The organism is Leisingera sp. JC1, assembly GCF_001679925.1.
Classification (GTDB): domain Bacteria; phylum Pseudomonadota; class Alphaproteobacteria; order Rhodobacterales; family Rhodobacteraceae; genus Leisingera.
This window is the reverse complement of sequence record NZ_LYUZ01000114.1, coordinates 1-205,534: the sequence shown is the minus strand read 5'-3', so window position 1 is coordinate 205,534 and position 205,534 is coordinate 1. Positions and strand designations below refer to the sequence as shown.

Here is a 205,534-nt window from a genome sequence, read left to right as displayed (position 1 = left end):
CCACCTTCATCTTTGAACAAAAAAACTCCCGCCGGAGGCGTTCCGGCGGGAGCAGATCTGTTCGGACCTCAGCGGTCTGCGCTTCAGGCAGTGAGGCCCTCGGGCTCTGCCAGGTTGTTGGCGCGGCAGGCGGCGGTGACGGTGTTGGCGAGCAGGCAGGCGATGGTCATCGGGCCGACGCCGCCGGGGACCGGGGTGATGGCGCCGGCGCGTTCCGCGGCGGAGGCGAAATCGACGTCGCCGACCAGCACGTTCTTGCCGTCGCGCTCGATCCGGTTGATGCCGACATCAATGACGGTGGCGCCTTCCTTGATCCAGTCGCCCGGCACCATTTCCGGGCGGCCAACAGCAGCAACCACGATGTCGGCGCGGCGCACCACGTCCGGCAGATCCTTGGTGCGGCTGTGCGCGATGGTCACGGTGCAGCTGTCGCCCAGCAGGAGCTGCGCCATCGGCTTGCCGACGATGTTGGAGCGGCCAATGACAACCGCGTCCATGCCCGAGAGGCTGCCGTGGTGGTCGCGCAGCATCATCAGGCAGCCCAAGGGCGTGCAGGGCACCATCGATTTCTGCCCCGTTCCCAGCAGGCCGACGTTGGAGATGTGGAARCCGTCGACGTCCTTCTCCGGCGCGATCGAGTTGATCACCAGATCCTCGTCCAGATGCCCCGGCAGCGGCAGCTGCACCARGATGCCATGCACGGAAGCGTCGTTGTTCAGCTGATCGATCAGCGCCAGCAGATCCGCTTCCGAGGTGTCCGCCTCCAGCTTGTGCTCATAGGAGTTCATGCCAACCTCGACGGTCTGCTTGCCCTTGGAGCGCACATAGACCTGGGAGGCCGGGTCCTCGCCCACCAGCACCACCGCYAGGCCGGGGGTGATGCCGTGCTCTTCCTTCAGCCGGGCGACGTGCTCCGCCACCTGGCCGCGCACCTTGGCCGCAAAGGCCTTGCCGTCAATCAGAGTTGCTGCCATTGCTCTCTTCCTTTTCTGCGCAGGCATTCGGCCCGCCTAATCCTCACGAATGACCCGCGCCTCGCGGGCAATCGACCAGTCCACCAGCTGCCGCCACAGGCGCTCGACCAGATCGGGGTCCAGCCCCTCCCTTTGCGCGGCGGCGCGGGCATTCATGACCACTTCCTCAACCCGTTCCGGGATCCGCGCGGGCCAGCCGTTGGCTTGCTTCAGCTGGATCGCCCGGTCGATATAGCCTGCCCGGGCGGCCAGCATCTGCACCAGCTCACGATCGAGCCTGTCAATCTGGGCCCGCACCTCTGCCATCGACTGGCAGTCCTGCGGCGGTGTCTCTGTGCTCATGCGTCAGAACCTCGGCTTTCATTGCTTTGGGCCATGTGAGGTTCTGACCATTTTTTGTGGTCGCGCAATTGATTCCGAAAACCGGTTCCCGTCTTCGTCCCCTCGGACCGGTGGCGGTGCCTCAGACTTCGGATTGCGCTTGAAACTCCAGCGGCCCGGGGTGTCCCGGGCCGCTGAATGTCGCATATCGCAGCTTAGAACAAGCCTTCGATCTGGCCGTCCGCATTCAGGCGGATGGTTTCCGCCGCAGGGGTGCGCGGCAGGCCCGGCATGGTCATGATCTCGCCGCAGACCGCAACGATGAAGCCCGCACCGGCCGACAGGCGCACTTCGCGCACCGGCACCGAGTGGCCCACCGGCGCCCCGCGCAAGCTCGGGTCGGTCGAGAAGGAGTACTGGGTCTTCGCCATGCAGACCGGCAGGTTGCCGTAGCCCGCTTCTTCCCATTCCTTCAGCTGGTTGCGGATCTTGTTGTCCGCCAGCACCTCGTCGGCGCGGTAGATGCGCTTGGCGATGGTCTCGATCTTCTCGAACAGCGGCATGTCGTCGGGGTAGATCGGCGAGAAGTTGGCGGAACCGGCGTCGACGATCTCGACAACCTTCTCGGCCAGCGGCGCGGAGCCCTCGGAGCCCAGCTCCCAATGGCGCGACAGCACTGCCTCGACGCCGTGGGTGGCGCAGTAGGCCTTGACCGCGTCAACTTCGGCATCGGTGTCGGTGACGAAGTGGTTGATCGCAACCACAACCGGCACGCCGAAGGATTTGACGTTCTCGATGTGGCGGCCGAGGTTGGCGCAGCCGGAGTTCACCGCGGCAACGTTTTCCGCGCCCAGGTCTGCCTTGGCAACGCCGCCGTTCATCTTCATCGCGCGCACGGTGGCCACCAGCACCACTGCGGAGGGTGCGATGCCTGCCTTGCGGCACTTGATGTTCATGAACTTCTCGGCACCCAGGTCAGCGCCGAAGCCGGCCTCAGTCACGACATAGTCGGCAACCTTCAGCGCGGTTTTGGTGGCGATCACCGAGTTGCAGCCGTGCGCGATGTTGGCGAACGGGCCGCCGTGCACGAAGGCCGGGTTGTTTTCCAGGGTCTGCACCAGGTTCGGCTGCATCGCGTCTTTCAGCAGCACGGTCATTGCGCCCTCTGCCTTGATGTCGCGGCAGTAGACCGGGGTCTTGTCGCGGCGGTAGGCCACGATGATGTCGCCCAGGCGCTTTTCCAGGTCCTTGAGGTCGTTGGCGAGGCACAGGATCGCCATCACTTCCGACGCCACGGTGATGTCAAAGCCGGCTTCGCGCGGGAAGCCGTTGGAGACGCCGCCGAGCGACGCGGTGATCTGGCGCAGGGCGCGGTCGTTCATGTCGACCACACGGCGCCAGGCGACGCGGCGGGTGTCGATGTCGCACTCGTTGCCCCAGTAGATGTGGTTGTCGATCATCGCCGACAGCAGCGAGTGGGCCGAGGTGATGGCGTGGAAGTCGCCGGTGAAGTGGAGGTTCATCTCCTCCATCGGCACCACTTGCGCGTAACCGCCGCCTGCAGCGCCGCCCTTCATGCCGAAGTTCGGGCCCAGCGAGGCTTCGCGGATACAGATCATCGCGTTCTTGCCGATCCGGTTCAACCCGTCGCCCAGACCCACGGTGGTGGTGGTCTTGCCTTCGCCCGCAGGCGTCGGGTTGATCGCGGTCACCAGGATCAGCTTGCCGTCTTCCTTCGACTGCACAGAGTCGATGAACCCCTGGCTCACCTTCGCCTTGTCATGGCCGTAGGGCAGCAGGTCATCGCTGGAAATCCCGATCTTCGCGCCAATCTCCTGGATCGGCTTCTTCTGCGCCTCACGCGCAATCTCGATGTCACTCTTGTAGCTCATGGCNGTCGCCCAGACCCACGGTGGTGGTGGTCTTGCCTTCGCCCGCAGGCGTCGGGTTGATCGCGGTCACCAGGATCAGCTTGCCGTCTTCCTTCGACTGCACAGAGTCGATGAACCCCTGGCTCACCTTCGCCTTGTCATGGCCGTAGGGCAGCAGGTCATCGCTGGAAATCCCGATCTTCGCGCCAATCTCCTGGATCGGCTTCTTCTGCGCCTCACGCGCAATCTCGATGTCACTCTTGTAGCTCATGGCCATCTCCCTGCTGCCATCCGTTCCGGTTCACTCCCCGCGGCACATGTTGAGTGCGAGGCAAGATATATTCCTATTACTCAATTTATTTTCCTGACCGTCAACACCCTCCTGCCAGGTTTTCAGTGCAAGAGCGGGCATTTTCCCCATTTCTGCCGCCGATAGGAAACAGGCGGTTTTTCACCCGGGGTGAAAACGGCGCATATGCGGCAGGTGCTGCCGCAAACAAAAAGGACCCGGGCAGAACCCGGGCCGTGCGAGGTCCGGCCCGAAGGCCGGACAGGGGAATCAGTGCCTAGATGTCCAGCGTGTTGTCCTTCTCCCAGCGGGAGAAGTGATTGACGAAGGAGTTCCACTCCTGCTGCTTCATCTTCAGGTAGGCGGCAGAGAACTCCTCGCCCATCATTGCCTTCAAACCGTCGTCCTTGTCGTAGAAGCGCAGCGCGTCCAGCATGTTCAGCGGCAGCTTCGGCGCATCGGTGATCTTGTGGCCCTCGGCATACATGTCGATGTCGTGGCGCGGGCCGGGGTCGGCCTTGGAGCGGACACCGGAAAGGCCCGCCGCAATGATCACCGCCTGCAGCAGGTAGGGGTTCACCGCCCCGTCCGGCAGGCGCAGCTCGAACCGGCCGGGCCCGGGGACGCGCACCATATGGGTGCGGTTGTTGCCGGTCCAGGTCACGGTGTTCGGCGCCCAGGTCGCGCCCGACATGGTGCGCGGCGCATTGATGCGCTTGTAGGAGTTCACCGTCGGGTTGGTGATCGCCGCCAGCGCCGAGGCGTGCTTCATGATGCCGCCCAGGAACCAGCCGCCCTGCTCCGACAGGCCCAGCTCGGCAATCTGGCCGGTGCCTTTTTCACCGGCAAAGACGTTGGTGCGGGAATCCTTGCCCGGCGCGTCCCAGACCGAGATATGGGCGTGGCAGCCGTTGCCGGTGAGGCCCTCGACCGGTTTCGGCATGAAGGTTGCCCGGTAGCCGTGCTTTTCCGCCACCGACTTGGTCATGAACTTGAAGAAGCTGTGCTTGTCGGCAGTCGACAGCGCGTCGTCGAACTCCCAGTTCATCTCGAACTGGCCGTTGGCGTCTTCATGGTCGTTCTGGTACGGGCCCCAGCCCAGCTCCAGCATGTAGTCGCAGATCTCGCGCACCACGTCATAGCGGCGCATCACAGCCTGCTGGTCGTAGCAGGGTTTTTCAGCGGTATCGAAGGGGTCGGAGATCTGCTCCCCGTCCGGCGACAGCAGGAAGAACTCGGCCTCGATGCCGGTCTTCACGTGCAGGCCTTCGTCCGCGGCCTCCTTGATCAGGCGGCGCAGCACGTTGCGCGGCGCCTGGGCCACGTCTTCGCCCTCCATCACGCAGTCCGCCGCCACCCAGGCGACCTCCGGCTTCCACGGCAGCTGGATCACCGAGGACGGATCCGGTACCGCCAGCATGTCCGGGTGCGCCGGCGTCAGGTCAAGCCAGGTGGCAAACCCGGCAAAGCCGGCCCCGTCTTCCTGCATGTCCGCGATCGCCTCTGCCGGCACCAGTTTGGCGCGCTGCCCGCCGAACAAGTCGGTGAAGGAGATCATGAAGTATTTGACGCCTTTTTCTTTTGCGAAAGCAGCCAGATCTGTGGTCATGGTCCTACTTCCTTTCCCTGTTGAACGTATTTCGGAAATGGGGCGCGAACCGTTGCCGGCCGCGCCCCGCCAATCATCAGAACCCTGCTTTGCCCGGGTACCAGTCGGTACCGGCCAGCGGCACCCGCGCCATGGCAGCGGCCTCCATGGTCAGGGCGCACAGGTCCTCAGGCTCGAGGTTGTGCAGGTGGTTGTGGCCGCAGGCGCGGGCAATGGTCTGGGCCTCCAGCGTCATCACCTTGAGGTAGTTGCGCAGGCGGCGGCCTGCCTCAACCGGATCCAGGCGCTTCATCAGTTCCGCGTCCTGAGTGGTAATGCCGGCCGGGTCCTTGCCCTCGTGCCAGTCGTCATAGGCGCCGGTGGTGGTGCCCAGCTTCTGGTATTCGCTTTCCCATTTCGGGTCGTTGTCGCCCAATGCAACCAGTGCCGCGGTGCCGATCGCGACCGCATCTGCGCCCAGCGCCAGCGCCTTGGCAACGTCAGCCCCGGTGCGGATGCCGCCGGAGACCACCAGCTGGACCTCGCGGTGCACGCCCAGGTCCTGCAGCGCCTGCACGGCGGGGCGGATACAGGCGAGCGTCGGCAGGCCGACATGTTCGATGAACACATCCTGGGTGGCAGCGGTGCCGCCCTGCATGCCGTCCAGCACCACGACATCGGCGCCGGCCTTAACTGCCAGTGCAGTGTCGTAATAGGGGCGTGTGCCGCCGACCTTGATGTAGATCGGCACCTGCCAGTCGGTGATCTCGCGCAGCTCCAGGATCTTGATCTCCAGATCGTCCGGGCCGGTCCAGTCCGGGTGGCGGCAGGCAGAACGCTGATCGATGCCTTTCGGCAGAGTGCGCATTTCCGCAACCCGGTCAGAGATCTTCTGCCCCAGCAGCATGCCGCCGCCGCCGGGTTTGGCGCCCTGGCCGACCACGACCTCAATCGCGTCCGCCTTGCGCAGGTCATCCGGGTTCATGCCGTAACGGGACGGCAGATACTGGTAGACCAGCTTGGTGGAATGGCCGCGCTCTTCCGGGGTCATGCCGCCGTCGCCTGTGGTGGTCGAGGTGCCCGCAGCGGATGCGCCGCGGCCCAGGGCCTCCTTGGCAGGCCCCGACAGCGCGCCAAAGCTCATGCCCGCGATGGTGATCGGGATATCCAGCTCAATCGGCTTCTTGGCGAAGCGGGTGCCCAGCGTCACCTTGGTCTCGCATTTCTCACGGTAGCCTTCCAGCGGGTAGCGCGAGATCGAGGCGCCAAGGAACAGCAGGTCGTCGAAATGCGGCACCTTCCGCTTGGCGCCGCCGCCGCGGATGTCATAGATCCCGGTGGCCGAGGCACGGCGGATTTCAGCGTTGATGGGGTTGGAGAAAGTCGCCGACTGGATCGGGACCGTACGGGGGATGTTATTGCTATCCATGTCTTTTGATCCCTGTCCTTAGTACGCTTGCGCGTTGTCGACGTCGAAGTTGTAGAGCTTGCGGGCGGAGCCGTAGCGCTTAAACTCTTCCGGCTTGGCGTCGGCGCCGGAACGGGCCAGCAGATCCTTCAGGATCTCGATGTGCTCGGGGCGCATTTCCTTCTCGATGCAGTCCGCGCCCAGGCTCTTGACCGAGCCGCGCACAAAGAAGCGCGCCTCGTAGCAGCTGTCACCCAGCGCATCGCCGGCATTGCCCAGCACCACCAGGTTGCCGGCCTGGCCCATGAAGGCGCACATGTGGCCGATGTTGCCGTGCACGACGATGTCGATGCCCTTCATCGAGATGCCGCAGCGCGACGAGGCATTGCCTTTGATCACCAGGAGGCCGCCATGGCCGGTGGCCCCGGCGTACTGGCTGGCGTCGCCCTCGACGATCACGGTGCCGGACATCATGTTTTCCGCCACACCCGGCCCGACCGAGCCCTCGACCCGGACCGTCGCCTGCTGGTTCATGCCGGCGCAATAGTAACCGGTGGACCCCTTGACGGTCACGTCGACAGGCGAGTTCAGGCCAACGGCAATCGCATGGCTGCCCTTGGGGTTGACGATTTCCCAGGCAGTCTTGTTGGAGCTGCCGTTCAGTTCCTGCAGGGTGGAGTTCAGACCGCGCAGGCCATTTGCTTCAAGATCATATGTCTGCATCTTAGTGGTTCCAGAAGTAAACGGTTGCGGGTTCGGGTTCCCAGACGCGGGCGTCTTCGATGCCCGGCAGGTTCACCAGCGCGCGGTATTCGGACCCGAAGGCCACATACTGGTCGGTCTCTGCCATCACGGCCGGCTTGCAGGCGATCGGGTCGCGGACCACGCCGAAGCCGTCCTTGGTGCCGACGACGAAGTTGAAGAAACCGTCCAGGTCCTCCAGCGTGCCCTCCAGCGCTTCGCCAAGGGTGGCGCCGTGCTGCATCTTCCAGGTCAGATAGGCCGCGCCCACTTCGGTGTCGTTCTGGCTTTCGATCCGCACACCGTCACGCTGCAGCTTGCGGCGCAGGGAGTTGTGGTTCGACAGCGAGCCGTTGTGCACCAGGCATTGGTCCGAGCCGGTGGAGAACGGGTGCGCGCCCTCGGTGGTCACGGCGGATTCGGTGGCCATGCGGGTGTGGCCGATGCCATGGGTGCCGCTCATGCCGCGCACGTTGAAACGCTCGGCAACTTTCTCGGGCAGACCCACTTCCTTGTAGATCTCGATGGTGTCGCCCGCGCTCATGACACGCATGCCTGGGCGCAGCTCAGCCAGCGCAGCGCGGGCCTCCTCGCCCTTGCCCGCGGGCACATCCAGCACCGCGTGGGTATCGATCACCCGGATCGACACATCGGTGCTCAGCGCCTCGGCCAGGGCCCCGTCCAGCCCGTCAAAGGCCTCTTCAGGCGCGTCCGACTGAACGGTCAGCTTGGTGCGCCCGCCCGCCTCGGATCCGTAGATTGCAATGCCCGCACTGTCGGGACCGCGGTCCGTCATAGTGATGAGCATATCGGTGAGCATATCGCCCAGTTTTGGCTCTAGTGATTTGTCTTTCAGAAAAAGACCGACAATCCCGCACATGGGTGTGCCTCCTGCTTTTCATCTCGAATCAACGCTAGCAGTTTGCGCTCACTCGTTCAACTCTTAAGAAACTTATTTTCCTCAGAAGGAAACAGGGGCGCACCAGTCCGGCGCGCCCCTGCAGGTATCCACATCAGTATTTTTCAAGCAGAGCGCTTATTTTCTCCTTGTCACCCATCTCCTTAGCCTTCTCCAGATGGGCACCCTCGCGGACAAACTGGATCCTGTGCCAGCCGATCCAGAAGATCACCCCGAGGACAACCATCAGGCCTTCTGATCCCTGGAACGGGTAGACCGCCCCAACCTCCGCCAGGTCCACGGCCCAGCTGTCGTATCCGATCGTAGACATTTCAATTCTCCTTATTCAGCTGGAACACCGCCGCCGTTCAGCGCAGCCTTGTCGGCAGCGATGATTTCGGCCTTGGCATCTTCGTAGGCATGGTGTTCGGCGTAATCGAGACCTTGCAGCTCAACCTCCACCGGGATCCGCAGCACGCCGGCCGCGGCCTGCATCTTGGAGATCACAAAGGCCGGCAGGAAACCGAGCACGAAGAACATGATCACCGCGCCGATGGTCTGGCCGACCGGGTTGACGGCGGCATAGCCCTCATACGGCGAGCTCGGAGCGCCCCACAGCAGGAAGCCCGCGATGATCAGGCCCACGATGCCGGAGTAGCCGTGCACCGCAACCGCACCAACCGCATCGTCGATCTTGAAGGTGCGCTCGACCCAGTAGTGCAGCTTGTAGACGATCACGACACCAACCGCGCCGACCAGCATCGCCTGGATCGGGTGGTACAGGTCGTTGCCCGCAGAGGCGGTGATGATGCCCGCCAGACCGCCGGAGAAAGTCCAGAACGCATCGCCCTTGGACACCACATAGGCTGCCATCAGGCCGCCGGACAGCGACATCAGGAAGTTGAAGGTGATTGCGGACAGCGAGGTCGGCGCCAGGTAGATATTGGTGGCCGTCCAGGTCTCGCCGGTCAGCAGACCGCCGATGCCTTCGGGCGAAATCGCTGGGATGTTGCAGGCTGCGTAGAAACCCCAGAAACCAGAATAGATCAGGAAGATCCCGATGGTCAGCATCCAGGGGTTATGCGGCGGGATGTCCCGCGGAGTGCCATCGGCGGCAAACTTGCCCAGACGCGGGCCCAGCACCATGATCACGCCCAGCGCATACCCGCCGGCAATCGCGTGGATCACGCCGGACGCGTAAGCATCGTGATAGCCCAGGTATTTGACCATCCAGCCCTCGGCGTGCCAGCCCCAGGCCGCGTCGATGATCCAGAACACCGAGCCGATCATGACCGCATGCACCCACAGAGCGGAAGAGCGGATCCGCTCAATGACTGCACCGGACACGATCGAGGCCGCGGTCCAGGAAAACAGCAGGAACGCCGCCCAGAACACACCGGTGATCCGGTCCGACAGGTTGGTGCCCATGTTTTCCGACCACGGCAGGTTCGCCGCCCCTGCGTCGTGGTTCAGCCCGCCGAAGAACGGGAAGTTCGGGAAGGACCAGTAGATCCACCAGCCGAAGAAGAAGAAAGTCACCGTGACCAGCGGAATGATCATGATGTTCTTCATCAGTGTGTGCATGTGGTTGCGGTGGCGGCTGGCGCCGACCTCATACATGCAGAACCCCACGTGAATGAGGAACATGAAGACGACGGTCACCCAGTAATAGAACTCGGTGAACACCGTCGTTAACGCGTTCAGATTTCCATCCAATGTTTTGCCCTCCTGTTGGCAGTATCCCGGGCTTTTTGCCTCTTGGGAAAATTATTTTCCTATATTATTGGGTCTCAGGGGGGCGAGCTGTCAATAATCATGTGAAAAATTGTTACCTTTGGGGAAATCATCGCAACCCAGAAACGGCACTTGCCACTCCCGATGCGACCCCTAAGCCTTGGACTTTCAAGGGCTAAACATCTGCCGCGGCGCAACAGTTTCCGGCAGGACACTGCGGAAGGCAGGGCCATCCAATCCAAGGGCGCATCGCCAATTTGCGACGGAATCACGCGAATCTCCGGCGCAGCCGCACAGCGATTCTCACTCTCAGCGGGCCGCCAAAGGCCCGCCGCAACCCAAAGCCGAAGACCAAAAAGACCGTTTCAGGCCAATTCATGCCGCAAACACGTTCAAAAACCGCCTTTTAAGAGAAATCTTTTTCCTGTTAGGAATAATCGTTGACATGAACCCTCCTCCCTTGGCTAACTGGACCGGACCAAAGGAACCAAATCAAGAGTTTTGGTCCGCACCAATAGGGAGACGCAAACAATGGCCATCATCTGGCGGACTTCAGCACTGGCCCAGCGCCACAAGGAAATCGGCGGCGAGCTGGAAGATTGGAATGGCATGGGAACCGCCTGGTTCTATGACCACACCCCCGAGCGCGCCAAGGCCGACTATGAGGCGGTCCGCACCAAGGCGGGCCTCATGGACGTGTCCGGCCTCAAGAAAGTCCACGTCGTGGGCGAGCACGCTGCCCAGGTCATCGACCGGGTCACCACCCGCAACGTCGAAAAGATCATGCCGGGCCGCTCCACCTATGCCTCGATCCTGAATGAACAGGGCAAGTTCGTGGATGACTGCATCATCTACCGCCTGTCGGTGAACAGCTGGATGGTGGTCCACGGCACCGGCACCGGAATGGAACAGCTCAGCAGCGTTGCGGCCGGCAAGAATTGTTCAGTTGTGTTCGACGACAACCTGCACGACATGTCGCTGCAGGGCCCTGTCGCCGTGGACTTCCTGGCCGAATATGTGCCCGGCATCCGCGATCTGGCCTATTTCGGCATCATCCAGACCAAACTGTTCGGCTGCCCGGTGATGATCTCGCGCACCGGTTACACCGGTGAGCGCGGCTATGAGATCTTCTGCCAGGCCAAAGACGCGGTGCACCTCTGGGACAGCATCCTGGACAAGGGCGCGGGCCTGGGCATCGTACCGGTGCAATTCTCCACCCTCGACCTGCTGCGCACCGAAAGCTACCTGCTGTTCTATCCGGGCGACAACTCCGAGACCTACCCGTTCGACGATGAGCCCTGCGGCGACACGCTGTGGGAACTGGGCCTCGAATTCACCGTTTCCCCCGGCAAGACCGGCTTCATCGGTGCCGAGAACCACTATGCTGCCGAAGGCAAGGAACGCTTCAAGATCTACGGCGTCATGCTGGAGGGCAAGACCCCCGCGGACGAAGGTGCGGACCTCTTGCAGAACGGTGAAAAGGTCGGCGTGGTCACCTACGGCATGTACTCCGAGGTGAACAACCACAACGTGGGCATCGCCCGGATGCCGGTCGCCTGCGCCAAGCCGGGCACCAAGCTGACCGTCCGCAACGGCGACGGCACAGAGATTGCCGCCACCGCCGAAGAGATGCCCTTCTACGACAAGGACAAATCGATCCGCACCGCAAAGGGCTGATCCGGATCCCGGGCGTCCCCGTTCGGGGGCGCCCGCTTTCGTTCACCCGGACTGCAGGAAAAGCGACCCACATGTCTAAGACCGAATTCCCCCCCTCCATCACCAGCCGCCCGGTTTACGGCGAGCTTGAGGCCCGCTCCGGCAGCGGCCATCTGATGATTGCCGACGCCGAAGGCGCCGAGGCAATCCTTGATCTGGCTAAATCCGTGGACACGGGCTTTTGGGCCAAGGCCCATATCATCTACATCCCCAAGAAGACCGGCACCAAATTCAGCGGCCAGCTGGAGGAACTGGGTGCGAGCCAGTACTACGCGGGCCCCTCCTATGAGGCCGCCCAGGGCCGCATCCGCCGCGCCTTGCAGGACTGCCACATGGGCACACAGGTGTACCTCTCGGGCACTGAAAGCCTGATGGGCCAGGCCATGGCCGAGGCCACAGCCGCCGGCATCCCGCACACCGCGATCCAGACCGAACACCGCGGCTCCACCGCGCGGCGCATGCAATGCGTGCACTGCAAGGGAATCACCGAAGACGTCACCACCGACCCGTTTGAGTGCAGCCACTGCGGCCTGAGCCTGTTCGTGCGCGATCACTACTCGCGCCGCCTCGCGGCCTTCCAGGGCGTGCGGGTGGACGCCGAGGATCCGGGCAACATCCCCGAGAAAGTGGAGCTGTTCAAATGAGTGCTGGCACCGCAAAACTGAATGTCACCGTGGCCGAGGTCAAACCGATCAACGACCTGGTCACCCGTTTCAAGTTCGTCCGCACCGGCGGCGGCGACCTGCCCACCTTCTCGGGCGGCGCCCATACCGTCGTGGAAATGCAGGACGGCGATATCACCCGGCTCAATGCTTACTCGCTGATGTCAAACCCGGCCGACCGCGGCGCCTATACGATCTCAGTGCGGCGCGACGATCAGGGCCGCGGCGGCTCCAAGTTCATGCACAGCAAGGTCAAAGAGGGCATGGAGATGGTGATCTCCAACCCGGTGAACCTGTTCTCGCTGGACCTGCGCGCGAAGAAACACCTGATGCTGGCCGGCGGCATCGGTATCACCCCCTTCATGGCCCAGATGCACCAGCTGTCGATGATGGGCGGCAACTTCGAGCTGCATTATTCGGTCCGCACCGCCTCGCTCGGCACCTACGCCAAGGAACTGGCTGAGCGCTACCCGGGCAAGGTGCACATCTATCACGACGACCAGAAAGAAGCGATCGACCTCAAGACTCTGCTCGCCAACCAGCCGCTGGGCACCCATATCTATGTCTGCGGCCCCAAGGGCATGATCAACTGGGTGCATTCCACTGCCGAAGACATGGGCTGGCCGCGCGAGGCAGTGCATTCCGAGGAATTCCTGGCACCCGCCTCCGGCAAGCCCTTCGAGGTCAAATGCGCGGTCTCCAACAAGGTCGTCCAGGTCGGCGAGCATCAATCGCTGCTGGAAGCGCTGGAAGCGGCCGGCATCGACGCTCCCTACCTCTGCCGCGGCGGCGCCTGCGGCCAGTGCGAAACCAATGTCATCGGCTACGACGGCAAGTTCCTGCACTACGACCACTGGCTGACCGACGAGCAAAAGGCCGGCGGCAAACACATCATGCCCTGCGTGTCGCGCTTTGAAGGCAAGACACTGGTTCTGGACCGCTGAGGAAGAGAGAGATGACCATTCAATTCAACGACGAAACCTTCTACGGCGACTTCACCTTCAAGAACTCGGACTGGGCAATCAAACGCTTCCCCTTCCCGTTCCACGAAGACAGCTACATGTACTCAGTCAACATGGAGCCGCATAAATCCTACCGCCCCGGCTCGGTGTTCGAACGCACCTTTGACGTGGACGAGCACTACGTCTCTGAGATGAAGGACCGCGCCCGGGTGCTGGCCAATGACCCGCTGCGCTGCCAGTCGCTGCCGCATATGACGCTGGCGGGCTGGGACCTGGTCGAACTGATCATGGAGGCCAAGGCAGCCGAATACCCGGACCTGTTCGAACTGCACAAGGACGGCAACCGCTGGCGCTGGATCAACAAGCCGCTGGGCATCGACGACACCTTCACCTTCCTTGATGAAAGCACACTGCCCTACGGGCCGATGGAATACATCACCCGCCAGACCCAGGGCGACTTTGCGGTGCTCGACCAGCGCGACGACAACCTGTGGATGGACGCCGGCATGGTCACCACCCAGGCCGACTGGTCGCTGGACTTCGACATCGGCATGAACTTCTTCGAATGGCACGCGCCGGTGCCGAAGGCGCATGAGATGGGCATCTTCGTGCGCGCGCTGAAGTTCCTTCTGAACATCCAGCAGGGCCAGCCAGCCCGCCGCCTGAACTGGACCATGACGGTCAATCCGCTGCTCGACACCAGCCCCGAGAACTACCACAAATGGGGCGTGATGAAGCAGGGGCTGGCGATGGAGAACATCGGCGAGAAACAGCACCTGCGGGTCGAACTGCAGACCTTCTTCCGCCTGCCGCGCTCCAACGCGCTGGTGTTCCCGATCCGCTGCTACCTGATCAGCTTCAACGATCTGGTAACAGTGCCTAAATGGGCGCGCCGCCTCCACCGGGTGATCCGCGACCTGCCGGAGGAGCTGGCGACCTACAAGGGCTTCATCGACAACCGCCCGCTGATGGTGGAATGGCTGTCGCAGTTTGACGACGGCACCCCGACCTCAGACGGCATCTGGCCCGACGACGACTGATCCCGAGCGGACTTGCGGGCCGTCCCTACCCCTGTCACTTGGGCCCGCTTCACTGACTGCCGCTGCCTCTGGCTCCGGCAGTTTCTTTTTTGCCTGCGGTTCGGAAACGGCGCACTCCCGCCCCCGCATCCAGCCGCAGGCTGCGCCTGCACCCGGTGCGGCGTTGGACCGGGCAGCGCGCCTTGCGCGCTGCGAGCGGCAACCGGCAAGGCAGCAGCATAACGCAACAGCGCCGCGCATCGCGCGGCGCCTGGCCCAACGGCGAGGGGCATCTTCTGATGCCACGGAACCGGCGGGAGCACCGCCGCCGCGCGTCAGCTCGATTGCGGGTAGGAAATGATCGACAGGTAGCGGGCCGGCAGCTTGACCAGCTCCTCCGGCCCGTGCGGCGCATCCGCATCGAAAAACAGCGTGTCCCCCGGCTTCAGCGGAAACACCTTGTCGCCATGGCGGTAGTCCACTTCGCCCTCCAGCATATAGAGCATTTCCACTCCGTCATGCTGGAAGGTCGGGAACACATCCGACTCCTCCGTCAGAGTGATCATGTAAGGCTCCACCATCACACCGGACGCATTGGCGCCCAGGTGCCCCAGAAGCTGGTACTGATGGCCTGCGCGCGTACCGGCACGCTCGGTTTCCGCGCCTTCGCCGGACTTGGTGTGCACCGCCTCGCGGCTTTCCTCGAAGCGGCGGAAAAACGACGTGATCGGCACGCTCAGCGCATGGGCCAGCAGCTGTAGTGTGGTCAGCGACGGCGAGGTGTTGCCGTTCTCGATCTTCGACAGCATGCCGATCGACAACCCGGTCAGATTGGCCAGATCCGCCACCGTGATCCCCTGCTGCCGCCGGAACGACCGCACTTCGCGGCCGATCGCCACTTCCAGAACTTTTTCTGCACCATCGCGGACCCGGTGCGGGTCTTGGGAAAGGTTATTTGCCACTGCGTCACTATCGTCTTTGAGTTTAGCCACTGTGTTATCTTCCTTATGGATGGCGTCTGACAAGCGCGCAGCAGCCGATATGTAAAAACTTTCCCAAGCGCAAGGAATGATGCGAATATTATTTTACTGCCATTACTCATTTTTCCCAACCCCTTACCGCCACAGGAAAGAAAATTGTTGCCTCTGCGCTGCGCCCCGCCAGCCGGTGTGCGGCATCCGGCATCGCGGCCCGTTTCCGCGCCGCCATCCTGCGCCATCCGGGCTGGCGGGCACATACTGCCATCGCCACGGAAACCCAGCCCGCGCAGCACCTGCCGCCTGGGAACCAAAAAGGCACCAATTCTGCAGCCTGCCAACGCAAGGCACCGGCATGAGAACCCAAAACGGCGTAAATACAGCGGTCTAGGGCGGTTTTCACCTGCCCGTGAAAACACCGCGGCACAGGACCAGTTCGCTTGAGCATCCTTGCTGACCCGCACCGGAACCGCTAATCTGAACCCCAGCCACCGCTGTGAAAAACACCTGCCGCACCGCCGCCCGCAACGGCATGCGCAGCAAGCGAACAGCACTCAGGAGCAGGGTTTCCCGCTCATACAGCCCGGAACAAAGACACATCATGAGCTCAGCGGAAGACACCACCTCGCAGATCCTGACCACCCACTCCGTCGGCGCCACCGTGCAGGTGGTGATCGACACGCTGTTTGCCCGGATCAAATCCGGGACTTACCCGGTGGATACGCGGCTGCCCTCGGAACGCACGCTGGCCTCCGAGCTGGGCGTGGCCCGCAACACCGTGCGGGAGGCGCTGGATGTTCTGGCCAGCCAGAACGTGATCCACCGCCGCGCCGGCTCCGGCAGCTTTGTGAAATTCCGCTCCGACCCCAAGCCCGCAGCTGCTTCCTACAGCTCGCTGGCGAACGAAGTCTCGCCGCTCGACCACCTTGTGGTGCGCGGCATTCTGGAACCGGAGATGGTGCGCCTGGCTGTGATCAACATGACACCGCGCCAGATCGAGGAGCTGGATCAGATCCTGTCCCGGGTAGAGGCCGTTCGCACCGACCCAGGTGAATTCATCGATGCGGAAGAGGATCTCTACCGCAAGATCGCCGAGGGCACCGGCAACCCGCTGCTGCACTCCTGCTATGAACTGACGATCGAGGCCTGCCGCCTGTCCTACCGCACTGCGCTGCGCCGCCGCCACCTGACGCCGCAGCGGATTCAGGACTACCAGAAGCGATACAACACGCTGTTCAATGCCATCGCCTCGCGCGATGTGGAATCGGCGGTCGAGTTCATCAAGCTGCACCTGATCGACGAGCAGAAGCTGCTGCTGCAGGAGGTCTGAACCCGCTCAGCCCTCCACCGCGCGCGAGCTGACCTCACTGCCCGGCGCATCGCTTTCCAGACGCTGATGCCACAGCTGCCCCAGCGTCTCCATCTCCGCCTTCAGCAATCCGGAATGCTGCGCCAGCCAGGCGGGGATCGACTTGAAATCCGCAATCCGCGCCTTGCCGTCCTGGATCGTCACCACCGGCCAATCCCCCACCAAGGCGTTGGAAATACCGAATATTTCCTCGCCCCACCATTCCGCGTGACCAAAAGCATGGGTGACATGGCCCAGCTGTTTCATCGCTGCCAGCACTGATGGCGGAGCAACTGATCCCGCCTTCTCCACCGCGCTGTGCCAGATATCCAGGATCGCCACATATTCCCAGCTCACCGCAGACCAGCTGCCGGGAAAACGCCGGTTGTACTCCTCGAAGAACACATGCGGCCGGTTAAAGAAAAACGCCTTCTCCCGCAGCATCGGATCGTCGAAATCCGGGAACTGGAACACCACACCTTCCATGAATTCCGGCGACGTCCGCTCCACCAGCCGGTCATAGCCGTCCATGGTGCAACTGATGATCTGCCCCTTGAAGCCCTTGGTATGGGCATACTCTGTCATCGCATGCACCATCGGCGCGTAGGATGAACACCAGCACAGGATATCGGCCCCGCTTTCCAGCATCGGATCCACCACCGGCGCCGGATCGCTGGCGCCCGGATCATATTGCACCTCGCGCAGGATATGCTTGCCCTCGGCCTTGAACGCGGCCCGGTAGACCGCCTGCGCCGGCAGCCCCAAAAGGTCTGACTGGCTGCACAGCGCAACCGTCTTAAGCTCCGGCCGGTTTTCCGCCAGCCAGGCCACACCAGTCACGTTCTGGATCGGATGCGCCTCGCTCGGCGCAATCAGATAGGGCGTGTCGGGTGACAGATCGCTGGGCAGCAGGGTGGAGGTCAGCACCTTGTTGCGCATCAGGAAGTCGCGCACCGGCGCGAAGGTATCGCCGCCCAGCATCAGCATCAGCTTGACGTTGTGCTGCTGAACCAGTTCAACCGCACCCTCCAGCGCGCGTTCGGGATCGTAGCCGCAATCGTAAGAGTGGATCCGGATCGGATAACGGCGGCCTCCGATCAACACCCCGCCAGCCTTGTTCAGCCCGTCTTCCCAGATCCGGCAGCCGTTCAATCCGGGCAGTCCCCAGCTCTCCACCGGGCCCGAAAGCGGGCCGAGGAATCCGATATTCACTGATTCTGCCATCCCCACGGACAGCCGCGGCAGCGCCGCGCGGGCGGTCAACTGGTGCACAAAACTGGTCGTCTTCATGATTGAAATCCTACCAGTAAAACAACGTGTTTCCAGTCCAATTGCGCCCAAAAACATTCCGCATGTGAAAAAATGTTGACTTATTGGTGCAAGTTTGGACCTAATTGGACCAGACCAAATGATCCAAATTAGAATATTGGTCCGAACCAACGGGAGAACCAGATGACCAAGAAACGTATTGCCATTATCGGCGCCGGCCCCTCCGGCCTCGCCCAGCTGCGCGCCTTCCAGTCGGCGGCCAACAAGGGCGAGGAGATCCCGGAGATTGTCTGCTTTGAAAAGCAGGACGACTGGGGCGGCCTCTGGAACTACACTTGGCGTACCGGCCTGGACGAAAACGGCGAACCGGTGCACTGCTCGATGTACCGCTATCTGTGGTCCAACGGACCCAAGGAGGGCCTGGAGTTTGCCGACTATTCGTTCGAGGAGCATTTCGGCAAGCAGATCGCCTCCTACCCGCCGCGCGCGGTGCTGTTCGACTATATCGAGGGCCGGGTGAAAAAGGCGGACGTGCGCAAGTGGATCCGCTTTAATTCCCCGATCCGCTGGGTCGAATACAACAAGGACAAGGGCAACTTCACCGTCACCGTGCATGACCACGCCAAGGACAGCACCTACAAGGAAGACTTCGACCATGTGATCTGCGCCTCGGGCCACTTCTCGACCCCGAATGTGCCGTTCTACCCCGGTTTCGACACCTTCAACGGCCGTGTTCTGCATGCCCATGACTTCCGCGATGCCCGTGAATTCGCCGGCAAGGATATCCTGCTGCTCGGTTCATCCTACTCCGCCGAAGACATCGGCTCCCAATGCTGGAAGTACGGCGCCAAGTCGATCACCACCTCCTACCGCTCGGCGCCGATGGGCTTCAAATGGCCGGACAATTGGGAAGAAAAACCTGCGCTGGAAAGCGTCGAGGGCAACACCGCTACCTTCGTGGACGGCACCCGGAAGGAGGTTGACGCGATCATCCTCTGCACCGGCTACAAGCACTTCTTCAGCTTCCTGCCGGACGACCTGCGCCTGAAGACCGCCAATCGCCTGGCCACCGCCGACCTCTACAAGGGCGTGGTCTATGCCCATAACCCCAAGATGTTCTATCTGGGCATGCAGGATCAGTGGTTCACCTTCAACATGTTCGACGCCCAGGCCTGGTGGGTCCGCGACGCGATCATGGGCAAGATCGAGATCCCTTCGGACAAGGCAGCCCTTCTGGCCGACGTCAAGGAGCGCGAAGCGCGCGAGGAAGCCTCGCCGGACGTCAAATACGCGATCAAATACCAGGGCGACTATGTGCTGGAACTGATCGAGGAAACCGACTACCCGACCTTCGACGTGGCCGGCGCCTGCCAGGCCTTCTATGAATGGAAGGGCCACAAGGCACAGGACATTATGGCCTTCCGCAACAACTCCTACAAATCAGTGATCACCGGCACCATGGCCCCCGTGCACCACACTCCGTGGAAAGACGCACTGGACGACTCGCTGGAAGCATATCTGCAAAACTAGGGACTCGTCCCCGGCAGATACGCCTGCGCCGTTTTCCCCTTCCTGTACGGCGCAGGCACCCCTTCGCCGCTGTGCGAATCTCTCTTCGCAAGCTATAATTCACCTCATGCAGCGCGATAACACCATGACACTCGGCTTTCTGATTTTTCCCGGCTTTCCAATGGCCTGCCTGACTTCGGCCATCGAACCCCTGCGTGCGGCAAATGAAATTGCCGGCTCTGAAACCTTCCGATGGAAACTGGTGTCCGAAAATGGCAGCAGCGTGAACGCTTCTGCCAATGTGGCGTTCCAGCCCGACTGCGCCCTGGACGAGGCCGATGGCGTCGACACCCTGTTCCTGCTGTCCAGCCCGCAGGGCAAATTCGAGGACCCCAAGGCCTCCAACGGCAAGCTGCGCCACCTGGCCCGGCACGGAACCACCATGGGCGCGGTTTCCGGCGGGGTGTTCCCGCTGGCCCGCTCCGGCCTGCTCGACGGTCACAGTTGCTCAGTGCACTGGTGCTACAAGGCGGCCTTCACCGCCGAATTCCCGTCCCTCGCCACCGTCGACGACGTGATCGTGCTGGACCGCCGCCGGTTCACCGCCAGCGGCGCCGCGGCGATGTTCGACCTGTCGCTGAAACTGATCGAGCGCGCCATGGGCGACGCCGTGATGACAGAGGTCGCCTGCTGGTTCCAGCACCCGATGGTCCGGGCCGAGGGCGTGCGCCAGAAAATCCCCGCCTTCAAGACCGACAGCACCGCCGACAGCCTGCCGCCGCCGGTTGCCAAGGCAGTCGAGCTGTTTGCCGACAACCTGGAGCACCCGGTGTCGATCCGCGATGCCGCCAGCGAAATCGGCGTTTCGCCGCGCCAGCTGGAACGCAGCTTCAAGGCCGCCACCGGCCAGAGCCCGGCGATCTATTACCGCACCCTGCGGATGAATGCGGCCCGCCAGCTGGTGATGTATTCGCGCGACTCGATCACTTCGATCGCCAATGCGGTGGGCTACGCCACCTCCTCCACCCTGTCGCAGCACTACCGCGAAAGCTTCGGCGTCACCCCGCAGGAGGAACGCCGCAAGGTGAACCTGTTTAGGGTTCAGGACAACCGGCCGATCCCTTCGGCCTGACCCTCCCAGGCAGGAAAGACCAGACACAAAAAGGCCGGTGGATTTCTTTGGAACCACCGGCCTTTTTCTTTTTCAGATCACAGACTTCGCAGCCGCCACCAGCGCGTGATGCAGCGATGCTGCCGAGGACCTCGGGCCGACGATCGAATAACCCTGCCCGGGCGTCTGGCACAGCAGGAACACGCCCAGATGCTCCATCGAGGTTCGGGTCGCATCACCTGCCTTGCCTGAACGGACATTGGCGTTGCACAACCGCTCCAGCACGTCAAAACAACGCGGGCCCTCCATGTCGAAGCGGCACCAGCCGTCGGTCTGCTCCACCACGGAACCCGCGTCGCCTACAGCTTGCTTCAGATCCGCCGCCATCAGCTCGTGGCTGTCATGCGGGGCAGAAACCATCCACAGGTCCGGCCCCATCCACCAAGCGGCGAAAACACCGTTTGCATTCCAACTGGCAGGTTCCGGCAGGGAACCGCCCAGGTAAGACGCAGCCGTAGATTTCACCGCCTCCGCCTGCCCCTGCCGCGCCGCCAAGGAGGCCAGCGCCCGGTCCGTCACCTCGCGGATCAGCAGCCCGGTAAAGGTGTCCGCCCGCGGCTCATGCCCGCCCAGCGGCGAAATGGCTTTGAGCCCATGATTATCAAACTTACCCACGGAGACGCTCCCCTTCCGGATCCACAAAATGCGCGCTGACAACTTCGACCTGGATTTCGCGGCCTTCGAGCGGGTTGACCGCGCGGATCACCTCACCCTTGCGGCTGTCGCCGCGCTTCAGGAAACCGATCCCGATCGAACAGCCCAGCACCGGCGAATAGGCCGCTGAGGTGATGTAGCCCTGATCGGTGGCCGCGCTGACCTCGCCCGAGGCGTTCATCAGATGCGCCCCGGCCTGCACCGGATCAGCGGCATTCACCGGCTTGAAGCCCACCAGCTTCAGCGCATCCTCCCGGTTCATGCCTTCGCGTTCGCTCAGGGTGTTGCCGATACAGTCCTTCTTCTTGCTGACCATACCGCCCATGCCAAGGTTCAGCGCCGAGGTGGTGCCGTTCAGCTCATTGCCTGCCGCATGGCCCTTCTCGATCCGCATGACGCCCAGCGCCTCGGTGCCGTAAGGAACAGCGCCGAACTCCTCGCCCGCTTCCATCAGCTTGCGGATCATCGCATCCCCGTAACGTGTCGGCACCGCGATCTCATAGGCCAGCTCGCCCGAGAAGGAGATCCGGAACAGCCGCGCCCGGCAGCCGCCCGCCACGGTGATCTCACCGCAGCCCATAAAGGGGAACGCCTCGTTCGAGATGTCGAATTCAGGATCCACGACCTTCTGCAGCAGCTTGCGGGCATTCGGACCCGCCACCGCGAACTGTGCCCAGGCCTCGGTGGTCGAGATCAGCTGCACATCCATGTCAGGGAACAGGCACTGGCGCGCAAATTCCATGTTGCGGTAGACCAGAACTGCGTTGGCGGTGGTGGTGGTCACCACGAAATGATCCTCGGCAAAGCGCGCCGCGGTGCCGTCGTCATAGGCAATGCCATCCTCGCGCAGCATCAGCCCGTAGCGGACCTTGCCCACCGGCAGCTTGGCAAAGGCATTGGCATACATCTTGTTCAGGAACTCGGCGGCATCCTTGCCCTGCACGTCGATCTTGCCCAGCGTGGTCACATCGCAGATACCGACTGAATTGCGGGTCTGCAGCACCTCGCGGTCCACCGACTGGCGCCAATGGGTTTCGCCCGCCCTGGGGAACCACTGCGCCCGCAGCCACTGGCCGACCTCGACAAACACCGCGCCCTGCTCCTCAGCCCACTTGTGGCTGGGGGTCTTGCGGGTGGGGCGGAAGTCCTCGCCCACCGAGCGGCCTGCCATCACGCCAAAGGAGACCGGCGTATAAGGCGGGCGGAACATGGTGGTGCCGACCTCGGGGATCTGCTTGCCTGCCAGTTCGGCCATGATCGCCAGGCCGCCCATGTTGGAGGTCTTGCCCTGATCCGTCGCCATGCCAAGGGTGGTGTAGCGCTTCAGGTGCTCGACAGAGCGGAAGTTTTCCTGATGCGCCAGTTTCACGTCCTTGACGGTGACGTCGTTCTGCTGGTCCAGCCAGGCGCGGCCCTTGCCTTCCTTCACATACCAGAAGGGGGTCACGTTGATGGGCGCGTCCTCGGCCTCCGGCAGATCAGAGATCTTCGCCTCAATCCCCAATTCCGACAGCGCGGCCACGGCTCCCTCGGCACCGGCCCGCAATGCGGCAGCGGTGGAGAAATCGCCATTGGCGGCACCGGCAACCGACATGTGCTGCGGCAGATCCCCAGCAGGGACAAAGGCCGCAATATCCTCGCGCCATGCCGGACGGCCGCGCTGATGGCAGGTCAGATGCACGTTCGGGTTCCAGCCGCCGGAGACCGCCAGCGCACCGCAGGGCACGTCTCGGGTGGTGCCGCTGGCAAGGCGCACCCTCGCCCATTCCAGCCCCAGCCGGCCCTTGGTGTCGACCACCTGGGCACCGGCAAACAGCTCAGCCCCCTCGACCTTGGGCGCGGCCGCGCGGGTGTCGATCACCGCCGTCACCTTCACACCCTTGGCGATCAGGTCCGCCGCGGTACGGTGGCCGTCGTCGTTGTTGGTGAAGACCGCAACCGTCTGGTCCGGCGTCACCGCCCAGCGGTTGGCATAGGCACGCACGGCACCGGCCAGCATCACGCCGGGACGATCGTTGTTCTCAAACGCAATCGGACGTTCCGTTGCGCCCGCCGCCAGCATCGCCCGCTTGGAATAGATCCGCCACAGGATCTGCCGCGGCTTGCCCGCCTCCGGCGCCAGCACGTGGTCGGAAACCCGTTCCACCGCGCCATAGATACCGTGATCAAAGGCGCCGATGATCGTGGTGCGCGGCATCACCCGCACGTTCGGCATCGACGCCAGCTCCGCCTGCGCCTGCTCAACCCAGGCCGCGCCGGTCAGATCGCCGATACCAAAGGTTTCCGCATTCAGACGCCCGCCCAGCAGGAAATCCTCATCGGCAATGATCACTTGCGCACCAGCCCGGCCCGCAGTCAGCGCTGCCATCAGGCCGGTGGGGCCAGCCCCGATCACCAAGAGATCGCAATGCAGGAAGCCCTTGTCATAGGCATCCGGGTCAGCCTCGAAACTGATGCTGCCCAGACCCGCCGCCTTGCGGATGATCGGCTCGTACAGTTTCTCCCAGAACGCAGCCGGCCACATGAAGGTCTTGTAATAGAAACCCGCGGTCAGGAAGTTCGAGAACCGGTCGTTGATCGCCATGAAGTCATGCTGCAGCGACGGCCAGCGGTTCTGCGAATTCGCCTCCAGCCCATCATACAGCTCCGCCACGGTGGCGCGGGTATTCGGCTCCTGCCGCCCGCCGCTGCGCAGCTCGACCAGCGCGTTGGGCTCCTCGGAACCCGAAGTCAGCACGCCCCGCGGACGGTGGTACTTGAACGAGCGGCCCATCAGCCGCACGCCGTTGGCCAGCAGGGCAGAGGCCAATGTGTCGCCCTCGAACCCTTTGAAGCGCTTGCCATCAAAGGTGAAATTCAGCGGCTTGCCGCCCTTGATCAGCCCCCCGTCCAGGCGGTTGACCTGCACCCCTTTGCGGGCGCCGGTGCTGCCATCGGCCTGAAAGGCCACGCGGCCGGCATTCATCACTGCGTCAGTCATTTGCTGCGCCCCCTTGCCCGGGCCACATCACGGGCCAGTTCGACATTCAGGATTTCATGGGTCACGGTGTTGCGGGTCACCACCAGCCAAGACCGGTCGCCCTGCTCATGGAACCACAGCTCACGGTGCTCGCCTGCCGGGTTGTCGCGCAGGTACAGGTAGTCGTGGAACTGATCCGCCGCATTGTCAGCCTGCCAGTCCGGCCGGTCGATCAGGCTGGCATCACCCAGGTAGGTGAACTCCTGGAAATCCCGCGGCCCGAGGATCGGATGGTTGATAATCATCGCTTCTGTCCTTTCCTCAGTGCAGATTCGGCTGGGCGCCCTGGCCCTTTTCGTCGATCATGCAGCCGCGGCGGAACCGGTCGAGCCGGTAGGCCGTGGCCACCTTATGCGGCGTGTCCGTTGCCAGCAGATGCGCATAACACCAGCCCGAGGCCGGGGTCGCCTTGAACCCGCCGTAGCACCAGCCGCCGTTGAAATAGAGGCCGTCAATATGGGTCTTGTCGATGAAGGGGGAGCCGTCCATCGACATATCCATGATACCGCCCCAGCTGCGCAGCATCCGCACCCGGCCCAGCGCCGGGATCAGCGCCATTCCGCCTTCCATCACATCCTCGACCACCGGCAGGTTGCCGCGCTGCGCGTAGGAGTTGTACATGTCCAGATCGCCGCCAAAGACCAGCCCGCCCTTGTCCGATTGGCTGCAATAGAAATGGCCCGCGCCAAAGGTGATGACCCCGTCCAGCACCGGCTTCAGACCCTCGGAGACAAAGGCCTGCAGCACATGGCTTTCGATCGGCAGGCGCATCCCCGCCTTCTCCATCACCCGGCTCGACGACCCGGCAACGCAGCTCGCCACCTTGTTGGCGCCGATGAAGCCCTTGGTGGTTTCCACACCCAGGCATTTGCCGTTCTCAATCTTGAATCCGGTGACCTCACAGTTCTGGATGATGTCCACCCCGCGCAGGTCGGCGCCGCGGGCATAGCCCCAGGCCACCGCATCATGGCGCACGGTCCCGCCGCGGCGGTGCAAGAGCCCGCCCTTGATCGGGAAGCGTGCATCGTTGAAATTCAGGAACGGGTACATCGCCCGCACGCCATCGGTATCCAGCAGCTCCGCGTCGGAGCCGTTCAGGATCATCGCATTGCCCCGGCGCCGCGCTGCGTCGCGCTGCGCGTCCGTATGCACCAGGTTCAGAATGCCGCGCTGGCTGACCATGGCGTTGTAGTTGAAATCCTGCTCCAGCCCTTCCCACAGCTGCAGCGACAGCTCATAAAACGGCTCGTTGCCGTCCAGCAGGTAGTTGGAGCGGATGATAGTGGTGTTGCGGCCCACGTTGCCGCCGCCGATCCAGCCCTTCTCGATAACCGCGACATTGGTGATGCCATGGTTTTTGGCCAGGTAATAGGCTGTCGCCAGCCCGTGCCCGCCGCCACCGATGATCACCACATCGTAGCTTTTCTTGGGTTCCGGATCGCGCCAGGTCGGGCGCCATCCCTTGTGGCCCGTCAGGGCCTCCTTGATCACTTTCAGGCCGGAGTACCGCATGATGTCCTCATCAACTGTCCCCGGCAGAATCGTTTAGGAATGCGTCATTTCACAGGGGGATTTCGGACATCAGCCGCGCCATTTGCGTCACAGGCAGGAAATCACCAATGCAGACGCAGCATTGCGCGCCACAACCCAGCGGACGGAACACAAGGGCAAAATATTGATTTTAAATACAAAAAATACTGTCCGCCCAGTATTCCGCCGAAATGAGCGGTCAGCCCCATTTGCGTCACGCACCCAGCCATCCGCGCCAAATGCGGCAAATCCGACTCACTCGGACAATTCGATCCGGTCCAGTTCGTTCAGCAGATCCAGCAGCGCCTCATAGCGCTCCACCCCCATCTTCCGGCGGGTCTGCTCCATCAGCTCCAGGCTTGCTTCCAGGTTGTCGGCAATGATCTTCTCCCCAGCCGGGGAAATCCGCACCACCTGACGGCGGCGGTCTTGCTTATCGCGCTCCCGGCTGATCAGCTGCTTTTCCTCCAGCTTCTGCAGGATCCGCGTCAGGCTGGGCAGCAGCAGGCAGGCCTTGTCCGCAATCTGGGTCGGATCAATCGGCCCGCTCTCCTGCACCACCCGCAGCACGCGCCATTGCTGCTCGGTCAGCCCCGCGCCGCTCAGCAGGGCACGGATCGGACCCATCACGCGCTCCCGCGCCCTCAAAAGGGCAATGGGCAGCGAACGGTCGGTGGAGGGCATCATCCTGGTCATGCGCGATTATCACCCCGCTTCCGGCTAAACGCAATTGCCGCTTGGGTTTCTTCCGCTTGACTCATCGCCGCACAATTGCTAAACATGTTAAGTAATTCAGGAGAGGTAACGCAGATGCCGCACATCACGCTGGACTACTCGGCCAATATGGAGGCGCGCACCGATATCGCCGCCCTGTGCCGCCACCTGCGGCAGGCCGCAGCAGCGACCGGCGCGTTCCCCTTGGCAGGCATCCGGGTGCGCGCCTTTGCGGCAAATCATGTCTCGATTGCCGACGGCGATGACCGGCACGGCTATATCGACATCTCCATCCGGCTGCGCGCGGGCCGCGACCTGGACACCCGCAAACGCGCCGCGCAGGCGGTGTTCGACGCGGCGCAAACCTTCCTTGAACCGGCCATGCAGCAGCATTCTATCGCCCTGTCGCTGGAGATGCGCGACATCGACCCGGAACTTTCCCCGAAATGCGGCACCATCCGCGACCATATGCAAAAGGCGGACCAGTGATGAGCGATCTGACCACCAACATCGAAACGCTGAACAGCCACCTGACCCGTTTCCGCGAGACAGGCATTCTGAACCTGATCGGCGGCGAAAGCCGCCCAGCCGCCTCCGGTGCCACCTTTGAAACATCGTCACCGGTGGATGAAAGCATAATCTGCGCGGTTGCCAAGGGCGGCAGCGACGACATCGACGCCGCGGCTGCCGCCGCCAAGGCCGCCTTCCCCGCCTGGCGCGACATGCCTGCGCTGGAGCGTAAGAAGATCCTGCACCGCATTGCCGACCTGATCGTCGAACGCGCCGAGGAAATCGCGCTTTGCGAATGCTGGGACACCGGCCAAGCCCTGCGCTTCATGTCCAAGGCGGCCCTGCGCGGCGCCGAGAACTTCCGCTTTTTTGCGGACAAGGCCACCTCCGCCCGCGACGGCCAGCAGCTGCAATCGCCGACGCTGATGAATTTGACCACCCGGGTCCCGATCGGCCCGGTCGGCGTCATCACCCCCTGGAACACGCCCTTCATGCTGTCCACTTGGAAAATCGCACCCGCGCTGGCCGCCGGCTGCACCGTGGTCCACAAACCGGCCGAGTTCTCCCCCCTCACCGCCCGCATCCTGGCCGAGATCGCCCACGAGGCGGGCCTTCCGCAGGGCGTCTGGAACCTCGTGAACGGCTTTGGCGAGGACGCAGGCAAAGCCCTCACCGAACACCCGGACATCAAGGCCATTGCCTTTGTCGGCGAGAGCAAGACCGGCTCGATGATCATGAAACAGGGCGCCGACACCCTGAAGCGCGTGCACTTCGAACTGGGCGGTAAGAACCCGGTGGTGGTGTTTGACGACGCCGACCTGGACCGCGCGCTCGATGCCGCGATCTTCATGATCTATTCGCTCAATGGCGAGCGCTGCACCTCCTCCTCGCGCCTCTTGGTGCAGGAGAGCATCGCGGGGGAATTCGAAGCCAAGCTGATTGAGCGCGTGAACAACATCAAGGTCGGCCACCCGCTGGACCCGGCCACCGAAGTCGGCCCGCTGATCCACAAGGTGCATTTCGACAAGGTCACCTCCTACTTCGAGACCGCCAAACAGGACGGCGCCACCATCGCCGCCGGCGGCACCCGCGCCGGCGATCAGGGCTGGTTCGTCCGCCCGACCCTTTTCACAAATGCCACCAACGACATGACCATCGCGCAGGAGGAAATCTTCGGCCCGGTCCTCACCGCGATCCGTTTCAAAGACGAGGATGAGGCCCTGACACTGGCCAATGACACGCAATACGGCCTCACAGGCTATGTCTGGACCAACAACCTCACCCGCGCCCTGCGGTTCACAAACGCGCTGGAGGCCGGCATGATCTGGGTGAACTCGGAAAACGTCCGCCACCTGCCCACCCCCTTTGGCGGCGTCAAGGCCAGCGGCATCGGCCGCGACGGCGGCGACTGGTCTTTCGAGTTCTACATGGAACAGAAACACGTCGGCTTTGCCCTGGGCCAGCACAAGATCCCGCGCCTCGGCGCCTGACCTCAAGGAAACGCGCAACCAGTCTTTGAGGAGAAGACCATGGGAGAAATCGTTCTCGCCGCCAAATGCACCCACGTGCCCACCATGCTGATGTCGGAACAGCCCGGCCGGCTGGAGGGCGCCCGCAAACCCGCAATCGACGGCCACCGGGAAATCGCCCGCCGCGCCAAGGCGCTCGGTGCCGATACCATCGTGATCTGCGACACCCACTGGGTAATTAACGCGGGCTACCACATCAACGCCAACAGCCGGTTCAAGGGGCTGTTCACCTCCAACGAATTCCCGCAGTTCATCCAGAACCTGCCCTATGAATACGAAGGCAACCCCGCACTGGGCGATGCCATCGCAGCGGCGGCCTCGGACAAGGGCGTCTACACCCTGTCGCACCAGCTCGACTCGCTGGAACTGGAATACGGCACCCTGGTCCCGATGCGTTTCATGAGCCGCAAAGGCGATTTCAAGGTGGTCTCCGTCGCCGCCTGGTGCACCGTCCACGATCACGACGAAAGCCGGGTTATCGGCGAGGCCATCCGCGCGGCGGTCGAGGCCTCGGACAGCAGGGTGCTGCTGGTCGCCTCCGGTTCGCTCAGCCACAAGATCTGGGCGAACAAGGACTATGCCGCCAACAACGGCACCTTCACCATCAGCTCCGAGTTCAACCGCCAGATGGACCTGCGGGTGCTTGAGCTGTGGCAGAAGGGCGACCACGCCACCTTCCTGAAAATGCTCGGCGAATACGCAGAGTTCTGCTGCGGCGAAGGCTCCATGCACGACACCGCCATGCTCTACGGCGCGCTTGGCTGGGACAGCTACACCGCCCCATGCGAAGTGATCACAGAGTATTTTCCCAGTTCCGGCACCGGTCAGACCAACGTGATCTTCCCGGTTCAGTAAAAGGAGACCCCCGAATGCCCGTCCCCGCCCCGAACCTCTATCCGCCCTTCAACATCGTGCGGCTCAGCCACGTTGAATACGCCGTGACCGACCTCGCCGCCTCCCGCGCCTTCTATGTGGATACGCTCGGCCTGCAGGTGACGCATGAGGACGACAGCCGCATTTACTTGCGCGCGATGGAGGAACGCGGCCACCACTGCATCGTGCTGGTACAGGCGGACACGGCCTCGGTCGGGGTACTGGGCTTCAAGCTCTATGACGAGCCCGACCTGGACAAGGCCGCCGAGTTCTTCGCCTCCAAGGACCTGCCGGTGGAATGGGTAGAGCGCCCGCACATAGGCCGCACTTTGCGCACCCGCGACCCCTGGGGCATCCCGCTGGAGTTCTATGTCAAGATGGACCGGCTGGCGCCGATCCACCAGGAATACAGGCTCTATAACGGGGTAAAACCGCTGCGCATCGACCATTTCAACATGTTCAGCGCAGATGTGGACGGCGCGGTTGCCTTCTATAACGAGATGGGTTTCCGGACCACCGAGTTCACCGAGGATGACGAGAGCGGCAAGGTCTGGGCGGCCTGGATGCACCGCAAGGGGGGCGTGCATGACGTGGCCTTCACCAACGGGCTTGGCCCGCGCCTGCACCACACCGCCTTCTGGGTGCCGAACCCCTTGAATATTATTGACCTCTTGGACCTGATGTCGACGACTGGCTATGTCGACAACATCGAGCGCGGCCCCGGCCGCCACGGCATCTCCAATGCCTTCTTCCTGTATGTGCGCGACCCGGACGGCCACCGGATCGAGATCTATTGCTCCGATTACCAGACCGTCGACCCGGATCTGGAGCCGATCAAATGGTCGCTCACCGACCCGCAGCGTCAGACCCTATGGGGTGCCCCGGCACCGCGCAGCTGGTTTGAGGAAGGCTCGGTGTTCGAAGGCACCACTCCGAAACCCAGCGCCTTGAACGCGCAGCCGATTATTGCACCCTAGCGAAACCTAAGGACGGCGCCCGGACCGAGGGGTGGGCGTGAAGCGCCTTCCCCGTGGGGTCGGTCCGGGCGCTGTCCGTGCCTCCGGCACAGGCTTAAGGAATACGAGATGAAATGGGATGAATTCTCCGAATGGGGCCGCCGGGTCGCGGATTGGACCCAGGACTACCACCTGACCGTCGGCGACCGCCCGGTGCGCGCCGGAACAAAACCCGGCGAAGTGCTGAACGCCCTGCCCCAAACCCCGCCCGAGGATGGCGAGGGGATGGAGGCCATCTTCCGTGATTTCGAGAACATCGTGATGCCGGGGATCACTCATTGGCAGCACCCGCGCTTCTTTGCCTATTTCACCTCCAACGCCGCCGCGCCTTCGGTGCTGGCCGAATTCCTGACCTCCGCCATCGCCCCGCAATGCATGCTGTGGCAGACCTCGCCGGCGGCGACCGAGATGGAAACCCGGATGATGGACTGGCTGCGCCAGGCGCTGGACCTGCCCGACCAGTTCCAGGGTGTCATCCAGGACTCGGCCTCCTCCGCCACCCTCGCCGCCGTCCTGACGATGCGGGAAAAGGCGTTGAACTGGCAGGGCAACAGCCACGGGCTGTTCGGCCAGAAGGCGCTGCGCATTTACTGTTCGTCCGAGGTTCACACCTCAATCGACCGCGCCATCTGGGTCGCGGGTATCGGCCAGCAGAACCTGATCCGGGTGCCGATCAAGGGCGACTGGCGCGGCATGGACCCCGACGCGCTGGAGGCCGCAATTCAGGCCGACCTCGCCGCAGGCCACCAGCCCGCGGGTGTGATCCTCTGCGTCGGCGGCACCGGCGTTGGCGCCACCGACCCGGTGGACAAGGTGCTGGACGTCGCTGAAAAGTACGGCCTCTACACCCATGTTGACGCCGCCTGGGCCGGTTCTGCGATGATCTGCCCGGAATACCGCCACTACTGGCCGGGGGTGGAGCGCGCCGACAGCATCGTCTTCAACCCGCACAAATGGCTCGGCGTGCAGTTCGACTGCTCTGCGCATTTCCTGAAGAACCCGGATGATCTGGTGCAAACCCTTGCGATCAGCCCGGAATACCTCAAGACCCACGGCCATGACGGCATCATCAACTATTCCGAATGGTCGGTGCCGCTGGGTCGCCGCTTCCGCGCGCTCAAGATCTGGTTCCTGATCCGCACCTACGGGCTGGAGGGCCTGCGCCAGCGGTTGCGCAATCACATCAACTGGTCAAACCAGCTGCACGAAAAGCTCCAGTCAGAGCCTGATTTCGCGATCACCAGCGCGCCGATGTGGTCGCTTTGGTCGTTCCGCTATGCGCCTGAGGGCGCCGCGGATCTCGACAAGCTGAACCTGCGGCTGGTCAACGCCATCAACAACGACGGCCGCATCTACCTGACCCAGMCCCGCCTCGACGGTGAGCTGGTGATCCGCTTCCAGGCAGGCCAGTTCGAGACCACCGAAGCCGATGTAATGATGGCCTTCGACGTCATCACCGGAATCGCAAGGAGCCTGACCTGATGCGCTTTGCAACCTGCACCGCCAATGGCGAGACCTTCTACGGCGCCGCGACGGACGCCGGCATGATCGCCCTGTCGCCGCAGTTCCCGCACTGGCCCTCCCTGCGCGACGTGATCGCGGCAGGCGGCCTGCCCGCACTGGCTCAGGCTGCCGAGGGCCAACCCGTCACCCACAAGGATTTTACCTACGAAATCCCGATCCCCAACCCGGAAAAGATCATCTGCGTCGGCGTCAACTTCCCGGACCGCAACGCGGAGTACAAGGACGGCTCTGCCCAGCCCAAGCACATGTCCCTGTTCCCCCGCTTCCCGCGCTCCTTCACCGGGGCAGAGCGCCCGCTGATCCGCCCGCCGGAAAACCACACGCTGGATTACGAGGGCGAGGTCGCCGTGGTGATCGGCAAGGCAGGCCGCCGGATCAAACCGGAGGACGCTTACGATCATATCGCGGCACTAACACTGGCGAATGAGGGCACCATCCGCGACTGGGTCCGCCACGCCAAGTTCAACGTGACGCAAGGCAAGAACTGGGACAATTCCGGCGCCATCGGCCCTTGGCTTGTGCCCTTCACCGACGCCGCCCAGCTGGATGACGCCCGCATTGTCACCCGCGTGAACGGAGAGATCCGTCAGGATGACACCCTGGCCCGCATGATGTTCCCGATCCGCGAGGAGATCGCCTATATCTCCACCTTCACGACCTTGCAGCCCGGCGACGTGATCATCACAGGCACGCCGACAGGCGCAGGCGCACGGTTTGATCCGCCGAAATACCTGGTCCCCGGCGACGTGGTGGAGGTTGAGGTTGAGGGCATCGGAACCTTACGCAACACGGTTGAGGATGAGGCATGACCCCGGAACAGCACCAGGAAGCCGCTGACCGGCTGTTCAAAGCCGAGCAAACCGGCCAGCAATGCGGCCTGCTCTCCTTGGCCTATCCTGGCATGACGCTGGACGACGCCTATGCAGTGCAACAGGCTCTAATCAGGCAAAAACTGGCCTCCGGCCGCAGGAAAATCGGCTGGAAAATCGGCCTCACCAGCCGCGCCATGCAGCAGGCGCTGAACATCACCACCCCCGACAGCGGCGTATTGCTGGACGATATGGCGTTTGAAAACGGCAGCACCATCCCCGCCGGCCGCTTCATTCAGCCGCGGGTGGAAGCAGAGATCGCCTTTGTGATGAAATCCCCCCTCGCAGGCGCCCACTGCACCCGCGCAGACGTGCTGGCTGCGACGGATTATGTGGCCCCATCGCTGGAAATCCTCGACACCCGCATCCTGCGCGCCGACCCGGATACCGGCCAGGCCCGCATCATCACCGACACCATCAGCGACAACGCCGCAAATGCCGGCGTCGTGCTTGGGGCGGAGCGCCACGCCGTGGATGCTCATGACCTGCGCTGGGTGGGGGCCATCGTGGCCCGGGACGGCACGGTGGAGGAAACCGGCCTAGGCGCCGGCGTTCTGAATGATCCTGTCACCTCGGTCCTGTGGCTGGCGCGGCGGATGGCGGAATATGGACAACAGATCGAGGCCGGGGATATCGTGCTCTCGGGCTCCTTCATCCGCCCCATCGAATGCCCGCCGGGCACGGAAATCGCCGCCGATTTCGGCCCCTTCGGTTCCGTGTCTATCAATTTCGCCTGACAGGAGGCCCCCATGCCCGCACCCAAGAACCCCTTCAAACAGGCTCTATCACAGGGCAATCGCCAAATCGGCTGCTGGATGAGCTTTGCCGACGGCCAGATCGCCGAGATCATGGGCACCTGCGGTTTCGATTGGCTGGTGATCGACGGCGAGCATGCGCCCAACGACATCCGCTCGATCCGCGACCAGCTGATCGCGCTTGCGGCCTCCCCCAGCCACCCGGTGGTGCGGGTGCCGGTGGGGGAGACCTGGATGATCAAACAGGTGCTGGATGCCGGCGCGCAAACCGTGCTGGTGCCGATCGTGGAAAGCGCCGAACAGGCCCGCGAGCTGGTTCGCGCCTGCCACTACCCGCCCAAGGGCGTGAGGGGTGTCGGCGCCACGGCAGCCCGCGCCACCATGTTCGGAACTGTTTCCGAGTACATCCAGACCGCCGATCAGGAGGTCTGCCTGCTGGTGCAGGTGGAAAACCGCGCCGGGATGGCTGCGCTGGACGAAATCCTGCAGGTCGAAGGCATCGACGGCGTCTTCATTGGCCCTGCGGATCTGTCCACCGACATGGGCCACCAGGGCAACTCGGCCCACCCGGAGGTGCGCGCGGCAATTGCTGATGCCATCACCCGCATCAAGGCGGCTGGTATCGCCCCCGGTATCCTCGGCACAACCGATGAGGCTACTCATGCCTATGCGGACATGGGCGCGCAGTTCCTGGCGGTTGGCATCGACGTCATGGTGCTGGCCCGCAACGCCCGCGACCTGGCCGCCAAGTGGAAGGCAGACTAACCGCCTGCCGTAAATCACAAAGGAAGCTCTCCCGCGCCTGCCCGCTGCCCTGGCAAAGCCAGAGCAACGGCAGCAGCCTTGGGCGTGGCACCGCGCGATGCGCGGTGCCACGCCCAACGGGAGGAAGGCATTTTCAATGCCCGACGACGGGCGGGAGCCACCTGCCCGTTGCCTGACACCAAACCAGCGTCAGCGCAGCACCATGCCCTCGGGCCAGCTGAGCGTGGTGTCCAATTGGATGGTCTCGCTCCCGCCAGCACCCAGCTCCAGATCCCAAGCCAGAATGCCGCGCTGCTTCTCCACATTTTCCTCCGCGGGCTGCGGCTTTGCATTCCACTCGATTTCCAGATCGTCCTGCTGCGAATAGGGCACCCGGTCCAGCACCCGCACCGCCCAGTCCTGCGCAGTCAGGTTTTCAACCGTGATTTCCACTTTCTGCACTTGCGCGTTGCTGCGCGAGATCAGCCCCTGCTCGCCTTCGCTCTGCCCCAGCACATCGCGGCGCAGCTGCAACCCCTCGATGGGGCCGAACCCTGCGTCCGTCTCTGCCCCTGGCGCCAGCCCGGCGAAGTCCTCCACCGTGACCAGCTTGCCATCGACGAACCGCGGCACCTCATCCGAGGCCAGAAGCTGCTCACCGAAGCTGTTGGTGAAGGTCGCCACACGGTAGGCAGTCTCATCCCGCGACGGCACCGCCACCGCCAGCACTTTTGCCTCGGCCGTCAGGCTGTCCATCTCCAGCCGCAGCAGATCGGCGCCGGAGGCAATCGACACCGGCAATCCGAAGCGGTAGGTCGCCGCCGCACCGCCCAGATCCGCGCCCCAGCCACCCCTGGCCTCTTCAATGACGGCAGGCGCTTCCAGCACCGGCTCTGCCAGCGCAGACATTTCCGCCACATCCTGCCCCATGGACTTCAGCGCCCGCGGCGGCTGCGGTTTTTCAATCCGGCGCAGCCAAGGGTACAGCGCAGACGGGCTGCCCTGTTCACCGGGCACCGCCGTCGACAGGGTCAGCGCCACATCCTGCCAGTTCTCGCCGGTGTCCTGCACCAGCATCACCGCCCGCTTCAGGATCACCTGCTGCTCCGTAACGGTATTCAAGTGCATCTCATAAGACGGCTGCCAGCCGATATTGCCCGCGCCCGCAGTGTAGTAGCTTACCTTGACGGCACCCTCACCCACCTGCTCCGCCTCGATATCCACCGCGATGTACAGCCGGTCATCATCCTCCAGCGTGATCGCCGCCAGCGCTGCCTGCGCTTCTGCCAGCTCCTCTTCCAAGTCCTCCAGCTGCAGTTCTATCCGGCGCGCCTCAGCCTCTGCCGACACCGCCGCCTGGCTGGCCCCCGCCGCCTCCGCAGAGATCATCCGGGCAATTTCACTCAGCGCAGCGGCATCCGCCTCCGCCAGCCCCTCGTTTGCGCCCAGCTGCTGCAGGAACCCGATTGAGGCCTCCGCCGCCCGTACCCCGGCGCGTGCCTGCGCGGCCTCGTCCCGCACCACGGCAATCCGCGCCTCGACCTCGCGCACCCGCGCTTCGGCGGCTTCCACCTCGGGGTCATCCGCATCGCGCGGCGGCACGTAATTCTCGCGCAGCAGGGTGGCGACGCGGCGGGCGCCGGCGATCTCCACCTGCAGCGTCTCCAGCGCAGCCGTTCTGGGCACGTTCTGCAGAATCAGCCGGTGGCGCCCCTCCGGCAGGGTCAGCGCCGCGCTGCGGGTGACTTCCGCCAGACCGGGATACAGCGTCACTTCCGACACCGTGCTGCTGACGGGGATGGTGTCCGCAGCCGCCGCCGCGGCAATTGAAGAAAAGGCAAAAGCCATCAAAGGAAATCGCATTGGCATCTCTCAATCAAAAATCACGGCGGTGGTCCCGCCTGATGCCATGCTACTCCCGCGAGTGAGGTCCGGCCAGCCCGGCCGTTGCCTGCCTCAGGCCCGCGGCAGAAGGCTGCCCAAACGCTGCTCCAGCGCCGTCGCAGGAAACCCCAGAAACCGGCAAGAGCAGATCTCCACATGGCTGTGCATATCGCAGAGCAGCAGGCGCAGCCCTTTCCGGCGCAGGTAAAACCCGTGCTGCTTCAGCCCCTTGCGCAGCTCCAGCCAGCTGGGGGCGGTCTGAAAGATCCCCGCCAGCAGCATCCGCAGCTGCGCCGCCATCTCCGAATCCAGCCGCTTGTGGATGCGCGCGCTGGCCCAGGCGGTCTGGGCCGGGGCAGCGTTCCGGTTCACGAAAACTGCGGGAAGTTCCTTGTGCGCCAGCATGGCCTGTCCTCCTTCACATCTCTGTTCAGGATCAGAGTAGGCCCGGCCGCCGCCCTCCGGCAGGGGCGCAAAAGCAAAGGGGCCGCCTCTTTCGAAGCGGCCCCCTCCCCAAAAGGATATAAGCCTCAGCCCTTCTTCAGGACCTCGCGGCCCAGCAGTTCGGCGATCTGCACCGCGTTCAGGGCAGCGCCCTTGCGCAGGTTGTCCGAAACGCACCACAGGTTCAGGCCGTTCTCGATGGTCGGGTCCTGGCGGATGCGGCTGATGAAGGTTGCAAAATCGCCCGCGCATTCCACCGGCGAGACGTAGCCGCCCGGCTCACGCTTGTCGATCACCATGATGCCCGGCGCCTCGCGCAGGATATCGCGGGCCTCGTCCTCGTCCAGGAACTCCTCGAACTCGATGTTCACGGCCTCGGAATGGCCGACAAACACCGGCACGCGAACACAGGTCGCGGTGACCTTGATCTTCGGGTCGACGATCTTCTTGGTTTCCACAACCATCTTCCACTCTTCCTTAGTCGAGCCGTCTTCCATGAAGACGTCGATCTGCGGAATCACGTTGAAGGCGATCTGCTTCTGGAACTTGTTCGGCGGCACGTCGGTGGTGGGGTTGTAAACCGCCTTGGTCTGCTCCCACAGCTCATCCATGCCGTCCTTGCCCGCACCGGACACCGACTGATAGGTCGAGACTACAACACGCTTGATCTTCGCACGGTCATGCAGCGGCTTCAGCGCCACCACCATCTGCGCGGTGGAGCAGTTGGGGTTGGCGATGATGTTCTTGTTCTTGTAGCCGTGGATCGCTTCCGGGTTGCACTCCGGCACGATCAGAGGGATCTCCGGGTCATAGCGGTAGAGCGAGGAGTTATCGATCACCACGCAGCCCGCGGCCGCGGCCTTGGGGGCATACACTTTGGTCGCCTCGGAACCGACGGCAAACAGCGCCATGTCCCAGCCGGCGAAATCAAAGGTGTCCAGATCCTTGGTAGTGAGTGTCTTATCGCCAAAGCTGACTTCGGTGCCGAGAGAGCGGCGGCTTGCCAGCGCAGCGATCTCATCCACAGGGAACTGGCGCTCGGCCAGGATGTTCAGCATTTCGCGGCCCACGTTGCCAGTGGCGCCAACGACGACGATGCGGTAACCCATTTATCTGTTTCTCCAGTCTTGCCCGGCCCCATGGCCGGCGCCGGTGTGATAATGGTTCCGCGGCCAAGTTTAAAGTCCCTGATCAGTCCATGCTGTCGCGGCTGAACAGATAAATTGCGCAGCCGAGCCCCAGAAGCACCAAAAAGAAGCTGAAAATGCCAATATAGGGCAAGGAAAGGTCCGCACCGGCCATTTTCGCGTGAATGCGGCCAGTGGCAAACTGCATGATTCCCACCCCGCCGATGCCAAAGAGGTTGAGCAGCGTGACCCCCCGCCCGGCCAGATGCGGCGGCACAAAGGCGCGCCCGTGCGCCATGATCACCGGGAAGGATGCCCCGAAGAAACCCACCGCCGCCATCATCGCAACCGGCATCCAGACCGGCGCGCCGGTGGCCAGGATCAGCCCGCCCAGGGCCGCGCAACCCAACAGGTTGCCGCCCAGGATCAGCCATTTGCGGGTGCCCAGCACCCGGTCCAGCGGCCCGTAGGCAAAAGTCCCCGCAATCATCGCCGCCCCCATCACCAAGGTCGCCAGGCCGACGGCCTGGGTGCTGAGCCCGTAAACATCACTCAGGTAGGGTCCGATCCACAGCCCCCTGAGCGCGCCGGAGGGTGCATAGGCCACCAGCATCAACGGAAAGATCGCCCACATCACCGGCATCTTCAGCAGGTCCAGCACCGATCCCTTGTGCTCCCCTTCCGGCTTGTCCGGATCGCTCACCGTCAGGAAAATCCCCGCCGCCACCGCAACCGACACCGCCGCCAGCCCGGCCAGCGTGCCGCGCCAGCCGAACAGATCCACCGCCAGGGCGGTCGGGTAAGACGCCACCAGATTGCCCGCGGACCCCACCCCCAGCATCACCGCCGCCAGCGTTGCAAAGCGCGCGGGCGAATACTGGCGGGCAAAGATGTAATAGGAGGCCATCAGAACCGGCGAACAGCCAATGCCGATCAGGAACATCGCCGCGCCCACGTGCCAGGGCGCAGTTGCCGCGGCAAACAGCGCTGCACCGCCGCCACCGCCCAGCAACAGCAGCAGCGACGCCGTCTTGCGGGGCCCCACGTGATCCAGCGCCCAGCCCACCGGCAGCTGCATGGCGGCAAAGGACAGGAACCACAGGCTGGAGGCAAAGGCCAGATCATCCGGTGCCGCACCGATATCCTGCCCCAGCACGCCGGACAATACCGCCAGAAAGGTGCGGAAAAACTGGCTCAGCACATAGGCCAGGCACAATAAGATCAGTCCTGCCTGCATGTTCTGCCCCCTGCATTTTTGTTACTAGCGCACAGCTTGCATGTTTGGCGCCGACGCACAATTTGTTTAGAAGTAGACAGCAGGCCGCGGGAGCGCGTCAGGGGGCTGAAAGTCATGACAACGGATTCGTTCTACGCCAGCCTCCCCAGGGTCCGCGATTTCAGCGATCTCTCCGACCCGTCGGTCTTTGCCCCTCTGCCCGGCGACTGGCTTCTTTGCTGCACCGACATCGTGAATTCCACCGGGCTGGTGAAGGAAGGCCGCTACAAAACGGTGAACATGGTCGGCGCCGCAGTGATCGCCGCGATGCGCAACGCGCTGGAAGGGGAGGCGTTTCCCTATGTCTTCGGCGGCGACGGCGCCTCCTTTGCTGTGCCGCCCCGCCATCAGGCCACGGCGCAGCGCGTGCTGGGTGCCTTGCGCAGCTGGACAGAGGCGGAATACGGCATCTCCCTGCGCGCCGCGGTTCTGCCGGCCGCCGCCATACGGGAGGAGGGCCTGGAGGTGCAGGTTGCCCGCTACGCGGTGTCGGACCACGCCGATTTCGCCATGTTCAGCGGCGGCGGCCTGGCCTGGGCCGAAGCGCAGATGAAGGCCGGCGCCTTTGCAGTGGCCCCTGACCCGCAAGCAGACCCGCCCGACCTCGCAGGCCTTTCCTGCCGCTGGAGCAATACGCCCGCCCGCCACGGCATCATCCTGTCGGTGGTGGCCCAGCCCGCACCCGGCGCCAGCCCGCAGGATTTTGCCCGCTTCGCCGCCGAAGTGCTGGATCTGGCGGCAGAGCTTGAAGACAGCGGCCACCCGGTTCCCGAAGCCGGCCCGCGGCTGCAGTTTCCGCCTGCCGGGCTGACGCTTGAAGCCAAAGCCTCCGGCGGTCGGCTGCCCTTGTTTTTGCGGCAGCTCTACCTGCTGGGCCATTGCGCCTTTGCCGCGCTGCTGCTGATCAGCAAACGGCCTGCAGGGGCCTTCGACCCGGTGCATTACCTGTCAATGCTGCGGGCGCATTCCGATTTCCGAAAATTCGACGACGGGCTAAAGATGACGCTGGACTGCACGCCCGGGATCAGCCGCCGTATCCGCCAGCATCTGCAACAGGCGGCCGATGCAGGCCTCGTCCGCTTCGGCCTGCACGAACAGGATGCCGCCATGGTCACCTGCATCGTGCCCTCGCCGGTGCAGGACGATCACATCCACTTCGTCGACGGCGCCGCGGGGGGCTATACGCAAGCAGCCGCCAATCTGGCGGCTGCATTCGGGTCCGGCAAGAAAACGGCCTGACGTCAGACCGGGGCGAAAGTGCCCGCCTTGGGGTCATAGCATTCCAGCCCGCCCTCGCCGATGTCAGTCCACAGCCCGTGCAGGCTCAGCTCGCCCGCCTTCACCGCCGATTCGATGAACGGGAAGGTCATCAGGTTCTCCAGCGAGGCGACAACCGCCTGACGCTCGAACTGGCGCGCCTGCTCGACCGGATCCTGGATATCCTCGACACCGCTGAACTTGGGTTTCAGGATGTCCATCCAGCGCCCGACAAAGCTGGTCTTCTCTTCCAGCTGCGGCGCGTGGCCCTTGCACATGTCGATACAGCCCTGCACGCCGCCGCACTGCGAATGGCCCAGCACGATCAGATGCGAGACTTTCAGCGCGGTGACCGCATACTCCACTGCCGCCGAGGTGCCGTGGTGGTCGCCATCAGGCGCAAACGGCGGCACCAGGTTGGCGATGTTGCGGTGAATGAAGAACTCGCCCTGGTCAGCACCGAAAATCGAGGTCACATGCACCCGGCTGTCGCAGCAGGAGATCACCATCGCCCGCGGCCGCTGGCCTTCGGTTGCCAGGCGGCGGTACCAGCCCTGGTTCTCCTCGTATGAAGTGGCCTTCCAGCCGTGATAACGGGTCACCAGATAACTGGGGAGAGGCTTGGCAAATTCCATTGTCGAATCCTCGGTTCGTTTCGCGTTGCCGGCCGTATTAGCCTGCATTGTCTCAAAATTCGAGGGATTTGATCCGCCCGCGGAAACCTTTTGAAAACTTATGGCTTCCAAATTGGCAGACGTGCCGTGGGGGTACAAAGAATTGGGTGAATGTGGTGGCCAATATACTGACAGTGATGCACTCTGAGACTGTGCGCTTGGATCCTGACAAACTTTCCGAACTCTACGAACAGCTCGGCGAAGCCGGTGCTGAGGACGTCGTGTGCCGCGCGATTGAGGAAATGGCGGTGCGCCTGACGCATTGCGAGCGTCTGTGGCGGCAGAACGATATGATGAACCTGCGCAAGAGCGCCCGGTCGCTGATTGCCATGGCCGAACAGATCGGAATGACCGCGCTGGCAAACATTGCCAGGGACGTGACCGTCGCAATCGACGCCGAGGACGCGCCGGCCGTGGCCGCCATCCTGTTCCGGCTGATGCGGGTGGGCGAACGCTCGCTGACGGCAGTCTGGGATCAGCAGGACATGACGATCTGACATTTGTGCAGCCCGCAGGGCTTGCAGGCCGCGCCGCGGCGGCTACTCTGGCGCATCAGAAGTGATTGCAACCGGAGTTTTTTCGATGCCGCGAGTCTTTGCCGAACCCGGCCCTGACGCCTGCCCTGTGCATGTTATTGCAAGCGATGAATTGAACAGCTGGCTTTCAGGCCAGCCGCAGCGCGTTCAGGCCTGGGCATCGGCGCAGGGCTTCACCGGCGCCTGCGGCCAGGCGCTGACGGTGCCGGATGCCGAGGGCCGGATTGAATTGGCCCTGGCGGGCTACGGCAGCGCTGCCCAGCGTGCGCGCCGCCGCTTTGTGCTGGCCGAAGCGGCGCAGAAACTGCCCGCAGGCACCTACCGCATCGCCTCCGGCCTGCCCGCGGAAGACGCCGCCAGCGAGACCCTTGGCTGGCTGCTGACCGCCTACCGCTTCGACCGCTACAAGGACGCCACGGGCGAAACCGCCGCGCTGCAGGCCCCCGAAGGCGTGGATGCCGCCGCGGTTGAATCACTGGCCGCTGCCGAATGCCTCACCCGCGACCTGATCAACACGCCCGCCTCCGACATGGGCCCGGCGGAACTTCAGGCAGCAGCCGAGGCCCTGGCGCAGGAGTTCGGCGCAGAGGCCTCCGTTACCCTGGGTGAAGACCTGCTGGAACAGAACTTCCCGCTGATCCACACCGTCGGCCGCGCCTCTCCCCGCGCGCCGCGGCTCATCGACCTACGCTGGGGCAGCTCCGGCCCCAAGCTGACCCTGGTGGGCAAGGGCGTCTGTTTCGACACCGGCGGGCTGAACCTGAAGCCCGGTAACAGCATGGCGCTGATGAAAAAGGACATGGGCGGCGCGGCCAACGTGCTGGGCCTGGCCCGGATGATCATGGACGCCGGGTTGGACCTGCAGCTGCGCGTGCTGATCCCGGCGGTGGAAAATGCCGTCTCCGGCGCCGCCTTCCGGCCCGGCGACGTGCTGATGTCGCGCAAAGGGCTGACGGTGGAAAACAACAACACCGACGCCGAGGGGCGCCTAGTGCTGGCCGACGCGCTGGCGCTGGCGGCTGAGGACACGCCGGACCTGCTGATCTCGATGGCCACTCTCACCGGCGCGGCGCGGGTGGCCGTCGGCCCGGACCTGTCACCCTTCTATACCGATCATCAGGGCGACGCCGCAGCGCTTGCCGCCAGCGCAGTCCGCACCGCCGACCCGGTCTGGCGGATGCCCTTCCACGAGCCATATGAGACGATGATCGAACCCGGCATCGCCGATCTGGACAACGCGCCCTCGGGCGGGTTCGCAGGCTCTATCACCGCCGCCCTGTTCCTGCGCCGCTTTGCCGGGGACACCCGCTACATGCATTTCGACATCTACGGCTGGACCCCCAGCGCGGCACCCGGCCGGTCTAAGGGCGGTGCCCTCCAAGGCGCCCGCGCGCTGTTTGCCGCGCTGCCGGACATGCTGGAGCTCTGATCCCATGGCTGACCGCCGCCGCACCCCGGTGAATGACCGCATCGCCGCCGCACATCTGACGGACGCGCCCGAGGGGCTGATGCGGGTGGACGGCACTGCCGCCCGCATCGGCGTCCCTGTCGCGGACCTGCTGCGCGCGCCGGACGGCGCCCGCGACCGCCAGCTGGTCTACGGCGAGGCGGTCACGGTCTATGAGGACCGCGACGGCTGGGCGTTTTTGCAGGCGGCCAAGGATTTCTATGCGGGCTATGTCCCCGGCACCGCCCTGGCCACGCCGTTCGAGGCCACTCATTGGGTCAGCGCCCCGGCCACCCATGCCTATTCCGCAGATGACTTCAAATCGCCGGAAACCCATGCGCTCAGCCACGGCAGCCGGGTGCAGGTCCTGGGTGGTGAGGGACGGTTCGCGGACACCAACCTCGGCTATATCCCCGCCCGCCACCTGTCGCCTTTGGGCGATTATGCCAATGATCCTGTGGCAGTGGCAGAGCTGTTCCTCGGCACACCCTACCTCTGGGGCGGCAACAGCCGCTTTGGCATCGACTGCTCCGGCCTGGTGCAGGCGGCGCTCCTGGCCTGCGGAACTGCCTGCCCCGGCGACAGCGACATGCAAGAGACGGAGCTGGGAGAAGACGCCCCCGCCGGTGACTGCCAGCGCGGCGACCTCCTGTTCTGGAAGGGCCATGTCGCACTGGTGCGGGACGCAGAAACCCTGATCCACGCCAATGCCCACGATATGGCAGTGGCGATTGAACCTATCACCGCAGCAATTGAGCGTATCCAAACGCAGGGCGACGGTCCGGTCACCGCGCACAAACGGCTGGCGTAACCCGCGCCCGCCGCCACCGGCGGTAAAAATCTTGCGAAGATTTTTGGCCGGAAAATCCGAATTTTCCGGTTCCCGCTCCGCCGCAAACCCTGCGGCTACTCCACGGAGCGGATCAGCTTGCGCTCCAGCACCCTCAGCACGGTCTTCAGATCCGCCCCGCGCTTCAGGATATGCCCGTCCATGCCGACCACCGAATACTGCCCCTGCCGCTGCCGCAGCTTGGGGCGCTTTTCGATCCGGTAGAGCGGATGCTCTGCCGTGCGCCGGAAAACGGAGAAAACTGCCAGATCGCGCAAGGAAGAAATCCCGTAATCGCGCCATTCCCCAGCCGCCACCATGCGGCCGTACAACGTCATGATGACCGACAGTTCCCGGCGGTCAAAGGCGACTTGCTGAGGTATGGGAGATCCGGGAAAAGGCTGCACCTGATCAAAGCTCATAGATAACAGGTTGCGCCGTTTCCCCGGCAAATCAAGGGTTTTAACGTTCGATTTTTCGTGTGGTGCAGGATGCGCACAGGCGCAACTAGCGCGTTTCCGCCTGTATCAGAGCCTTTTCAGGCCCACTCAGGCCGCCGCCAGCTCCCCGCATTGCACCCCCAGGATCTGCTCCAGCGCCACCCGTCCGGGCGCGGTCAGCAGCAGCCCGCGCTTGTGCCGGTGCCGCTTGACCCAGCCTCTCTCCAAGGCGTGCTCCAGGATTTGCCGCCCCATCGGACCGGCCACATGCAGCTTGCGCTCGGTCCAGTCCAGACAGGGCCGGGCAAAGGGCTGGCGGCTTGTCTTTTCCGGCAGAACCACCCCCAGTTTCAGCCACTCCCCGGCTGGCACCGCGCGAAAGGCGCCCTGTTCCTCCACCAGCATGCCGCGGTCCAGGAAGGCGCGGGTCATCGCCACCGCCAGCGGCCCGGCCAGATGGTCGTAACAGCTGCGCAGCTGCGCCAGCCCGCCCGCCTTGCGCTGCTGGGCGCGGTGCAGGCTGTCGGCCGGCGCAATCGCCGCCAGCTGCTCCAGCGCATGGGCCACCTCTGCGCCGGCCAGCCGGTGATAGACACAGCGCCCGCGCTTTTCCGCCACCACAAGGCCTGCGTCCTGCAGCAGCCGCAAATGCGCCGAGGCGGTCTGCGGCGTCACCCCAGCCGCCGCCGCCAGTTCCTTGTTAGTATAGGCGCGCCCCTCCATCAGCTCGCACAGCATCTGCGTGCGGCTGGCGTCGCTGATGGCCTGGCCCAGAATGTCGAAACGCGGTGTGATCATGCCCCTACCTTATGCGGTTTGCACAGGGACACCCAAGCAAAACCCTTCGCCGCGCGCCGAACTGTCCAAGCACACACTCACGCAAACGACCCATGGCAGAACCAGCCGGGCGACAGCGCGCCGCCATGGGCAAAGAACAGCCACAGCCGCGTGCCGCAGCCCGTCACCACCACCCAGTAATCGCGCACGCCGCTGCGCCACGCCGGGTCCTCCAGCCACCACTCGGGCGCGATCCGCTCCGGCCCCTCCGCCGCTGCCAGCTGCCAGTCCCGGCCGCGCCACCTGAACTGCTCCGGCACCTGCGGCACATCCGGCGCATGCACCAGCTCGGGCCGCCACAACAGCAGCGGCCGCGGGCGCGGCGGCAGTGGCCAGTCGCCGGACGCAGGCTCCGACCAGGCCGCCGCCTGCACGGTGAAGTTTTTTTCCGGAATGTGGCTCTCCGCCGGGTGATAGCGGGTGATCGCCTCCATCCCCAGCCGCGCACCCAGCCGGCCGATCAGATCCTCCAGCGCGGCGCCATCCTCCTGCCGCGCCCGCGCCGCGGCACTTGCCTGCATGTGGCCCGCCGGGGTGCGGGCGTGAATGGCTTCCGCCTGCAAGACCTCCAGCCGCAGCATGTCGATGCCATAGCCCGCGTCGATCTGCTCCAGCTTCATCTCCAGCAGCGGCCGGATGCGGGCGGGATCGCGGCTGGCACGGGCCAGGCCCAGGGTCACCGCCTCCATTTCCTGATCGCAGCGGTGCGCCTCCAGCCGCAAAACCCGCGCCCCCTTTCCGCGCGCCTCCAGCCGGGCACACAGCCGCGGCAGCATCCGGTCAATGCCTGCCAGCAGGTCCTCCATCAGCCCGATCGGCTCCGGCAGGGTCAGCCGCACCGCAAAATGGTCCGGGCTGCGCGCGGGCGAGACCGGCTCCGGCGCGCTGCCCATCGCCTGGTCCAGCCGCAGCACCAGCCCCTGGCCGAAGCGGCGCGCCAGGCTGGCCCGCGGCTGGCCCAGCAGGTCGCCGATCCGCCGAAGCCCCAGCCGGTTCAGCTGCGCCACCGTGGCGCTGTCCAGCCGCAAGGCCGCCACCGGCAAGGGCGCCAGCGCGCCATAGGCCTGGCCGGCTTCGGCAATCCGCCCCAGCTGCGGCACCGCCGCCTGCAGCTGCGGCGCCGCGCCGCCCCGGGTCCAATGGCGCCGCTTGACGCCTTGGCGTTTCTGCGCCCGGGCACGGGTTGCGCGCGCCTCCTGGTCGATGGCGTCACCCGACCGTTCCGGCGCCGCCTCCTCGCCCGCGTAGCGCGCCAGCGCCCAGGCCGCGCCCAGGGTATCGGCCAGCCCCATCCGCACGCTCAGCCCCATCTCCGCGCAATCCTGCCCCGCCGTCTCCATCAGCGCCGCCTCGCTGCCGAACAGATGCGCGCAGCCGGTGAGATCGATGGTCAGCCCGTCCTCCCCGGCCTCAGCCACCCAGGGGCTGAACTTGCCCGCCCAGCGCCTGAGTGCGGCCAGAAACGCCGCCTCCGCCGCGCGGTTGCGCGGCCGCACCACCAGGCCCGCGCACATCGCATGGGCATCGCGCAACGGCTGGCCGGCCTGCAGCCCCTCTGCCGAGGCCGCCAAGTTTAACGCGGAAATAACCTGGGTGTTGGACACTTCCTCGGCAACGGCCAGCGGCCCGGCAATGCCGCCGCGCTCCGCCCGCAGAATGCGTTCGGCGCCAAGGCGCGGAAACCACAGCGACAGAATGCGGCGATGGGGCATGGGCAGATCACGCAGCAGGGGCCGGCAGACGGCAGGTGCAGACGGCAGGTTACAGGAGTTCCAGTGCAGATGTTCCCATTTTGTTCCATTTATTCGATTCGGTCAATCCGGCCCGGGACCGCGCCATGACCCTGCGCCTGCTCAAACCGCTCGCCTGCCTTGCGCTCCTCGCGGCCCTTGCCGCCGGGCCCTCTGCCCCGGTCACCGCCAGTGACGGGGTCAGCAAGCATGTGACCCGCCGCATCACCCTGATGACCACGCAAAAGGCCGCCATGGATGTGCTCACTGCCATGATGGCCGGGCGCGCGGTCTTCGATCAGAGCAAGGCACGCGCTGCCCGGCGGCAGCTGATCACATCCACCAGCAGCATCCGCAAGCACTTCAGGAAACACCGGATGGACCCGCGCAGTCACGCCCGGCCGCAGATCTGGACATCCTGGGATGATTTCGAAGCCCGGGCCAAATCAGCCGAAATTGCGGCCAGAGCCCTAAGCACCCGCTCCCTGCCCGCCCTGCGCCGCACCCTGCCAGGGCTGATGCAAGGCTGCCTCAGCTGCCACGAGACCTACCGCAGGACCCCCAACAGCTTCACCACGCACTAATCGGGAAAGACCGGTTCAAGCCCCGAACCGCGCCAGGAAGGTGTCAATCGCGCCGCTGATCACATGCTCGCGCTCGGCGTCCGAGAACTCGGTGTCGATCTTGAACAGGAAGCGCAGGAAAATATCGGCCTTGCACAGCTCGATGAACTGCGCCGCGGCCAGATTGGCATCCGCCACATTCAGCTCGCCCCGTCCTGCAGCGGCCTCAATATACGCCTGAATCTCGCCATGCAGCACCATCGGGCCGCTTTCATAGAACATCGGCCCCAGCTCCGGGAACCGGTCGGCCTCTGCTACGAAAATACGGAACAGCTGCAGGCTGAAACCGCCCAGCAGCACCCCGTGCACCCGCTCCGCCGCCGCCCGCAGCACATCCCGCGGCCCGCAACTGCCCGGTGCCAGATCCAGCGAGGCGTCCGCCTGCTGCACGCAGGCAGAGCGCACCACCTCCATGAACAGGACCCGCTTGTCGGGGAAATAGCTGTAGAGCGTCGCCTTGGAGACCCCCGCCGCCTTGGCGATCTTGTCGACGCTCGCGCCCTCGAACCCGTCCGCCAGGAACACCTCGCGCGCGCCTTCCAGGACCTGGTCGAATTTCCGGCCGGTGCGCAGGACGCTGGCTTGCTGGTTCATGCGGGCTCCAATGGCTGCGTAGGGGTCTGGGCCTAATGTAGCCTGCGCCGCTCCATTGCAACAGCAGAACCCGCATCATCTTGCGCTCCCTCGCGGAACAGTTATATTTAGAATTATTCTAAACTGAGGGGCAGCAGATGCGTTTTTTCACCCAGCGCAAACGGTTTACGGAACTGACCGGGCAAGAGATTCTGGCCCTTGCGATCTCCTCCGAGGAGGACGATGCGCGCATCTACCGCGGCTACGCCGAGCGGCTGCGCGGTGAATACCCGGCCTCTGCCGCGATGTTTGACGGTATGGCGGAGGAGGAGGACGAGCACCGCGCCCAGCTGATTGCCCTGCACGAGGCGCGGTTCGGCCCGGCGATCCCGCTGATCCGGCGCGAGCATGTGGCGGGATACTACGCCCGCCGCCCGGTCTGGCTGATGGAGAACCTCAGCCTCGACCGCATCCGCGACGAGGCCCGTGCGATGGAACGCGACGCCGAGCGGTTTTACACCGCTGCCGCCGCCCGCACCCAGGATGCTGCCACCCGAAAACTGCTGGGCGACCTGGCCGCCGCCGAGGCAGGCCACCAGGCCCGCGCCGGCGAGCTGCAGGAGGCGCATCTGGACGAAGACACCCGCGCCGACGAGGACCGCGCCGCCCACCGCCAGTTCGTGCTGACCTGGGTGCAGCCGGGACTGGCCGGGCTGATGGACGGCTCGGTCTCCACCCTGGCGCCAATCTTTGCCACTGCCTTTGCCACCCAGGACACCTGGACCACCTTCCTGGTCGGCATGGCGGCCTCGGTCGGGGCCGGCATCTCGATGGGCTTCACCGAAGCCGCCTCGGATGATGGTGAACTCTCCGGCCGCGGCTCACCGCTGAAACGCGGCCTCGCCTCTGGCATCATGACCACCGTCGGCGGCCTCGGCCACGCCCTGCCCTATCTGATCCCGGAGTTCTGGACCGCCACCACGCTGGCGCTGCTGATCGTCTTTGTCGAGCTTTGGGCCATCGCCTGGATCCAGAACAAGTTCATGGAGACTCCGTTCTGGCGCGCCACCATGCAGGTAGTGCTGGGCGGCGCCTTGGTGCTCGGCGCCGGCGCGCTGATCGGCAGCGGTTAGAAGCGCTGCGAGCTGCTCCGCTTGGCCAAGACAGGGTCAAGGGCGGCACAGCCGCCGCGCGCCAGCGCGGTTTACCCTTGAGGCTGTCTTGGACGATATCACAATGGACCAGGCGCTCTCAGGGCAGACCTGCCCTTAGAGCGCGTCTCAGCAGAATTCCCTCCCCGCCCTGTGCGCAGCACAGGGCCACGCCCAACTGTGAAGGGCATTCTTCGAATGACCATGAACAGGCAGGAGCACGCCCCTGCCCGTGCAAAACCTGCCCGTTCAACACCTGCCCAAAAAACAGCCTTTGCCAATTGGTCAGCTCTTGTTACCAATCCAACCATGGCCGAGATCTTTTTCCGCACCCTGCCCTTCTTTGCAATCATCGGCCTTGGCTACTGGGCCGGGCGCAGCCGGTTCTTCACCGAGGAAGCCACCGCCTATCTCACTCGCTTCGTGTTCTACTTCCCGCTGTCGGCGATGATCTTCGGCTTTGCGGCCAACCTCTCTTTTGCCGAGGTCTTCGACCCCACCCTGATCCTTGGCTATCTGGCAGGAACCCTGGCGGTCTACCTGCTGGTAACAGTTGTCGCCATGATCCGCGGCCTGGACGTGCCCACCGCCGCGGTGGAGGCGCAGTGCGCGGCGATCGGCAATGTGGGCTTCCTTGGCCTTCCGATGATGGCGATCCTGTTCGGCCCGGCCTCGGTGGCGCCGATGATGGTGGTGCTCAGCGTCGATCTAGTGGTGTTTTCCTCGCTGATCGTAATTCTGATCAACGCAGGCCGCGGCCAGGGGCTTGGTCTTGCCACGCTCCGGCTGGTGGGCCTGGGCCTGCTGAAAAACCCGATGATCCTGTCCATTGTCGCGGGCCTTGCCTGGTCGGCTTCCGCCCTGCCGATCCCGGAGCCTGCCAACAATTTCCTCACCATCCTCGGCGGTGCTGCCACCCCCGGCGCCCTCTTTGCCATCGGTGCCTCGCTCGCCTCTAAATCCGCAGAACGGGTGCATATCTCCGGCTGGCTCAGCTTTGCCAAGCTGGTGCTGCACCCGGCCTGCGTCGCCCTATCTGTGCTGTGGCTGATTCCGGCGGCACCGTTCTCCGCCGCCGTTGCCATCGCCGCCGCCTCGCTGCCGGTGGCCGGCAATGTCTACATGCTGGCGCAGCACTACGGCGTGGCCCCGCACCGGGCCTCCGCCGCCATTTTCATCTCCACAGTGGTGTCGATTGTCACCGTGCCGGCGGTGATCGCCTGGGTCTCCTGACCCGCAGCCCCTACAGCCGGATCACGTAATCCTTGCGGGTGGTCTCGATCACCTCCCAGGTGCCGCTGAAGCCCGGGCGCAGGATGAAGCTGTCGCCCGCCGCCAGCGGGTACGCGGTGCCGTCATCGCTGGTGATCACCGACCGCCCCTCCAGGATCCGGCAGTATTCCCACTCGTCATAGGAAATCCGCCACTTGCCCGGTGTCGACTGCCAGATGCCGCAATACAGCCCGTCCCGCTCTTCGGCGTTCCAAGTAGTAAAGACCGGATCGCCTGCCAGCACCTTCTCTGCTGCCGGGCGCTCCACCTCCGCCTCCGCGGCCTCCGGTGTCAGTCTCAGAAAATCGTTCATGGCCCTGTGCCTCCCTCTTGCCTTGGCCGCGGACTGTCCCGGTTTTCGCGCCGGCTGTCCAGCACCCCCTTGCGCAAATGCGGCACCCTCCCGGCGGCCAAAGCCCCGATTGTTTGCGGATTCGCAATCCTTGTGCCGCAAAAACCGGCATTGCTGCCGCCCATCCGCTGGACCCTGAGGCCAACTGCGGATAGCGATAGGGCTAACAGATTTTGAGGAGCCTCACCCATGGAAACCGTTTCCGAGAACCGCGCCTTTGGCGGCACCCAGGGCGTCTACAAGCACGCCAGCACCGCCACCGGCGGCGACATGACCTTTGGCCTGTTCCTGCCCGAGGAAGCCAAGGACGGCCCGGTGCCGGTGCTGTGGTATCTGTCGGGCCTCACCTGCACCCATGAAAACGCCATGACCAAGGCGGGTGCCCAGGCCTGGTGCGCCGAGCAGGGCATCGCCATCGTCTTCCCCGACACCTCCCCCCGCGGCGAAGGCGTGGCCGATGATGACGCCTATGACCTGGGCCAGGGCGCGGGCTTCTACGTGAACGCCACGCAACAGCCCTGGGCACCGCATTTCCGCATGTGGGATTATGTGGCCGAGGAACTGCCCGCGCTCTTGGGCGAGAACTTCGCCATCGACCTGGACCGCCAGGCGATCACCGGCCATTCCATGGGCGGCCACGGCGCGCTGACGCTGGCGATGAACCTGCCGGGCCGCTACAAGTCCGTCTCCGCCTTTGCACCGATCTCCAACCCGACTGCATCGGACTGGGGCCGCAAGCAGCTGAGCGCCTACCTGGGCGACGACGAGTCAACCTGGGCCAAGCATGACGCCACCCTTCTGATGCGCGAGAAAGGCTTCGACGGCCCGGTTCTGATCGACACCGGCACTTCCGACCAGTTCATCGACCTGCTGAAACCCGAGGCGCTGGCCCACGCGGTCGCCGAACACCGCCAGCAGGCCACCCTGCGGATGCAGCCGGGCTATGACCATAGCTATTTCTTCGTGTCGACCTTCATGGAGGAGCACGTCTCCTTCCACGCCGACGCGCTGTACCAGAACTAAATCGAAAAGGACGCGGCCATGAGTGACGAATTTGATTATGACCTGATCATCATCGGTTCCGGCCCCTCGGGCCGCGCCGCCGCCATCCAGGCAGGCAAGCTGCACCGCCGGGTGCTGGTGATCGACCGCAAGGACCGGCTGGGGGGCGTGTCGGTGCACACCGGCACCATCCCGTCAAAGACCCTGCGCGAAACCGTGCTGAACCTTTCCGGCTGGCGCGAGCGCTCGTTCTACGGCCGCTCCTACCGGGTGAAGGACCAGATCGAGGCCAACGACCTGAAGGCGCGCCTGCACATGACCCTCGACTACGAGGTCGACGTGCTGGAGCACCAGTTCAACCGCAACCACGTGGACACCCTGCTGGGACTGGCGAAATTCATCGGCCCGAATGAGGTCGAGGTCGCCACCGAAGCAGGCGAGACCACCCGGCTGACGGCAGAGAAATTCCTGATCTCCACCGGCACCAAGACCTACCGCCCGGAATATGTGCCCTTCAACGGCAGGACCGTTGTGGACGGCGACGAGTTCCTGGAGATGGCCGAGATCCCGCGCTCCCTCACCGTGATCGGCGCCGGCGTGATCGGTGTGGAATATGCCACCATGTTCTCGGCGCTGGACGTGCGCGTCACCCTGATCGAGCCGCGTGAGACCTTCCTTGATTTCATCGACAAGACCCTGATCCAGGACTTCACCCATCAGATCCGCGAAAACGGCGTCGACCTGCGGCTCGGCTCCGCCGTCGAAAGCATCGAGGACCGCGGCGAGCATGTCGAGGTGATCCTCGAAAACGGCCGCCATGTGCGCTCTGAAATGCTGCTGTTTGCGGCCGGCCGCATGGGCGCCACCGCCTCGCTGAACCTCGATGCCGTCGGCCTCAAGACCGACCACCGCGGCCGCCTCAGCGTCGACCGCAAGACCTACCAGACCGAGGTGCCTCATATCTACGCCGCGGGTGACGTGATCGGCCACCCGTCGCTGGCCTCGACCTCGCTGCAGCAGGGCCGCGTCGCCGCCTGCCACGCGCTGGAAACCCCGACCCTGCCGGAAAGCCCCTGGTACCCCTACGGCATCTACTCGGTGCCGGAAATGTCCACCTGCGGCATGTCCGAGGAAGAGCTGAAAGAGCGCGGCATCCCTTACGAGGTCGGCGTCGCCCGCTTCCGCGAAACCTCGCGCGGCCACATCATGGGGCTGGAGCACGGCATGCTGAAGATGCTGTTCTCGCTGAAAACCCGCCGGGTTCTGGGCGTGCAGATCGTCGGCGAAGGCGCGACCGAGCTGATCCACATTGCCCAGGCGGTGCTGAACCTCAAGGGCACGGTGGACTACTTCGTGCAGAACACCTTCAACTACCCGACCCTGGCTGAGGCCTACAAGATCGCGGGTCTCGACGCCTTCAACCGGATGCCGATCCCGGAAGAGTTCAAGGTCAGGAAACCCGCCCGCAAGGCCAAGGCCAAGCCTGAGCCCAAGGCGGAGAAAGCCCCCGCGGCAGAGAAGAAGGCGGCAGAGTGACCGCCCTCTACATCGACGCCGACGCCTGCCCTGTGAAGCAGGAGGCCGAGCGGGTCGCCACCCGCCATGGCCTGCGCATGTTCGTGGTCTCCAACGGCGGGCTGCGGCCCTCGCAGAACCAGCTGGTGGAAACCGTGATCGTGGCCGAGGGCGCCGATGTGGCCGACATGTGGATCGCGGAACGCTGCGGGCCGGGCGACGTGGTGGTGACGGGCGACATCCCGCTCGCCGCCAAATGCATCGAAGCCGGCGCCCGCGTCCTGCGCCACAACGGCGAGCGGTTTACGGAAGGAAACATCGGCCAGCAGCTGGCGATGCGCGACCTGATGGCCGACCTGCGCGCCGCCAACCCGCTTGGCATGCAGGGCGGCGGCAAGGGCTTCACCAAGGCCGACCGCTCCCGCTTCCTGGATGCGCTGGAGCGCGAACTGCGCGCTGCCAAGGCAGGCCGCTAAGCCTGCCCATTTTGCAGGCTCACAGCTCCGCTTCTAAACGGGCACAAATTCGATCCAGCCAAATTGCATGGCGGCAACCAGGTAGCCGGCAAACAAGACCACAGCAGTCACCCAATGCCCAAACGCCTTCAGTCGGCTGCCTTCTTTGGGAAACCAGCTGAACCGCCGTAGAAACCCCAGCAAGATATCCATAACCATAAGAACAAACATCAGGTGCCTGAAAAACAGGTAGAGGAACAAGACAGCTAGCGCTATTCCGGCCACCCCGCTTTGCGGCAGCAATTGCCAGGCAGCACCATTGCCGTGCGCTGTAATTTCTGCTTCCATATCAATACTCTGATTAAAATTTCCAGCTTGTCAGTCTTCGCGGCATGGCGCCGTTAAGCCAGTAGCACCGGCCTGCTTATTACCCCACAGGCCTGCGCCCGGGTCAAGGCGCTGCGCCACACTCGAACAGGCGCGTTCAGGGGCAGACCTGACCCTGAACCGCTTCTCAGCAGGAAATCCCCCCCCTCCCCAATCACCTAACCCCAGCGTTCCGCGGCCTAAAATTCCGGCCCGGAATTTTGCCCGGAAAAATTGCATTTTTCCGCCCCGGCCCATTGCCCGGTCAGATCAAATCCGCCACTGATCAAGGGCAGGAGACGGGAGGGCAACGGCATGAGCGCAGAGATGAAGGTCAGCGTCCCCGGCCTGGTTGCCGCCGCCGGGGCGGGCATCGCTTTTTCCGTCATCGACATGATCTTCAAGTTCCTGTCGGGCGACTACCCGCTTTATGAAATGGTGCTGTTCCGCTCCGTCATCGCGGTGGCCGTCATGCTCGCCCTCATCATGCCGCTGGAGGGCGGCTATCACCTGCTGCGCACCCATCAGCCCAAGCTGCACCTGTTGCGCTGCCTGGTGGTGTTCTTCGCCAACATCTGCTTCTTCACCGGCCTCACCCTGCTGCCGCTGGCCGAAGCCGTCGCCATCGCCTTTGCCACGCCCCTCATCGTCACCGCCCTATCAGCCCTGTTCCTCGGTGAACGCCCCGGCCCCTGGCGCTGGGGCGCGGTGTTTGCGGGTTTTCTCGGCGTGCTGATCATCATGCGCCCCGGTGCGGACACCTTCCAGCCCGCCGCCATCCTGCCGCTGCTGGGCGCCTGCGGCTATGCCACCCTGCATGTGCTGACCCGCCGCGCCGGCGGGTCCGAGGCCGGGGCAACGCTGGCCTTCTACCCGATGCTGGGCTTCCTGGTGCTCAGCGCGTTGGCCGGTCTGATCTTTGGCGACGGCCGTTTTGCCACCGGCGACAGCCCGGCCTTCGACTTCATCCTGCGCGCCTGGATCTGGCCAAACCCTCAAGACTGGCCCTATCTGATCGGTGTCGGCATCGCGGGCTCAGCCGGCGGCTATCTGGTCAGCCAGGCCTACCGCATGAACGAGGCCGCGCTGGCAGCCCCTTTCGAATATATCGCCATGCCGATGTCGGTCCTCTGGGGCGTGCTGATCTTCAACGAATGGCCCGACCTGCAGGTCTGGCTCGGCAGCGCCCTGATCATCGCCTCGGGCCTGGTCTCTGTCTGGCGCGAAACCCGCCGTAACCGCCCCGCCCCGCGACCCCGCCCGCGCGCAGAAGGATAAGCCTCCATGCCCATTGATGCCGTCGTCTTTGACATTGGCCGCGTGCTGATCGAGTGGGAGCCGGAACGCTTCTACGACAGCCGCATCGGCGCCACCCGCCGCAAGCAGCTGTTTGAACAGGTGCCGCTGCACGGGATGAACCTGAACGTCGACCGCGGCCACCCCTTCCGCGGCAGCGTCTATGCCCTGGCGGAGCAGCACCCGGAGTGGGCTGAGGAAATCCGCTGGTGGCACAATTGCTGGCTCCAGATGGTCCCGCGCGACATCCCCCATACCGTCCGCCTGATGCAAGCCCTGCAGGCCAAGGGCACGCCGGTCTTTGCCCTCAGCAACTTCGGTGCCGAAACCTTTCAAATCGCCTGCGCCGCCTACCCCTTCCTGCAGGGCTTTGACCGCACATTTGTCTCCGCGCATCTGAAATGCATCAAGCCGGAACCGGAAATCTATGCCATTCTTGAACGCGAAACCGGGGTGGCGCCGGACCGGCTGCTGTTCACTGACGACCGCCCTGAAAATATCGAAGCCGCCGAAGCGCGCGGCTGGCAGACCCATCTGTTCACCGCCCCCGCAGCTTTCGCGGCGCGGCTGGTGCAGGCGGGCCTGCTGACAGAACAAGACGCCGCCTGAGACGGCCCGCAACAGGAGGACAACCCGCCCATGACCATCCCGATCATAGGCTTTGACGAGGGCGAGGCGCTGCTCGATTGGGTCAGCTTTGCCGAGGCGCTGGCCGCCAGCCACAATCTGCCCAAGGCAGAGATCGGCGATACTTTCCTCTACCGCGGGTCCGACACGCTGCTGAGCCGCTCCGCCTGGATCGACGGCATGGGCCTGGCAGTGAAGACCGCCAATGTCTTCCCCGGCAACCCGGATGCGGGCAAGCCGATGATCAACGGCTCCGTCTGCCTCTACTCCGACACGGACGGCACCCTCGAAGCCCTCGTGGACTTCCATCTGGTCACCAAGTGGAAGACCGCCGGCGACAGCCTTCTGGGCGCGCTGCGGCTGGCCAACCCGCAAGCGCAGGAGGTGCTGATTGTCGGTGCCGGCACCGTCGGCGGCTCCCTGATCGAGGCCTTCGGGGCCGGTTTCCCGCAGGCGCAGATCCGGGTCTGGAACCGCACCGGGTCCAAAGCCCAGGATCTCTGTGCCCAATACCCCGGCACCCTTCACGCGCCTGATCTGGAACCCGCCGTCAGGGCCGCGGACATCATCGTCACCTGCACCATGTCCTCCGACCCGGTTATCAAGGGCGAATGGCTGCGCCCCGGCCAGCACCTCAACCTGATCGGCGCCTACCGCCCCGACATGCGGGAGGCCGATGACGAAGCCCTGAAGCGCGCGCAGATCTTCTGCGACAGCTTCGACACCACGCTGGACCATATCGGCGAATTCAAAACACCGCTGGCCGCAGGCACCATCCGGCGCAGCGACGTGCTGGCGGATTTCTACAGCCTCAGCCGGTTTCCCGCCTATGACCCTGACCAAATCACCCTGTTCAAGAACGGCGGCGGCGCCCATCTGGATCTGATGACCAGCCACCACATCCTGAAGAAGTGGAAGGCCCGCGCATGATCTGGCTGCTGCTCCTTGCTGCCGTTGCCATCGCCCTGGCACCCTTCCTGCGCGAGCGCCTGCGCAAACCGATGAACGCCCAGGTACGCCAGACCGCCCCCGGCGCGCTGGCGCAGCTGCCCGGCGGCTGCACCCACTACCGCTGGACCGGCCCGCTGCGCGGCCCCGTCGCGGTCTGCGTGCACGGGCTCACCACCCCCTCCTTCGTGTGGAACGGCATTGCCAAGGGGCTGGGCGCCATGGGCTATAGGGTGCTGACCTACGACCTCTACGGCCGCGGCTACTCGGACCGCCCCTCCGGCCCTCAGGACCGCGCCTTCTTCCTCAGCCAGCTGGAGGAGCTGCTGCAGGACCAGGAGGTCAGCGATGATTTCACCCTGATCGGCTATTCCATGGGCGGCGCTATCGCCACCGCCTTTGCCGCCGCTCATCCTGAACGCCTGCGCGAACTGATCCTGCTGGCACCCGCCGGTTTCGGGCGCAGCCCGGACCGGGTGACGCAGGTCATCCGGCACATCCCGCTGATCGGCGGCTGGCTGATGCACGCGATCTACCCGTCCCTGCACATCCGCGGCACCGAGGCTGAGCGCAAACTGCCCTCCTCGGTTCCCGGCATCGTCGACCTGCAACAGCAGGAATTGCGGTACCGCGGCTTCATCCCCGCGGTGCTCGCCTCGCTCCGCGGCATCCTGAACGAGGATTTCACCGGAGAGTTGCGCAGCCTGCACAGCAAAGGCGTGCCCGCACTGGCAATCTGGGGACAGGACGACGCTGTGATCCCGCACACCTCAGCCGGCCGCCTGGCAGAGCGCGCCCGCTCCGTCCGGCAGGAGGAGATCGCAGGCGCCGGCCACGGGCTGCCCTATACCCACACCGAGGACGTGCTGGAGATCATCGCGGCAAACCACCGCCGCGGGTTGCTTTGACAGCGGCGCCAGCGGCCGGTCTGCGTCTTCTTTGGAAAGTGCTCCGGGGCCGGCCCGCCGGCGTTACGCCGCCGCCGGCACCGCCGCTGCCTGACCCAGCGGCCGCTCCTTCACCGGCAGGTGCACAATCGCGCTGAACGCACCGACACCGACACCGATCCACCAGACCAGGGTGTAATCGCCATAGGCGTCATACATCCGCCCGCCCAGCCACACGCCCAGGAAGCTGCCCAGTTGGTGGCTGAAGAACACGATGCCGTACAGCGTCCCCATGTAGCGCAACCCGTAAATATGCGCGACCAGGCCGGAGGTCAGCGGCACTGTCGCCAGCCACAGCGAGCCCATGGCGACCGAGAAGATGATGACACTTAGGGGCGTGATCGGGAACATGATGAACGCCGCCGCGGCAATGGTCCGCCCGGTATAGATCGCCGCCAGCAGGTATTTCTTGGAATAGCGCTTGCCCAGGTAGCCCGCCAGCAGGGTGCCACCGACATTGGCCGCGCCGATCAGCGAAATCGCCGCCGCGCCCAGCGCCGAGGTGGTGGTGATGCCGATGGAATGCAGCGCTCCGCCCGGCAGGATCGGCCCGCACATCTCAGTGACGAAGGCCGGGAAATGCGCAGTGACAAAGGCCAGCTGATAGCCGCAGCTGAAGAAGCCGAGGAAGATCAGCGTATAGGACGGATCCTTGAGCGCCTTCTTCAGGATCGCACCCATGCTCTCTTCCAGCTCCATCCTGGAGGCCGCCTCCGGTGCGCGCATCAAGGGCAGCAGTGCAATCAGCGCCAGCACCACGCCGGCAAACATCAGGAAAATCGTCTGCCAAGGCAGGAAACCCAGCAGCCACTCCGCCGTCGGCGCGCCGAAGATCTGCCCGGCGGACCCGGCCGCGGTGACAATCGCCAGCGACATCGAGCGGTTCTCGTCAGAGCTCGCCCGCCCCACAACCGCCAGCACCACACCAAAGCCGGTGCCCGCAATGCCAAAGCCCACCAGCCATTCATAGGATTGCATCTCAAACGGCGTTGCCGACATGGCGCTCAGCACGAGGCCCGCGGCATAAACAACCGCCCCCATGATGATCGCCTTGCGGTCGCCGATCTTCTCGGCAACGGCACCGAAAATCGGCTGCCCGATGCCCCAGGCCAGATTCTGGATCGCAATCGCCAGCGAAAACTCCGAGCGCAGCCAGCCGAACTCCTCCGCAATCGGGATCTGAAAGACCCCGAAGGAGGCGCGCACCGCAAAGCTCACCATGATGATGATGCAGCCGACGATCAGAACGGGGGTAAACAGCGGCGCAGAACGGTCCATAAGCTCTCTCCTGATAAGCCGGTGAACCCTCAGGGAAATTTGCCGCCCGGTCAAATCAGGATTTTTGAGCGCATCCTTAAGAATTTTTGATGTGAGGCGGCATCAGGGGTTTTTGCTTCATTGTAGCAACTCGCAAAGCTGCATAGCCAAAACCCCCGCTTCCCATCCCCCGCGCCCCGCGCTATCCCTGTGCCATGACCCATCTGACCACGCTGTACCGGCAGAAGATTGACGCAGGCGAATTGAAGCCCGATCCGGCCCAGGAGGCCGTGCTTCCCCATTTCGACCGCATCGCCGAAGGGCTGATGGCGCCGCCGGTGAAACGCGGCTTCTTCCGCAAGGCGGAGTATGAACCGGTGCAGGGGCTTTACCTCTGGGGCGGGGTCGGGCGCGGCAAGTCGATGCTGATGGACCTGTTTGTCGACAGCCTCGACGGCATCCCGTCGCGCCGGGTGCATTTCCACGCCTTCATGCAGGAAATCCACGCCAGGATGCACCAGGCCCGCCAGGACGGTGTCGAGGACGCGCTGGCCCCGGCAGCGGCAGAGGTCGCGGAGTCCGTGCGGCTGCTGGCCTTTGACGAGATGCAGATCACCGACATCACCGACGCAATGATCGTCGGGCGCCTGTTCGAGGCGCTGTTTGCCGCCGGTGTCACCGTCATCACCACCTCCAACCGGGTGCCGGACGATCTGTATAAAAACGGCCTCAACCGCCAGCTGTTCCTGCCCTTCATCGATCTGATCAAGGAGCATATGGCGGTGCATGAAATGGTCAGCGCCACCGATTACCGGCAGGACCGGCTGACCGGGGCGCAGGTCTATTTTGCGCCCGTGGACGGCGAGGCCCGCGCTTTGATCCGGGCGATCTGGCAGGATCTGTCGGGCGGCGGCGCAGCGCAGCCGCTGACGCTGGAGGTGACGGGGCGCGAAGTCACCCTGCCCGCCTTCCGCAACGGCGTGGCGCGCGCCACCTTCTATGACCTCTGCGGCAAGATGCTGGGGCCGGGCGACTACCTCGCCATCGCCGAAGAGGTGAAGGTGCTGGTTCTGGAGGACATCCCGCGCCTTTCCCGCAACAACTTCAACGAGGCCAAGCGGTTTGTGACCCTGATCGACGCCTTGTACGAGGCCAAGGTGCGGCTGATCTGCTCGGCGGCGGCGCAGCCCGAGATGCTCTATGTCGAGGGCGAAGGCACGTTTGAATTCGAACGCACCGCCTCCCGCCTGCGCGAGATGCAGGACAAGGACTGGGGAGCGGACAGCCGATGATCGTCCGCGATACGCCCCGGCGGCGGGAGATCTTCCTGATCCTGAACGGATCGGTGGTGCCGCGCATCCTGCCCAATATCATCGGCGCCGCGCTCTGGGCGCTCTTGGTGCTGGTGCTGGACCGCTACGTTATCGCGATGCCGCAGATTTCCATCGCCGCGATGGGAGTTTTCGGCCTGTCGCTGTCGCTGTTCCTCAGCTTCCGCAACAACGCCGCCTATGACCGCTGGTGGGAGGCGCGGCGGATCTGGGGACGCATGGTCTCCGACGTGCGCAGCCTGGCGCAGGAACTCAGGATCTTCGCGGGCAAAGGCCCCGACGAGGACTTCATCCTGACTCGCATCCTTGCCTTCCACCACCTGCACCGCGCCCAGCTGCGCGGCGATGAGGTGCGGGAGACGGTGGAGCATTGGGTCGGCCCGGAGGCGGCAGAGACGCTGATGCGGGACCCCAACGGCCCCAACGCCGCGCTGCGGGACATCGCCGCCCGCCTGCGCGAGATGGCAGAGGACGGCCGCATCGACGGCTTCGGCCAGCGCGCCCTGGCGGAACGCCTGGCCGCCTTCCCCGCCGCCCAGGCCGGGAACGAGCGGCTGCTGACCACGCCCTTGCCCTTCGTTTATTCGCTGCTGGTCTGGCGCACCACCTATCTCTACTGCCTGCTGCTGCCCTTTGCCCTCTTGGACAGCGCCGGCTGGTTCGAACCGCTGGTGGCTGCAGTGGTGGCTTATGTGTTCTTCGGCCTCGCCGAGGTCACCCATGAGCTGGAACACCCGTTCCGCAAGCAGGCCAATTCGGTGCCGCTCAGCGCCATGTGCCGGGTGATGGAAATCTCGGTCTGCAACGCCCTCGGCCGCGAGGCGCCGCCCCGGCTGGAGCCGGTTGACTACGTTCTGGACTAGGGGGCGGAGGGAAGAAGGGGGCGCTGGCCCCCTCGGCCTCACCCCCGGAGTACTTCCGGAAAGATGAAGAATGGCCACGCCGCGCCAGCGGCGCCGTGCCCAACGGGATGAGACCGGCAGGCCGAAGCCGGGCGGGAGAACCTCCCCCGCCGCAGCCGTAAGCCTCAGCCGTTTTCGCGCAGGATATGGCCCGCCAGATAGAGCGAACCGCAAATCAGCACCCGCGCCTGCGGGTCCTTGGCGGTGATCGCTTTCAGCGCTGCCATCGTGCTTTCCGCCTTGCCGGCCTCGATGCCCACAGACTTGGCCGCGGCCTCGGTTTCTTCGGCGCTCAGCGTGTTGATCTCATCCGGGATCGAAATCGCGGTCAGGCTGGCAACATGCGGTGCCAGCGGGGCCATGTAGCCGCTCACGTCCTTGGTGTTCAGCATGCCGCAGATCAGATGCGTGGGGCGCGCCGGCAGTTTCGCCAGCACGTCCGCCAGCGCAATGCCCGCCGCGGCGTTGTGGCCGCCGTCCAGCCACAGCTCGGCCTGCGGTGCGGCCTCCACCAGCGGGCCGGTTTTCAGCTTCTGCATACGCGCGGGCCATTCTGCGTTCGTCATCGCCGCCTCGCAGGCCGCCTCATCCGCGCCCAGGTGGCGCAGCGCTGCCAGCGCCGCACCAGCGTTCTGGATCTGATGCGCGCCCAAGAGGGCCGGCAAAGGCAGATCCAAGAGGCCGTTTTCGTCCTGGAACACCAGCCGGCCGCGCTCTTCGTAGACATGCCAGTGCTGGCCGTATGCAATCAACGGCGCGCTAAGACGGGCAGCGGTGGCTTCGATCACCTCCATTGCCTCCTCGGGCTGCGGGCCAACCACAACCGGCACACCGCGCTTGATGATGCCGGCCTTCTCGGCCGCGATCTTGGTCAGCGTGTTGCCCAGGAACTGCTCATGATCGATCGAGATCGGGGTGATCACCGACACCTCCGGCGTGATCACGTTGGTCGCGTCCAGGCGCCCGCCCAGGCCAACCTCCAGCAGGGTGAAATCCGCAGGGGTGCGGGAAAACGCCAAGAGGCCGGCCACCGTGGTGATCTCGAAATAGGTGATGTTCTCGCCGCCGTTCCTAGCATAGCACTCATCCAGAACCTCAGTCAGATGCGCCTCCGAGATCAGCTCCCCCGCCAGCCGGATCCGCTCATGAAACCGCGCCAGATGCGGCGAGGTATAGGCGTGCACGCTTTTGCCCATGCCCTCAAGCCCCGCCCGGATCATCGCCTGGGTCGAGCCCTTGCCGTTGGTGCCGGCCAGGTGGATCACCGGCGGCAGGTTTTCCTGCGGGTTGTCCAGCGCCGCCAGCAGCCGCCAGACCCGGTCCAGCGTCAGGTCGATGATCTTGGGGTGCAGCGCCATCATGCGGGCGAGGATCGCGTCGGAGGTCTGGGTCATCAGCCTGGGTCCTGTCAGGTCGGAAAGTCGTGTGTGGCAAAGAACAGCGCCCGCCCTGGAAGGGACGGGCGCTGACCGGCCTTCTCGGCCAGGCGTATCTATCTAAACCGGTTTACTCGGCAGCTTCTTCGCTGACTGCGCCATCCGCCGGCGCGTTTGCGGCCTTGGCAGCGGCTTCTTCTTCCGCCGGCGCGGGCAGATCGCCCGCCACCTGCGGCGGCAGACCCATCAGCATGCGGATGATGGTGATCAGCTCTTCGCGCATCTCGGTGCGCGGGGTCACCCGGTCCAGCATGCCGTGGTCCAGCAGGTACTCGGCGCGCTGGAAGCCCTCGGGCAGCTTCTCGCGGATGGTCTGCTCGATCACGCGGGGGCCGGCAAAGCAAATGAGCGCGTTCGGTTCGGCGATATGCACATCGCCCAGCATCGCATAAGACGCGGTGACGCCGCCGGTGGTCGGATGGGTCAGCACCACGATATAGGGCAGTCCCGCCTCTTTCAGCATCTCCACCGCAACGGTGGTGCGCGGCATCTGCATCAGCGACAGGATGCCTTCCTGCATCCGGGCGCCGCCAGCGGCGGAGAACAGCACCAGCGGGCGGCCCAGCTTCACGGCTTCCTCAGCCGCGGCGATGATCGCGTTGCCCACATACATGCCCATGGACCCGCCCATATAGGAGAAGTCCTGCGCGGCAGCGATGATCGGCGTGCGGCCGATTTCACCGGCAGCCACCAGCATCGCGTCTTTCTCGCCGGTCTTCTTCTGCGCCGCCTTGATCCGCTCCGGGTATTTTTTCTGGTCCTTGAACTTCAAGGGGTCGGTCAGCGGCTCCGGCACCGCGACCTCGGTGAAGACACCGCCGTCGAACAGCGCGATGAAACGGTCGCGCGGAGTGATGTTCATGTGATGGCCGCAGCTGGTGCAGACGTTCTGATTGTCGCTCAGCTCGCGGTGAAACAGCATGGTGCCGCATTCATCGCATTTCTGCCAAAGGTTCTCGGGCACTTCGCGGCGCGAAAAGATCGAGTTGATCTTGGGCCGGACGTAGTTGGTGATCCAGTTCATATTGCTTGCCTCTCCGGGGGCGCGGTTTGTCCCCCAGATAAGGCGCATTTGCCGCAATTGCAATCAGCGGCGTATGGCAAGCCTTGCGCAGAGCCAGCTGACACCCATCAGAAGGAAATCCACCGCCATCCACGGCCGCAGCGCCTGCACGTCGGCGAGATCAAAGGGGATCAGATAGAGCGCCAGCCCATTGAGGCTGGTGGGCGAGCCGAACAGCAACAGGGCAGTGACGTTGTTGAAGAAATGCACCGCCATTGCCGGGCCGAGGGTTCCGGCCCGTGCGGTCAGGTCCGCCATCAGCACCCCGAACAGCCCGGCCCAGGCAGTGATCACCAATGCATTGTCCCCGGCCTCGGCCGGCAGGTAATGTCCCAGTGCAAACAGAGCCGAGGGCCCCAGCAGCCAGACAGCCGGGTGGCGGAACCGTGCCGCCAGCCCCTGCTGGATATAGCCGCGGAACAGGATCTCCTCCGATCCGGTCTGCACCAGCACCGCCGCGATGGACAGCGGCAGCAGGCCGAACCAGGTCCAGAACGGCAGGTTCCGGGTCATCGGCGGCCCCATGTCATAGGGCGGCAGGGCCATCAGCAGCAGGCTGAGCCCCAGGAGATACAGGCTGACCCGCCCGAACTGATGCACAAGCGGACGCAGATGGCCTGTCACGGTGGCAAAGCCGCGCTGGTGGAACAGCCGCGCCGCCATCGCCACCCCCAGCGACAGAAAGGCAAAGCTGCCCAAGAGCACCAGCATCGCGCCCGGCGTGCTGCCATCCGCCAGCCCCAGCAGCCAGTCGCCCGGGAACATCCCTGCCACGACCACCTGCAGCGCCGCCGTCAGGGCAAAGCTGACCGCGGCCACTAGCACCAGCCCCAGCATCAGGCGCCACAGCGCCGGCTGATGCCGGGCGTAGCGCACCAGCGCCTCATGCGCCCTGTAGCTGTGCCTGTCGTGCATAGGTCCTCCGCGCCGCTTCGGGATCAGGCGGCAATCCGGCCCACGTTATGCATTGCTGCAACGCCAAGGCAAGGCAGGCACGTCAGACGGCGGTTCAGGCTTGCCGCCCTGCACCCCGCTCCGTAATGATTCCCGTAAAAAAACAAGACCGGCAGGACCAGCAGTGATCAGAACAAGCAACGGGAAACCCGTGCCTTTTGCCGCGCCCGGCGGAAAGGCGCCCATGCGGCGCGGCGCGGCGGCAGCGATTGTGCTCGCCGCCCTCGCAGTGGCGGGATGCAGCCCGGCGCCCCAAGGCATGCCCTTTGCCTCCCGCACCGCCAGCCAGGCGCCGCAGGCCGGGGTGCAGGTGATGTCCTTCGGCGGCGGCGATGTGCTGCTGGCCGCACCCGGCGCCTATTGTTTCGACCGGCGCAGCAGCCAGACCGACAAGGACGGCGGCTTTGCCCTTCTTGCCCATTGCAGCCGGATGGGCCGCCAGAACTGGTTCGGCGCCCGCAAGTCCGCCGTGCTCACCGCCTCGATCGGCCCGGCCAAACCCGCCGCTGCCGCACCGCAGGCCGCCGACATCGCCGCCATGTTCCCGGACGCCAAGGTGCTTGAAACCCGCGAGGACCAGCTCCTGCCGCTGGTCAAGCTGGAGTTCCCCGGCGCCGTCGCCGACAGCGCCAGCCCGGTGCACTGGCGCGGTGCCTTCGTGCTTGACCGCCACCTGATCGCACTGGCGCTTTATGCGCCCGAGGGCAGCCGGGCGCTTGGCAGCCACGGCGCCGCCCTGCTGAACGAGATGACCCACCGCACCCTGGAGGCCTCCACACTGCCATCGCTGGAAACCGCCGCGGTCCCGCAGCGCAATGTCTCCGCAGCGCCCGCACCGGGCCTGCGCCCGCAGCCGCGCCCGGCTGAGCTGCAGGCACTGGCAGCAGACAGCCCGGAGGAGACAGGCAAAAAACGCGGGCTGCGCCAGCGGATTGCCGGTTTATTTCAATAGCCCCGCCCGGTTACACTGCCGCCAGCCCCGCWGCGGGGCAGGACGGGCAAGCAAGACCTTTTAACAGGCAAGAGAGAGCACGATGGGCAGGATCATGGACCGGTTGTTTCACCTGCGCAGCCTGCGCCGCTGGCGCGCCGCGGCTGAAGAATCCTCGCGCGCGCCGCTGTCCGAGCTGCGCCGCCAGCGCAACCAGGCCCGCCAGCTGCGCACCCATCTGGACCGGCTCATCCACACTGCCGATGGCCGCCTGGCACTGCCGCAGATCGGCTCTTCCTTCTTTCCGCGCCCGCATGGCACCGACTGGTCATGGCGGCCTCAGATGTGGCGCGGCCCCTTGCCCGAACGCGGTCTTGCCGAAGTCCCGCCCAAGGCCCGCATGGGCGATGAGGTGCAGCTGTTCCACGACTGCAGCGTTTCCGAACTGACCCTGCGCCAGCTCCGCAACACCCGCGAGGAGGACCTCGCCCCCTTCGGCCTGCGCATGGATGTGTTCAAGTTCGACGGTTCTTTCCTGTCGCTGGTGATCGACCTGCCGCCCGAGGCCGTGCAGGGCATCACCCGCCAGCATCTGCTGCGCATCGACAGCATCATCGAATCCGAGAAGCCGATCGAGATCTTCGCCCGCCTCAACATCCAACACGGCCCCAACACCGAACAGCTGGTGCGCGAGCTGCCGCAGGACGACAAGAACATCGTGGTCGAATTCGACTTGGCCTATTCCAAGCTGAACGAAAAACGGATCGAGAAGATCTGGCTCGACCTGATTTTTGAAGCCCCCGACCTGAACCAGGTGGTCCTGCGCGACCTGACCTTCTCGCGCCACCGCCGCGCGGCGATCTGAGGAACCCTGCCCCATGAGTGACCTGACATGAGCAGCCTGACACTGACCAAGATCCGCTTCCGCAACGGCATATGGGAGGGCAAGATCAGCAATGCCCCCGTCACCGGCGCGCGGCCCGATATCACCGTGATGTTCCAGGATCAGCCGGTCAGGGACGTGGTTCTGACCGAAGGCCAGAAAGACGGCGACTGGCTGGTGGCCGTTCCTGTGCCGCCAGAGGCCGTGGCCGACGGGGTGCAGACCTTCGTGATCTTCGATGCCGCAGACAGCACCCGGCTGGGCGATTTCACCCTGATCGCAGGCGAAGCAGTGGCGGACGACCTGCGCGCCGAGGTGGAACTGCTGCGCGCCGAGCTCGACATGCTGAAACGCGCCTTCCGCCGCCACTGCCTGGAAACGATGTAACCGCCAGTTATTCCAGCGCCTGGAAATGCTCTGCCAGCACCTGCATCAGCTTTGCATGCGGGATCGGGCCATAGCTGCAGCGCGCCACACCCGCCTGCCGTGCGGTCGCCAGCGTGATGCCGCGCATCATCGTATTGACCGGCAGCGAACAGCCCTCGCAGACCTGCGCAATCAGATCGGGATCACTCAGCCCCGGCACAAAGAACCCGTTGCCGCCGGCCTCGGCATAAGCCGCCGCGCGCTCCAGCGCTTCCGGCAGCAGCCCCGCGTGTTTTGAGACATCTTTTTCCTTCAGAAACAGATCGGTGCGCGCATTCACAAAGATATCCGCATGGGCCGCCCGCACCGCGGCCACCCGCCGCGCCTGCTCTTCGATGCCGTACAGCCCGTCACCGCCGACCACCTGATCCTCGAAGTTGAGGCCCACCGCGCCGGTCTCTGCCAGCCGCTTCACATTGGCGGTCAGCTGCTCCGGCTCGCGCGCGTATCCGCCCTCGAAGTCAATCGTCACCGGCAGGTCTGTAGCGGCCACGATGCGCTCCGCATTGCCCAGCACAAATTCCAGCGGCACCTGTTCGCCGTCTGCAAACCCCTGCGCCGCCGCCACCGGGAAGCTGCCGGTCGCCAGCGCCTTGGCCCCTGCTCCGGCAATCGCCTTGGCGCTGCCTGCGTCCCAGATGTTGTAAAGCACAACCGGATCACCCGGCTGGTGCAGCGCCGCAAATGCCTTGGCGCGGTCGGAATATGTCATGCTGAAATCCTCTGTCTGTAGCTTGTTTCAATCTCAATCAGCCGCTGCTTGCGCCACAATCCACCGCCATAGCCGGTCAGCGATCCGTCCGCCGACAGCACCCGGTGGCAGGGCACCACCAGCGCCAGCTGGTTGCTGCCGTTGGCGCGCGCCACTGCGCGGGTGGCCGAGGCCCGGCCCAGCTCCCGCGCGATCTGCGAATAGCTTCGGGTCTCGCCTGCCGGGATGGTCAGCAGATACCGCCAGACATCGCGCTCGAACCCGGTGCCGTGCAGCGCTAGCGGGGTTTTAAAATCCGCACCCTCACCGGCAAAGAAGTGGCGCAGCTCCTCTGCAATCTGCTCGGTCGGCGCCGGGCGGCCAAAGCCCAGGCCGCCGGGCTGCGCCTTTTGCAGCTTGGCCACCTCGCGCGGCAGCGCCTTGCGGTCGGCAAACTCCAGAAGATGCAGCTGATGGGCGCAGCTGATCGCAATCATCGCGCCCAAGGGGGTGTCGATCCAGTCCGCCAAGAGCAGCGCATCCTTGCGGAACGCCCCCGGCGCAATCCCCACCAGCTTGGCAAAGGCCGCGCGGAAGGCGCTGGCGCTTTCGAAACCGGCATCAATCTGCGCCGCAATCACCGGCTCGCCGGCCTTCAGCGCAGTGAACCCCTCACGCAAGCGGCGCTGCCGTGCCATCTCCAGGAAAGTCATGCCGAAATGCCGCTTGAACGCGCGCCGCACGGTCGACGCATCCAGTCCCAGCCGCACCAGATCCCCCTCGCCCCAGCGGTAGGCGGGGCGTTCCTCCAGCCGCGCCAGCAGGTCCTGCACCATCGGATCATCACCGGCGGCGGCGGCCAAGGGCTTGCAGCGCTTGCAGGCGCGGAAGCCCGCCTCGATGCACTCGCCCGGCGTGGCAAAAAACCGGCAGTTCTCATACTTCGGTTTGCGCGCCGGGCAGGTCAGCCGGCAGAAGATGCCGGTGGAGGTCACGCCAACATAGGCGCGCCCTTCATAGGCGGCATCACGGTCGAGCAGCGCTTGGTACAGCGTGCGGGAATCAGGCAGGTCAAACATCATGCGCCGACCATAGACCAGCCCGCCCCGTCAGTACGCCGGATATCGGGCGTTGATTTTCAAATCCCGTTGATCTGCCCGGACGTCACGCGCGGCGGACAACCGCCGTCGCCGCCTGGCCAAGGATGAAAACCCCGGCGCCGCCAATGATGGCGCCCGCCAGCCGGTTCAGCTTTTGCAGGGCTTCCGCCCGCGTCATCATCGTCCGTGCGCCCGAGGCCAGCAGCGCATAGGGCAGCAGCGTCACAAACAGAACCGCGACGGTCAGCACGCTCAGCGCGGCCCATTGCGACAGGCCGACAGCCTCCAGATCAATGACGGTAGGCAGCAGCGCAAGATAAAAGATAATCGTCTTGGGATTGCCCAGCGTCAGCGCAAACCCCGACAGGAACGTCTTCAGCCCGCGGCGGCTGCCGGCCTTGCGCACATGGGTCAGCCCGGCCTCGTTGCGCCAGAACTTGCTGGCCAGGTAAACCAGATACAGACCGCCCAGCACCTTGATCGCCAGCAGCGCGCCGGAGAACAGCTGCGCGATCGCGGCCAGGCCCGCAATTGCGATGGTCAGATAGACCACATCGCCCAGCGCAATGCCCGCCAGAAAGTACAGCGACACCTGCAGGCCATTGCCAAGCGACTGCCCGACCAGACCCGCAACCCCCGGACCGGGAATGACAGCCGCGATGGACAGAGCGACGGAATAGGCGATGAGCGGGGCTAAGAGATCCATTGGAACAATCCTGAATGCAAATTTCGCGCGACCCTACCAAGGCTTTTTCAGCTTGCAAGCCGGATATCGCGTCCCGGCGGAAGATGCGGAAGCCAGACAGGCCGGAAACCGGGCATTTTTTCACGAAGGCCCAACAGACGCAGGGCTAACGAGCCCCCCCTAAGCCCGGTGTCAGTTGACATACTCAACACCGCTGCAGGACTGCGGTCCCTGGTTGCCGGCTTTGCGGTCCGCGATCCCTGCCAGCAGGTCCGCCTCGTTGGCAAAATGCAGGTCAAACGCCACCAGGGGCGCACCGTTGTCATCAACCGGCATGGCGGCAGACAGGTTTCGCACAACGGTTTCCATCGCGTGCTTCACCACCTCATCCCGGTACAGGATCATGTCCCGGCTGCAGGTGTCGGCAGCTCCCCTGCGCGCATTGGCTGCGCCGCCCAGGACCGTTTCCTCGTCGAAATTCACGATCCGGCTGGCGACTTCATTCTTCTCGCTGCCTTTGACAACGTATTCATGCAGCACCTTCAGTTCCGGAATGGTCCCGCTGACAGTGTTGCCGCCCTGTTTCAGCTCTTCCCCGATACCGCTGAGGGTTTTCCAGTCAAATCCGGTGAAATCGACGCCGATGACCACCTTCTGCTGCCACTGAGAGACATAGACCGCGTTGTTTTCCCGACCCAGCAGCCTGCGTTCCTTGACCAGAACCAGGGCATTTGCCGAATAGGCTTCGGTGGTTTCCAGCGCATTGATCAGCCGCGGCTCGGAAATGACCGGCGTCGTAACGACCACGTCCGGCTGCTTGCTTTGCAGGTAGAAATACACCCCCGCGGCGCCGGCAAAGGCGCATACGATCATCAGCAGAATTCTGTCCATGAATGTCTCCGTCCCTTTGGACAGGAACGGCCTGCAGCCTGCTCCCGCGAAATACATTGCTCTAAATCTGACTGTACGTTGGTTCGGCGCAGGCTCTGCAGTCAACAGGTTTGCCGCCTGCACAGGGAACACTTCCGCCAGGGTGTTGCGTACCCACCGTACGGTGCCTTCACGCGATCCTCATTTCCCTCTGCCAGACTGCCCCCTGATCGATCCCCCGCCATGGCTCAGCGCACGGGCCATGATACAAGGCGCAGGCATCTGTGGAGCTGCCTGCGTAACACCCCGGAGACCGGCCCTGATAAAAAGGGGGTCGTCCAGGATATCCTGTCCGAGCAGGCCCCCGGCGGGGTCTGTCCACCTCCATCCGGCGGCGCCGCCCCCTTAACCGGGACACAGCGCTTAAACGGCACAGCACTCAAACCCCGCCCAACCCGGCGGCACAGCAAAAATGAAAAAGGCCGCCCAACCGGACGGCCCCTTCCTGATGCGTGTTTGCGCGGGCCTTACTTCGGCCCCAGCGCCACCATACCCTTCAGGATGTCGATGGCATAGGCCAGCTGGTAGTCCTGCTCGCGCAGCTCCGCGGCTTTCTCGGCCTTCTCGCGCTCTTCCTCGATCTGGCGGATTTCGTCCTCGGACAGGCTGTCGTTGTTCAGGCTGCCGCGCAGGTCGGCTTCCGAGCGGGAGCGGCGGGCGGGCGAGTCATCCTCTTCCTCAGCCGCCGCGGTCCGGCGCGGCTGCGCCACCACGATGTCGGGGGAGACGCCCAGCGCCTGGATCGAGCGGCCCGACGGTGTGTAATAGCGCGCGGTGGTCAGGCGCATCGCGCCTTCGCCCTTCAGCGGCATCACGGTCTGGACCGAGCCCTTGCCGAAGGATTTGGTACCGATCACAATGGCGCGGCGGTGATCCTGCAGCGCGCCCGCAACGATTTCCGACGCCGAGGCCGAACCGCCGTTGATCAGCACCACGATCGGCTTGCCCTCTGCCAGGTCGCCCGGGGTCGCGTTGAAGCGCTCGCCGTCTTCCGGGTCGCGGCCACGGGTGGAGACGATCTCACCGGACTCCAGGAAGCTGTCGGCCACCTTGATCGCCTGGGTCAGCAGCCCGCCCGGGTTGTTGCGCAGGTCCAGCACGATGCCGTTGACGTTGTCCATGCCGCCGGCTTCCTCGATCTGCTTCTTGAGGTTTTCCTCGAGGTTCGGCGTGGTCTGGTCGTTGAAGGTGGTGATCCGCATCACCACGGTGTCGCCCTCGGTGCGGCCGCGCACTGCGGTCAGCTTGATGGTGTCGCGGATGATCGAGACATCAAACGGCTCCGCCTCGCCCTCGCGCACCACGGTGATCACGATTTCCGATCCGACCGGCCCGCGCATCAGCTCCACCGCGTCGTCCAGAGACAGGCCCAGAACGCTTTCGCCGTCCACATGGGTGATGAAATCGCCGGCTTCCATCCCGGCCTCATCCGCCGGGGTGCCGTCGATGGGGGAGACAACTTTGACAAAGCCCTCTTCCTGGGTGACTTCGATACCCAGGCCGCCGAACTCGCCGCGGGTCTGCACCCGCATGCTGGCGGCGTCATCCGGCGACAGATAGCTGGAATGCGGGTCCAGCGAGGCCAGCATGCCGCTGATCGCCGCCTCGATCAGCTCCTTCTCGTCAACCTCCTCGACATATTGCGCACGGATACGCTCGAAGATGTCGCCGAACAGGTCCAGCTGCTCATAGACGTTTGCCTCCCGCACGCCTTCCTGCGCCAGCAAGGGGCCTGCCACATAGGTTGTCGCCACGATCCCTGCCAGCGTGCCGCCGACGGCGGCCATCGCAAATTTTTTCATCAAGCCTTCATCCACCTTTTCCAGTGCGGAACCACGTTTCGGGGTCCACCGGGCTGTTGTCCATTCTCACTTCTATATAGAGCGTTTCTGTCCGGTCAGTTCCACCCCCTTCACCGCTTGTTGACAGAATTGCGTCCGGTTTCGGGTTTTCTCCGCTCATCAATCCGACCGGTGTGCCCTCGGGGATCACCTGCCCCGCCTCGCCGAACACCTCGGCCAGGCCCGACAGCACAAACAGCGTCTCCGGCTGCGGTTCCAGAATCACCACGTTGCCCAGGTCCAGCAGCGGCCCGCGATAGCGGATGGTGGCCGCGGTGGGCGATGTGACCAGCGCCCGCGGGCGGGCGGCAATCAGCCAGCCGGGCCGGGCAATGCCCGCGGCATCGCGTTCGCCGTAACCGCGCAGCACCAGCCCCTCCACCGGCAACGGCAGCGTGCCGCGCAAACCGCTGATGTCGGCCTCGCTGGCAGAGATTTCTCCGCCGGCAATCTCGGCCAGCCCGTCGGCAAAACCCGACAGCGTCTCGGTCGAGGAGATCAGGATCGCGGTGCGCACCGGGTCCTCGGTGAACCGTTTCGGCAGGGTGGTGCGGTCGGCAATCGCGGTGGACAGCTGCACCCGCGCGCTCTGCACGCCGGCCAGCCCCTCCTCCAGCGTCCTGGCCGCATTCTGCTGCAGCAGGCGCAAGGATTGCACCTCGTCCAGATCCGCCTTCAGCATCTGCGCCCGCGCCTGCAGCGCCGGCGTCACCTCTGCCAGCATCATCGCAGACCGTGCCGCGCCCAGCGGTCCGGAGGGATGCACCATCAGCACCGGCGGCGGCGAGGTTTCAATGGTCTGGATGATGCCCAGAAGGCCCGAGACCTCCTCCTGCCGCGCCGCCAACTGCGCGCTCAGCTGCCCCTCGCGCCGCGCCACCCGGCGCAAACCGTCGCGCATCGCCGCCAGCCCCGCCTCATAGGCCTGCACGGTGGAGGTCAGCGCCTTCACCCGGTCGCGGGAACTGTCGGCATCCTGCAGCTGGACAGAGGCCGCTTCCAGCTGCTCCGCCGCGTCCCGCGCAGCATCCGCCGGGTCCGCCGCCGCCTGCAGCGGCGCGGCCAGCAGGGCCAGCAGCACAAGGCCCGCGCGCCGGATCATGACAGCAGGCTCTCCCCGGTCATCTCAGCCGGTTTCTCCAGCCCCATCAGTTCCAGGACAGTCGGTGCCAGATCGGCCAGGCGGCCATCGCGCAAGCGCGCGCCCTCCGGCCCGCCGACCAGCGCCACCGGCACCAGATTGAGCGTATGGGCGGTATGGACGCCGCCGGTTTCCGGGTCCACCATCACCTCGCAATTGCCGTGGTCGGCGGTGACGATCATCGCACCGCCGGCCTTCTCCAGCGCCGCGACCACCTTGGCCAGCCCCTGATCCACCGCTTCGCAGGCGCGCATCGCCGCCTTCAGATCGCCGGTGTGGCCGACCATGTCGGGGTTGGCATAGTTGGTCACAATGAGGTCATAGCCCGCCTCGATCGCCTCGACGAATTTCTCCGTCACCTCCGGCGCCGACATTTCCGGCTGCAGATCATAAGTCGCCACATTGGGCGACTTCGGCATGTAGCGGTCCTCGCCTTCCTCCGGCTCTTCCTTGCCGCCGTTGAGGAAGAAGGTCACATGCGGGTATTTTTCGGTCTCGGCCAGGCGGAACTGGGTCTTGCCGTGCTTGGCGACCCAGGCGCCCAGCGTGTTGACAATCGCCGCCTTGGGATAGGCGGTGGTCATGTAATCATTGTGGGCATCGGAGTATTCCACCATGCCCATCAGCGCCGCCAGTTTCGGGCGCACGCCGGTGTCGAATTCTTCAAAACCCGGCTCACCGATGGCGCGCAGGATCTCCCGCGCGCGGTCGGCGCGGAAGTTCAGGCAGAAGAACCCGTCGCCGTCCTTCACGCCGTCATAGCCCTGCAGCACGGTGGCGCCGATGAACTCATCCGTCTCCGACTGGTTATAGGCGTGGTCCACCGCGCTGTGCGCCGTCTGGCCGGGCCGCCCCTTGGCGTGGATCATCGCGTCATAGGCCTCGCTGACGCGGCCCCAGCGGTTGTCCCGGTCCATCGCGAAATAGCGCCCGGTGACGGTGGCGATGCGCACACCTTCGGGCAGTTTTTCCTCCAGCCGGCGGAAATGGCGGAAGGCCGATTTCGGCGCCACGTCGCGGCCGTCGGTGATCGCATGCAGCCAGACCGGCACGCCGGCCTCATGAATGGCCTCCACCGCCGCCAGGATGTGGTTGATATGCCCATGCACGCCGCCGTCGGAGACCAGCCCCATCAGATGCGCCGCGCCGCCGCTTTCCTTCAGCTGCGCGATAAACGCCTGCAGCGCCTCGTTTTCAAAGAAACTGCCGTCCTCGATCGCCAGATCGATCTGGCCCAGGTCCATCGCCACCACCCGGCCCGCGCCGATGTTGGTATGCCCCACCTCGGAATTGCCCATCTGCCCGGTCGGCAGGCCCACATCCGGCCCATGGGTGATCAGCCTGGCGCTCGGCCCCTTGGCCATGATCGCATCAAAAGTTGGTGTCTGCGCCAGATAAGGCGCGTTGGCCTTGCCGGGCTCGCCGCTGCCCCAGCCATCGAGAATGCACAGGACAACGGGTTTGGGTGCGGTCATGGATCAGCTCCGGGGCAGGGCAAGGTTGGGCAATGTTCGCAAGCCTTCTAGCGCCTTGCCGCGCCGGGGTGAACCGGCTTTCCTGCCACAGTTGGCGTTATCACGGCGCTTAGCGGCAGCATTGCCCCTCCCTGCTCCTTTCATCTTGCCTCAAATACTCAACTCCCGGGTCCGCCCTCCGCACCGCCGCCCGTGTCCTGCGGCGTCAGCAGATGCCGGATCAGCGCCACCGGATGCGCCCGCAAGCTCAGCCGCATGGCGACGTAATCCTCCACCACTTCCTCGCCCAGGCCCATCTGCGGCAGGTCGGCCTCCGGCTCGTAAATCCCCTCACCCTCCAGTTCGCGGGCAAACAGCGGCAGGGGTTTTCGGGCAGTAATCGCCTTGGCGGCCCACAGGGCCTCGCGCCGGTTGAGGCCAAGGGCAGCAAAGGCGTCCGCTTCGGCCAGCCGCTCGATCACCGGCGGCGCAATGCCGGCCTTGCGCCAGACGTCCTCCACCTCGTGGTAGCCGTTGCCGCGGGCGGCGGTCAGCCAGGCGGCATCCTCGTCGCGCAGGCCCTTGATCTGCCGGAACCCCAGCCGCAGCGCCAGGCCGCCGTGGCCGTCGGGCTCCATCACGTTGTCCCAGTAGGAGTTGTTGATGCAGACCGGGCGCACATCGACGCCGTGTTCGCGGGCATCCCGCACGATCTGGGCGGGCGCGTAGAAGCCCATCGGCTGCGCATTCAAGAGCGCGCAGGCAAAGATCCCCGGATGGTGGCATTTGATCCAGGCAGAAGCATAGACCAGCAGCGCAAAACTGGCGGCATGACTTTCGGGGAAGCCGTAGGAGCCGAAGCCCTCGATCTGGGAAAAGCAGCGTTCGGAGAATTCCTGATCATAGCCGTTCTTTGCCATGCCGCGCAGAAACAGGGAGCGGAACTCGCTGACATTGCCGTGCTTCTTGAAGGTCGCCAGCGAGCGCCGCAGCCGGTCGGCCTGTTCCGGGGTGAAACCGGCGCCCACGATGGCGATCTGCATCGCCTGCTCCTGAAACAGCGGCACGCCCAGGGTCTTGCCCAGCACCTCGCCCAGCGCATCCGAGGGGAAATGCACCGGCTCCTCACCGTTCCTGCGGCGGATATAGGGGTGCACCATGTCGCCCTGTATCGGCCCGGGGCGGACGATGGCGACCTCGATCACCAGGTCATAGAAATTGCGCGGCCGCATCCGGGGCAGGAAATTCATCTGCGCCCGGCTCTCGACCTGAAAGACGCCGATGCTGTCGGCGCGGCACAGCATGTTGTAGACTGCCGGGTCCTCCGGCGGCAGGGTGGCGAGGCTGTAGTCCAGCTGGTGGTGCTGGCGCATCAGATCGAACGCCTTGCGGATGCAGGTGAGCATCCCCAGCGACAGCACATCGACCTTGAGGATGCCCAGCGTGTCGATGTCGTCCTTGTCCCAGCAGATGACCGTGCGGCCCTCCATGGTGGCATTTTCAATGGGGACCAGCTCATCCAAGCGTCCCTGGGTGATGATAAAACCGCCCACATGCTGGCTGAGGTGGCGGGGGAAGCCGATGATCTGCTCCACCAGCTGCAGGGTCAGCTGCAGGCGGCGGCTGTCCGGATCCAGGCCGATCTCGCGCATCCGCTCGGCCTCCACGCCCTTGGCGCTGAAGAAGCCCCAGAGCTGCGAGGACATGGCGGAGATGGTGTCCTCGGTCAGGCCCATGGCGCGGCCGACCTCGCGGATGGCGCGTTTGCCGCGGTAGTGGATCACCGTGGCGCAGAGGCCCGCGCGGTGGCGGCCGTAGCGTTCATAGATCCACTGGATCACCTCCTCGCGCCGCTCATGCTCGAAATCGACATCGATATCGGGCGGCTCGTCGCGGGCTTCGGAGACGAAACGCTCGAACACCATGGTGCCCAGTTCCGGGCTGACAGAAGTGACGCCCAGGCAGTAGCAGACCACCGAGTTTGCCGCCGAGCCGCGGCCCTGGCAGAGGATGCCGCGGGAGCGGGCAAAGGCAACGATGTCGCGCACGGTGAGGAAATAGGGGTCGTATTTCAGCTTGGCGATCAGGGCCAGCTCATGCTCCAGAAGCTGGCGCACCTTGTCCGGCGCGCCGCCGGGGTAGCGCCAGCTGAGGCCTTCCTCCGCCAGCCTTCGCAGCCGCTGCGGCGGGGTTTCCTGTTCGCGGCCCTCGTCCGGGTAGTCATAGCGCAGCTCATCCAAGGAGAACGTCAGCTGCTCCGCCAGATGACCCGCGTTGTCCACCGCCGTCTCATAGCCGCGGAACAGGCGGCGCATTTCCCCCTCCGAGCGCAGGCGCTGCTCCGCGTTGGCCATGGCGGCGCGGCCCAGGGTTTCGACCTTGCAGCGCAGGCGGATGGCAGTCAGCACATCACCCAGGCGGCGGCGGCTGCCGTGGTGCATTTTGGGCGCGGCGCTGGCCAAGGGGGGCAGGTTCAGACGGGCAGCCAGCTCTGCCAGCCGGGCAAAGCGCGCCCGGTCGCCGCCGTCATAGGCGGGCGCCATCAGCAGATGCATCCGTCCGGCAAAGCGGCGCGTCAGCGCATCCATATGCGGCGCCCATCCATCCGCGCCGCCGGGCAGATGCTGCGCCTGCGGCAGCAAAAGCAGGTGGAGGCCGTCCGCGAATTCCAGCAGGTCAGAGAGATGCAGGGTGCAGCTGCCCTTTTCCGCCCTGAGCCGCCCGGTGGACAAAAGCCGGGTCAGGCTGCCCCAGCCCACGCGGGTCACCGGCAGCGCGATCACCTCCGGCGCGTCGGTGAACATGAGCTTTGCGGCCGGGATCAGCCGCACGGATTCATAGACCGGGAAGGATGCGGGTTGCGGAATACCTTTGGGGCGCGGCGGGCCGATGGGAGTGTTCTGCCGGTCCCAGGCCTGCCGCTCCTGCACCCGGCGGGCAATGTCGCGGCACTGTGCATGGGCGCGCACGATGCCCGCCACCGAGTTCTCATCCGCGATGGCAAAGGCGCCAAGCCCCAGTTCCAGCGCGCGCGCCGCATACTCCTCCGGATGGGAGGCGCCGGTGAGGAAGGTGAAGTTCGAAAGGCAGGCGAATTCGGCAAACATGCCCTGTACAATATTCCCGTTTTGTTCTCATGTGGAGTCCTGCTGGATTGCGGTGCCGCGCCGCGCGCCAGCGCGGCGCCACGCCCAACCGCCGCAGGGCATTTTCAATGCCTGCACGGCGGGCGGGAGAGCACCCCCTGTTCCAATGCGGGATGCGCAAGATCCGGGTCGATTGCGGCGGGGCAGATGCGCCATGGTGCTGACAGAAAAGGAGAAACCCCATGACCAAGATCACCGCCCTGCCCACAGACATCGTCCGCGCCCTGCAGGAGGGCGGCCCCGACGCCCACGGCCAAGTGCCGGAGCGCGCGGTGGCAGAAGGCGGCCCCAACCCCTGCCGCCACTGCCTGCAATACATCCCTGAAGGAAAGGAGATGCTGATTCTGGCCCACCGCCCCTTCCCCGAAGCGCAGCCCTATGCCGAGACCGGGCCCATCTTCCTGTGTGCGGACCGCTGCGCGCGGCATGAGGGGGAGGACGTGCCGGAGGTTCTGGAGCGTGCGCCGGACTATCTGATCAAGGGCTACAGCGCCGATCACCGGATCGTTTACGGCACCGGCATTGTCATTCCGCAGGCGGAAATGATGGCACAGGCCGAAGCGATTTTCGGGGACGAGCGGGTGGACTACATCCACATCCGCTCGGCGCGCAACAACTGCTATCAGGCGCGGATTGACCGGGGGTGATAGCGCTGGGGGGCTTCTAACCCGACAAAGCTACACCATCCACAGTGACCCAGTGCATGAGACGCCGGAAGCCTTGATAGTCGTTGATCGCCTTGTGCCAGGTGGCGCGATTGTCCCACATGGTGATATCGCCTGCCTGCCAGCGGACACGGGCCTGAAATTCGGGCTGTTTGCAGTGCTCATACAGCATGTTGAGGAGGGCCGCAGATTCATCGGCCGTCAAACCCTCGATATGCGTGGTGAAAACAGGGTTTACGAACAATCCGCGGCGCCCGCTGAGCGGATGCGTGATGACGGCAGGATGGCGCGCATCCTGCGTCGCCGCTTCGGCATTGCCCAACCGCCCGCTTTTGGCCGCTTCGCTGTCCGACGCGGCCGCACCAAAGACGTGACGGGACGAATGCACAGCCGTCAGCCCATCCAGAAACCGGCGCATGGGGGCTGACAGCGCCTCATAGGCCGCGCCCATCGACACGAACAGCGTGTCACCGCCGTATGGCGGCATCTCGATAGCATGCAGTACCGATCCCATCGCCGGGATCTGGTCGTAGGAATGATCGGTGTGCCAGCCTTCGCCGACCGCTTCTTTCTGGTCCTTTTCCTTAAGGACGGTTGCGATTTCTGGATGCCCGTCGACGGGTTTGAAAAAGCGGTTCACGTTGATCGGACCGAAGCGTCGTGCAAAATCCAGGTGGTCTTCCGGGGCAATGTTTTGCCCTCTGAGCACAATGACGGAATATTGAGCGAAGGCTGCGTGGATTTCCGCGAACTGCGCAGCGTCTCTTATATCGGCTCCGAAAATTTCCGCCCCCAGGCCGCCTGTCAAAGGTCTGATGTCCATCGGTTGTCTCCCTGTTCTCTGACGGGAAGGATAGGAGATTGCCCAAGATCGAAAAAACTGAATAAATCTGGCGCAAAGGATGATTTTTCTGATGGTTCGATTTTCACTGCGGCAACTTGCCTTTCTGTCGGAAACTGCCCGTTGCGGTGGTATCGCGCCTGCGGCACGAAACCTGAACGTCTCCGCTGCGGCGGTCTCATCGGCGCTGGACAAACTCGAAGCGGTCACTGGCCTGACCTTGTTTGACCGTTTTCCCGCGCGGGGTATGCGGCTGACCCGTGCGGGGGCGGAGTTCCTTACAGATTCGGAAGCTCTGCTGACGCGGGCGAAGGCCCTGGACCGTCATGCCGCCGACCTGGCCAAGGGGGAAGCCGGCACGATCCGGATCGGGACACATTATGCCATTGCCCAGCGGATTGTGCTGCCTGCGGTTCTGACGTTCCGCGACAGCTACCCCCGCGTCCGTATCGAAGTCGTGGAAGATGATTTTCCAAGCCTGGTTGCAGCACTAGATGCGGGGGAGACCGATGCGCTTGTTGTTTTCAATCAGGGCTTAGATGACACGCGCTTCGATGTCGAAACCCTGAAGGCGTTGCCGCCCTTGGTTTTGCTGCCTGCGTCGCACCCTTTGGTAAAGGCAGACAGCGTGCAGCTTGAGGAGCTGTCCGGCCTTCCCTACATTTCCGTGTCGCGGGCTGGTCCCGGCCCCAGCTATCTTGACTTGCTTCGGGCTGCCGGTCTTGACCCGGAGGTGCCGCTGACCTCGCAATCCCGCGAAATGGTTCAAGCTTATGTGGGAAAGGGGTTGGGTTATACGCTTGTTGGCTTCCCGCCTGGCCGGAACCAGACGATTGAAGGCGATGCTGTGGTCACGCGCCCGCTCGCGCAGGAGATCGGCCGTTTCGAGGTTTCCATTGCGCTGGCAAGAGCGTCGCGGCAGACGGATCTGGTCTCAGCTTTTCTGGATATGTGCCGGACCCAGGTTTGAGCACCTGTGCCGCGCAGAGCCTAGACCTGCATTTTGGTCCGTAACAGACCTGCCCAGCGGCACGGAATGCTCAAAAACTCCCTCACTTGCAGGCAGCCCAGAACCTGCCGGTTTTGCTGCAAACTATCTGAAAGCGGGGTTCTGCACATTTGCGGAAAGCGGCAGAAGTGCCCGGCTCATACGCCGCTCGCATCCGGAATGGCCGCTGCCCGGGCTGGCGTAATCGCGCTTGCCGGCTGGATGAGACAGATGGTTTTGACTATTATCCCGCGGCCTTGGTCAGCGACAGGAAGACGTCCTCCAGATCGGCTTCCTCTGTCTTGACGTCGCGGATCGAAATACCCGCCGCATGGACCGCGGCCAGCACGTCTTCGGCGCTGGTTGCGCGGCTGCGGTAGCGCAGGCAAACGGCGCCGTCTTCGCGCAGCTCGGCCTCGATGCCGTCGCCTTGCGGCAGCACTGCCGCCGGCACCGCGGGCTGCACCACCATGGTCTTGGCATCAAGCCGGCCCAGCAGGCTGGACTTGCTGTCGCGCGCCACCACCTCGCCCTGGTTGATGATGGCGATCTCGTCGCACATCTCCTCAGCCTCCTCCAGATAGTGGGTGGTGAGGATGATGGTCATGCCTTGCGCGTTCAGTTTGCGGATGTTTTCCCACAGCATCTGGCGCAGCTCGATGTCGACGCCCGCCGTCGGCTCATCCAGCACCAGCACAGACGGGTGATGCACCAGCGCCTTGCCCAGCAGAAGCCGCCGCCGCATGCCGCCGGAGAGGGTGCGTGCATAGGCCTCTGCCTTGTCCTCAAGCCCGATCATCCGCAGGATTTCGTCGCTGTGGCGCTCGTGCTTGGGCACGCCGTAAAGCCCCGCCTGCACTTCCAGTGCGCCGCGCGGGGTGAAGAACGGGTCGAGATTCAGCTCCTGCGGCATCACCCCGATGGCGGCGCGGCTCTGGCGCGGGTTTGCGTCCTGGTCGAACCCCCAGATCGACACCGAGCCGGAGGTCTTGCGCACGAGGCCTGCGAGGATGTTGATCATCGTCGATTTGCCCGCGCCGTTCGGCCCCAGCAGGCCGAAGACAGAGCCGCGCGGCACCGTCAGGTCGACGCCCTTGAGCGCGTGTTTCTCCGGCTGGCCCTTATGGCCCTTGTAGATTTTGCGCAAAGCTTTGATCTGGATTGCGTCAGCACTCATCGCCGCACTTGCCCCCGGTTTTTCCTTGGCTCATAAAAGCGCCTAGCCGAAAAGTGAAAGGACTGCCAGCCATGAGCACCGAAGCGCCGGAAACCAGGATCGTGAACAGCCGCAAGGTGGCCTGCGACGGCAGCGAAGGCGCGCTGGGGCATCCGCGGGTCTATCTGCAAATCCCGGAGGAGCAGGGCTGGGTCGAATGCCCCTATTGCGACTGCAAGTTCATCTATGAGGACGCGGCCAAGGCGGCGGAGTGAGCGGACGCTGGATCAAGCGCGGCCTCCTTGCGCTTGCAGCAATACCCCTCGTTGCCATTGCGGCAGAAGTGACCGCCGGATTTGCTTTGAGCTATCCGCCGGCGCTGACTTTTTACCTCCACGAACTGCCGTTCCGGGGCCAAGACTTCGATCCTGAGAAGTGGGCGTCAGCCGGGGAATGTGGCGATGGCCCTGAATGGCGTTGCGTGGACCTGGCACTTTCCTGTCCTCGCGGCCCGATGGTCGGCGACCTGCTGCGCAATCACTTGTACACAGGCAGAACGGAGCGTTCAGAAGCAACCGGTCTCCTGGGAGAAGCTGACGGGCGGACCACAATTCACGGCAATAGTTGCGACCGCTACAATCTCGGCTGGTGCAGCGGTTTCAAAATGGACCCGGCCTCGCTGTTTGTTTGTTATGCGGAAGACGGCCGAGTTACCCAAAGCGGGCACATCCAGCACTGAGACCGGGAAATTCGAATTTTCCGGCCGAATTTCTTTGAGGAAAATTGCCTGCGTCCAGTAGTGTCCGGTGCGGGAACCAAGCGCGGGCAGCGGATATGGCACAGCTTCTGATCGTCTATCACAGCCGCACCGGCGGCAGCCGCCGGATGGCGGAGGCTGCGTTTGACGCCGCGCGAGGAGAGACGGACACCATTCTGAAACGCGCCGAAGACGCCGGGCCGGAGGATTTGCTGGCGGCGGACGGCTATATCTTCTGCGCGCCGGAGAACCTGGCGGCGCTGTCCGGCCAGATGAAAGAGTTTTTCGACCGCTGCTATTACCCGGTGCTGGGACAGATCGAGGGGCGGCCTTATGCGCAGATGGTCTGCGCCGGATCGGACGGCGAGAACGCGGCGCGGCAATGCGCGCGGATTGCCACCGGCTGGCGCCTGAAAGAGGTGCAGAAGCCGCTGATTATCTGCACCCATGCGCAAACGCCGGAGGCCATTCTGGCGGAGAAGGTGATCCCGGAGGATCAGCTGGAGGCCTGCCGCGAGCTGGGGCTGGCGATGGGCGCGGGGCTGATGATGGGGGTGTTTTGAGCCATCACACCCAGTCAATGCTCCACGTTATTCACGGAACTCTGCGCAGATGGCATTTGCGGTCCCGTATTTCCGTTTCAGAAGCCCTTTCAGCCCCTTTCCTGCCCAGACCTTGAATTCGCCGCCATCGCTCAATTCACCCGTCCCCCAGACGGTGTAAGCGGCCAGGTTTGCATAGGAGAACTTTGCCGTACCGGAACGGCCATCATCACAGGTGATCTGTGCGTTCCCATAATTGCCGACCGTGCTTTGTATCTTCCATTGCCCTGAGCATTCTGCCCCGGCCACGGTCCTGCCGCTGAAGGTCCCGTCAAGCCAACCGATTGCGCGCCCAGTGAAAAGATCGCCCCCTTCCAGGCAGGCGGCCACCGGCGTGCAGTTATTGGGATCGCCCGGCGAGTGCGTGCAGTTCTTGGGGAAAATGGCGTCAATCGTGCCGTCTTGGCTGACCGGAGCGGCGCAGGAGACAAGAACCGCCAGCGCGGCCGGCAGAACGGCAATTGAAGTGCGGCGGGGGATGAAGGATAAGGATTTTCGAAACATGCGGGCGCCAAATCAACGGGAGTGAATAACCATGAGCAATACCCAGTTCGGCAAAGGTTGTCACCTCCACCTGATCGACGGCTCGGCCTTCATCTTCCGCGCCTATCACGCGCTGCCGCCGCTGACGCGAAAATCTGACGGGCTGCCGATCGGCGCCGTGGCGGGTTTCTGCAACATGCTGTTTAAGCAGGTCGAGGACAACAAGGGCCCGGATGCGCCGACCCATGTGGCGGTGATTTTCGACTATTCCGGCAAATCCTTCCGCAACGAGATGTACGATTTGTACAAGGCCAACCGCCCGCCCGCGCCGGAGGACCTGGTGCCGCAGTTCCCGCTGACCCGCGACGCCACCCGCGCCTTCAACATCGCCTGCAAGGAGATCGAGGGCTTCGAGGCCGATGACATCATCGCAACGCTGGCGCATCAGGCGCGCGATGCCGGCGGGCGGGTGACCATCATCTCCTCGGACAAGGACCTGATGCAGCTGGTTGGCGGCGGCGTCGAGATGCTGGACGCGATGAAGAACAAGCGCATCGACAGCGACGGCGTGGTGGAGAAATTCGGCGTCGGCCCGGACCGGGTGGTGGATGTGCAGGCGCTGGCGGGCGACTCGGTTGACAACGTGCCAGGGGCGCCGGGGATCGGGATCAAGACCGCCGCTTTGCTGATCAACGAATTCGGCTCTCTCGAGGAACTGCTGGACCGGGCCGAGGAGATCAAACAACCCAAGCGCCGCCAAACGCTGATTGAGAAGCGGGATCAGATCGAACTGTCGAAGAAGCTGGTGCAGCTCGACTGCAATATGGAGCTGGACTTCACCCTGGACGATCTGGAGGTGAAGGAGCCGGATGCGGAGACCCTGCTGACTTTCCTGAGCGAGATGGAATTCCGCACACTGTCGAAACGCATGGCCGATCAGCTGGGCATGGAGGCGCCGGCCATTCCGGAAGCCCCCGCCGCAGCGGCTTCCACAGCGGCAGCGCCGGAGGCGGTGCCCTTTGACAAGGAGAAATACGAATGCGTCCGCGATGCGGCGGCGCTGCAGGTCTGGGTCGACCGCATCCGCGAGCGCGGCTGGGTGGCGGTGGATACCGAGACCACCGGCCTCGATGAAATGGTCGTCGATCTGGTCGGCATCTCGCTGTGCGTGGAGGCGGGCGAGGCCTGCTATATTCCGCTCACGCATAAGGCCGGGGGCGATGATCTGTTCGGCGGCGAGGGCCTGTCCGAGGGACAGATGCCGCTGGAGGAAGCGATCGCCATGCTGAAACCGGTTCTGGAAGATCCAGCGATCATGAAAATCGGCCAGAACATGAAATACGACGCCAAGATCCTGCACCGCTACGGCGTGGACGTGGCGCCCATCGACGACACCATGCTGATGTCCTACGCGCTGCATGCAGGGATGCACGGGCATGGCATGGATGCGCTGTCCGAACGCTATCTGGACCACACGCCGATCCCGATCAAGCCGCTGTTGGGCACCGGCAAGTCCGCGATCACCTTTGACCGGGTGCCAATTGATGACGCGGTACCCTATGCGGCCGAGGACGCCGACATCACCCTGCGCCTGTGGCAGCTGTTCAAGCCGCAACTGCATCAGGAACGGGTCACGACGGTTTATGAAACGCTGGAGCGGCCGCTGGTGCCGGTGCTGGCGGATATGGAGCGCAACGGCATCAAGGTGGACCGCGATACGCTCTCGCGCATGTCCAACGCCTTCGCCCAGAAAATGGCGGGCTTGGAGGCGGAGATCCATGAGCTGGCGGGGGAGACCTTCAACGTCGGCTCGCCCAAGCAGCTGGGCGAGATCCTGTTCGACAAGATGGCGCTGCCAGGCGGCAAGAAGGGCAAAACAGGCGCCTATGCCACCGGTGCGGACATCCTGGAGGATCTGGCGACCGAGCACGACCTGCCCGCGCGGGTGCTGGACTGGCGGCAGCTGTCCAAGCTGAAGTCGACCTATACGGACGCTTTGCAGGACCATATCAACCCGGACACCGGCCGGGTGCATACATCTTATGCCCAGACCGGGGCCAGCACCGGGCGCATGGCCTCCACCGATCCGAACCTGCAGAACATCCCCGTGCGCACCGAGGAAGGCCGCCGCATCCGCGAGGCGTTTGTGGCGGAAGAAGGCAATGTTCTGCTGTCGCTCGACTACAGCCAGATCGAACTGCGGATCCTCGCCCACATGGCCGGGATTGATGCGCTGAAACAGGCCTTTGCCGAAGGTGTCGACATTCACGCGATGACCGCGTCCGAGATGTTCGAGGTGCCGCTGGAGGAGATGACGCCGGAGATCCGCCGCCAGGCCAAGGCGATCAACTTCGGTGTGATCTATGGCATTTCCGGCTTTGGCCTGGCGCGCAACCTGCGCATTCCGCGCAAGGACGCGCAGGGGTTCATCGACCGCTACTTCGAGCGCTTCCCGGGCATCCGCAAGTACATGGACAGCACCGTCGAATTCGCCAAGGAGCATGGCTACGTCCAGACCCTGTTCGGGCGCAAGATCCATACCGCGGAGATCAACGCCAAGGGGCCGAAGGCGGGCTTTGCCAAGCGCGCGGCGATCAACGCGCCGATCCAGGGCACCGCGGCAGATGTGATCCGCCGGGCGATGATCCGGATGCCGGAGGCGATTGCCCATCTGCCTGCGCGGATGCTGTTGCAGGTGCATGACGAACTGCTGTTCGAGGTGCCGGAGGCGGCGGTCGAAGAGACCATCGCGACGGCCCGCGAGGTGATGGAGAACGCCGCCGATCCGGCGGTGCATCTGGACGTGAAACTGGTGGTGGACGCAGGCCGCGGTTCGAACTGGGCCGAGGCGCATTGACACACCGCTCTTGGGCTGGGATGCCTGTGCCCGGGGCTGCCGGACGCGGCTGACGCCCCGGGATTGAGACCAGCTATTTCAGGACAGGCCATTGAAAAAACTGTTTATTGCCAGCGTGCTGGCCGCCGTTGGCGGCTGCGCGCATCACATCAGGCCCGCGGCTACAGAATACAACGGCGACAGCGTGACCATCGCCACCCGGCAGCACCACCCGCGGCATTGGGCGCTGAAGGCGGCCACACGGGAGGCCGACCGGATCTGTCAGAAGGAACACGGGAAACAGGCGGAACATGCCTCTTCCCGCAAGGATTCCGCCGCGAGGACGAATTACGACCTGTTCCTCTGCCTGAACTGACGGAACCTCGCCTCACCGGGTCAAGGGAGGCGCAGCCTCCGCGCGGTCAGCGCGGCTTGCCCTTGACGCGGCCCGCCCTGAAAACAATCGGCAACGCCCCTTAAGGGCAGACCTGCCCTTAAGGGGCTTCTCAGCAAACCCCTTACGCCGCGCCAGCGGCGCCACGCCCAACGGCTGCTGCTGCATCTTTGATGCTGCTTGCGGCGGGCGGGAGTATCCCCTGCCCTTTTACCGCCCGGCCTCAGCCTCCGGCGGGCTGCTTGACCAGTTTCGCCACCAGCCTGCGCACCAGGGGCGCGGCGGTGAAGGCAACGGCAAAGGCAATCGGCCAGCTCAGGCTCCAGGCCTGCATCCAGGCGCCGCCGAAACCCGTGCCGAAGCCCAGCGCCTTCCAGGTGGCGACGCCAGTGACGATGAAGGACATCATCCCCGACAGGATCAAGCTGAACAACACGGGCGCAAAACGGGCGGGGAGCATTGGCGGGGTCCTTTTACTGTTGCGGCAGCTTATGCCGTACCGGAAAACACATTTCAATTCACGAATGTGTATTCCGGCCTGCCGCGGGCATCATGCCGCATCCGGAGGGCGGATGGCGATAGCCACGATCCGGCGCACCAGCGGCGCCACCGCCAGCACAACCGGGAAGGCCACCGGCCAGCTGTAGGCCCAGGCGGTCAGCCAGGCGGCGGCAAAGCCCTCATCCGCGCCGGCAACCCGCAGCGTGGAGATGCCCGACACGATCGAGGACATCATCAGCGACATCAGGAAACCGGACAGAAGCGGGGCAAAGCGGGCGGGGATCATGGCGGTCTCCTTGGCAGCGGGGAATGGGGTGCTGCTTCAGATATGCGGTGCCTTGACTGCGGAACAATCTGCGCCGCTGCACAGATATCTGCGCAGACGGACCGGGACGACGGTCAGCGCATCCAGCCCAGGCTGTTCTCGGTGCGCCGGGTTGAGGGGGTGTATTCTGCGCTGACCCAGCCGTCATAGCCGCTTTCGTCTATGGCTTCGAACAGCTCTTGAAAATCCACCGGCCCGGTGCCCGGCTCGCAGCGGCCAGGGGCGGCGCCGATCTGCACATGCACAGCGCGGGGGCCGAAGGTTTCCCACACTTTGAGCGCGTCGCCGTGGATCATCTGCGCGTGGTAGGCGTCGTACTGCAGGCCGACATTGGGCCGGTCCACCGCGTCCAGAACCTCCACCGCGAGGTTGTAGTCGTCGAGGAAATAGCCTGGCTGGTCGCCGCTGTTCAGCGGTTCAATGGTGAACATCTGTTCCGGCGCGCGGTCGGCGGCCCATTGCAGGTTTTCGATAAAGGTCTGCTGTGCCGTATTGCCCTTGGCATAGCCGGCCATCACGTGGATCTTGCCCGCCTTCAGCGCCTCTGCGTAGCGCAGCACCCGGCGGATGTCGCGCTGGAAGCGGTCGGTGCCTTCGGGCACCGCCGCATAGCCGGGCATGCCGCCGGTGTAATTGGGGGGCGGCGCGTTGATCAGCAGGAGCCGCAGCCCGTTGGCCATCAGCGCGCGCTGGGTTTCCTTGGCAGCGATTTCATAAGGATAGAGGATCTCCACCGCGTCAAAACCGGCAGCCGCCGCGGCCTGGAACCGGTCGAGATAGGGCAGCTCGGCAAACAGCAGCGAGATATTGGCCGCGAAGCGGGGCATAGGATTCTCCTTGTTGACTGTTGGTCTAGCGCCGCTCCGCCGGGCAGCCAAGGCGTCAAAAGTGCAGAATTTTCCTATTAAACTTTCGTTAACCGAAGGAGGGCTGGTTTTTGGCTGATTACCGCCCGCGTCCGGGTTGTTGGCGGATTGGCGGGAAGCGAAGCGCCCGCCCGTTTTACCGGAGGCAAACCTCCGGTTTGACGGGGGGGCGGTACGGGTGCTGCCCGGCCTTCGGCCAGGCGAAAATCTTACAGAGTGTCCTGCAATTATTCTGCTTCCAGCTCAGCGGAGGGAATCAGCGGGAAGAACGTGCCGCCGGACCAGACGCCGAACCAGTCCTCGTGGTGCTCGCCCAGATCCGCCAGCCGGTAAAAGCTCTTGCGGTCGATCAGAGCCTCAAGGCCAGCGCGGATCATGACATAGGGGGATGGCTCACCGCTCTCCGCATCGCGCTCCGCCCGGATCATGTGGTCAGGCCCGGCTGCGGCGGTATCGCCGATGCTGGTGGTAAAGGTGATGACCTGATCGCGCCCCTGCCCCGCCACATCGAAATCCACCGCCACGAAAGGCGCGTCCTCGACGGTGATGCCGACCTTTTCCACCGGGGTCACAAGGTAATACTTGCCGTCCTCCAGCTTGAGGATGGAGGCAAACAGCTTGACCAGCTCAAACCGGGTGAACGGCGTGCCGAGGTAGTACCACGCGCCGTCACGGGCGATGCGGATGTCCAGATCGCCGCAGAAAGGCGGGTTCCACAGGTGGACGGGCGGCAAACCCTTGCCCTTTCCGGCCGCTTTTGCCGCCGCGGCGATGCCTTCGGCATCGGGGGTCACGGGTTTTTGTCCGCTCATTGCTTTTGCCATTTCCTGTCAGCACGATAGAGTAACAGCATATATCCGGGAAACGAGGAATGTCATGCCTGAAACGGACGATCTGCTGGGGGATATCGAAGCGCTGGAAGCCAAGCTGCAAAAGGCGCGCGAATCGATCACCAAGCGCTTTATCGGACAGGAGCGGGTGGTGGACCTCACGCTCTCGGTTTTGCTGTGCGGCGGCCACGGGCTGCTGATCGGCCTGCCGGGCCTCGGCAAGACCCGGCTGGTGGAGACCCTCAGCACGGTGATGGGGCTGGCGGGCAACCGGATCCAGTTCACCCCCGACCTGATGCCTGCGGATATTCTGGGCTCGGAAGTGCTGGACACGGCAGAGGACGGCCACCGGTCGTTCCGGTTCGTGCCGGGGCCGGTGTTCTGCCAGCTCCTGATGGCGGATGAAATCAACCGGGCCAGCCCCCGGACCCAATCGGCGCTGCTGCAGGCGATGCAGGAGCGGGTGGTGACGGTGGCGGGCGAGGACCGCAGCCTTGGCGCGCCGTTCCATGTGCTGGCAACCCAGAACCCGATTGAACAAGAGGGCACCTATCCGCTGCCGGAAGCGCAGCTGGACCGGTTCCTGCTGCAGATCGACGTGAATTATCCCGACCGGGCGACCGAGCGGGATATCCTGCTGGCCACCACCGGTGTTGAGGAAGACGAAGCCTATCAGGTGTTTACCGCCGCTGAGCTGATCGCGGCGCAGACCCTGCTGCGGCGGATGCCGGTGGGCGAGTCGGTCGTCGAGATGATCCTGGATCTGGTGCGCGCCTTCCGCCCGGATGAGCCGGGTGTCTCGGACCATGTGGCGCAGACCGTGGCCTGGGGGCCAGGTCCGCGGGCGGCGCAGGCTTTGATGCTGGCAGTCAGGGCGCGGGCGCTGCTGCAGGGGCGGCTGGCACCCAACGCAGAGGATGTGCTGGACATGGCGAAACCGGTGCTGAGCCACCGGATGCAGCTGAATTTTGCCGCGCGCGCACGGGGTGAGAGTCTGGCCGCGCTCATTGAGGAAACTGCGAGCGAACTGGCCCGGACCGGGGCCGCCGCGTGACCAGGCCTGCGGCCTCTCAGACCGCAACCGGATTGCGGCACCGGGCGGAGGCAGAGGCCAGCGCCCTGCCGCCCCTGCTGGTGCAGGCGCGGCATCTGGCGGGCTCTGTCCTGATGGGCGAGCATGGCCGCCGCCGGGCGGGCACCGGCGATGATTTCTGGCAGTACCGCCCGGCGCAGGCCGGCGACAGCCGCCGGATGATCGACCACCGGCGCTCTGCCATGGGCGACGTGCAATATGTGCGCGAGCGGGAGTGGCAGATTGCCCAGACGGTGCATCTGTGGGTGGATACCGGCGCCTCTATGCGCTTTGCCTCGGCGCCCAAGCTGCCGCAGAAAGCGGACCGCGCGCGGCTGCTGGGGCTGGCGGCTGCGGTGCTAATGGTGCAGGGCGGCGAGCGGGTGGGCCTCACCGGCGGCACGCTGCCGCCCCGGCGCGGCAATGTGCAGATCCTGCGTCTGGCGGAAGCGCTGTCGGATGACGATGCGGAGGATTACGCCCCGCCCGGCCACCGGGCGCTGATCCCGCATGCGCGGGCTTTGTTCATCTCGGATTTCCTGGGGCCGTATGAGCCGGTGGAACAGGCCCTGTCCAAGGCCGCCGCGCGCGGGGTGCGGGGCGTGCTGCTGCAGGTGCTGGACCAGGCGGAGGAGGCCTTTCCCTTCTCCGGCCGCACGCTGTTTCAGAGCATTGCGGGCGGTGTCACACATGAAACACTGAAGGCCTCTGCCCTGCAGGAGCGCTACCTGGACCGGCTGGCGGAACGGCGGGACGCGCTGGAGCGGCTTTGCCGCGAGGCCGGCTGGCGGTTCGGCCAGCATCACACGGGCGACCCGGCGCAGGCGGCGCTGATGTGGCTTTACCATGCACTGGAGCGGACCGCGCCATGACCATGATTGCAGGCATCGGCTTTACCGCGCCCTGGCTTTTGCTGGGCTTGCTGGCGCTGCCGGTGCTTTGGCTGCTGCTGCGGGCGATCCCGCCTGCGCCGAAACGCCAGCCGTTCCCGGCGGTGACGCTGCTGTTGGGGTTGAAGGATGACGAGAGCCTGTCGGACCGCACGCCCTGGTGGCTGCTGCTGCTGCGCCTGCTGGCGATGGCGGCGGCGATCATCGGCCTGGCGGGGCCCGTGCTGAACCCCGCGATCGAGGATGCGGGCGGCAGCGGGCCGCTGCTGATTGTGATGGACGCCAGCTGGGGCGGCGCGGCGGGCTGGAAACAGACCAGCGCCCAGGCCGCGGTGCAATTGGACGAGGCCGGGCGGGCCGAACGCCCGGTGGCGGTGCTGCGCCTCAGCGCGCCGGAAGCGGTGCAGTTCCGCGCCGCCAGCGACTGGCAGCGGCAATTGGCCGGACTGGCGCCGCTGCCTTGGCAGCCGGGGCCGGAGCAGCTGGAGCAGGCGCTGGAGGCGATTGGCGCCGCCGAGGGCGGGTTTGACACCGTGTGGTTCAGCGACGGGCTGGACTATCCGGGCCGCGACGGGCTGATCGAGGCGCTGGGGCAGCGCGGAGAGATTGAAGTGTTTGAACAGCCGCTGCCCGTCTTGGGCCTGATGCCCGCGAGCTATACCGGCAGCGCGATTGAGCTGACAGTGCAGCGCAGCCGCGGCGGGCCTGCGCAGGAGGTGTCCGTGGTGGCGCAAGGCAAGGACCCGGGCGGCACCGAGCGCAGCCTGGCGTCGCTGCCGCTGCGGTTTGCCGATGGGGCGCGGGAGACCACTGCCGAACTGTCGCTGCCTGCGGAGTTGCGCGCGCGGCTGTCGCGGTTTGAAATCAGCGGCGTGAAATCGGCGGGCGCGGTGGCGCTGACCGATGACAGCCTGCGGCGGCGGGAGGTGGCGCTGGTCTCCTCGCAAAGCGCCGACGAGGGATTGGCGCTGCTGTCGCCGCTGCATTACCTGCGCCAGGCGCTGGCGCCCTCAGCCGAGCTGCTGGAAGGCGCGCTGCGGGATCTGCTGCCGGCCAATCCGGATGTGATCGTGCTGGCCGATGTGGCGCGGCTGGCGCCCGCGCAGGAAGAGGCCGTCATTGAATGGGTGGAAAACGGCGGCCTCCTGCTGCGCTTTGCCGGGCCGCGGCTGGCGGCCAGCGATACGGCGCGCAGCAGTGAAGAACCCTTGATGCCGGTGCGCCTGCGCATTGGCGGCCGCAGCATCGGCGGCGCCATGAGCTGGGGCGAGCCGAAGACGCTGGCCCCCTTTGGTGAGGCCTCGCCGTTCTACGGGCTTGAGGTGCCGCAGGAAGTTTCGATCAGCTCTCAGGTGGTGGCGCAGCCGGACCCGGAGCTGGCCGCGCGGGTGATCGCAGAGCTGGCGGACGGGACGCCGCTGGTGACACGCAAGACGCTGGGACAGGGCCAGGTGATTTTGTTCCACGTGACCGCCAATGCGGAGTGGAGCAGCCTGCCGCTGTCGGGCCTGTTCGTGTCGATGCTGGAGCGGCTGGCGGTGTCCTCCTCCGCTGCGCAGCCCAAGGCGGAGGATCTGGAAGGCACCACCTGGACACCGGTCGAGGTGCTGGACGGCTTTGGCCGCCTGGAGGCGGCGGAGACGCTGCCCGGCGTGGCAGGCCCGGATCTGGTGGCGGCGCCCGCGGGGCCGGAGCTGCGGCCCGGTGTCTATGACGGCGGGCGGCGGATGCTGGCGCGCAATGTGCTGCGCCCGGGTGAAGAGCTGACGGCCGCGCGCTGGCCGGCCTCGGTTGCGGTCAGCGGTTATGGCGCGCCGCAGGAGCTGCCGCTGGGCGGCGCGCTGCTGACGCTGGCGCTGGGGCTATTGGCGCTGGATGTGCTGGGAACGCTGGCGGTCTCCGGCCTGCTGGGCCGCGCCCGCACTGCCGCACTGGCGGCGGCGCTGGGTCTGGCGGCGCTGGTACCCGCGCAGGAGGTGCGGGCGCAGGACACCGCCCTGCCCGCCCCCTCGCAAGCACAATCCGAAGACGATCTGCGGGCGGCGGCCATTGCCTCGGAGCTGGTGCTGGCCCACGTGCTGACCGGCAACGCGCAGGTGGACCGGGTCGCGGCGGCGGGCCTGCGCGGGCTGACGGACACGCTGTTCTTCCGCACCTCGGTCGAGCCTGCCGCGCCGGCGGCTGTCGACCTGGAGCAGGATGAACTGGCGTTCTATCCGCTGCTTTACTGGCCCGTCACCCGCGATCAGCCGCTGCCCTCGTCTGAGGCCTATGCCAAGCTCAACACCTATCTGCGGTCGGGCGGCATGATCCTGTTTGATACCCGCGACGCGGATCTGACGGCCTCGGGCGCGACCAGCCCCGCGGCGCGGCGGCTGCAGCAGATTGCGCTGCCGCTGGACATTCCGCCGCTGGAGGTGGTGCCGGAGGACCATGTGCTGACCCGTGCCTTCTATCTGCTGCAGGCCTTTCCCGGCCGCCACGGGCGCGGCCCGGTCTGGGTCGAAGCGGCGCCGCCGGATGCGGAACAGGCCGAGGGCATTCCCTTCCGCAACCTCAACGACGGGGTGACGCCGGTGGTGATCGGCGGCAACGACTGGGCCGCGGCCTGGGCAGTTGATGAGAACGGGCGGCCCTTGCTGCCGGTCGGGCGCGGCTATGCGGGCGAGCGGCAGCGCGAACTGGCGTTCCGGTTTGGTGTCAACCTTGTGATGCATGTGCTGACCGGCAATTACAAATCCGACCAAGTGCATGTGCCGGCCCTTTTGGACCGGCTGGGTCAGTAGGAGCGCGCGATGACACAGACGATCCTGTTCGACCCGCTGGTGCCCTGGCCGGTGATCTGGGCCGCGGGGGCTGTCACTCTGGCCGCTTTGCTGCTGGGGCTGTGGAAGGGACTGTCCGGCTGGGCCTTGCGGGCGCTGGCGGCGCTGGTGCTGCTGGCTGCTTTGTCCGGGCCGGTGCATCAGAGCGAGGACCGCGCGCCGCTGAGCGACATCGTGATCGTGGCGGAAGACCAGACCGCCAGCCAGCAGCTGCGGGACCGCCCGGAACAGATCACGCGGGCGCGCAGCCAGCTGAAGGCGGCGCTGGCGGACCGGCCCGGCACCGATGTGCGCTGGGTCACCGTGCCGGATGGCGAGGGCGACGAAGGCACGCGGCTGATGGCGGCCATCGCCCAGGCGCTGGCGGATGAGCCGCGGGCGCGGGTGGCGGGGATCATAGCCCTGTCTGACGGCCAGGCGCATGACGCGGATCAGCCGGTGAACCTGCCCGCACCGATGCATTTGCTGCTGACCGGACGCGAAGACGACTGGGACCGGCGCCTTATCGTGAAAAACGCCCCCGGCTTTGCCATCATCGGCGAACCGGTGAAACTGACGCTGAGGATCGAGGATCAGGGCGCGGTGCCGGTGCAGGGCGGCTTTGCCGACATAGACGTCTCGGTCGCGGGCGGGCCGCCGCAGCGGTTTGCCCTGCCCGTGGGCGTTGATTTCGAACTGCCGCTGGTGTTGAAGCATGGCGGCCGCAACGTGATTCAGTTCTCCGTGCCGGAAGAGCCGGGTGAGCTGACCGCGCGCAACAACCAGGCGCTGGTGCAGATCAACGGGGTGCGCGACCGGCTGCGGGTCTTGCTGGTGTCGGGCGAGCCGCACGCGGGCGGGCGCACCTGGCGCAACCTCTTGAAGTCCGACAGCGCGGTGGACCTTGTGCATTTCACCATCTTGCGGCCGCCGGAAAAGCAGGACGGGGTGCCGGTGGAGGAGCTGTCGCTGATCGCCTTTCCCACCCGCGAGCTGTTCCTGGAAAAGATCGAGGACTTCGACCTGATCATCTTTGATCGCTACAAGCGGCGCGGCATCCTGCCGGCGGTCTATCTGGACAATGTGGCCAATTACGCGATGGGCGGCGGCGCGGTGCTGGTGGCAGCGGGACCGGATTTCGCCAGCGCCGACAGCATCTACCGCTCACCCCTGTCGCTGATCCTGCCCGCCGAACCCTCGGCGCGGGTGCTGGAGGAGGCCTACCGTCCGGAAGTCACAGATTTGGGCAAGCAGCACCCCGTCACTTCGGGGCTGGAGGGGGCCGCGGACTGGGGCCGCTGGCTGCGTCAGATCGAACTTCGCACACCCGAGGGCCATGTGCTGATGAGCGGCGCAGGCGAACGGCCTTTGCTGGTGCTGAACCGGGTGGGTGAGGGCCGGGTTGCCTTGCTGGCGTCGGACCATGCCTGGCTGTGGAGCCGGGGATACGAGGGCGGCGGGCCGCAGCTGGAGCTGCTGCGCCGTCTTGCGCATTGGATGATGAAGGAGCCGGAGCTGGAGGAAGAGGCGCTCTGGGCCGAGGTGACTGGCCAGCGGATGCGCATCCTGCGCCGCACGCTGGCAGGCCGGGTCGGGCCGGTGACGGTGACTGCGCCGGATGGTTCGACGGTGGATCTGGACCTGCGTCCGAGCGCACCGGGGCAATGGGAAACCCGCTATGAAGGGCCGGAACCGGGGCTGTACCGGCTGGAAGAGGGCGATGAGACCACCGTGGTCGGACTTGGGCCTGCGGCGCCCAAGGAGTTCGAGGAAACCATTGCCACCGGGTCTGTGCTGGCACCGGTGCTGGAGCCCCTGCGCGGCGGCGTCTTACGGCTGGAGGACGGGATGCCCGCCTTGCGCAGCGTGCGCGCCGGGCGGCCCGCATCGGGGCGCGGCTGGATCGGCCTGACCCCGCGGGAGGCTTATGAGACGCTTTCAGTCAGCCAAGGCCCGCTGCTGCCCGGCTGGCTGGCGCTTCTGCTGGTGTCCTTCTTCATCCTCGCAGGCTGGCTGCGCGAGGGGCGGCGGTAGGCAGTTCCCGCAGCCGGGACGCTCCCGCCCACTCCTGGCTTCCTTGCGGAATCCGTTCTGGTTGGGCCAAGCGCCGCGCCAAAAGCGCGGCGCGGATCGCTTCGGGCACAGCCCGAAGCGAAGCACCTCCTCCCGGCGGCAGCGGATTATTGCTTGAAGAACACTTCAACCACCGGATCGCCCGGCAGACCTTCGTAAGTCACACTGACCCCGCCCTTGCCTGCGCGCGGCGGGAACAGCGGGCCGAAGGACCCCACCGAGATCAGGTCGCCCGGCTTGAACTCCACCCCCTTGGAGCGCAGCCACAGCACCGCATTGACCGGATTGCCCAGAACTGCCCGGCCCGGTGCCTGCACCAGCACGCCGCCCGCCGCGTCGCGCATTGTGACGGACATTTCCTCCAGCATCCGGGCCATCTCTGCCGGGTCTTCAACCGGCACCGGCGCACCGAGGACACCGAGACGGGTGCCAACCCCCATTGCGGTGATGGTTTCCGGGGTGAAGGGCTGATCCTTGGCAAGCGTCAGGTCGGGCAGTTCAATAAACGGGCGGACGGCGGAGATGTGGGCGAGGGCTTCCGTAGGCGTTATGGCACCGTTGATCGCTTCATCCGCAACCACCAGCACGAGGTCCGCCTCCACCATCGGGATGGCACCCCAGGGGGCGTCAAGGGTGGCACCGTCCTCAAGCATCATGTTCTGGAACAGCAGGCCCCGCACCGGCTCTGTGGCGCCGAAGCGGTCCTGCGCAGGTTTGCTGGTGAGGCCGGCCTTGTAGCCGACAACTGGCCCCATAATTGGTTCCATGGCCAGAGCCAGTTTAGCCTGAGAGCAGAGCGCGTCCTGCATACTGCCACCGGGGGACAGCGCCTGCGCCGGGGCCTTGGCCAGATAGCTGTCCACGAAGGCGGTGATTTCACCGTCTGTGGCACAGGCGGCCATGGCCGCTGGAGCTGTGAAGGCAATGGTGCAGGCGGCAAGAAAGGGTCTCAGCATGACAGGGCCTCCGGGAAAAGGGATCAATCTATCCGCAGGTTAACCCGGCCGGAGCGGCCGGCGCCATCGACAATCACCAGCGAGGAAAAGCCGGGACCGGGGCTGGGCAGGGAGAACTCGCGGCGGCGCTGGCCTGTGAGCACCGGCAGCCCGTTTGCCATGACCATGAACGGCGCGGTGCCGCCGCGGAGTTTGAGGGTCAGGTCCGCGCCCTCCAGCATCAGCCGGGCGCCGTCGGGCGGGAAGATCAGTTCCGGCGCGTCAGAAGTTTCAGAGAATGCCGCGTCGCGCGGTCGGAAGCGCTGCAAAGGCGGCGGCAGGTCTGCGGAGCTGACGATCAGAGTGGCGGGCGGTGGCGGCGGCAGAGGGTCAAGTGCGGGTTTCAGGCGCCCGAAGGCCTCAAACAGCACCGGCGCGGCCAGATCACCGCCGAAGATGCCCGGCACCGGCGTGCCGTCGGCGCGGCCCATCCAGACGCCGATCACGTGGCGGCCGTCCCAGCCGATCGCCCAGGCATCGCGGTGGCCGTAAGACGTGCCGGTCTTGTAGGCAATGCTGCCTGCGCGCCCGCCCGCGGGCACCGGCAGCCCGCGCAGGATGTCCGCGACCTGCCAGGCGGCCTCGGGCGAGGTGAGGCGGCCTGCGGGCTGGCGTGCCTCGCCCTGCATCAGGCGCAGTTTTGGCCCCTGCCCGCCTGCCGCCAGCCCGGCGTAAAGCTGCACCATATCCTGCAGGCTGATGCCAAGTCCGCCCAGCGACAACGCCAGCCCCGGTGCGCCGCCGGGCAGTTCCGGATTGGCTCCGCTAGCGCGCAAGGACGCCATCACTCGGGCCGGGCCAAGCTCCTGCGTCAGTTTCACCACGGGGATGTTGAGGGACAGTTGCAGCGCCTCGCGCACGGTTATGTCGCCGCGGAATTCGCCGTCGAAGTTCTGCGGCGCGTAGCCTGCGAAATTGACCGGGCCGTCGTGGATCAGGGTTTCGGGATGCGCCAGCCCCTGGTCGAAGGCGAGGCCGTAGATCAGCGGTTTCAGGGTGGAACCGGGGGAGCGGATGGCCTGGGTCATGTCGACAAAGCCGCGGCGTGTGGCGTCGGAGTAGCCGGGTGAGCCGGCCATCACCAGCACTTCGCCGGTCTGGTGGTCAGCGGCAATGAGGGCGGCGGAGAGGTGCGGGCCAGTATTTCGGGCGGCCTCTGCCAGCAGGGTCTCCATCCGGGCCTGCACCGCGCCGTCGAGGGTCAGGCGCAGCTGGCGCTGGCCGGGGTGGCGTAACGCTACCCGGTCCGCCAGATGCGGGGCAAGGCGCGGGAAGGCGGCCATGTGGTGCGGCAACGGGGTGCGGCGGGCGGCCTCGGCCTGTTCTTCGCTCAGGAGGCCCTGGCGCTGCATCCGCGCCAGCACCCGGTCGCGGGCTTTGCTGGCGGCCTTAGGGAAACGGTCGGGGCGGCGGCGCTCCGGGCTTTGCGGCAGGGCGACCAGCAGCGCGGCTTCTGCGAGCGTCAGGCGGTTTGGTTCCTTGCCGAACCAGCTGTAGGTTGCGGCGCGGATACCCTCTGCCGCGCCGCCATAGGGAGCGTGGGTCAGGTACAGGGTGAGTATTTCGTCCTTGCTGAGGCGGCGCTCCAGCGCCAGCGCCACCCGCATCTGGCGCAGCTTGCCGGACCAGCGCCCGGTGGTGCCGTCCTCCAGGAGGCGCGCGACCTGCATGGTGAGGGTGGAGCCGCCGGAGACGGCGCGGCCGTTCCACAGCGCCTGCCCTGCGGCACGGATCAGGGCGGTGGGGTCGACGCCGGCATGGGCGCGGAAGCGCTTGTCCTCGTAGCGCAGGAGCATGTCGAGGTAGCGCGGGTCGACATCCGCAGGCTGCACGGCGAGGCGCCAAAGGCCGTCGTCCACGGGGTAGGCGCGCAGGAGCTTGCCGTTGCGGTCGAGGACTTCGGTGGAGACCTCAGTTAGGGTGAGGGGGAGGCTCGTGCTTTCTATCCAAGTGTCGAGAGTGCGCCACGCGGCGAACGTCCCCACAATCAGGACTGCTAGGACCAAGGCGCTCCATTTTTGCCACTTGCCTGGCCGATAGGCCGGGTATCGCCCGTCCGCCCCCCTGGGCGGGCGATACTCGCCCCCCCGCGGACGGGCAATGCCCTTAGGTCTGTTGAACAGGCGTCTCACCTGACTTCCACACGCCCTGCCGCCGTGCGGGCGCGGTAGGCGGGGCGGTACATGTCCTCGACCGAAGCGGCCGGGTGGTGGAACACGCCCGGTGTCACCGCGCGGACCACATAGGCCAGCGTCACCGCCGAAGCGTCGCGCACATTCAACGCCGCCAGGAAGCGGTCGCTGCGGAATTCGGCGTGTTCAGCCTCTGCCGGGTTCAGCCAGTCAAGGTCGCGCAGGTCGCCGGAGCGCAGCAAGTTGGGGTTGTCGATCTCGAACCCCGCAGGCAGCGGGTCGTTGATCATCAGCCGCGCGCCGGTCTTTTCATGCGGCTTCACCTGCAGGACTGCCACGAAGCGCGCGCCTGCGCTGACAGACTGCGCATCCAGAGGCTGGCCCTCCAGCGAGTAATAGCTGCGCTCGATCGTGTAGCCGAAGCCGCCCGCGGCGGGCGGGACCTCTGGCACGCCGAGCGTGGTGAGGGTGATTTCCGCGGTGCGGCCATTGGCGGCGGTGAGCGCCATTTCCGGCATGTCCTGACCGTCTGCGGCCTGCACGAATGGCCCCTGCACCGGTTGGCCGTTCACCAGCAGGCCGGAGTCCTCGGGATTTTGTGTGAGCGCATGGGCTGCCATCAGTGTCCAGGCAGACTCCTGGGTGGAGAGATGGCCGGATGCGTTCGCGAGCCGCGCCGAGAGGCTGGCGCGGTCCACCGCCTCCGATCCGGCCTCTGCCGCCAGCGCCAGAACGCCAGCCGTGTCACGCAGGCGGGTGCCGAAATCGGCGCGCCAGAGGCGGGCCTCATCTTGCGCCTCGGCACCAATCATCTGCGCGGCGCGGGCAAACATCCGGTCGGCGCGGCGCTGATCGCCATAGGCCGCAAGGGCCGCGCCCAGCTGGGCGGCGGCAAGGGGGGTGGCAAAGGCGTCGCCCTTCACGTCCGCATAGTAGCGCAGGTCGCCCATCTGGGCCGCGCCTTCGCGGGCCAGCACCAGGAGGGCATAGGCGATCTCCTCGCCGCCGCTGTCGAAGTCAGGGGCGTAGTTGATGCGGTTGCGCAGGTTGTCCATTGCCTGGGCAAAGGCCTGCTGCGGCACCGCGTAGCCTTGGGCGCGGGCGCGGCTGAGGAAGTCGCTGGCGTAGGCATCGAGCCAGAACTCGCCGCTGTCAGCCCGCCAGAGGCCGAAGGCGCCGGAGGGGGCCTGGCGGGTCAGCACCTGGCGGATGGCGGCGTTGATGCGTTTATCCACCGCCGGGCCGTCACCCAGCCCTGCGGCTTGGGCGACAGAACTGAGGTAAAGGAGCGGCAGCGCCTTGGACGTGACCTGCTCGGTGCAGCCGTAGGGGTACTGGTCCAGTTCCGCCAAGAGGCCCGGCACGTCGAACTTGGCGAGCGGGCCGGAGGAGATGTTGGCACGGGCAGTGCCGGGGCGCAGGCCTGCAAAGACGTCCTTGCTGAACAGGAAAGTGTCGCCGCCTGCGAGGGTGAAGCGGCGGGTCTCAGACGTTACCGGATCATTGGCGCGGACCGGCATCCGGAGGGTCTGCCGCAGGTCCTGTCCGTCCGGGGTGGTGAGGGTGAGTGCCAGTTCATGGTCACCGACGGATTCTGCCGTGACCGGCAGCTCCAGCACTGCCTTGCCCTGCTCTGCCAGGGTGACGGAGGCGGGCAGGCTGCCAAGCGTCAGGCCGCCTGCGGTGGTGGCGGTCAGTTTCATGTCACCCGCGGGGCCGTCGGCATGGACAATTTCAATCCTTGCGCCGCTTTCATCACCCGGCGCCAGGAAGCGCGGCAGGGAGGCGGTGACCACAACCGGGTCGCGCACCAGCATGTCTGCTTCAGCTTGTCCCACCGCCTTGCCCGACCAGGCAACCGCCATCAGCCGCACAGTGCCGTTGAAGGCGGGGAGCGTCAGGGGGAATTCGGCCTCGCCATTGGCGTCCACCTGCAGCGGACCGGAGAACAGCGCCACAAGGTCCTGCGTGGGCGGCGGCGATTGCATCTTCATGCCGCTGTCGGCATCACCGCCGGAACGGATGCGGCCCATGGCGCCGTTGCCGGGGTCGATCAGGCGGCCATAGACGTCGCGCAGCTCCATCCCCAGGCGGTGCTGGCCGTAGTAGTGCGCGCTGGGATCGGGGCTGGTGAAGCCGGTGAGGTTGAGGATGCCGAGGTCGACGGCGGCAACTGTCAGCCAGATTTCCTCGCCCTCCGCCGCGCCATCCACGCGGAGTTTCGCCATTTGGGTGCCGCGCGGGCGGGCCACTTCGGGGACGTCAATAGCGACTTGCAGCTGCTGGCCGGGCTGGGTGACGCTGGCGTGGGCGAGGCCCAAGGCGCGCAGAGGAGTGCGGCCACGGTCGCCTGCTACCGGCTGGATCACGGTTGCGGTCACATAGGCGCCGCTGCCCCAGTCCTGCGTCACCTCCAGCGGGATCACGGTTTCGCCGGCCGGGACCTCCACCGCCATGCGGTGGATCAGGTGGTTGGAGACCACCGAAACCAGCGCCGTGCCCGCAGCTTGCGGCACGATGCGCAGGCGGGCGGTGTCGCCGGGGGTATAAGTTTCACTGTCCAGCGACAGGTCCAGCCGGGCGGGTGTCTCGGTGCTGCCTTCGGGCGCATACCAGCCGGCGTAGAAGTCAAAAGCGGCGGAGGCATAGGCGCCATCAAGGCGTTCCACCACCAATTCATAGCGGCCCCAGTCGACGGGCTGGGAGAGCGGCAGCGGGTCGCTGCCCAGCTGCGCCTCACCGGTGGCGACGCGGGTGCGGCGGGTGATCGGCTCCCAGTTCCAGTTGCCGTAGAGCTGATACCATTGATAGCGGGTCTCGACCCGGTTCAGGGTCCATTTCACACGCATCGGCATCGGGGTCAGGTCCGGAGCCAGGGCGATGAGCTCGAAGCCGGCTTCTGAGCCTTCTGCCGCGACCTCGTCAAACATGGGTTTGATGCCAAGGACCGGACCGGACGGGCGGACCGGCAATTCCATGGAGCGCTCCACCGGGCGGGCAGATCCGTCAGCCACGCGGGTGGTGAGAGTGGCGAGCAGCGGCTTGCCCTCAGCCGGTGTGGCGGCGGGAAGGCTGGCAGCAATGACAGCGCTGCCGTCTGCGCCGGTTTCCTGGCCGCCGAAATACTCGGTCTGTGCCGAGAAAGGTTCATCATAGCGGCCGAAGCGGAAACCGGGCCATTGCTCCAGTGTGTTTGCGGCGGTGAGGCGGAGGCTGCCCTCCACCTTAAGGCCAGCGCCCGGAGCACCGAACAAGTAGTCGGCTTGCAGATTGATCTGCGCAGCGGCGCCAGGCTGGAGACTGTCCGCATTGGTGACCTGCTGAGTGAAGTCGATGCGTTCGGGCAGGAAATCCTCGACCAGGATCTGGCGGCTGGCGAGCGCGGGGGCCTTGAGGTCGCTCTTGATCTCGATCCGCCAGGTGCCGCGCGGGGCGGCGGGGCCGGTGGCGAGCGCAAAGACATGTCCGCCCTGATGACCCGCGGCGGAGGTCTGGCGGGTGTATTCCACGCCGTCGGGGCGCAAAAGGATTGCAGTCAGCGGCAGGCCGTCGATGGCTTGCGCTTTGCTGTCCCGGGCCAGTGCTGTGACATGCACGGTTTCGCCCGCGCGGAATGCGCCGCGGGTGGTGGCCAGGAACACATCCACTGGTCCCGGTGCGGGACGGCCCGAAACGCCGCGGTCCGACAGGTCAAAGGCGGCATCATTGAGGGGCAGGAAGGTGAAGTCGCCCTCCCCTGCCCGTGCGGTGATCAGCGCCGGTGCTGCACCGCCGGAACCGCGGGTGAGGCCGGGGGTGAAATGCACATAGCCGCTGGCGTCGCTGCTGGCGGTCGCCAGAACCTCGTTGGCCGCGGAAATCAGGCTGACCTCGGCCCCCGCCTGCGGTTTGGCATCACGCAGCCCCTGCACCTGAACGTGCAGGCCATCGCTGCCGGACATGGTGCTGAGGCCGAGGCCGGTCAGTACGAACCACTGGGTGGCGCCGGCATCGTCATAGGGGTCAGCCCCCGGCACCCGTGCAGTCAGCGCGTACAGCCCCGGCTTTTTTTGCCCGGTCAGCGCATCGTCCAGCGGCAGGCGGCTGGTCATCACCTGATTGATGGCGGTGTCCACCTCGGCGCTGCCGGTCCAGATTTCCTCGGCAATATTTTCGGCGAAATGCTCATCCTCCCACTGGGAGAGCGGCTTGGCGAAATAGCCCTCCTGCAGGGTGCGCAGCACGTTGCGGCTGCTGACCCGGCGCAGGCGCAGGTCCAGGTCTGTGACATTCACCGTCTCCACCGGCAGCGCGGCCTGACCGCCCGCGGGCAGCACATACGCCCGGCCCGGGAAACGGACCTGCGGGGAGCGGTCGCGGACATAGTGGGTCAGCTCCACGTCTTTCAACAGCTGCTCGCCGCTGGCGGCAGGCAGGCCGCGGCGCAGGGTGATGCGGTAGCGTTTGCCGTGCTCCACGCCGTCCACACAAAGCTGGCGGCCCTGAGCGGTAACGGCCAGGCTGCCGTCGCCCATGCGGACATAGTTTTCATAGTCAGTGCCGGCCTGTTCCAGATCCTCCGAAAACTCGGCGCAGATGCGCGGCGCGGCGCTGTCGCTTTCCACCGTGCTGGAGGTGACGCGGAAGCCGTATTTGCGGATCGCATAGTTCAGCAGTTCGGCATTGGCCTTGAGCGGAATGATCTCCTCTGCCAGATGCAGGAGCGGCAGCATGTCCCGCCCGCGGCCCAGCGTCTCCACCGCCTCTGCTGCCTGGCGCAGCGCCCGGGCTTGCGCCTCGGGCTCCGTGGCGCGCAGGTAGCCGTTCAGCGCCGCGGAAAACGCCTGCGTTCGGTGGCGGCGCTGCTGGCTGCGGCTGTTGCTGTCCTTGGCGGCGCCCAGCAGAAATCCTGAAAATTCTGTCCAATCCGCGGCCTCATCTTCCAGCACAACGGCCTGGGCCATCCAGCGCAGGGCAGCGAGGGGCGCGCCGTCCCGCCGCAGGCTGCGGGCGGCGGCGCGGGCTTCACCAGCGTCATTGGTGTCCAGCGGATAGTTCAGACCCAGGGTGCGGGAAAGGCCGACCGCGCGCTGCAGTTCCTGTTCCGGCAGAAAACCCAGCCGCGCAGCGCGGGGCGCAGCCGCCGCTGCCAGCCCGGGCGCGGCAGGCTGTTTCACCGCGGACAGAGCGCCGGCATAGGGGCTGGACTGCCCCATCGCGGACTTTGGAAAACAGGCGTTCGCCCGCTGATTGAAGACAAAACCCGCACAGTCCGCTTGTGCCGTGCAGGCGCGGGCGCAAGACTCGGTGTCTGTATCAAACAGCGGTTGCAGGTCAGAGCCGAAAAAATCGGTATCCGCGTATGAGCGGTAACCAAACTCAGGAACCGCCTGCTGCGCCTGAGCAGCCGGCAGAAACGTAACAAAAGCAATAAAATATAGAAAAGCAGAAGCAAACAGACGCGGCATGGCACCCTCCAATACTGGGGTCAGGCTGGCACGGGCTTAACGTCATAGCAAGATTCCTCAGCGTAACAAAAAGAGAGAGCAGCGCGGCTGCCCTGCGCGCAGAAATTGCTGCGCGCCTTTTTGCGGTGATGGATTGCGGAGTTCGCAGGGATGAGCCTTGCTGACAAACTGGCGGAAGAAAGGCGGGCGCGGCTCGCCGCTGAACGGCTGCTTGAGCTGAAGCAGGCTGAGCTGTCCGCTGCCAACCGCAAGCTGGGCCGCCACGCGCTGGCACTGACCAAGCAGATCGGCCAGACCCAGGCCGAGGTCGCCACCGTGCGCGACGAAAACGCCAAGGTGAAATCCGACCTGCACACCGCCAATGAGAAGATCGAAACCGCCGAGCGGCGGCTGTGGCACTCGATCCAGGCGTTTCAGGACGGCTTTGCCTTCTTTGACGCTGCGGGGCACCTGATCGGTGCCAATACCGCCTACCTCAACATCTTTGACGGGCTGGAAGAGGTCACGCCGGGAATCACCTATGAGCGGATCCTGGAGCTGCTGATCGAAGAGGGGCTGATCAGCACCGGCAGCATGAAGGCCCGCGACTGGCATGCGATGATGTCAGAGCGCTGGCAGTCCGATTCCCCGGAACCGGTGGTGGTCCAGCTCTGGGATGAGCGGTACCTGCGGCTGATCGATCAGCGCGGCCACGGCGGCGATGTGGTGACGCTGGCGCTCGATATCACCTCGACCGTGCGTTACGAGCAGGAACTGCAGGATGCCCGTGCCCGGGCCGAGGCCGCAAACCGCGCCAAATCCGCCTTCCTCGCCAACATGAGCCACGAGATCCGCACCCCGATGAACGGGGTCGTCGGCATGGCCGAGCTGCTGAACGATACCGAGCTGAACGAGGAGCAGCAGCTCTATGCCAAGACCATCAAGAACTCGGGCGAGGCGCTGCTGGTCATCATCAACGACGTGCTGGATTACTCCAAGATCGAGGCCGACAAGCTGGAGCTGCATCCGCAGGAGTTTGACCTGGAGCGCAGCCTGCATGAGGTGGTGATGCTGTTGCAGCCAACCGCCCGCGACAAGGGTCTGGCGCTGCTGGTGGATTACGACCTGTTCCTGCCGACGCGGTTCGTAGGCGACCCGGGCCGGATCCGGCAGGTGCTGACGAACCTGGCCGGCAATGCGGTGAAATTCACCAAGAAGGGCCATGTGACCCTGCGGGTGACCGGAATCACCTCGCCCGAAGACGGTCAATGCGCGGTGCATGTCACAATCGAGGACACCGGGATCGGCATTCCGGCAGAGAAGCTGGAGCATGTGTTCGGCGAATTCAATCAGGTTGAGGATGAGCGCAACCGCAAGTTCGAAGGCACCGGGCTGGGGCTGGCGATCTCCAAGCGGCTGATCGAGATGATGGGCGGCGAGATCTGGGTCGACAGCGAAGAGGGCAAGGGGTCCTGTTTCGGCTTCCGGCTGCCGCTGCCCGTGGTTGGCGGCGCGGCGGAGCAGACACTGCCGAAACTTCCCGGAAGCCTGCGCCATGTGCTGCTGGTGGACGATGTGCCGCTGAACTGCGAGATCCTGCAGAAGCATTTGCAGATGCTGGGCCTCAAGGTGACCACGGCCGGCACCGCGGCAGAAGCGCTTGCGGCCATGCAGGGCGGTATCAGCCTGGTGCTGAGCGGCCACAACCTGCCGGGGCTGGACGGCTTGCAGCTGGCCCGCGACCTCAGGTCCTACGGCTGGACCGGGGTGCCGGTCCTGCTGCTGAATTCCAGCCCGCATACCGCCATCGGGTCCGATCTGCGGCAGCTGGTCAGCGGTGTGCTGCAAAGCCCGGCCCCGCGCGATGACCTGTTCAGCCAGCTGGCCCGGCTGGGCGGCGAAACCACAAGTCCGGATGTGCGCACCGCGGCAGCCGCTCCCGCCGCCGCAGCAGCAGCGCCCGTGCCGCCGCCGCCGGTGCCCCCCGCGCCAGTGGCCGCGGTGCCTGCAGCACCGGCAGCTCCTGCCGCGCCCGCGGCCCCGGCGATCCGCAAAATGCGCGTGCTGGCAGCGGAAGACAACAAGACCAACCAGCTGGTGTTCAGCAAGATCGTGAAGGAGCTGAACATCGAGCTGCAGTTTGCCAACAACGGGCTGGAGGCGGTGGAGGCCTTCAAGACCTACCGCCCCGATCTGATCTTCATGGACATCTCGATGCCGATGATGGACGGCAAGGAAGCCACGATGGAAATCCGCAGGCTGGAAGCAGGGACCGGCAGCCGTGTGCCGGTGGTGGCGCTGACAGCGCATGCGATGGCAGGCGACTCCGAGGGTATACTGGCCGCCGGGCTGGACCACTACCTGACCAAGCCGCTGCGCAAGGCGCTGATCCACGACCAGATCCGCAGCCACGCGCCTGCGGGCATCCAGCCCGTTGAGGCGGAGAGTGCTCCCGCCCAATCCGCGGCGGCGGGCAATGCGCCCGAAGCAGGCACAGGCTAGCCTCCAGTGATTGAGGCGTTCCGGCTGCGGCTGACCCGGCGGACAAGGACCGGAGCCTGGCGCGGGACAAGCGCCGCAGCAGCCGTTGCCCTCTGACCTCCGCCTGCCCCGGCTAAGCATCCCAGCGGTTCTCCCGCGCCCGCGGGCGCCCCGGCTGCGCCGGAGACACCCTCCGTGCGGCCATGGGCCCGGCAGCGCGCGTTCCGCGCGCTGCCGGGCCCAACCGGGACGGTGCATTCTGTGAATGTGCCGGAACGGGCGGGAGCTGCCCCGCTCTCACTCAGCCTTTGCGCAGGAAGACGGGTTTGTCCGGCTCCGACATCTGCGGATGGTAGGCATAGCCGCCGGCATCGAAGTCCTTAAGGCTCTCCGCATCCGTCAGCCTGCCTTGGATGATGTAACGCGTCATCGCGCCGCGGGCGCGTTTGGCATAGAAGCTCACCACTTTGGGGGTGCCGTTCTTGTCTTCCATGAACACCGGTGTGACCACCCGCAGCTTCAGCGCCGCCAGATCCACTGCGCCGAAATATTCCTGGCTGGCGCAATTTACCAGCAACCCGGCGCCCACGGCCTCTGCCTGCGCATTCAGCGCCTCCGATATCTTGCTGCCCCAGAACTCATAGAGGTTCTTGCCGCGCGGGTTCTTGAGGCGCGAACCCATCTCCAGCCGGTAGGGCTGCATCGCGTCCAGCGGGCGCAGCACGCCGTAGAGGCCCGACAGGATGCGGAAGTGCTCCTGCGCCCAGACCATTTCATCGGCGTCCAGCGAGGCGGCCTCCAGCCCCTGGTAAGTGTCACCGGCAAAGGCCAGCGCCGCCGGGCGGGTGGCGTCTGTTTTGGGATCGGCGGCAAACTCCTGAAACCGCGCATGGTTCAGCTTGGCCAGATCCTCGCTGATGTGCATCAGCTTCATCAGATCCGCCACGGATTGTTTGCGGGCCACTTCGGCCAGTTCCACCGCGTCGTCATGCAGCGCGGGCCAGGTCATTTCCTGATCCCGTTCCGCCCAGTCCAGCTTCTTGGCCGGAGAGGTCACTACCAGCATATCTGCCCCCTTCTATCCTTGGCGCGACCCTAGCCCGCGCCGCGCAGGACGTCCAGAAACGCCGAGGCGAAACGTTCGGCGCGGCGCTCTCCTAACAGCCTTGTGATGCCGGCCTCGTCGCCTGCGCGCAGCTGCGCCACCTTGGCCAGAAGCGAGGCCGAACAGGTGAGCGGTTTCAGGGTGCCGCATTCGCCGCGGGCCAGCTGTGCCTGCACCTCCAGCAGCCCGTCGTAAACGGAGCCGGATTCACGGCCGGCAAGTTTGCGGCGCGCCGGGTGCACGTGCTCCGCCGCGCCGGTGATCACGCCCAGGAAATCATCGCCGTAGCGTTCCAGCTTCTTGGCCCCGACGCCGTTGATGCGGGCCATCTGGTCGAGGGTTCCCGGGCGCATCTCTGCCATCTCGATCAGGGTGCGGTCGGGGAAGATCACATAGGCCGGCACTTTCTGCGCCTCGGCCAGCGCCCGGCGCTTGGCCTTCAAGGCGGACAAGAGCGGCGCGTCCTCCTCGGAGACCAGCGCCTTGACCGCCGGGCGGCGGTCTGCGGATTTGATGGTGTCGCGGCGCAGGTCGATCGACTGCTCACCGCGCAGGATCGGCAGCGCGGCCTCGGTAAAACGCAGGGCGCCGTGGCGTTCGGGGTCGGGGCGCAAGAGGTCGTGGCCCATCATCTGCCGGAACACCGCTTGCCACTGGCGTTTGCCGAACTCCTTGCCGCAGCCGTAGACCGACAGTTCGTCATGGCGCTTGGCCCGGATCCGTTCGTTGTCGGCGCCCAAGAGGATGTCGATCAAATGGCCGGAGCCGAACCACTCCTCTGTGCGCAGCACGGCTGACAGCGCCTTCCTCACCACGGTGGTGCCGTCGAATACATCGGCGGGCGTGTCGCAGAGGTCGCAATTACCGCAAGGCTCTGCCTCTTCGCCGAAATAGCCGAGCAGTTTCTGGCGGCGGCAGTGCAGCGCCTCGGCCAACCCCAGCAGGGCATTCAGCCGGGCATGATCGGCGGCGCGGCGTTCCGGCGGGGCGAGGCCCTCGTCGATCTGGGCGCGGCGCAGGCGGATGTCGTCGGGGCCGAACAGGGTGAGTGTTTCGGCAGGCGCGCCATCGCGGCCCGCGCGGCCGATTTCCTGGTAGTAGGCTTCGATGCTTTTGGGCAGGTCGGCATGGGCGACCCAGCGGATGTCGGGCTTGTCGATGCCCATGCCGAAGGCGACGGTGGCGACCACGATCAGGCCATCCTCGCGCGCGAAACGGGTTTCGACGATGCGGCGGTCCTCAGCCTCCATGCCGCCATGGTAGAAACAGGCGGAATGGCCTGCTTCGCGCAGCGCAGCAGACAGCGCCTCTGTCTTGGCGCGGGTGCCGCAGTAGACGATGCCGGACTGGCCCTTGCGGGCGGCGGCGAACTCCAGGATCTGGCGGCGGGGGCTATCCTTAGCACCGAAGGCGAGGTGAATGTTGGGCCGGTCAAAGCCGCGCAGGAAGCTGCGGGGGGCCTCGCCGTCGAACAGTTTCTGGACGATTTCTTCCTGGGTTTCCTGGTCGGCGGTGGCTGTGAAGGCCGCCAGCGGCACGTCCAGGGCGCGGCGCAGCTCGCCGATGCGCAGGTAATCGGGGCGGAAATCATGGCCCCACTGGCTAACGCAGTGCGCCTCGTCCACCGCAATCAAACTGACGCCGATGCGGCGCAGCATCCCCATGGCCGCACCGGAGGCGAGGCGTTCCGGCGCCATGTAGAGGAGTTTCAGGCGGCCCGCCTCGATCGCTTCCCAGACCTGTTCGGTCTCTTCATCGGTGTTGCCGGAGGTGAGGGCGCCCGCGTTGACGCCGGCCTCCTGCAGGGCGCGGACCTGGTCGCGCATCAGCGCAATCAGGGGTGAAATGACAACTGTAATGCCGTCGCGCAGCAGCGCGGGCAGCTGGAAGCACAGAGACTTGCCGCCGCCGGTGGGCATGATCGCCAGCACGTTTTCCCCGGCGGTCACGGCGTCGACGATCTCCTCTTGCCCCGGGCGGAAGGCGTCAAAGCCGAAAATCTCGCGCAGAATGGGAGTCGCGCCGGTCAGGGCGGTCATATCCGTCATGGGGGCGGAGGGCCTCGTGGTCAGTGCTGCTCTTGCTTGGCAGGCACAATCCCACAGGCGGCATGGGGCGGCAAGGCCCGCAGATAAAAAGCCCGGCAGGAAATGCCGGGCCGGAGATTTTCAGATCAATAGAACGCCGAGACGTTGTTCACCAGGATGATGCGCAGCGCATAGACGCCGATCAGCACCGCCAGCGGTGCCAGGTCAATGCCGCCCATGTTGGGCAGGATACGGCGCACCGGCGCGTAAAGCGGCTCCAGGATCCGGTTCAGGCCGTACCAGATCTGTCCCACCAGCTGCTGGTGCAGGTTCAAGACCTGGAAGTTGATCAGCCAGCTCATGATCACATGGGCAATGATGAAGAACCAGACCACGTCCAGGATCAGCATCAGGATTTGGAACAGCGAGACCATCGGTATTTCCCTCTTTCGAACAGCCTCACAGGTAAGCAGACGCAGCGAAATGCGCAAGGCTTCCGCGAGGTTGCGGTTGACGCGCTGTAAACGGGTGGCATCACGGGCACATGCCAACATGGAGCGCGCGCCGATGTACCCGATATTCCGCCTGATCAAGGATACCGTTCTGGCCAGCCGGATGGAGCCGCTGCCGATCACCGGCATGCATGTCTCCAGCCACATCTGCTGGCCCTGGGACCTGGACATGTGGATGGAGCTGAACAACGGCCGCACCATGACGCTCTATGATCTTGGGCGCACCATGCTGGCGCAGCGGGTGGGGCTGATCCGCTGCCTGCGGCAGCAGCGCTGGGGGCTGACGGTGGCGGGGTCCTCTGTCCGCTACCGTCGCCGCATCCGCGGCTTCGAGAAGTTCGAGATGCGCAGCCGCACCGCGGGCTGGGACGAGAAATTCATTTATGTCGAGCAGTCGATGTGGAAGAAGAGCGGCGACTGCGCCAGCCATGTGATGCTGCGCACTGCGGTGACGGACCGCAACGGCATCGTGCCGCCTGAAAAAGTGCTGGCGGCGCTGGGGCAGGATGCGGAAGCCTCACCCGAGCTGCCCTGCTGGATCAAGGACTGGTGCGCGGCGGATGGCGGCCGGCCCTGGCCGCCGATGCAGGACGGGCTTGCCTAGGCCCCTGCCCGCCTGCCATACCTGAAGGCAAGAGGGTGCAGACCCGTAACTCCTGCGCCCCGATAACAAGAGGGCGGGCATGCAGCAGGTATCCATGCGCAAGCGCATCTGGGGGTGGTGGTTCTTCGACTGGGCCAGCCAGCCTTATCACACCCTGCTGGTCACCTTTGTTTTCAGCCCGTTCTTTGCCGCCGTTGCGGCTGAGCATTTCATTGGCCAGGGACTGGCGGATGAGGCCGCCAAAGCGCAGGCGCAGACCATCTGGTCGCTTTGCCTGACCGTTACCGGGTTGATCATCGGCTTCGGCGCGCCGTTCATGGGGGCACTGGCCGATATCTCCGGCCGGCGGCGGCCCTGGATCATGATGTTCTCGCTAATGTATCTGATCGGTGCTTGGGGGCTGTGGTACATGGACCCGGGCGGCAGCAACCTGTGGTGGATGCTGATCAGCTTTGGCTTCGGCTTCATCGGGGCAGAGTTTGCGCTGATCTTCGTCAACGCGCAGCTGCCGTCGCTGGCCAGCAAGGAGGATGTTGGCAATGTCTCCGGCTCCGGCTTTGCTTTTGGCTACCTCGGCGGAGTGATTTCGCTGTTCATCATGCTGTTGCTGTTTGTCGAGCAGGCCAGCGGCAAGACCCTGATCGGCCTCAGCCCGCTGTTCGGCCTGGACGCTGAGGCGCGCGAGGGCACCCGCGCGGTCGGGCCCTTCACCGCACTGTGGTTCGCCGTTTTCATGATCCCTTATTTCCTGTGGGTGCGCGAAGGCCGCGCCACCGGCCGGCGCGGCACCGTGGGACAGGCGGTGGCGCTGGTGGTGCAATCAATGAAGAATCTGCGCAACCGGGTCAGCCTCGCCAGCTATCTTGGCTCCTCCATGCTGTACCGCGATGCGCTCAACGGGCTTTACGGCTTTGGCGGGGTCTACGCCAAGCTGGTGCTGGGCTGGCAGATCACCCTCATTGGCGTCTTTGGCATCGTTGCGGCGCTGGCCGCCACGATCTTCTGCTGGGCCGGCGGCAAGGCGGACCGGAAGTACGGGCCGAAGCCGGTGATCATCCTCTCTATTCTGGTGCTGAGCCTGGTCTGCCTGACCATCGTCAGCATGTCGCGCGAGCAGATATTTGGCATCACCCTGCCCGAAGGGTCAAAACTGCCGGATGCGGTGTTCTTTGGCTGCGGCGTGCTGATTGGCGGCTTTGGCGGCATCCTGCAATCGGCCAGCCGCAGCCTGATGGTGCGCCACACCGACCCTGCCAAAGCGACCGAGAGCTTTGGACTTTACGGGCTGTCGGGGCGCGCCACCGCCTTTCTGGCGCCGATGCTGATCGGCGTTGCAACAACTGTCACCGGCAGCGCCCGGCTGGGGATCACCCCGGTCATCGGCCTGTTTCTGATCGGATTGGTACTGTTAATCTGGGTTCAAGGAGAAGGAGATCAGGGTTGAGACTGTTACTTGCCATCTGTCTGGCGGTTGCGGGATTAAGTGTTCCGGCAAGCGCGCAGACCCCCGCCAAGGCGCTGTTCGGGGCCAAGCCGAGCGCCTCGCAGCAGAAACCCGCGCCGTTCGGCTCCTATGCCAAGGGCTGCGTCGCCGGTGCTGAGCAGCTGCCCGAGACCGGCCCCACCTGGCAGGCAATGCGCCTCAGCCGCAACCGCAACTGGGGCCACCCCGCCGCGATTGATTTCGTCAAGGACCTGAGCCGCGCGGCCGCGAAACAGCGCGGCTGGAAGGGGCTGTATATCGGCGACATCAGCCAGCCGCGCGGCGGGCCGATGCTGTCGGGCCACCGCAGCCATCAGATCGGCCTGGATATCGACATCTGGATGCGGCCGCCGGACCGTCTGAACCTCAGCCGCAGCGCGCGGGAGAACATCTCTTCGATCTCCATGCGCCGGGCCAAGGGCGCCTATGTGAACGCGAGCTGGACCCGTGCCCACCACGAGATCCTGAAAGCCGCAGCGCAGGACAAGCGGGTGGCGCGGATCTTCGTCTTTCCCGGCGCCAAGGTGCAGATGTGCAATGACGAAAAGGGCGACCGCCGCTGGCTGCGTAAGATCCGGCCCTGGTGGGGGCATCACTACCACTTCCATGTGCGGCTGAATTGCCCGCGCGGCGCCCGCGGCTGTGTCGACCAGGCGGCCCCGCCCAAGGGCGACGGCTGCGCTGATGCACAGCGCTGGGTCAATGACATTTTGAACCCGCCGCCGCCGAAACCGGTTGACCCGAACGCGCCAAAGCCTAAACCGAGACGGGATTACACCCTTTCGGATCTGCCCCAGCAATGCGCCGCCGTTCTGCAATCAAACTGACCCTGGCTTTTGCCGCCGCCGCCGGGCTGGCAGCGGCGGCCTTTGCGGCCAGCCGCCCGGCACCGGTAATCAGCAAGGCGCAATTTCTGGGCAGCTACACCTGGAAGCTGAAACAGTCCTGGTTCGGCGGCTTTTCGGCGCTGAAAATCAGCGCGGGCGGACGGGAAATGACGGTTCTCAGCGACCGGGCCACACTGGTGACAACCAGTCTTCAGCGCAAGGACGGGCTTATTTCCGGCGTGACGGCACATACGGCGCACGGGCTGCGCGCCTCCTCCGGCAAGGTGCTGACAGGCTTTGCCGGCGACAGCGAGGGCCTGGCCGTCGCGCCGGACGGCAGCCGTTACATCTCCTTTGAGGGCGCCGCGCGGGTCGCCCGCTACCGCCGCCCCGACAGCCGCGCCAAGGTGCTGCCGCGGCCCAAGGCGTTCCGCAAGCTGCCGCTCAACAAGTCGCTGGAGACGCTGGCAATCGATGCCCGCGGCTATCTCTACACATTGCCGGAACGCGCCTTTGACAGACAGGGCCAGATTCCGGTCTGGCGCTGGAACGGCAGCCGCTGGAGCCGGCCCTTCAGCCTGCCGCCGCGCGGCGGCTTCCTGCCGGTGGATGCGGATTTCGGCCCAGACGGCCGGTTTTACCTGCTAGAGCGCGACCTGACACTGCTCGGCTTCCGCAGCCGGCTGCGGCGCTGGGATATCACCGCCGCCGGCCCGGTGAATGAAACCATGCTGCTGCAAACCGGCCCTGGCACCCATGACAATCTCGAAGGCCTTTCAGTCTGGGCCGACGCGGGTGGCCGGATGTTCGCCACTATGGTCTCCGACGACAATTTCCTGCCGCTGCAGCGCACCGAACTGGTGGAATACGCCCTGCCGCGCTGAAACAGCCCCTGCGCCGCGCCAGCGGCGCCACACCCAACCGCAAGGGGGTCTTCGCAGAAGGCACCCGGCGCGGGCGGGAGGCTCCCCCTGTTCCTGCCAGCCAAAACCTTGCGAAACAGGCGCGTGCAGTTTAAAGGGGCCGGTCTTTTGCCGCAGCGAAACCCTCTCTGCGGCCCCGAAACAAACGGATCCCGCGCATGACCCGCTCGCATATTCCCGGCATTCTTGCCATGGCCGCCGTGGTGGTGGCCTCCAACGTCCTCGTGCAATTCCTGTTCGGCAACTGGCTGACCTGGGGCGCCTTCACCTATCCGGTGGCTTTTCTGGTTACCGATGTGATGAACCGCGTCTATGGCGCTGCCGCCGCGCGCAAGGTTGTGGTGGCGGGCTTTATCACCGGGGTGATCTGCTCGCTGATCGGCACGCAGATCATGCTGCAGGGCGATGGCTTCACCTACCCGGCGGTGACCCTGCGCATCGCACTTGGCTCCGGCCTCGCCTTCCTGACCGCACAGATGCTGGACGTCGCCATCTTCTCCGCCCTGCGCGCAGGGAAATGGTGGCGGGCGCCGCTGGCCTCCMCCCTGATCGGCTCAACCGTGGATACTGCGATCTTCTTCACCGTCGCCTTCTCCGTCTCGCTGGTGTGGATCGAACCCGCCAATGATGTGTCCTGGGCGGGCGACATGCTGCCCCTGATCGGACAGGGGCCGGTGGTGCCCTACTGGGTCTCGCTGGCCTTCGCCGACTGGCTGGTGAAACTGTCGCTGGCATTGCTCGCGCTTGTGCCCTTCCGCATCATCGTGCGTAAGCTCTCCGCAAAGACCACATGATTTTGTTTTGACATCTGCCGAATCTGTGGCAGGCTGGGCTTACACGAAACATCAGAAAGGAGGTGCCCATTGTCTAGAGAAGCTATGGAGAGCAGTGCCGGAACAGTTCAGAAGGAGTGCGGCCGAGGCAGCCCTTGGTACGTATAGATCACTGAATTGGTGCTGACCTAACCGGTGCACCTCCTATCATCTCGAAGGGCTGTTCCCCGCGTGTGGAACAGCCCTTTCGATTTTAAGATCCCATTTAAGTACCCCGGCCGCAAACCATCGAAACCATGATCCGCATCAACGAGAAAATCACCCTGCAGGACTGGGAAATGACCGAGAGCTTCATCCGCGCCTCGGGGCCCGGCGGGCAGAATGTGAACAAGGTGGCCACCGCGGTGGAGCTGCGGTTCGAGGCCGAGCGCTCACCCGCGCTGGCGCCCGCGGTCAAATCGCGGCTGAAGCGGCTGGCAGGCCGCCGCTGGACCAAGGAAGGCGCGATCATCCTGCAATGCGACGAGACCCGCTCGCAGCAAAGAAACCGCGAGATCGTGCGCGAGCGGCTGGCAGAGCTGGTGCGCAAGGCGCTGGTGGCGCCGAAGCGGCGGATTGCCACCAAACCCACCCGCGGTTCTGTCCGGCGGCGGCTGGACGCCAAGAAGCAGCGCGGCGAACTGAAAGCGACGCGCGGTAAGATCGACCCGGATTGATCCGGCCCCTTTCCGGGGATTGCACCCGGTGCGCGCGCGGCCCATGCTGACGCAAACAACCGGGAGGATCAGATCATGCGGCTTGCTGGTAAAACCGCCATCGTGACGGGCGGCGCTTCGGGCTTTGGTGCAGGCATTGTGCGCAAATTCCTGTCTGAAGGCGCCCGGGTGATGATTGCCGATATCAACGGGGCAGCCGCGGAAGCGATGGCCGCTGAGCATGGCGGCAATGCCATCGCGCAAACCGTGGATGTTTCGGACAGCACTTCGGTAAACGCGATGGCAGAGGCAGCACTCGCAGCCTTCGGGCAGCTGGATATCCTGGTGAACAATGCCGGCGTCACCCATCTGCCCAGCCCCCTGGAGGAGATCAGCGAGGCGGATTTCGACCGGGTGCTGGGCGTCAACGTGAAATCGGTCTACCTGACCGCCCGCGCCCTGGTGCCGCATATGAAGGCCAACCGGCGTGGCGCAATCCTGAACGTGGCCTCCACCGCCGGCGTGTCGCCGCGCCCCAACCTCAACTGGTACAATGCCTCCAAGGGCTGGATGATCACCGCCACCAAGACCATGGCGGTGGAACTGGCCCCGTATGGGGTGCGGGTCAACGCGATCAACCCGGTGGCAGGGGAAACGCCGCTGCTGAAATCCTTCATGGGCGAGGACACCCCGGAAATGCGCGCCAAGTTCCTGTCCACCATTCCGATCGGCCGGTTTTCAACGCCGGAGGACATGGGCAATGCAGCCTGCTTCCTGTGCTCGGATGAGGCCAGCATGGTCACCGGCGTCGCCATGGAAGTGGACGGAGGGCGCTGCATTTAACGCTTTTTGTTTTACGCTGAGGTCACGCGATGCCGACTGACAAGATATCCATAGCTTTTACATTGGATGAGGCACTTGTCCTTTTTGAAGCTGCCGCGAAACTTAATGAAGCTGAATTATTGGCCGCCAAGCTGGACGAATGCGAACAGCAAAGTCTCTTTGATCTTGAAGCACAGCTAGAGAAGAGCCTGCCAGCAGTTCTGTCGAAAAACTATGCAGACGAATTGGTTGCCGCCAAGTTGAGGCTTGGGTCAAAATGAACGCTTCATTTCTTCTTTGAGGCAAATACTCCCGCCGGAGGCAGCACGCGCCAGCGTGCTCCCCAGGAATAAGGACATCCCGCCATGCTCCCCGGCCCCAAGAACCTGATCACCGACGTGCCCGGCCTGCGGGTCGGCAACGCCCAGGATGCAGCGCTGAAATCCGGCACCACGGTGCTGACCGCGGACAAACCTTTCACTGCCTCGGTGCATGTGATGGGCGGCGCGCCGGGCACACGGGAGACCGATCTGCTGGCGCCCGACAAATCGGTCGCCAGGATCGACGCGCTGGTGCTGTCTGGCGGCTCTGCCTTCGGGCTCGACGCCTGCTCCGGTGTGATGGATGCGCTGCATGAGGCAGACCGCGGCTTTCCGGTGGGTCCTGTTCGGGTGCCGCTGGTGCCGGGGGCCATCCTTTTTGACCTGCTGAATGGCGGGGACAAGGACTGGGAGCAGAACCCCTACCGCGCCTTGGGCCGTGCAGCGTTTGAAGCCGCGGCTGAGGATTTTGAGCTTGGCACTGCAGGCGCCGGCACTGGTGCGCTGACCGCGATGCTGAAGGGCGGTCTGGGCTCTGCTTCGCTGGTTCTGGACAACGGTGTCACGGTGGGCGCATTGGTGGCCGCCAATCCGCTGGGCGCCGTCACCACCCCGGGAGAGCGGCATTTCTGGGCCGCGCCGTTCGAAATCGGCGATGAGTTCGGCGGGATCGGCCCAGACACCGCTGGCGGCCTCGGCCGCAGCCTGCAGAGCCGCAAGATCGAGGCGATCCAGAAACTGGGCGGTGCCCCGCTGCCGCCGGAACGCGCCAATACCACCATCGCCATCGTCGCCAGTGATGCCGCACTCTCCAAGGCGCAATGCCAGCGGCTGGCAACCGCCGCCCATGATGGCATCGGGCGTGCCATCGTGCCTGCCCATTCCCCCGGCGACGGCGATCTGGTCTTTGCCGCCAGCACCGGCGCCAGAGAGCTGGAGGCACCAGACGCAGAGCTGGGGCCGCTCTGCCACGCTGCCGCGCTGTGCCTGAGCCGTGCCATCGCCCGCGCGGTCTATCACGCCCGGCCTGAACCGGATGATCTGCTGCCCTGCTGGTCAGCCCCCTGAATTACCGCAGCTTCCTGCCGGGACTTTGATGCGCGTCAAACTGCCGGTTGACACTGCCGGGTAATAAACCATGAGTCACACCTGCCAACTCAGAACTGGAGCAAGCAATATGAAACCTCTCATGACCGCCGTCATTTTCGGCCTCCTCGCAGCCCCTGCCTTTGCCGAAGGCGATCCGGCCAAGGGCGAGAAGGGGTTCAACAAGTGCAAGTCGTGCCACATGGTGGTGTCGGACGCAGGCGACGTGATCGTCAAAGGCGGCAAGACCGGCCCGAACCTGTGGGGCCTGGCAGGCCGTCAGGCAGGCACCGCCGAGGGCTTCAATTACAGCGATGACCTGGTCGCGGCAGGCGAAGCCGGCCTGGTGTGGGACGAGGAGAAGTTCATCGCCTTTGCCGCGGACCCCAAGAAGTTCCTGCAGGCTGAAACCGGCAATGCCAAGGCCAAGTCGAAAATGTCGTTCCGCCTGAAGAAGGGCGGCGAGGACATCTTTGCCTTCCTGGCCAGCCACAGCCCGGCCCCGGCCGAAGAGGCCCCGGCAGCGAAAGCCGCTGCTGAGGAAGGCGCAGAAGCCGCCACCGAATAAGCCTTCGAAACCGTCATTGACGGCTGTGAAGCCGCGGCATTTTGGCCGCGGCTTTTCGCGTAATTGCTTTCCGTGCCTGCAGACGTTAGCGGTAGTTTTCAAAGCTGTCGAAATGCGGCAGGCCGCAGAACAAGAAACCGTCACGGACACAGCATGAGCCACATGATCCCCGCCTGGGTGAACGGTGAACTGACCCCGGTCGACAAGCTGGCCGCGCACGAGCGCGGTCTGAAGCACAAGGCGGTCTCCGTCTTTGTGGTGAAAGGCGTGGAAATCCTGATGCAGCGCCGGGCGATGGGGAAATACCACACCCCCGGCCTCTGGGCGAACACCTGCTGCACCCACCCGATGTGGGACGAGCAGCCTTCTGCCTGTGCGGTGCGGCGGATGAACGAGGAGCTGGGGCTCTCTGGCCTTTACCCTGAATTCCGCCATCACCTGGAATACCGCGCCGATGTCGGCAACGGGCTGGTCGAGCATGAGGCGGTGGATGTGTTCCTGGCCCATGCCCACCGGCCGCTGCGGATTGCCGCCAACCCGGATGAGGTGATGGAAACCCGCTGGGTCGACTATCACGACCTCTTGGCCGAAGTGAGCCGCCATCCTGAGCGTTTCACCCCTTGGCTGAAAATCTACCTGCACAATTACGCCGACGTGATCTTTGGCCCCGACCTGATTATCGGCGGACGGCGCTGACCTCTTTCCCTGCCTGACGGCTTGCCCCGCCCTGCGCGCCGTGATTATCTGCGCCGCAAATAGGGAGTATACTTACCATGTCCATCCTGATCGCCGGCGGCGGCATTGCCGGGCTGACCCTGGGGCTGACGCTGCATCAGATCGGAGTGCCGTTCCGCATCTTCGAGGCGGCGCGGGAGCTGAAACCGATGGGGGTTGGCATCAACCTGCAGCCCAACGCGGTGCGGGAGCTGTTCGACCTGGGGCTGGAGGCGGAACTGGACGCCATCGGTGTCCGGACCCGGCAGCTGGGGTTTTACAGCAAGCTGGGCAAGACGATCTGGGAGGAGCCGCGCGGCCTGGGCGCGGGTTATGCCTGGCCGCAGTATTCGGTGCACCGGGGAGAGCTGCAGATGATGCTGCATCGTACATTGGTGCAACGCGCCGGACCGGGCTGCGTTGAGACCGGTGCGCGGGCCGCGGGGTTTGAAAATACCGAAGACGGTGCGGCGCTGCTGCTGGCGGATGGGCGTCGGATCGGCGGATCTCTGGTGGTTGCAGCGGACGGAATCCATTCCGCCCTGCGCGCTCAGATGGTGCCGGATGAGGGCGCCCCCATCTGGAACGGCCGCATCCTGTGGCGTGCGACAACCCGGGCCCCTGCCTTCAAGGGCGGCGCAGCCATGGCGATGATCGGCCATGACCATCTGCGCCTGGTGGCTTATCCGATCTCATCCCCGGATGCTGATGGCCGTGTCACCATGAACTGGATTGCGGAAAAGAGCTTTGATCCCTCCGCCCCCTGGCGCAAGGAAGACTGGAACCGGCCTGCGGACATCACTGAGTTCCTGCCGGATTTCGAGGACTGGCGGTTCGACTGGATCGACGTGCCGGCCCTGATCCGCGGGGCGGAGGCGGTCTATGAATACCCGATGGTGGACCGCAACCCGCTGGCGCGCTGGACATATGGCCACGTCACCCTGATGGGCGATGCCGCGCATCCGACCTACCCGGTGGGATCGAACGGCGCCAGCCAGGCAATCGTGGACGCGCGTGTGATTGGCGCGAAACTGCTGGCGCAAGGGGTGACTGCCGCAGCGCTTGAGGCCTACGAGGCAGAGGTACGCCCGGTGACGACTGCGGTGGGTCTGGCCAACCGCGCAGGCGGCGGGCCAGACGGCGTGTTGCAGCGGGTCGAGGACCTGTGCGGCGGCGGCTTTGCGGACATCACCGAGGTGATCCCGCATGCGGAACTGGCCGCCCATGCTGCCAAGTACAAATCCATTGCGGGTTTCTCCATCGAGGAGCTGAACGCCCGCCCGGCCACCATCCCTGCAGGCGCTCGCGTCAGCTAGGCTGCAAACACTTGGCTAGGCGCATGGAAGGGCAGACCTGCCCTTCCATCGCTTCTCAGCAAAAAAAGAAAACGCCGCGCAAAGCGCGGCGCCACGCCCAACTGTGAGGCGCATTCCATGAATGCGGCGGAACAGGCGGGAGCACCCCGCCCTGCCCGTTCCGCAGCGGTCAGACCCCGATCACCGCCTGCACCGCGCGCTGCCAGCGGGCATAAGCGGCCTGCCGCGCGGCGGGCTGCATCAGCGGCGAGAACTGGCGGTCGAGCTTCCAGGTGTCGGCAAAACCTGTCTGATCCGGATAGATCCCGGCCCGCATACCCGCCAGCCAGGCGGCGCCAAGCGCGGTGGTTTCCTGCATCACCGGGCGGTCGACGGCGGCGCCCAGGATGTCCGACAGGCTCTGCATGGTCCAGTCGCTGGCACTCATGCCGCCGTCGACGCGCAGGGTCACGGTGTGGTGGCTGTCGTCCTCCCAGTCGGCGCGCATCGCCTCATAGAGGTCGCGGGTCTGGTAGGCGACGCTTTGCAGCGCGGCACGGGCAAACTCCGCCGGGCCGGAGTTGCGGGTGAGGCCGAACATGCCGCCGCGGCATTCCGGCTCCCAATAGGGCGCGCCGAGGCCGGTGAAGGCGGGCACCAGGATCACATCCTGACCGGGATCAGCGCGCAGGGCGAGCTCGCCCGACTCCGATGCCTGTTCGATGATCCCCAGCCCGTCGCGCAGCCATTGCACCGCGGCGCCAGCGATGAAGATCGAGCCTTCCAGCGCATAGGTCGGCTTGCCGTCCAGCTGATAGGCAATGGTGGTCAGCATCCGGTTCTTGGAGACAACCGGCTCATCCCCGGTGTTCAAGAGCGCAAAGCAGCCCGTCCCGTAGGTCGATTTCATCATCCCCGGCTGGAAACAGGCCTGGCCGATGGTCGCCGCCTGCTGGTCGCCGGCCACACCCAGGATCGGGATTGCACCGCCCAGGATCTCCGGATCGGTGGTCCCGAAATCAGCGGCGCTGTCCTTGACCTCCGGCAGCATCTGCTGCGGCACGTCCAGCAGATCGCTGATGGTGCGGCTCCAGCGGCCCTTGCGGATGTCGTACATCAGTGTGCGCGCCGCGTTGGTGGCGTCGGTCACATGCGATGCGCCGACGGTCAGACGCCAGATCAGGAAGCTGTCCACCGTGCCGAACAGCAGATCGCCTGCCGCAGCACGATCGCGCGCACCCGGAACGGTGTCGAGAATCCATTTCACCTTGGTGCCAGAGAAATAGGGATCGAGCAGCAACCCGGTACGGTCGGCCACCATCTCTGCATGACCGGCCTCCCGCAGTTCTTCACAGATCGTGGCGGTGCGGCGGTCCTGCCAGACAATGGCATTGTGGATCGCCTTGCCGCTGGCCTTGTCCCAGACCACGGTGGTTTCGCGCTGGTTGGTGATGCCGATGCCCGCGATATCCGAAGCGGCGACATCTAAGTCCGCCATCACCTTGCGGCAGACCGCGACGGTGGTTTCCCAGATCTCCTCCGGGTCATGTTCCACCCAGCCCGCTTGCGGGTAATGCTGGGTGAACTCCTGCTGCGCGGTGCCCGCGACCTGCATCCCTGCATCAAACAGGATTGCCCGGGTCGACGTGGTGCCCTGATCAATTGCCAGAATATAGGTCATCGGCTGCCCTCCAGTCTCCTCTGACCGGGGACAATAAACGTAAAAGTGCTACCGCTACCAGCCCCTACTAAAAATTTAGTTGATGAACTGCGATATTGTCGATCAAGCGGATGCCATCCATCCAGGCCGCGGCCAGCAGGCGGGCGGGACGGGTTGGAGTCTCCAGCGCCTCCAGCGTTTCGGCGCAGCGCAGGTCGAAGTATTCCACATCACCGAAACCGGCCTCTGCCAGTGCCTGCCGCGCGGCGGCCTCCAGTGGCGCCCAGGAATCGCCCTCGGACGCCTTGGCGGCAGCTTCGCGCATCGCGGCATTAAGGGCCGCGGCCTTGGCCAAAGCCTCCTCCGACAGGCGCAGGTTGCGGGAAGACATGGCAAGGCCAGAAGGCTCGCGCACGGTCTCGCAGCCGATCACCTCAATCGGGATATCCAGATCGCGGGCCATGCGGGTCACCACCATCAGCTGCTGGTAGTCTTTCTGGCCAAAAAACGCCTTGTCCGCGCTGGTCTGCAGGAACAGCTTGGCAACCACTGTGGCGACGCCATCAAAATGGCCGGGTCGGAACGGGCCTTCCATCACCGCGGTGATGCTGCCGCCGACAGAGACGTTGGTGGCATAGCCGTCGGGGTAGATCTGATCCGGGTCCGGGACATAGATCAGGTCAACACCGTAGGGGGCGAGCTTGTCGGCATCCTCAAGTTCGGTGCGCGGGTAGTTCGCCAGATCCTCCGGGTTGTTGAACTGCTTGGGGTTCACGAAGATGGTCACGATCACGCGGTCGCAGGCCTGTTTGGCGGCCTCCACCAGCGACAGATGGCCTGCATGCAGCGCACCCATGGTCGGCACCAGGCCGATGGTTTCACCATTGCGGCGCCAGTCACCTGTCTGGGCGCGCAACTCAGACAAGCGGCGCAGGATCGGAGCAGTCATGCCAGCACTCATCCTTTGGAGGGCGCTTGGTCAGCGAACACATGCTCCGCTGCGGGGAAGGAACGCGCCCGCACTTCGGCGGCGTATTCGGCAATGCCGGCCTCCGCCAGCGGGCCAAGGTCGGCGTAGCGTTTAACGAATTTCGGCTTGAAGGCGGTGAAGAAGCCCAGCATGTCATCGACCACCAGGATCTGCCCGTCACAGCCTGCGCTGGCGCCGATGCCGATGGTGGGAATAGCCACCTCTGCGGTGATCTGGTCAGCCAGATTCTGCGGCACCTTCTCCAGCACGACGGAGAACGCCCCGGCATCCGCCACCGCGCGGGCATCTGCCAGAACCGCCTCGGCCTGCGCATCGCGGCCCTGCACCTTGTAACCGCCCAGGGTATTGATCGACTGCGGCGTCAGCCCGATATGCGCCATCACCGGAATGCCGCGCTTGACCAGGAAACGGATGGTCTCGGCCATCTCGACGCCGCCTTCCAGCTTGACCGCGGCGCAGCCGGTCTCCGCCATCAGCCGGGCGGCATTGCGGAACGCCTGCTGCGGGCCTTCCTCATAGGAGCCGAAGGGCATGTCGATAACCAGCATCGCCTTTTCCAGCCCGCGGGCGACCGCCTGGCCATGCAGGATCATCATTTCCATCGTGACGCCCAGGGTGGAGGTCAGCCCGTGCAGCACCATGCCGACACTGTCGCCGACCAGCACAAAGTCGCAGTGCTTGTCCATCAGCCGGGCCATCGGCGTGGTATAAGCCGTCAGGCTCACCAAAGGGGTGCCGCCCTTTCGGGCCCGGATGTCTTCGGCGTTGGGCGCCTGTTTCTTGGCTGTCGCGCTCATGGCTTCCTGTCCGCTGTTCGAATAGCGCCCGGATTACCAATTAACGCGGCGTGCTTCCAGTGCGCGAAATGTCCCGCGCCCTTGATTACGTTCGGGAAACAGGGAAACTCGTTTCCAATGGGCGCCATTTTGAGGCCCGCAGATTGCAAACAGGGAGATTTCCAATGGCCTTCAGATCCTTTGTTCTTGCCGCCAGTTCCACGCTGGCGCTGATGGCGGGCGGCGCCTGGGCCAAGGACAGCGTCACCATCGCCATGCAGCTGGAGCCGCCGCATCTGGACCCGACCAGCGCTGCCGCTCAGGCCATCGACTCGGTGGTCTACAGCAACATCTTCGAGGGGCTCACGCGCTTCATGGGTGATGGATCGGTGGTGCCGGGGCTGGCAGAAAGCTGGGAAATCTCCGGGGACGGCACCGTCTATACGTTCAAGCTGCGTGAGGGCGTGACCTTTCACGACAGCAGCGCGCTGGATGCGGAAGACGTGAAATTCTCGCTCGACCGCGCCCGTGCCGAGGACAGCACCAACGCGCAGAAGGCGCTGTTCGAGGGGATCGTTTCGGTGGAGGCACTGGACCCGCAGACTGTGCAGGTCACGCTGGAGGCGCCGAACGGCAGCCTCTTGTTCAACCTGGCCTGGGGCGACGCGGTGATCGTCGCACCGGAAAGCATTGAAGACATCAAGACCAATCCGGTCGGCACAGGCGCCTATACGTTCCAGGAATGGGTGCAGGGCGACCGCATCACCCTGGCGCGCAACCCGGACTACTGGGGCGACCAGCCTGCCCTGGCCTCGGCCACCTTCAAGTTCATCTCCGACCCCACCGCTGCCTTTGCCGCGATGATGGCCGAAGACATTGACGCCTTTGACAACTTCCCCGCGCCGGAGAACCTGCCGCAGTTTGACGCCGATCCGCGGTTCCAGGTGCTGGTCGGCTCGACCGAGGGCGAGACGATCCTGTCCACCAACAACAAGCAGCCGCCGTTTGATGACATCCGGGTGCGGCAAGCCCTGGCCCATGCCATCGACCGGCAGGCGATCATCGACGGTGCCATGTTCGGCTATGGCACCCCGATCGGCACCCATTTTGCGCCGCACCACCCGGCCTACAAGGACCTGACCGGCGCGTCCTCTTACGACCCGGAGCAGGCAAAGGCGCTGCTGGCGGAGGCGGGCTTCCCGGACGGGTTCGAGACCACGCTGCACCTGCCGCCTCCCTCCTACGCCCGCCGCGGCGGCGAGATTGTTGCGGCGCAGCTGGCGGAAGTGGGGATCAGGGCCGAGATCATCAACGTCGAATGGGCGCAATGGCTGGAAAGCGTGTTCCGCGGCAAGAGTTTTGGCCTGACCATCGTCAGCCACACTGAGCCGATGGACATCGGCATCTATGCCCGGCCCGAGTATTATTTCCAGTACGACAGCAAATCCTTCCAGGAACTGATGGCCAAGCTGGACACCACCACCGCCCCGGACCTCCGCACCGCACTGCTGCAAGAGGCACAGGAAATGATCGCAAAGGATTACGTGAACGGCTACCTGTTCCAGCTGGCCAAGCTGGGGGTGGCCAAGGCCGGGCTGCAGGGGCTGTGGGAGAACGCCCCCACGGCCGCCATCGACCTCAGCGCGCTCAGCTGGGCGGAGTAACAGTACTCCCGCGAAGCCCTCGCTGGCCGGGCTTCGCGGTTTCTCTTGTGAATTGGCAGCTTGAGTATGATCGTATCCGGTATCTTCCAGCCCCTCATCCGCCTTCTGGCTCTGGCTGCGGTGTGTTTTGGCTGCCTTGCCTGGCCAGCCTGGGCGCAGCAAGAGCTGTCGGGAATACTGGAAGGGGTGACCGGAAAACCCGAAACTCCGCTGGAAGTGGGCATCGGAATCAAGATCGACCAGATCGTCAACGTCGACCAGAAAGCCGAAAACTATGGCGCAGTCGCGGTCATCCGGGCCGAATGGACAGACCCGGCCCTGGCTTTCGATCCCGGCGCGTTCGGGCGGAATTACCGCATATTCCAACCTGATGCGCTGGCGGATTACGCCACATCCGCGGGTGCAGTCATTCCGGTCTTTGTGATCCAGAACCAGCAATCCAACCGCTGGATTCACCAATCCGCAGCCGGTGTCCGCTCAGATGGCCATGTGGTCTATGTTGAAAAATCCTCGCTGACGCTGCAGGCGCCGTATTTTGATTTCCGCAAGTACCCGTTCGACACCCAGCGGTTCCAGTTCGAAATCGCATCAGTGCTGCCGGCGGAATTCGTGAGCTACTATCCCTTGAACCAACACTCCGGGCTGGGCGGCATGCTGGGCGAGGAAGAGTGGATTCTTGGGAACGCACGCCTGATCAAAACCGATACCGAAGGGATTTCCGGGAATGACAGCGATCAGATCACGCTGGTGTTCGAAGGCAGCAGGCACATCACCTACTACCTGATCCGGGTATTCCTCCCCATGTTTGTGCTGATCACCGTCAGCTGGTCGGTCTTCTTCCTAGACGAGTACCGCAAGCGGATCGAAATCTCGGGTGCTAACCTGCTGGTCTTTGTGGCATTCAACTGGGCGATTTCGGCGGATCTGCCCAAGCTGGGATACCTGACATTTCTTGATTTCATCCTGCAGTGGATGTTCCTTGCCACAGGTGCGATCATCGTCTTCAACGTGGTGCTGCGCCGGCTTAAGCTGGCCGGGCGCGAGACCCTGGCCCGAAAGCTCGACAATTACGCGCTGAAGTGGATCTACCCCATCGGCTATGCGGCCATCGTCGGCTTTGCGGTGCTGAAGTTTCTGGTCACATCTTAGCGAGGCACAGTCTGCGCCTGGCATTCTGCAGATGCTGCGCTAACCCTTGAAATATCTGTCCTGCAGGTACGCCACCCGCTCTCGGATCTCCTGCCGCACTTCCCCGCCGCGCGGCTGGTCGCGCAGCGTTGTGAACCAATGCTCCGGCGGGTTGCGGCCCAGCCGGTTGCCGTTGAATTCCAGCCCGCGCAGCACCGTTTCGCCCGCAGCTGGCAGCCTCTCCGGCACCTCGAACCCGTTCAACGTGGCCCACACCCCGGTCCATAGCCGCCCGACCGACCAAGGGTTATAGCCGCCGCCGCCCAGCACCAGATACCGCGGTGCCATCCCCATCAGCGCCCGCACCACCGCCCAATGGGCGTTGTTCGACAGATCCAGATGCGGCAACGGGTCTTCAGTGACGGCATCCGCACCGCATTGCAGCACGATGGCATCCGGGCCAAAGGCCTCCACCGCCGGCAGGATCAACGCGTCGCGGATATGCGCCATTTCATCGTCATTGAAGCCGCGCGGCACCGGAAGGTTCAGCGCAGAACCGCCCGCGTCATCGGTCAGCGTGCCGGTCTTGGGCCAGAGGTTTTCCTCATGCACCGAGATCATCAGCACATCCGCATCGCCGGCAAAGCCATGCTCCACCCCGTCGGCGTGATGGGCGTCGATGTCCACATAGGCGATGCGCCGGGCGCCGTGGTGGCGCAGCGACAGCATCGCCAGCACCGGATCGTTCAGATAGCAGAAGCCGTTGGCCCGGTCCGGCATCCCGTGATGAGTGCCGCCCGCCGGGTTGTAGACGATACCGCCATCCGCCAGCAGCTCGCCCGCCAGGATCGAACCGCCCGCGGCGGTGGCCGGACGGCGGAAGATCTCCGGGAAAACCGGATTGGAAATGGTGCCCAGATGATGCCGGGCGCGGACCTCTGCACTGACCTCCTGCGCCGCCTCCGCCGCCAGCAGCGCCGCGACGTATTCGGGCGTGTGCCAGATGGTCAGCGCCGCCGGTTTGGCGCGGGGCGAATTCACATAGACCGCGTCCGGCAGCCAGCCCAGCGCGCGGGACAGGTCCATCACGGTCGAAACCCGCGGCACCCGCAAGGGATGGGTGCGGCCATAAGATGAGGCGCGGTAGATTTCCGATCCGATGAACAGGGGGCGGGACAGCATGGCATAGTCATAGCCTGCACGGCGCTCGAGGCGAAAGCCCCTGCGCACCGGCGCGGGCCCGGGACACCGTGCGATAGCCGCACGATTTACCGGTTCCAGGCGCTCAACCCGCTGAGAACGGGCGCTTATTTGCGTGCAACGCGGCCCGCCCCTCTCTCCCCTCTGGACCGCGACGCCCGGCCCTCCTAACGTGGCAGCCATGCTGCGTTATGCCCTGAAACGCCTGATTTCACTGGTCCTCAGCCTGGCCGTTGCCTCGCTGGTGATCTTCCTCGTGGTGGAGGTGGCGCCGGGCGACCCGGCCTCCTTCATGCTGGGGGTCAATGCGCAGCCCGATACAATTGCCGCGCTGCGCACGGAACTGGGGCTGGATCAGGGCAAGCTGGCGCGCTACCTCAGCTGGGCGGCAGGCATGCTGAGCGGTGATTTCGGCACCTCCTACACCTACCGCACGCCGGTTGCGGGAATGATCGCGGACCGGCTGTGGGTGTCGCTGCCGCTGGCGCTGTATGCGCTGACGCTCTCCACCCTCATTGCCTTTCCGGCCGGCATCTACGCCGCCGCCCGCCGCGGCAAGCCCGGCGATATGGCGGTGATGGGGGCCACCCAGCTAGGGGTTGCGGTGCCGAACTTCTGGTTTGCGATGATGCTGGTGCTGGTGTTTGCCATCAATCTGCGCTGGTTCGGTGCAGGCGGGTTTCCGGGCGGGGAGGCAGGGCTGTGGGCGGGGCTTCATGCGCTCACCCTGCCTGCCATCGCGCTGGCGCTGCCGCAGGCGGCGATCCTGACGCGGGTGATGCGCTCAGCGCTGCTGGACATCCTGGGCGAGGATTTCATGCGCACCGCCCGCGCCAAGGGCCTCAGCCGCCGCCAGGCGCTGTGGCGGCACGGGGTCAGGAACGCCCTGATCCCGGTGCTGACCATCATCGGGCTGCAGTTTTCCTTCCTGCTGGCGGGCGCCATCATCATCGAGCAGGTGTTCTACCTGCCTGGGCTGGGGCGGCTGGTGTTCCAGGCGATTTCGTCGCGTGATCTGATCGTGGTTGAGTCGGTTGTGATGCTGCTGGTCTTTGCCGTCATCACGGTGAATTTCCTGGTCGACCTCGCCTATGCACTGGTCGACCCGCGCCTCAGGAGCCGGACATGACCCGCAATCTGATCCTTGGCGGAGTTCTGTCCTCTCTGGTGCTGCTGGCGGCGGCGGTGTCGTTCCTGTGGACACCGTTTGACCACGCCGCGATGAACATCCCGGCCAAGCTGCAGACACCGAATACGCAGCACTGGCTGGGCACGGATCACTTCGGGCGCGACCTGATGTCGATGATCATGGTGGGCGCCCGCACCTCCATCGCCGTGGCGCTGGTGGCCGTCGGCATCGGCATGGGCGCCGGCGTGCCGCTGGGGCTGGCGGCGGCGGCGCGCAAGGGATCCTGGCTGGATGAGGGGATCATGCGCGGCAACGATCTGGTCTTCGCCTTCCCGTCGCTGGTGATCGCCATCCTGATCACCGCCGTGCTTGGCGCCGGGGCGGTCAACGCCATCATCGCCATCGGCATCTTCAACATCCCCGTCTTTGCCCGCATCACCCGCGGCGCGGCGCTGTCCCTGTGGGAACGCGAGTTCATCCTGGCCGCACGGGTGGCCGGCAAGGGCGCGGCAAGGATCTCAGCCGAGCATATCCTGCCCAACGTGATGAACCTCTTGATCGTGCAGGGCACCATCCAGTTTTCGCTCGGTATCCTGGCCGAAGCCGGCCTCAGCTATGTCGGCCTCGGCGCCCAGCCGCCCACCCCCAGCTGGGGACGGATGCTGGCCGATGCGCAGACCATGGTCAGCTTTGCCCCGCATCTGGCGCTGGTGCCGGGCCTTGCCATCATCATCACCGTTCTGGGGCTGAACCTGCTGGGCGACGGCTTGCGCGACCATCTGGACCCGAAGCTGCGGGTGGCCCGCGCATGACCCTGTTGGACGTCACCAATCTGTCGGTCAGAATCGGCGCCTTTCAGGTCCTGAAGGACGTGTCCTTCCACGTTGATCCGGGCGAGATTGTTGCCGTCACCGGCGAGAGCGGCTCCGGCAAGTCGATGACCGCGCTGGCTGTGATGCAGCTGCTGCCGGAACGGGCCGAGGCCAAGGGCTATGTCACCCTGGAGGGCACCCAGCTTCTGGAGCAGTCCGAGGCGAAGATGTGCGCCATCCGCGGCCAGTCCGTCGGCATGGTGTTCCAGGAGCCGATGACCGCGCTGAACCCGGTGAAAACCATCGGCGAACAGGTGATGGAAACGATCCTGATCCACAAGGCAATGCCGCGCGACCGGGCCGAGGCCCGCGCGCGGGAGGTGCTGGAGCGGGTCGGCCTGCCACAGGACCGCTTTCCGCTGTCGCGCTATCCGCATGAGCTGTCGGGCGGTCAGCGCCAGCGGGTGGTGATTGCCATGGCCATTGCCCTGCGCCCGAAGCTGCTGATCGCGGATGAGCCAACCACCGCGCTGGATGTGACCACGCAGGCGCAGATCCTGGAACTGCTCAAGGACCTGGTGCAGGACTATGGCATGGGCCTTTTGATCATCACCCATGACTTGGCGGTGGTGGCGGATCTGGCCGACCGGATCGGTGTCATGCGCCACGGCGAGGTGGTGGAGACCGGCCACACCGGCTGGCTGCTCCGGAACATGCGCCACCCCTACACGCGAATGCTGTTTGAGGCCTCCAGCCATCAGGTGGCTCTGCCGGAGCCGCCCGCCCCGGCGCCGCTCTTGGAGGTGAGGAACGCGGTCCGCGACTACAAGACCCCGCGCCCGTCGCTGTTTGCAAAACCCGGCAGCTTCCGCGCCGTGAACGATGTCTCCTTCACCCTGAACCGCGGCGAGCGGCTGGGGCTGGTGGGTGAGTCAGGCTGCGGAAAATCGACCCTGACACGGGCGATTCTGGGGCTGGAGCCGCTGCAAGGCGGCGAGATCCGGCTGGACGGGGAAGCCGTCACGACTCACCTTGAGCCGGCGATTCGGCGCAAGGTTCAGGTGGTGTTTCAGGACCCCTACGGCAGCTTCAACCCGCGCCACCACGTGGAGCGGCTGATCACCGAACCGTTCCATACGCTGCCCGAACCGCCAACCGGCGCCGCGCGCAGGGATCTGATTGCCGAGACCCTGAGTGCCGTCGGGCTGACGCCGGAAGATGCCGGCAAATACATCCACCAGTTCTCCGGCGGCCAGCGCCAGCGCATCGCCATCGCCCGCGCCCTGATCACAAAGCCGGAGCTGATCATCTTTGACGAGGCGGTCTCCGCCCTAGATGTCTCCGTCCGCGCCCGCATCCTCGACCTGCTGGCAGAGCTGTGCGCGGCCTATTCACTGACATACCTGTTCATCAGCCACGACCTCAGCGTGGTGCGCACGGTCACCGACCGCTGCCTGGTGATGAAACAGGGCGAAATCGTCGAGCAGGGCGGCATCGAAGCCGTGTTCAGCAATCCCCAGCACCCCTACACCCGCCAGCTGATCGCCGCAGCCCCGGTGCTGCCCGATCTCGACGGCCTCGAAAGGAGCCCCCAGCATGTCTGATCCCCTCTGGTTCAATCCCGCGCTTTGCCTCATTGGCGGCAAGTGGCTGCCCGCGGCAAGCGGCGGCGCGCTGCCGCTGGTGAACCCCTCCGACGGCAGCGAAACCTGCCGGATCGCCCGCGGCGGCGCGGCGGATATCGAGGCCGCGGTGCTGGAAGCAGAGGCGGCGCTGGACGGCGCCTGGGGCCGTATGACCGCGCTGGAGCGGGGCCGCATCCTGACCCGGATCGGCCAGTTCGTGCTGGAGCGGGTAGAGTTGCTGGCGGTGATTGAGGCGATGGACGTGGGCAAGCCGCTGACCCAGGCACGCGCAGACGCGGTGGCGCTGGCGCGGTATTGCGAGTTCTACGGCGGCGCGGCAGACAAGGTGATGGGGGAAACCATCCCCTATCTCGATGGCTACACCGTCTATACCCTGCGGGAGCCGCATGGGGTGACCGGGCATATCGTGCCCTGGAATTACCCGATGCAGATCATCGGCCGTTCCGTGGGGGCCGCACTGGCGATGGGCAATGCCTGCGTGCTGAAACCGGCGGAGGAGGCCTGCCTGACCGCCCTGGCCTTTGCCCATATCGCGATGGAAGCAGGATTGCCCGCGGGGGCGCTGAACGTGGTGCCGGGACTGGGGGCCGAGGCCGGCGCGGCGCTGGCCGGGCATCCCAGCGTGCATCATATCTCCTTCACCGGGTCAGTGCGCACGGGCGCGCTGGTGCAGCAGGCGGCGGGGGCCAATGTGGTGCCGGTGACGCTGGAGCTGGGCGGCAAATCTCCGCAGCTGGTGTTTGATGATGCTGATCTGGACGCTGCCCTGCCCTTCCTTGTGAACGCGGGCATCCAGAACGCGGGCCAGACCTGCTCCGCCTCCTCGCGCATCCTGGTGCAGCGCGGAGTGTATGAGGAGGTAAAGGCGCGGATGGCAGAGGCCTATGGCGCGCTGACCGTGGGGCCTGCGGCGGAGGACCTGCGGGTCGGGCCGCTGATCTCCGCCCGGCAGAAGCAGATTGTCGAAGACTACCTCAAACAGGGCGCGGACCTGCCGGTGGCAGCACAAGGGGCAATCGTTGCCAATGCGCCAGAAAGCGGCGCCTATGTTCGCCCCACCCTGTTTGCGGATGTGCCTGAGGACCATGTGCTGGCGCGGGAGGAAATCTTTGGCCCGGTGCAGGTGCTGATCCCGTTTGAGACCGAAGAAGACGCGCTGCGGATTGCCAATGCCACCGACTATGGCCTTGTCGCCAGCGTCTGGACACGCGACGGGGCGCGGCAGATGCGGCTTGCGAAGAAGCTGAAGGCAGGCCAGGTGTTCCTCAACAACTATGGCGCCGGCGGCGGGGTGGAGCTGCCGTTTGGCGGGGTCGGGAAATCCGGCCACGGGCGGGAGAAAGGCTTTGAAGCACTGTATGGGTTCTCGCAGCTGAAGACCGTGGCGGCGCATCACGGGTAGTATCTGAAAATAGGTCAGCCATTATGTCCAAATGTTTCGCGCGCGAAACATTTGGACAGAGACTCTGCCACTAATTGTATTGTGTCACTGAAAATCCGCCGCAAGACCGGCGAAGTGTTATCAGACGATTACCGCCTGCCGCTCCTGATCTCCGACACCGAAAACGCGCTTGTAGCGGGCGATTTCCTCTGCCGGGCCCATCGCTTTTTCCGGGTTATCGGACAGTTTCACGGTGGGCCGTCCGTTGGCAGCAACCGCCTTGCAGACCAGAGAGAACGGCGCAAGCGCGTCATCCGGCACCAGCCTGCGGAAGTCGTTGGTCAGCAGCGTGCCCCAGCCGAAAGAGACCTTGGTGCGGCCGGCAAACTGCGCGTGCAGATCCTGGATCTGCTGCACGTCGAGCCCGTCGGAGAAGATCACCCGTTTCTCTGCCGGGTCCTCGCCGCGCTCCTTCCACCAGTTGATCGCCACCTCGGCGCCCTTGGCCGGATCGCCGCTGTCGATGCGGATGCCAGTCCAGCCGGCCAGCCAGTCCGGCGCGCGGTCAAGGAACCCTTGGGTTCCATAGGTGTCCGGAAGGATGATGCGCAGGTTGCCCTCGTGCTCGTCATGCCAATCGGACAGAACGTCATAGGGCGCCTGCGCCAGTTCCGCGTCGCTGCCGGCAAGCGCGGAATAGACCATCGGCAGTTCATGGGCGTTGGTGCCGATCGCTTCCACCTCCCGGCGCATGGCAATGAGGCAGTTGGAGGTGCCGGTGAATTTGTCGCCCAGCCCCTCGATCATCGCTTGCACGCACCAGTCCTGCCAAAGGAAGGAATGGCGGCGGCGGGTGCCGAAATCGGCGATGGTCAGGCCCTCCACCTCGCGCAGGCGTTCGATCTTTTCCCAGACGCGGGTCATGGCGCGGGCATAGAGCACCTGCAGCTCAAACCGGCCCATGCTGTTGATGACAGCGCGGCTGCGCAACTCCATCAGCACCGCGAGCGCCGGGATTTCCCACAGCATCACTTCATGCCATTTGCCCTCAAACGTCAGCTCATACTGGTCGCCCTTGCGCTCCAGATGATAGGGTGGCAGGCGCAGGCCCTCGAACCACTCCATGAAATCGGGGCGGAACATCTGCCGCTTGCCATAAAAGGTGTTGCCCCGCAGCCAGGTGCTTTCGCCGCGGCTGAGAGACAGCGAGCGGATGTGATCCAGCTGCTCGCGCAGCTCGCCCTCGTCGATCAGCTTGGCCAGCGGCACATGCGCCGAACGGTTGATCAGCGAGAAGGTGACGGTGGTGTCCGGCTTGTTGCGAAACACCGACTGGCACATCAGAAGCTTATAGAAATCAGTATCAATCAGCGACCGGACGATCGGGTCGATTTTCCATTTGTGATTGTAGACGCGGGTTGCAATGTCCACCGGCGGCCTCGTGCATAAGGGTCACTGATTGATAGGACAGCGCGGCAGCCGGGGCAAGGAGATCAGCCCGCGCGGCGGCTTTGCGCCTGCGGCGCCAGCCGGGCCAGCAGCGCCAGCAGCCTGGGCTTGCTGATCGGCTTGCTCATGAAGTCGTCCATGCCGGCGGCCAGGCAGGCCTTGCGGTCGGAGTCAAAGGCATTGGCTGTCAGCGCCACGATCACTGGCTGCGGCCGTGCCAAAGCACGGATTGCTCGGGTGGCTTCCAGCCCGTCCATTTCCGGCATCGACATGTCCATCAGGACGACATCCGGACCGAAAGATTCGAATTGCGCGACCGCCTCGCGGCCATCCTGGGCAAAGGCCAGTTCGACCGGCGCGGTGTTCAGGAATTTCTCCACCAGCAGCCGGTTCACGGCGTTGTCTTCGGCGACCAGCACCCGCAGGCCGTCCAGCGCCGCAGTGTCGCCAGGGGCATCCGGCTCCGGCTGCGCAGCGGCTTCCTCCTGCGCATTCTGCAGGAGCAGCCGCACCGCAAAACAGGACCCCCTGCCCAATTCCGAGGACACCGCGATGCCGCCGCCCATGGCCTCCGCCAGGCGGCGGGAAATGGCCAGCCCCAGGCCGGTGCCGCCGAACCGGCGGCTGATGGCAGCGTCGGCCTGCGAAAACCGTTCGAATACGTCCCCCAGCTTGTCCTCGGCGATGCCAATGCCGCTATCTGTAACCGAGAACGTCAGCTCATACCCGCCCGCCGCCGGGGTACCGCCCAGCGCCACCGAAACCCGGCCCTGTTTGGTGAACTTGATCGCATTGCCGGCAAGGTTCATCAGGATCTGCCGGATCCGCCGGTCATCACCGCACAGCCGCAAGGGCAGGTCTTCCTGAATCTCCAGCGCCAGTTCCAGTGCCTTGGCATCCGCCTGGGCCTGCAGCAGGCGGATTGTGGTTTCAAAACAGGCACGGGGGTCGAAGTTTGCAGGGCTGAGCGTGATTTCCTCCGCGTCCATCTTGGAGAAGTCCAGAACGTCATTGATCAGCCCCAGCAGCATGTCGGCTGAATTCAGGATGGTATCGGCATAAAGGGCCTGCTCCTTGCTGAGGCCGCTATCGCGCAAAAGCTGTGCCATGCCGATCACCCCGTTCATCGGAGTGCGGATCTCGTGGCTCATGGTGGCAAGGAAGTCCGACTTGGCGCGGGCGCCTTCTTCTGCCGCAACGCGCGCCTGTTCCAGTTGCTCGGCGTGCTCCTTGGCGGCAGTGACATCACGCTCCACCGCAACAAAGGATTCGACCTCCCCCTGGGCGTTCAGCACTGGCACCTGGTTGGTTTCCAGCCAGAACGGCGTTCCATCCTTGCGCTGGTTGAGGATTTCAACCCGGAAGGACGCGCCGGCTGCGCGCCCCTTCTCGATAGCTTCGGCCGCGGCCGGGTCAATGTCCGGATGAAATATCAGTTCTCCCAGCGGGCGGCCTTTGGCCTCCTCCAAAGTGAAGCCTGTGACGCGGGTGAAGGTTCCATTGGCCCACAGCGTTCTGCCATCCCGGTCCAGCAGACGAACGATATCATTGGCATTTTCGGCAATCAGCGCCAGGCGCCGGGCTTCCTTCCGCTGTTCCACCAAACGAGCATTTGCCGCCTCCAGCTCCTGCTGCTGGGTTGCGGTGGCAAGATTGTACTGGCGGGTGTTTTCAAAGGTCCGGCGCCCATAGTCTGCCAGCCAGAACATGAAACCGGTCAAAGTAACGATACCGACAGCATGCAACTGCCATTCAGTGGTAAAGCCGCCGCCCGCAATCAGGTCTACTGCGAGCATGGCGGCAGGCACGGCACAGAAGAGCACCATCCAGACGACTGCGGCCGGGCGGTGATACGGCAGGGTGATTGCGGCGTTCATCGCAATGCCGGCAAGGAAGGCGAGGGTGAACAATATGTCCAGGTGATGATCGGTATCGACCCCGGCCTCCACCCAGGGCCAGTAAGGCAGGGTGGCGCAGATGCTCATCCCCAACCCATAAACCGCGGCAGAGACGGTGGACAGAAGCCGCAGCCTCCGTTCGGAGACACCCTTGGCCGCCAGGATCGGCAGCCGCCATAGGCAGTAGCTGTCGGCGCAATCCCCGATCAATGCAGCAAGGAAGCCGAAAGTGCCGATGATTATATCTGTCGCAAGGCCCAGCAAGAGGCAAACACCGAAGACAAAGACCTGGCGTGCCCAGAAAGTTTTGTACCGCCCTCTGGCATAGCGCAGCATCAGCTCAAGCGAGCTGTACTTTCTTTCATAGCTGGCCAATGGGCCGGCATGCGGCCCCTTCTCTACGTTCATCAGTCAGCCTTGCTGTCCGGACTCCCTGCCAGTGTTAACTGTAACTGGTTAATATTTGGAAACCTCAACTCATGATTGAAGCCCCACCCCTGCCTCCTCCATTTGCGTCAAAGCCGACTTGAGAGAGCCATCCAGATCGATGGCGCGGCAAGCGGACAGCTGGACCGTCACGCCGAACCCCAGGCGCGCCGCATCCAGTGCGGTGAAGGCAACGCAGAAATCGGTGGCCAGCCCGGCCAGGGTCAGATGTGTGATGCCGCGGCTGCGCAGGTACCCCTCCAGCCCTGTGGGCGTCGTCTGGTCGTTCTCGAAGAAACCGGAATAGCTGTCGATCGCCGGCCTGAAGCCCTTGCGGATGATCAGATCGCCATCGGTGCGCAATGCCGGGTGGAAGGCCGCGCCCTCAGTGCCCTGAACGCAGTGGTCCGGCCACAGTACCTGGGTGCCATAGGGCATGTCCGTGGTTTCAAACGGCGCTTTGCCCGGGTGCGAGGAGGCAAAGGAGGAATGCCCTGCCGGGTGCCAGTCCTGTGTCAGTATGACCGCATCGAAGTGGTCCATCATTGCGTTGATCGGGGCCACCACCTGGTCCCCGCCGGGCACCGCCAACGCGCCGCCGGGGCAGAAATCGTTTTGCACATCGACAACGATCAAGGCCTGCGTCATCGGCATCTCCTTTGCTGTGCACACAACATCTAGCGGTGTGTGCGGATCAAGGGAACTGTTGCTGCAGGACGGCGCAGACGCAAGGCAAAAACATGCATCCAAAGCCCTTGTTTTATTGGTGCGTCGGGGCGGGTTCTTTCACTTGAAAACCCCGGCGCATGGTTCTAAGGGCGGGGCATGTACACGATTGCTGCTCTCTATCACTTCACCCGTTTCCCTGATCCCGCCGCGATCCGGCCGGCGCTGCTGGACCTGTGCCAGGCGCAAGACGTCAAAGGCTCCTTGCTGCTGGCGCATGAAGGGATCAATGGCACCATTGCAGGCCCGCGCGCAGGCATCGACGCGGTGCTGGCGCATATCAAGTTGCTGCCGGGCTGCGCGGGGCTGGAGTGGAAAGAAGCCACCGCCGCCGAGCCGCCGTTCGGCAAGATGAAGGTGCGGCTGAAGAAAGAGATCGTGACCATGGGGCAGCCGGACGTCGATCCGCTGGCCTCTGTCGGGCATTACGTCGAGCCGGAAGAGTGGAACGACCTGATCCGGCAGGACGATGTTGTCCTGATCGACACCCGCAACGATTACGAGGTGGCAATCGGCACCTTCGAGGGCGCGATCGACCCCAAGACCGAGAGTTTCCGCGATTTCCCAGCCTGGTGGGAAGAGAACAAGGACCGCTTTCATAACAAGCGGGTTGCAATGTTCTGCACCGGCGGCATCCGCTGCGAAAAATCCACCAACTACCTGCTGGGCCAGGGGGTGGAGGATGTCTATCACCTGAAGGGCGGCATCCTGCGCTATCTGGAAGAAATGCCGGCGGACAACAGCACCTGGGAAGGCGAATGCTTTGTCTTCGACAACCGGGTGTCGGTCGGCCACGGGCTGGTGGAAGGCCCGCATGAGCTGTGCCACGGCTGCCGCCGCCCGATCCTGCCAGAGGACAAGGCGCGCCCCGAGTTCGAGCAGGGTGTCAGCTGCCATCAGTGCATCGATCAGACCTCGGAAGAGGACAAGGCGCGGTTCCGCGAGCGGCAGAAGCAGATGAAGCTGGCGCGGGAACGCGGCGCGGATCATCTGGGCAGCATCCCGCTTTAAGGCTGAGCCTGAAAACAGACACTAAAAAGGCCGCTGTCCCTATGGGCAGCGGCCTTTTTAGTGTTTTGCGGGGCTGGCAGCGTCAGTCGCTGCTCAGACCCAGATAGCTGCGGGTGCTGGCCAGCAGACCCTCACCGTGGGCCGGGGCCAGCAGGCCCGCGTGGTCCTCGCCTTCGGCCGCAGCCATGTCGGGCAGCTGGTGGGCGATGCCCTTGTGGCAGCTGATGCAGGTCTTCTCACCGGTGAACAGGAAGCGTTCATGCGCATCCGCGGCCCGCTTGGACTGCCGGGTAATGTCCATCGACTCGTCCGAGTGGCAGTTGCGGCATTCCAAGCTGTCGTTCGCCTCAAGCCGCGCCCATTCGTGCTGCGCCAGTTCCAGCCGGTGCTCCAGGAATTTCTCCCGCGTGTTGATGGTGCCGAAGATCTTGCCCCAGACCTCCTTGGAGGCCTGCATCTTGCGGGCGATCTTGTTGGTCCAGTTGTGCGGGACGTGGCAGTCCGGGCAGGACGCGCGGACACCGGAGCTGTTGGAGTAGTGAATCGTCGGCTTCAGCTCCTCGAACACGTTGTCGCGCATTTCGTGGCAGCTGGTGCAGAAGGCCTCGGTGTTGGTGACCTCAAGCGCGGTGTTGAAGCCGCCCCAGAAGATGATCCCCATCACAAAGCCGCCCATGGTCAGGAAGCCGAGCGAGAAATAGGCGCTGGGACGCCTGATGATCCACCAGAGCCGTTTGAGGAAATTCCACATCAGTCCGCCCCGCCCTGCTGTGTCTTGACGTAGTCGATCACCTTGTCAACATCGACGAACTCATTCTCAACCAGCGGCCGGGCGTTGGTCTGCACCACGTGGCACTGGGTGCAGAAATAGCGCCGCGGGCTGACCGCGCCGAGAGTCTGGCCCTCGCGGTTCATAAAGTGGGTGACCGAGATCATCGGCGCCTGGCTGACCTCCACGGCGGTGCGGCTGTGGCAGGTCAGGCATTTGTTGGAGTTCAGATCGACCTGGTAGTTGTCGGTCTTGTGCGGGATCAGCGGCGGCTGATCCGGGTAGTTGCGCACCTGGCGGATGTCGGTGTTGACGATGCCGGGGATCTGGGTGGCTTCGCCCTGTTGGTCCAGCGGCGCGGTGTTGCGCAGCGTGGCGACCTGGTTCTGGGCGAAGGCTGCGGTGGCCAGAAAAACCGGAACAGCCAGGATGGCGAGACGGAGATGTTTCATGACGGGCCTCACACTGCTTCGATACGGACTGCGCATTTTTTGAAGTCCGTCTGTTTCGAGATCGGATCGGTGGCGTCCAGCGTGACCTTGTTGATCAGCCGACGCGCATCGAACCAGGGCACAAAGACCAGGCCTTTGGGCGGCTTGTTGCGGCCGCGGGTTTCAATCCGGGTGCGGATTTCACCGCGCCGCGAGATCACCCGCACCTCAGTACCGCGCCGGAAACCCTGGGCCTTGGCATCGTCAGGGTGCATGTAGCAAAGCGCGTCCGGGACGGCCTGGTACAGCTCGGGCACCCGCTGGGTCATCGAACCGGAGTGCCAGTGCTCCAGCACGCGGCCAGTGGCCAGCCACATCGGGTATTCCTCGTCCGGGCTTTCCGCCGGCGGCTCATAAGGCAGCGCAAAGATCACCGCCTTCCCGTCGGGCTTGCCGTAGAATTCGTAATCCGCGCCCGGAGTCACATAGGGGTCGGAGCCCTCCTTGAAGCGCCACTGGGTTTCCTTGCCGTTCACCACAGGCCAGCGCAGGCCGCGCACCTCGTGGTAGGTGTCGAACGGTGCCAGATCGTGGCCGTGGTCGCGTCCGAACTCGGCGTATTCCTCGAACAGGCCCTTCTGGATGTAGAAGCCGAAGTCCTCGGATTCGTGGTTGCCGTATTCGATTGCCTTCTCGGTCAGCTCGTACTGGTCGACCTTGCCGTTGGCGAACAGCACCTCGAACAGGGTCTTGCCCTTGTATTCGGGATTGGCGTCCAGGATTTCGGCAGGCCAGACCTCATCGGTGGTGAAGCGCTTGGAGAATTCCGCCAGCTGCCACAGGTCGGATTTGGATTCACCCGGCGCGTTGACCAGCTGATACCAGAACTGGGTGCGGCGCTCGGCGTTGCCATAGGCGCCTTCCTTCTCCACCCACATAGCGGCGGGCAGGATCAGGTCGGCGGCTTCTGCCGTCACCGTCGGGTAGGCGTCCGACACCACGATGAAGTTGTCGGGGTTGCGGTAGCCCGGCAGCCCTTCCTCCATCATGTTGGGGGCGGCCTGCATGTTGTTGTTCACCTGCACCCAGTAGCAGTTGATCTTGCCGTCCTTCAGGTCGCGGTTCTGTTTCACCGCGTGGGAGCCGACCCAGCCGGGAACGGTGCCTTCGGGCAGCTTCCAGATCTTCTCTGCCTTGGCGCGGTGCTCGGGGTTCTTGACCACCATGTCGGCAGGCAGGCGGTGGGCAAAGGTGCCGACCTCGCGCGCGGTGCCGCAGGCCGACGGCTGGCCGGTCAGCGAGAACGGCGAGTTGCCGGGGGTGGAGATTTTGCCGGTCAGCAGGTGGATGTTGTAGATCATGTTGTTGACCCAGACACCGCGGGTGTGCTGGTTCACGCCCATGGTCCAGAGCGACATCACCTTGGTGTCCGGATCGGCATAAAGCTTGGCGATTTTTTCCAGCGTCTCAGCCGGTACACCGGACATTTCCGACGCTTTTTCAAGCGTGTATTCGGAAACGAACTCGGCGAATTCCTCGAACGTCATATCCGACGCACCGCCGGCCTTGCCCGCGTTCTCGGCCATCTGCTCCAGCGGGTGCTCAGGCCGCAGGCCATAGCCGATGTCCTGGTTGCCGCGCTTGAAGTTGACGTGCTTGGAGACGAAACCCTCGTTCACCGCGCCGTTCTGGATGATGTAGTTGGCGATGTAGTTCAGCATCACCAGATCCGTGTGCGGGGTGAACACCGCCGGGATGTCGGCCAGGTCGAAGCTGCGGTGGGTGAAGGTCGACAGCACCGCCACCTTGACATGCGGGTGGCTGAACCGGCGGTCGGTGATGCGGGTCCACAGGATCGGGTGCATCTCCGCCATGTTCGAGCCCCACAGCACGAAGGCGTCGGCGTTCTCGAAGTCGTCATAGCAGCCCATCGGCTCGTCGATGCCGAAGGTCCGCATGAAGCCGCCCACGGCTGAAGCCATGCAGTGGCGGGCGTTGGGGTCGATGTTGTTGGAGCGGAAGCCCGCCTTCATCAGCTTGGAAGCGGCGTAGCCCTCCCAGACGGTCCACTGGCCGGAGCCGAACATGCCGATGCCCTCGGGGCCTTTCTCGGCCAGGGTTTTCTTCCACTTCTCGGCCATGATGTCGAAGGCCTCATCCCAGGACACCGGGGTGAACTCGCCGTTCTTGTCATATTCGCCATTGGTCTTGCGCAGCAAAGGCGTGGTCAGGCGGTCGGCGCCATACATGATCTTGGACAGGAAGTAGCCCTTGACGCAGTTCAGGCCGCGGTTGACCTCTGCCTGGGTGTCGCCGTGGGTGGCAACCACGCGGCCGGCCTTGGTGGCCACCATGATCGAGCAGCCGGTGCCGCAGAAACGGCAGGGCGCCTTGGACCATTTCAGTTCAGTCACGCTGGCGTCGGTGACAAGGTTCTGCGCGGCCGCGGGAACCGGCAGGCCGGCGGCAAGCGCCGCGGCAGCGGCTGCCTGCGCCTTGATGGCGTCGCGGCGGGTCAGGCCAGTTTTGGGGCCAGTCTTGGGTCCGTTCATTGGAGGACTCCTTCTTCAATGACGAGGTCCTGCGCATCGCAGGTTTGATGGAAGACAAGCGCCGCGCTGGCGACGCCGTCGAGAAGCTGTATTTTGGCGAGCGCATCACCGATGGCCCGATCGCTGTCGGCTTCGAACAGGACCACGATCTTGCCCGAGGGGGCGGTTTGCGAAATCTCGGCGCGCGGCATGGATTGGATGGCGGCCTGAACGGCCTCCATCTGCGCCGGGTCACTGCGCACCAGCAGGCTGGAGATATGGATTTCTTCGGTCACGCGGGCGTCCTTTGCTGGCGGGGATCGCGGATGGCGATGGCGTGGTTCGGGCAGGTGGCGAGGCAAGCACCGCAACCGGTGCAGGCGCCGGTATCCACCTGAATGGCACCCACCGGGCGGACCGACAGGTCCATCCGCAAGGCGCGCGGGTCGCAGATGTCCGTGCACAGCTGGCAGGCAATTCCGGCGGCGTTCAGGCAGCTGCCGGTGATCTCTACTGTGACCGGCCAGGCCGCCGGCTGCTCCAGATCGAACACAGGTTCGGGGCAGGCTTCGGCGCAAGCCGCGCAGAAGGTGCATTCGCCGCCGCGGAAACTGATCCGCGGGCGGTTGCGGCTGTCGAACCCGATAATGTTCTCCGGGCAGCTTTCCACGCAGGCATTGCAGCTGGTGCAATACGCCTGCACCCGGGCCTCATCCGTCCAGGGCGGGCGGAATTCCGGGGCCGGGCGGGCCACCCGTCCGGTCAGGAATGCGCGCCGCGAGGGGGCTGTGCTGGCATGTGCTGGCATTGGCTTGGGCCCTTAACCTGTCGGCGGTCCCAGGAAGATCTGCGAGATCCAGATGATCAGGCCGTATCCGCCGACGATTCCCACTGCCAGAACTGGCGCCAGGACCACTGCAAGGAACAGAAAGGTGTTCCTCTCTTCGGCTTTGGTTGGCTGTTCGGACATAGGTGTCCTCCTTGGCTAAATAATCACACAATCGGTTTGCGGTCTGACCGCAGCCTGCTGTGCAAGCTTTTGCAGGTTGGTCCGGCGGTGCCCGATGGCCTTCTAACAGTGATGTCAGATCCATCTTTTCAGTCGTCCGGCTTCAGCGCTGCCAGCGCCACCATGGAAAAGCGGCGCGGCTGGCACCTTGATCTGAATCATTTCCACGGCTGCTGATTTGAAAAACGTAAATATTCAAAAATATGAAATTGAAGTGCGGGCAGCCAGGTGAGAGCTCAGGCTGCCGAACCGGAGGCATCACCGCATCAGCCGGAAGTCAGCCCCGCCCGAATCTCTTGCCGCGCTTGTGGCACCATGCCCGAGGCAGGACATATCCGGCGGCGGCGCTTACCCGTTCCCCTTGGCGGCGCGGTGCTGCAGGGACATGAAAACCGATTCGCAAATGCCCGTCCGATGCAGAATCCTGAAATGGGCTTCTGAACGCCCCGGCAGAGCCCCTGAAACGCACAAATCCAGCGCATGAAACGCAATCGGCCCAACACTTGGGTCAGGCAAAAAATTCAGCGATTTCAGTGATTAATGGTGCTGCTGGAGAGAATTGAACTCTCGACCTCTCCCTTACCAAGGGAGTGCTCTACCTCTGAGCTACAGCAGCGCCGGTGAGGGGGCTTTTAGGCATAAACGCTGGGGGGTGCAAGACCATTCTGGACGGTTTTTTCGCACTAAGTTACAGAAGTCTTATGGCAGAGAAGAAATCACCTAAAAACGACGGTTCCGCAGCATCGCGCGAAGACCGGCTGAAGGCAGCGTTGAAGGCTAACATGGCCCGGCGCAAGGCACAGGCCAAGGCGCGGGCAGACAAGCAGGACCAGGATACGGGCAAGAGTGGAGAGTAAGAGCAGATGGATTCGATTCTGGTAACCGGGAATGGCCCGCTGAACGGGCAAATTCCGATCGCAGGGGCCAAAAACGCCTGCCTTACCCTGATGCCGGCAACATTGCTGAGCGAGGAACCACTGACGCTGACCAATGCGCCGCGCCTCAGCGACATCAAGACGATGACGCTGCTGCTGCAATCGCTGGGCGCCGAAGTGTCCAGCCTGCAGGACGGCCAGGTGCTGGCGATGTCGAGCCATGACCTGACCAGCCATGTCGCCGACTATGACATCGTCCGCAAAATGCGCGCGTCGAACCTGGTGCTGGGCCCTATGCTGGCGCGGCTGGGCCAGGCCGTGGTGTCGCTGCCCGGCGGCTGTGCGATCGGCGCGCGTCCGATGGACCTGCATATCCATGGGCTGGAAGCGTTGGGTGCTGAGATTGAACTGAAGGACGGCTACCTGCACGCCAAGGCGCCGGGGGGCCTGAAAGGCGCGGTGGTGGAGCTGAGCTTTGCCTCTGTCGGGGCGACCGAAAACATCATGATGGCAGCCACGCTCGCCAAGGGCACCACCGTTATCAAGAATGCAGCGCGCGAACCGGAGATCGTCGATCTGGCCGACTGCCTGCGCAAGATGGGCGCGCAGATCGAAGGTGACGGCTCCCCCGACATCACCATTCAGGGCGTCGACCGCCTGCATGGCGCCACGCATCAGGTGGTGACTGACCGGATTGAACTGGGCACCTATATGCTGGCCCCTGCAATCTGCGGCGGTGAGGTGGAGCTGCTGGGCGGCCGCCGCAGCCTGCTGGAAAGCTTTTGCACCAAGCTGGAGGCTGCGGGCATCGAGATTACCGAAAACGAGAACAGCCTGACCGTCAGCCGCAAGAACGGCCGGGTCCGGGCTGTGGATGTGGTCACCGAGCCCTTCCCGGGCTTCCCGACCGACCTGCAGGCGCAGATGATGGCGCTGATGTGCACTGCCGAAGGGACCTCTATTCTGGAAGAGAAGATCTTTGAGAACCGTTTCATGCATGCGCCGGAACTGGTGCGTATGGGTGCCGAGATCGAGGTGCATGGCGGCCATGCCACGGTGACCGGTGTCGAGAAGCTGAAGGGCGCCCCGGTAATGGCCACCGACCTGCGAGCCTCTGTCTCGCTAATCCTGGCCGGCATGGCGGCAGAAGGCGAAACCAAGGTGAGCCGGGTCTATCACCTGGACCGCGGCTATGAACATGTGGTGCGTAAGCTGTCCGGTGTTGGCGCAAAGATCGAGCGGATCAAGGAGCAGTCATGACGGATGCCAGCTTTGAGGACGGCCGCGAAGCGCCGCTGAACCTGGGCGCGCTGGAGGAAGATGACCTCAAGGTGCTGTCCTCGCTGCTGCAGGACGCAGTGTTTCCGGTCACTGAAATGAGCTGGCGCGCGTCTGAACGCCGCTTTGCGCTTCTGGTGAACCGGTTCCGCTGGGAAGACCGCGACGCGGCGGAGCGGCGCGGCCGGTCTTTTGAGCGGGTGCAGTCGCTGCTGGTGGTGGACAATGTGCTGGGCGTTTCCTCGCAAGGTGTGGACCGCAAGGACAAGGATCTGATTCTGTCGCTGCTCTCTGTCACCTTCGAGCCGGGTGAAGACGGGGCAGGCCATGTTCTGCTCACCCTTGCCGGCGATGGTGCTGTCCGCCTGTCCGTTGAGGCGCTGGAGGTGTCCTTGCGCGACGTCACACGCCCCTACCAGGCGCCTTCGGGCAAGGCGCCTGAACACGGCGCCTGAGCCATGCAGAACAAGCGCGGTATTTCCCAGGCCTTTGCCGCCCCAGCGGCACCACTGGAGATTCGCCGCGCCACGGTTTTTGACGTCTTTGCCATGAGCCGGGTGCTCATCGCCTCGATCCAGGACCTGTGCACGGCGGACCACGGCGGCGATGCGGACCGGATTGCGGAATGGACCGCCAATAAAACGCCGGAACAGATCCGCGGCTGGATTGCTGGACCCGGGCGCTACTGGCTGGCAGACCACGGCGGAGAGACCGGAGCCGTGGGCGGGCTGTCTCCGGACGGCTCCATTTCCCTGCTGTATGTTGACCCTGCCGCTGCCGGCCGGGGCACTGGCACCGCCATGCTGGCACATTTGGAAGCGGAACTGCTGCGCGATGGCCATATCGAAGGCCGCCTTGATGCCACCCGGACAGCGCTGGAATTCTACCGAAAGCACGGCTGGCAGACGGCCGAAGAGGCCGGCGGATGCTGCGGCACCCCCTGCATCCCGATGCGCAAGTCCTTACGCTGACCTGCCGCTTCTTTCTGGTTCCAAATACCCCCGGGGTGAATTGGCCGTAAGGCCAAGAGGGGCAACGCCCCTTTTCAGTCGGACCTGCAGGGCAGTGCCCCGCCGCTTGCGTCCAATTGCACCGGCCCCGCGCATAAATCTTGAGGCTCTGCCCCCTTGCGGATATGCGGGGGCCAAAGGAGATCCCGATGCCGCAGTTTCTGAACACCTCTGATACCGGTTTTGAACAGTCCTTCACCGCCCTTCTGGGCGCCAAGCGCGAGGACAGCCCGGATGTGGACGCCATCGTGGCCGGGATCATCGCGGATGTCCGTGCCCGCGGCGATACGGCGCTGGTGGAGCTGACGGCAAAGTTCGACCGGCTGGAATTGGACGCATCGCAGCTGCGTTTCACCGAGGCCGAGGTGGATGCAGCCATCGCCGATGTTCCGCAAGAGGAAAGCAAGGCCCTGGAACTGGCGGCAGAACGCATCCGGGCCTACCACGCGCGCCAGATGCCCGAGGATGCGCAGTGGACGGACGAGAGCGGCGCAACGCTAGGCTGGCGCTGGTCGGCGGTCTCCGCCGCCGGGCTTTATGTGCCGGGCGGGCTGGCCTCCTACCCCTCCTCGGTTCTGATGAACGCGATCCCGGCCAAGGTTGCCGGTGTGGAACGGCTGGCCATCACGGTGCCGACCCCGGACGGGCAGGTGAATCCACTGGTGCTGCTGGCGGCACGGCTGGCGGGCGTGGATGAGATCTACCGCGTCGGCGGCGCGCAGGCGGTAGCGGCGTTGGCCTATGGCACCCAGAGCATCGCGCCGGTCGACAAGATCACCGGCCCCGGCAACGCCTTTGTCGCCGCAGCCAAGCGGCGGGTGTTCGGCAAGGTCGGGATCGACATGATTGCAGGGCCTTCGGAAATCCTGGTTATCGCGGACAAGGACAACAACCCGGACTGGATCGCATTGGACCTGATGAGCCAGGCCGAACACGACGAAAGCGCCCAATCGATCCTGATCACAGATGACGAAACCTTTGGCCGTGCGGTGGCTGAGGCCGTAGACAAGCGCCTGGAAACACTGGAGCGCCGCGCCATTGCTGGCACCTCCTGGCGCGACTTCGGTGCCGTCATAACGGTGCGGGATATGGATGAAGCGGCGGTGCTGTCGAACCGTATTGCACCGGAGCACCTGGAACTGTGCGTTGCCGATCCGGTTGCCCTCAGCGAAAAGACAGTTCATGCCGGCGCAATCTTCCTGGGCCAGTACACCCCCGAGGCAATCGGGGACTACGTTGGCGGCCCGAACCACGTGCTGCCGACGGCGCGCTCCGCCCGGTTCTCTTCCGGCCTGTCGGTGATGGATTTCCTCAAGCGTACCACGCTGAGCCAGATGACCCTGGATTCGCTGCGGGCCATCGGCCCGGCAGCCGAGGTGCTTGCAAAAAGCGAAAGCCTGGAAGCGCATGGTCTGTCCGTGACTGCACGTCTGGATGCGCTGAACGGGTAAGGGAGCAAGAGGCGCTGCCCCTCTGCGCGTGCCGCGCATTCACCCCGGGATATTTGGGGCAAGAAGAAGAACTGAGCACGCTTAGTAGTGCGCAGTGTATCCGCCATCCACGGCCAGAACTTGCCCGGTGATGTAAGACGCCGCCGGTGACGCGAGGAACAAAATCGCTGGCGCAAGCTCTTCCGGATCGCCCCAACGGCCCAGCGCGGTGGCAGTCTTGAGCTTCGCCGCAATCGCTGGATCCGCTGCTGCGGCCATATTGGGCGCGGTCTTGAAAAATCCCGGAGCTATGGCGTTGACGGTGATGCCCTTGGGGCCAAGCTCTGCTGCCAGTGCGCGGGTCATGCCGTTGATACCGGCCTTGGCGGTGGTGTAGGCCGCGTCGCCGGATTGTGCGATGAGGCCAGCAATCGACGAGATATTGATGATGCGGCCCCAGCCCTTGGGTACCATTTGCCCGGCGGCAAGCTGGGACAGGCGGAAGGGCGAGACCAGGTCGACCTCCCATAGCGATTGCAGATCGGCACGGGTGAATTCGGGCAGGCTGCGCCGGTCGCGCTGGCCGACGTTGTTGACCAGGATGTCCATCCCGCCATCCTGTGCGATCTCTGCCATTGCTGCCGTAGCGGCGCTTTCATCCGCGATGTCCAGCACCAGCGGGCGGGCGGTGCCGGGCATCCGGGCGAGCGCAGCAGCCACCCGCTCTTGGCTGCGTCCGTTGACCCAGACCTCAGCCCCGGCCTCTGCCAGAAGGCGGGCCGCGGCGAAGCCAAGACCATCGGTGGAGCCGGTCACCAGCGCGCGGCGGCCATAGAGGGAAAACGGTTCAAGGGCTGTCATTTCGCTGTCTCCTGCTGGCGGCAGGCTGGTCGCGGGGGCGTGGTCTGTCAAGCACTGCCGCAAACGGGCAGGAGATTGACGCCCGCTGCTGCATTGCCCCAAGCGGAGCGGTGCGATACTCATGGCCGGACGCCCCTGCGCATATCAGAGACAAAGACCAATGAGCCGCATCAGCCATATCGAACTGGACGACCGCAACCTGCCGCCCCCAACGCCCGAGATCGAGCAGGAGCGCAAGGTGGCGATCTATGACCTGATCGAGGACAACAGCTTTGCCCTGCCGCAACGGGAAGACCGCGACATTCCAGCCGGTCCCTACCATTTGGGGCTGGCGATCCGCGACAAGCGGCTGGTCTTTGACATCAACACCGAAGCCGGGGAGAAGGCCGCAGAGTTTCACCTGTCGCTGTCGCCTTTCCGGCAGGTGGTCAAGGACTACTACCAGATCTGCGAAAGCTACTTCACCGCAGTAAAGACCATGCCGCCTAGCCAGATCGAAACCATCGACATGGCCCGGCGCGGTATTCACAACGAAGGCAGCCGGGTTCTGCAGGAAAGGCTTGAGGGCAAGGCCGAGGTTGACACCGACACCGCCCGCCGCCTGTTCACCCTGATCTGCGTCCTGCACTTCGGAGGCTGACGCGTGGAGGAGCTGCCGCAGTCCGTTCTGTTCTGTTGCGACCACAATTCGGTCCGCTCTCCGATGGCGGAGGGCATCATGAAAAAATTCTACGGCACCGGCACCTATGTGCAGTCCGCCGGGGTCAAGAACGACATGGAGATCGACGGCTTCTCCATCGCGGTTTGCCAGGAGATTGATGTCGAACTGTCCCGGCACCGGTCCCGCTCCTTTGACGAGATGGAACGCTGGGGCGACGACCTGTCATCCTTTGACTTGGTGGTGGCGCTGTCGCCCGCCAGTCAGCGCCGGGCACTGGAGCTCACCCGTTTTTTTCACCTCGATGTCGAATATTGGCCGATAATGGACCCTACCGGGCTCGGCGAGACGCGTCAGGCCAAGCTAGATATTTACCGTCAAACACGGGATCAAATCATCCAGCACCTGAAAAACCGCTGGGGTGAACCGACGGAGAGAACATGACCGACACCATCGCGCGCTATTTCGCGGCCTTCAACGCCGGCGACACGGACACCATGCTGGACTGCCTGGATGAGCAGATTGCCCATCACGTGAACGAGGGCAAAATCCGGGTAGGCAAGGAGAAGTTTGCCGAGTTCTGCGCCCACATGGACCGCTGCTACAAGGAAGAGCTGACCGATATGGTGATCTTTTCCGCAGAGGGCGGCAGCCGCGCGGCGGCGGAGTTCATCGTGAATGGCACTTACCTGCAAACGGATGAGGGCCTGCCCGAGGCCAAGGGCCAGACCTACCGCCTGCCTGCGGGATCGTTCTTTGAGCTGAAGGACGGCAAGATTTCCCGCGTCACCACCTATTACAACCTTGCGGACTGGATCGCGCAGGTCTCAGCCGGATGAGCATCCAGGTCGAAGCGATGACCGGCGCGGCACTGGAGGCCGCGCTGGACGATGTGGCGCGCCTGCGGATCAAGGTGTTCCGCGCCTGGCCGTACCTGTACGACGGGGACCTAGCCTATGAGCGTGAGTATCTGCAAAGCTACCGTGACAGCACCCGCGCCGTGGTCGTGGGCGCCTTTGACGGCGAGACCCTTGTGGGCGCCTCCACCGGTGCGCCGCTGAACGACCACGCGGATGATTTCGCAGCAGCGTTTGAAGGTAAGGGAATTGAGTTGAACGACGTCTTCTATTGCGCCGAATCCGTGCTGCTGCCGGAATACCGCGGGCATGGCGTCGGTCATGGGTTCTTTGACGCGCGCGAGGCGCATGCCCGAAAGCACGGGTTCAGGAAAACCGCCTTTTGCGGCGTGCAGCGCCCGACGGACCACCCGATGAGGCCCGCAGATTACGCGCCGCTGGATCCGTTCTGGCGCAAGCGCGGCTATGCGCCGCTGGAAGGCGCCGTCGCGCATTTTTCCTGGAAAGACGTGGACCAAACGGAAGAGACCAAGAAGCCGCTGCAGTTCTGGATCCGGGATCTGTAAAGGACGCCGGCGCGTGGATACACGCCTGCGCCTGCCTGCCCTTTAAGCGGTTTCTTTCAGCGCGAAAGCCAGTTTCTTGTGTGCTTCGGCATAGATCTTGAAGCTATCCTTGGCATCCTGCAGGCTGTCCGACGCCTCCATCAGGGATGCGCGAGCGGACTTGCGCTGCTGTTTGGCGTAGTCCAGCTTGTCATAGGTCAGGAGCTGCTTGGTCATTTCCTTGAAAATCTTGGGCAGGCTGGTTTTCAGGTTCTGGCCATGCAGCGGCAGTTTGTGTTTCTTCTGGATCGACTCCAGTCCGCTTTCAAACCGCTTGGCAATTTCCGGTACAATCTTGCCGTTGCCATCGCGCTGAGTGTCGAGGCCTTTGATCAGTTTGTTCACATCGGCAGTGGCCAGCTTGATGTCCTGATCCATATCCTCGCAGGCCTTGGTCACATTCCGTGCGCGTTTATCCAGATCAGCCAGCTTGTCCAGCATCAGGTCCTGCTCTTTTTCCTGCTGCTTCTTAAACTTAGCATACTCTTTCTCGGTCTCCTGGCGTTGTTTTTCCTTTACCGCCTCGTCTTTGGCGATGCTCTTCAGCCGCTTTTCCGCTTCTTCCGCGCGCTTCAGTGCCGCTTTGATGAAAGCGTCGCAGAATTTCTTGGTATGGCTTTGTGCACCGGTGCATTTCTTTTTAGCCTTCAGCAGCGCGGCTTCGAGCTTGTAATAGTAATCAATAACAGTCTGCAGTGAACTGAGCGGCACATCGGACGGATCGCCTGAAGGCGGCACATCCCGGTCATTCAGGGCTTTCAGGCATTTCGCCACACCGCTGCCCTGCACAAAAACAGAGCGGTGATCCTGCCAGAACTTTGCGGTGAACCCTTTTTTCGGGATACTGGCGATAACGCCGCTCAGGTTCTTGTCATCAAGTTTGGTTGCCAAAGGAGTGATCCTCTTTTCCAATAAATCAAATGATCTGCTGCCTGCGCAGAATGGCCAAATTGCCGGACAGCACCAAGATGTAACGCAGCACGCGTCTGCTTCCGTTGCAAAAATGTGCAATCTCTTTGATATTTTCCCGACGCATCCGGCGGCAGCTGAATCCCGGTTGCCGCGCGGCCTTGCGCAGGGCCGCTATGCCGGGCAATCCTGTAAAAGGACCGCACCGGGATGCGGCTGCTGACTGCCGGAGAAACCGCATGAAAATCGCCACCGCCGCCTATCCGCTCGATTGGCTCGACAGCTGGGCGCAGTATGAGGACAAACTTGCCGCCTGGGTAGCAGAGGCTGTCGGCAATGGCGCCGAACTGCTGGTGTTTCCCGAGTACGGCGCGATGGAGCTGTCGACGCTGGACGGGGCTGCGGTTGCCGGCGATCTGGAGCAGTCAATTCATTCCGTGTCGGAGAAAATGGAAGATGCCGCTGCGCTGCATTTGAAACTGGCCGCCGCACACAGGGTGCATATCCTCGGAGCCTCTGCCCCGGTGAACAGCGGGCTGGACAGGCCGGTGAACCGCGCCGAACTGTACACGCCCACTGGCAAGCGGGACCATCAGGACAAGCAGATCATGACCCGGTTCGAGCGCGAGGACTGGGGCATCACGGGCGGCGGCCCGCTCAAGATCTTCGACACTTCCCTGGGGAGAATCGGGGTACTGATCTGCTATGACAGCGAGTTCCCGCTGTTGGGCCGGGCGCTGGCGGAGACGGATGTGATTCTGGTTCCCTCCTGCACCGAGGCGCTGGCCGGCTACTGGCGGGTGCGCATCGGTGCGATGTCGCGGGCGCTGGAAAACCAGTGCGTGACCGCCATGGCCTCCATTGTCGGGGCCAATGAATGGTCCCAGGCCGTGGACATGAACACCGGCACCGGCGGCATTTTCGGCCCGCCGGACAAGGGCTTCCCTGGCACCGGGGTGCTGTCTGAGGGCACGCTGAACACACCAGGCTGGACCTACGGCGAAGCGGACTTGGAGGCGATAGCCCATGTAAGGGCAGATGGCGGGGTGCTGAACCGCCTGCACTGGGAGGAGCAAACGCCGCGGGTGAAATCGGTCACAAAGGCCGCTCTTTGCTGATTGAGCCCTTGAAATATTGGAAAAATGACCCCATTTAAGCGCACGTCCCGCAGTTTGCGGGTTAACCCAATGATGGAGACAACATGGCCAAGGAAGATACGCTCGAATTTCCCGGTGTCGTGAAGGAACTCCTGCCTAACGCGACGTTTCGGGTCGAGCTTGAGAACGGCCATGAGATCATCGCACACACGGCAGGCAAGATGCGCAAGAACCGCATCCGTGTTCTGGCTGGCGACAAAGTTCAGGTGGAAATGACCCCCTACGACCTGACCAAGGGCCGGATCAACTACCGCTTCAAGTAAGCGTTTGATCTGGAGGAAATATCAAGGCCCGGCATTCTGCCGGGCTTTTGTTTTTGGCGGCCTGTTGACCGTTGCCCCCGGCAGGGATGTTTAGGGCAGGAGGAATGGACCCAGCCCGCTTTCCTGCTGGCGGATTTCGCCTTATGACAGGCGCAAAGAGATAAGAGGGGCCACGGCATGGCATTTATCCTGGGATCGGGCAGCCCGCGGCGGCTGCAATTGCTGGCGCAGCTGGGCGTGCATCCGGACGAGGTGCGCCCGCCGGAGATCGATGAGACCCCTCGGAAGGGAGAACTGCCGCGCGACTACTGCGCGCGCGTCACGCGGGAAAAGACAGAGGCCGTGCCGGCCGGCGCTGATGATGTCGTTCTCTGCGCGGATACCACCGTGGCGCTTGGCCGCCGCATCCTGGGCAAGCCGCGCGATGCAGGCGAGGCAGCGGAATTCCTCCTCGCTCTCTCCGGCCGCCGCCACCGGGTGATCACCGCTGTTGCCGTGCGCCACGGCGGCCGCGTCTGGGAAAAGGATGTGGTCAGCCAGGTGAAGATGAAGAACCTCTCCGACGAAGAACTGAACGCATATCTCGCCACCGGCGACTGGGAAGGCAAGGCCGGCGCCTATGCCATCCAGGGCCCAGCCGGCGCCTTCATTCCCTGGATCAGCGGCTCCTTCACCGGCATCGTCGGGCTGCCGCTATCCGAAACTGCAAACCTGCTGCGTGCCGCCGGGCTGCCGCTCTATCAGGAGGCCGCCGCATGAAGGGCCGCACCATCATTCTCGACCACATCCAGGACCGCGAAGCCGCTGCTCTGATGGTGGACGGCAAGCTCGAAGACTTTCTGGTAGAAAGCGACGCCCCTGCCCCCGGCACCATCTACCGCGCCCGTGCTGACCGGCCGGTCAAGGGCCAGGGCGGCATGTTCCTGAGCACGCCGGACGGCCCGGCCTTTCTGCGCCAGGTCAAAGGGCTCGCACCCGGGCAGATGATACTGGTGCAGGTGTCCGGCTACGCCGAGCCGGGCAAGGCTATACCCGTGACCCAGAAACTGTTGTTCAAAAGCCGCTACGCCATTGTCACACCGGAGGCACCGGGGCTGAACATCTCGCGCAGCATCCGCGACGAAGACGAGCGCGACCGGCTGCTGGAAATCGCCCATGAAGTAATGGACGCATCTGGTTACGGGCTGATCCTGCGCTCTGCCTGCGCCGGGGCAGACAGCGAAGAAATCGCCGAAGACGTGGCCGCGATGGAAGCCCTTGCAGCACAGGTGATGCAGGACGAAGGATCCGAGCCCGAGGTTCTGGCCGAGGGCGACACGCCGCACCTGCTGGCCTGGCGGGACTGGGTGGACCCAGCGGATATTGAGCGCGAGCCGGGCGGATTTGAGCGCCTCGGCGTGCTGGATGCGCTGGACACCGCGCAGGGCATCCGCGAACCGCTGCCAGGCGGCGCCTTCCTGTTCATCGAACCGACCCGCGCCCTGGTCGCGGTGGATGTGAACACCGGGTCCGACACTTCGCTTGCGGCAGGCATCAAGGCCAACATGGCCGCCGCCAAAGCCCTGCCCCGCGCCCTGCGGGTGCGTGGCTTGGGCGGTCAGATCGTGCTGGACCTGGCCCCTATGCCAAAGAAAGACCGCCGCGGGTTTGAAACCGCCCTCCGGGCCTCTTTCCGGGCGGATTCCGAGGAAACTGTGCTGGCGGGCTGGACCAACCTTGGACACTACGAATTGCAGCGCAAGCGCGGCCGGATTGCTCTGAGCGAGGTGCTGAAATGAGCTGTCCGGTCTGCGGCGGGGAATCGCAAAGGAGCTACCGCCCGTTCTGCTCCAAGCGCTGCGCCGATATCGACCTGGGAAAATGGCTGACCGGCGCCTATACGGTGCCCAGCCAGGACCCGGAAGACATTGAAAACGCTTTGGAAGAAGCGGAACGCGCCGTGGCGGCGAAARAAAAAGCAAAGCAAACCCGCCATTAGGGAATTTCTTTGAAAAACCCTCTGGACACCGCCGCGCCCACGGCATAGAAGGCCCCCACCCAAGGCGATCAGCCTTCCCGTGCCCGGGTAGCTCAGGGGTAGAGCAGTGGATTGAAAATCCTCGTGTCGGTGGTTCGATTCCGCCCCCGGGCACCACTTCAAATCATTGAAATGGTTTAATTTTTTGCAAGGCGAAAAATTCTTGCGAATACTGAGTGTGCCAATGGGGACGCACTGGGGACGTACTTTCTCTGGCGTAGCCACCCGGGCCGGTTTTTCCTAACTGCAGTTAAAGCCTCAGCCATAGAAGGATGAGCAATCAACTTTGAAAAAAGCCAGCGTTGAGTGATTCGGGCGTCAGTCTCTGGCACGAGGGTGACAAACTGCTTCGGCCGATCGCACTCTTCCCACTCTAGAAGATGTCGCAGGAGCAAACGCCATCTGTGCAGCCACCATTGAGTTTTGGCAACCTCAGGCGGCACAAGTTCAAGTGACCAGATCAGGGAAACCTTGCCTCGTGCGCACAACACATCAAGTGTGACGTGCTCCCTTGAGAGACCGAGTTTTTCAGTTAGATCTGTTCAGGATTTGGTCCTCTTGACCGTTGATGATATTCCCGCGGCGTGTACCCGCCGAGACTTGAATGCAGGCGGCGGTGGGGGATAGCAGTAGCCGCGCCAGGCATGGATCGGGTACCGGGTATGATCTCCCACCGCTTGAGTGTACTCGGGAGCCCTGAAAGGCAGGGCATTTGGTCTTTACCCTTTCATTCTGCTGCCGCTGGGGTCAAAAGCACAGTCGAATTGCAGGTGCGCAGCATAGCGGGTGCCGGCAATATCGACCTCGGCCTGCCCACCATCCGCGCCGTCCAGATGGACATAAGCCAACGCGATGGGCTTGCCGACTCGGTAGCCGAAACAGGCAGTAGTCGTGTGCCCCACGATCTTGCCGCCCACGTAGACCGGCTCATGCCCCAACGGCACCGCATCCTCGTCCTCAATGATCACCGTCATCAGCGAGCGCGCGGTCGTTTTGCGCCGCCCAGCGAGCGCTTCGGAGCCAATGAAGCTCTTCTTCCTGGAGGCAAGCATGTCCAGACCAGCCTCGACCGGGCTAGTATCGCTGTCGAGTTCATGCCCCATCGCGGCAAAGCCTTTCTCCACCCGCATCGAAGTCTGTGCAAACATCCCGGCAGGCACGGCACCGGCAGCGGTCAGTGCGGCATAGACCTTGGAGGCATTCTCTGCCCTCATGGTCAGCTCCCAGCCGGCCTCACCCACATAGGACATCCGCACCGCCCGCACATGACAGCCCGCCACATGCGCCGGGCCAACCTTGAAATAGCCAAGCCCGTTCAGCTCCGGCGCTCCGCATTCCGTGACGATCCGTGAGGCCTCCGGCCCCATCAAGCCCAGCACCGCATAGTCCTTGGTACTGTCGGCGAGGGTCACGTCAAAACCCTCGGCGTGCCGCTTGAACCAGGCAAAATCGCGCTTGATCGCATTGGTTCCCACAAACAGACGATAATGGTCGTCAGCAATCCGGTGCGCGGTGATGTCGCTTTCATAGGTGCCGCGCGCATTCAGCACCGCAGTATAGATTGCGCTGCCCGGCGCCTTGGCCATGTTCGACGCACAGGTCTTTTGCAGGAAGGCTTCGGCATCCGGTCCCTGCACCTCGATCTTGCCAAAAGGCGAGGCATCGAAAATAGCCGCTTTCTCATGCGCCGCCATCACCTCGGCCTTCACATTCCCGAACCAATCCGGTCTGCCGAAGGTCATCCGCGGCTCACCCGCTTTGCCGAAATACAGCGGCCGCTCCCAGCCGTAGACTTGGGTGAAATGCGCGCCTGCCGCCTTGTACTCAGCCTCCAGCGGCAAGGCGCGCAAACCCCGGGCCGTTGAGAGCTGCCGCCCCGGATACGCAATTTCGTAATGAGTTCCCAGGATCTCCGGCGCGCGCGCCATCAGATGCTCCAGGCTGTTGTAAACCGGGGCAAACCGCTTGGCATCTGCCTCCCCCAAGTCATAGGCCGTGTGGCCATGCACGATGCAATGCGCCAGGTTCATACCCGCACCGCCGCCCGACGCCAGACCAACCGAGTTCATACCGCAGCCCAGGAACAGCCCCTTGGTCTCCGCGGTTTCTCCCAGCATGAACATCCCGTCAGGCGTGAAGCTCTCCGGACCGTTCAGCAGCATCTTCACTTCCGCCGTCTCCAGCGCTGGCAGCCGGTGCAGCGCATTCATCATCATCGGCTCGAAATGCTCCCAATCCTCCGGCAGCAGACCGAATTCAAAGCTCTCGTCCAGCACGCCCGGCTTGATCGGCTTGCCCATCGGTTCGAAACAACCCACCAGCAGCCCGCCGCTGTCATCGCGGATATAAAGGTGGTTGTCGTGGTCGCTGAGCGTCGGCGTGTTGCCGGTGATCCCGTCAATCGGCTTGGTCAGCAGATAGAAATGCTCGCAGGCCAGCGCAGGCACTTCAGCTCCGGCCATGGCGCCAACTTCCCGCGACCACAGGCCGGTGCAGAGTGCAATCGCATCACACATCACGGTGCCTTGGGTGGTCTCAACCCCCACAACCTTGCCGTTCTCAGTCAAAATGCCGGTGACACCGGTGTTCTCGAAAATCTTCGCGCCCAGCCCTTTGGCCGCCTTCACCAGCGCCGCGCAGACATCCGAGGGCGACACCCGCCCGTCATCCGGCGACCAGACTGCGCCGATCACGTCTTCCGCATTCATCAGCGGCCAGCGTTCCTTGGCTTCTCCTGCACTCACCGACTGGGCGCGCACACCATAAGCCCGGGCCAATGCCTCTTGCCGCTTGATGTGGGTCAGGCGGTCGGGATTGGTCGCGATAGAGAGACTGCCCTTCTGGATCCAGCCAACCGATTGACCCGTCTCCTGTTCCAGGCGCGCATACAAATCGACCGAATACTGGATCATCCGTGTCAGGTTCTGCGAGTGCCGCAGCGCCCGCACTTGCGCAGCCGAATGCCAGGTGGTGCCGCTGGTCAGCTTGTTGCGCTCCAGCAGGATTGCGTCACCCACCCCCATCCGGGCCAGGTGGTACAGGGTCGAACACCCCATAATGCCGCCGCCGATAACAACGACCGAAGCGTGGGAAGGAAGGGACATGGGCTTATCTCTATTGTGGTCAGCTTTGGACCAAATTGCGCACTTATGAAGCGTTTTCAAATTGCAAGTTTAAGAACATTCGTTCTTAATGCAGCATGGACAGGAACCGCAAAACCCGCCTTCTCACGCAGCTCAAGAGTGCCATCGCCGACTTGCCGCCGCGCCTGAAAGTGATCGCAAAATATATTATCGATAACCCCGGAGATTTCGGCATGGACCCGATCCGGGTCTCAGCGGAGAAAATTGGCGTTAGCCCAAACTCGCTGGTGCGGATGGCGCAGAAGATGGGGTTTGATGGGTTCGAGCCGTTCCGCGACCCCTTCCGCCACGCCTTGGTAACCGAACGCGAGGATCTGATGGGCGTGGACTGGATCGCCCAATTGGACAATGGCGACAATCTGGCCCGCACTCAGGCGCAACTGGCCCGCAACGAGGTGAACATCGTCTCCCGTTCGCTACGGATGATGACGCAGGAGCGGATCGGGGACGCCCTGCGTTGCCTGACCGAAGCGCGCAATTGCTATGTGACCGCCACTCGCTCCAGCTATGCGATGGCCTATTATTTTCATTACGTCGGCCGCATGGCTCTGCCTGGCCTGCAGCTGATTCCGCGTCACATGGGCTCTGCTGTGGACGAACTGTTCGGGGCTGACGAACGTGATTGCCTGGTTGCCATAACCTTTGCCCCTTACTCCGCGGAAACCATCCAGTCCCTGCGCTATGCCCGGCGCAAGGGAACCCGGCTGATCGTCATCTCCGACAGCGAGGTGATCGCGCCGCAAATCGACCCCGATGTGGTGTTCCCGGTCACCACCCAGTCTCACCACTATTTCGGTTGCTACGGCGGCGCGATGGCGGTGCTTGAGTGTCTCCTCGGCCACCTGGTTGCGCTTGGCGGCGAAGAAGCTCAGCGGCGGATCGCTGACTACGAGGCCACCCGCGAGGACACCGGCGCCTACTACAAGGCCGCCCGCATCCCCCGCATTCGGGACTAGGCCAAAAGAACGTGGATCCGGTAGTCGTCCAGCCGGTCCTTGAGGAACGTGTAATCCCTCCGTGCCTTGGCTTGGGTCTCCCGGTCCAGCGTGATGAGGCGGAACTCCTCGGCAGTTTCAGCAAATTCCACTGGCAGAGTATTTTCATCCTGCCAAGGCAGGCAGAACAGCGATTTGCCATAGGCCGTACCGGCTCGATTCAGCGACAGGAAGAACACCTGGTTTTCCAGCGCCCGTGCAATCGCAAACGGGTGCCAGGTGTGAAAACTTTCATCGCGGTAATAAGCACCGCAATGCAGGATTGCGTCCACTCCGTGATCCACCACCAGAGTGCGGGTCAACTCGGGGATGCGGATGTCGTAGCAAATGATCGGAGCCAGACGGAAACCGTTGACCTCGAACACAAACAAATGGCGTCCGCGGTTGAAGTACTCCTTCTCCATTGATGCGCCGTACTGTGCCAAGTGCAGCTTGTCGTAGTGGCCGACCAACCCGCCATCAGGCCCAACGACGCCGATGCAAATAAAGGGGCCACCCTCTCCAGTTCGCGCAAAGCTATAGGAAATATGCACCCCAAAATCCTTTGCAACCTGCCGCCAGGTCTGGAATGAGGCGCCATCCAGCGGCTCGGCAATCTCGCCCAGCCGGGCAAAGGTGTCACGAGAGTAATCGATGCTTGACAGTTCCGGCAGCACCACCAGATCGGCCCTGCCCTCAGCCGCAGCCAGCTGCGCGCGCACTTTGGCCGCCGAGGCCTGTAAATGCGCATCGCGCTGCGTAGCGGTCGTCATAGGCGGAATGCTGATCTGGCAGGCCAGAAGGGTCAGGGTTTCATTGGCGGTCATGACTCATGCTTTCTTGTCTTTCCAGTATTCGTTCAGGCGCAGCCGGTCCGCCTCGATCCGTTCCATCCGTTCCACCGTGCGGCTCGACTGGCCAATCGTGAAGAACCCGATTAGCGCTTCGATCAAAGCGGTCGTCCCCAAATAGGATTCAAAGAACAGCGGGCTGCGGTTCGGCCCCAAGAGCACGAAGTCGGCTTCGAGCGCGATAGGCGATGCCGGGCTGTCAGTTATTGCTATGACGCTGGCGCCGCGCTCACGCGCGATGACAGCCAGTTCGATCGAAGCGCGCGCGCAAGGCTGCTGGCTGATTACAATCATGGCATCATTGGCGCCCATATCGGCAATGGGGTCGCCAAAAACACCGCCTTCACCCCGAACGAGACGGAACTTGCCGCTCGCCATACCGCCGATGTAATGCGCATAGCTTGAAAACCCCGCTGATGCCTGCATCCCAACGACGTATATCTGGTGGCTGTCGTTCAGGGCCTTGGCAACACCGGCAAAGTAGTCTGGGTCAATCGAGTCAAATATTGCCGTCAGATTGCCTATGGTTGACGATCTGAAGTTTTCCCAGATTTCCCGCGTGGCTTGGTCGCCACCGGTTTTTTGCAAGTTCTCCGCGCGCAAATGATATTCACTGATATCATTCTGCTGAACCTGCTTGCGGTAAACTTCGCGAAGATCGCTGTATGTTTCATACCCCAGGGCTTTGGCCAGGCGCGCGAAGTTCGGCAGCGAAACCCCCGCATTTGCCGCCACCTGCCGCATCGACAGCGTCGCAATATCGCCCGGATGCTCGATCATATAGGTTGCGGCGACCTTCAATGCCCGCGGGAGCTGCGGGAACAGCTCCTTCAGCTTCTCGTTAACAGCGAGATAAGCGTTCATGTCCGCTGGCTTCTCCTGAGGCATGTTTGTCTCCCTGCCGGTTTTGCAGAGCGCCATTTTGATCATTCGCCACATCCCGGTGCAACTGAAATTGCATTTGCAATCTTTGAGGCCGTAGATTTCGGATCCGGGCAGCACGGGGGAGAACGCACTGCCCGGATTGGTCTTAGTGGCTCAGGAGCATTTCCGGCAGCCACAGAGACAGCTGAGGGACAAAGGTGGTTAGGGCCAATGTCGGCAGCCAGGCACAGAAGATGAACAGCATTGTCGGGCCAAGCATTTTGCCAACCGGCGTTTCGGTCACCTGCGCACCCAGATACAGCAATGGGGCCGTGGGCGGGGTGACATTGGCCATTCCCAAATTCACGCCCAGGATTGCGGCGAAATGGATCGGATCAACCCCGACATCACGCACGATTGGCAGCAAAAGGGGCGTTGCTAGCAGAAGCCCCGAGATATCGTCCATCAGCATCCCGATAAGGATCATCACCAGGTTGACCATCAGCAGGATCACCACCGGGCTGTCCGAGACCGAATACACCAGATCCCGTGCAATGTTGGGAATGTCCTCGAAAATCAGGAACCGCGAGACGATCAGCACCATGAAGATCATCGTCATCACCACACCGATGGTGATCCCCGCACCGGTCAAGGTCTCCATCAGCCCGCGCCAGGTAAGGCCGCGGTAGACATAAATCGCAATCGGGATCGAATAGACCACTGCCACGCCTGCCGCCTCGGTCGGTGTCATGATCCCGCCATAGATCCCGCCAAGAATAATCAGCGGCATCAGAAGTGCCGGCATTGCCTGCCGGGTTTGCAACTTGAACTGCGGCGCAAATTCAACCGGTTTCACGGTTGTCTTGATGTCCTTGTATTTGCGCAGTGCAAACTGGTTGGTGGCTATCAGCAGCACAATCAGAATGATCCCGGGGAAAACCGTCGACAGGAAAGCTTTCAGAACCGATTGCTGCGCCACCCAGGCGTAGAGGATATGTGAAGAGCTGGGAGGGATCAGCAAGCCCAGCGGGCTGGCGCTGACAATCAGCGCAGCCGACAGGCCATCGGGGTAATTCGCCTTGCGTAGATGCGGCATCATGATGCCGCCGATGCAGGTGAGTGTGGCGTTGGCACTGCCGGAGATGGATCCGAACACGCCGCTTGCGACAACGGCAGCAGCCGACAGGCCGCCCTTGATATGGCCGATGAACAGTTCAGCCAGAGCCACTAGCGGGGCAGCAATTTTTCCCTTTTCCATGATCGCGCCAGAAATCATGAACAGCGGAATCGCCAGCAATACCAAGGTGTTCATCTTCCAGTAGCCCGCTGGCAGGTAGCCGGTGATGTCGTGGCCGCCGCTTAGGGCAAGGAACAAGAGAACCGCACCAAAGGCGATATAGACGCTGACGCCAAGCAGAAGCAGGCTGCAGATGATGACTATGCTGCCAAAGATGATCATGCGTCTTCCTCCTCAGGGTGGGGCGTGTGATAGGCGCTTGGTCCATCAATGAGATGCAGCACAAAGTAGATGCCGTTGAAGATGGTCATGAGGGCAAAGCCAGTCATGATTGCAGCGCGCGGGAAGATGGCAGGGATTTTCAACGCCGTCGTGCGTTCCCAAAGCGGATAAGCCAGGATCTCGCTTTCTACCGCCAGATAGCACCAATACACGATATAGGCACCGATCACGATCTCGATCAGATAGACGACAGAACCGCGCCACCAGGCCAATTTGCCGTCTCCCAGAACCACGCCCAGAATATCGGCGTTGATGTGGGACTTGCGCTCCCCTGCCAATGCGGCGCCAAAGAAGAAAGTCCAGAAGCTGATCGCCAGTAGCCATTCCTCATAAGCAAAGAGGTTGCCGGCAAATCCGTAACGGATAATCACCACCACAAAAAAGGTGACAGCCATCAAAAGCCCGCCTGCGGCCACAAACAGGCGCATGAATTTCAAAATAGCGCGCAAAGGTTTGGCGGCGCTTTCTGGCAGCCTTTCCACTAGTTCAGTCATCTGGCCTCCCTCCCGAAACTGAAAAAGGCCGGCGCTCAGCGCTGCCGGCCTTCGTCTGCTCAATCTGCTGTCAAACGGTCCAGGGTGTCTTGCCCGATGGTATCGGCCATGGTCGGCCAGATATTCTCACGCACCCAAGAAGCCATCTCGGCCTGTTCTTCGTCGTTCAAAGCCAGGATTTCATAGCCCTTCTCCTGCAGCAGCTCACCGAATTTGGCATCGTTTTCGCGGTTGTAGGCAAAGAAGTCATCCGAAGCTTTGGTGAAGGCCGCCTGTACCGCCGCGCGCTGTTCTTCGCTCAGCTTTGCCCAGGTCTTTTCCGACGCGTAGTAGGAGGTCAGCTCGGAGACCGAGTTGTACTGGACATAGTATTTGCCAACGTCAGACTGCGCAAAGATCGTGTAGGTTGCCGATTTGGTGCAGCAGATTGCGCCGTCCACGATGCCCGATTGCAACGCCGGGAAGATGTCACCCCAAGCCATTGTGGTCGCCTGGAAACCCAGGCCTTCAACCATGTCCTTCACCACAGGCGAGGACCAGACGCGGATATTCATGTCCTTGGCACCCAGGACATTCCAGTTCTCCGGCTTCTTGTTGGCAACGATGCCGGTAAAGCCTTCGGGATTGTTTGCCAGCAGTCGCAGGCCCAACTCGTTCAGGCGTTCCTGCAGGATCTGGTTAAAAGGGCTGTCCATGTTGCGCATGATGCTGTCCATCTCGTCGAAGTTGTTGACGAGGAACGGCATCGACAGGAATTCCAGCCGCGGGTCTTTGTGGCTGTAGATGAAGGCCGCTGTGAAATCGATGTTGCCGCGGATGGTGTCTTCCATCAGCGCTTCGCCGGAGCCTAGCTGGTTGGCCGGGAACAGCGATATCTTAAGGCCGACGTCGGCGGCTTCGATATCCGTCTTGATCTGCTCCATCATCTTGGTGCCCGGATGATCCACCGGAAAGGTGCCGGCAAACTTCAGCCGCATGTCTGAAGCCGATGCCATCGTTGCAACTGACATCGCCAGCGCGCCGGCCACACCGGTGCGAATAAGCGATTTTCCGAATTTGAGTGACTTGAGCATGTTTTCCTCCCTGCATTCGGTCTCTCGAGGCAGGCAGTGATTGGCGCCTGCTGCACGACGCCACTGCGTCCGGACCTCAACGGGTCGAATCGCCAGCGGTGCCTCAAGCCTACTGCGCAATTTTTGCTGTTTGCAACATTTTTTAAAAAAATATTGCAATTGATACCACCCTCAATGACTTCCGATACGGCAATCCCTGCGCCGCAAGATTAAGAACGAATGTTCTTGTTTTTACCTAGTGAGAAATTTTGATCTGCACGTACTTTCTGCCCTCGTTCAAAGTTGAGTGAGGGCGCCATGCCATACGAAACCATCATCTACCGGAAGTCCGGCCCGGTGGCCGAAATCCGGTTCAACCGGCCGCACCGCCTCAACGCGGTGGTTGCAGAGTTTTATTCTGAGATCCTCAGCGCCTTGGAGAATGCAGAAAAGGACGATGATGTCCGCACAGTTGTGTTGACGGGTGAAGGCCGGGCGTTTTGCGTTGGTGCCGACTTGAAAGAGCATAAAGCTGGCACCAGAACCGAACTGGAGAAACTTGCATACCTTCAGCTGGGCAATGATGTTTGCGAGCGCATTTATAAGCTTGGCAAGCCTGTCATCGCTGCTGTCAACGGGTTCGCGCTGGGGGCCGGCGCCGAAATGTCATGTTCGGCTGATTTCATTCTCATGAAGGCAAGCGCGCAGATCGGTTTTCCGGAGATCTCGATCGGAACACATGTCGGCGGCGGCGTGACTGATATTCTGCCCCGCCTGATCGGGCTGGCCAAGGCGCGCGAACTAATTTTTACAGGCCGCAGAATTGATGGCGCTGAAGCCGCCGAAATCGGCCTGGCAACACGGGTTTTTTCCGATGACGAATTCGAAGCGGCCGTGGCTGGATTCGCCCGGGAGATCGGCTCCAAAGCGCCTTATTCGCTGCGCTTCGCCAAAGAACATCTGAACGACGCGCACCGCGACTACAGCGCCCGGCTGGTCACCGAAATCGATGCGCTGCGCACCTGCATGCTGACGGAGGATTGGCAAGAAGGCATCGATGCATTCGCCGAGAAGCGGGCACCGGTCTTCAAAGGCAAATGAACAAGCGAGGAAGCAAGCCATGAGCGACGCACTCAACAGAATTTTCAACGCGCAATCCATCGCGGTCGTCGGCGCATCGAATGACCCCGCCAAACGCGGCAACCAGGCAATCCGCAGGCTGCGGGCCGACGGGTACAAAGGCGTAATATATCCTATCAACCCAAAAGCCACCGAGATCATGGGACTCAAGGCTTTTACTTCGGTAACTGAGATCGAAGGCGACATTGACGTCGTGCTAGTTTGCACTCCCGCCAAGACCCTGCCTAGCGTCCTGGATCAATGCGGGCAAAAGAATATCCCGGGCGCTGTTGTGCTGGCGGCCGGGTTCTCCGAAACCGGCGCCGCAGGCGCGGAAATTGCGAAAGAAACGCTTGCGGCGGCCCGCCGGAACAACGTGCGTGTCGTGGGCCCGAACACCAACGGCGTGTTCAATCTGCACAACAACATGAACATGGTCGGTGTGCAGGACGCGGATCCGGGAAACATCGGCATTTGCAGCCAATCGGGCAATATGATGCTGGCGTTTGTGACCGAAGCGAAACGCCGGGGCGGGGTCGGATTTTCATCCTATGTCGGCGTGGGCAACCAGTTGGATGTGAATCTGGCAGAGTACCTGCAATATTTTGGCGACGATGCTGACACCAAGGCTCCGGTTTTTTACGTCGAAGGGTTTCAGGACGGCCGCGCGTTTCTGGAGGCTTGCAGGCAGGTGACCCAGAAGAAGCCGGTCATTATTTACAAGTCCGGACGCACCGAGGCAGGTCAAGTTGCAGCAAGCTCTCATACCGGTTCATTGGCATCCAGTTTCGCGCTGACGCGCGGCTTGCTGAAACAAGCCGGAGCCACTGTTGTGGAACAGTCCGACAAGATTCTGTCAATCGCCGAGGGCCTGTCAAAGCTGCCCGTGCCCAAAGGCGGGCGCGTGGCAATTCTGGCCGATGGCGGCGGTCATGCAACGGTTACTGTTGATGCGCTGGTTGATGCAGGCGTGGAACTGGCCATCCTGTCAGCCGGGACAACGCAGAAACTGCGCGGCGTTTTGCCGGCCGCGGCGTCTTGCGTCAATCCAGTGGATGTGGCCGGCGGCACTGACGACGACCCTTCAGTCAGCGCGGCCTGCGCCGAAATTCTCCTGGCGGATGAAAACATCGATATCCTGATGGTTATCGGAATGTATGGCGGGTTTGCTGCTCGCTTTAACCCGGCGCTGCTCGACAACGAGGTTGAGACGTCTCAGCGTTTGGCGGCGATTGCTGAAAAACACGGGAAACCGTTGATCGTGCAAAGTGTCTACAGCGCCTTGCGCACCAAGCCGATCGAAGTTCTGAAGGAAGCCGGCGTGCCTGTATTCGTCTGGCCAGAGCCGGCGGTACGCTGCATTGCCGAGTTGGTCGGGTATGCGCAAGCGCGTGCGCGCAACGCAGCGTCCCCGCGGGTGGTGCCGGACGGCCCAGTCGCCGAAGGCACAGCGATACTGGCAAAGGTGGCGGGCAGCAACCGGGATGCGTTTTATGAACACGAGGCGAAAGCACTGCTGTCGGCCTATGGCGTGAACGTCCCCGGCCAGTACCTGGCCCGATCCGAGGACGAGCTTGCAGGGGCAATTGGCACGCTCGGGGAAGCGCCGATGGCAATGAAAGTTGTCAGCCAGGATATCCTGCATAAATCCGACGCCGGGGGCGTGAAGCTCAAAGTGACCGGAGAAAGGGCTCTCCGCGAGGCCTATCGTGAAATCATTGCCAATGCGCGCGCATACGATCCTGACGCCGACATTCACGGGGTACTGGTCGCGCCCATGGCACGATCGGGTGTCGAGATCATCATTGGCGTCGTTCACGACCCTATGTTCGGACCGGTCATGATGTTCGGGTTGGGTGGCATTTTCGTTGAAGTGCTTAAGGATGTCTCGTTCCGCGCCCTGCCGATGAGCCGGGCCGACGCACATGAAATGGTGGAAGAAATCCAGTCCAGCAAGATTCTGGACGGGGTGCGGGGCGGGCTGCCAGTCAACAAAGAAGCACTGGAAGACCTGATGATGAAAGTCTCTCAACTGGCGCTTGCTCATCCGGAGATCAAGGAAATCGACCTTAACCCTGTCATCCTTCGCAATGACGGGTACGACGTCGTCGACGCGCGGATGATCCTGAAATCGAAAGGCCATACAAGTGACTGACAAGCTTCTCTGCGAGCAGGAGGGTCACGTCGTGACGCTCACGTTCAACATGCCGGAAACCCGCAATGCATTGACTGACGCAGACCTTTGCAACGCGATTGTTGATGCGATGCACAGGATAAACCGGGACCAGACCGTGCGCTGCGCAATCGTGACCGGCGCAGGAACGGCGTTTTCTTCGGGCGGAAACCTCAAGCACATGAAAGAAAAGTCATCGATTTTCGGCGGGGATGCAGTGGATGCCAAGGACGGTTACCGGAGCGGAATTCAGCGCGTCGCCAAAGCAATGTGGGAATGCGAGGTTCCTTTGATCGCGGCGGTCAATGGCCCCGCCTATGGTGCCGGCTGCGATACCACCTGCCTTTGCGACATCCGGATCGCATCCACTCGAGCGACTTTTGCTGAAAACTTTGTTCGCGTCGGCCTGATCTCGGGTGACGGGGGCGCGTGGCTTCTTCCGCGTCAGGTTGGGCTGTCGCGGGCAGCCGAAATGACATTCACCGCTGAACCGGTGGACGCGGAAACCGCATGCTCCTGGGGCCTGGTGTCCAAGGTAGTAGACCCCGATGAGCTGCTTCCCGAGGCACAAGCTCTTGCTGCGCGCATCGCACGGAATCCACCGCGCCAGCTCCGCATGGCAAAACGCCTGCTGCGAGAAGGTCTGAACACACGGCTTGATACGGTTCTTGAATTGGCGGCTGCGTATCAAGGGGCGTGTCACCAGACCGAAGACCACGCAGAAGCCGTTGTTTCGCTTTTAGAGAAGCGGGATGCGAACTTCACTGGCCGCTAAGGACCTTCTGAAAGAAAGAGCAGCGTCAGGTATGCACTGACTTGGAGTACTGTAATGCAAAACCTGTCGCCTTTAGTATTGCTGGAACGGGTTGGTCCCGTTGCGATCATCACGCTAAACCGTCCGGATCAGCGAAACTCAGTCAACACTGGTTTGGCCGACGCCCTGCGCAAGGCCATTGTGGAGTTTGAAACCAGCCCTGAACTCCGCATTGCCGTTCTGACCGGAGCGGGAGCAGTATTTTGTGCCGGAATGGACTTAGGCGCTTTCCTTGACGGCGAGGGCGACAGCATATTGTTTGGAGAGAATCTGTTTGCCGGTTTTGTCAACGCCAAGCGCAGTAAACCGGTGATTGCCGCAATTGAGGGCGCTGCAGTTGCTGGAGGCCTCGAACTGGCTCTGGCATGCGACATGATCGTTTCCGGCAAATCCGCAAAGTTCGGTTTGCCTGAGGTTCAGGTGGGCTTGTTCCCAGTAGCGGGCGGCGCCTTTCGCCTCGCCCAAGTGATCCCTCCGGCAAAGGCGTTGGAGATGTGTTTGACAGGCGATTCCATCACGGCGACCGAGGCACAAAACCTCGGTCTGATAAATCACCTTGTTCCTGATGGTGAAGCGTTCTCAAAAGCGATTGAGCTGGCAGGCAAAATAGCATCGAACGCGCCGCTCGCCGTGCAGGCCCTCTATCAGGTCAGTAAATTTGCGAAATCGAATGAGCAAGAAGCATGGGCGGCCAGCAGGCATTGGTGGCATTGCATCAAAGACTCTGAGGACGCCCAAGAAGGTCCGGCAGCGTTCAAGGAGAAACGTTCGCCACAATGGACTGGCAAGTGAGAAAATACGCGACAAAGTGCTTCGGCTGGAGACGCGCCCGGCAGAAATTGTCAGGCTGATTATCACTTAAGTTCAGCATTTCACCAAAGGGGCCGTTTCAAGCAGGAAACTTTCGCAGGTATCGACACGATCCTGATCTGCCCCTTTACTGCCTTTGTCATCCTTCTCGGCGACGTCTACGTGCCGGATGCGGAAGGCATCCACGGTGTCGCTCTGACCCTGCAGTCAATGGTGTCCCATCTGGGCACATGGGCAAGCTATTTCCTGACCGGTGCAATTCTGCTCACCGCATTTTCATCGATCATCCACAACTATTATCTGGGTGAAAACGCGATGACCGTTCTTTCGGGAAACTCCGCTGCGGTCACAGTGCTCCATTTCGCGATTATGGGCATCGTTTTCCTCGGCGCAGTGGCACCCGGGGCAACGTCGGTCTTCTTTTCCGACCGATGATGGGCATTCTGGCTCTGGTCAACCTGCTGGTATTCATGATGCTGTTCCCAGTGGCAATGCGTCTTCTGCGGGATTTCCGGTTGCAGCTCCAGGCTGGCGTGGAGCTCCCCGTGCTCGACCCGGATGATTTTGCTGATCTGGACATCATCCGCGAGGCATGGGCAGGCAAGAAACCTGCTCTGGAGGTGTAACCGGTGCCCCCAGATTAAGTAAGGAAAGGGGCCGGGGTGAATCCCACCCCTGACAAACTGCAGACATTGCGCCAGGGTGATACTCCATCGGATCTGGGTCGATGGCACAGTATTCCAGCCGGATACCGCGCCGAACATGGCCTGACCACAGGTTCCTCCACCCTCCGCTGGCTTGATCGCAGGCCTTCGAGGTCCCGCAGGGACGTGGTTCCGATGATGCCGAGGTCAGGAGTGTTGCTGGCTTCCGTCAAGAACACCGATGAGATGGGCACATCGGAATTACTTCGAATTAGCATCATGTTGGTAGCCAATGCGTAGACCACGGGCCGAAGCATGTACGCTAAGATCCCAACCGAAAGCCGTGGAAGAAATAGGGACGGGCAAGAATAGAACCGGCGAAACCGCTTTTGCGGATCAATTTGCCTGCTAAAAACCGCTTGACTGGGACGTCCCCGTTACCGAGGCCCAGAGCCTAGCAGGCCGCACTCCGGTAGAAAAAAGCAGTTTCAGTATTGCTTCCACCTGTTTCAAGAAGCTCAACCACAGTCTGATGCCGCGGAGATTTACGGCACACGGGATCGGTTGCGCCTGCATCCCCGGTCAGGGCCAGCGCCTGGCAGCGGCAGCCGCCAAAATCGGTTTCCCTACGGTCGCAGCTGCGGCAAGGCTGCGGCAACCAATCTGTGCCCCTAAAGGCATTGAATGCCGCGCCCTCGTACCAAATCGCCGCCAGCGGTTTGCTGTGGACATTGTCAAAGTTCAGATGCGGGATAGTCTGGGCCGCATGGCAGGGCAGCACGGTGCCGTCCGGCGCAATGTTCAGCCCGGCCATGCCCCAGCCGCCCATGCAGGCTTTGGGATAATCCGCATAATAGTCAGGCGGCACGAAGTCGAAGGCCAGCACACCGCGCAGCCGCTGCTCTGCCTCTGCGACGATGCGTTTAGCGGCCTCTGTCTGCGCGCGCGTCGGCAGCAGCTGGGCCCGGTTGCGGGACGCCCAGCCGTGGAACTGCACGCAGGCCACTTCGAGCCGCCGGGCGCCCATTTCGACAGCCATTTCGATGGTGCGTTCCAGATCGTCCAGATTGTGCCGGTGCATGACTGCGTTCAGCGTCAGGGGAAATTCCCTGGCCTTGATCTCTGCCGCGATCTTCATCTTGCGGTCAAACCCGCCCTTGTAGCCGCTGATCCAGTCGGCAAGCCCGGCGCTGTTGCCCTGCAGCGACAGCTGGATATGGTCCAGCCCCGCCGCCTGCAGTGCATCCAGCCGCCTGGGTGTCAGGCCGATGCCGCTGGTGATCAGATTGGTGTACAGCCCGCAGGCATGGGCCGCCGCGGTGAGTTCCGCCAGGTCCGGGCGCGCGGCAGGCTCGCCGCCGGACAGGTGCAATTGCAGGACGCCCAGCGCCGCGGCCTGGCGGAAGGCATCCGCCCATTCGGCGGTGGTCATCTCTGCCTCGCGGCCCAGCAGGTTCTGCGGGTTGGAGCAATAGGGGCAGGCCAGCGGGCAGCGGTGGGTAAGCTCGGCCAGCATCGCGATGGGCGGCGGCACGGTCATGGCCGCACCGCCAGATACATGCGGGCCCGCAAGCCCGTCAGAAAGCGCTGCACATCCCCGGCGATCTGCTCTGCCGGGGCGTCGTAGGCTGACGCCAGACCGGCAACAATGTCCCCGAACGATGTGCTGCCATCCACCCGTGACAGGATCGCCTCGCCTATGGCGTCAAGCGCAATGGCTTTCTCCGGGCAGAGCAGCACGGTGCCGCCCCGCACCTTGTCCGCTGCCAGCCGCACGCCGCGCGGCAGAAAGGGGCGGTCCGTGGGGGCAAGCGCCAGCGTCATGCCAGTCCCTCCCCCGGCTGCCATGCGCCCGGCGGGATCCGTCCCGGCTCCACATAGGCGCCCGAAAGCGCGTCCAGCTGCGCCCACAGAACATCGGTCTTGAAGATCAGCGCCGCGCAGGCGGCGTCTTCCTTTTCTGGCGTACTGGCGTTCTCCAGCACCCAGGCCAGGCCGAATTTCACGTCCTTCGGCGCCTCGGTCAGCCGTTTGCGGAAATAGGACAGGCTGGCGGCATTGGCGAAATCATAATGCTGCAACAGGCCCTCGATCCGCTGCTCATGGATGGCCGGTGCGAACAGTTCCGTCAGTGACGAGGCCACCGCCTGCAGCAGCGGCATGTCGCGCACATAGCGGATATAGGCATCGACAGCGAACTGGGTGGCCGGCAAGACCCCGCGGCCGGAGGCCACGTAATCCGGGTCAAGCCCGACCGCTTCGGCCAGCCGCAGCCAGCGGCGGATGCCGCCGCCCTCGCTGATGCCGCCGTCATGGTCCTCGATCCGGCTGCGCCAGGCCCTGCGCATGGCGGGATCGGCGCAGCGGGACAGAAAGGCCGCATCCTTCATCGGAATCGCCGCCTGGTAGGCCCAGCGGTTGATCACCCAGGCGCGGACCTGGTCAGGGGAGCATTCGCCGCCGTGCAGCCTGTGATGGAACGGATGCTTGTCGTGGTAACGGGCGGCGCCGATGGCGCGCAAACGGGCCTCCAGGGGCTCGCTCGCAGACGTGTCCCGGGTGTGTGCATTCATAGCGCGATCTCCATTCCATCCTCTGCGATTGTCCACCCGGCGGCCAGCACCTGCGCGCGCTCGGCGCTGCCGGGCTGCCAGACGGGGTTGGTGTTGTTGATGTGAATGAACGTCTTGGCCGCATCCACGGCCCGCAAACCGGCGATCGAGCCCTCGGGTCCGCTGATGGAGATATGCCCCATCCGCTGGCCGGTCTTGCTGCCCGTCCCGCTCTGGATCATTTCCTTGTCGTGCCAGAGCGTGCCGTCAAAGAAGATGTGATCGGCATCAGCCAGCATTTCCATCAGGCCGCCCGACACGCCGGAGCAGCCGGGGATGTAATAGGCAGTTCTGACGCCGTCGCTCAGCCGGACGCCGACCGTCTGTTCTCCCATCACATCCGTCTGCACCCGCCCGTCTTCCATGAACAGCGGCACCTTGCCCGGTACCGGGAAAACCGTTGCCTGCAGCCCCGGAAGCAGCTCGAAACCCTCGCTCAGCCGCACCGGACGGTGGCCGACAGCCGCCGGAAGCGCGTTGAACACCGGGTTCGCCGACAGCAACTCCAGCAGCCCCGCCGTGGCGAACAGGCTGAAAGGCGACTGTTCCCGCAAGGACAGCAGCCCCGCGATGTGGTCAATGTCGCCATTGGTCAGCAGCACCGCGCGCAGCGGGCTGTGGCGCAGCGACTGCGGGTGCATGGACGGGCAGTTCTGCAGCTGAACACGGATGTCAGGAGAGGTGTTCAGAACCGCCCAGTTCTGCCCGTCCAGTGTCACGGCTAGCGAAGACTGGGTGGCAGAAGCGATCCTGCCGAGACGCGCGTCCCGGCAGTTCCGGCAGCCGCAATTCCATTGCGGCAGGCCGCCGCCCGCTGCTGCACCAAGAACCAGAAACCGCATGGCCGTTTTCCTTTTTCGCGATCAGAACAGATCGGGTTCGTATTCGCGGCCTTCGTCCTCGGACGGGGAGTACATGTTGATTTCCATGCCGCAGTTGATTTCTTTCAGTTTCGGTGCAGACCAGGCCATTGCATCCTCCTTTGCTGGCTTTGATCCCTTCAGCCTAGCTGCCCGCCCCTGGCCCCGGTATTGGCCTTTGGTCGTAGGGACGGCCTCAGACTTTGGTCCAATGGCACGGGACGTATATGCCCGGCAGACTGCCAGCCATGCGCGTATCCTGGTTCATACTCTGGCTTCAGGCCTGGCTGTTTGCGGCCAGCGCGCAGGCGGCGTCACCATTGTCGCGCGAGGAAATCAGCGCCCTGATCATGCCGCCGTTCTCCTTGGGGGAGCCGGTGAACGGCAAGGGCGTCTATACACTGCTCAACTCCGGCGGGGCGGAGGCGGGCTATGCCTTTGAAACCGAATCCCTGGCCCCCCTGCCTGGGTTTTCCGGCGCGCCGGTCAACGTGCTGGTGCTTCTGGACCTGGACGGCAATTTTCTGGACGTCCAGCTGATCAGCCATAACGAGCCGGTCTTTGTCTCCGGGCTTGGCCCGGCCCCGTTCCACAGGTTCTTCGAGCAGTATCCCGGCCTGTCGGTCTTTTCGGCGATTACCGTCAGCACCCCCTATGGCGAGACGGCTTCAGGCTCATCGCTGGTCTATCTCGACGGGGTGAGCAAGGCGACCGCGTCGGTGCGGATCGCGCATGACTCGGTGATGGCCGCGGCGCTGACGGTCGCGCGGGAGAAGATGCACGGCATCATCGCCGCCCTCCCGGCCCGGCCGGACCCGGACCACAGCGAGCAGCTGGACTGGGCGGCGCTGGTGGATCAGGAGCTGGCCACCCGCACCACCGTCTCCAATGCAGAGGTTGACGCGGCCTTTGCCGGCACCCTCTGGGCCGGTGACGATCCAGAGGCCCAGCAGCACCCCGAGGCACCCTATCTGGATCTCTGGATTGTCGATCTCGGCCCGCCGTCAATTGCGCAGGCAGCACTCTCGCCCGACGGTTTCAACGAGCTGCAGGATTTCCAGGCGATTTCCCCCGATGATGAGCCGCTCTTGCTAATTGAGACCGGCCGCCACGAACTGGTCAGTCCGGATTTCATCCGGAACACCGCGCCGGACAGGGTGTTTGCAACCCAGAACGGCCTACCGGTAGCGCTGCGGGACAGCGACCTGCTGGTGGAACTGTCGCCGGATCTGCCCGCCCACTTGCACGAAGGCACGGCGATGATCCTGCGGGCCGACCGGCGCCTCGGCTTTGACCCGGCCCGGGAGTGGACCCTGCACGCCCAGGTGGTGCGCGCGCACGGCATGTTCCAGCCTGAAACCGGCACCGTGGAATTTCCTGTCACGCACCGGACTCCCGAACGGTTTTTCCTGCGGGATGAGGCACCGGCGCCGGTGCAGCCCTGGCTGGCAGCGCTGCGCAGCCGCAGCACCGACCTGATCCTGCTGACGCTGCTGCTCACCGCGCTGACCGCCGCGCTGCTGCTGGCCCAGGACCGGTTCGCCACCCGCAAGACACTGACCCCGCTGCGGCTCGCAGTGCTGGCAGCTGTCACCCTGTTTGCCGGCTGGTGGGGCCAGGGCCAGCTGTCCATCGTCACCGTTCTGGGCGTTTTGCGCGCCGCGGCCGAGGGCGGCAGCTTTGCCTTTCTTGCCTATGACCCGTTTTCGCTGCTGCTCTGGGGCTTTGCCATCCTCGGGCTTGTCCTGTGGGGGCGGGCCCTGTTCTGCGGCTGGCTGTGCCCGTTCGGCGCGCTGCAGGAATTCGCGCACCATCTTGGCCGCAGGCTGGGTCTGCCGCGGACCGCCCTTCCGCCGGCCTGGGACGGGCGGCTCAGATACCTCAAGTACGGGGTGCTGGCCGGGCTGGTATCGCTGGTTTTCCTGGCGCCGGAACATGCGGACACCGCGGCCGAGGTCGAACCCTTCAAGACCGCAATCACCACCTATTTCCTGCGTGAGTGGTATTTCACCGCCTATGCGGTCTTCTGGCTGGCGGCAGGGCTGGTGCTGTTCAAGCCCTTTTGCCGCTATCTGTGCCCGCTGGGCGCGGCCATGGCGGCAGGCGGGCTGCTGCGGCAGCGCAACTGGATTGCTCGGCGCGCCGCTTGCGGCAGCCCCTGCCAGCTGTGCCGGATGAAATGCGCCTATGGCGCGATCGGGCCATCCGGCGCGGTCCACTATGACGAATGCTTCGGCTGCCTCGACTGCGTGTCGATCCACGACGATCCGGCCCGCTGCGTGCCGCTGATCCTGGCGGCGCGCCGGAAACAACATCTGGAGGCCGCGAAATGAGCGCACAACTGACCCGCCGCCGGTTCCTGGCAATCTCTGCCGCCGCGCTTGGCGCCGCGGCGTCGGCGGCGCGGGCCACGCCCGTTACCTGGTACGGGTTTGCCCTCGGCGCGGAGGCGCACCTGACTATCCACGCGCCGCCGCGCCTGGCAGACCGGGCAATTGCTGCCGCGCTGTCGCAGCTGCGGCAGGCCGAACAGCTGTTCAGCCTTTATGATCCGGCGTCTGCCCTGTCCCGGCTGAACCGGACCGGGGTTCTGAAAAACCCGCCGCCGCCGTTTTTGCATCTGGCCCGGCTCTGCACCCAGGTGCACGCTGCAACGGCAGGCGTATTCGACCCCACAGTGCAGCCGCTGTGGCAGGCCCTTGCGCGCGGAGACGGCATCAGCAGGGCTGCCCGCCTCACCGGCTGGCACAAGTTGTCCGTGACAGAACAGGCGATCCGGCTGGCACCGGGCCAGGCGCTGACCTTCAATGGCATTGCCCAGGGCTTTGCCACCGACATGGTCCGCGCAGCACTTAACCGCCTGGGGCTGGATCGGGTTCTGGTCAATGCCGGGGAGTTTGCGGCACTTGGCGGCCCGTTCCGTATCGGCCTGGCCGACCCGGCGCGCGGCGTCTTTGCCGCCCGCAGCCTGACCGGTGGCGCCATCGCCACCTCCAGCCCCGGTGCCCTGCAACTGCGGGGTGCCGCGCATATCCTGCACCCTGCCCTCGACCGCCGGCCGCAGTGGGCCACCGTCAGCACCGAGGCTGCCAGCGCGGCTCTGGCGGATGCGGCCTCCACCGCCTTCTGCCTGATGAATAAAGAGGAAATCACCGCCGCACTGGCGCGCCTTCCGGGCGGTGCCAGTGCCACCCTGCTGGCGCCGGATGGCAGCGTGAAAACACTGGGGTAGACAGGATCAGCGCAGCTCCGGCGGTCGGTGGCTCAGGCCGTGGGCCGCGAAGATGGCGGCAATCCGGCCGTCCTGCAGCCCAGCGGCAATGGCATCCTCCACCGCATAGGCCAGCGGCCGGTAGGAGAAATGCACCGCCACACCGGCGGTCCAGGTGCCTGCGGAAAAGCCGGGCAGCGGCGGCGTGTGGACGGCTGTCTGCGCGGTCAGCGCGGCCTCCAGCTGCGCCAGCGGCCCCATTGCGGCCTTGGTTTCCGACCGGTCCAGACCCGCCATGGCCGCTGCTGCCGTCGGATAGCGGCGGATATTGCCGCTCAGCTGGCCGCCGGGAAAGGCCGACAGGTAGAAATCGGCAATCGAGTCGTTCTCCACGGCGACGCTGTCGAAGCGGAAATAGGCCGGCACCGGCGCGTCTTCGGGATAGGCATCGCGGCGGTAGGCGATGGCCACCTCCTCGACATGGTACTGGCCGGTGAACACCACCTGTTCGACCCGGCAGGTAAATTCGCTGTCATAGGGCACATGCAGCATGACGTTGACCACGCTGCCGCCCACGACCGGCCCCTTCCAGATCCAGTTGCGCAGGTCCGCATCCAGCGTCTCGCCCGCCGCAACCAGGGTAAACCGGGGCTCGACCCCCAGCTCCGCCGCAATCAACCGGGCCAGATCAATGTCGGCGCCTTTGATGCGGCCCGCCTCCTCATAGGACCAAGGGGGAAAATCCTCGTAGGCCGCAAAGGTGATGAAGCCGCGTTCGAGGATAGTCTCAAGATCCTGCCCGACGATATCGCGCGCGGTGTTCTGCGGTTTGGGCTGCGGCACATGATCCGCACATCGGGCCTGCACGTCCTGCACCCAGCCACAGGCCAGCGCGGCAATCGCAAGCAGCCCGGCCAGTTGCTGTCTCATATGCCGCGCCCCTCCGTGTCAGTGCGCCGCCGAAAGGCCGACGGTCAGGGCCTCCGCGGCACCGGCAAAGTCCGGCTGCGCGCCGCCGATCAGGCTGGCCGCCCGGTAGGCCGCGCTGTCGGCTACCGGCGCGCCGGACCCGGTTTCGACCCCTTGCGCAATCTCCGACAGCTCCGCCTGCAGCGCCGCGCCATCCCCGCCGCTGCCGCCGGCCAGGGCGGTCAGCTCGTCGCGGATTTCCAGCAGCCGGCCGGTGGCCTCGTCCAGCGCGCCGTCATCGGGCCGGGTTTCCAAATAGGTGCGGATCGCCCAGGCGGCCTTCTGGCCCAGCAGTTCACCGAAGGCCGGCATCTTGGTGATGCCGTTCTGGGTGTAGCCGGTGCGGAACCGTTCCACGAACCATTCGTCGCCCATTTCCTCTGCCTCCAGGTAGCGCAGATCGGGGGCCAGCCCGCCAGAGACGCCGCCCAGCCCGTGGCAGCGGGCGCAGTTCTGGTTGTAGCCGCTGCCGCCGATGTCGATCGCCGCCTGCCAGACTTCCGCCTGCTGGCCGCGATAGGGGTTTTCGGTCAGCCACTCCTCGCCCACATCGGGCAGGGCATCGGTATTCACAGGCTGCGGCGCGACGTCTCCGTGGGCCTGCGCCGTTGTAGCAAGAGCCGCGAGCCCGAGGGCCGCAAGAGGCAATTTGAACATGAGTTCCTCCCGTAAGTTTGAGCTTGCCGCAACCATAGCCAGCCCGGGCCCTGCCCCGATACGCGACTTAAGTCGGCCACCGGCCCCGGCGGCCTACGACCTTGGTCCAATGGCCGCGGGGCTGTGGGCGGCAGTACGCTCGGCCCATGCAGCCAGAACCGGGTGCCCCGATGCGCTTTCTGATCACACTCCTGATGGCCCTCTGCCCCGCCGCGTTTGCCGCGGCCGCCGGGCTCGAGGTGCCGGTCATCTACTTGAAACAGCAGGAGCAGCAGCCCCCCACCCTCTCCAATCTCGACCCGCCGCCTGCGGACCTGGGCGAGACCGGCGCCCGGCTGGGGCTGGCGGACAACCGGACCACCGGAAGCTTCCTTGGCCACAGCTACAGCCTGGAGGCGGTGGCGGTGCCGCCTGGCGGCGATTTTGCCGCAGCGGCGCGGGCGGCGCTGACACGCAGCGCGCTGCTGATCCTGGATGCGCCCAAGCCGGCGCTGCTGGCCGCCGCCGCCCTGCCAGAGGCGCAGGAGGCGCTGCTGTTCAACGCCGCCAGCCCGGACACCGGCCTGCGCAGCGGCGACTGCCGCCGCAACCTTTTGCATACCCTGCCCTCTGACCTAATGCGGAGCGATGCGCTGATGCAGTTTGCGCTCTCCAGGCGCTGGACCGGGCTGGCACTGATCGCCGGAAAGCACGCGCAGGACCAGGCTTTTGCCGGTGCCCTGCGCCAGAGCGCCGCCAAATTCGGGCTGGAAATCACCGCCGAAAGGACCTGGGACTATGGCGCCGACATGCGCCGTAACGCCGCCCAGGAGGTGCCGCTCATGTCACAGGGCCTGGGCCGTCACGATCTGCTTCTGGTCGCTGACGAGCTGCAGGATTTCGCCCGCTACCTGCCCTACAACACCTGGCTGCCGCGGCCGGTTGCCGGATCCGAGGGCCTGGTGCCCGCCGCGTGGGCGCCGGTGGTCGAGCAATGGGGCGCCGCGCAGCTGCAGTCGCGGTTCCAGGAGCTTGCCGGGCGCAAGATGCTGGCGCGGGACTATGCCGCCTGGGCCGCGGTGCGCAGCATCGGCGAGGCGGTGACCCGCACCGGCTCGGCCGACGCGGGCGTCCTGCGCAGCTACCTGCTGTCGGACGCATTCGAGCTGGCCGGCTTCAAGGGCCGCCCGCTCAGCTACCGCAGCTGGAACGGCCAGCTGCGCCAGCCGATCCCGCTTGCCACCCCCCGCGCGCTGGCGGCGCAGGCGCCTCTGCCCGGCTTCCTGCACCAGCACAGCGAACTCGACACCCTGGGCCTTGATGCGCCCGAAAGCCGCTGCGGAGCCTTCCAATGACCCATGCTGCAAAATCCCTTGCCGCCCTCGCCCTCTCGGCGCTGCTGGCCCCGGCGGCGCCCCTTGTCGCCGCGGAAATCTGGGTGACCAACGAAAAGGACGATACCATCAGCGTGATCGACATCGCCACGCTTGAGGTGGTCCGCACCATCGCAACGGGGGAGCGGCCGCGCGGCATCACCTTCTCCAAGGATTTCTCGCGGGTCTATGTCTGCGCCTCCGACAGTGACACGGTCCAGGTTCTGGATGCCGCCACCGGCAAGATCCTGCACGACCTTCCCTCCGGCGAGGATCCCGAGCAATTCGTGCTGCATCCCAACGACCGGCATCTCTACATCGCCAACGAGGACGACGCCGTGACCACGGTGGTGGACACGGAAACCCGCAAGGTGGTTGCCCAGATCAATGTCGGGATCGAGCCCGAGGGCATGGCGGTCTCGCCCGATGGCCGGATCGCCATCACCACCTCCGAGACCACCAACATGGCGCATTGGATCGACACGCAGACGCAACAGCTGTTTGCCAACACCCTGGTCGACGCCCGCCCCCGCCACGCAGAATTCACCGCCGGCGGCAGCGCGCTGTGGGTCTCCTCCGAAATCGGCGGCACCATCACCGTCTTCGACACCGCCACTCAGGCCGAGACCGGCAAGATAACCTTTGATGTCAAGGGCGTGCATCCCGACCGGGTGCAGCCGGTGGGGTTTGCCTTCACTGAAGATGAACAGACCGCTTTTGTGGCGCTGGGGCCGTCCAACCATGTGGCGGTGGTCAATACCCAGACGCTGGAAGTGGAGGATTACATCCTTGTCGGCCGCCGGGTCTGGCACATGGCGTTTTCCCCCGACAAGTCGCTGCTGTTCACCACCAACGGCGTGTCCGGAGATGTGACCGTGATCGACACCGCCAAGCGCCAGGCGCTGAAGTCGATCAAGGTCGGCCGATTTCCCTGGGGCGCGGCGCTGCGCCCCTGAGACTTGCCGCGCCCCGGCGGCGCGGCGCATCCTGACAGGAGGATTCCCGATGCTGAAAACCTGCCTTTTCGCCACGGCGCTGTGCCTGGCGCTGCCGGCCGCCGCCCTGGCCGCTGACGATGATGATCCGGGCAAGGCCGACTTCGGCCTTGCCGGGCTGTTGTCCGCCGCCAACAAGGAGGACCTGCCGCCCATCACCCTGTCGGCGGGAATGCCGCTGGCCGATGCGCCTTGGGTACTGAACTCCGGCACGTATTACGAGTTCGAGATCCAGGGCGACGGCAGCCAGGAACTGGCGCTGACGGGGGCGGAGTTCTTCCGCGCCATCTGGATCGACGAGATCGTGGTGGAGGGTCTCGAGATCCGCCCGCTGGGGCTCGACAGCATCGAATTCGACGAGGCCGGCGAGATGGAGATCGGATTTATCGCGCTGAAACCGGGGAATTACCACCTCAAGGTGCCCAGTTCCACCGGCGACACCCAGCGGCTGGAGATCACCATCCGATGACCGGGCTGCGGGTGGAAAACCTGAGCTATGCCTACGGCGCCCGGCAGGCGCTGGACGGGGTCAGCTTCCGGGTTGAGCCCGGCACCTTCTGCGCCCTGCTCGGCCCCAACGGCGCGGGCAAGTCGACGCTGTTTGCGCTGCTCACCCGGCTGTTCACCGCGCCGCAGGGCAGGATCGAGATCGCCGGCCACGACATGGCCCGCGCCCCGCGCAAGGCGCTGCGCCGGATGGGGGTGGTGTTCCAGCAGCCGACGCTGGACCTGGACCTAACGGTACAGCGCAATCTCAGCTATTTCGCCGCCCTGCACGGTCTGCGCGGCGCCAGGGCGCAGGCCCGGATCGAGGCCGCGCTGGAGCGGCTGGAGATGCCCGGCCGGCTGGGTGAGCGGGTGCGCGACCTCAATGGCGGACACCGCCGCCGGCTGGAGATTGCCCGCAGCCTGATCCACCATCCCAAGGTGCTGCTGCTGGACGAGCCGACAGTGGGGCTGGACGCGGCAACCCGGCGCGCGATCACCGCCCATGTGCACGACTTGTCGCGGCGCAAGGGGCTGACGGTGCTCTGGGCCACCCATCTCACCGACGAGATCGAAGACGCCGACCAGTTGCTGATCTTGCACCGCGGCAAGCTGGCGCAAGACGGCACGGCCCGCCAGCTGCGCGGCGGGCTCGGGCTGGCCGATCACTTTCTCAGGCTGACAGGAGAGGCGGCATGACCGCCTGGCTCGCAGCCCTGGCGGCAATCACGCAGCGCGAGGCGCTGCGGTTCATTGGCCAGCGCGGCCGCTTCGTCGCGGCGCTGGTGCGGCCGATGCTGTGGCTGGTGGTCTTTGCCGCGGGCTTTCGCGCCGCGCTTGGCCTGTCGATCACCCCGCCCTACGCCACCTACACCACCTACGAAGTCTATATCGTTCCCGGCCTGTGCGGCATGATCCTGCTTTTCAACGGCATGCAAAGCTCGCTGTCGATGGTCTATGACCGGGAAATGGGTTCGATGCGCCTGCTGCTGACCAGTCCGCTGCCGCGCTGGTGGCTGCTGGTCTGCCGCCTGCTCGCCAGCACCGCGATCTCTATCCTGCAGGTCTATGTGTTCCTGGCGCTGGCGGTGATTTTCGGTATCCGCTTCGGCTGGGGCGGCTATGCCGCGCTGCTGCCCGCCCTTGTCCCGGCCGGGCTGATGCTGGGGGCGCTGGGGCTGGCGCTGTCCTCGGTGATCCGCCAGCTGGAGAATTTCGCCGGGGTGATGAATTTCGTGATCTTCCCGATGTTCTTCCTGTCCACCGCGCTCTACCCGTTGTGGAAAATGGCCGAAAGCTCGGCGCTGCTGCGCGATATCTGCGCCGTGAACCCCTTCAGCCAGGCGGTCGAGCTGATCCGCTTTGCGCTTTATCAGCAGCAGAACACCGCCGCGCTGGCCTGGGTGCTGCTATCCGGGCTGGTCTGGCTGGGACTGGCAGTCTGGGGCTACGACCCGGCGCGCGGGCTGATCCGCAAGGCCGCGAAATAGGACTGAACCGCCCCGCTCCTCGCCGCGGGCAGACGCAGCGCGGGCCTGCACCGCAAACCCGGGCCGCAAGGCGCCGGGCGCTGCCGTGCCGGGGCTTCCCCCCTGCCCCTGCCGCCCTCCGCTTACGACCATTGTGCAATACCGCTCTTCCGGCGCGCCTTGGATACTGTGGCAGGCCGGCAGCCCGCACCGGGCAGTGGCTGTTGATGATCCAATGAAAGGGAGGAGCCCAATGAACCGCTTCATCACGGCGGTCGCCGCAGGGACCATGATGGCGGGCGTCAGCCACGCCGGGGTCACCGAGGACGACCTCAAGAACGACCAGACAACCACCACCCAGGTGGTGACCAACGGGATGGGGCGCCACCTGCAGCGCTTCAGCCCGCTGGACACGCTGAACAAGGACAACGTCGCAAACCTGGTGCCCGCCTGGGCCTTCAGCCTTGGCGGCGAAAAGCAGCGCGGCCAGGAGACCCAGCCGCTGATCTATGACGGCATCATGTATATCACCGGTTCCTACAGCCGGGTCTATGCTATCGACGTCGAGACCGGCCGCGAGATCTGGCAGTACGACGCCCGGCTGCCAGAAGGCATCCTGCCCTGCTGCGACGTGGTGAACCGCGGCGGCGCGATCTATGGCGACACCTTCTATTTCGGCACGCTGGACGCCCGCATCGTGGCGCTGGACCTCAAGACCGGCGACGTGAAGTGGCGCAAGAAGGTGGCCGACTACAAGGCCGGCTATTCGCTGACCGCGGCGCCGCTGATCGTCAACGGGTTGGTGATCACCGGCAACTCCGGCGGCGAGTTCGGCATCGTCGGCGAGGTGCAGGCGCGCGACGCTGAAACCGGCGAGCTGGTCTGGACCCGGCCGGTGATCGAGGGCCACATGGGCACCTTCAAGGGTGAAGAAAGCACCATGACCGGCACCCTGAACGCCACCTGGCCGGGCGACATGTGGAAAATTGGCGGCGGCGCCACCTGGCTCGGCGGCTCCTATGATGCGGAGACCGACACGCTGGTCTTCGGCGCCGGCAACCCGGCGCCCTGGAACAGCCACCTGCGCAACGCCGGCACCCCGGTGGAGGGCAACGCCGGCGACAACCTCTATGCCGCCAGCCGCATCGGCATCGACCCTTCCAACGGCGAGATCAAGTGGCACTTCCAGACCACACCGCGCGAGGGCTGGGACTATGACGGCGTCAACGAGGTGGTCGCCTACACCGACCGCAGCGGCAACAAGCGCTTCGCCACCGCCGACCGCAACGGCTTTTTCTATGTCCTGAACCGCGAGGATGGCAAATTCGTCAGCGCAACCCCTTTCGTCAAGGACATCACCTGGGCCGAGCGCATCGACGACACCGGCCGCCCGGTCTTTGTCGAGGAAAACCGCCCCGGAAACCCGGCGGACGCAGCCGATGGCAACAAGGGGGAAGTGATCTTTGCCTCGCCGTCGTTCCTGGGCGGCAAGAACTGGATGCCGATGGCGTTCTCGCAAAACACCGGTAATTTCTATGTGCCCTCGAACGAATGGGGTATGGACATCTGGAACGAGCCGATCAGCTACAAGAAGGGCGCCGCCTACCTGGGTGCGGGCTTCACCATCAAGCCGAACTACGAGGACCATATCGGCAGCCTCAAGGCGATCGACCCGGACACCGGCGAGATCAAGTGGGAATACAAGAACGACGCGCCGCTCTGGGCCGGGGTGATGACCACCGCGGGCGGGCTGGTGTTCACCGGCACTCCCGAGGGCCGCTTCATCGCCTTTGACGACGAGACCGGCGAGGAGCTGTGGTCGTTCCAGACCGGCTCCGGCATCGTCGGCCAGCCCGTCACCTGGGAACAGGACGGCGTGCAGTATGTCTCGGTCGTGTCCGGCTGGGGCGGCGCGGTGCCGCTTTGGGGCGGCGAGGTCGCCAAGAAGGTCAACTACCTGAACCAGGGCGGCATGGTCTGGACGTTCCGCCTGCCCCGCCAGCTGGCGCAGGCGGACTGACCCCGCCCCGGCTGCGGGCCGCAGGCAACAAACCCGGGCGCGCCTCCTGCGGGGGCGCGTCCTCCATATGCGACTTTAGGCGTATACCGCTGCTGCCGCCGGCTTGCTAAGCTGGCAGGAAAACAACAGCTCTGGTGCAGATATGCCGACACACACGGACACGCCGACCACCCCAGGGTTCCACGCGGCGCTGCTGGTGGATGACCACCCGCTGTTCTGCGACGCCCTGGCGATGACACTGCAGGCGGTCACCGCAATCAGCAGCATGCACACCGCGCCGGCCCTGCAGGCCGCGCTCGACATGATCGCCGATGGCATCCGCATCGACCTGGTGGTGCTGGACCTGAACCTGCCCGACGTCAACGGGCTGGACGGGCTGCTGCGGCTGCGCAAGGTGACGGACTGCCCGATCCTGGTGGTCTCCTCTATGGCCGACAACCGCATCGTCAGCTCGGTGATCCATGCCGGCGCCAACGGTTTCATTCCCAAGCACAGCCAGCGCGACGTGTTCCAGAAGGCGGTGGAAGCAATCAATCAGGGCAAGGTGTTCCTGCCCGACGGCTGCGTGCTGCTCGATGACAATGCCGGCAGCAGCGACGACGTGCTGCAGCGGCTGTCGCAGCTGACCAATCAGCAGGCCCGGATCCTGCAACTGATCTGCGAAGGCAAGCTGAACAAGCAGATCGCCTACGAGCTGTCGATCGCCGAGACCACGGTCAAGGCCCATATCACCGCCATCATGCGCAAGCTGGGGGTACAAAGCCGCACCCAGGCGGTGCTGGCCGCCAAGCAGGCGAGCTTTGCAAACGTCTTGCAAGACGCGCCGCCGCCCGCCTAGTCTGACGGGCGGAATTTGGGGAGGAGAAAGAGGATGGACCCTGTCGATGGCCCGTCAGGCGCGCCCGTGGCGGAGCCGCAGGTTGTCCGGTCCGGCTCGGTCGACTGCCGGGCGCCGGACGCTGTCGAACAGCTGGCCCAGGCGCTGAACCCGAACGGCCTGTCGCTGGTGGTGCTGTTCCTGTCGCCGGACACCGACGTTGACCGGCTGATCGGCGAGGCGCAACGGCGGTTCGCCCCGGCGCAGGTTGTCGGCTGCACCACCGCGGGGGAGATTTCGGCAGCCGGCTATGTCGAGGGCGAAATCGTCGCCATCGGCTTTGCACAGTCGCATTTCCAGACCCGCACCATCCTGATCGAGGATCTCGGCAGCTTCGATCCGCACAGCGTGATCGAGCGGATGATCCGAAACCGCAGCCACATGGCACAGGAGGCCGGCGGCTGGATCTCCGACTTCACCTTCCTGCTGGTCGACGGGCTCTCCACCAAGGAGGACGCGCTGACCTCGCAACTAGCGGTGGGGCTGGGGCCGGTGGCCTTTTTCGGCGGCTCGGCGGGCGACGGCACCAACTTCGGCAAGACCTATGTGCTGCATGGCGGCCAAGCCCATTCCAACGCCGCCATTCTGATCCAGGTTCGCAGCCGCTGCCCGATCAAGGTGTTCAAGACCGACCACCTGATCCCGTCGCAGAAACGCATGGTGGTGACCGGGGCCGATCCCGCCCGCCGGGTGGTGCATGAGATCAATGCCGAACCCGCCGCCCGCGAATACGCCCGGGTGCTGGGCAAGGACCCGGAGCAGCTGACCGCCTTCACCTTTGCTGCGCATCCCGTCGCGGTGCAATTCGGCGACCAGCACCATGTGCGCGCCATCCAGCGGGTCGCCGACAATGACGAGCTGGTGTTCTTCTCCGCCATCGACGAGGGCGTGGTGCTGACCCTGGCCGAGCCGGAGGACATGGTGACCCATCTGGAGCGCGAGATGGCCGCGCTCAGCGCCAAGCGCCGCCCCGAGATCATCCTGGCCTGCGACTGCATCCTGAGGCGGCTGGAAGCGCAGCAGAAGCAGGTCTCGCAGGACATTTCCCGCATCCTGCGCGACAACAGGGTGGTCGGCTTTTCGACCTATGGCGAGCAGATCAACTCGATGCATGTCAACCAGACCCTGACCGGAGTGGCGATCTACCCGCCGGACGAGGGTTGAGCGATGGTGCATGAGCTGATCGACCCCCGCGACCCGCCGGAGCGGCAGAACCAGAAGCTGCTGAAGATCGTCGAGACCCTGATGCGCCGGGCCGAGCAGAGCTCGGAAGCCTCCGGCGAGGCCTACGCCCAGTTCCAGCGCGCGGTGATGCTTGAGGAGGAGGTGCGTCTGCGCACCCGCGAGCTGGAGCACGCGCTGGACCTGCTCAACGAGTCGAACGCCCGGCTGGCGCTGGCCAATGCCGAGACCGAGGCCGCCCGCGCCAACCTGGCCAATGCGATCGAGACGGTGCAGGAAGGCTTTGCGCTGTTTGACGCACAGGACGTGCTGGTCATGTGCAACACCCGGTTCGGCAAGCACATGGCCGATATCTACCATCTGCTGCGGCCGGGGCTGAAATTCGCCGATTACGTGAACCTGGTGGCAACCAGCGCCCATCTGGCGCTGCCGGAGGGGGAGACCGCCGCCGACTGGGAGGCCTACCGGATCGCCCGCCATAAGGACGATCACGCGGTGTTCAACGTGATGATGGCCGGCAACAGCTGGCTGCAGGTCAGCGAGCACCGCACCCCGGACGGCGGCACCGTAATCCTGCAGACCGATATCACCGACATGATGCGGCTGGAGCGGCAGGAGCGCGAGCGGCTGCTCGACGACCAGTCGCGGGTGATCAAGGCAACGCTGGAGCATCTCGACCAGGGGGTCTGCATCTTTGACGCCCAGAACCGCCTGGTCGGCTGGAACCGCCGCGCCGGAGAGCTCTTGTCGATGCCTGCGGGCAAGTTCCAGCTGGGCATGTATTTCGCCACCCTCTACCGCCAGGCAGCGGACAGCATCCGCCTGCTCGGCGGCACCCGGCCGGAAGAGGTCGAGGCCTGGGTGGCCAGCACCGCCAAGCGGGCACCCCTGTCGTTCGAGATCGGACTGGGCCGCGACCGAATCCTGGCGGTCTTTGCGCAGCAGATGCCGGACAAGGGCTTTGTCATCAGCTTTACCGATGTCACCGCTGAACGCGCCGCGGTCCGCACCATTTCCCAGGTCAACGAAACGCTGGAGCAGCGGGTGGCCGAACGGACGCTGGAGCTGGAGGACGCGCTGTCGGAGGCGGAGCGCGCCAATGCCTCCAAGTCGCGGTTCGTCGCCGCCGCCAGCCACGACCTGCTGCAGCCGCTGTCCGCCGCCAAGCTCTATGTCGGCTCGCTGGAGGACGACCTGCAGGATGCGGGCTTCAGGGACCGGGCGGCCAAGGCCGGCAACGCGCTGGTCGCGGTCGAGCGCATCCTCGGCGCCCTATTGGACATTTCCAAGCTCGACTCCGGCCTGGCGGCAATCGACCGGACCGCCATCAGCCTGGGCGGCATGCTGGACCAGCTGAAGGACGAACTGGAACCTGTCGCCCGGCTCAAGGGGCTGGAATTCCGGGTCGTGCGCAGCGGCGCGGTGGTGGAAAGCGACGCCGCCTACCTGCGCCGAATCCTGCAGAATCTCGCCTCCAACGCGGTGCGCTACACCACCAGCGGCAAGGTCCTGATCGGGGTGCGGCAACGCCGCGGCCGGGTGCTGCTCGAAGTCCGCGACACCGGCCCCGGCATCCCGCCGGAGCATCAGGACAGGGTGTTCCAGGAGTTTCAGCGGCTCAACGCCAAGGCCAGCCCGTCGGACGGCATGGGGCTGGGTCTCGCCATTGTCGAGCGGGCCTGCCGGCTGCTGGAACATCCGCTGAACCTCACCTCGGAGGTCGGCCGCGGCACCTGCTTTTCGGTGGAGCTGCCGCTGAGCACGGTTACGCGCGCGCCATCGCCGCTGCCCGGCCCCGGCACCGGCGCCGCGGTCCCGTTCGAAAACCGGATCGTGGTGCTGATCGAGAACGACGCCGGCCTCAGGGCAGCGCTGGAGATCACGCTCGACAGCTGGGGGCTGAACGTGCTGCCCTGCGCCAGCTGCGCCGACGCCCTTGCGCTGCTGCAGGAAATCGACATCGGCCCGGATGCGATCATCGCCGATTACCAGCTGGACGACGGCGCGCTGGGAACCGATGCGATTGCTGCGCTCCGGGCGCAGCACGGCCCGGTTCCGGCCTGCCTGGTGACCGCCAACCGCTCACCGGATCTGGCGGCGGCCTGCGCCGGGCTGAACGCGGCGCTGCTGCACAAGCCGATCGACACCGGCGAACTGCGCGGCTTCCTGGAGCGCGCGCTGTCCTGACCAAGGCGCGGCGCGCCTCAGCGCAGGCACACGTCGGAACGGGTCAGGAACCGCTTGCCGCTGCCGTTTTCCAGCGAGAACATTCCACCGATGCCGTCAATCGCGTCGATCACCAGATTGGTGTGCTGCCAGCGCGCGTGCTGATCGGCATTCATGTAAAACGGCACCCCGCCGATCTCCCCCACCAGCACATCGCTGCCGCCGACGATGTAGTCGCCCTGCTGAAAGCACATCGGCGCGGACCCGTCGCAGCAGCCGCCGGACTGGTGAAACAGAAGATCCGGCCCGAACCGCGCCTTCAGCTCGCCGATCAAATGCAGCGCCGCCTCTGTTGCCGTCACGGTCATGCCTGTTGCCCCGGTCATTGCACACTCCCCCGGCTGAATGAAATGGGAACGGCCCCGGGAACCCGGGGCCGCCCGTCATGCTGCTGTTCAGAAGAACCCAAGCGCATTGGGGCTGTAGCTGACCAGCAGGTTCTTGGTCTGCCGGTAGTGATCCAGCATCATCTTGTGGGTTTCCCGCCCAATGCCCGACTGCTTGTAGCCGCCAAAGGCCGCATGGGCCGGATAGGCGTGATAGCAGTTTGTCCAGACCCGGCCTGCCTGAATGTTGCGGCCAAAGCGGAAGGCGCGGTTGGTGTCGCGGGTCCACACGCCGGCACCCAGCCCGTAAAGCGTGTCATTGGCGATCTCAAGCGCCTCGGCGTCGTCCTTGAAGGTGGTGACAGACAGCACCGGGCCAAAGATTTCCTCTTGGAAAATCCGCATCTTGTTGTGGCCCTTGAACACCGTCGGCTCGATGTAATTGCCGCCTTCAAGCCCCTCCAGGACAGAGACATTGCCGCCGGTCAGCAGCTCGGCGCCCTCATCCTTGCCCAGTTGCAGGTAGGAGGCGATCTTCTCCTTCTGCTCGGTCGAGGCCTGGGCGCCGATCATCGTGTCCATCGACAGCGGGTTGCCCTGTTTCACCGCCTTCACCCGTTCAATGGCGCGGGCCATGAAGTCGTCGTAGATCGATTCCTGGATCAGCGCCCGGCTGGGGCAGGTGCAGACCTCGCCCTGGTTCAGGGCAAACATGGTGAATCCTTCCAGGCACTTGTCGAAATAGGCGTCATCGGCGGCCATCACATCCTCGAAGAAGATGTTCGGAGACTTGCCGCCCAGCTCCAGCGTCACCGGAATCAAGTTCTGGCTGGCATACTGCATGATCAACCGCCCGGTGGTGGTCTCACCAGTAAAGGCGATCTTGGCAATCCGGTTAGACGAGGCCAGCGGCTTGCCTGCCTCCAGCCCGAAGCCGTTGACGATGTTCAGGACGCCTGCCGGCAGCACCCCGGCGATCAGCTCCGCCAGCACCATGATCGAGGCTGGGGTCTGCTCTGCCGGTTTCAGCACCACGCAGTTGCCCGCCGCCAACGCCGGCGCCAGCTTCCATACTGCCATTAGCAGCGGGAAGTTCCACGGGATGATCTGCCCGACCACACCCAGCGGTTCCGGAATGTGATAGGCATAGGTGTCGGCGTCGATTTCGGAGATATGGCCTTCCTCGGCGCGGATGCAGCCCGCGAAATAGCGCCAGTGATCCACACATAGGGCGAGGTCGGCATGGATCGACTCGCGGATCGGCTTGCCGTTGTCCAGCGTCTCTGCCGCCGCCAGCAGCTGGGTGTTCGCCTCCATGATATCGGCGATCTTCAGCAGCATGTTGGCGCGCTCGGTGGTCGAGGTCTTGCCCCAGGCCGGAAACGCCGCATGGGCCGCGTCCAGGGCTGCCTCAACATCCTCGGCGTTGGACCGGGCAATCTCGCAGATCACGTCGCCGGTGATCGGGGTGGTGTTCTCGAAATACTGGCCCGAGCGGGGCTCGGTGAATTCGCCGTTGATAAAGTTGCCATAGCGCGGCTTGAACGGAAAATCGACGCCCAGATGCGCCGTGTCCAGTGCCGCGTTGGCCAGCCCGTTCGTGTGGATGTTCATGCCATTCCTCCCAAGAATTGATCCAAGAAATGCAGCGGAACTGGTGGCCATGCACCTTAGATTGCAGGCACTGGGTCCGGTGCTGCCTAAAGGCTTAGACCATCGGCAAAAGCCGCGGTATTCGACCAAAGTCCCTGTCGGCCGCTAAGTGGGGGAGATGGCACTGCCAAGTTGATCGGAGTCCGCTTCTCGGGTAGCGAGGCGCCATGACGATACCCACCACCTTGATGCCACGCCTGAAGGGCTTTCGATTTCCCCATGAAGTCGTCACCTACGCAGTGTGGACATATCATCGGCTTGCACTTAGCACGGCGGATGTCGAAGATTTGCTGGCAGAGCGTGGCGTCATCGTCAGTCGCGAGGCCATCCGTCTCTGGGTGAACCGGTTCGGTCCCCAGTTTGCGGCTTGCATCCGGCGCGATCGGCCCAGGCCAGCCGACAAATGGCATATGGACTAGGTCGTTGTGCCGATCAACGGAGTGAAACATTGGCTGTGGCGGGCCATCGATGCCAACGGAGACGTTCTCGACATTCTAATTCAGCCCCGCCGCAATGCCAAAGCCGAAAAGCGTTTTTTCGCCGGTCTGGTTGCCGTCTATGGCAAACCGCGCGTGGTGATCACCGACAAACTGCGCAGTTATACCAAGCCAATCCAGGCCATCGCGTCTGGGGCTGACCATCGAGCGCACAAGGGCCTCAACAATCGGATCGCAGGGGCACATCGGCCAACGCGGAAGCGGGAAAAGATCATGGGCCGGTTCAAGTCTCCACGCCAGGCGCAAAGGTTTCTCGCTGCCCACGACCAGATCAGCACGATCTTCCGTCCCCGCCGGTATCGCGTTTCCGCTCTTTCCTACCGACACGCTAGAGCTGATGCATTCGACCTGTGGGACGGATATGCAGCCGAACTATCGGCCTGAATGCGCGGACTACCCCAAATTGCAATCCAAATCCGGTAACTTGGCAATGCCCCTCGAGCTGCGCTCAGCCCTCAATTTGTGCAACATGTATAACCGCCCCTTGCGCAAGAGGGTTTTTGAGCAATTTGGCGCGGTGTCGGGTGCTGACATGTATCCGGCCTCGTGATGCGGCCATCGTCATGCCGCGGGCCCGCATGGTGTTCGCGGGTCGGAACCAAATCAAAGCCGCGTGCTCGATGGCACTTTGTTGCACTCTGGTTCTGCCGACCCCGTCTCACGACCGTTGCGCCAAGCTGCTCTCAGCCCTCCTCCGCTCCGTCGACCTCGCGACCGCTGGCGGACCTTACGCCGCCATGGCCGGAGCCCGGTAGATCTCTCCGCTCTTCATCAGCGCCCAGACGATCCGCGCCATTTTGTTGGCGAGGGCGACCCGGACCAGCATCGTCGGCTTCCGCTCCAGCATTCCCGCCAACCACGTGCCCGGGCGCGCCGAAGCGTGGCAGTGCCGCTTGATGATAACGCTGTTGGCGCCGATGATCAGCAACCGGCGCAAAGAGCGCTCGCCCATCTTTGTCGTGGCGCCGAGCCTCTGCTTTCCGCCTGTCGAGTGCTGCCGCGGCGTGAGGCCGAGCCATGCCGCGAAGTCTCGCCCCTTCCGGAAAGCTTCCGGCGGCGGAGCCAGAGTGGCAATGGCCGTGGCGATCAACGGGCCGATGCCGGGGATCGTCATCAGGCGCCGGGCAATCTTATCCGTCTTGGCGCGCCGGTCGATCTCGGCATCCAAGGTCTCGATCTGACCGTCGAGCTGGGCAAGCGTTGCAGTCAGGACCGTCAGGGAGGCCCGCGCCGTGGCGGGCAGGCCCGAGGCCTCGTCTGCGACAAGGGCGACCAGGCGCCGGGCATTCGTCGCACCCTGTGGCACGACCCAGCCGTACTCGGCGAGGTGTCCGCGGAGCGCGTTGATGGCCTGGGTGCGCTGCCGGATGAGCAATTCTCGGACGCGGAAGACGCTGGCCGCCCCTTGCGTTTCCTCGCTCTTCACCGGCACGAAGCGCATATTCGGTCTCTGCGCCGCCTCGCAGATTGCTTCAGCGTCCGCCGCGTCATTTTTTTGCCGCTTGATGAAGGGCTTCACATAGGCGGGCGGGATGAGCTTGATGTCGTGACCGAGCTTGGCCAGCTCCCGACCCCAGAAATGCGCGCCCCCGCAGGCCTCCATCGCCACCAGGCAGGGCGGCAACTTGTTGAAGAATTCAAGCACTTGGGCCCTTCTGAGCTTCTTGCGTAAGACAGCACTGCCTTTGCTGTCAGCACCATGGACCTGGAACACATTCTTAGCCAGATCCAGTCCGACTGTGATAATCTCCGACATGACCGCCTCCCAATATGGATTGTTGCGATCCCACCTTGGCACACCGATGCCGTCGGGGGGCGGTTACAGCATCAAAGCCGCACCAAGGCTTGACAGGCTGCGAACGATTTTTTTCGGTCACAACCGGTTTCAGGGCTATCCACCTGGCAGTTCGGCAGCCAGCAAATCTATGAAATGCCTCACCCGTGGCTCCAGAAACCTCTTGTGCGGATAAAGCGCAACTATAGGGAGCTTGCCACAATCTAGGTCCGGCAAAACCTGCACCAGGCGACCGGCATTCAGGTCGTCTTTCACCAGAACACCCGGCAGAAAAGCGATGCCCATTCCCGACATGGCCGCCTCGCGGAGTCCCTCTGCGCTGTCGAGCCGCAATCGGACGCGTCCCGGAGCGTTGCTCCAGAACCCAGACCCATCTTGCAGGGCCCAGACTTGGCGCTGTCCGAAACTTGAAAACTGCAGAAGGTCATGTGTGCTCAGTTGATCAATGTTTTTGGGTGTGCCCCAGTCTTTCAAATATGCAGAGGACGCGCACAGTACGGGCCTGTCGGTCATCAAGGTGCGGGAGATGAGGGACGTATCAGGGGAGGTGATGCCGACCCGAACAGCAAGGTCAAAACCGTCTCTGACGATACGCCTTACTGAATCCGAAAAACTGATCTCAAATCGAACATCAGGCCATTCCTTCTGGAATTTTTGAACAAGGGGCATCAAGAGCCGCCTCCCAAGCGCGTCTGGCGCAGCGATCCGAAGTGTTCCGCTCGGTATACCGTCTGTGCCCACCATGCTTGTGTCAGCAGCGGCTATCGCCGCTTGGATGGCTTGCCCCTGGAGGTATAGTTTTTGTCCATCCTCAGTCAGGCTGATGGCGCGGGTTGTGCGGTTCAGGAGCCGGACACCGTATCTGTCCTCGAGCCGCGCGACTGCTTTGCCCGCCGTAGACCGGGATAGACCGAACGCTTTTCCGGCGGAAGCGAAGTTGCCGGTCTCCACAACAGACAGGAAAACCAGAATGTCATTTACCTTTGAACCGGCCATTTTGCTCCCTATGGCGATTCTTTTTCGCCTCAGTGACGACCTCGGTTCGACTGTGTTCCAGCATATCTTGATCCTATCAAGCACAAAAAGGGAAATGACATGTCAAACGCACTCATCCGGATGAACCCGGCGGCACTTCCGGACACCAGTAAGGTCGGCCACTCCCAGATCTCTATTGCCGGTCCCAGCCGACTGGCTTTTGTCTCCGGTCAAGTCGCATGGGACGCGGCGGGATCCGCCGTGCCGAAAACGCTTGGAGCGCAAACAACGCAAGTCATTGCAAATCTCGCTGCAGCCTTGCAGGCCATCAATGCCAGCACCAGCGATATCGTTCAGATGCGCATCTACATGACGAAACTGAACGACGAGACTATTGACATCGCAATGGGCCAGATTGCAGTTTTCCTCAATGGAGAACAGCCAAGCCTGACCGGTATCGGCGTCGATGCACTGGCTGGGCCTGATCTCCAGATTGAGGTTGAAATGGTTGTTCAAATTCCGGTTTGAAGCAAGCAGAGACGCGTGATTTTAGACGAATGCAGCCATTGTGGTTTCTAACCTCAGCGTCAGTAAAGTCTGTGCATCCTGCGAGCTCACCAGTTCCAAAACCTCGCATTCGCAGCGAGCGACAGGAACGGCCGGCGGCTGAATGACAGACGCAGTCCTGTAGACTTATAATGTCCGCTTTCACAGTCGAGAGTGCTGCATCTACCATGCGGCAGGTAGCACTAAAGTCAGCTAAGCGCAGGAAGCTGACTTTGCAAAGTCGGTGCCGCCGGGAGAGATTTATGGCCAGTCCGGCCCAGTCCGGACCTTCGCCCTACCTTCAATTTGCTGCAGGCACAGCCCGCTTTCCGGTCATTCGCCGCGCGAGCAAAATCCGGAGATGATCGAACTCACAGTCTGCCGGACTTTCCAGCCGTTGCCCATAAGTATAACACTGAAACTCCTTTGTCTTCCCTTGTGATGCAGAGAGGTTTAGCGTCAAGTAACGCCTCATGAAGCATCTGAAAAAGAAACTGCCGCCGCTGACTTCGCTGGTGGCCTTTGAAGCGGCAGCCCGTCTTGGCACTTTCACAGCTGCCGCAGAAGAGCTGAACGTCTCGCGCGAGGCCGTGAGCCGTCAAATCCGCACCCTTGAGACGCATCTGGGCGTGACGCTTTTCGAGCGCGACGCCAACCGGGCTGCGATGGGTCCGCTGGGTGAGCAGTTTTTCAGCACGGTGTCTCCCAATCTCTGGGCCATCGCCTCTGTGGCGCAGGAGCTGGCCGGTGAAACCGCAAACCCGCCTACGGACGCGGAGGACCTGCTGCCGCCGGCTGACAGCGATGATCTGCCAACCCTGCTGATTGTCGATGACTCGCCGCAGAATATTCACCATTTGCATGGCCTGCTGTGTGACAGCTACCGGGTGATTGCGCAGACATCGGGGCAGGATGCGCTGTCTTACCTGTCAGGAGAAACTGCCGATCTGATCCTGCTGGATATCCGCATGCCGGGCATGGACGGCTATGAGACCTGCCGCCAGATCAAGGCAACCGCCAGCCTGGCCGGCATCCCGGTGATCTTCGTGACCAGCCTGGATGATCCCGGCGATGAAACCCGCGGGCTGGAGCTGGGCGCCTGCGACTTCATTTCCCGCCCGGTGGTGCCGGCTGTGCTGCGCGCGCGCATCCGCACCCATATCGAGCTGCGTCAATCCAGCGCTGCCCTGGCGGATCTGTTGTCGCGGCGGGCCGACCGTTTGGAGCGGGCCGAAGGCATCCTGGCCCGCCTTGCGGGCGAGATCGATCAGTTCCGGTCGTCTTGAAGGTTCTGGGCAAGTGCCGCCAGCGCTGCGCGGGCTAAAGGAAAGTCCAACCGTTCCAAAGCCTTGAGCAGTTCCTCACCGGAGCCCTCAGGGGCGTTCACGCTGGCGGCCTGCACGAATTTTTCGGCTGCCGCCATCGCCGCAACATCGTTGCTTTCAATCAGCCGGGTCAATTGGGTGAGCGAGACCGCGGCGGTCCCGCTGGCGGCCGGCCTTAGCCCCTGGTCCGGCAAGGCCTGCAAAAGCTCCTGCATGACCAGAAGCAAGTCCTTTGCCTGCGCCTGTCCAGATTCTGCCTGCCCTGCCAAACGGGCCAGCTGTTCTGCTCCGATAGTTCCGGCTGCGCCGCGGATCACATGCAGGAGTTCCGCGGTTTCCGTGCTGCTTTGGGTGTTTTCCGGCTGGGACAGGCGCGTGGTCCAATCTTCAAGGCGTTTGCGGAACCGCACCAGGTTCTGCTGATAAAGCGCCTCGTCGCCGCCCGCATAGAACCGGCCCTTGGCGTGGTTGATACCCGGCGGTGGATGGTTTCCCGGCAGAAGCTGCTGCAAAGTCTCCTTCAGCCGTGCCGGGTCAATCGGCTTAGAAAGGAAGCCGGCAAACCCCGCGGCGGTGCAGCGCCGGTGCTCTTCCGATGTGGCGTTGGCCGAGGCCGCGACCACGGGCGGCAGCTGCGTGCCATACTCGGCTTTCAGTACCTGAAAGGCCTGGTGGCCATCCATCAGGGGCATGTGCAGATCCATCAGGATCAGGTCCGGCAAGGCCTGGGCGGCCTGTTCGACCGCCTCCAGCCCGTTGCGGGCCGTGCGCACCTGCGCGCCCAAGCCTTCGACCAGAGCCACAAAGACCGACAGGTTGATACGGTCGTCTTCGACCACCAGCACGTCCCGGCCGGCCAGGGCGGCAGGCAGATCCGGCGTTTGATCCCTGCTGTGATCCAGCCCTTGCACGGCCGCCGCGAACTCCTGATGGGTCAGCGGCAGAGCAACAGGTTTGGGCGGCCGGTCCTGGCCGGGAACCGAAACACGGATAAAGCTGTCTTCGACGGCAACTTGAACCACGCTGGGATCCTGAACCACGGTGTATCCTGCGCGTTCGGCCATGATCCGGATTTGCTGCAGCGGTTTTGCCTGCCCACGGAGGCTCAGTCTGCCTGCCTGGGGCCCTTCCGGGTCCGGCATCCGGCAGGGCAGTTCGATTTCCAGCGTGAAGCAGGATCCGTTTCCCTTGTCGCTTTCGACCTTCAGCTGCCCGCCCATCTGGCCGGCGAGCCGGTGGGCAATTGACAGGCCAAGCCCAGTGCCGCCGTATTGGCGGGTGGTTGAATTGTCGGCCTGGCCAAAGGGTTTGAAGATCTCCTCAAGCTGATCGGAGGAGATACCGATCCCGGTATCCCGAACCCCAAGGGTCAGCAGGGTTTTGCCGCCCGGACGCAAGCTGCAGCCGGCCTCCAGCTGGATTTCACCCTGGCTTGTGAACTTCACCGCGTTGGAGGCGAAGTTCATCATCACCTGCCTGAGGCGCAGCGGGTCGGCGCAGATTTCTCCGGGCAGGTCAGGGGCGAATTGCCAGCCAAGCCGCACCGGCTTGTCCTGCATCAGCGCCCTTGTCTGGGTCATCACCGTGTCCAGGAACCCATCCAGCGGAAACCAGACCTGTTCGAGGTTCAGTCCGCCCGCTTCAATCTTGGAAAGATCCAGCACCGAGTCGATATTCTGCGACAGATGGGCGGCGGCGGCGCGCATGTCGGTTAGGTGGCGGCGGGTCTGGTCGGTGTAGCCGTCACGCTGGAGGATTTCCGACAGGCCGATAATGGCGTTCATCGGGGTTCTGAGCTCATGGCTCATATTGGCCAGGAAGGTGGATTTGGCCTGCGAAGCCTCAACTGCTTCGTTGCGGGCAGTAACCAGTTCGCGGGTGCGCTCATCAACCAGGCCCTGCAGATTGTCGCGGCTCTCCTCCAGCTCGCCCACGGTGCGGCGGAAGGCACGGGCAAGGCGCGAGATCTCATCGCGGCGGCTGACGTCGAACAGCTTGCGGTCGCGGCCCTTGAGCTCGAACCGGTGGCCATCGCGCACCCGCAGGGCGGCGGATTGCAGTCGTGCGATTGGGCGGATCACGGTCTGCTGCATGGCCAGGAAGATGACGGCAGTCACCAGCAGCGTCTGCAGGATGCTGGAGCCCAGCACCACAAAGCCGCGGGCTACCATTTCCGCCTGCACGCCGTGGAAGGAGAAGGTGACGTTCAGCTGGCCGATCTCGGACCCGTCACGGGGGCTGAGGAGTGCATAACGGTGGGTTTCGGCCTCGTTGCCGGGCATGCCCAGGAGGCGGGCGATCAGCGGCGGGCCGGCAGGCGGCGGATCGGCGGCTGACAGGTCGCCCAGGCCGGTGCTCTTGCGCAGCGCATCGGTTAGAAGCGGGTCTTCGATCCAGACCTTGGTGATCACCGGATCGGCCAGTAGACCGGCGAGAATGGCGCCGACGTCCGGCACGTCGACCTCCCAATAGGCGACCTCGGCCCGGGGCAGGGTGGCGCGCACGACCCGGTCGGCGTTCAGCCGGGCGGTTCCGACCCGCTGGCTGCTTTCCAGAACCAGGGTGAAAACGCCGAGGATCAGCCCCGAGAGCACCCCGAGCGCTGCCGCGGCGAGGGCAATCTTGGGGGTGATGCCCATTTTCTGGAAATGCAGCCGCCTCATCGGTTCAGCGCAGAGCGCATGATCTCCTGGATGCGGCCGCTTGCGTGCATTTCATCCAGGGCCTGCTGCAGGCGCCTTGCCTTTTCGGCGCCTTCGGCTGTGCGCGGGAAGGCGGCGTAGCGGCCCAGTTCCACCAGCGGGGTCGGCAGCACCCGCAGCTTGTCCCAGGCGTTCAGCTGCCGGGCGGTATAGGCGAGGGTGGCATGGCCGCCGACAATCACGTCCGAGCGGCCCAAGAGCAGTTTGCGGATGTTGTTGAAATCATCCTGCGACATCTCGCGCCGGATGGCCGGATTGCTGTCAAAGCTTTCCTCATAGGTGAAGCCCGCGACCAGGCCGACCACCAGCCCGTCCAGTTCCGCAGGCGAGCGGATATCCTGCAGCGGGCTGTCGGCCCGGGTCACGTAGACTGAGCGGGTGGTGCGCAGCGGGCCGGTCAGGTGCCATTTTTCAAAGCGTGCAGTGGTCGGGGTGAGCTGGAACACCCCGTCGAACTTCCCCCCCTCGAAATCCAGAAGCATCCGTTTCCAGGGCACCGGGCGGTGGTCCAGCGTAACGCCGATCAGGGCGGCGGCCTCGTCCATGATCTGGACGTCGATACCGGTGAATGTGCCGTTGTCCATGTAGTTGAAAGGGGCAAAATCCTCCATCGCGCCCATCACCCAGGTTTCGGCAGCTGTGTTTGCGGGCCGCAGGGCGGCCAGCACCGTAACACAGGTCAGCAGGAGGGCGGAGAGTAGCCGGGTCATGGTCCGGGACAGCCTTTCATTCCAGTTGCACTGCAACTTTACGCCCGGCCCTTCTGGTGCGGCAAGGCGCAGGGGGCGGCAGAAAATTTACGCTGGCAGCGGAATTTTTTCGTCTCTCACGCAGGCGGCCTTGGCGCTGCTACCCCAATGCGGCCAGCAAACCGGAGACTGCGGCGCCTGTGCGGAGTGCCTCAGACAACCGGTTGGATCAAGCAGACACGGAGGAAAACATGTCAAAATCCACGAAATTCATTGGCGCGGCCTTTGCCCTGGCGCTGAGCGGCGGCTCAGCTGCGGCGGCGGAGCAGCAGTTTGTCACCATCGGCACCGGCGGCGTGACAGGGGTCTATTACCCCACCGGCGGCGCGATCTGCCGCTTGGTCAACAAGAACCGCAAGGAACACGGCATCCGCTGCTCGGTCGAGTCGACCGGCGGCTCTGTCTACAACGCCCGCACCATCCGCTCCGGCGAGCTGGACTTTGGCGTGATCCAGTCCGACGTGCAGGTGAAATCGATCAACGGCACCGATCAGTTTGCCGAAGACGGCCCTTACGCCGGCCTGCGCTCGCTGTTCTCGGTGCATCCGGAGCCGATGCATGTGATGGCGCGTGCCGATGCCGGGATTGCCTCCACCGCCGATCTGAAGGGCAAGAAGGTCAACATCGCCAACCCCGGTTCGGGCACCCGCGTTCTGGCCGAAACACTGATGAAATACGAAGGCCTGTCGGTTGACGATTTCACCCTGGCGGCGGAGCTGAAGTCCTCCGAACAGGCGGCGGCGCTGTGCGACGGCAAGATCGACGCGACCATCTGGGCCGCGGGCCTGCCGAACGGTTCGAGCCAGGAAGCGACCTCGACCTGCGATGTGAAGATCATCCCGCTGGCCGGTGCCGGCATCGAGAAGCTCTTGAACGAGAACACTGCCTATGCCGCGGCTACCATTCCCGGCGGCATGTATCCGGGCAACCCCGACGACCTGCCGTCCTGGGGCCCCAAGGCAACCATCGTGACCTCGGCTGAAGCCTCGGACGAGGTGGTCTATGAGGTGGTGAAGGCAATCTTCGAGAACTTCGATGCCTTCAAAAAGCTGCACCCGGCGTTTGCCAATCTGAATGAGTCCGAAATGGTCTCTGACGGGCTGACCGCGGAAATCCACCCGGGCGCCCTGAAGTACTACCAGGAGCGCGGCTGGAAATAACGCCTGCGCCTTTAACTGCCCCCGCCCTGGATGCGGGGCCAGTTCGTTTCACCCCGGAAGACGACGAAGAGGGAGAGACCCGCCGTGACCGATGCAGCAACCCCGTCAAAGAAACCCGATCAGGCCAATTCCGCTGATCTTGACGGCATCGTGGCCGAAGCCGATACCGGAGCGCGCGCGCCGAAGGGCCGGTTCTCCGCCAATATGCTGTGGTCGGTGCCGCTGGTGTGGTCGATCTACCAGCTGTGGATCGCCTCGCCGCTGCCGTTCATTCTGGGGATCGGTGTCTGGAACGACACCCAGACCCGCGCCATCCACCTGGGGTTTGCAGTGTTTCTGGCCTTTGTGGCCTTTCCCGCCTTCCGTTCCAGCCCGCGGGACCGGATCCCGGCGCTGACCTGGCTGCTGGCCGTTGTCGGTGCCATCAGTGCCTCGTACCTGGCGTGGGATTACGCCGGGGTGTCTTCGCGGACCGGCATTCCCAATACGACCGATCTGGTGATGGCGGGTATCGGCATTCTGCTGCTGATGGAAGCGGCGCGCCGGTCGCTGGGCTTTCCGCTGATGGGGGTGGCGATCTTCTTTCTGGCCTATGTATTCTTCGGCTCCTGGGACGGGCTGCCGGAGATGGTGCAGTGGAAGGGGGCCTCGTTCAACAAGGCGATGAGCCACCTGATGCTGACCACCGAAGGGGTGCTTGGTGTCGCCCTTGGAGTCTCCTCGGGGTTTGTTTTTCTGTTTGTGCTGTTTGGTGCGCTGCTGAACCAGGCGGGGGCCGGCAATTACTTTCTGCAGCTGGCGTTCTCTGCCCTGGGCCACCTGCGCGGCGGGCCGGCCAAGGCGGCGGTGATCGCCTCGGCGGCGACGGGGCTGATTTCGGGGTCGGCCATTGCCAATGTGGTGACCACCGGCACCTTCACCATTCCGCTGATGAAGCGGGTCGGGTTCAGCCCGGCCAAGGCGGGTGCGGTTGAAGTGTCCTCCTCCATCAACGGTGTGCTGACGCCGCCGGTGATGGGCGCGGTGGCCTTTCTGATGACTGAATACGTCGGCATCTCTTATGTGGAGGTGGTGAAAACCGCCATCGTGCCGGCTGCGATCTCTTACATGGCGCTGGTCTATATCGTGCATCTGGAAGCGCTGAAGATGGGCATGACCGGCACCTCGCGGATGCATCCGGTGAAGTTCATGCTGGGCGCGGTTTTCATCATCGCCTCTTCGATCGTGATCGGCGGCGGCACACTGTGGCTGACCGGGCTGCTGGTGGATCTGACCGAAGGGCTGATCGGGCCGGTCTCAACCCCGGTGCTGGTGGCGGTGCTGCTGGCGGCCTATGTGGCTGCAGTGCGCTATGCCGCGGCGCGGCCGGATCTGGAGACCAGCATTGACTCGATGCTGCATCTGCCGCCGGCGCGGGTGATCCTGAAGACCGGGCTGCATTACCTGCTGCCGATTTTCCTGCTGATGTATCTGTTGATGATCGAGCGGAAGTCGCCAGGTCTGTCAGCCTTCTGGTCTTCGATCTTCATGCTGATGATCCTGCTGACGCAGGATCCGCTCAAGGCGTTCTTCCGCGGCACCGGCAGTCTGCGCGCGGCCTTTGATCATGGGTTTTCCCAGACGCTGGAAGGCATGATCACCGGGGCGCGCAACATGGTGGGGCTGGCCGCCGCAATGGGGCTGGCGGGCATCATCGTCGGCGCCGTGACGCTGACCGGGATCGGCCAGGTGATGGCGGAGTTTGTCGAGTTCCTGTCGGGCGGCAATCTGCTGGCGATGCTGTTCTTCGTCGCTCTGATTTCGATTGTGCTGGGGATGGGCCTGCCGACCACGGCGAATTACATCGTCGTTTCTTCGCTGATGGCCGGGGTTGTGGTTGAGCTGGGGGCACAGAACGGGCTGATCGTGCCGCTGGTGGCGGTGCATATGTTCTGCTTCTACTTTGGGATTATGGCGGATGTGACACCGCCGGTGGGGCTGGCCTCCTTTGCGGCGGCGGCGATTTCCAAAGGCGATCCGCTGCGCACCGGCTTCCAGGCGTTCTTTTATTCGATCCGCACAGCGCTGCTGCCGTTCCTGTTCATCTTCAACACAGACCTTCTGTTGATCGACGTTGGGCCGGTGCAGGCAGTGGTCGTCTTCGTCACCGCGCTGATTGCCATGCTGCTGTTTGCGGCCGGCACCATGGGCTACTTCCAGACCCGGTCGAAACTGTGGGAAAGCGCGGCGCTGATCCTCTGTGCCTTCATCCTGTTCAGGCCGGACTTCTTCCTGACCCAGGTGGCGGATGAGTTTGAGATCCGTCCGGCCGCGGAGATCTATGCGCTTGCCGGAGCCGCACCGGACAACGCCAGCCTGCGGGTGCGTCTGGCAGGCGAAAGCCTGGAGGGCGACATGGTCGATGCGCGTTACCTGCTGCCGCTTGGCGCTGCGGGGGAGGCCGGAGAGGCCCGTTTGGCCAATGGCGCCGGGATCGAATTCCGTGCCGAGGAAGGCAGGTATCTTGTTGAGAACCTGACCTTCGGCGGGCCGGCCGAGCAGCTGAAGATCGACTTCGACTGGGAAGTGGTGGAAATCGAGGTGGCTACAGACCGCCCGCCGCAAGAAATCTTCTACATCCCTGCGCTTCTGCTGCTGGCCGCCATCTATGGCCTGCAGCGCCGCAGGCTGAAGTCCGAACCGCAGGAGGCACCTGCGTAGCTGTCTTTGCCGCCTTTTCTCTGAGCCCCGGAGGCCCGGCTGAGCGTGCTGAAACGGCAGGAAACTTCCGCCTGACCACTCTGGACCGGGAAACCCAATCCAAAACGCGGCTGGATTACACGTTCCTGAGCCTCCCCAACTGAACTGGTCCACCCCTATGTTTAGGAAATGGAGGACCAAGAATGGCAAACAAGCGACCGAAGCCCGAAGAGATTGTCTCGAAGTTGCGGCAGGTTGAGGTTCTGATCAGGCAAGGCATGTCCCGCCACGATGCGATCAGGCAGATCGGCGTTGTTGAGCAGACCTATTACCGCTGGCGAAAGAAATACGGCGGAATGGGTGTAGATCAGTTGAAAGAGCTGAAGCGGCTTCCTGAACGCCGCGCCTGCCGCGTGCTGGGACAACACCGATCCACGCAGCGGCGTACCCCGCAAGGCCGCGCAGACGAGGATAGATTGGTGGCTGACATGATCGAACTGGCCCGGCAGTACGGCCGATATGGCTACCGCAGGATCGCAGCGCTGCTGCGAGAGGCTGGTTGGTCTGTCAGTGACGGACGCGTCGAGCGGGCGTGGCGGCGAGAGGGGCTGAAGGTTCCGGCAAAACAACCGAAGAAGGGACGGCTCTGGCTGAATGACGGATCATGCATCCGGCTGCGGCCTGATTATCGGAACCATGTCTGGAGCTATGATTTCGTTCACTGCAGGACGGACGATGGCAAGGTCTTCCGAACGCTGAATATCATCGATGAGCACAGCCGGGAATGCCTGGCGATCAAGGTGAAGCACAAGCTGAACTCGACAGACGTGATCGATGCTCTAACAGACCTGTTCATCCTGCGTGGCGCTCCTGCCTTCATCCGCTCGGACAATGGCCCTGAGTTCGTTGCACAGGCGGTTAGCCGCTTGCTTCACGCGCCAGTCCAACTCTCGGTAGGTCTTGTAGAGCATCGCGCGCGCGTCCAAGAGCGGCAGCAAAGCACGAGACAGATCCGGATCGGCTTCGATCAACGGTCTGACCCGCTCATCGAACGACCCCTGATCAACGCGGGGCGGCAAGCGGAGACCGAAGACACGGAACAGGCCCCGAACCTCATTGGCCAGATCGATACACTTGAGACTGTGCGGAATTTTGTGCCCCGGCGCCATTTCTTACGCCAATGGGAAGCGTTCCTCGAACATGATGGCGAGCTGGCTTTTCACCGCATGCCATTCGCGCACTGACCGCTTCCACTCCGCTGAGGTAGCATTCAGCGCCAGATAGATCAACTTGGCCGCCGCCTCATCGCTGGGGAAATGGCCGCGGGTTCGGACCGCGCGGCGGATTTTCGAGTTCAGCGCTTCAATGGCGCTTTGACAGATCGCTCGCTTCAAATTCAGTTAGCGCGGCTTCGGCCGCCGCGGCATCAACGGCCGTATAGACCGCTTTCAGAGCCGCAGCGACGGCCTTGCGGTCCTTGTAGCTGGCAAAGCTCATGGATTGGCGCAGCAGATGGACAATACAGGTCTGGACCTGGGTTCGGGGGAAGGCCGCCTCAATGGCCTGGGGGAAGCCCTTGAGGCCGTCCACAACGGCGATCAGGATGTCCTGAACGCCGCGGTTGCGCAGATCGCTCAGCACCTTGGCCCAGAATTTGGCCCCCTCATTGGCCTGGAACCACAAGCCCAGAACGTCCCGTGTTCCGTCCGGCAGGATCGCCAGAGCCACGAAGACCGCCTTGTTCGAGACCGCGCCGTCGCTGCGGATGTTGACCCGGATCGCATCCATGAACACCACTGGATAGCAGGGCTCAAGCGGGCGGTTCTGCCAGGCCGTCACCTCCTGCATCACGGTGTCGGTGATGGCCGAGATCAGGCTGGGCGACGCTTCGAAGCCGTAGATCTCCTCGATGTGGCCCTGGATTTCCCGGGTCGTCATGCCGCGGGCGTACATGCTGATGATCTTGGTGTCGAACTCCGGAAAGCGGCGCTGATACTTGGCGATCAGAACCGGGTCAAAGGTCCCGTTCCGGTCGCGCGGAATGTCCAGAACCACCTTGCCGGTGTCCGTGGCCACAGTCTTCCGGCTGCTGCCATTGCGTCGATTGGCGGGCTGGTTCTGGCCTTCAGGCGGCTCCTGCGCGCGCTCTTCGCTGAGATGTTCGTCCAACTCGGTGCTCAGCGCACGTTCCGCAAGCGCCTTGGTCAGTTCGGAAAGAATGCCCTCCTTGCCGAAAAGGTCGCCGGGCGAACGCCCTTCCATCAGCCGGTCCAACAGGTCTTTGTCTATGCTCATACGTGGGTCTCCTCAAAAGTGAGCTACCACGCCGGGGCACAAAATTCAGGATAGTCCC

General features: G+C 64.1%; 189 protein-coding genes, 2 tRNA genes and 3 pseudogenes. 105 read left to right on the top strand and 89 right to left on the bottom strand.

The genetic code is table 11. From position 1 onward, the window contains the following. Positions 1-83: 83 nt before the first annotated feature. From folD to A9D60_RS19285, 10 genes are all read right to left on the bottom strand, one after another. Entirely contained in the window at positions 84-974 is an 891-nt protein-coding gene (folD, locus tag A9D60_RS19330) for a bifunctional methylenetetrahydrofolate dehydrogenase/methenyltetrahydrofolate cyclohydrolase FolD (protein WP_065269096.1), read from the bottom strand. 36 nt (positions 975-1,010) lie between these two features. Next, positions 1,011-1,316: a chorismate mutase gene (locus A9D60_RS19325; protein WP_065269095.1), complete on the bottom strand. Its 306-nt coding sequence runs from the start codon at positions 1,314-1,316 to the stop codon at positions 1,011-1,013. A 194-nt stretch (positions 1,317-1,510) separates the two neighbouring features. Continuing rightward, positions 1,511-3,187, bottom strand: a complete 1,677-nt coding sequence (locus tag A9D60_RS19320) for a formate--tetrahydrofolate ligase (RefSeq protein ID WP_065269094.1) — start codon at positions 3,185-3,187, stop codon at positions 1,511-1,513. 4 nt (positions 3,188-3,191) lie between these two features. Further along, a partial coding sequence (locus tag A9D60_RS19315) for a formate--tetrahydrofolate ligase (protein ID WP_141117892.1) occupies positions 3,192-3,437 on the bottom strand: 246 nt, incomplete at its 3' end. Between the two features lie 295 nt (positions 3,438-3,732). Beyond that, positions 3,733-5,064 (bottom strand): type III glutamate--ammonia ligase, encoded by a 1,332-nt coding sequence (gene glnT, locus A9D60_RS19310; protein WP_065269092.1) that lies wholly within the window; start codon positions 5,062-5,064, stop codon positions 3,733-3,735. 76 nt (positions 5,065-5,140) lie between these two features. Next, the gene (locus A9D60_RS19305) at positions 5,141-6,472 is read right to left on the bottom strand and encodes an FMN-binding glutamate synthase family protein (RefSeq protein WP_065269091.1); all 1,332 of its coding nucleotides are present in this window, start codon (positions 6,470-6,472) and stop codon (positions 5,141-5,143) included. An 18-nt stretch (positions 6,473-6,490) separates the two neighbouring features. After that, the gene (locus tag A9D60_RS19300; RefSeq protein ID WP_065269090.1) at positions 6,491-7,174 is read right to left on the bottom strand and encodes a protein GlxC; all 684 of its coding nucleotides are present in this window, start codon (positions 7,172-7,174) and stop codon (positions 6,491-6,493) included. A gap of 1 nt (position 7,175) precedes the next feature. Beyond that, on the bottom strand, positions 7,176-8,072 hold the full coding sequence (locus tag A9D60_RS19295) for a class II glutamine amidotransferase (RefSeq protein ID WP_065269089.1): 897 nt from the start codon (positions 8,070-8,072) through the stop codon (positions 7,176-7,178). 133 nt (positions 8,073-8,205) lie between these two features. Further along, complete coding sequence (locus A9D60_RS19290) at positions 8,206-8,421, bottom strand: hypothetical protein (protein WP_065269088.1); 216 nt, start codon at positions 8,419-8,421, stop codon at positions 8,206-8,208. 11 nt (positions 8,422-8,432) lie between these two features. Next, positions 8,433-9,806 (bottom strand): ammonium transporter, encoded by a 1,374-nt coding sequence (locus A9D60_RS19285; protein WP_065269087.1) that lies wholly within the window; start codon positions 9,804-9,806, stop codon positions 8,433-8,435. 549 nt (positions 9,807-10,355) lie between these two features. Here A9D60_RS19285 and A9D60_RS19280 point away from each other — a divergent pair. From A9D60_RS19280 to A9D60_RS19265, 4 genes are all read left to right on the top strand, one after another. Beyond that, entirely contained in the window at positions 10,356-11,501 is a 1,146-nt protein-coding gene (locus tag A9D60_RS19280; RefSeq protein ID WP_039191117.1) for an aminomethyltransferase family protein, read from the top strand. 71 nt (positions 11,502-11,572) lie between these two features. After that, a complete protein-coding gene (locus tag A9D60_RS19275) occupies positions 11,573-12,184 on the top strand; it encodes a dimethylamine monooxygenase subunit DmmA family protein (RefSeq protein WP_065269086.1) in 612 nt (203 codons plus the stop codon). Further along, the gene (locus A9D60_RS19270) at positions 12,181-13,146 is read left to right on the top strand and encodes a PDR/VanB family oxidoreductase (protein WP_065269085.1); all 966 of its coding nucleotides are present in this window, start codon (positions 12,181-12,183) and stop codon (positions 13,144-13,146) included. Before A9D60_RS19275 ends, A9D60_RS19270 begins: the two co-directional genes overlap by 4 nt. Positions 13,147-13,157: 11 nt before the next feature. After that, on the top strand, positions 13,158-14,204 hold the full coding sequence (locus tag A9D60_RS19265; protein ID WP_065269084.1) for a heme-dependent oxidative N-demethylase family protein: 1,047 nt from the start codon (positions 13,158-13,160) through the stop codon (positions 14,202-14,204). Between the two features lie 314 nt (positions 14,205-14,518). Here A9D60_RS19265 and A9D60_RS19260 read toward each other — a convergent pair whose 3' ends face one another. Further along, positions 14,519-15,175 carry a helix-turn-helix domain-containing protein gene (locus A9D60_RS19260; protein WP_065269107.1) on the bottom strand — a complete coding sequence of 219 codons (657 nt, stop codon included), beginning with the start codon at positions 15,173-15,175 and terminating at the stop codon, positions 14,519-14,521. A 586-nt stretch (positions 15,176-15,761) separates the two neighbouring features. Here A9D60_RS19260 and A9D60_RS19250 point away from each other — a divergent pair. Then, a complete protein-coding gene (locus A9D60_RS19250) occupies positions 15,762-16,490 on the top strand; it encodes a FadR/GntR family transcriptional regulator (protein WP_065269082.1) in 729 nt (242 codons plus the stop codon). A 6-nt stretch (positions 16,491-16,496) separates the two neighbouring features. Here the strand turns inward: A9D60_RS19250 and A9D60_RS19245 are convergent, their stop codons facing one another. Further along, positions 16,497-17,798 (bottom strand): ABC transporter substrate-binding protein, encoded by a 1,302-nt coding sequence (locus tag A9D60_RS19245; RefSeq protein WP_065269081.1) that lies wholly within the window; start codon positions 17,796-17,798, stop codon positions 16,497-16,499. A gap of 162 nt (positions 17,799-17,960) precedes the next feature. Here A9D60_RS19245 and A9D60_RS19240 point away from each other — a divergent pair, with 162 nt between their 5' ends. Both A9D60_RS19240 and A9D60_RS19235 read left to right on the top strand, forming a co-directional pair. Continuing rightward, positions 17,961-19,307 carry an NAD(P)-binding domain-containing protein gene (locus A9D60_RS19240; protein WP_065269080.1) on the top strand — a complete coding sequence of 449 codons (1,347 nt, stop codon included), beginning with the start codon at positions 17,961-17,963 and terminating at the stop codon, positions 19,305-19,307. A gap of 106 nt (positions 19,308-19,413) precedes the next feature. Continuing rightward, complete coding sequence (locus A9D60_RS19235) at positions 19,414-20,418, top strand: GlxA family transcriptional regulator (protein ID WP_065269079.1); 1,005 nt, start codon at positions 19,414-19,416, stop codon at positions 20,416-20,418. A 72-nt stretch (positions 20,419-20,490) separates the two neighbouring features. Here A9D60_RS19235 and A9D60_RS19230 read toward each other — a convergent pair whose 3' ends face one another. The 5 genes from A9D60_RS19230 to hpaR all read right to left on the bottom strand — a co-directional run bounded on the left by A9D60_RS19230 (position 20,491) and on the right by hpaR (position 26,356). Further along, a complete protein-coding gene (locus A9D60_RS19230) occupies positions 20,491-21,072 on the bottom strand; it encodes a sarcosine oxidase subunit gamma (protein WP_065269078.1) in 582 nt (193 codons plus the stop codon). Next, complete coding sequence (locus A9D60_RS19225) at positions 21,065-24,076, bottom strand: sarcosine oxidase subunit alpha family protein (RefSeq protein ID WP_065269106.1); 3,012 nt, start codon at positions 24,074-24,076, stop codon at positions 21,065-21,067. The genes A9D60_RS19230 and A9D60_RS19225 overlap by 8 nt, the downstream gene beginning before the upstream one ends. An 11-nt stretch (positions 24,077-24,087) precedes the next feature. Then, positions 24,088-24,375, bottom strand: coding sequence for a sarcosine oxidase subunit delta (locus A9D60_RS19220; RefSeq protein ID WP_019294538.1), 288 nt, complete (start codon positions 24,373-24,375; stop codon positions 24,088-24,090). Positions 24,376-24,391: 16 nt separating this feature from the next. Then, a complete protein-coding gene (locus A9D60_RS19215) occupies positions 24,392-25,642 on the bottom strand; it encodes a sarcosine oxidase subunit beta family protein (protein WP_065269077.1) in 1,251 nt (416 codons plus the stop codon). Positions 25,643-25,915: 273 nt separating this feature from the next. Beyond that, positions 25,916-26,356 (bottom strand): homoprotocatechuate degradation operon regulator HpaR, encoded by a 441-nt coding sequence (gene hpaR / locus A9D60_RS19210; protein WP_065269076.1) that lies wholly within the window; start codon positions 26,354-26,356, stop codon positions 25,916-25,918. Positions 26,357-26,470: 114 nt separating this feature from the next. Here hpaR and A9D60_RS19205 point away from each other — a divergent pair, with 114 nt between their 5' ends. The 8 genes from A9D60_RS19205 to A9D60_RS19170 all read left to right on the top strand — a co-directional run bounded on the left by A9D60_RS19205 (position 26,471) and on the right by A9D60_RS19170 (position 34,215). After that, positions 26,471-26,863 (top strand): 5-carboxymethyl-2-hydroxymuconate Delta-isomerase, encoded by a 393-nt coding sequence (locus A9D60_RS19205; RefSeq protein ID WP_065269075.1) that lies wholly within the window; start codon positions 26,471-26,473, stop codon positions 26,861-26,863. Next, positions 26,863-28,374, top strand: a complete 1,512-nt coding sequence (gene hpaE, locus A9D60_RS19200) for a 5-carboxymethyl-2-hydroxymuconate semialdehyde dehydrogenase (protein WP_065269074.1) — start codon at positions 26,863-26,865, stop codon at positions 28,372-28,374. Before A9D60_RS19205 ends, hpaE begins: the two co-directional genes overlap by 1 nt. 39 nt (positions 28,375-28,413) lie before the next feature. After that, a complete protein-coding gene (gene hpaD / locus A9D60_RS19195) occupies positions 28,414-29,268 on the top strand; it encodes a 3,4-dihydroxyphenylacetate 2,3-dioxygenase (RefSeq protein WP_065269073.1) in 855 nt (284 codons plus the stop codon). A 14-nt stretch (positions 29,269-29,282) separates the two neighbouring features. Further along, the gene (hpaD, locus tag A9D60_RS19190) at positions 29,283-30,263 is read left to right on the top strand and encodes a 3,4-dihydroxyphenylacetate 2,3-dioxygenase (protein WP_065269072.1); all 981 of its coding nucleotides are present in this window, start codon (positions 29,283-29,285) and stop codon (positions 30,261-30,263) included. 108 nt (positions 30,264-30,371) lie between these two features. Next, complete coding sequence (locus A9D60_RS19185) at positions 30,372-31,784, top strand: pyridoxal phosphate-dependent decarboxylase family protein (RefSeq protein ID WP_065269071.1); 1,413 nt, start codon at positions 30,372-30,374, stop codon at positions 31,782-31,784. Then, complete coding sequence (locus tag A9D60_RS19180; RefSeq protein ID WP_065269070.1) at positions 31,784-32,635, top strand: fumarylacetoacetate hydrolase family protein; 852 nt, start codon at positions 31,784-31,786, stop codon at positions 32,633-32,635. Before A9D60_RS19185 ends, A9D60_RS19180 begins: the two co-directional genes overlap by 1 nt. Next, positions 32,632-33,432, top strand: coding sequence for a 2-oxo-hept-4-ene-1,7-dioate hydratase (gene hpaH / locus A9D60_RS19175; RefSeq protein WP_065269069.1), 801 nt, complete (start codon positions 32,632-32,634; stop codon positions 33,430-33,432). Before A9D60_RS19180 ends, hpaH begins: the two co-directional genes overlap by 4 nt. Before the next feature lie 12 nt (positions 33,433-33,444). After that, positions 33,445-34,215 carry an aldolase/citrate lyase family protein gene (locus tag A9D60_RS19170; protein ID WP_065269068.1) on the top strand — a complete coding sequence of 257 codons (771 nt, stop codon included), beginning with the start codon at positions 33,445-33,447 and terminating at the stop codon, positions 34,213-34,215. Between the two features lie 189 nt (positions 34,216-34,404). On the opposite strand, the gene A9D60_RS19165 is transcribed toward A9D60_RS19170, so the two are convergent. The 4 genes from A9D60_RS19165 to A9D60_RS19150 all read right to left on the bottom strand — a co-directional run bounded on the left by A9D60_RS19165 (position 34,405) and on the right by A9D60_RS19150 (position 38,886). Beyond that, positions 34,405-36,057 carry a DUF4139 domain-containing protein gene (locus A9D60_RS19165; protein ID WP_065269067.1) on the bottom strand — a complete coding sequence of 551 codons (1,653 nt, stop codon included), beginning with the start codon at positions 36,055-36,057 and terminating at the stop codon, positions 34,405-34,407. Positions 36,058-36,150: 93 nt separating this feature from the next. Next, a complete protein-coding gene (locus A9D60_RS19160) occupies positions 36,151-36,483 on the bottom strand; it encodes a hypothetical protein (protein ID WP_065269066.1) in 333 nt (110 codons plus the stop codon). A 125-nt stretch (positions 36,484-36,608) separates the two neighbouring features. After that, a complete protein-coding gene (locus A9D60_RS19155; RefSeq protein WP_065269065.1) occupies positions 36,609-37,631 on the bottom strand; it encodes an aspartate-semialdehyde dehydrogenase in 1,023 nt (340 codons plus the stop codon). Between the two features lie 82 nt (positions 37,632-37,713). Then, positions 37,714-38,886, bottom strand: a complete 1,173-nt coding sequence (locus A9D60_RS19150; protein ID WP_065269064.1) for an MFS transporter — start codon at positions 38,884-38,886, stop codon at positions 37,714-37,716. Positions 38,887-39,000: 114 nt separating this feature from the next. Between A9D60_RS19150 and A9D60_RS19145 the strand changes: the two genes are divergently transcribed. Next, complete coding sequence (locus A9D60_RS19145) at positions 39,001-40,164, top strand: DUF3095 domain-containing protein (RefSeq protein ID WP_065269063.1); 1,164 nt, start codon at positions 39,001-39,003, stop codon at positions 40,162-40,164. A 2-nt stretch (positions 40,165-40,166) separates the two neighbouring features. On the opposite strand, the gene A9D60_RS19140 is transcribed toward A9D60_RS19145, so the two are convergent. Continuing rightward, positions 40,167-40,817 carry a carbonic anhydrase gene (locus A9D60_RS19140; protein ID WP_039185460.1) on the bottom strand — a complete coding sequence of 217 codons (651 nt, stop codon included), beginning with the start codon at positions 40,815-40,817 and terminating at the stop codon, positions 40,167-40,169. Positions 40,818-40,993: 176 nt separating this feature from the next. Between A9D60_RS19140 and A9D60_RS19135 the strand changes: the two genes are divergently transcribed. The 3 genes from A9D60_RS19135 to A9D60_RS19125 all read left to right on the top strand — a co-directional run bounded on the left by A9D60_RS19135 (position 40,994) and on the right by A9D60_RS19125 (position 43,650). Next, positions 40,994-41,353 carry a hypothetical protein gene (locus tag A9D60_RS19135; RefSeq protein WP_052272455.1) on the top strand — a complete coding sequence of 120 codons (360 nt, stop codon included), beginning with the start codon at positions 40,994-40,996 and terminating at the stop codon, positions 41,351-41,353. Positions 41,354-41,438: 85 nt separating this feature from the next. Then, positions 41,439-42,821: a leucyl aminopeptidase family protein gene (locus A9D60_RS19130; protein ID WP_065269062.1), complete on the top strand. Its 1,383-nt coding sequence runs from the start codon at positions 41,439-41,441 to the stop codon at positions 42,819-42,821. Positions 42,822-42,825: 4 nt separating this feature from the next. Continuing rightward, entirely contained in the window at positions 42,826-43,650 is an 825-nt protein-coding gene (locus A9D60_RS19125) for a C40 family peptidase (RefSeq protein WP_065269061.1), read from the top strand. A gap of 95 nt (positions 43,651-43,745) precedes the next feature. On the opposite strand, the gene A9D60_RS19120 is transcribed toward A9D60_RS19125, so the two are convergent. The 3 genes from A9D60_RS19120 to A9D60_RS19110 form a co-directional block, all read right to left on the bottom strand. Then, positions 43,746-44,090 (bottom strand): DUF2794 domain-containing protein, encoded by a 345-nt coding sequence (locus A9D60_RS19120; protein WP_039185371.1) that lies wholly within the window; start codon positions 44,088-44,090, stop codon positions 43,746-43,748. A 126-nt stretch (positions 44,091-44,216) separates the two neighbouring features. Beyond that, complete coding sequence (locus A9D60_RS19115; RefSeq protein WP_065269060.1) at positions 44,217-44,906, bottom strand: ArsR/SmtB family transcription factor; 690 nt, start codon at positions 44,904-44,906, stop codon at positions 44,217-44,219. 77 nt (positions 44,907-44,983) lie between these two features. Then, on the bottom strand, positions 44,984-46,657 hold the full coding sequence (locus A9D60_RS19110; protein ID WP_065269059.1) for a Y-family DNA polymerase: 1,674 nt from the start codon (positions 46,655-46,657) through the stop codon (positions 44,984-44,986). Positions 46,658-46,782: 125 nt separating this feature from the next. Between A9D60_RS19110 and A9D60_RS19105 the strand changes: the two genes are divergently transcribed. Beyond that, on the top strand, positions 46,783-47,259 hold the full coding sequence (locus tag A9D60_RS19105; protein WP_065269105.1) for a c-type cytochrome: 477 nt from the start codon (positions 46,783-46,785) through the stop codon (positions 47,257-47,259). Positions 47,260-47,274: 15 nt separating this feature from the next. Here A9D60_RS19105 and A9D60_RS19100 read toward each other — a convergent pair whose 3' ends face one another. Continuing rightward, on the bottom strand, positions 47,275-47,892 hold the full coding sequence (locus A9D60_RS19100; RefSeq protein WP_065269058.1) for a TetR/AcrR family transcriptional regulator: 618 nt from the start codon (positions 47,890-47,892) through the stop codon (positions 47,275-47,277). Between the two features lie 137 nt (positions 47,893-48,029). On the opposite strand from A9D60_RS19100, the gene mbfA reads away from it, so the two are divergent. Both mbfA and A9D60_RS19090 read left to right on the top strand, forming a co-directional pair. Next, positions 48,030-49,004 (top strand): iron exporter MbfA, encoded by a 975-nt coding sequence (gene mbfA / locus A9D60_RS19095; protein WP_065269057.1) that lies wholly within the window; start codon positions 48,030-48,032, stop codon positions 49,002-49,004. 327 nt (positions 49,005-49,331) lie between these two features. Then, positions 49,332-50,255, top strand: a complete 924-nt coding sequence (locus tag A9D60_RS19090) for an AEC family transporter (protein ID WP_065269056.1) — start codon at positions 49,332-49,334, stop codon at positions 50,253-50,255. 10 nt (positions 50,256-50,265) lie between these two features. On the opposite strand, the gene A9D60_RS19085 is transcribed toward A9D60_RS19090, so the two are convergent. Further along, entirely contained in the window at positions 50,266-50,607 is a 342-nt protein-coding gene (locus tag A9D60_RS19085) for a cupin domain-containing protein (RefSeq protein ID WP_065269055.1), read from the bottom strand. A 228-nt stretch (positions 50,608-50,835) separates the two neighbouring features. On the opposite strand from A9D60_RS19085, the gene fghA reads away from it, so the two are divergent. From fghA to A9D60_RS19070, 3 genes are read left to right on the top strand one after another with little or no spacing between them, the layout of a single operon-like run. Next, entirely contained in the window at positions 50,836-51,669 is an 834-nt protein-coding gene (gene fghA, locus A9D60_RS19080) for an S-formylglutathione hydrolase (RefSeq protein WP_065269054.1), read from the top strand. An 18-nt stretch (positions 51,670-51,687) separates the two neighbouring features. Further along, positions 51,688-53,184, top strand: coding sequence for a Si-specific NAD(P)(+) transhydrogenase (gene sthA / locus A9D60_RS19075; RefSeq protein WP_065269053.1), 1,497 nt, complete (start codon positions 51,688-51,690; stop codon positions 53,182-53,184). After that, on the top strand, positions 53,181-53,639 hold the full coding sequence (locus A9D60_RS19070; protein WP_065269052.1) for a YaiI/YqxD family protein: 459 nt from the start codon (positions 53,181-53,183) through the stop codon (positions 53,637-53,639). Before sthA ends, A9D60_RS19070 begins: the two co-directional genes overlap by 4 nt. A gap of 33 nt (positions 53,640-53,672) precedes the next feature. Here A9D60_RS19070 and A9D60_RS19065 read toward each other — a convergent pair whose 3' ends face one another. Next, on the bottom strand, positions 53,673-53,966 hold the full coding sequence (locus tag A9D60_RS19065; RefSeq protein WP_065269051.1) for a hypothetical protein: 294 nt from the start codon (positions 53,964-53,966) through the stop codon (positions 53,673-53,675). Positions 53,967-54,299: 333 nt separating this feature from the next. Here A9D60_RS19065 and A9D60_RS19060 point away from each other — a divergent pair, with 333 nt between their 5' ends. Genes A9D60_RS19060 through A9D60_RS19045 form a run of 4 tightly spaced genes read left to right on the top strand, consistent with a single transcriptional unit; the run spans position 54,300 to position 57,763 of the window. After that, complete coding sequence (locus tag A9D60_RS19060; RefSeq protein ID WP_065269050.1) at positions 54,300-55,262, top strand: DMT family transporter; 963 nt, start codon at positions 54,300-54,302, stop codon at positions 55,260-55,262. Between the two features lie 6 nt (positions 55,263-55,268). Further along, positions 55,269-55,889 carry an HAD family hydrolase gene (locus A9D60_RS19055; RefSeq protein WP_065269049.1) on the top strand — a complete coding sequence of 207 codons (621 nt, stop codon included), beginning with the start codon at positions 55,269-55,271 and terminating at the stop codon, positions 55,887-55,889. Positions 55,890-55,919: 30 nt separating this feature from the next. After that, positions 55,920-56,837, top strand: coding sequence for an ornithine cyclodeaminase family protein (locus A9D60_RS19050; protein WP_065269048.1), 918 nt, complete (start codon positions 55,920-55,922; stop codon positions 56,835-56,837). Further along, positions 56,834-57,763 carry an alpha/beta fold hydrolase gene (locus tag A9D60_RS19045; protein WP_065269104.1) on the top strand — a complete coding sequence of 310 codons (930 nt, stop codon included), beginning with the start codon at positions 56,834-56,836 and terminating at the stop codon, positions 57,761-57,763. The genes A9D60_RS19050 and A9D60_RS19045 overlap by 4 nt, the downstream gene beginning before the upstream one ends. 63 nt (positions 57,764-57,826) lie before the next feature. Here A9D60_RS19045 and A9D60_RS19040 read toward each other — a convergent pair whose 3' ends face one another. After that, the gene (locus A9D60_RS19040) at positions 57,827-59,080 is read right to left on the bottom strand and encodes an MFS transporter (RefSeq protein WP_065269047.1); all 1,254 of its coding nucleotides are present in this window, start codon (positions 59,078-59,080) and stop codon (positions 57,827-57,829) included. Positions 59,081-59,274: 194 nt separating this feature from the next. Between A9D60_RS19040 and zapE the strand changes: the two genes are divergently transcribed. Then, the gene (gene zapE, locus A9D60_RS19035) at positions 59,275-60,351 is read left to right on the top strand and encodes a cell division protein ZapE (protein WP_065269046.1); all 1,077 of its coding nucleotides are present in this window, start codon (positions 59,275-59,277) and stop codon (positions 60,349-60,351) included. Then, positions 60,348-61,253: a bestrophin family protein gene (locus A9D60_RS19030; protein ID WP_065269045.1), complete on the top strand. Its 906-nt coding sequence runs from the start codon at positions 60,348-60,350 to the stop codon at positions 61,251-61,253. Before zapE ends, A9D60_RS19030 begins: the two co-directional genes overlap by 4 nt. A gap of 164 nt (positions 61,254-61,417) precedes the next feature. Here A9D60_RS19030 and A9D60_RS19025 read toward each other — a convergent pair whose 3' ends face one another. The 3 genes from A9D60_RS19025 to A9D60_RS19015 all read right to left on the bottom strand — a co-directional run bounded on the left by A9D60_RS19025 (position 61,418) and on the right by A9D60_RS19015 (position 64,706). After that, positions 61,418-62,686, bottom strand: coding sequence for a bifunctional folylpolyglutamate synthase/dihydrofolate synthase (locus A9D60_RS19025; RefSeq protein WP_065269044.1), 1,269 nt, complete (start codon positions 62,684-62,686; stop codon positions 61,418-61,420). 112 nt (positions 62,687-62,798) lie between these two features. Next, complete coding sequence (accD, locus tag A9D60_RS19020) at positions 62,799-63,752, bottom strand: acetyl-CoA carboxylase, carboxyltransferase subunit beta (protein WP_065269043.1); 954 nt, start codon at positions 63,750-63,752, stop codon at positions 62,799-62,801. A gap of 63 nt (positions 63,753-63,815) precedes the next feature. After that, entirely contained in the window at positions 63,816-64,706 is an 891-nt protein-coding gene (locus tag A9D60_RS19015; protein WP_065269042.1) for a CPBP family intramembrane glutamic endopeptidase, read from the bottom strand. Between the two features lie 223 nt (positions 64,707-64,929). Between A9D60_RS19015 and A9D60_RS19010 the strand changes: the two genes are divergently transcribed. From A9D60_RS19010 to A9D60_RS19000, 3 genes are all read left to right on the top strand, one after another. Then, on the top strand, positions 64,930-65,697 hold the full coding sequence (locus tag A9D60_RS19010) for a hypothetical protein (protein WP_065269041.1): 768 nt from the start codon (positions 64,930-64,932) through the stop codon (positions 65,695-65,697). Between the two features lie 82 nt (positions 65,698-65,779). Next, positions 65,780-66,541, top strand: a complete 762-nt coding sequence (locus A9D60_RS19005; protein WP_065269040.1) for a DUF6478 family protein — start codon at positions 65,780-65,782, stop codon at positions 66,539-66,541. 27 nt (positions 66,542-66,568) lie between these two features. Continuing rightward, complete coding sequence (locus A9D60_RS19000; protein ID WP_065269039.1) at positions 66,569-66,946, top strand: hypothetical protein; 378 nt, start codon at positions 66,569-66,571, stop codon at positions 66,944-66,946. Positions 66,947-66,953: 7 nt separating this feature from the next. On the opposite strand, the gene A9D60_RS18995 is transcribed toward A9D60_RS19000, so the two are convergent. The 8 genes from A9D60_RS18995 to A9D60_RS18960 all read right to left on the bottom strand — a co-directional run bounded on the left by A9D60_RS18995 (position 66,954) and on the right by A9D60_RS18960 (position 77,934). Continuing rightward, entirely contained in the window at positions 66,954-67,697 is a 744-nt protein-coding gene (locus A9D60_RS18995; RefSeq protein WP_065269038.1) for an isocitrate lyase/PEP mutase family protein, read from the bottom strand. Then, positions 67,694-68,758: a bifunctional transcriptional activator/DNA repair enzyme AdaA gene (locus tag A9D60_RS18990; RefSeq protein WP_065269037.1), complete on the bottom strand. Its 1,065-nt coding sequence runs from the start codon at positions 68,756-68,758 to the stop codon at positions 67,694-67,696. Before A9D60_RS18990 ends, A9D60_RS18995 begins: the two co-directional genes overlap by 4 nt. Positions 68,759-68,840: 82 nt before the next feature. Beyond that, positions 68,841-69,482 carry a LysE family translocator gene (locus A9D60_RS18985; protein ID WP_065269036.1) on the bottom strand — a complete coding sequence of 214 codons (642 nt, stop codon included), beginning with the start codon at positions 69,480-69,482 and terminating at the stop codon, positions 68,841-68,843. A gap of 171 nt (positions 69,483-69,653) precedes the next feature. Continuing rightward, positions 69,654-70,352, bottom strand: coding sequence for a hypothetical protein (locus A9D60_RS18980; protein WP_065269035.1), 699 nt, complete (start codon positions 70,350-70,352; stop codon positions 69,654-69,656). 506 nt (positions 70,353-70,858) lie between these two features. After that, positions 70,859-72,193, bottom strand: a complete 1,335-nt coding sequence (locus A9D60_RS18975; protein WP_065269103.1) for a S41 family peptidase — start codon at positions 72,191-72,193, stop codon at positions 70,859-70,861. Between the two features lie 7 nt (positions 72,194-72,200). Continuing rightward, complete coding sequence (locus tag A9D60_RS18970; protein WP_065269034.1) at positions 72,201-73,334, bottom strand: murein hydrolase activator EnvC family protein; 1,134 nt, start codon at positions 73,332-73,334, stop codon at positions 72,201-72,203. Then, a complete protein-coding gene (gpmI, locus tag A9D60_RS18965; protein WP_065269033.1) occupies positions 73,331-74,848 on the bottom strand; it encodes a 2,3-bisphosphoglycerate-independent phosphoglycerate mutase in 1,518 nt (505 codons plus the stop codon). The genes A9D60_RS18970 and gpmI overlap by 4 nt, the downstream gene beginning before the upstream one ends. 158 nt (positions 74,849-75,006) lie before the next feature. Further along, positions 75,007-77,934, bottom strand: coding sequence for an error-prone DNA polymerase (locus tag A9D60_RS18960; RefSeq protein ID WP_065269032.1), 2,928 nt, complete (start codon positions 77,932-77,934; stop codon positions 75,007-75,009). 221 nt (positions 77,935-78,155) lie between these two features. Here A9D60_RS18960 and A9D60_RS18955 point away from each other — a divergent pair, with 221 nt between their 5' ends. Further along, positions 78,156-78,620 (top strand): DUF1203 domain-containing protein, encoded by a 465-nt coding sequence (locus A9D60_RS18955; RefSeq protein WP_065269031.1) that lies wholly within the window; start codon positions 78,156-78,158, stop codon positions 78,618-78,620. 16 nt (positions 78,621-78,636) lie between these two features. Here A9D60_RS18955 and A9D60_RS18950 read toward each other — a convergent pair whose 3' ends face one another. After that, positions 78,637-79,461 carry a TauD/TfdA dioxygenase family protein gene (locus tag A9D60_RS18950; RefSeq protein WP_065269030.1) on the bottom strand — a complete coding sequence of 275 codons (825 nt, stop codon included), beginning with the start codon at positions 79,459-79,461 and terminating at the stop codon, positions 78,637-78,639. Positions 79,462-79,552: 91 nt separating this feature from the next. Here A9D60_RS18950 and A9D60_RS18945 point away from each other — a divergent pair, with 91 nt between their 5' ends. After that, complete coding sequence (locus A9D60_RS18945) at positions 79,553-80,449, top strand: LysR family transcriptional regulator (RefSeq protein ID WP_065269102.1); 897 nt, start codon at positions 79,553-79,555, stop codon at positions 80,447-80,449. Positions 80,450-80,711: 262 nt separating this feature from the next. Here the strand turns inward: A9D60_RS18945 and A9D60_RS18940 are convergent, their stop codons facing one another. Then, complete coding sequence (locus tag A9D60_RS18940) at positions 80,712-81,644, bottom strand: ABC transporter ATP-binding protein (protein WP_065269029.1); 933 nt, start codon at positions 81,642-81,644, stop codon at positions 80,712-80,714. A 71-nt stretch (positions 81,645-81,715) separates the two neighbouring features. Between A9D60_RS18940 and A9D60_RS18935 the strand changes: the two genes are divergently transcribed. The 3 genes from A9D60_RS18935 (at position 81,716) to A9D60_RS18925 (ending at position 82,943) form a co-directional block, all read left to right on the top strand. Beyond that, on the top strand, positions 81,716-81,898 hold the full coding sequence (locus A9D60_RS18935) for a zinc-finger domain-containing protein (protein ID WP_019295009.1): 183 nt from the start codon (positions 81,716-81,718) through the stop codon (positions 81,896-81,898). Continuing rightward, positions 81,895-82,362 (top strand): hypothetical protein, encoded by a 468-nt coding sequence (locus tag A9D60_RS18930; RefSeq protein WP_065269028.1) that lies wholly within the window; start codon positions 81,895-81,897, stop codon positions 82,360-82,362. The genes A9D60_RS18935 and A9D60_RS18930 overlap by 4 nt, the downstream gene beginning before the upstream one ends. 95 nt (positions 82,363-82,457) lie before the next feature. Beyond that, positions 82,458-82,943: a flavodoxin family protein gene (locus tag A9D60_RS18925; protein ID WP_065269027.1), complete on the top strand. Its 486-nt coding sequence runs from the start codon at positions 82,458-82,460 to the stop codon at positions 82,941-82,943. Positions 82,944-82,970: 27 nt separating this feature from the next. On the opposite strand, the gene A9D60_RS18920 is transcribed toward A9D60_RS18925, so the two are convergent. Then, positions 82,971-83,486, bottom strand: a complete 516-nt coding sequence (locus tag A9D60_RS18920; protein WP_065269026.1) for a hypothetical protein — start codon at positions 83,484-83,486, stop codon at positions 82,971-82,973. A gap of 31 nt (positions 83,487-83,517) precedes the next feature. Between A9D60_RS18920 and polA the strand changes: the two genes are divergently transcribed. Then, positions 83,518-86,322 (top strand): DNA polymerase I, encoded by a 2,805-nt coding sequence (gene polA / locus A9D60_RS18915; RefSeq protein WP_065269025.1) that lies wholly within the window; start codon positions 83,518-83,520, stop codon positions 86,320-86,322. A 91-nt stretch (positions 86,323-86,413) separates the two neighbouring features. After that, positions 86,414-86,677: a hypothetical protein gene (locus A9D60_RS18910; RefSeq protein ID WP_065269024.1), complete on the top strand. Its 264-nt coding sequence runs from the start codon at positions 86,414-86,416 to the stop codon at positions 86,675-86,677. 241 nt (positions 86,678-86,918) lie between these two features. On the opposite strand, the gene A9D60_RS18905 is transcribed toward A9D60_RS18910, so the two are convergent. From A9D60_RS18905 to A9D60_RS18890, 4 genes are all read right to left on the bottom strand, one after another. Beyond that, positions 86,919-87,155: a DUF2798 domain-containing protein gene (locus tag A9D60_RS18905; protein WP_065269023.1), complete on the bottom strand. Its 237-nt coding sequence runs from the start codon at positions 87,153-87,155 to the stop codon at positions 86,919-86,921. 90 nt (positions 87,156-87,245) lie between these two features. Further along, positions 87,246-87,482 (bottom strand): DUF2798 domain-containing protein, encoded by a 237-nt coding sequence (locus tag A9D60_RS18900; RefSeq protein WP_065269022.1) that lies wholly within the window; start codon positions 87,480-87,482, stop codon positions 87,246-87,248. A 113-nt stretch (positions 87,483-87,595) separates the two neighbouring features. Next, positions 87,596-88,348 (bottom strand): hydroxypyruvate isomerase family protein, encoded by a 753-nt coding sequence (locus tag A9D60_RS18895; RefSeq protein WP_065269021.1) that lies wholly within the window; start codon positions 88,346-88,348, stop codon positions 87,596-87,598. A 266-nt stretch (positions 88,349-88,614) separates the two neighbouring features. Further along, positions 88,615-89,199 carry a DUF1285 domain-containing protein gene (locus A9D60_RS18890; protein WP_065269020.1) on the bottom strand — a complete coding sequence of 195 codons (585 nt, stop codon included), beginning with the start codon at positions 89,197-89,199 and terminating at the stop codon, positions 88,615-88,617. A 64-nt stretch (positions 89,200-89,263) separates the two neighbouring features. Between A9D60_RS18890 and A9D60_RS18885 the strand changes: the two genes are divergently transcribed. From A9D60_RS18885 to A9D60_RS18870, 4 genes are read left to right on the top strand one after another with little or no spacing between them, the layout of a single operon-like run. After that, positions 89,264-90,271, top strand: coding sequence for an AAA family ATPase (locus A9D60_RS18885; RefSeq protein WP_065269019.1), 1,008 nt, complete (start codon positions 89,264-89,266; stop codon positions 90,269-90,271). Further along, positions 90,268-91,161 carry a DUF58 domain-containing protein gene (locus A9D60_RS18880; protein ID WP_065269018.1) on the top strand — a complete coding sequence of 298 codons (894 nt, stop codon included), beginning with the start codon at positions 90,268-90,270 and terminating at the stop codon, positions 91,159-91,161. Before A9D60_RS18885 ends, A9D60_RS18880 begins: the two co-directional genes overlap by 4 nt. Continuing rightward, complete coding sequence (locus A9D60_RS18875) at positions 91,158-93,965, top strand: DUF4159 domain-containing protein (protein ID WP_065269017.1); 2,808 nt, start codon at positions 91,158-91,160, stop codon at positions 93,963-93,965. The genes A9D60_RS18880 and A9D60_RS18875 overlap by 4 nt, the downstream gene beginning before the upstream one ends. A gap of 9 nt (positions 93,966-93,974) precedes the next feature. After that, positions 93,975-96,017, top strand: coding sequence for a hypothetical protein (locus tag A9D60_RS18870; RefSeq protein ID WP_065269016.1), 2,043 nt, complete (start codon positions 93,975-93,977; stop codon positions 96,015-96,017). 146 nt (positions 96,018-96,163) lie between these two features. On the opposite strand, the gene A9D60_RS18865 is transcribed toward A9D60_RS18870, so the two are convergent. From A9D60_RS18865 to A9D60_RS18855, 3 genes are all read right to left on the bottom strand, one after another. Further along, a complete protein-coding gene (locus tag A9D60_RS18865; protein ID WP_065269015.1) occupies positions 96,164-97,012 on the bottom strand; it encodes a 2-keto-4-pentenoate hydratase in 849 nt (282 codons plus the stop codon). A 23-nt stretch (positions 97,013-97,035) separates the two neighbouring features. Next, positions 97,036-99,036, bottom strand: a complete 2,001-nt coding sequence (gene pbpC / locus A9D60_RS18860; RefSeq protein WP_254656735.1) for a penicillin-binding protein 1C — start codon at positions 99,034-99,036, stop codon at positions 97,036-97,038. A 143-nt stretch (positions 99,037-99,179) separates the two neighbouring features. Beyond that, complete coding sequence (locus A9D60_RS18855; RefSeq protein ID WP_175392986.1) at positions 99,180-104,630, bottom strand: alpha-2-macroglobulin family protein; 5,451 nt, start codon at positions 104,628-104,630, stop codon at positions 99,180-99,182. Between the two features lie 150 nt (positions 104,631-104,780). On the opposite strand from A9D60_RS18855, the gene A9D60_RS18850 reads away from it, so the two are divergent. After that, a complete protein-coding gene (locus A9D60_RS18850; RefSeq protein ID WP_065269013.1) occupies positions 104,781-107,111 on the top strand; it encodes a response regulator in 2,331 nt (776 codons plus the stop codon). 280 nt (positions 107,112-107,391) lie between these two features. Here A9D60_RS18850 and yaaA read toward each other — a convergent pair whose 3' ends face one another. From yaaA to A9D60_RS18835, 3 genes are all read right to left on the bottom strand, one after another. Further along, the gene (gene yaaA, locus A9D60_RS18845) at positions 107,392-108,156 is read right to left on the bottom strand and encodes a peroxide stress protein YaaA (protein ID WP_065269012.1); all 765 of its coding nucleotides are present in this window, start codon (positions 108,154-108,156) and stop codon (positions 107,392-107,394) included. A 29-nt stretch (positions 108,157-108,185) separates the two neighbouring features. Then, positions 108,186-110,243 (bottom strand): DNA helicase RecQ, encoded by a 2,058-nt coding sequence (recQ, locus tag A9D60_RS18840; protein ID WP_065269011.1) that lies wholly within the window; start codon positions 110,241-110,243, stop codon positions 108,186-108,188. Positions 110,244-110,368: 125 nt separating this feature from the next. Beyond that, complete coding sequence (locus A9D60_RS18835) at positions 110,369-110,656, bottom strand: YggT family protein (RefSeq protein WP_019295027.1); 288 nt, start codon at positions 110,654-110,656, stop codon at positions 110,369-110,371. Between the two features lie 133 nt (positions 110,657-110,789). Between A9D60_RS18835 and A9D60_RS18830 the strand changes: the two genes are divergently transcribed. The 12 genes from A9D60_RS18830 (at position 110,790) to A9D60_RS18775 (ending at position 120,865) form a co-directional block, all read left to right on the top strand. Next, positions 110,790-111,338 carry an acyl-CoA thioesterase gene (locus A9D60_RS18830; protein WP_065269100.1) on the top strand — a complete coding sequence of 183 codons (549 nt, stop codon included), beginning with the start codon at positions 110,790-110,792 and terminating at the stop codon, positions 111,336-111,338. A 79-nt stretch (positions 111,339-111,417) separates the two neighbouring features. Beyond that, positions 111,418-112,782, top strand: a complete 1,365-nt coding sequence (locus tag A9D60_RS18825) for an MFS transporter (protein ID WP_065269010.1) — start codon at positions 111,418-111,420, stop codon at positions 112,780-112,782. Further along, on the top strand, positions 112,779-113,648 hold the full coding sequence (gene mepA, locus A9D60_RS18820) for a penicillin-insensitive murein endopeptidase (protein WP_065269009.1): 870 nt from the start codon (positions 112,779-112,781) through the stop codon (positions 113,646-113,648). The genes A9D60_RS18825 and mepA overlap by 4 nt, the downstream gene beginning before the upstream one ends. Next, positions 113,621-114,532 carry an esterase-like activity of phytase family protein gene (locus tag A9D60_RS18815; RefSeq protein ID WP_065269008.1) on the top strand — a complete coding sequence of 304 codons (912 nt, stop codon included), beginning with the start codon at positions 113,621-113,623 and terminating at the stop codon, positions 114,530-114,532. The genes mepA and A9D60_RS18815 overlap by 28 nt, the downstream gene beginning before the upstream one ends. Positions 114,533-114,729: 197 nt before the next feature. Next, the gene (locus tag A9D60_RS18810) at positions 114,730-115,365 is read left to right on the top strand and encodes a queuosine precursor transporter (protein WP_065269007.1); all 636 of its coding nucleotides are present in this window, start codon (positions 114,730-114,732) and stop codon (positions 115,363-115,365) included. Positions 115,366-115,640: 275 nt separating this feature from the next. Continuing rightward, a complete protein-coding gene (gene arfB / locus A9D60_RS18805) occupies positions 115,641-116,060 on the top strand; it encodes an alternative ribosome rescue aminoacyl-tRNA hydrolase ArfB (protein ID WP_065269006.1) in 420 nt (139 codons plus the stop codon). Positions 116,061-116,135: 75 nt separating this feature from the next. After that, the gene (locus A9D60_RS18800; RefSeq protein ID WP_065269005.1) at positions 116,136-116,882 is read left to right on the top strand and encodes an SDR family oxidoreductase; all 747 of its coding nucleotides are present in this window, start codon (positions 116,136-116,138) and stop codon (positions 116,880-116,882) included. 29 nt (positions 116,883-116,911) lie between these two features. Beyond that, the gene (locus A9D60_RS18795) at positions 116,912-117,142 is read left to right on the top strand and encodes a hypothetical protein (RefSeq protein ID WP_065269004.1); all 231 of its coding nucleotides are present in this window, start codon (positions 116,912-116,914) and stop codon (positions 117,140-117,142) included. Between the two features lie 84 nt (positions 117,143-117,226). Then, positions 117,227-118,249, top strand: a complete 1,023-nt coding sequence (locus A9D60_RS18790; RefSeq protein WP_065269003.1) for a P1 family peptidase — start codon at positions 117,227-117,229, stop codon at positions 118,247-118,249. 109 nt (positions 118,250-118,358) lie between these two features. Further along, a complete protein-coding gene (locus tag A9D60_RS18785; protein WP_065269002.1) occupies positions 118,359-118,835 on the top strand; it encodes a c-type cytochrome in 477 nt (158 codons plus the stop codon). A gap of 153 nt (positions 118,836-118,988) precedes the next feature. Then, the gene (gene idi / locus A9D60_RS18780) at positions 118,989-119,531 is read left to right on the top strand and encodes an isopentenyl-diphosphate Delta-isomerase (protein ID WP_065269001.1); all 543 of its coding nucleotides are present in this window, start codon (positions 118,989-118,991) and stop codon (positions 119,529-119,531) included. A gap of 77 nt (positions 119,532-119,608) precedes the next feature. Next, positions 119,609-120,865: a flavin-dependent oxidoreductase gene (locus A9D60_RS18775; protein WP_065269000.1), complete on the top strand. Its 1,257-nt coding sequence runs from the start codon at positions 119,609-119,611 to the stop codon at positions 120,863-120,865. Between the two features lie 169 nt (positions 120,866-121,034). Here the strand turns inward: A9D60_RS18775 and glpK are convergent, their stop codons facing one another. From glpK to panB, 3 genes are all read right to left on the bottom strand, one after another. Beyond that, complete coding sequence (glpK, locus tag A9D60_RS18770; protein WP_065268999.1) at positions 121,035-122,525, bottom strand: glycerol kinase GlpK; 1,491 nt, start codon at positions 122,523-122,525, stop codon at positions 121,035-121,037. A gap of 67 nt (positions 122,526-122,592) precedes the next feature. Then, positions 122,593-123,453: a pantoate--beta-alanine ligase gene (panC, locus tag A9D60_RS18765; protein WP_065269099.1), complete on the bottom strand. Its 861-nt coding sequence runs from the start codon at positions 123,451-123,453 to the stop codon at positions 122,593-122,595. A gap of 8 nt (positions 123,454-123,461) precedes the next feature. After that, entirely contained in the window at positions 123,462-124,292 is an 831-nt protein-coding gene (panB, locus tag A9D60_RS18760) for a 3-methyl-2-oxobutanoate hydroxymethyltransferase (RefSeq protein WP_065268998.1), read from the bottom strand. 164 nt (positions 124,293-124,456) lie between these two features. Between panB and A9D60_RS18755 the strand changes: the two genes are divergently transcribed. Further along, positions 124,457-125,935: an ABC transporter substrate-binding protein gene (locus A9D60_RS18755; protein WP_065268997.1), complete on the top strand. Its 1,479-nt coding sequence runs from the start codon at positions 124,457-124,459 to the stop codon at positions 125,933-125,935. A 66-nt stretch (positions 125,936-126,001) separates the two neighbouring features. After that, entirely contained in the window at positions 126,002-127,084 is a 1,083-nt protein-coding gene (locus A9D60_RS18750) for a hypothetical protein (protein WP_065268996.1), read from the top strand. Positions 127,085-127,123: 39 nt separating this feature from the next. Here the strand turns inward: A9D60_RS18750 and A9D60_RS18745 are convergent, their stop codons facing one another. After that, positions 127,124-128,245: an acetoin utilization protein AcuC gene (locus A9D60_RS18745; protein WP_141117978.1), complete on the bottom strand. Its 1,122-nt coding sequence runs from the start codon at positions 128,243-128,245 to the stop codon at positions 127,124-127,126. A gap of 199 nt (positions 128,246-128,444) precedes the next feature. Here A9D60_RS18745 and A9D60_RS18740 point away from each other — a divergent pair, with 199 nt between their 5' ends. Genes A9D60_RS18740 through A9D60_RS18725 form a run of 4 tightly spaced genes read left to right on the top strand, consistent with a single transcriptional unit; the run spans position 128,445 to position 133,252 of the window. After that, positions 128,445-129,392 carry an ABC transporter permease gene (locus A9D60_RS18740; protein ID WP_065268994.1) on the top strand — a complete coding sequence of 316 codons (948 nt, stop codon included), beginning with the start codon at positions 128,445-128,447 and terminating at the stop codon, positions 129,390-129,392. After that, on the top strand, positions 129,389-130,204 hold the full coding sequence (locus tag A9D60_RS18735; RefSeq protein ID WP_065268993.1) for an ABC transporter permease: 816 nt from the start codon (positions 129,389-129,391) through the stop codon (positions 130,202-130,204). The genes A9D60_RS18740 and A9D60_RS18735 overlap by 4 nt, the downstream gene beginning before the upstream one ends. After that, positions 130,201-131,808 (top strand): ABC transporter ATP-binding protein, encoded by a 1,608-nt coding sequence (locus A9D60_RS18730; protein WP_065268992.1) that lies wholly within the window; start codon positions 130,201-130,203, stop codon positions 131,806-131,808. The genes A9D60_RS18735 and A9D60_RS18730 overlap by 4 nt, the downstream gene beginning before the upstream one ends. Then, the gene (locus tag A9D60_RS18725; protein ID WP_065268991.1) at positions 131,801-133,252 is read left to right on the top strand and encodes an aldehyde dehydrogenase family protein; all 1,452 of its coding nucleotides are present in this window, start codon (positions 131,801-131,803) and stop codon (positions 133,250-133,252) included. The genes A9D60_RS18730 and A9D60_RS18725 overlap by 8 nt, the downstream gene beginning before the upstream one ends. Positions 133,253-133,372: 120 nt before the next feature. On the opposite strand, the gene pncB is transcribed toward A9D60_RS18725, so the two are convergent. The 3 genes from pncB to pncA all read right to left on the bottom strand — a co-directional run bounded on the left by pncB (position 133,373) and on the right by pncA (position 137,652). Beyond that, positions 133,373-134,662 (bottom strand): nicotinate phosphoribosyltransferase, encoded by a 1,290-nt coding sequence (pncB, locus tag A9D60_RS18720; RefSeq protein WP_065268990.1) that lies wholly within the window; start codon positions 134,660-134,662, stop codon positions 133,373-133,375. A gap of 62 nt (positions 134,663-134,724) precedes the next feature. Then, complete coding sequence (locus A9D60_RS18715) at positions 134,725-136,986, bottom strand: PAS domain-containing hybrid sensor histidine kinase/response regulator (RefSeq protein ID WP_065268989.1); 2,262 nt, start codon at positions 136,984-136,986, stop codon at positions 134,725-134,727. Between the two features lie 69 nt (positions 136,987-137,055). Then, positions 137,056-137,652 (bottom strand): bifunctional nicotinamidase/pyrazinamidase, encoded by a 597-nt coding sequence (pncA, locus tag A9D60_RS18710; protein WP_065269098.1) that lies wholly within the window; start codon positions 137,650-137,652, stop codon positions 137,056-137,058. 177 nt (positions 137,653-137,829) lie between these two features. Between pncA and trhO the strand changes: the two genes are divergently transcribed. Beyond that, positions 137,830-138,741, top strand: a complete 912-nt coding sequence (trhO, locus tag A9D60_RS18705) for an oxygen-dependent tRNA uridine(34) hydroxylase TrhO (protein ID WP_065268988.1) — start codon at positions 137,830-137,832, stop codon at positions 138,739-138,741. Positions 138,742-138,823: 82 nt separating this feature from the next. On the opposite strand, the gene A9D60_RS18700 is transcribed toward trhO, so the two are convergent. From A9D60_RS18700 to A9D60_RS18665, 7 genes are all read right to left on the bottom strand, one after another. Then, complete coding sequence (locus tag A9D60_RS18700) at positions 138,824-139,492, bottom strand: NapC/NirT family cytochrome c (RefSeq protein ID WP_065268987.1); 669 nt, start codon at positions 139,490-139,492, stop codon at positions 138,824-138,826. Further along, on the bottom strand, positions 139,492-139,962 hold the full coding sequence (locus A9D60_RS18695; RefSeq protein ID WP_065268986.1) for a nitrate reductase cytochrome c-type subunit: 471 nt from the start codon (positions 139,960-139,962) through the stop codon (positions 139,492-139,494). The genes A9D60_RS18700 and A9D60_RS18695 overlap by 1 nt, the downstream gene beginning before the upstream one ends. An 8-nt stretch (positions 139,963-139,970) precedes the next feature. After that, positions 139,971-142,493, bottom strand: coding sequence for a periplasmic nitrate reductase subunit alpha (gene napA, locus A9D60_RS18690; RefSeq protein WP_065268985.1), 2,523 nt, complete (start codon positions 142,491-142,493; stop codon positions 139,971-139,973). Next, positions 142,490-142,768: a chaperone NapD gene (locus A9D60_RS18685; RefSeq protein WP_065268984.1), complete on the bottom strand. Its 279-nt coding sequence runs from the start codon at positions 142,766-142,768 to the stop codon at positions 142,490-142,492. Before A9D60_RS18685 ends, napA begins: the two co-directional genes overlap by 4 nt. After that, positions 142,765-143,280: a ferredoxin-type protein NapF gene (locus A9D60_RS18680; protein WP_065268983.1), complete on the bottom strand. Its 516-nt coding sequence runs from the start codon at positions 143,278-143,280 to the stop codon at positions 142,765-142,767. Before A9D60_RS18680 ends, A9D60_RS18685 begins: the two co-directional genes overlap by 4 nt. Before the next feature lie 12 nt (positions 143,281-143,292). Beyond that, positions 143,293-143,442, bottom strand: coding sequence for a periplasmic nitrate reductase, NapE protein (gene napE, locus A9D60_RS18675; protein WP_065268982.1), 150 nt, complete (start codon positions 143,440-143,442; stop codon positions 143,293-143,295). A gap of 580 nt (positions 143,443-144,022) precedes the next feature. Next, positions 144,023-144,097, bottom strand: a tRNA-Thr gene (locus A9D60_RS18665). Positions 144,098-144,182: 85 nt separating this feature from the next. On the opposite strand from A9D60_RS18665, the gene A9D60_RS26665 reads away from it, so the two are divergent. The 5 genes from A9D60_RS26665 (at position 144,183) to hisD (ending at position 148,095) form a co-directional block, all read left to right on the top strand. Beyond that, positions 144,183-144,338: a hypothetical protein gene (locus A9D60_RS26665; RefSeq protein WP_019295060.1), complete on the top strand. Its 156-nt coding sequence runs from the start codon at positions 144,183-144,185 to the stop codon at positions 144,336-144,338. 6 nt (positions 144,339-144,344) lie between these two features. After that, a complete protein-coding gene (gene murA / locus A9D60_RS18660) occupies positions 144,345-145,616 on the top strand; it encodes a UDP-N-acetylglucosamine 1-carboxyvinyltransferase (protein ID WP_065268980.1) in 1,272 nt (423 codons plus the stop codon). Further along, complete coding sequence (locus A9D60_RS18655; RefSeq protein WP_065268979.1) at positions 145,613-146,089, top strand: DUF2948 family protein; 477 nt, start codon at positions 145,613-145,615, stop codon at positions 146,087-146,089. The genes murA and A9D60_RS18655 overlap by 4 nt, the downstream gene beginning before the upstream one ends. A 3-nt stretch (positions 146,090-146,092) precedes the next feature. Next, complete coding sequence (locus A9D60_RS18650; RefSeq protein WP_065268978.1) at positions 146,093-146,605, top strand: GNAT family N-acetyltransferase; 513 nt, start codon at positions 146,093-146,095, stop codon at positions 146,603-146,605. A 188-nt stretch (positions 146,606-146,793) separates the two neighbouring features. Further along, positions 146,794-148,095 (top strand): histidinol dehydrogenase, encoded by a 1,302-nt coding sequence (gene hisD, locus A9D60_RS18645; RefSeq protein WP_065268977.1) that lies wholly within the window; start codon positions 146,794-146,796, stop codon positions 148,093-148,095. 81 nt (positions 148,096-148,176) lie between these two features. Here hisD and A9D60_RS18640 read toward each other — a convergent pair whose 3' ends face one another. After that, positions 148,177-148,935, bottom strand: a complete 759-nt coding sequence (locus tag A9D60_RS18640) for an SDR family oxidoreductase (RefSeq protein ID WP_065268976.1) — start codon at positions 148,933-148,935, stop codon at positions 148,177-148,179. Positions 148,936-149,095: 160 nt separating this feature from the next. On the opposite strand from A9D60_RS18640, the gene A9D60_RS18635 reads away from it, so the two are divergent. From A9D60_RS18635 to A9D60_RS18620, 4 genes are read left to right on the top strand one after another with little or no spacing between them, the layout of a single operon-like run. Then, the gene (locus tag A9D60_RS18635; protein WP_019295066.1) at positions 149,096-149,575 is read left to right on the top strand and encodes a UPF0262 family protein; all 480 of its coding nucleotides are present in this window, start codon (positions 149,096-149,098) and stop codon (positions 149,573-149,575) included. Between the two features lie 3 nt (positions 149,576-149,578). Continuing rightward, positions 149,579-150,037 carry an arsenate-mycothiol transferase ArsC gene (locus A9D60_RS18630; RefSeq protein WP_019295067.1) on the top strand — a complete coding sequence of 153 codons (459 nt, stop codon included), beginning with the start codon at positions 149,579-149,581 and terminating at the stop codon, positions 150,035-150,037. Further along, the gene (locus A9D60_RS18625; RefSeq protein ID WP_039185182.1) at positions 150,034-150,432 is read left to right on the top strand and encodes a ketosteroid isomerase-related protein; all 399 of its coding nucleotides are present in this window, start codon (positions 150,034-150,036) and stop codon (positions 150,430-150,432) included. Before A9D60_RS18630 ends, A9D60_RS18625 begins: the two co-directional genes overlap by 4 nt. After that, positions 150,429-151,016, top strand: a complete 588-nt coding sequence (locus A9D60_RS18620) for a GNAT family N-acetyltransferase (protein WP_065268975.1) — start codon at positions 150,429-150,431, stop codon at positions 151,014-151,016. Before A9D60_RS18625 ends, A9D60_RS18620 begins: the two co-directional genes overlap by 4 nt. 42 nt (positions 151,017-151,058) lie before the next feature. Here A9D60_RS18620 and A9D60_RS18615 read toward each other — a convergent pair whose 3' ends face one another. Beyond that, positions 151,059-151,946 (bottom strand): hypothetical protein, encoded by an 888-nt coding sequence (locus tag A9D60_RS18615; RefSeq protein WP_065268974.1) that lies wholly within the window; start codon positions 151,944-151,946, stop codon positions 151,059-151,061. A gap of 4 nt (positions 151,947-151,950) precedes the next feature. Here A9D60_RS18615 and A9D60_RS26660 point away from each other — a divergent pair, with 4 nt between their 5' ends. From A9D60_RS26660 to A9D60_RS18580, 7 genes are all read left to right on the top strand, one after another. Continuing rightward, entirely contained in the window at positions 151,951-152,187 is a 237-nt protein-coding gene (locus tag A9D60_RS26660) for a hypothetical protein (protein WP_175392985.1), read from the top strand. A gap of 16 nt (positions 152,188-152,203) precedes the next feature. Then, the gene (locus tag A9D60_RS18605) at positions 152,204-153,082 is read left to right on the top strand and encodes a carbon-nitrogen hydrolase family protein (RefSeq protein ID WP_065268972.1); all 879 of its coding nucleotides are present in this window, start codon (positions 152,204-152,206) and stop codon (positions 153,080-153,082) included. An 83-nt stretch (positions 153,083-153,165) separates the two neighbouring features. Continuing rightward, a complete protein-coding gene (gene infA, locus A9D60_RS18600) occupies positions 153,166-153,384 on the top strand; it encodes a translation initiation factor IF-1 (protein WP_005978431.1) in 219 nt (72 codons plus the stop codon). A 177-nt stretch (positions 153,385-153,561) separates the two neighbouring features. Then, positions 153,562-154,143, top strand: a complete 582-nt coding sequence (locus A9D60_RS18595; RefSeq protein WP_065268971.1) for a Maf family protein — start codon at positions 153,562-153,564, stop codon at positions 154,141-154,143. After that, positions 154,140-155,162, top strand: a complete 1,023-nt coding sequence (locus A9D60_RS18590; protein WP_065268970.1) for a ribonuclease E/G — start codon at positions 154,140-154,142, stop codon at positions 155,160-155,162. Before A9D60_RS18595 ends, A9D60_RS18590 begins: the two co-directional genes overlap by 4 nt. Beyond that, on the top strand, positions 155,159-155,362 hold the full coding sequence (locus tag A9D60_RS18585) for a DNA gyrase inhibitor YacG (RefSeq protein ID WP_065268969.1): 204 nt from the start codon (positions 155,159-155,161) through the stop codon (positions 155,360-155,362). Before A9D60_RS18590 ends, A9D60_RS18585 begins: the two co-directional genes overlap by 4 nt. Positions 155,363-155,443: 81 nt before the next feature. Next, a tRNA-Phe gene (locus A9D60_RS18580) sits at positions 155,444-155,518 on the top strand. A 602-nt stretch (positions 155,519-156,120) separates the two neighbouring features. On the opposite strand, the gene A9D60_RS18575 is transcribed toward A9D60_RS18580, so the two are convergent. Then, positions 156,121-158,505, bottom strand: a complete 2,385-nt coding sequence (locus tag A9D60_RS18575; protein WP_065268968.1) for a GcvT family protein — start codon at positions 158,503-158,505, stop codon at positions 156,121-156,123. Between the two features lie 95 nt (positions 158,506-158,600). Here A9D60_RS18575 and A9D60_RS18570 point away from each other — a divergent pair, with 95 nt between their 5' ends. Beyond that, positions 158,601-159,500 (top strand): MurR/RpiR family transcriptional regulator, encoded by a 900-nt coding sequence (locus tag A9D60_RS18570; RefSeq protein WP_065268967.1) that lies wholly within the window; start codon positions 158,601-158,603, stop codon positions 159,498-159,500. Here the strand turns inward: A9D60_RS18570 and A9D60_RS18565 are convergent. From A9D60_RS18565 to dctP, 5 genes are all read right to left on the bottom strand, one after another. Beyond that, on the bottom strand, positions 159,497-160,345 hold the full coding sequence (locus A9D60_RS18565; RefSeq protein WP_065268966.1) for a carbon-nitrogen hydrolase family protein: 849 nt from the start codon (positions 160,343-160,345) through the stop codon (positions 159,497-159,499). The genes A9D60_RS18570 and A9D60_RS18565 overlap by 4 nt on opposite strands. 3 nt (positions 160,346-160,348) lie before the next feature. After that, positions 160,349-161,299, bottom strand: coding sequence for a MurR/RpiR family transcriptional regulator (locus A9D60_RS18560; protein ID WP_065268965.1), 951 nt, complete (start codon positions 161,297-161,299; stop codon positions 160,349-160,351). Between the two features lie 100 nt (positions 161,300-161,399). Beyond that, positions 161,400-162,692 carry a TRAP transporter large permease gene (locus tag A9D60_RS18555; protein WP_065268964.1) on the bottom strand — a complete coding sequence of 431 codons (1,293 nt, stop codon included), beginning with the start codon at positions 162,690-162,692 and terminating at the stop codon, positions 161,400-161,402. Continuing rightward, positions 162,689-163,246 carry a TRAP transporter small permease gene (locus A9D60_RS18550; protein WP_065268963.1) on the bottom strand — a complete coding sequence of 186 codons (558 nt, stop codon included), beginning with the start codon at positions 163,244-163,246 and terminating at the stop codon, positions 162,689-162,691. The genes A9D60_RS18555 and A9D60_RS18550 overlap by 4 nt, the downstream gene beginning before the upstream one ends. A gap of 59 nt (positions 163,247-163,305) precedes the next feature. Beyond that, entirely contained in the window at positions 163,306-164,319 is a 1,014-nt protein-coding gene (gene dctP, locus A9D60_RS18545) for a TRAP transporter substrate-binding protein DctP (RefSeq protein ID WP_065268962.1), read from the bottom strand. Positions 164,320-164,601: 282 nt separating this feature from the next. On the opposite strand from dctP, the gene A9D60_RS18540 reads away from it, so the two are divergent. The 6 genes from A9D60_RS18540 to A9D60_RS27070 all read left to right on the top strand — a co-directional run bounded on the left by A9D60_RS18540 (position 164,602) and on the right by A9D60_RS27070 (position 169,840). Continuing rightward, a complete protein-coding gene (locus A9D60_RS18540) occupies positions 164,602-165,399 on the top strand; it encodes an enoyl-CoA hydratase/isomerase family protein (protein ID WP_254656734.1) in 798 nt (265 codons plus the stop codon). Between the two features lie 19 nt (positions 165,400-165,418). Beyond that, positions 165,419-167,572 carry an acetate--CoA ligase family protein gene (locus A9D60_RS18535; RefSeq protein WP_065268960.1) on the top strand — a complete coding sequence of 718 codons (2,154 nt, stop codon included), beginning with the start codon at positions 165,419-165,421 and terminating at the stop codon, positions 167,570-167,572. Continuing rightward, a complete protein-coding gene (locus A9D60_RS18530; RefSeq protein WP_065268959.1) occupies positions 167,565-168,365 on the top strand; it encodes a crotonase/enoyl-CoA hydratase family protein in 801 nt (266 codons plus the stop codon). The genes A9D60_RS18535 and A9D60_RS18530 overlap by 8 nt, the downstream gene beginning before the upstream one ends. A 54-nt stretch (positions 168,366-168,419) precedes the next feature. Next, positions 168,420-169,196 carry a crotonase/enoyl-CoA hydratase family protein gene (locus A9D60_RS18525; RefSeq protein ID WP_065268958.1) on the top strand — a complete coding sequence of 259 codons (777 nt, stop codon included), beginning with the start codon at positions 168,420-168,422 and terminating at the stop codon, positions 169,194-169,196. Between the two features lie 120 nt (positions 169,197-169,316). Then, the gene (locus tag A9D60_RS27075) at positions 169,317-169,649 is read left to right on the top strand and encodes an alanine:cation symporter family protein (RefSeq protein WP_368072355.1); all 333 of its coding nucleotides are present in this window, start codon (positions 169,317-169,319) and stop codon (positions 169,647-169,649) included. Beyond that, positions 169,646-169,840, top strand: coding sequence for a hypothetical protein (locus tag A9D60_RS27070; protein ID WP_254656733.1), 195 nt, complete (start codon positions 169,646-169,648; stop codon positions 169,838-169,840). Before A9D60_RS27075 ends, A9D60_RS27070 begins: the two co-directional genes overlap by 4 nt. 472 nt (positions 169,841-170,312) lie before the next feature. Here the strand turns inward: A9D60_RS27070 and pqqE are convergent, their stop codons facing one another. Genes pqqE through pqqA form a run of 5 tightly spaced genes read right to left on the bottom strand, consistent with a single transcriptional unit; the run spans position 170,313 to position 173,441 of the window. Beyond that, entirely contained in the window at positions 170,313-171,398 is a 1,086-nt protein-coding gene (pqqE, locus tag A9D60_RS18515) for a pyrroloquinoline quinone biosynthesis protein PqqE (protein ID WP_065268957.1), read from the bottom strand. Further along, complete coding sequence (pqqD, locus tag A9D60_RS18510; protein WP_065268956.1) at positions 171,395-171,682, bottom strand: pyrroloquinoline quinone biosynthesis peptide chaperone PqqD; 288 nt, start codon at positions 171,680-171,682, stop codon at positions 171,395-171,397. The genes pqqE and pqqD overlap by 4 nt, the downstream gene beginning before the upstream one ends. After that, entirely contained in the window at positions 171,679-172,431 is a 753-nt protein-coding gene (gene pqqC, locus A9D60_RS18505; RefSeq protein ID WP_065268955.1) for a pyrroloquinoline-quinone synthase PqqC, read from the bottom strand. The genes pqqD and pqqC overlap by 4 nt, the downstream gene beginning before the upstream one ends. Further along, a complete protein-coding gene (gene pqqB / locus A9D60_RS18500; protein WP_065268954.1) occupies positions 172,428-173,312 on the bottom strand; it encodes a pyrroloquinoline quinone biosynthesis protein PqqB in 885 nt (294 codons plus the stop codon). The genes pqqC and pqqB overlap by 4 nt, the downstream gene beginning before the upstream one ends. A 21-nt stretch (positions 173,313-173,333) precedes the next feature. Then, a complete protein-coding gene (pqqA, locus tag A9D60_RS18495) occupies positions 173,334-173,441 on the bottom strand; it encodes a pyrroloquinoline quinone precursor peptide PqqA (RefSeq protein WP_027236494.1) in 108 nt (35 codons plus the stop codon). Positions 173,442-173,578: 137 nt separating this feature from the next. On the opposite strand from pqqA, the gene A9D60_RS18490 reads away from it, so the two are divergent. Further along, entirely contained in the window at positions 173,579-175,663 is a 2,085-nt protein-coding gene (locus tag A9D60_RS18490) for a 4Fe-4S binding protein (RefSeq protein WP_065268953.1), read from the top strand. Beyond that, a complete protein-coding gene (locus A9D60_RS18485) occupies positions 175,660-176,562 on the top strand; it encodes an FAD:protein FMN transferase (RefSeq protein WP_065268952.1) in 903 nt (300 codons plus the stop codon). Before A9D60_RS18490 ends, A9D60_RS18485 begins: the two co-directional genes overlap by 4 nt. Positions 176,563-176,568: 6 nt before the next feature. On the opposite strand, the gene A9D60_RS18480 is transcribed toward A9D60_RS18485, so the two are convergent. Together A9D60_RS18480 and pedF are read right to left on the bottom strand one after the other, a co-directional pair. Continuing rightward, complete coding sequence (locus A9D60_RS18480) at positions 176,569-177,471, bottom strand: substrate-binding periplasmic protein (RefSeq protein WP_141117975.1); 903 nt, start codon at positions 177,469-177,471, stop codon at positions 176,569-176,571. A gap of 18 nt (positions 177,472-177,489) precedes the next feature. Beyond that, entirely contained in the window at positions 177,490-178,167 is a 678-nt protein-coding gene (gene pedF, locus A9D60_RS18475; RefSeq protein ID WP_065268951.1) for a cytochrome c-550 PedF, read from the bottom strand. 170 nt (positions 178,168-178,337) lie between these two features. Between pedF and A9D60_RS18470 the strand changes: the two genes are divergently transcribed. The 9 genes from A9D60_RS18470 to A9D60_RS18430 all read left to right on the top strand — a co-directional run bounded on the left by A9D60_RS18470 (position 178,338) and on the right by A9D60_RS18430 (position 188,735). Beyond that, complete coding sequence (locus A9D60_RS18470) at positions 178,338-179,501, top strand: ABC transporter substrate-binding protein (RefSeq protein WP_065268950.1); 1,164 nt, start codon at positions 178,338-178,340, stop codon at positions 179,499-179,501. Then, positions 179,498-180,475 carry a YVTN family beta-propeller repeat protein gene (locus A9D60_RS18465; RefSeq protein ID WP_065268949.1) on the top strand — a complete coding sequence of 326 codons (978 nt, stop codon included), beginning with the start codon at positions 179,498-179,500 and terminating at the stop codon, positions 180,473-180,475. Before A9D60_RS18470 ends, A9D60_RS18465 begins: the two co-directional genes overlap by 4 nt. A gap of 49 nt (positions 180,476-180,524) precedes the next feature. Further along, on the top strand, positions 180,525-180,983 hold the full coding sequence (locus A9D60_RS18460; RefSeq protein WP_065268948.1) for a hypothetical protein: 459 nt from the start codon (positions 180,525-180,527) through the stop codon (positions 180,981-180,983). Beyond that, entirely contained in the window at positions 180,980-181,699 is a 720-nt protein-coding gene (locus A9D60_RS18455) for an ABC transporter ATP-binding protein (RefSeq protein ID WP_065268947.1), read from the top strand. The genes A9D60_RS18460 and A9D60_RS18455 overlap by 4 nt, the downstream gene beginning before the upstream one ends. Beyond that, on the top strand, positions 181,696-182,490 hold the full coding sequence (locus tag A9D60_RS18450) for an ABC transporter permease (protein WP_065268946.1): 795 nt from the start codon (positions 181,696-181,698) through the stop codon (positions 182,488-182,490). Before A9D60_RS18455 ends, A9D60_RS18450 begins: the two co-directional genes overlap by 4 nt. Positions 182,491-182,722: 232 nt before the next feature. Further along, entirely contained in the window at positions 182,723-184,489 is a 1,767-nt protein-coding gene (locus A9D60_RS18445) for a PQQ-dependent methanol/ethanol family dehydrogenase (protein WP_065268945.1), read from the top strand. 142 nt (positions 184,490-184,631) lie between these two features. After that, positions 184,632-185,327: a LuxR C-terminal-related transcriptional regulator gene (locus A9D60_RS18440; RefSeq protein WP_065268944.1), complete on the top strand. Its 696-nt coding sequence runs from the start codon at positions 184,632-184,634 to the stop codon at positions 185,325-185,327. A 33-nt stretch (positions 185,328-185,360) separates the two neighbouring features. Then, positions 185,361-186,530, top strand: coding sequence for an FIST N-terminal domain-containing protein (locus A9D60_RS18435; protein ID WP_065268943.1), 1,170 nt, complete (start codon positions 185,361-185,363; stop codon positions 186,528-186,530). A 3-nt stretch (positions 186,531-186,533) separates the two neighbouring features. Next, positions 186,534-188,735: a hybrid sensor histidine kinase/response regulator gene (locus A9D60_RS18430; RefSeq protein ID WP_065268942.1), complete on the top strand. Its 2,202-nt coding sequence runs from the start codon at positions 186,534-186,536 to the stop codon at positions 188,733-188,735. A gap of 17 nt (positions 188,736-188,752) precedes the next feature. Here the strand turns inward: A9D60_RS18430 and A9D60_RS18425 are convergent, their stop codons facing one another. Then, entirely contained in the window at positions 188,753-189,100 is a 348-nt protein-coding gene (locus A9D60_RS18425) for a DUF779 domain-containing protein (protein ID WP_217492073.1), read from the bottom strand. A gap of 69 nt (positions 189,101-189,169) precedes the next feature. Continuing rightward, positions 189,170-190,714, bottom strand: coding sequence for an aldehyde dehydrogenase (gene adh / locus A9D60_RS18420; RefSeq protein ID WP_065268940.1), 1,545 nt, complete (start codon positions 190,712-190,714; stop codon positions 189,170-189,172). Positions 190,715-190,941: 227 nt separating this feature from the next. Between adh and A9D60_RS18415 the strand changes: the two are divergent. Then, positions 190,942-191,634: pseudogene (locus A9D60_RS18415) on the top strand (IS6 family transposase). 343 nt (positions 191,635-191,977) lie between these two features. Here A9D60_RS18415 and A9D60_RS18410 read toward each other — a convergent pair. Next, positions 191,978-193,006: an IS110 family transposase gene (locus A9D60_RS18410; protein WP_065268939.1), complete on the bottom strand. Its 1,029-nt coding sequence runs from the start codon at positions 193,004-193,006 to the stop codon at positions 191,978-191,980. Positions 193,007-193,141: 135 nt separating this feature from the next. Next, positions 193,142-194,041, bottom strand: coding sequence for a LysR family transcriptional regulator (locus A9D60_RS18405; RefSeq protein WP_065268938.1), 900 nt, complete (start codon positions 194,039-194,041; stop codon positions 193,142-193,144). Positions 194,042-194,140: 99 nt separating this feature from the next. Between A9D60_RS18405 and A9D60_RS18400 the strand changes: the two genes are divergently transcribed. After that, on the top strand, positions 194,141-194,548 hold the full coding sequence (locus A9D60_RS18400; RefSeq protein WP_065268937.1) for a RidA family protein: 408 nt from the start codon (positions 194,141-194,143) through the stop codon (positions 194,546-194,548). A 491-nt stretch (positions 194,549-195,039) separates the two neighbouring features. Further along, on the top strand, positions 195,040-195,852 hold the full coding sequence (locus tag A9D60_RS18395; protein ID WP_065268936.1) for a response regulator: 813 nt from the start codon (positions 195,040-195,042) through the stop codon (positions 195,850-195,852). On the opposite strand, the gene A9D60_RS18390 is transcribed toward A9D60_RS18395, so the two are convergent. Both A9D60_RS18390 and A9D60_RS18385 read right to left on the bottom strand, forming a co-directional pair. Beyond that, positions 195,834-198,554 carry an ATP-binding protein gene (locus A9D60_RS18390; RefSeq protein WP_065268935.1) on the bottom strand — a complete coding sequence of 907 codons (2,721 nt, stop codon included), beginning with the start codon at positions 198,552-198,554 and terminating at the stop codon, positions 195,834-195,836. The two genes, A9D60_RS18395 and A9D60_RS18390, sit on opposite strands and share 19 nt — an antisense overlap. Further along, a complete protein-coding gene (locus A9D60_RS18385) occupies positions 198,551-199,303 on the bottom strand; it encodes a substrate-binding periplasmic protein (RefSeq protein ID WP_065268934.1) in 753 nt (250 codons plus the stop codon). The genes A9D60_RS18390 and A9D60_RS18385 overlap by 4 nt, the downstream gene beginning before the upstream one ends. Positions 199,304-199,533: 230 nt before the next feature. Here A9D60_RS18385 and A9D60_RS18380 point away from each other — a divergent pair, with 230 nt between their 5' ends. The 3 genes and pseudogenes from A9D60_RS18380 to A9D60_RS18370 all read left to right on the top strand — a co-directional run. After that, positions 199,534-200,502, top strand: a complete 969-nt coding sequence (locus A9D60_RS18380; RefSeq protein ID WP_065268933.1) for a TAXI family TRAP transporter solute-binding subunit — start codon at positions 199,534-199,536, stop codon at positions 200,500-200,502. An 84-nt stretch (positions 200,503-200,586) separates the two neighbouring features. Beyond that, complete coding sequence (locus A9D60_RS18375) at positions 200,587-203,202, top strand: TRAP transporter permease (protein WP_065268932.1); 2,616 nt, start codon at positions 200,587-200,589, stop codon at positions 203,200-203,202. A gap of 182 nt (positions 203,203-203,384) precedes the next feature. Beyond that, positions 203,385-204,101, top strand: a pseudogene (locus tag A9D60_RS18370) (DDE-type integrase/transposase/recombinase); the annotation flags it as partial. Between the two features lie 252 nt (positions 204,102-204,353). Here A9D60_RS18370 and A9D60_RS18365 read toward each other — a convergent pair. Continuing rightward, positions 204,354-205,476 (bottom strand): annotated as a pseudogene (locus A9D60_RS18365) (IS256 family transposase). Between the last annotated feature and the right edge of the window lie 58 nt (positions 205,477-205,534).

Excerpts from the sequence above, each read along its gene's own strand:
- A9D60_RS19000 (WP_065269039.1), top strand. The coding sequence starts at position 66,569 with ATGAGCAGCCTGACACTGACCAAGATCCGCTTCCGCAACGGCATATGG.
- A9D60_RS18700 (WP_065268987.1), bottom strand. The coding sequence starts at position 139,492 with ATGTGGAATTTCCTCAAACGGCTCTGGTGGATCATCAGGCGTCCCAGC.
- A9D60_RS18905 (WP_065269023.1), bottom strand. The coding sequence starts at position 87,155 with ATGCTCCCCGCCCGTTTTGCGCCCGTGTTGTTCAGCTTGATCCTGTCG.
- A9D60_RS18935 (WP_019295009.1), top strand. The coding sequence starts at position 81,716 with ATGAGCACCGAAGCGCCGGAAACCAGGATCGTGAACAGCCGCAAGGTG.
- A9D60_RS19300 (WP_065269090.1), bottom strand. The coding sequence starts at position 7,174 with ATGCAGACATATGATCTTGAAGCAAATGGCCTGCGCGGTCTGAACTCC.
- A9D60_RS19165 (WP_065269067.1), bottom strand. The coding sequence starts at position 36,057 with ATGCGATTTCCTTTGATGGCTTTTGCCTTTTCTTCAATTGCCGCGGCG.
- A9D60_RS19170 (WP_065269068.1), top strand. The coding sequence starts at position 33,445 with ATGCCCGCACCCAAGAACCCCTTCAAACAGGCTCTATCACAGGGCAAT.
- A9D60_RS18885 (WP_065269019.1), top strand. The coding sequence starts at position 89,264 with ATGCCTGAAACGGACGATCTGCTGGGGGATATCGAAGCGCTGGAAGCC.
- A9D60_RS18410 (WP_065268939.1), bottom strand. The coding sequence starts at position 193,006 with ATGTCGGAGATTATCACAGTCGGACTGGATCTGGCTAAGAATGTGTTC.
- A9D60_RS19320 (WP_065269094.1), bottom strand. The coding sequence starts at position 3,187 with ATGAGCTACAAGAGTGACATCGAGATTGCGCGTGAGGCGCAGAAGAAG.
- A9D60_RS18680 (WP_065268983.1), bottom strand. The coding sequence starts at position 143,280 with ATGCCAGCACATGCCAGCACAGCCCCCTCGCGGCGCGCATTCCTGACC.
- A9D60_RS18730 (WP_065268992.1), top strand. The coding sequence starts at position 130,201 with ATGACCCTGTTGGACGTCACCAATCTGTCGGTCAGAATCGGCGCCTTT.
- A9D60_RS18425 (WP_217492073.1), bottom strand. The coding sequence starts at position 189,100 with ATGACCGGGGCAACAGGCATGACCGTGACGGCAACAGAGGCGGCGCTG.
- A9D60_RS18985 (WP_065269036.1), bottom strand. The coding sequence starts at position 69,482 with ATGGATCTCTTAGCCCCGCTCATCGCCTATTCCGTCGCTCTGTCCATC.
- A9D60_RS19220 (WP_019294538.1), bottom strand. The coding sequence starts at position 24,375 with ATGATTATCAACCATCCGATCCTCGGGCCGCGGGATTTCCAGGAGTTC.
- A9D60_RS19030 (WP_065269045.1), top strand. The coding sequence starts at position 60,348 with ATGATCGTCCGCGATACGCCCCGGCGGCGGGAGATCTTCCTGATCCTG.
- A9D60_RS18830 (WP_065269100.1), top strand. The coding sequence starts at position 110,790 with ATGTACCCGATATTCCGCCTGATCAAGGATACCGTTCTGGCCAGCCGG.
- hpaD (WP_065269073.1), top strand. The coding sequence starts at position 28,414 with ATGGGAGAAATCGTTCTCGCCGCCAAATGCACCCACGTGCCCACCATG.
- A9D60_RS18855 (WP_175392986.1), bottom strand. The coding sequence starts at position 104,630 with ATGCCGCGTCTGTTTGCTTCTGCTTTTCTATATTTTATTGCTTTTGTT.
- A9D60_RS18400 (WP_065268937.1), top strand. The coding sequence starts at position 194,141 with ATGTCAAACGCACTCATCCGGATGAACCCGGCGGCACTTCCGGACACC.
- A9D60_RS19120 (WP_039185371.1), bottom strand. The coding sequence starts at position 44,090 with ATGAGCTTTGATCAGGTGCAGCCTTTTCCCGGATCTCCCATACCTCAG.
- A9D60_RS18380 (WP_065268933.1), top strand. The coding sequence starts at position 199,534 with ATGTCAAAATCCACGAAATTCATTGGCGCGGCCTTTGCCCTGGCGCTG.
- A9D60_RS18735 (WP_065268993.1), top strand. The coding sequence starts at position 129,389 with ATGACCCGCAATCTGATCCTTGGCGGAGTTCTGTCCTCTCTGGTGCTG.
- pedF (WP_065268951.1), bottom strand. The coding sequence starts at position 178,167 with ATGTTCAAATTGCCTCTTGCGGCCCTCGGGCTCGCGGCTCTTGCTACA.
- A9D60_RS18785 (WP_065269002.1), top strand. The coding sequence starts at position 118,359 with ATGAAACCTCTCATGACCGCCGTCATTTTCGGCCTCCTCGCAGCCCCT.
- panB (WP_065268998.1), bottom strand. The coding sequence starts at position 124,292 with ATGAGCGCGACAGCCAAGAAACAGGCGCCCAACGCCGAAGACATCCGG.
- arfB (WP_065269006.1), top strand. The coding sequence starts at position 115,641 with ATGATCCGCATCAACGAGAAAATCACCCTGCAGGACTGGGAAATGACC.
- A9D60_RS18560 (WP_065268965.1), bottom strand. The coding sequence starts at position 161,299 with ATGATCAAAATGGCGCTCTGCAAAACCGGCAGGGAGACAAACATGCCT.
- A9D60_RS18870 (WP_065269016.1), top strand. The coding sequence starts at position 93,975 with ATGACACAGACGATCCTGTTCGACCCGCTGGTGCCCTGGCCGGTGATC.
- A9D60_RS18895 (WP_065269021.1), bottom strand. The coding sequence starts at position 88,348 with ATGCCCCGCTTCGCGGCCAATATCTCGCTGCTGTTTGCCGAGCTGCCC.
- A9D60_RS19325 (WP_065269095.1), bottom strand. The coding sequence starts at position 1,316 with ATGAGCACAGAGACACCGCCGCAGGACTGCCAGTCGATGGCAGAGGTG.
- A9D60_RS18595 (WP_065268971.1), top strand. The coding sequence starts at position 153,562 with ATGGCATTTATCCTGGGATCGGGCAGCCCGCGGCGGCTGCAATTGCTG.
- A9D60_RS18725 (WP_065268991.1), top strand. The coding sequence starts at position 131,801 with ATGTCTGATCCCCTCTGGTTCAATCCCGCGCTTTGCCTCATTGGCGGC.
- murA (WP_065268980.1), top strand. The coding sequence starts at position 144,345 with ATGGATTCGATTCTGGTAACCGGGAATGGCCCGCTGAACGGGCAAATT.
- A9D60_RS18390 (WP_065268935.1), bottom strand. The coding sequence starts at position 198,554 with ATGAGGCGGCTGCATTTCCAGAAAATGGGCATCACCCCCAAGATTGCC.
- A9D60_RS18745 (WP_141117978.1), bottom strand. The coding sequence starts at position 128,245 with ATGCTGTCCCGCCCCCTGTTCATCGGATCGGAAATCTACCGCGCCTCA.
- A9D60_RS18800 (WP_065269005.1), top strand. The coding sequence starts at position 116,136 with ATGCGGCTTGCTGGTAAAACCGCCATCGTGACGGGCGGCGCTTCGGGC.
- A9D60_RS19105 (WP_065269105.1), top strand. The coding sequence starts at position 46,783 with ATGACCCTGCGCCTGCTCAAACCGCTCGCCTGCCTTGCGCTCCTCGCG.
- glnT (WP_065269092.1), bottom strand. The coding sequence starts at position 5,064 with ATGACCACAGATCTGGCTGCTTTCGCAAAAGAAAAAGGCGTCAAATAC.
- A9D60_RS18920 (WP_065269026.1), bottom strand. The coding sequence starts at position 83,486 with ATGTTTCGAAAATCCTTATCCTTCATCCCCCGCCGCACTTCAATTGCC.
- A9D60_RS19150 (WP_065269064.1), bottom strand. The coding sequence starts at position 38,886 with ATGCAGGCAGGACTGATCTTATTGTGCCTGGCCTATGTGCTGAGCCAG.
- napA (WP_065268985.1), bottom strand. The coding sequence starts at position 142,493 with ATGAACGGACCCAAGACTGGCCCCAAAACTGGCCTGACCCGCCGCGAC.
- zapE (WP_065269046.1), top strand. The coding sequence starts at position 59,275 with ATGACCCATCTGACCACGCTGTACCGGCAGAAGATTGACGCAGGCGAA.
- A9D60_RS18430 (WP_065268942.1), top strand. The coding sequence starts at position 186,534 with ATGGTGCATGAGCTGATCGACCCCCGCGACCCGCCGGAGCGGCAGAAC.
- A9D60_RS18790 (WP_065269003.1), top strand. The coding sequence starts at position 117,227 with ATGCTCCCCGGCCCCAAGAACCTGATCACCGACGTGCCCGGCCTGCGG.
- A9D60_RS18945 (WP_065269102.1), top strand. The coding sequence starts at position 79,553 with ATGGTTCGATTTTCACTGCGGCAACTTGCCTTTCTGTCGGAAACTGCC.
- A9D60_RS19215 (WP_065269077.1), bottom strand. The coding sequence starts at position 25,642 with ATGCGGTACTCCGGCCTGAAAGTGATCAAGGAGGCCCTGACGGGCCAC.
- napE (WP_065268982.1), bottom strand. The coding sequence starts at position 143,442 with ATGTCCGAACAGCCAACCAAAGCCGAAGAGAGGAACACCTTTCTGTTC.
- A9D60_RS18590 (WP_065268970.1), top strand. The coding sequence starts at position 154,140 with ATGAAGGGCCGCACCATCATTCTCGACCACATCCAGGACCGCGAAGCC.
- A9D60_RS19250 (WP_065269082.1), top strand. The coding sequence starts at position 15,762 with ATGAGCTCAGCGGAAGACACCACCTCGCAGATCCTGACCACCCACTCC.
- A9D60_RS18850 (WP_065269013.1), top strand. The coding sequence starts at position 104,781 with ATGAGCCTTGCTGACAAACTGGCGGAAGAAAGGCGGGCGCGGCTCGCC.
- A9D60_RS18435 (WP_065268943.1), top strand. The coding sequence starts at position 185,361 with ATGGACCCTGTCGATGGCCCGTCAGGCGCGCCCGTGGCGGAGCCGCAG.
- A9D60_RS18490 (WP_065268953.1), top strand. The coding sequence starts at position 173,579 with ATGCGCGTATCCTGGTTCATACTCTGGCTTCAGGCCTGGCTGTTTGCG.
- A9D60_RS18550 (WP_065268963.1), bottom strand. The coding sequence starts at position 163,246 with ATGACTGAACTAGTGGAAAGGCTGCCAGAAAGCGCCGCCAAACCTTTG.
- yaaA (WP_065269012.1), bottom strand. The coding sequence starts at position 108,156 with ATGCTGGTAGTGACCTCTCCGGCCAAGAAGCTGGACTGGGCGGAACGG.
- A9D60_RS18795 (WP_065269004.1), top strand. The coding sequence starts at position 116,912 with ATGCCGACTGACAAGATATCCATAGCTTTTACATTGGATGAGGCACTT.
- A9D60_RS18975 (WP_065269103.1), bottom strand. The coding sequence starts at position 72,193 with ATGAAAAAATTTGCGATGGCCGCCGTCGGCGGCACGCTGGCAGGGATC.
- A9D60_RS18875 (WP_065269017.1), top strand. The coding sequence starts at position 91,158 with ATGACCATGATTGCAGGCATCGGCTTTACCGCGCCCTGGCTTTTGCTG.
- A9D60_RS18925 (WP_065269027.1), top strand. The coding sequence starts at position 82,458 with ATGGCACAGCTTCTGATCGTCTATCACAGCCGCACCGGCGGCAGCCGC.
- A9D60_RS19305 (WP_065269091.1), bottom strand. The coding sequence starts at position 6,472 with ATGGATAGCAATAACATCCCCCGTACGGTCCCGATCCAGTCGGCGACT.
- A9D60_RS18990 (WP_065269037.1), bottom strand. The coding sequence starts at position 68,758 with ATGATGTTTGACCTGCCTGATTCCCGCACGCTGTACCAAGCGCTGCTC.
- A9D60_RS18740 (WP_065268994.1), top strand. The coding sequence starts at position 128,445 with ATGCTGCGTTATGCCCTGAAACGCCTGATTTCACTGGTCCTCAGCCTG.
- pncA (WP_065269098.1), bottom strand. The coding sequence starts at position 137,652 with ATGACGCAGGCCTTGATCGTTGTCGATGTGCAAAACGATTTCTGCCCC.
- A9D60_RS19275 (WP_065269086.1), top strand. The coding sequence starts at position 11,573 with ATGTCTAAGACCGAATTCCCCCCCTCCATCACCAGCCGCCCGGTTTAC.
- A9D60_RS19145 (WP_065269063.1), top strand. The coding sequence starts at position 39,001 with ATGACAACGGATTCGTTCTACGCCAGCCTCCCCAGGGTCCGCGATTTC.
- A9D60_RS19100 (WP_065269058.1), bottom strand. The coding sequence starts at position 47,892 with ATGAACCAGCAAGCCAGCGTCCTGCGCACCGGCCGGAAATTCGACCAG.
- pqqD (WP_065268956.1), bottom strand. The coding sequence starts at position 171,682 with ATGACGCTGGCGCTTGCCCCCACGGACCGCCCCTTTCTGCCGCGCGGC.
- trhO (WP_065268988.1), top strand. The coding sequence starts at position 137,830 with ATGTACACGATTGCTGCTCTCTATCACTTCACCCGTTTCCCTGATCCC.
- A9D60_RS19090 (WP_065269056.1), top strand. The coding sequence starts at position 49,332 with ATGGCCGAGATCTTTTTCCGCACCCTGCCCTTCTTTGCAATCATCGGC.
- hpaE (WP_065269074.1), top strand. The coding sequence starts at position 26,863 with ATGAGCGATCTGACCACCAACATCGAAACGCTGAACAGCCACCTGACC.
- A9D60_RS18715 (WP_065268989.1), bottom strand. The coding sequence starts at position 136,986 with ATGAACGTAGAGAAGGGGCCGCATGCCGGCCCATTGGCCAGCTATGAA.
- A9D60_RS19050 (WP_065269048.1), top strand. The coding sequence starts at position 55,920 with ATGACCATCCCGATCATAGGCTTTGACGAGGGCGAGGCGCTGCTCGAT.
- A9D60_RS18695 (WP_065268986.1), bottom strand. The coding sequence starts at position 139,962 with ATGAAACATCTCCGTCTCGCCATCCTGGCTGTTCCGGTTTTTCTGGCC.
- mbfA (WP_065269057.1), top strand. The coding sequence starts at position 48,030 with ATGCGTTTTTTCACCCAGCGCAAACGGTTTACGGAACTGACCGGGCAA.
- A9D60_RS27070 (WP_254656733.1), top strand. The coding sequence starts at position 169,646 with ATGATGGGCATTCTGGCTCTGGTCAACCTGCTGGTATTCATGATGCTG.
- A9D60_RS18750 (WP_065268996.1), top strand. The coding sequence starts at position 126,002 with ATGATCGTATCCGGTATCTTCCAGCCCCTCATCCGCCTTCTGGCTCTG.
- A9D60_RS18940 (WP_065269029.1), bottom strand. The coding sequence starts at position 81,644 with ATGAGTGCTGACGCAATCCAGATCAAAGCTTTGCGCAAAATCTACAAG.
- A9D60_RS18995 (WP_065269038.1), bottom strand. The coding sequence starts at position 67,697 with ATGACATATTCCGACCGCGCCAAGGCATTTGCGGCGCTGCACCAGCCG.
- A9D60_RS19055 (WP_065269049.1), top strand. The coding sequence starts at position 55,269 with ATGCCCATTGATGCCGTCGTCTTTGACATTGGCCGCGTGCTGATCGAG.
- adh (WP_065268940.1), bottom strand. The coding sequence starts at position 190,714 with ATGAACATCCACACGAACGGGCTGGCCAACGCGGCACTGGACACGGCG.
- A9D60_RS19180 (WP_065269070.1), top strand. The coding sequence starts at position 31,784 with ATGCGCTTTGCAACCTGCACCGCCAATGGCGAGACCTTCTACGGCGCC.
- A9D60_RS19010 (WP_065269041.1), top strand. The coding sequence starts at position 64,930 with ATGCGGCGCGGCGCGGCGGCAGCGATTGTGCTCGCCGCCCTCGCAGTG.
- A9D60_RS19115 (WP_065269060.1), bottom strand. The coding sequence starts at position 44,906 with ATGATCACACCGCGTTTCGACATTCTGGGCCAGGCCATCAGCGACGCC.
- A9D60_RS18650 (WP_065268978.1), top strand. The coding sequence starts at position 146,093 with ATGCAGAACAAGCGCGGTATTTCCCAGGCCTTTGCCGCCCCAGCGGCA.
- A9D60_RS19235 (WP_065269079.1), top strand. The coding sequence starts at position 19,414 with ATGCAGCGCGATAACACCATGACACTCGGCTTTCTGATTTTTCCCGGC.
- A9D60_RS19265 (WP_065269084.1), top strand. The coding sequence starts at position 13,158 with ATGACCATTCAATTCAACGACGAAACCTTCTACGGCGACTTCACCTTC.
- A9D60_RS18980 (WP_065269035.1), bottom strand. The coding sequence starts at position 70,352 with ATGGACAGAATTCTGCTGATGATCGTATGCGCCTTTGCCGGCGCCGCG.
- A9D60_RS18655 (WP_065268979.1), top strand. The coding sequence starts at position 145,613 with ATGACGGATGCCAGCTTTGAGGACGGCCGCGAAGCGCCGCTGAACCTG.
- infA (WP_005978431.1), top strand. The coding sequence starts at position 153,166 with ATGGCCAAGGAAGATACGCTCGAATTTCCCGGTGTCGTGAAGGAACTC.
- A9D60_RS19225 (WP_065269106.1), bottom strand. The coding sequence starts at position 24,076 with ATGAATGCCGGCCGCGTGGCCTTTCAGGCCGATGGCAGCACCGGCGCC.
- A9D60_RS18565 (WP_065268966.1), bottom strand. The coding sequence starts at position 160,345 with ATGACCGCCAATGAAACCCTGACCCTTCTGGCCTGCCAGATCAGCATT.
- A9D60_RS18555 (WP_065268964.1), bottom strand. The coding sequence starts at position 162,692 with ATGATCATCTTTGGCAGCATAGTCATCATCTGCAGCCTGCTTCTGCTT.
- A9D60_RS18445 (WP_065268945.1), top strand. The coding sequence starts at position 182,723 with ATGAACCGCTTCATCACGGCGGTCGCCGCAGGGACCATGATGGCGGGC.
- accD (WP_065269043.1), bottom strand. The coding sequence starts at position 63,752 with ATGAACTGGATCACCAACTACGTCCGGCCCAAGATCAACTCGATCTTT.
- sthA (WP_065269053.1), top strand. The coding sequence starts at position 51,688 with ATGAGTGACGAATTTGATTATGACCTGATCATCATCGGTTCCGGCCCC.
- A9D60_RS19240 (WP_065269080.1), top strand. The coding sequence starts at position 17,961 with ATGACCAAGAAACGTATTGCCATTATCGGCGCCGGCCCCTCCGGCCTC.
- A9D60_RS18605 (WP_065268972.1), top strand. The coding sequence starts at position 152,204 with ATGAAAATCGCCACCGCCGCCTATCCGCTCGATTGGCTCGACAGCTGG.
- A9D60_RS18440 (WP_065268944.1), top strand. The coding sequence starts at position 184,632 with ATGCCGACACACACGGACACGCCGACCACCCCAGGGTTCCACGCGGCG.
- A9D60_RS18970 (WP_065269034.1), bottom strand. The coding sequence starts at position 73,334 with ATGATCCGGCGCGCGGGCCTTGTGCTGCTGGCCCTGCTGGCCGCGCCG.
- A9D60_RS19140 (WP_039185460.1), bottom strand. The coding sequence starts at position 40,817 with ATGGAATTTGCCAAGCCTCTCCCCAGTTATCTGGTGACCCGTTATCAC.
- A9D60_RS18570 (WP_065268967.1), top strand. The coding sequence starts at position 158,601 with ATGGACAGGAACCGCAAAACCCGCCTTCTCACGCAGCTCAAGAGTGCC.
- A9D60_RS18835 (WP_019295027.1), bottom strand. The coding sequence starts at position 110,656 with ATGGTCTCGCTGTTCCAAATCCTGATGCTGATCCTGGACGTGGTCTGG.
- fghA (WP_065269054.1), top strand. The coding sequence starts at position 50,836 with ATGGAAACCGTTTCCGAGAACCGCGCCTTTGGCGGCACCCAGGGCGTC.
- A9D60_RS18955 (WP_065269031.1), top strand. The coding sequence starts at position 78,156 with ATGACCAAGATCACCGCCCTGCCCACAGACATCGTCCGCGCCCTGCAG.
- A9D60_RS18825 (WP_065269010.1), top strand. The coding sequence starts at position 111,418 with ATGCAGCAGGTATCCATGCGCAAGCGCATCTGGGGGTGGTGGTTCTTC.
- A9D60_RS19290 (WP_065269088.1), bottom strand. The coding sequence starts at position 8,421 with ATGTCTACGATCGGATACGACAGCTGGGCCGTGGACCTGGCGGAGGTT.
- A9D60_RS19110 (WP_065269059.1), bottom strand. The coding sequence starts at position 46,657 with ATGCCCCATCGCCGCATTCTGTCGCTGTGGTTTCCGCGCCTTGGCGCC.
- A9D60_RS19085 (WP_065269055.1), bottom strand. The coding sequence starts at position 50,607 with ATGAACGATTTTCTGAGACTGACACCGGAGGCCGCGGAGGCGGAGGTG.
- A9D60_RS18575 (WP_065268968.1), bottom strand. The coding sequence starts at position 158,505 with ATGTCCCTTCCTTCCCACGCTTCGGTCGTTGTTATCGGCGGCGGCATT.
- A9D60_RS18865 (WP_065269015.1), bottom strand. The coding sequence starts at position 97,012 with ATGCTGAGACCCTTTCTTGCCGCCTGCACCATTGCCTTCACAGCTCCA.
- A9D60_RS19045 (WP_065269104.1), top strand. The coding sequence starts at position 56,834 with ATGATCTGGCTGCTGCTCCTTGCTGCCGTTGCCATCGCCCTGGCACCC.
- A9D60_RS19025 (WP_065269044.1), bottom strand. The coding sequence starts at position 62,686 with ATGACCCAGACCTCCGACGCGATCCTCGCCCGCATGATGGCGCTGCAC.
- idi (WP_065269001.1), top strand. The coding sequence starts at position 118,989 with ATGAGCCACATGATCCCCGCCTGGGTGAACGGTGAACTGACCCCGGTC.
- A9D60_RS19155 (WP_065269065.1), bottom strand. The coding sequence starts at position 37,631 with ATGGGTTACCGCATCGTCGTCGTTGGCGCCACTGGCAACGTGGGCCGC.
- polA (WP_065269025.1), top strand. The coding sequence starts at position 83,518 with ATGAGCAATACCCAGTTCGGCAAAGGTTGTCACCTCCACCTGATCGAC.
- A9D60_RS19130 (WP_065269062.1), top strand. The coding sequence starts at position 41,439 with ATGCCGCGAGTCTTTGCCGAACCCGGCCCTGACGCCTGCCCTGTGCAT.
- A9D60_RS18620 (WP_065268975.1), top strand. The coding sequence starts at position 150,429 with ATGAGCATCCAGGTCGAAGCGATGACCGGCGCGGCACTGGAGGCCGCG.
- A9D60_RS18815 (WP_065269008.1), top strand. The coding sequence starts at position 113,621 with ATGCGCCGCCGTTCTGCAATCAAACTGACCCTGGCTTTTGCCGCCGCC.
- A9D60_RS18640 (WP_065268976.1), bottom strand. The coding sequence starts at position 148,935 with ATGACAGCCCTTGAACCGTTTTCCCTCTATGGCCGCCGCGCGCTGGTG.
- A9D60_RS19295 (WP_065269089.1), bottom strand. The coding sequence starts at position 8,072 with ATGTGCGGGATTGTCGGTCTTTTTCTGAAAGACAAATCACTAGAGCCA.
- glpK (WP_065268999.1), bottom strand. The coding sequence starts at position 122,525 with ATGACCTATATTCTGGCAATTGATCAGGGCACCACGTCGACCCGGGCA.
- A9D60_RS18460 (WP_065268948.1), top strand. The coding sequence starts at position 180,525 with ATGCTGAAAACCTGCCTTTTCGCCACGGCGCTGTGCCTGGCGCTGCCG.
- pqqB (WP_065268954.1), bottom strand. The coding sequence starts at position 173,312 with ATGCGGTTTCTGGTTCTTGGTGCAGCAGCGGGCGGCGGCCTGCCGCAA.
- A9D60_RS18480 (WP_141117975.1), bottom strand. The coding sequence starts at position 177,471 with ATGAGACAGCAACTGGCCGGGCTGCTTGCGATTGCCGCGCTGGCCTGT.
- A9D60_RS19040 (WP_065269047.1), bottom strand. The coding sequence starts at position 59,080 with ATGGACCGTTCTGCGCCGCTGTTTACCCCCGTTCTGATCGTCGGCTGC.
- A9D60_RS19245 (WP_065269081.1), bottom strand. The coding sequence starts at position 17,798 with ATGAAGACGACCAGTTTTGTGCACCAGTTGACCGCCCGCGCGGCGCTG.
- A9D60_RS18385 (WP_065268934.1), bottom strand. The coding sequence starts at position 199,303 with ATGACCCGGCTACTCTCCGCCCTCCTGCTGACCTGTGTTACGGTGCTG.
- recQ (WP_065269011.1), bottom strand. The coding sequence starts at position 110,243 with ATGACGGATATGACCGCCCTGACCGGCGCGACTCCCATTCTGCGCGAG.
- hpaH (WP_065269069.1), top strand. The coding sequence starts at position 32,632 with ATGACCCCGGAACAGCACCAGGAAGCCGCTGACCGGCTGTTCAAAGCC.
- A9D60_RS18535 (WP_065268960.1), top strand. The coding sequence starts at position 165,419 with ATGAGCGACGCACTCAACAGAATTTTCAACGCGCAATCCATCGCGGTC.
- hpaR (WP_065269076.1), bottom strand. The coding sequence starts at position 26,356 with ATGACCAGGATGATGCCCTCCACCGACCGTTCGCTGCCCATTGCCCTT.
- gpmI (WP_065269033.1), bottom strand. The coding sequence starts at position 74,848 with ATGACCGCACCCAAACCCGTTGTCCTGTGCATTCTCGATGGCTGGGGC.
- A9D60_RS18485 (WP_065268952.1), top strand. The coding sequence starts at position 175,660 with ATGAGCGCACAACTGACCCGCCGCCGGTTCCTGGCAATCTCTGCCGCC.
- A9D60_RS19280 (WP_039191117.1), top strand. The coding sequence starts at position 10,356 with ATGGCCATCATCTGGCGGACTTCAGCACTGGCCCAGCGCCACAAGGAA.
- A9D60_RS18960 (WP_065269032.1), bottom strand. The coding sequence starts at position 77,934 with ATGTTTGCCGAATTCGCCTGCCTTTCGAACTTCACCTTCCTCACCGGC.
- A9D60_RS18395 (WP_065268936.1), top strand. The coding sequence starts at position 195,040 with ATGAAGCATCTGAAAAAGAAACTGCCGCCGCTGACTTCGCTGGTGGCC.
- A9D60_RS18470 (WP_065268950.1), top strand. The coding sequence starts at position 178,338 with ATGCGCTTTCTGATCACACTCCTGATGGCCCTCTGCCCCGCCGCGTTT.
- A9D60_RS18635 (WP_019295066.1), top strand. The coding sequence starts at position 149,096 with ATGAGCCGCATCAGCCATATCGAACTGGACGACCGCAACCTGCCGCCC.
- dctP (WP_065268962.1), bottom strand. The coding sequence starts at position 164,319 with ATGCTCAAGTCACTCAAATTCGGAAAATCGCTTATTCGCACCGGTGTG.
- hpaD (WP_065269072.1), top strand. The coding sequence starts at position 29,283 with ATGCCCGTCCCCGCCCCGAACCTCTATCCGCCCTTCAACATCGTGCGG.
- A9D60_RS18890 (WP_065269020.1), bottom strand. The coding sequence starts at position 89,199 with ATGAGCGGACAAAAACCCGTGACCCCCGATGCCGAAGGCATCGCCGCG.
- pqqE (WP_065268957.1), bottom strand. The coding sequence starts at position 171,398 with ATGACCGTGCCGCCGCCCATCGCGATGCTGGCCGAGCTTACCCACCGC.
- A9D60_RS19065 (WP_065269051.1), bottom strand. The coding sequence starts at position 53,966 with ATGGAAGCAGAAATTACAGCGCACGGCAATGGTGCTGCCTGGCAATTG.
- A9D60_RS18775 (WP_065269000.1), top strand. The coding sequence starts at position 119,609 with ATGTCCATCCTGATCGCCGGCGGCGGCATTGCCGGGCTGACCCTGGGG.
- A9D60_RS18625 (WP_039185182.1), top strand. The coding sequence starts at position 150,034 with ATGACCGACACCATCGCGCGCTATTTCGCGGCCTTCAACGCCGGCGAC.
- pqqC (WP_065268955.1), bottom strand. The coding sequence starts at position 172,431 with ATGAATGCACACACCCGGGACACGTCTGCGAGCGAGCCCCTGGAGGCC.
- A9D60_RS18465 (WP_065268949.1), top strand. The coding sequence starts at position 179,498 with ATGACCCATGCTGCAAAATCCCTTGCCGCCCTCGCCCTCTCGGCGCTG.
- A9D60_RS18525 (WP_065268958.1), top strand. The coding sequence starts at position 168,420 with ATGCAAAACCTGTCGCCTTTAGTATTGCTGGAACGGGTTGGTCCCGTT.
- A9D60_RS19270 (WP_065269085.1), top strand. The coding sequence starts at position 12,181 with ATGAGTGCTGGCACCGCAAAACTGAATGTCACCGTGGCCGAGGTCAAA.
- A9D60_RS19060 (WP_065269050.1), top strand. The coding sequence starts at position 54,300 with ATGAGCGCAGAGATGAAGGTCAGCGTCCCCGGCCTGGTTGCCGCCGCC.
- panC (WP_065269099.1), bottom strand. The coding sequence starts at position 123,453 with ATGACTGCTCCGATCCTGCGCCGCTTGTCTGAGTTGCGCGCCCAGACA.
- A9D60_RS26665 (WP_019295060.1), top strand. The coding sequence starts at position 144,183 with ATGGCAGAGAAGAAATCACCTAAAAACGACGGTTCCGCAGCATCGCGC.
- A9D60_RS19205 (WP_065269075.1), top strand. The coding sequence starts at position 26,471 with ATGCCGCACATCACGCTGGACTACTCGGCCAATATGGAGGCGCGCACC.
- hisD (WP_065268977.1), top strand. The coding sequence starts at position 146,794 with ATGCCGCAGTTTCTGAACACCTCTGATACCGGTTTTGAACAGTCCTTC.
- A9D60_RS19160 (WP_065269066.1), bottom strand. The coding sequence starts at position 36,483 with ATGCTGGCGCACAAGGAACTTCCCGCAGTTTTCGTGAACCGGAACGCT.
- A9D60_RS19015 (WP_065269042.1), bottom strand. The coding sequence starts at position 64,706 with ATGCACGACAGGCACAGCTACAGGGCGCATGAGGCGCTGGTGCGCTAC.
- A9D60_RS18450 (WP_065268946.1), top strand. The coding sequence starts at position 181,696 with ATGACCGCCTGGCTCGCAGCCCTGGCGGCAATCACGCAGCGCGAGGCG.
- A9D60_RS19135 (WP_052272455.1), top strand. The coding sequence starts at position 40,994 with ATGCACTCTGAGACTGTGCGCTTGGATCCTGACAAACTTTCCGAACTC.
- A9D60_RS18405 (WP_065268938.1), bottom strand. The coding sequence starts at position 194,041 with ATGGCCGGTTCAAAGGTAAATGACATTCTGGTTTTCCTGTCTGTTGTG.
- A9D60_RS19125 (WP_065269061.1), top strand. The coding sequence starts at position 42,826 with ATGGCTGACCGCCGCCGCACCCCGGTGAATGACCGCATCGCCGCCGCA.
- A9D60_RS18755 (WP_065268997.1), top strand. The coding sequence starts at position 124,457 with ATGGCCTTCAGATCCTTTGTTCTTGCCGCCAGTTCCACGCTGGCGCTG.
- A9D60_RS18900 (WP_065269022.1), bottom strand. The coding sequence starts at position 87,482 with ATGATCCCCGCCCGCTTTGCCCCGCTTCTGTCCGGTTTCCTGATGTCG.
- A9D60_RS19005 (WP_065269040.1), top strand. The coding sequence starts at position 65,780 with ATGGGCAGGATCATGGACCGGTTGTTTCACCTGCGCAGCCTGCGCCGC.
- pqqA (WP_027236494.1), bottom strand. The coding sequence starts at position 173,441 with ATGGCCTGGTCTGCACCGAAACTGAAAGAAATCAACTGCGGCATGGAA.
- A9D60_RS18950 (WP_065269030.1), bottom strand. The coding sequence starts at position 79,461 with ATGGACATCAGACCTTTGACAGGCGGCCTGGGGGCGGAAATTTTCGGA.
- A9D60_RS18455 (WP_065268947.1), top strand. The coding sequence starts at position 180,980 with ATGACCGGGCTGCGGGTGGAAAACCTGAGCTATGCCTACGGCGCCCGG.